Here is a 228,179-nt window from a genome sequence, read left to right as displayed (position 1 = left end):
TCAGCCGCTGGGGCCGCAACCTGCCGCCGGAGCGCGTCCACCTGGTCACCGTGCCGCACGACGGGGCGCCCAGCGAGGTGCTCTGGCGCCGGTTCTGCGAGGTCATCGGGATCGAGGAGTCCTGGACCCCGGTCGACAGCGACCGCCACAACCAGTCCCTCGGCCGCGCCGAGGCGACGCTGCTCCGCCGGCTCAACGCACGGCTCGAGTCGCAGGAGCTCCCGCGCGAGGACTACCGCCATCTGGTCACCGAGGTGATCGCCAAACGCACCCTCGCCCACCGCGACGGTCGCGAGCGGGTCACCCTGCCGCCGACCGCCTTCGACTGGGCCGACCAGGTCGCCGACTCCTGGATCGAGTGGGCCGAGCTGGCCAAGGTCGACATCGCCGGCGACCTCGACGACCTCCGCCCGCAGCGGCCCGAGGCCGACGTCGAGTGGGTCGACCCGGACGCGCCGCGCACGAAGGACGTCGCCGACGCGGCGATCGACGCGCTGGTCGCGGTCGTCGTCGAGGCCGCCCGCACCGATCCGCCCCAGCGCCCGGTCGCCTCCCGCGCGGCCCGGGCCATGCGCAGAGTCACGGGGCGACGCTCCTGATGCCCACCACGCCGACACCCACCAGAGGGTGGGGTTGGGCTGCGCACCTGCGCGAGGGCGGTACGACTCCGTGGGCCTCCTGGTCCGAGCCGGCCGCGCCGTTCACGACCGACCACCTCCCGGGTGCCGAGATGCTCGAGCTGCTGCGGCAGCTCAACACGCTCGGCCCGTCGGACCCGGACCGGGTCGATGCCCTGCTGCGTACGGCTCCACCCGGCCGTGGCCGCCGCGACCTCCCGCTGCTCGGGGACACCGAGACGAGGACGTACGGTCCGCCGGCCGTGGATCCGGCGACGCTGTCCCCGCGCGAGCTGCTGAGGGCGGCGAGCGTGCGGCTCGCCGAGGACCTGCTGGACACCGTGGAGACCGTGCCGGCGCCGCGCCCGCGACGGTGGTTCCGTCGACGCAAGGAAGCGGAGCCCGACCAGCAGAGGTTTCCCTATCGTCTGGTCGGATCGCCGTGGCTCACCCTGCCGATCCGCGAGGAGCTGGAGCGGCAGGGACGGTTGCCCGGCGGCGAGGGCTACACCGTCTACGTCCTCGGCGGCCCGCTGGACGAGGTCGCCGCCGCGGCGTGGAAGTTCCGCACCTTCACCAACCGGGTCAACCCCTGGGGTGTCTGGCTGCGCGACGCCGAGTGGCGCGGCTGGTTCGGTCCCCGTGCAGACCTGCCCCGGATCGCCCGCTGGTGGGCTCGCCGGGTCGGGAAGGACCGGGTCGAGATCGTCACCGACCCGGCCCTGCTGCCCGACCTGCTCGGCATCGACAGCGTCCCCGGCCCCTGGATGATCTCGGCCGAGGGCCACGAGGTCGCTCGCGTGATCGGGCAGGTGCTCAGCGTACGAACTGAACTGGACACCCAGCGCAAGCTGCTCGTCGACGGTCTGCGGCCGCGGTTGGAGAAGGTCGAACCGCTCGTTCCGGACCCCCGCGAGGTCGGTGTTCCCGCAGAAAGTTTGCCTTGGGTCGAAACACAGGCGCGGGCCCAACGTGATGCGCTGATCGAAGCCGGATACGCTCTCCACGGAGACCCTGACCGGCTGCTCCCATCTGGGGCGGCGACGCAGGGTCCCGACGAGCGCCGGGCGCTGGCGCTCGCGTTGTCATTGCTGGCGGGGCGTCCTTAGAGGAGTAGAACGTTGGAGACTGGGCGGCGCGTGCTGCTTCATGTCGGCACCCCGAAGACTGGCACGTCCTATCTTCAAGACGTCCTCTTCCACAATCGGGAATCCCTCGCCGAGCAGGGAGTCCACTACTTCGCCGACCGCTTCGACGCCCATTTCCTGGCGGCTCTCGACCTGATGGACCTGCCCTGGGGTGGCATCGAGGAGGAGGCGACCGGCGCCTGGGACGCCCTCGCGGAGAAGGTGCGCGGCGTCGAGAACGGCACCGTCATCATCTCCCACGAGATCCTGGCGAGCGCGTCCTGGCAGCAGGCCAAGCACGCGCTGGACTCGTTGGGTGACTCCGAGATCCACATCATGCTCTCCGCGCGCGACCTGGCTCGGCAGATCCCGGCCGAGTGGCAGGAGAACGTCAAGCACCGTTCGGTCGTCACCTACGCCGAGTTCCTCGACGAGATCCGCGACCCCGCCCGCGAGGGACGGATCGGGTCATGGTTCTGGGGCGTTCAGGAGCTCCCCGACATCCTCGACCGATGGACGCAGGGCATCGCGCCCGAGCGCGTCCACCTGATCACCGTCCCGCCGCCGGGCTCGCCGTCGACGCTCCTGTGGGAGCGGTTCTCGACCGCCTTCGGTCTCGACGACCTGACCATCGACTTCGAAGGGATCGACCGCGGCAACCCGTCGCTCGGGGTGCCCGAGGCGGCCCTGCTCCGTGAGATCAACCTGGCGGTCGTGCCCGTGCTCGAGCCGGCCGACTACCGACCGTTCGTACGTGAGTTCCTGGCTCACCGCACGCTGGCCAAGCGCCGCGACTCCGCGCGCCTGGCGCTCTCCCCCTCGATCCTCCCCTGGGTCGAGTCGCTCTCCGAGAGCTGGGTCGAGGCCCTGACGGGACGTGGCTATGACGTGGTCGGTGGGCTGGACGAGCTGCTCGTCCCGTCCGACCTCGCGGGCAAGCCGTTCGTCGACCCGGACACGATCTCCTCGCGCGAGGTGCTCGACGCCGGTGTCGCCACCATCGACGCGCTGCTCCAGGAGGCCATCCGGCTGCGCAAGTCGGAGGCCCGGCTGGAGGACGAGGTCGCCACGCTCCACGCGGAGCTCGAGCACACCCGGTCGCTGGTGCCGAAGCAGCGCGCCCGTGAGGGGCTCGAACGGCGCTGGTGGGGCCGGGCGGTGCTGAAGGTCTACCGGCTCGTCCGTCGCTAGCGACGCCTGACCGCCTCAGAGAATCGTCTCGACCCGCCCCGCCGCACGCGTACGGTCGACGACGTGGACCCGGTCCCACGAGCCGTCGCCCTCGCCGAAGGACGACGCGGCCCGGAGCCGCGGCTGGTGGTCGAGCCACCGGTGCCAGTGACGTTCGAAGGACTCGGACCGGACCAGGCGCCCGCGCTTGTGCTGACCGTCGATCGCCGCGCTGCGCGGCACGTCGATCATGACCAGCGACGTACGCCAGCCGCGCGCACGGGCGATCCGCCCGAGCAGCTCGCGGCGGCCGGGCCGGGTGGCCGGGTCGTGCACGAGGAGCGTCCGACGGCCGGATGACGGGCCGAATGACGGGCCGAGCAGGACGAGCGCCAGCGCCGCGACCGCGTGCCACAGGTGCACCAGCGGCCGGTAGACGCGATAGGGGACCTCGGGGAGCCGGGCAGCGAGCCAGCGCGCCGTGGTCTCCGGGTCGAGGGTGCGTACGCCGGGGTGCCGGTCGGCCAGCTGGCGGATGAGCGTGCTCTTGCCGGCACCGGGGACGCCGCCCAGGAGGAGCAGGTGGGGCCTGTCGTCGGACCGTGCAGCGGGGGTCGTTCTGAACGGGACGAGAGACGTGTCGACCGTCATCAGCTGCTCCTCCCAAGCGGACTCCATCAGTGTGAAGTCCTGTTGTGGGTGGAACGTATGACGGACCTGTGAGGTTCCTGTGAGAGCCTCAGTGGTCCTCAGGGCGACGCGGCAGCAGTTCACGCGAGGCGTAGCGACCGATCTGGTAGGTCATCCATCCGTCGGCCCCGCCGCCGACGACGCCGCCGAGGATCGGCACCCGCTTGGCGGCCATCGAGATCATGCCCCTGCCGGTCACCCGGCTGAGCAGCTCCTGGGCCACCTCGCCGGCGACCTTGTTGTCGATCGCGCGATCGTAGGTCGGTGCGGTCGCGATCGCCATCGGCGGAGCCGGGATCTTCTTGGCCTGGATCTGCTTGCCGACCTTCTCCTCGCTCAGGAGAGTGAGCAGGATGGCGTTGCGTACGCGGGGGTCGGTCAGGTCGTAGCCGCGAAGGTGTGCGATCACGGCCACCATGCGGCACTGGATGATCGCGATGCCGGTGATGTTGGCGGGAAGAGTAACGGCCTGGGTGACCAGACCACCGATGTTGGTCGCGAAACCGCCCACGCCGGCCATCCGTACGTGGTTGTCGATGGCCTGCTTCACGGCCGCCTCGACATCGTTGTCGTGCTTCTCCAGGTGCTTCTCGGCAGCTGCCGCCGCTCCCGGGAGCGGACCGATGCCCACGATCGCGTGGTGCAGCGCCTGCCGGACCACCGTGGTGGTCACCCCCGGCGCGGAGTCGATGACCTTGGGCGCGAGCCGGCCGGCCGCACCGGTGAGCACTGACTTGGGACCGATCATGAGGAAATCTTAAGCGTGTGGTGGTTGGGCTCGATCCGGGGCGATAACGTTTCGTCGTGGCGAATCATCGGGGTCCGATCGAACCGGAGCCGTCGCCGTGGGCCTTCGCGGACCTCAGGGATCCGGGTGGGGGCGCCGGTGGCGGGGCTGACCTGGACGATCTGGTGGGCATGGGGGCGGACGTCGCGCCCGGGACGCTCCTGGCCGCGTACCGTCACGGGATCTTCCCGATGCCCGGGGAGTCGCCGCGGGATCCGATGCTGTGGTTCTCCCCGGTCCGACGCGGCGTACTTCCGCTGGACGGGCTCGTGGTCTCCCGGTCGCTGCGCAGGTCGGTGCGCGACTTCGAGATCCGGGTCGACACCAGCTTCGACGAGGTGGTGGCCTCGTGCGCCGACCCACGCCGGCCGCACGGCTGGATCGACAAGCGGATCCGTAGGGCGTACGGCAACCTGCACCGGCTGGGCTGGGCCCACTCGGTCGAGGCCTGGCAGGACGATCGCCTGGTCGGCGGGCTCTACGGCGTCGCCATCGGCGGGCTCTTCGCCGGGGAGTCGATGTTCCACCGTGTCCGGGACGCGTCGAAGGTCGCCCTGGTCGGGCTGGTCTCCGCACTGCGCGAGGCGGGGTCGATCGACCAGCGGATCCTGGACGTGCAGTGGCGCACCGACCATCTCGCCTCGCTCGGCGTCGTCGAGATGGATCGCAACGACTACCTCGACCGCCTGGAGAAGGCGCTCAGGCTGCCGCTCCCGGAGGTGTTCGGCGGTCCGTCGGCGGACTCGTTCTAGAGGACGTACGCCTCGGAGCCGGTCTCGCTGACCATCGGCCGCCCGGCGGCGGCCCAGTCGAGCATCCCGCCGGCGAGGTTGACGACCTCGAAGCCCTGCTGGGCGAGATAGTTGACCGCCTGGGCGCTGCGGCCGCCGACCTTGCAGACCACCAGGGTCTGGCCTTCGGGCAGGTCGCCGAGGCGAGCCGGAAGCTCCTGGAGCGGGATGTGGGTCGCGCCCTCGATGTGTCCCGCGGCCCACTCGTCGTGCTCGCGGACATCGAGGACTGCCACGGGCAGCGGATCGGGCACGCCTGCGATCTCGACGGTGGGGATGGTCACGCCGCCACCTCCGTGACGCGAGCGCCAGAATACGGACGCGCCGGCGTGTTGTGCTCATGGTTTACTCGCTGACGCTCGTTCACCCGCCAAGCCTACTTGAGGAGCCTGGACATCCGGCGATCGGCGAGCGGCTTCCCGCCGGTCTGGCAGGTGGGGCAGTACTGCAGGCTCGAATCGGCGAAACTGACCTCGAGAACCGTGTCACCGCAGACCGGGCACTTCTTGCCCGCTTTGCCGTGCACGGCGAGGTTGGACTTCTTCTCGCCCTTGAGTTCGCTCATCGCCAGTCCGGAGTCGCGTGCGACGGCCTCCTGGAGGGTGGTGCGCAGGGCGTTGTAGAGGCTCTCCGACTCCTCATCGGTCATCTCGGCGGGCTTGAACGGCGACATCTTCGCGGCCCACAGGATCTCGTCGGAGTAGGCGTTACCGATGCCCGCGATGATCGACTGCATCCGCAGGACGCCCTTGATCTGCTTGCGCCCCTGGCCGGCGAGGATCTCGCGGAAGCGGTCCAGCGTGAAGTCGTCGGAGAGCGGGTCGGGCCCCAGCGAGGCGACCCCCGGGACGTCCTGCGGGTCGTGGACGACGTAGAGCGCCAGGCGCTTCTTGGTGCCGCCCTCGGTGATGTCGAGCCCGGTGTCGTCGTCGAGGACGACCCGGATCGCGAGGCCGCTCTTGGAGCCCGGGCGGGGTGGTGTCGCCGGGAGCTCGTCGCGCCACCGGATCCAGCCACCGCGGGCCAGGTGCAGCACGAGGTGGACCCCGCTGGCTTCGATGTCGATGAACTTTCCGTGGCGGGTCACGTTGTCGACGAGTGTGCCCTCGACCGCGGTCAGCGGCGGATCGTACGTCTTCAGGGCGCTGAACTGCGCGACGTGAACCTTCGTGATCGCGCGACCGTCGAGACGCCCGCGCAGATCCTCGGCGAGCGCTTCCACCTCGGGGAGTTCCGGCATGTTCGCGAGTCTAGGTGGTCGCGCTTGCGCAGGGGGAGAGATTCCCGCTATGCTCGAACACGTGTTCGACACTAGCGGTCGATCGCGGAGTCTGGGTCTTTCTAGGAAAGATCCTAGAAAGACGTATATCGACCTACGATTGCCAATGATGTGGCTCGCTAGCGAAATCTAAGACGCGCCCTAGATATGTGGATATCGTCTGATCATGGACCCCATCCGCAATCCGTACGCTCCCGGCGCCGGTCAGCGGCCGCCCGAGCTCGCTGGTCGTAACGAGCAGCTCGGGCAGTTCGACGTGGTCCTGGAGCGGGTGGCGAGGGGTCGTCCCGAGCGGTCGCTGGTGCTCACCGGGCTCCGAGGCGTCGGCAAGACGGTCCTGCTCAACACCTTGCGGTCCGCGGCGGTCCGGAAGGGCTGGGGCACCGGGAAGATGGAAGCGCGTCCCGACCAGTCGCTGCGCCGCCCGTTGTCGAGCGCGCTGCACCAGGCGGTGCGCGAGCTGGGGCATCCGAGCGCCGACGACGTCGATCACGTGCTGGGGGTGATCCGGAGCTTCGCCCAGCGGGAGGCGGGTCCCAACGCCAAGCTGCGCGAGCAGTGGTCCCCCGGCATCGAGGCCCCGGCGGTCCGGGGCCGTGCCGACTCCGGTGACATCGAGATCGACCTGGTCGAGCTGCTCACCGACGTCGGCGGCCTCGCTGCAGACGTCGGCAAGGGCGTCGGTGTCTTCATCGACGAGATGCAGGACCTCGGCCCCGACGACGTCTCGGCGATGTGCGCGGCATGCCACGAGATCAGCCAGTCCGGGCTCCCGGTGATCGTCGTAGGCGCCGGCCTGCCCCACCTTCCGGCCGTGCTCTCGGCAAGCAAGTCCTACTCCGAGCGGCTCTTCTCCTACCAGCGCATCGACCGGCTCGAGCGGGAGGCCGCCGACCGTGCCCTCGCCGCCCCTGCGGGCGAGGAGGAGGCCGAGTTCGAGCCCGCCGCTCTGGAGGAGATGTACGCCGCCACCGGCGGCTATCCCTACTTCATCCAGGCCTACGGCAAGACCGTGTGGGACCAGGCGCCCCGCTCCCCGATCACCGCCGAGGACGTGAAGGTCGCCGCCCCCGAGGCCGAGCGCGAGCTGGCGGTCGGGTTCTTCGGCTCCCGTTACGAGCGGGCGACACCGGCCGAGCGTGACTACCTGCGCGCCATGGCCGATGCCGCCGTCGAGCTCGGGGCCGACGACATCGGCACGGTCGCCACCGCCGACGTCGCCGCCTTCCTCAACAAGAAGCCCCAGTCGCTCTCGCCCGCGCGTGACGCGTTGATGAAGAAGGGGCTCATCTACTCCGGTGAGCGCGGCCGGATCGCGTTCACCGTGCCTCACTTCGGGCGCTACCTGCGCCAGCAGGGCTGACCGCCTCGCCGGGCTGACGCCTCTGTGGTGGCCCCTGCTCTACGGTGGAGGACGTACGCGCCGAGAAGGAGACCGCATGTCGACCATCGCCGAACAGATCGTGTCCACCTTGTCCGCCAGCGGCGTCCGCCGCGTCTACGGGATCCCGGGTGACTCCCTCAACGGGTTCACCGACGCGCTCCGCAAGAACGGGGACATCAGCTGGATCCACGTACGTCACGAGGAGGCGGCCGCGTTCGCGGCGGCCGCCGATGCGGCCACGACGGGTGAGCTCGCGGTGGTGGCGGGGAGCTGCGGGCCGGGCAACCTCCACCTGATCAACGGGCTCTTCGACGCCAACCGCTCACGGGTGCCGGTGCTCGCGATCGCCGCGCACATCCCGACCGCCGAGATCGGGACCGGCTACTTCCAGGAGACGCACCCGCAGGAGCTGTTCCGGGAGTGCTCGGTCTACACGGAGTACGTCGCCCAGCCGAGCCAGATGCCGCACGTGCTCGAGATCGCGATGCGCACGGCGGTCGAGAAGCAGGGCGTCGCGGTGCTGGTGATTCCCGGCGATGTCGCGCTGGCCGAGGCCGTGGTCGAACGGACCGTCGAGATCGGTCCGACGCGCTCCCGGGTCATCCCCGACGAGGACGCGCTCCGGAGGGCCGCCGACCTGCTGAACGCCGGTGAGCGGGTCACCATCCTCGCCGGTGCCGGCTGCGCCGGTGCTCACGACGAGGTGGTGGCGCTGGCCGAGACGCTCGGCGCACCGGTGGTGCACGCGCTGCGCGGGAAGGAGTTCCTGGAGTACGACAATCCGTACGACGTGGGGATGACCGGCCTCCTGGGCTTCGCTTCCGGCTACCGCGCGATGGAGCGGGCGGACACGCTGCTGATGCTCGGCACCGACTTCCCCTACCGGCAGTTCTTCCCGAAGCACGCCACGACCGTCCAGGTCGACGTACGCGGCGAGCAGCTCGGTCGTCGCCACCCGATCGAGGTCGGGTTGGTGGGGACGGTCAAGGACACGGCTGCGGCCCTGCTGCCGCTGCTCGAACGGAGTGGTGACCGGCGTCATCTGGACGACTCCCTGGACCACTACCGCCGCACCCGGACCAAGCTCGACGAGCTGGCCACCCCGTCCCGGTCGAAGGCACCGATCCACCCGCAGTATCTCGCCCGACTGGTGGACCAGGCCGCCTCCGACGACGCCGTGTTCATCCCCGACGTCGGCTCACCGGTCGTGTGGGCTGCGCGCTATCTGACCATGAACGGTCGCCGCCGGCTGATCGGCTCCTTCGCCCACGGCTCGATGGCCAACGCGCTCTCGCAGGCGGTCGGTGCCCAGGTCGCCCATCCCGGCCGGCAGGTCGTCGCGCTCGCCGGTGACGGCGGACTCACCATGCTGCTCGGCGAGCTGGTCACCCTCATCCAGAACCGGCTCCCGGTCAAGCTGGTCGTGTTCAACAACTCCTCGCTCAACTTCGTCGAGCTGGAGATGAAGGCGGCCGGCTTCGTCACCTACGGCACCGATCTGGTGAACCCGAACTTCGCCGAAGTCGCCACGGCGATGGGCATCTACGCACGTCGCGTGGAACGCTCCGAAGATCTCCCGGACGCGGTGGCCGACGTCCTCGGCCACGACGGCCCCGCGCTCCTCGATGTCGTCACCGAGCGCCAGGAGCTCTCGATCCCACCCAACATCACCGCCGAGCAGCTCAAGGGCTTCACCCTCTACGCGCTGCGGTCCGTCATGTCGGGTCGAGGTGACGAGCTGATCGACCTCAGCCGGGCCAACCTCCGCCAGCTGTTCTGACCGCTAGCGATCGCGGCCTGCGGTCTCGAGCAGGCGCAGCCAGATCTCGCTGATGGTCGGGTAGGCGGGCACGGCGTGCCAGAGGCGGTCCAGCGGAACCTCGCCGACGATCGCGATCGTGGCGGCGTGCAGGAGCTCGGAGATGTCCGGGCCGACGGCGGTGAAGCCGACCAGGATCTTGCGCTGCTCGTCGATGACCATCCGCGCCTTGCCGTGGTAGCCGTCGGCGTGCAACGACGCGCCGGCGACCGAGCCGAGGTCGTAGTCGACGACGCCGACCTCGATCCCGGCTGCTTCGGCCGACTCGGCGGAGTGGCCGACGGCGACGACCTCGGGGTCGGTGAAGATCACCTGCGTGACCGCGCGCTCGTCGGCGGTGGCGGCGTGACGCCCCCACGGGCTCAGGTCGGGCTCCTCGCCGCGGGCTCGCGCCGCGATCAGGTCGCCCAGCGCTCGAGCCTGGTATTTGCCGTGGTGGGTCAGCAGGGCTCGGTGGTTGACGTCGCCGGCGGCGTAGAGCCAGCCGTCCTCGAGCTGTCCACTGTCATCGACGACGGCCAGGCTGTCGTCGACCTTCAGCCAGCTGCCGGGCTCGAGGCCGATGTGCTCCAGGCCGAGATCCTTGGTGTTCGGGGTGCGGCCGGTGGCGACGAGCACCTCGTCCGCGGTCACCTCGGTGCCGTCGGACAGCGTCAGGTGCACCTCGCCGGTGTCGTCGCGCCGGGCCTCGGTCGCATCGAGATCCAGATGGAGCGTGACCCCGTACGTCCGGAGCGCGTCGGCCACCTGCTCGCCCGCGAACTGCTCGACGCTCGGCAGGAGCCGGGTGCGTGAGATGAGGGTGACCTGCGACCCGAGGGCGCTGAAGGCGGTCGCCATCTCGGCGCCGACCACGCCGCCACCGATGATCGCCAGGCGACCGGGGACGGACGTGGCAGCGGCGGCCTCGCGGTTCGTCCACGGCGAGGTGTCGGCGAGCCCGGGGATCGGAGGCACGAGTGCGGAGCTGCCGGTGGCGACCACGACGGCGTGGCGCGCCAGCAGGTTCGTGGTCGTGCCGTCGGAAGCGGTGACCGTGACGGCGCGGGGTCCGGTGATCCGACCCTGCCCGCGGACGAGCTCGATCCCGGCACCGGTCAGCCACTCGACCTGGCCGGAGTCCTTCCAGCCGGACGTGAACTGGTCACGCCGGGCGAACACCGCAGCCGGGTCGAGGGTGCCTGTGACCGCTTGCCCGGCGGCCGGAAGGGCGCGGGCGGCACGCAGCGCGGAGGCATCCCGGAGCAGCGCCTTCGTCGGCATGCACGCCCAGTAGGAGCACTCGCCTCCGACGAGCTCGCGCTCCACGATGGCGGCGGTCAGACCGCCCTGAACCGCGCGGTCGGCGACGTTCTCGCCCGTCGGTCCGGCGCCGACGACGATGACGTCGACGGTGAGGTTGTGGCTCGTGCTCGTCATGTCAGTTGACCTTACCCGCGCGCTGGCGCAGACGGAGGGCAGAGACGAGGAAGAAGATGCCGCCCAGGGTGGCGTACCCGGCGAGGCCGGTCAGCGACGCGTTCGGCCCGGCGGACATCAGGATGAATCCCGTTCCGGCGAAGGTCGAGATGCCGCCGCTGAGGATCATCGCCCACTGGCCACCGAGTCGGTAGCGCCGCACCGCGACGAAGAGCTGGACCAGGCCGGCGGTGATCGCCCAGGCACCCCAGACCCGCAGCACATCCGGGATCCCGGACGTGGCGGCGACGGCGACGCCGACGGCGGTGAGCAGGCTGAGTGCCATGTTGACGTAGAGGAGGATCCGCGGCCCGTCGGTGCCCGAGGTGCGGAAGTCGACCACGGCTGCCACCACGTCGAACAGCGGGTAGATCACCAGGAGCGCGATGCTGACGGGGCCGAGCGTCGAGGCGGTGAGGGCGAGCGAGACAGCCCAGACGACTGCGAAGGCGAAGCGGACGAGATACAGCTTCGGTAGCCCGCTGGTGGGGGTGTTCAGTGCGCCGGAACGGCCGGCCTCTACGGAGGTGGACATCAGAGATCCCTTTCTCGGACCAAGGCAAGAGACAGAACGATCGTTCTATCTGATTCGAGAGTCTGCACGACCGAACACGGAAATGCAAGACCGATCGTTCTGTCTGCTACTGTCGACCGTAACGAGAACGAGAGGGAGAGCGGATGTCTGAGGCCCGGGACCGACTGCTCAGCACGGCGAGTCGACTCTTCTACACCGAAGGTCTCCACGCGGTCGGGGTCGATCGCGTCATCGCGGAGGCGCAGGTCACGCGGGCAACCCTCTATCGCCACTTCCGGAGCAAGGACGAGCTCGTGGTGGCTTACCTGACGCAGGCCGACGAGACGATCCGGGCGCGGCTGGAGGCTGCCCGCGCGGAGGTGGACGATCCCGACGAGCTCATCCGGACCGTCGGTCGGTCGATCGCCGACGACATCGGGAGCGACGGGTTCAGGGGGTGCGCGTTCCTCAACGCCGCGGCCGAATACCCGGACCCGGGACACATGGTCCATCAGGCGGTGCTCGAGCATCGGCAGTGGTTCCTGACTGCCGTCACCGAGCTCTTCTCCCGGACGGGTAAGCCCGACTCGGAGCTCGCCGGCCGCCACTTCGTCATGCTGCGCGACGGCGCCATGGCCGCCGGATGCCTGACCGATCCGGAGCCCGTGTGCGAGACGTTCCTACGCGGGCTCGAGGGGCTGCTCGCCTACCGCAGCGGACTGGGATAGGCGAGCAGCAGCGTCAGCTGATGCCGTTGTCGGCGAGGAACTCCTCGGCGACCGTGGCGGGGTCGGCCTTGTCGACCTGGACCTTGGCGAGCGCGTCGGTCAGGTTGTCGGTGGTGAGCGCCTCGGAGACCGCGTTGAGCGCGGCCTCGGCGTCGTCGGTGAGGGCCTCGGAGCGGATCAGCGGAACGATGTTCTGGGCGAGGAAGAGGTTCTCCGGGTCCTCCAGGACGACCCAGTCGTTGGTCGGGATCGCGGAGTCGGTGGTGAACACGTTGGCGACGTCGACGTCGCCCTTCTTCAGTGCCGCGATGGTCAGCGGGCCGCCGGGGTCGGTGGGCGTGAGCTCCTTGAAGGTGACGCCGTAGACCTTCTCGAGCCCGGGCACGCCCTGGGCCCGCTTCTTGAACTCCGGGCTGGCGCCGAGGGTGAGGTCGTTGGCGACCGGGGCGAGGTCCTCGATGGTGGTCAGCGAGTATTTCTCGGCCGTCTCCTTGGTGACCGTCAGGGAGTCCTTGTCCTCGGCGGCCGACTGCGGGAGCGTCTGGCTGCCCTCGGGGAGTACGTCCTGGAGCGCGTTGTAGACGTCGTCGGGCGCGGAGACGCCCTCCGGCAGATTGCCCTCGGTCAGGTAGGAGAGCAGACCACCGTTGTATTCGGGCAGCAGGTCGATGTCGCCGCTCTTGAAGGCCTCCATGTAGACCTCGCGGGAGCCGATGTTGGGCTTGGTCTGGACCTCGACGCCCTCGGCCTCGAGGGCCTGGGCGTACATCTGCATGAGCAGCTCGCTCTCGGGGAAGTTGGCCGACCCGACCACGATCGTGTCGCCGCCCCCTTCGGATCCCGAGCCGGAGTCGAGCGGGTCGCCACCACCGCAGGCGGTGAGGGTGCCGGCGACGGCGAACGCGGCCAGCAGGTGCGCAGTGAGGCGGGTACGGCGGGACATGGGATTCCTCTCGGTTGGGTGTCAGCCTGCGGGGGTGACCAGCAGACGTTGGGTGCCGGCGAGGGCCAGGTCGAGCACGACGGCGACCACGGCGATCACGATCGCGCCGGCCACCACCTGGTCGTACTCGAGCGTCGCCAGCCCGTCGAAGAGATAGCGGCCGAGACCGCCGAGACCGGCGTACGCCGCGATGGTCGCGGTCGAGACCACCTGGAGCGACGCGTTGCGCAGGCCGCCGACGATGATCGGCAGCGCGATCGGGACCTCCACGCGCCAGGCGATCTGGGACTCGGTCATGCCGACACCTCGCGCCGCGTCGACGGTCTCCGCGGCGACGGCCCGGATCCCGGCGTACGTGGTGGCGAGGATGGGCGGGATGGCGAGCACGACCAGAGCGATCGTCACCGGGACCAGGCCGATCCCGACCAGGGCGAGCGCGAGCATGAGCACGCCGAGGGTCGGCAGCGCGCGGCCGGCGTTGCCGAGGTTGATCGCGATCAGCGCACCCCGGCCGGTGTGGCCGATCAGCAGGCCGATCGGGAACGCGATCGCGGCCGCGATCAGCAGGGCCAAGGCGGTGTAGCCGAGGTGTTCGAGGATGCGTTGGGGGAAGCCGTCGGGGCTGGTCAAGGCCCAGTTCGCGGGGTCGACGAGGTAGTCGAGGCTCATCGGGCACCCGCTCTCGTCCAGGGGGTCAGACCGCGCTGGAGGGCGACGATGAGGACGTCCGCGACGACCGCGAGCGCGACCGAGAGAACGAGCCCGATGACGATCGGCGGCAGGTAGAAACCGAGCTGGAACCCTCGGGTGAAGAGCTGGCCGAGACCACCGATGCCGATCAGCGCGGCAACGCTGACCATGCTCACGTTGGCGACGGTCGCCACCCGGAGACCGGTCAGGATCACCGGCATCGCCAGCGGGAGCTGGACGGTGAACCAGCGGCGTACGGGCCGATAGCCCATCGCGGTGGCAGCCTGGAGGACCGTCGGGTCGACCGCATCGAGACCGTCTGCGGTCGTGCGGACGAGCAGCGCGAGGGAGTAGAGGGTGAGCGCGATGACGACGTTGATCGGGTCGAGGACGCTGGTGCCGAGGATGCCCGGGAGCAGCAGGAGCAGGGCCAGCGACGGCACGGTGTAGACCACGCTGCCGGTGGTGAGCGCGATGTGGCGCACCGGGCCGTAGCGGTGGACCAGGGCGCCCAGCGGCAGCGCGAGCACGAACGCGATCAACACCGGCAGCAGGGCGAGCCAGATGTGCTGGACGAGCGCGGTCAGGACGGCGTCGCCGTTGGTGTCGAGGTAGCGCCAGATGTCACCCACGTGCGCTCACCCGGCCCCCTCTGCCGTGGCCAGGGCCGTCAGCCGCTCCCGCTGCTGGGAACGTACGCTGCCGGCCAGGTCCTCGAGCAGGACCAGCCCGTCGGCACGCCCCTCCGCGTCGACCCGCACCGCGGCTCCGGCAGGCGAGAGGATGACCAGGTCCGTGACCGTACGCAGGTTGGCTCCGTCGCGGAAGGTGCCCTCGGTCGGGAGGAGCCCGTCGGTGCCGCGCCAGCCCAGCGGTCGGCCGTCGTGGTCGACCTCGAGACTGAGGCCGTCGACACGGTGGTCGATGGGCTTGAGCGTGACCTCGTTGCCGTCGGCGAACGAGAGACCGCGGAAACCGCGGTCGCGGCCCACGAGCGAGGCGACGAAGTCGTCGGCCGGGGTGGCCAGGAGGTCGGCCGGCGCAGCGTACTGAGCCAGCCGGGCTCCCTGGGCGAAGACGGCCACCTTGTCGCCGAGCCGGATCGCCTCGTCGATGTCATGGGTGACCAGGACGATCGTCTTGCCGAGCTCGCCCTGGAGTCGGAGCAGCTCCTGCTGGAGGTCGTCGCGTACGACCGGGTCGACCGCGGAGAACGGCTCGTCCATGAGCAGCACCGGCGGGTCGGCGGCGAGCGCCCGGGCGACGCCGACGCGCTGCTGCTGGCCACCCGAGAGCTGCGCCGGATAGCGCTTGCCGAGGTCAGCCGGGAGCCCGACGCGCTCGAGCAGGTCGAGGGCGCTCGTGCGTGCCTCCCGACGGGCGATGCCCTGCAGGAGGGGGACCGTGGCGACGTTGTCGAGGACCGTGCGGTGCGGGAAGAGCCCGGCGCCCTGGATCACGTAGCCGATCTCGCGCCGCAGCTCCGCCTCCGGGCGGGTGGTGACGTCGGCGCCGTCGATCAGGACCCGCCCGGAGGTCGGCTCGATCATCCGGTTGATCATCCGCAGCGCCGTCGTCTTGCCGCATCCTGAAGGCCCGACGAAGACGGTGATCTGCCCGGTCTCGACGGTCATGGAGAGGTCGTCCACCGCGACGGTGCCGTCCGGATAGCGTTTGGTCACGCCCTCGAACTCGATCACAGCCACCGCTCCTGTCTGTCGTTCCCCACCTGCGGATGCCGTTGCACAAGATCTTCAGCCTGCCAGATCCCCGGAGGGAACAGAAGGTATTAAAGGGATAGGCAAAGTGGTCTTTGCCGCTCCGTGTTCCTGTGCTCGATGCGTTGAAATCTGCCACATCTCGTCCGCTCAGCCGGGCAACCCGGTCCTGGGCGCCGAGATGTCGCGGCGCTTGTCTCGAGGTGGCAACCACATCGGCGCACGCCTCATTCCGCCGGCCCTTCAGTCGTCCAGCGGGCGCAGCTCGTCGGCGTAGGAGACCGAGACGCGGCGCAGCACGCCGTCCTCACTGATCGCGTACTGGCCCATCCGCCACAGCGGTGGTGAGTACGCGTGGAGCGACGCCGAGCCGTCGACCGCGCCGCTCATCCGGTGGATGTGGTCGGGGCCGAAACCGAAGCTGTGGCCCGCGCCGACCTCGCGCTGCACGGACTCCGCGCCGAATCTCGGCTGCTGCTCGGCGACCACCCCATGGGTCACCGCGACCGCGCCCGAGGAGATGTCGTGGTCGTGCCAGCCGGTGTCGTCGACCGTGTTCCAGCACAGCAGCCAGACGTCGATGTCCTTGTCGCGGTAGAGCGAGACGTAGTGGCGCCCGCCGGTGTCGTGGCGCACCAGGTGCTCCCACAGGTCGGGGCGGGCGGCGAGCTGGTCGACCCAGGCGCGGAGCTCGTCCGGGGTCAGAGCCCGGCCCGGAAGGGCGGGCAGGTCCGCGGGGTTCAGAACCCGGTCCGTGGCGGGCGCAGTGGCGGTCTGTTCGGTGGTCTGTTCGGCGATGGTCATCGGTCTCCTCCGGTGAGCAGGTGGTGCGGGTTGGTGACGAGGACGGCCCGGCTCAGGGCCTCGCCGAGGTCGAGGCCGGTCACGCTCGGCTCGGCGTACGGCCGGTCCGAGCCGTTCACCAGCGGGTCGACGCCGACCACGCGCGACATCGCGTCGATCGCCTGGGTGCCGTAGGAGGACGTCTCGTAGTAGACGTGCCGGTCGATCGCGCCGAGGATCCCGCCGCGCTGGGCGAGGCGCTCGTGGTGCAGCGGCGCGAGCCCGGCCAGCCCGACGAACGCGATCCGCAGCGTCGGCAGCAGCGACCTGCCCGCGACGTGCCAGGAGTGCCAGGCGGCGCTCTGCTGGGCGACGTACGAGGTCAGGGCCGGCCACCAGCCGGGCAGTCCGGCGGGGGTGGGGACGGGGGCGGCGGGTCCGGGGTGGACGAGGACGGGCAGGTCGGCCTGCTCGGCGGTGGCGAGCACCGGGGCGATGTCATCCAGTGCGGCCGGGGTCGCGAGCGCCGTCGCCGGCACCTGGAGGCCGTGGACCCGGTCGTGCTTCAGGGTCGCGGCGAGGTCGTCGAGGTCTGACTCGACGATCCCGGGCGCGGCCCACAGACCGTAGTCGGGCGGCAGGTCGTCGGCGAGGCCGTGCCAGGCGTCGAGCAGCCCGCGCGCCTCGTCCGGGTCGAGCGACTCGATGCCCAGCGGGCTGGAGAGGGACAGCAGTACGAGGTCGTTCTCACGTGCCGCGCGCCGGGCGAGGTCATGGTCGGCCGCGTCGACGGCGAAGGGCGGCTCGCCGTCGAGGTGGAGCACCCACCCGTCGAGGTACGGAGGCTGCCTGCGGCGGCGCAGCTCCTCGACCACTGCCGGCGGCCACAGGTGCTGATGGACGTCGACCGGGCGCTTCATGCCCTAAGTCAATAAGATTAATACTGTTTAAGCAAGTCTCTTCGCCGGTAGGGCACCATGGCGGGATGACCGACACGAACACCCAGATCCTGCTCCGCGCCCGCCCGGTCGGTGAACCGACCGCCGATGACTTCTCGATCGTCACGTCCGACGTGCCGATGCCCGGGGAGGGCGAGGTGCTGCTGCGTACGACGTTCCTCTCGCTCGACCCCTACATGCGCGGCCGGATGAGCGATGCACCGTCGTACGCCGAGCCGACCGCTCTGGGCGACGTGCTCCCCGGCGCCACCGTCGCCGAGGTGGTGGAGTCGCGCGACCCGTCGCGGCAGGTGGGCGACGTCGTGCTGGCGTACGGAGGCTGGCAGGCGTTCTCCGTCTCCCCGGCCGCGCACACCCGCCTCCTCGACCCGTCCGTCGCGCCGGTCTCGACGGCGCTGGGTGTGCTGGGGATGCCAGGCTTCACCGCGTACGCAGGGCTGACGCAGATCGGGCGGCCGCAGCCCGGCGAGACCGTCGTCGTGGCGGCGGCGACCGGGCCCGTGGGTGCCACCGTTGGGCAGATCGCGAAGATCCTCGGCTGCCGTGCGGTCGGGATCGCCGGCGGCCCCGAGAAGGTCGAGCACCTGAACGAGCTCGGCTTCGACGCCGCGCTCGACCACCGTGCGCCCGACTTCAAGGACCAGTTGAAGGCCGCAGTGCCCGACGGCATCGACGTCTACTTCGAGAACGTCGGTGGGCATGTCTGGAACGCGGTGCTGCCGCGGCTCAACAAGTTCGCCCGGGTGCCGGTCTGCGGGATCGTCGCGCACTACAACGACACCGCCGCGCCCGAGGGGCCCGACCGTGCGCCCGGGCTGATGCGGCACGTGCTCAACAAGTCCCTGTTGATCAGGGGTTTCATCCAGACCGAGTTCGTCCGCGACCACGAGCAGACCTTCCTCACCGAGGCCGCCGGCTGGATCGCCGACGGCAGGCTCCGCTATCGCGAGGACATCACCGAGGGTCTCGAGAACGCGCCTGCCGCGTTCAACCGGATGCTGCGCGGTCAGAACTTCGGCAAGACGGTGATCAAGGTCAGCTGATCACGGGGTCGGCGAGGCGGTTGCAGGATCCGTCTCGCCGGCACCATCGGTCGCGGTGTCCTCCGGCGGAGTGTCCTCCGGCGGAGTCTGCGCGCCCTCTTCCTTCGGCTGTGGGAGGTCGGCGAAGGCCGGGTCTTCCGAGTCGAAGAGGGTGCGCAGGTGTTCCCTGATCTTGGGGTCCGTGGGCATTGCCACCTCCGGCCCGAAGGTGGCAAGGCAGTTGTCGATGACGGCCTGGTAGGTCGTCGGGTAGGCGGTCTCGAGCTCCTCGCCGTAGACCTCGACCGTCGCCGTCTCGCACGGCTCCCTCAGGGTCGCGTCCGTCGTCACGTCCGTAGGGGTCGGAGTCGGGGTCGGAGTCGGGGTGGGCGTCGGAGTCGGGGTGGGGGTCGGCTTCGTCGTGCCGTCGCCCGACGAGCCGTCCGTGTTCTGGTCCTTGTCGCCGGTGTCCGCGGGCTTGGTCGGCGCAGGGGCGGGCGTCGGCGCAGGAGCAGGAGGCTTGGGTGCGCTCTTGGTCTCCGACTTCGGCGCCGGCGCGACGGTGTTCGAGGTGCGCGGGAGGGCAGACGCGTGCGGCCTCACGGTCGAGGGCGCCTCGCCGTCGACCGAGGGCGAACCCGGGAACTCCCCGGCGCGGTACTGGCCGGCGATCTTCAGGACCGCCTCGACGTACGTGTCGCTCTGGTTGTAGCGGTAGACCGCAGCCCGGGCGCCGGCGTCGGTGCTGACGTCCTCGGTGCCCGCGCACACGAACGCCGCCGTGGCGACGGCGGCGTCATCGATGTCCTGAGGGTCGCGGCGGTTGTCGCCGTCACCGTCGGCACCTGCGTAGGTCCAGGTCGAGGGGATGAACTGCATCGGGCCGACCGCGCGGTCGTAGACGGTGTCGTGGTCGTAGAGACCGTTGTCGGTGTCGCGGATCGCCGCGAAGTTGCCGGCGCCGTTGAGCTGCGGGCCGATGATCGCGGGGATGGCGAGGCCGTGGGAGTTGAGCTCGCTGTCGCCGAACTGACCGTGGTTGCTCTCGACCATGCCGATGGCGGCGACCAGCGTCCAGTCGAGGCGGCAGGTGCTGTCGGCGGCGTTGAGCACGGTGGCCGAACGCTGGTAGGCGGCGAGCGCGACCGGCGGGATCGACAGTCCTTCGGCGTTGGCGGCCAGCTTGACCGCGTCGGTCGGGGTCAGGTTCTTCACGCCGCCCAGGCCGCCGGAGATGCCCAGCGGGTCCTGCAGCGTGCCCGGGTCAGGCAGCTCGGGCTGCGGGTGTCCGGTGTCCAGGCTTCCCTCGCTCGGGGCCAGGAAGGCGAAGGCAGCCATCAGCGCGCCTGCGGCGACGGCCCGAGGGCCGATGCTGGTCAGCGCTGCGGTGCTGATGCTTCTGGCCGAGAGTTTTCGGGATGCTTTGGTCACGCCGATCTCACCTTCTACACGCGTGGGGTACGTGTCCGTCCACCTGAGCCTACCCAGGTATCCCAGTTCTTCACCCGGCAATCAGAAATCCGGCTGTCGCCGTCAAGAGACATCAATATTCGGGAAGTATGACGTTGGGCTGAAGTTCCTCTGTTGGTCACGTGGTCTCGTCGTGCGCCTGTCACCGTGGTGGACATGACTGAACGGACGCGTCTGTGGATGGTTCCGCTGGTCGCGGCCGCGGGTTGGTGCGTCGGTTTCCTGCCGCAGCTCGTCCAGCCGCAGCCGCTCCTGCTCGCCCCGATGGTCGCCGAGCTGGTCTCGTTCACCCTGCTCGCGGCCGCGCTCGGTGGACTCGCTGCCGGGCTTCGATCGGACCGACGGCTGCTCAGCGCCCTGCTCGCCTCGTCGGGGGTCGTGGGTGCAGCCGCCCTGGGCCTGGTGCTCGCGGCCGGCCCGGCGGCGGCCAGCTCGTCGAGGGCGACCCAGCTGACCGCGGTCGCGGCGATCACGACGGTCGCCGGTCTCGCCGCGGGACTCGCCGCGAGTCTCGGCCCGTGCGTGCTCCGGGCGCCGATGCTCGCGGCGCCGGCCGTCTGCGTACCACTCTGGCTCGACGGGATCCTTCCCGGCGAGCTGCCGTCGTCGGTCATCGACGCGCTGCTGGCGGCCGCGCTGGTGACAGTGCTCGTCACCTCGGTACGCCGCGCCGTCGACCTCGTCGCCTGGGTGCCCGCCTGGATCCTGGGCTGGGCGATGCAGACGCTGCTGACGGTGCTGGTGGCCATCGGCGTACTCGTCCAGGAGGGCCGCTCGATCGACCTCGGCCTGCTCTCCGCGCACCTGGTCTACTTCCACGAGCGCTGGAACGAGCCCGCGGTGCACTATCCCGCCGGCTGGGCACTGGCCGGTGTGCTGGCACTGGCGCTGGTGGCGTGGAGGCTGCGTGACACGCTTCGGGTGTGACTGACACATCCCTGCGCACCCTCATCACCGGCGGCACCCGCGGCATCGGTGCCGCCATCGCTCATCGTCTGGCCGCTGACGGCCACGACGTCGTGCTCGGATACCTGTCCGACGAGGCTGCGGCCGTGGCGACGCGCGACGAGGTCCGGGCGCTCGGGGTCTCCTGCGAGATCGTGGCCGCGGACATCACCACCGACGCCGGGATCGCCGCGCTCTTCGAGGCCGCCGGCCCGATCACCGGCGTGGTCAACAACGCCGGTGCGACCTACCGCTACGCACCGCTGGTCGAGACCCCGGCGGACGAGATCCGGAAGACGTACGACGTCAATCTGGTCGGCCCCACGCTGGTCGCCCGCGCGGCGGTGTCTGCGCTCACCGACAACGCGGACGGTGGCGTGATCGTCAACATCTCCTCCGGCGCCGCGACGCTGGGATCACCGGGAGAATACGTCCACTACGCCGCCGCCAAGGCCGGGATCGACGCGCTCACCAAGGGTCTCGGGCTGGAGGTCGCCCGGCTCGGCATCCGGGTCGTGGCCGTCGCTCCCGGACTCACCGAGACCGATCTGCACGCGGCGACCGGCGACCCGGGCCGGATCGCGCGGATGGCGCCGCAGATCCCGATCGGCCGCGCGTCCTCACCCGCCGAGGTCGCCGAGGCGGTCGCCTGGCTGATGAGCGACAAGGCTGCCTACGTCACCGCGACGACGCTGCGGGTGGCCGGCGGACGGTGATGTCACAGGACGGTGGCGTACCTCGTCCTGGTTGGCATGAACATCATCTTGTGGATTGTGACGATCTTTCTCGCTGCCGGTTTCCTGGCCGGTGGCCTGGCGATGCTGCTGCTGTCGAAGGAGCGGTTCCGCAATGCGTTCGACGGCTGGCGCTACGCCGACGACTTCCCGGACGGTTTCCTCAAGGTCATCGGGGTGATGAAGCTGCTGGCCGTCGCCGGGCTGATCCTGCCCGCCGTGACCGGGACGGCGACGTGGCTGGTGCCGCTCGCCGCGCTCGGGCTGGTGCTGCTGATGACCGGCGCGACGACCACCCGCATCATCCGCAAGGAGTGGGGTGCCGCCGTCGGCGACCTCGTCTTCTGGTCGCTGGCGGCCTTCGTGGCCTTCGGCCGGCTCGAGGTCGTGCCGTTCTAGGACCGTGGAATACGCGGCGGGGTAACGTTTTTCAGTGACGTGTCGTGCGCCCGCGAGGTTGTCCGATGGACCACAATCGCCTCATGAGGCCCCAGGTGGTCGCGCATCGCGGCGCCAGTCATGAGATCGCGGAGCACACCCTGGCTGCGTACGTCGCGGCTCTGGATGCGGGCGCGGACGCCTTGGAGTGCGACGTGCGCCTGACGATGGACGGACATCTCGTCTGTGTCCACGACCGGCACCTGCGTCGGATCGGTGCCCGCGGTCTGGTCTCGGAGATGACGCTCGCCGAGCTGCAGGCGATCGACTTCGCGGCGTGGAAGAACGGGTTCTGGGACGGCGAGGACGAGGCGCCCGATCGGGACAAGCGCGGCGTACTCACGCTCCACCGGCTCCTGCGAACCGTGCGGGACTACGACCGCCACGTCGAGATGGCGATCGAGACCAAGCATCCGACGCGCTACGGGGGGCTGACGGAGGGGCGGCTGGTCGACGTGCTGAACGACTTCGGCTGGGCGGGCCCGGGCAGTCCGGTGCGGGTGATGAGCTTCTCGTTCACGGCGCTGCAGCGGGTGGAGCGGCTGGCTCCCGGCGTACCTCTGGTCCAGCTCATCGACCGCGCTCCCAACTGGTCGCTCCTGCGCCATGCGATCGGCCCGGACTGGTGGCTCGGCGCCGGGATCGACATGCTCACCGCCCACCCCCGGCTCGCCCAGCGGCTGGCCTCGAAGGGCCGCAACCTCCACGTCTACACCGTCAACACCGAGGATCAGCTCAAGCTCTGTCTGGACCTCGGGGTCAACGCGGTGATCACCGACCGGCCGGGGTTCATGTTGGAGCTGCTCGGCCGCTGAGCCAGCTGTAACACGCTGTTACACCCACTATCCGGCCGTTCTCATAGGGCGAGTAGTAGCACGAACGACGTGTTACACGTCGCGGACGCCCGGCAGGTTAGGGTTTGGCCGTGGCCAAGAAGTCCCGAGTCAAGAACCGTCAGGCGGCTGCGGCCCCGGCGGACGGTCCCAACCCGCGCGCGGCGTGCCCGTGCGGGTCCGGCAAGCGTTACAAGGCGTGCCACGGTGCCGCCGGTGGTGCCTTCGTGGGGCGCCCGTTCGAGGGGCTGCCCGGCGAGTGCGACCTGGTCGCGCTCCGCGAGCTGGTGCCGTCGGCGACGGTGTCGCTGACGATCAAGGGCCACGAGTCGACCCCGGTCAGGCTGGGCACCCTGCTGCCCGGCGCCGCGCCGGCCATGTCGCGCGACTCCGGTGAGGTCTGGGCGGGGCTGCAGGTGCAGCACAACTACGGCGATGTCTCCCGTGACGTGGCTGCGGCGTTGCTCCAGGCGCTGGAGGCACGGGCTGCCGGTGAGTCCGGCATCTTCGGCCTCACCAGCGCGCCGGGCCCCGGCCCCCGGCTGCAGGACATCGTCACCGACGAGTCCCTGGACGTCACCGTCCACGAGGGCTTCGACTGGTGGCTCGGCGACGTCGAGGACAAGGGCGACTTCGAGCACGCGCTCGAGCACGCCAACGAGTCGGTGCTGCCGACCGAGCGGTTGACCTCGGTCGAGGCTGCTTACTGGACCTCGGTCGGCTCCAAGGAGCACCTGCGCTGGGTCATGCCCGAGCCCGAGGACGCGCTGCTCACCGCGCTCGCGCGTCTGCACGTGGCCGGCGACGACGTGATCGTCCCCGACGCCCGTTTCGTCGGCATGTTCCGCGCCCACGGCCTGCTCGCGCCTGTCTGGGACCTGCCGGTCGGCACCGGCGCCGAGGCGCTCGAGGAGCCGGCGGTGGCGTTCAAGAAGCTGCTCGACGAGGCCCTCGCCGACGACTCCGAGATCACCCCCGAGGTGCGCTCGGCTCGTGCGGGGCTCGCCAACCGGCAGGTCACCATTCGCTGAGGTGTGGATGCTGACCGAGGTAACTCGGTCAGCACTCACCTCCTTCGTGGAGTTCCGCGAGGGGAGTGACTGTTCACCGAGTTATCTCGGTGAGCATTCACCGCTCGACCGGCAACCAGAGCTCGCACGACGCGTACGTCTCGGTGAGCTCGAGATAGCGCAGCACCGACGGCCCGGGGCGGAGCCGCCAGGGGTTCGACGGGAACCAGTCGGTCGCGGTGGCGGCCCAGAGCTGCTGCAGCGCCTCCGGATGCGGGCCGCTGGACGAGAAGACCGCCCAGGAGCTGGCGGGCACGGTGATGACGTCCAGCCCGGCCGGCACCGAGACCGACGGCGTGACCGCGACCCCGTGCAGGTAGGTGATCATCGACCCCTCCGGCGCATCGGGCGAGGGGGAGTCGGTGACGGCGAGGATGCCCCGCGGGTCGGTGTCGTTGAGCTCCTTGAGCCGGACGTGATCCTCCGGCGCCAGCGAGCCGATGTGAGCCTGGATGTGCGGGTTCACGCCTTCGTAGATCAGCGGGACCTCGGCGGCGTGGCCGACGAGGCGCAGCTCGGGCATGTCGTTGATGGTGACGTCCATCGGGGTGCTCCCTTCGACGCTCAGGCGGAACCTGAGCGTGGGTTGTGTGCGTAGCGGACCACCCGATCGGCGTACGTCGGCGGGAGCCGTCCCGTGCACCGCCCGGAACGCGCGCCCGAACGCCTCGGTCGAGCCATAGCCGTAGCGCACCGCGACCTCCAGGAGGTCGGGGGCACCGGCCACCAGGTCGGCCGCGGCCAGGGTCATCCGCCGGCGGCGTACGTATTCCGACAGGGGCATCCCCGCCAGCGCCGAGAACATCCGGCGCAGGTGGTATTCGGTGGTGCCGTGGTCGCGGGCGACCCGAGCCACGTCGATCTCGCCGGCGACACCGTTGCCGAGCTCTGCCTCGACCAGGTCGACCAGGGTGTTGAGCGTGCCGATCATGTGGTCCTCCTTTCACCATCAAGCCTGGCTCGGGAGCACCTCTCCGAGCCCAACTTTCCTGGCCCGTTTCGGTCGGGTGGGTTCAGTCGGATCGCGAGCGCAGCCGGAACGCCTGCAGGCGGGAGTAGCCTTTCACGCTCGTACGCCGCATCTTCTCCACCTGGAAGCCGTCGACGTCCTCGAGCGCGGCGGCCGCGTTCTGGTCGACGACGACCGACGAGGGCCGGGCGACGGTCGTGAGCCGGGCGGCGATGTTGACCGTCGGACCGAACACGTCGCCGAGCCTGAGCACGACGTCGCCGTAGGAGATCCCGGCCCTGACGTGCGGAAACGCGCTCTCCTTGTCGTCCCCGAGAGCGGCCAGCTCCAGCGCCGTCCGGGCCGCGGCGGCGACGTCCTCGAAGGTGAAGAACACTCCGTCGCCGAGATACTTGATCACTCGTCCGCCGTGCTCGACGACGACGTCGGAGCAGGTGTCCTCGAACTCCTCGACCCAGTCGACGAGCTCCTTGTCGCTGAGCCGCTTCGAGCGGGAGGTGTAGCCGACGATGTCGACGAACCCGACCGCCAGCGGCACCGCGGAAGCGTCCGCGACCGTGAGCATCCGTCGCGCCGCGCTCACCAGGTGGCGGCGCCAGACGTAGTCCTGCAACGACTCGACCAGCGGCAGCACCTGTGCGCTCAGTGCGACCAGGTCCTCGACCTCGTCGCCGCCCCGCTCGCGGGCCACCTCCGCCAGCAGCGACGTCTGCCATTCGGCCAGGCGTGCGTAGGACCGTCCCCAGGTCCGCACGAGCGCGGCCTGCCGGTCCTCGCTGAGCACCCCGAGGCGTACGAGCTCCTGCGTCATCCGCAGCGCCTCGACATCGGCGTCGGTGAAGGCGACCTCGTCCTCGCCGGCGTGCGGGAAGCCGAGGTGGTGCCAGAGCTCCTCGGTGACGTCCATGGGTACGCCGGCCGCCTTCGCGACCTCGCCCCGCGTCAGCGTGGGCGACTGGCCGAGGACGAACGACTCGACCACGGCGAGCGCCTCGGTCAGCTCGATGTCCGCCTCGCGGCTGCGGCCGTCCTCGGCGTGCTCCTCGGGGTCCTCCGAGGCCTCGTTGTCGGTCAGGAGCCGAACCTCTCCTGGGCGACCTTCTCCAGTGCCTTGGCGAACGACGGCATCTCGACGGACAGCTGCTGCAGCTTGTCGGCGCTGAGGTGGATCAGGTCGAGCGGGGTGAGGGCGACGATGGAGGCCGTACGCAGCGACCCGCGCAGGATCGCCGCCTCGCCGATGATGTCACCGGGACCGCACTGGGCGATCTCCTCCTTGTCCCGGCGGACCGAGACGGTGCCGTCGAGGATGATGTAGGCCTTGTCCGGCGGGGTGTCCTCCCAGATCGGCGACCAGCCTTCCGGCAGATGTACGCGGGTGCCGGTGGCGCTGATGTGCGCGATCTCCTTGGGGGTGAACGTGGAGAAGAACGACTCGGTCACGAGGTTTCCTTCGGTCGGCTGTGGGGTGGCTGCCGCTAGGCGGCGGCAGTTATACAGATCAACGATGTTCGTCCACAGGGGTTACCCACCGGTGTGGTCGACTATGCGGGCAGCGGGTCGCGAGCGATCGGACAGCTCATGCAGCGCGGACCACCTCGGCCGGAGCCGAGCTCGGAGCCCGCGATGGCGATGACCTCGATCCCGGCGGCCTCCAGAGCCTCGTTGGTCTGAGTGTTGCGCTCGTAGCCGACGACCACGCCCGGCGACAGCGCCAGGGTGTTGTTGCCATCATCCCACTGCTCGCGCTCGGCGGCGACCGGGTCGAGGCCGGTGTCGACGTGGTGGAGCTTGTCGATGCCCATCGCCTCGGCGGCGACCTCGAGGAAGGGTCGAGGGGCGGCGATGTCCAGCCCGCCGGCGTCGTCGGAGGGGGTGACCGCGTAGGCCACCAGCGAGTCGACCGCGTTCGGGTAGATCACCATCTTGTCGGTGTTCACCAGCGTCGCGATCGTGTCCAGGTGCATCGTCGCGCGCTCCTGCGCGATCGGCACCGCGAGCACGGTGTGGGCAAGCCCCTCGGCGAAGACCTGGCGGGCCAGCCGCTCGGCGCCGGCCGGGGTCGTACGCTCGCCGACACCGACGGCGACGACACCGGGGGCGAGCAGGAGCACGTCACCGCCCTCGACGTGCTCGAGGTGGGACCCGTGCAGCCGCGGACTGGCGCGGAAGCGCGGGTGGAACTGGTAGATCAGCTCGGTGAGCGCGGTCTCGCGCTTGCGCGCCGGCATCGCCAGGCTCGTGACGGTCGCGCGGTCACGGATCCACACCGACGAGTCGCGGGTGAAGAGCAGGTTGGGAAGCGGGTCGATGAGGAAGTCGTCATGGGCGAGCAGGCTCGTGACCAGGCCGTGGCCGCCGCGTACCTCGTCGTTGCGGACGCCGGCGGTCAGGTGGTCGGTCAGCTCGGCCGGGCCGGCGTCGGCGAGCGCGCCGCTCAGGTAGTCGCGCAGGGTGTCGCCCAGCGTGAGCGAGCCCAGCACGTTGTCGAGCGCCCGCTTCCGTGCCTCCGGCACCTCGAGCGTCTCGGTGAGCAGGTCGGTCAGGTAGAGCACCTCGACGTCGCGCTCGCGCAGCGCGGCCGCGAAGGCGTCGTGCTCGTCCTGGGCCCGCTTCACCCACGGGATGCCGTCGAAGAGCAGCTTGTCGTTGTTGCGCGGGGTCAACCGGGTGAGCTCCCGGCCGGGTCGGTGGAGCATGACCGTACGCAGTCGACCGACCTCGCTGTCGGCACCAAGTTCAACCATGCCGGGCAGCCTAGATCAGCCCGGCTCAGGCAAACACCTCGACCAGGGTCACGATGCCCAGGACCAGGCAGACCGCGGCGCCGATGTAGTGCAGGACGTGCAGCTTGATGAACCGGAGCAGCGTACGTCCCAGCAGCACCGCGAGCCCGGACACGGTGAGCAGCGCCGCCCACGAGCCGAGGAAGACCGAGACCGGGTCGTGGTAGCGGGCCACCAGCGAGACGCTCAGCAGCTGGGAGAGGTCGCCCCACTCGGCGGCGAAGAGGACCATGAAGCTGGCCAGGACCTGGCGGAAGCCGCGTACGTCCTTCGCCTTCTCGACGAACTCGCTGCCGTCCTCCTCGGTCGCGGTGCCGTGGTGGCGGCGCCCCTCGATGAACAGGAGCACGGCTCCTGCCAGGAAGAGCAGGGCGGCGACGACCTGGATCACGGTGGTCGGCAGCAGCGTCGCCACCCCACCGATCGCCACCGCGATGAGCGTCTGGACCGCGAATGCCGCGCCGACGCCGAGCCACACGAAGAACGGCCGGTACTTCGTCGACAGCACCAGCGTCGCCAGGAACGTCTTGTCGGGGAGCTCGACGACGAAGATCGCGGCGAAGGCCAGCGCGATGACAGTGATGTCCACGGGGTCATGGTCGCATCCGAGGGGCGGGGATGTTCGTCTAGGTATGCAGGCGAACGGTCGCTCCCCTGGCGGAACTCCACGGGGGAAGTGGATGTTCGCCTACATACCTAGACGAACAGCCAGCGCCTTGGCCACCATCAGCACGTCGACCGCCGGACGATCGAGCGCGGTGGCGGCGCGGGCGACGTCGTCCCACTCGGGCTGCAGGTTGACGATCTCGCCGTCGAGACGGGCCGCCTTGACCGCGATCGGCTGCCCCTCGACGGTCACGGTCAGCATCTCGCGAGGCAGGGCGTGCTTGACGACCTCGTGCTCACGTACGCCGATCGTCGACGTCTCCCGGAAGAACACCCGGCGGACCGCGTCGGCGGCAGCGGGCGGGGCGAGGGCGTGGAGGGTGTAGGCCGGTCGGCCCTTCTTCATCAGGATCGGCGTGGCCCAGGCGTCGTGGGCGCCCGCAGCGAGGAGCGCGTCGATCGCCCACGGGATCAGCCGGCCCTCCAGATCGTCGATGTTGGCCTCGATGACGATCTCGCGCTCAGCGGCGCGGGTCTCGCCGACCACCAGGCGCAGCGTGTTGGACCAGCCTTCCGGGTCCCTCCCGCCGGCACCGACGCCGATGGCGCGGGTCGTCATCGGCGGCTGCTCGCCCCACGCGGTCGCCAGGGCAGCCAGCAGCGCCGCGCCGGTCGGGGTGCACATCTCCATCTGCGGGTGTCCGGGAGGCCCTGCGTAGGAAGGTACGCCGGTGAGCAGCCGCGCCACGGCGGGCGGCGGCACCGGCAGGGTGCCGTGAGCGGCCCGGACCGAGCCCGACCCGACGGCGACCGGGGAGACGACCACCTCGCCGGCACCCAGGTGCACGAACCCGGCACAGACCCCGACCACGTCCGCGATCGCGTCCAACGCCCCGACCTCGTGGAAGTGGACGTCGTCGGGCGCGATCCCGTGCACGGCTCCTTCGGCGACCGCCAGCCGCTCGAAGACCCTGAGCGCCAGGTCGCGCACCGGGTCGTCCAGGGCGGCGCCGGTGAGCAGCGCGCGGACGTCGGTCCAGGTGCGGTGGTGCACGGAGTCCGAGATCGAGACGTGGCACCGGGTCGCGTCGAGCGCTCCCCGGGTCACCTGCTCGGCAGCGAGGTCGATCGGCTCGGGGGCGACCGCGTCCACGGCCGTGGCGATCACCGCCATCGGCACGCCGGCACCCACGAGGGCGCCGAGCAGCATGTCTCCCGACGCCCCGGCGGAGGCGTCGACCCAGACGATCGTCGTGGTGTCGCTCACCGGGCCCGCCGGGCGATCCGTGCAGCAGCCACCCCGGCACCGTAGCCGTTGTCGATGTTGACCACCGTCACCCCGGGGGCGCACGAGTTGAGCATCGTCAACAAGGCAGCCAGCCCGCCGAAGGATGCCCCGTAGCCCACAGAGGTCGGCACCGCGATCATCGGCACCCCGACCAGTCCCCCCACGACCGACGGCAGCGCCCCCTCCATCCCGGCGACGACGATCAGGCAGTCGGCGGCATCGAGCCGGTCACGTACGGCCAGCAGGCGGTGGATCCCGGCCACCCCCACATCGGTGATGCGCTCCACCGAGGCACCGTGGACCCGGGCGGTCAGCGAAGCCTCGGCAGCCACCGGACCGTCGGTCGTCCCGGCGGCCACGACGCACACCCGGCCCTGCGGCGTCGGCAGCGGCCCGAAGGTGATGGCACCGGCTTCCGCGTCGTGGACCGCGGCGGGCAGCTCGGTCGCGACCAGGGCCGCGGCCTCGGCGGAGACCCGGGTCGCCAGGACCGCGCGCGTGGGGTGCGCCTCGTGCAGGCGGGCCAGGATCGCGACCACCTGCTCCGGGGTCTTGCCCGCGGCGTACACGACCTCCGGGTCACCGGTGCGCCGCTCACGGTCGAGGTCGACCCGGGCGAACCCGAGATCAGCGGTCTGCTCGTTGTCCGCCACCGCTCAGAACCGGGCCGGATCGGCGGGGTAGACGCCCAGCAGCTTCACGTCGGTGGTGAAGAACGCCAGCTCCTCCAGGGCCCGCTTCAGGCCCGGCTGGTCGGGGTGGCCGTCGACCTCGGCGAGGAACTGGGTCGCGGTGAACTTCCCGTCGACCATGTAGGACTCCAGCTTGGTCATGTTCACGCCGTTGGTCGCGAAACCGCCGAGCGCCTTGTAGAGGGCCGCCGGGAGGTTGCGTACGTTGAAGATGAACGAGGTCACCACCGGACCGTTGTCGGCGGGGGCCTGGATGAAGTCGGGCGAGAGCACCACGAAGCGGGTGGTGTTGTGGTCGGCGTCCTCGATGTCGGTCGCGAGCACGTCCAGCCCGTAGATCGAGGCGGCCAGCGGCGGGGAGATCGCGGCCATCGTCGGGTCGCCGGCCTCGACGACCTCGCGCGCGGCACCGGCGGTGTCACCGGAGACGACCGGGGTGAAGCCGTGCTCCCGGATGATGTTGCGGCACTGACCCAGCGCGTGGACGTGGGAGTGGACCGTACGGATGTCGTCGAGATGGGCGCCCGGAAGGCCGAGCAGGTGGAACCGGATCCGGAGATAGTGCTCGGCGATGATGTGCAGGTTGGACTCGGGGAGGAAGTGGTGGATGTCGGCCACCCGCCCGGCCAGCGAGTTGTCGATCGGGATCATCGCCAGCGAGGCCTCACCCGCCTCGACGGTCGCAAAGACGTCCTCGAACGAGGCGCACGGCACCGACTCCAGCTCGGGGTAGTGCCGCTGGCACACCATGTGTGAGTTGGACCCTGGTTCGCCCTGATAGGCGATGCGTTGTGGCTCGGACACATCGACAGTCTAGATTCGCCCGCTGTGCTTGCTCTTGCCATTCTCAGTCTGCTGACAGCAATCGTCTCCCTGGTGCTCGCCGGGGCGGCGTGGCAGAAGACGAAGAACGTACGCCGCCCCGACCCTGCCGCCGTCGAGTCGCTGCCGACCGACGTCGCCGGCTTGCGTGCCGAGGTCGCGGCGCTGCGTGCCGAGTCGGCGATGAACCTGCGCCATCTCGCGGTCGTCCGGTTCGACGCGTTCGGAGATGCCGGCGGCCACCTGAGCTGGTGCCTCGCCCTGCTGGACGACAACGGCGACGGGGTCGTGCTCACCTCGATCCACGGCCGCACCGAAGCACGGTCGTACGCGAAGAGCATCAGCGGCTGGGAGTCGTCCCAGCTGATGTCGCCCGAGGAGGCCGAGGCGGTCCAGCAGGCGAGGCCGCAAGGCTGATCCACCACGGAGCTGATCCCGAGCGTCGACCCGAGCGAAAACGACACCGGCACGCTCGGTCGTGGCGGGGGAACCGTTCCGAGCGTGCCGGTTTTCAAACCCGGGCTGCGGGTGGGACGGCCCGGGAGTCGACCACTGGTCGCGGGGGATTCCGACCAGTGTGTGGGTCATGCCACGTCGCCGGCCGGAGTCAGGCTTGAGCCCAGCCGAAGACGACGACTCTGCTCACGCCGAGTCGTGCCAGACACCTTATGAACATTTACTTATCAACAAGGCATCTGTCGCCGCGAGTCGCGTCGAAGCAGCATCAAAATTGATGCGGTCCACGCTCGAATTTCGCTTGATCCGGGACCTTGTGCCCGGATTGTCGGGACTTTGTCCTCTGCTGTGTGTCGCCCAGATTAGGGACCGAATCGGGACCGGTCCTCAGCGTGGCACGCGCACGAGCAGGCGTCCGGGCAGGCACTGCATCCGCAGCTCTCGTCCCTCGGAGATCGCGTCGCCGTCGAGCTGGCGCGGCTGGTCGTGATTGGTCCGGATCACGACGCTGGCGCCGGTCATCCGGTTGACCAGGTTGTCGGTGTGCGGCCGCTTGCTCAGCACCCGGAAAGCGAGCGGCAACCACGACCAGAACCGCTTCGGATAGAGCACCACCACGTCGACGAGCCCGTCGTCGAGCGCGGCCGCCGGCAGCAGCGGCATGTTCGCCTGGAGGTAGCCGACGTTGCCGACCACGACCGTGCGCGCCCGGTGCCGGGTGAACTCGCCCCCGTCCACGGAGATCTCCAGCCGCATCGTCGGGAACATCAGGCTCTTGAAGGCGGACAGGACGTACGCCATCCAGCCGATCCTCTTCTTGATGTCCTCGTTGACGCCGCTCATGATCGCGGCGTCGAAGCCCATCCCGGCCATCACCAGGAAGTTGGTGTCCTCGAGGTTGTCGCCGGAGACCTCGACCAGGTCGATGGCCTGGTCCTGTCCGGTGAGCGCGACGTCGATCGCGGCGCGGATGTAGAGCGGGATGGACAGGTTGCGGGCGAGCAGGTTGCCCGTGCCGCCGGGGACGATCCCGACCGCGATGCCTGTGCCGGCCAGGGCGGAGCAGACCTCACGTACGGTCCCGTCGCCGCCGCACACCAGCACCAGGTCGGCGCCCTCTTCCTGGGCTGCGCGGGCCATCCCCGTGCCGGGGTCGTCGACCGTGGTCAGGTGCCAGGTCGGGGTCTTCCAGCCGGACTCCTTGGCCATCGTCTCGACCATGGTCTTGAACTGCTCGACCGACTCGACCTTGATCGGGTTGAGGACGACGGCGACCTTCCGGTTGCCGCGCACCGAGTCCATCAACGGTCGTCGCCCCAGCGCGTGCGAGGCCGGCTGGGGGGAGTAGAGCGCCATGCCGAGGAAGACGGCTCCGGCCGCGAACGCGATCCCGCCGAGCACGTCGGAGGGGTAGTGGCGGCCGAGGAAGACCCGGTCGGCGGCGACGAGCACGACCAGCAGCGCGAGGCCGGTGTAGGCGAGCCGGCGGATGCCGCGGCGGCGTACGAACATCGTCACGACCACCGCGATCACGCCGGCCAGGACCGCGATCCCGGTCGCATGCCCGGACGGGTACGAGGGGGAGTCATGCAGCCACGACGTCAGCTGCCACGAGGGCCGGTCCCGGTCCACGAGGAGCACCACCCCGCGGCGTACGACCAGGGTGACCACCACGACGCCGAGCACGTAGATCGCGGCGCGCGGGTATTTGCGGAACAGGCCGGCAGCGACCAGCAGCGCGACCCCGACGATCACGTACCAGTCCGTGCCCACCTCGACGACGTGCCAGAACTTGAGCATCCACCCGTGCTCCGCCGTCACCGCCGCCGCGTCCTGGCCGAGCTCGTCGATCGCCGAGACCAACGGCCACGCGTTGATCGCCGCGATCCCGATCAGGGCGCACAGAGCGAACAGCGAAGCCGACCAGAGCAGCAGGGCACGGCGCGATAGGTCAAGCACGATCAGTCAGTATGCGCGATACGGCTTCCACACAGTGAATGAACGGGCTGGTCAAAAGCCGAGGCAACGGATGGTGAGGAACGCTATCGTTCGCTCCCCGCGCATGATTCGGGTCGGCGCCGGCATCCCTCGGTCCTTCTTCGCTGTGAGGTCTCTCCCATGCGCTCTCGCGTGTCCTCGTACGCCCTTCTCGGGCTCCTGACCCTCCCCGCCGCCGCCCTCGGCGTCGGTGGCCTCCTCGCCGGCTCCGCCGCCGCCGCGGACGGCGAGTGTGGCGGGAAGCCCGTCACCGTCGACCTCAGCGTCGAGAGCCAGGTCCCGACCGAGGGTGACGATGTCATCGCGGTCCCCGCCGGCGTCCCCGTCGACGCTCTCGGTGGCGACGACGTGATCTGCGTTGCCGGCCGCGGCAACGTCGAGATCTCTGGAGGCGCGGGCGACGATGTGATCGTGGCCGCCTACGGCAACACGGTCGATGGCGGTGACGGTAACGACACCTTCATGGGCGACAACCTCCAGGCCCTGGGTGGCCCGGGCAACGATGTCTTCCGGCTGTCGGGTCAGGGGACCTACGCCCTCGGCGGCGACGGCGACGACACCTACTACGGCGGGTCGCTCAACGACATGTTCAGGGGCGATCAAGGTGCCGACGTCTTCTACGGCGGCACGGGGATCGACTGGGCTTTCGGTGGCCCCGGCGACGACCAGCTCTACGGAGACGACGACGTCGACAGTCTCTACGGCGAGATCGGCAACGACCGCGTCTACGGGGGTGTCGGTGCCGACCATGTGAGCGGTGGCAACGACGACGACCACCTGGACGGAGGCGCCGGAGAGGACAACCTGCTCGGCGGGTACGGCAAGGACACCGTCGTCGGCGGCCCCGACGACGACGAGATCAGCGGAGAACAAGGCGATGACGTCGTCGACGGCGGAGACGGCAGCGACTACATCTACGAGGTCGACGGCAACGATGTCCTCCGCGGCGGAACCGGCATGGACCTGATCCTGGGTGGCTCCGGCGAGGACCGGGTCGAGGGCGGTTCCGGTGACGACTCCCTGGGTGGAGGTAGTGAGAACGACGACGTCCTGGGTGACGACGGCGCCGATGAGGTCCATGGCGGGACGGGTGACGACTCCATCGATGGCGGCGCAGGGATCGACCAGACGTCCTACGAAGCGTCGCCCAGCGCGATCGCGGTCACCGAGAAGACGGTGAACGGTGGGATGGGCACCGACACGCTCGTTCGCGTCGAACGACTGACGGGGACCGACTTCAACGACCGGTTCTCCGGCGGCAGCGGCAGCAGCTACTTCGACGGCGGTGCCGGGAACGACGTCTTCGCTCCGGGCGCTGGAGATGACGTGATCCACGGCGGACCGGGGACGGACACCGTCACCTACGCCAACATGACCAGCGGCGTACGCATCTTCCTCGGTCAGCCCGCCTACGACGGCGCCGCGGCCGGACGCGAGACGATCGAGCAGGTCGAGATCCTCACCGGCAGCCCGTACGCCGACCGGCTCAAGGGAGACATGGGGAGCGACGTGATCCTCGGGGGCGGCGGCAGCGACTACATCAACGGGCTCAACGGGAACGACCGGCTGGACGGCGGCAGCGGGAACGACACGTTCTGGCCGGGGTTGGGCAACGACGCCGTGATCGGTGGATCCGGCACGGACACGATCAGCTACCAGGGGTTCATGAGGCCCGTCCAGGTCAGCCTTGCCACGACCCGCGCACAGAACACGGGAGGCTCCGGTTACGAGACGGTCAGCCAGACCGAGAACATCATCGGCACGTCCGGCGCCGACCGTCTGACCGGCAGCTCGGGGCGCAACACGATCACGGCAGGGTCCGGGAACGACACCATTCTGCCTGGTCACGGCGACGACACCGTGAGCGGAGGCAGCGGAACGGACACGATCAGCTTCCGCAACATCGGCGCGGGCGTGCGGGTCTCGCTGGCGGCCACTGGTCGGCAGCGGACGGGTGCGGGCTACGACAAGTTCAGCTCGTTCGAGAACGTGATCGGCACCTCGCGTGCCGACGTGCTCAAGGGGAGCCGGGCGGCCAACAAGCTCTACGGGGACGCCGGCGGCGACAAGCTCTACGGCAGCGATGGTGCGGACAAGCTCTATGGCGGCAGCGGCCGTGACTACGGCGACGGCGGCACCGGACGGGACGGCTCGGTCTCGGTCGAGCGGCGGGTGCGGATCCCGTAGTCATCGCCCCAGCGCGCCCCTACGGCGAGCCGAAGCACCTGAAATCGATCCGGAGGAGATCCAAACAGTGAAGACATCGATCCGACTGCGCCTCGGTGGCCTGATCGCGGCAGCGGCGGTGGCGACGAGCGGGCTGGTGGGCCTGGACGCCGGCACGGCGCCCGCGGACGCGGCGGTGAGCTGCACGATCAGCAGCCCGAAGACCGTACGTCCCGGCAACACCGGCAGCTGCGTGACGCTGCTGCAGAAGGTGCTCGGCGGGCTCAAGCCGGACGGCTCGTTCGGGTCGGCGACGACCGCCCGGGTGAAGGACTACCAGAAGGCCAAGGGGCTGTCGGCCGACGGCGTCGTCGGGTCGCGTACGTGGGCCAAGATCAAGGCCGGGATGTCCGGCAGCGGGACGATCATCTCCTCGACCTCGACGGCGAACTGGTACGCCTGTGTCATCGTCCGCGGCGGCCAGTCGATCCGCTACACGGTCACCAACAAGACCAGCTCGATGTGGCAGCAGGCCACGATCACCACCAGCGGCTCGCTGGCCAACCCGCTGATCCGGGGTTCGATCTACAGCAAGGGGTCGCGGTCGACGGCGTCGAACCCGTCGGGCTTCCCGAAGACCTACGGGACCTCGGCCGCTTACGTCACCTACACCGACGGTTCCTACTACACCCGAGACTCCCACGGCTATGACATCGCCAACCGGACCGTCTACCGGTCGTGGCTGCGCCCGTGCGGGAAGACCAGCGCGATCTACTGGTGACGCATGCATTACTGAAGTGAGATCTGGTGGTCCGGTCGACTAGCCTTGCCGCATGATCGACCCGCGCATCCTCCGCGAAGACCCCGACCGCGTACGTGCCTCGCAGGAGCGCCGCGGCGCGTCCTCCGACGTGGTGGACCGGGCGCTGTCTGCGGACAGTGCACGCCGGGCGGCGATCGCGGACTTCGAGGCCAAGCGGGCCGAGCAGAAGCAGATGGGCAAGAAGGTCGCCCAGGCCAAGGGCGAGGAGAAGCAGCAGCTCCTGGCCGAGGTGAAGGACCTCGCGGCAGCGGTCAAGGCGGCCGACGCGGCGCAGGCGGAGGCCGAGGAGGAGTGGAAGAAGGCCCTCAAGGCCATCCCCAACCTCGCCGATGACGCTCCGGCCGGTGGGGAGGACGACTTCGTCCTGATCGAGAAGGTCGGCGAGCCGCGTGACTTCGCGGCCGAGGGCTTCGAGCCGCGCGACCACGTCGAGCTCGGCAAGATGCTCGGCGCGATCGACCTGGAGCGGGGCGCCAAGGTCTCGGGCAGCCGCTTCTACTTCCTGACCGGCGTCGGCGCCGAGCTGGAGTTCGCGCTGATCAACCTGGCGATGGAGCAGGCCCGCGAGGCCGGGTTCACCCAGGTCATCGCGCCCGCGCTGGTGCGCCCGGAGGCGATGGAGGGCACCGGCTTCCTCGACCAGGTCGACGACGGCGTCTACAAGATCGAGGACGACGACCTCTACCTCGTCGGCACCTCGGAGGTGCCGATGGCGGCCTACCACGCCGACGAGATCCTCGACCCCGACACGCTCCCGCGCCGCTACGCCGCCTTCTCGTCGTGCTTCCGCAAGGAGGCCGGCTCGGCGGGCAAGGACACCAAGGGCATCATCCGGGTCCACCAGTTCGAGAAGGTGGAGATGTTCGTCTACACCACCGTCGAGGAGTCGTACGCCGAGCACCAGCGTCTCCTCGAGTGGGAGAAGTCGTTCCTGGACAAGCTCGAGCTCGCCTACCAGGTCATCGACGTCGCCGCCGGCGACCTCGGTCCGAGCGCGCTGCGGAAGTTCGACTGCGAGGCGTGGATCCCCACCCAGGGCAAGTATCGCGAGCTTACCTCGGCCTCCAACTGCACCACCTTCCAGGCGCGCCGCCTCGACATCCGGGCGAGGACCGAGAATGGCACCACCCCGGTCGCCACGCTCAACGGCACCCTGACCGCGATCACCCGCGCCATCGTCGCCGTCCTGGAGACCCACCAGCAGGCCGACGGCTCGGTGCGGGTGCCGAAGGCCCTACAGAAGTGGCTCGGGCGCGAGGTCCTGGAGCCGATCCAGAAGTGAGCGCGACGGACAGCACCGCGACGCGCCCAGGAGACGCGACCTGGCAGCCGAAGCTGGTCGCGCTCGACATCGACGGCACCCTGCTGCGGTGGATGGACAGCCCGGCGACGGGCTCGGAAGGCGTCAGCGGCGTCCCCGGCGAGGAGCTCTCCGACAAGGTGCGCGACGCGGTCCGCCGTGCCTACGAGGCGGGCGCCCACGTGGTGCTCTCTTCCGGCCGCTCTGCCCACTCGATGACCGGGATCGCCGACCTGCTCGGTCTTCCGGCCGAGGACGCGGAGCGGTTGTGGATCGTCGCGTCCAACGGTGCGGTGGTGCTCCGCTACCCACCGCTCGACGTGGTGCACGAGGAGACCTTCGAGGCTCGGGCGGCTGTGGAGAAGATCCTGGAGCGGCGTCCGAACGTGCTGGTCGCGGTGGAGAACCGCGGCATCGGCTACCGGATGAACCGTCCCTTCCCCGCGGGTGAGCTCGGCGGCGGCGAGAACGTCATCGCGACGGTCGAGGAGATGGTCGCCGAGCCGGTCTCCCGCGTGATCATCCGCGACCCCGACGCGACCCCGGAAGACTTCCTCGAGCTCGGTCGCGAGCTCGGCCTGCACGGCATCGACTACGTTGTCGGCTACACCGCGTGGCTCGACCTCACCCCGGTCGGGGTGAGCAAGGCGTCCGGCCTCGCGTACGTCTGCGACGAGCTCGACCTCGAGCCCGCCGACGTGCTCGCCATCGGTGACGGCCGCAACGACATCGAGATGCTCGAGTGGGCCGGCCGTGGGGTCGCCATGGGCAACGCCCCCGACGAGGTCCAGGCGATCGCCGACGCCGTGACGGCCCACGTCGCCGACGACGGCGCGGCGCTGGAGCTCTCCCGCTGGTTCTGAGCCGCGGCCAGGGTCCCGCCAGGGCGGCCGGCTCGACGATTCTGGTTGGTCCGGACGTACGCAGATGGCAGAGTGCCTCCTCGTGACTCTTCCCGCCACCGTCACCACCGAGCGGCTCACGCTGCCCTTGTGGACCCGCACCGACGTCGATGCCATCCGCGACCTGAACGGAGGCGTCGGCCGCCCGCCGGGCTGGCACCCGCAGTTCCCGCGCGAGGACGACCGCGACGCGGCGACGATGTGGGTCGAGGGTGACCTGTGGAGCTCGCGCTACATCATGCGCAACGGCACCGTCCTCGGGTCGATCGGCTTCTTCGGGCCGCCCGAGGCCGCCCCCGACGGCACTCCGGAGACCGAGGTCGGCTACGGCCTGGTCGAAGAGGCGCGCGGCTGGGGATTCGCGACCGAGGCGCTCAAGGCCCTGCTCGCGTGCGCGGACGAGGACGGCGTACGCATCCGGGCCTCGGTCGAGCCCACCAACGCGGCCAGCCTCCGTGTGCTCGCCAAGTGCGGGTTCACCGACCTCCGCGGTGCCGACGAGGACGGGCATCTGGTGATGGCCCGCCCGGTGCCCGGTGGCAGAATGGCAGAATGAGTACGCCGAAGCTCGTCGCCACCGACCTCGACGGCACGCTGGTCAGAGCGGACGGCTCGGTCTCGGACTTCACCCGTGACGTGCTCGTGAAGCTCGAGGAGATCGGCGTGCCGGTCATCTTCGTGACAGGTCGGCCGCTGCGCTGGACCCGCGTGCTCTTCGAGCACATCGGCAGCGTCGGCCTGGCGATCGTGTCCAACGGAGCACTGGTCTGGGACGTCGCCGCCGACCAGCCGCGGCTCACCCGGCTGATCGAGCCGGCCCTGAGCGCCGAGGTGGCGTCCGCGCTGAAGGCGAGCATGCCCGGGCTCGTCTTCGCGACGGAGTCGCTCGAGGGATGGTCGGGCGAGCCCGCCTTCAGACCTCACGTCTCGGGCACGCTCGAGCCCCCTAGGCGCGTCGCGCCGATCGAGGAGCTCGTCGACGAGCCGCTGATCAAGCTGCTCGGCCGTCGCGATGGGGACGACGACGCCGACGAGCTGCTCGCGGCCGCGACGGCCGTCGTCGGTGACCGGGTCAACGTGACCCACTCCTCGTTCCCCCTGCTCGAGATCAGCGCCCCCGGGGTCACCAAGGCCTCCACGCTGGAGCTGGTCTGCACCGAGCTCGGCATCTCCGCCTCGGACGTGATCGCCTTCGGCGACATGCCCAACGACCTGCCGATGCTGACGTGGGCCGGGACGTCGTACGCCATGGCGGACGCCCACCCGAGCGTCGTCGCGTGTGCTTCGCATCTCGCTCCCGGGCACGAGGACGACGGTGTCGCGCGGGTCCTGGCTGGAGTCTTCGGCCTGTGACTGGTTTGATCTTCGCCATGCGCCGCGTCCCCCAGATCCTCGCTGCCGTCGCACTCGCCGTGACCGCGGCGGTCACGACGAGCCCCGCCACCGCTTCGGCGGCTCCGGCCACCGCCCCCGTGACGACCACCGCGAAGTGCCCCGCCTTCGTGCTCAGCGACGCCGTCAAGGAGCCGATGGTCTTCCACGCGCGGGTGACCGGCCCCGGGAAGGCCGCCAACAAGGGCGGCGCGGTGACCTACCCGGTGACCGTCGTCAAGGCGCTCAAGGGCGTCACCAGCGGCAGCAACCTCAAGGTCACGCTCAACCCCGGCGTGTGTCAGAAGAAGTCGCTGACCGCCAACGAGGACTACTACTTCTTCGTACAGCCGAAGGGTGACACCATCCTCGCCGCAGGCACCCTGCCGCGGGTCGAGGAATACACCGACAAGCTCCAGGCCGAGATCGCCAAGGAGTTCCCCGACGTGATCGCCCCCGAGCCCCAGCAGGTGAGCTTCAGCGAGCCGGCGTCCCCCGAGGGCGCGAAGCTCGTCGAGGTCGCCGCCCCGGGCGTCGCGCTCGTCGTCGTCGGGCTGCTCGGCCTGATCATCGTGATGATTCTGGGGCGACGACGCTCGGCGTGACGGCCTGGATGTTCGTCTAGGTATGCAGGCGAACCGTCACATCCCGCGCGGAGCTCCGCTAGGGATGTGACGACTGATCTGCATACCCTTCGACAGGCTCAGGACACCGCCTAGACGAACAGTCGCGCTCCGGTGCCCACCCCGGCGGCCGGAACACGTAGCTCAGCTTGAGCCGCCAGCCGTCGGCGCTGCGTACGTCGTTCCAGAGCTCGCGGAACGCGCCGTACTCCAGGCGGAGGAGGTTGTAGGTGTCGACCTTGTAGGTCAAGCCGTACGTCGGACGCTGGACCTCCGGCTGGAAGGTGCCGAAGAGGCGGTCCCAGACGATCAGGATGCCGGCGTAGTTCTTGTCGAGGTATTCCGGGTCGGAGCCGTGGTGGACGCGGTGGTGGCTCGGGGTGTTGAAGACGAGCTCGATCGGGCGCCACAGTCTGCCGATCGTCTCGGTGTGCACGAAGAACTGGTAGATCAGGTTGATCGAGAAGGCGAGATAGATCGCCGCCGGGGAGATGCCGAGGAAGGGCAGCGGCAGGAAGAAGAAGAACTCGAACCATGGGTTCCACTTCTGTCGTAGCGCCGTCGCGAAGGTCATGTACTCGCTCGAGTGGTGCGCCTGGTGGGCCGCCCAGCCGACGCGGGTCCGGTGCACGAAGCGGTGGTTCCAGTAGTAGGCGAGGTCGACGACCACGACCGAGATCGCCAGGCCCCACCAGGTGCTCGGGATCTGCCACAGCGAGGCGTAGGCGAAGATCGCGGCGTAGATCCCGAAGGTCAGCACCTTGAAGACGGTCATCGAGACGATCGACCCGGCGCCCATCAGGATCGAGGTGCGGGCGTCCTTGAAGACGTACCCGGCCAGGTTGTCGTCGTGGTCGAGCCACTTCAGCGCGGCCAGCTCGATGAGGATCGAGATCACGAAGAACGGGATGGCGTACGTCAACGGGTTCTTCAGCGGGTCGAGCATGTCGTTCATGGGGACCTCCAGTGATATGACCTTGGAGTAAGTTACCGCAAGGTCATATGCCGCCGCTAGACTCTTCGCCATGTCACGGGCCAACGCAGGAACGAAGGGCGTCCCGCGCGCCGACCGGGAGCTCCAGATCGTCCGAGCCGCCTGCGAGGTCTTCGGCACGGTGGGGTTCGCCCGGGCGTCCGTCGCCGGGATCGCGGCCGACGCCGGGATCTCGAAGCCGCTGGTCTATCAGTACTTCGGCTCCAAGGAGGGCCTCTTCCTGGCCAGCTTCAACTACGGCGCCGAGACGCTCGCCGCCGAGATGGAGCGGGTCGCCGCCGACGACTCGGTCGGCCTCGAGCGAGGCCTCCGCACGCTCGACGGGCTCTTCCGTACGCTCGAGCCGCAGCCATGGGTCTGGCGGCTCCTCTTCGACCCGACGGCGCCCGACGACGGCGAGGTCGCGGCCGCCCGCGCCGTCTACACCGACCGGATCACCCGCCTCGCCGTCGAAGGTGTCGGAGAGCTGATGAGGCTGGTGGGCGACGACGACCCCCTCGACGCCTCCGCGCTGACCGCGGTCTGGATGAGTGCGGTCGACGCGCTGATCACCTGGTGGCTCGACCACCCCGGGGTCACTCCGACCCAGATGACGGAGCGATGCCACCGGCTGATCACCGCCCTCTCCGGCGCCGCGCTGCCGCCGCACCTCGCAGCCGAGCTCAGCGCCGGCTGAGCCGGCGAGGTAACGACGGGCCGGTGACCGGCAGAACCCAGTAACCTACGCGGCGTGAGCATCGGCAGAGACCTCCAGTCCGCGATCTTCCGCAAGGGCCTGTTCGGCCACCGGCCGGTGGTGCCGACCGAGCCCGCGGCGCTCGCCGAGGCGGCCCACCGGGCGATGAGCAAGGAGGCCTGGGCGTACGTCGACGGCGGAGCGGGCCAGCAGCGCACCGTCGCCGCCAACACCTCCGCGTTCGACCACTTCCGGCTCGTCCCCCGCATGCTGGCCAATGTCGAGACCCGCGACCTGCGCACCACGCTGTTCGGGGTGGACATGCCGGCACCGCTGATGCTCGGCCCGGTCGGTGTGCTCGAGCTGGCCCACCCTCGCGCCGAGCACGAGGTCGCCGCCGCGGCCCGGGCGACCGGCATCCCGATGGTGATCTCCACACAGGCGTCCGTCCCGATGGAGGAGGTCGCCGAGGACCTCGGCGACACCCCGCGGCTCTACCAGCTCTACTGGTCCAAGGACGAGTCGATCGTCGAGTCCTTCGTACGCCGCGCCGAGGCCATCGGCTCCGACGCCCTGGTCGTCACGCTCGACACCCACATGCTCGGCTGGCGCACCAAGGACCTCGACCTGGGCTATCTGCCGTTCGCGAGGGGTCTGGGCATCGCCCAGTACACCTCGGACCCGGCCTTTCGGGCCCTCGTCGAGGAGCGGATCGCGGCAGGCTCCGGGATGAGCGTGCGCCCCGGGCTCCGGGAGATCCCCTCGGCGCTCACCGCGGTCGCCTCGATGGCGCAGCACCACCCCGGCAGGCTCGTCGACAACCTGCGCTCCGGCCACGCCCGGGCCGCCGTCGAGACCTTCCTCGACGTCTTCTCCCGATCCGACCTGATCTGGGACGACCTGGACCGGCTGCGCGAGATGACCGACCTGCCCATCGTGCTCAAGGGGCTCCAGGCGCCCGAGGATGCCCGGCGTGCGCTCGATCACGGCGTCGACGGCATCATCGTCTCCAACCACGGTGGCCGCCAGGTCGACGGCGCCATCGCCTCCATCGACGCACTGCCGAGCATCGTCGACGAGGTCGACGGCCGCATCCCGGTGCTCTTCGACTCCGGCATCCGCTCCGGCGCCGACATCCTCAAGGCGCTCGCCCTCGGTGCCGACGCGGTCCTCCTCGGCCGTCCCTATGTCTACGGCCTCGCCCTCGCAGGAGCTGCCGGCGTCCAGGCGGTCGTCGAGCACATGATCGCCGAGCTCGATCTCTCCCTCGGCCTCGTCGGCTGCCGCTCGGTCGACGAGATCGGCCGCGAGCTCCTGGGCTGAACACACCAAGTTCATACTTTATGAGGGGGCGCGATCCGAGCACCCCACTTACGATGCAGGTGATGAACCCGCACACCCCGCCAGACATCGTCGTGATCGGCGGCTCCAACATGGATCTCCACGCTCGGGCACACGAGCAGGTGGTGATGGGTTCGAGCATGTCCGGATCCGCCGGGCTCTCGCCGGGAGGCGTCGGCCGCAACGTCGCCGAGAACCTCGCCCGGCTGGGTGACTCGGTGGCACTGGTCTCGGTCGTCGGCGACGACCCGATCGGCGACGAGGTGATCAGCTACACCGAGGACGTCGGCGTCGACTGCACCTATGTCCGCCGGCGGGCAGACGTACGCACCGGCACCTACAACGCGGTGCTCGACTCCTCCGGCGAGCTGGTGGTCGCCGTGGCCGACATGGCTGCGACCGACGAGTTCTCCCCGCTGGTGGTCGAAGCGGCCCGCGACCTGATCAAGGGCGCTCGCGGTGTGCTCGTCGAGGGCAACATCCCGGTCCGCACGGCCGAGGTGGCGATCGACCTCGCCCACGAGTTCGACGTGCCGGTCGGGTTCGACCCGGTCTCGGTGCCGAAGGCGAAGCGGGCCCGTGACCTGATCCGTGCCGACCGCGAGCTCTACCTGGTCACGCCCAACCAGGCCGAGCTGGCCGCGCTGACCGACCTCCCCGCCGACACGGACGCGGAGATCGAGAAGGCGGTCCACTCGCTGCACGATCGCGGTGTCGGCGTCGTCTGGGTGCGTCTCGGTGCCCGTGGCTCGGTGATCAGCTACGACGATCTCTACCAAGAGCTCCCCGCGGTGCCGACCGATGTCATCGACGTGACCGGCGCGGGCGACGCGATGCTCGCCGCCTTCACCCACGAGATCCTCCGCGACACCGATCTGGTCGCGGCGGCGCGGTTCGGGCACGCTGCGGCAGCGCTGACCTGCGGCACCCATGACACCGTCCGGATGGATCTCAACGAGAGCCTCGTGCGGGAGCTGGCGTGAAGGTCCGGCTCACCGAGGAGGTCGGCGTCGCGCTCGCCGAGGGGCGTCCGGTGGTCGCGCTGGAGTCGACGATCATCAGCCACGGGATGCCCTACCCCGACAACGTCAAGATGGCCACCGAGGTCGAGCAGATCGTACGCGACCACGGCGCCGTGCCTGCCACGATCGCGCTGCTCGACGGTGTCCCTCGTGCCGGCCTGTCGCCCGACGACCTCGAGCTCCTCGCCTCCGATCCCGAGGTGACGAAGGTCAGCGTCCGCGACCTTCCGTACGTCGTCGCCCGGGGCCTCCACGGCGCGACCACGGTCGCGGCGACCATGCGCCTGGCGGCGATGGTCGGGATCAGGACGTTCGTGACCGGTGGGCTCGGCGGCGTACACCGGGGTGCGGCCACGTCCTTCGACATCTCCGCCGACCTGACCGAGCTCGCCCGCACCCAGGTCGCGGTGGTGAGCGCCGGGGTGAAGTCGATCCTCGACATCGGCCTGACGTTGGAGACCCTCGAGACCTACGGAGTGCCGGTCCTGGTCAACGGCAGCGACGAGTTCCCGGCCTTCTACTCCCGCAGCTCCGGGTTCGCGGCGCCGCTGCGGATCGACGGACCCGAGGAGGCCGCCGCGGTCATGCGGGCCACCTGGGACCTCGATCTCCCCAGCGGCCTGGTCGTCGCCAACCCGGTCCCGGTCGCCGACGAGATCCCCGCCGAGGTGATCGGCAGGCACATCGAGCAGGCTCTCGCCGACGCCGAGGCCCGCGGCATCCACGGCAAGGACATCACCCCGTTCCTGCTGGCCAGGATCGTCGAGCTCACCGGCGGCGACTCGCTGGCGACCAACATCGCGCTGGTGCGCGACAACGCGGCCTTCGGCGCCCGCATGGCCGTCTCCTACGCCGGACGGCAAGCCGAGTGATCAATGCTCACCGCGCGTTCACCCCAGGGTCACCGTAGGTGGTTTGACGCCTCGTCTGGCCGTGCGTTGATCGTTCTTGTGACCGTTAGCCCGGCCGTGTCGAGAGTCGACACGCTCACCATCGCGAGGTCGCGGTGATGCGCATCCCTTTAGAGTCTATGGGCGTGGGGGGAATCCGGAGGAGGAAGCCGAGGCTGCTCAGCGTCGTCGTCCCCGTCTACAACGTGGCCGACTATGTCGCCGACAGCCTCGACAGCATCCTGCACCAGCCGCTCCGTGAGGTCTGCGCCATCGAGGTCCTGGTCGTCGACGACGGATCGACCGACGGTTCGGCCGACATCGTCAAGGATGTCGCCGCGAAGGACCCTCGTGTCACCCTGATCACCCAGCCGAACTCCGGGGTCTCCCTCGCCCGTCATGCCGGGATCGAGGCCGCCACCGGGGACCTGCTCACCTTCGTCGACCCCGATGACATCCTGCCCCGCGATGCCTGGAGCACGATGGTGAAGTCGCTGCGACGGACGGGCTCCGACTTCGCGGTCGGCTCCGCCGAGCGGGTCACCGTCGTGAACGGTGTCGAGCGGAGATACATCACCCCGCTGATGCGCCGCAACCACGCCCGGACCCGGCTGAGGTGCCGGATCGAGGACGCGCCGCTGATGCTCGCGGACGTGTTCGTCTGGAACAAGGTCTTCCGGCGGTCCTTCTGGACCGACAACGACATCACCTTCCCCGAGCGCACCCGCTACCAGGACCAGGTGGCGCTGACTCAGGCGTTCCTGGCCGCCCGGTCCTTCGACGTCCTCACCGACGTCGTCTACGACTGGCGGGTCCGTTCCGACCTGTCCTCCGCGACCCAGAAGCGTGCCCAGATCGCCAACCTGATCGAGCGGATCACCACCAAGCGCCAGACCGTGGAGCTGGTCGCCGCCGCGGGCTCCGAGAAGCTGATGCGGACGCTGCGTACGGAGATCCTGCCGATCGACATGTGGGAGCACTTCCGTGCGGCGGTCGATCCCACCACCGAAGATCCTGACCGCTACTGGTCGCTGCTTCGCGAGGCCGTCCTCGAGTTCTGGTACGACGCCGGCGTCCCCTTCGAGGAGACCACCGTCCCGCGTGGCCAGCGGCTGATGGCCTGGCTGGTCTCGCACGACCGCCGCGACGATCTCGCCGCCCTCATCGAGATGATCGACGATCGCGGGCCGGCGCGGACGATCGAGGCCTTCGCCGCCGCCGAGGAACTGCCGGTCGGTCTCTGAACCACCGGTATCCCCACAGCTGGGCGTCAGTTCGGTATCGCCGCTCTCCAGCGAGCGTCGCACCCGCTAACGTCTACCCGCCGGGGTATCCGATCCGTCGTGACCCCCGGCGACTCCGTCTCGGGCCGTCTGCGGCCGCACGCCGCATCTCGTAGAAACTGGCTGCCTCCTTGCCTTCACCGCACCGCGCCCTCGCACTGATCGCCGGACTGACCGTCGGCGCCCTCGCGCTGAGCATCACCCCGGCGATCGCCGCCGAGGACCCGCCCACCGCCGACATCACCTGCAGCACGACCGCGCCGACCGCCGACCGAGCACAAGCGGTCGCGCGTGCCTGTGGCGACGAGGTCGAGGTGTCGGGTGAGGACCTCACTGCTCTCCCCGACGGTCGGATGCGTCTCGACCTCGCCCCTCGGCTCGCTTCCGACGAGCCGACGACGTTGCCGACCTACCCGCCGCGCGGGGTCGATGCGTCCGGTGCGGCCGCGGAGAGCTCGGTGGCGGGCACGTCCGCGTTCGACCCTCAGACGGAGAAGGAGTGGGTCGGCTACTGCAACCCGGCCGAGGTCGGCAGCGACGCCTACGCCGAGACGATTCTCGGTCACTGCGGGGAGGCCCCTTCGAGCCAGCGTCTCACCTGGGAGTTCGATGACCTGAGCGCTCTCGAGGGCGTACGTGCCGAGGACATCGACGCCGCCGAGTTCATCGTCGCGGCCGACCTGGCCTGGGTCGACCCCGACACTTGTCCGCCGAGCACGCTCGAGCTCTACGCCGACGGCGACTGGAGCGGGCAGCCGGCGTCGTCGATGACCTACTACGCCGGCGCGTGCGCGGAGAACCCCGCCTGGACCGGCTACTTCGACTTCACGGCCACGTCCCTCGCCAAGCAGGCCGTGACCGACGGTGCGCTCACCGTCGGGCTCAAGGCCGCCGACGAGTCCTGCATGGCCTGCGGCTGGAACCTCATCGAGGCCGCGGGGCTCTCCGTCTACTTCAACCGTGCGCCGGATGCTCCGACCGAGCTGACGGCGGGCGGAGACTGGTCGAGCAGGGACTGCACCGGTGAGCGGACCTGGCACAACGGCCGACTCCGCGCCAGCGCCTACCTCACCGATCCCGACACGAACGAGGACGGGCGGAGCGACACCCTCCAGGCCCACTTCAGGGTCTACCCGGCAGGCACCGCGGACGGCACCCCTCTCTTCGAGGCGACCACCACCGGAACCCAGGCAGGCTTCGAGCAGACGGTGGCCCTCCCGTCCGAGATCCTGGTCGACGGCCAGGCGTACGACATCTGGGTCTCGGCCATCGACGGCGAGAGTCGCGAGGGCGAGGCCGCGCTGTGCCGGGTGGGCTACGACATCACCCCGCCGGCAGTGCCCGAGATCATCCCGGTCGTCGGCGCGGACACCGTCTACCTCGCCGGTGGCGGGCCCCGCGGCGGGCCGCGCGTGCCCGGGACCTTCTGGGTGCGCAGCGCCGACGCGACCATGCTCAACTTCGCGAGCGGCGTCAACCCGATCTGTGTCGCGGGCGCCGAGGTGCCGGCTCGGCCCTACACGACCTTCGACTACGTGCCCGGGGACTACGACCCGATGCTCGGCGGCCGGGTGATGGCCTGCGTCTACGACCGCGCCGGCAACCGGAGCACATCGACCTACGAGTTCGACGTCGCCTCGAGCTCCGATGGCGACCTCACCCCGGCGGCGATCACCGTCAGCGGGAGCTCGTCCTACAACTACGGAAGCGCCTTCACCTCGAGCGTCACGGTGAGCTCTGACGCGGTGACGCCCTACGGCACGGTGACGCTCACCGCCGGCTCGACCGTCCTCGGGTCGGCGAGCTTCGACGCGCGTACGAAGTCCATCACCGTGCCCGCCAAGAAACTCGCGGTGGGCACGCACACCCTCACCTACACCTACCGGGCGTTCCCCGGGGCGCCGCAGTGGTCGACGACCCGGTCGGTCAAGGTCGTCGGCCTCTTCACGGCGCCGACGCCCACCGTCTCCGGAACGGCGCAGGTCGGCAAGAAGCTGACCGCCTCGCGCGGCACCTGGTCGCCGTCGCCGTCGACCGCGACGTACGTCTGGAAGGCCGGCTCCACCGTGCTGAAGTCCGGCACCGCGAACTGGCTGACCGTGCCGGCCGCGGCGAAGGGCAAGCAGATCACTGTGACGGTGACCGGATCCCGCACCGGCTACACCACGAAGTCGGTGACGAGCGCGCCGACGCGCACGGTCCTCGCCGGGGTCTTCGTCGCACCGCGCCCGAAGCTGACGGGTGTCTTCCGGGTCGGTCGCACCATCACCGCCAGCCGCGGCACCTGGACTCCTTCGCCGTCGGCGGTGAAGTACGTCTGGAAGCTCAACGGACGCACGTACAAGACGACGACGTCCTCCAGACTGAGGCTTCCGGCGTCGGCCAAGGGCAAGAAGGTGACGGTCACCGTCGTCGGGACGCGAACCGGCTACACGACCAAGTCGGTCACCTCCGCCGCGGTGCTGGTGCGCGGAGCCGCCTGACACCCGGCCTGGTATCACATGGCCCTAGGCCGCAGGGACTTTGGACCCGCGATATACCCGGATGCGTCGGGAAATGAGCGATTCCCGTTGCACGGGTGTTGCCTGACGGGCAAGGTGTGTGCACCCCACGTCATTGCTTCGAGGAGCCCACTGAATGCCCAGCGTCCAGCTGTCGGCCGGTCCGATCGACTTCGAGGATACCGGCGGTGACGGCCCTGTCCTCGTGCTCCTCCACGGAGTGCCGATGGACGGCCGTCTGTGGCGACGTGCGATGCCGCATCTGGATGGGTTCCGGGTGATCCGGCCGACGCTGCCGCTGGGTGGCCACCGGCAGCCGATGCGCCCCGACGCCGACCTCAGCCAGCAGGGTGTGGCGAGCATCCTCGGTGACTTCCTCGACGCGCTCGACCTCCACGAGGTCACCCTGGTCCTCAACGACTGGGGCGGCGGCCAGTTCCTCATCAACGCCGACCGCACCGACCGCATCGCCAGGTTGGCGCTGGTCGCCTGCGAGGCCTTCGACAACTACCCGCCGAAGGCGGCCAGGCCGCTGGCGCTGCTCTCGAAGGTGCCACCGCTGTTCACCGCGGCGCTGCAGCTGTTCCGCACGGAGGCGTTCCGGCAGGCGAGCTCGGGCTACGGCGGGATGTCGGTCGACAAGGACTACCACCTCTACGACGACCTCGTTCACGGCTGGTTCGCGCCGGCGCTGACCGACAAGGCGATCCGTCGCGACTTCATGAAGTTCGCCGGCGGCGCGCCGGGGCGCGACGAGCTGCTCGAGCTGGCCGAGGGACAGCGGAAGTTCACCAAGCCGGTGCTGGTGGTGTGGGCCGACCAGGACACGATGATGCCCGCCGAGCACGGTCCCCGGCTGGCCGAGCACTACCCCGACGCGCGGCTGGAGATCGTCAAGGACTCCTCGACGCTGGTGCCGATCGACCAGCCGGAGCTGCTCGCCGGCCTACTTCGCGCTTTCGTGGTCGAGCACAGCGCCGGTGCCGCGGTTGACCCGGTAGGCGAGGAAGCTCGGGACCAGTAGCGCACACAGCGCGATCCCGACGAGGTTGAGCAGGCCGCCTCCGGTGGTCGCGATCGCCGTGCCGACCACGGCTGCCGCGCCGCCGTGCAGGACGTCCGCCACCCGCGGGCCGCCTGCGACGACGACCGTGAAGACGCCCTGCAGCCGGCCGCGTACGTTGTCGTCGGCCGCACTCTGCAGCATCGACATCCGGATGGCGGCGGAGGCCACGTCGGCTGCGCCGGCCACCATCATGAACAGCACTCCGAGCGCGAGCATGACGACCAGCATCGTCCCGGTGAGGTGGTTCGCGAAGGCGACTGTGAGGCCGAAGAGCGTGATCCCGAGCGCCCAGACCGCGATGCACGCCATCACGACCTTGCCCTGGGCCTCGATCCGGGAGACCCAGCCGGAGAAGACCCCACCGATCACCGCACCGGCCGGGATGGCAGCGAAGAGCAGCGCGAAGGCGATCCCGCCCTCCGCGGGGCCGTTGAAGGACTCGTGAGCGATCTGCGGGAACAGCGCCCGTGGCATCGCGAAGACCATCGCGATCAGGTCGACCACGAAGCTCATCAGCAGAACCGGCTGGTAGCGCAGGTAGGCGAAGCCGTCCCACACCGAGCGCAGCCCAGGCACCTTGGAGCCGGCACCCTCGACGGGAATCCGGGGCAGCAGCACGACGGCGTAGAGGGTCGCGAAGAGGGTGACCGTGTCGATCGCGTACAGCCAGGTGAAGCCGGTGATCGGCAGCATCACTCCGGCGACCAGCGGCCCCGCGATCGCCCCGGCCTGGAAAACCGTCATGCTGAGCGAGTTGGCGGCCGGCAGCAGATGGGCGGGCAGGATCTTGGGCAGCAGCGCGGACCGGGTCGGCTGGTTGACCGCGAAGAATGCCTGCTGCACCGAGAACAGGCACAGCAGCAGCCAGACGTTGGTGTTGCCGAGCGCGGACTGGAGCCAGAAGAGCGCGCTGGTGACGATCAGCCCGGTGGTCGAGACCATCAGGATCGTACGCCGGTCGAAGTGGTCCGCGAGCGCGCCGCCGTAGAGGCCGAAGACGATCAGCGGGACCAGCCCGAAGACACCCGTCAGGCCGACGTACGCCGACGAGCCGGTGTCCGCATAGATCTGTGCCGGCACCGCGACCACCGTCAGCTGCGCGCCGATCATGGTGATGATCCCGGCGATCCACAGGCGCCGGAAGTGCGGCTCCTGCAGGGGGCGGGTGTCGGCGACGGCGCTGCGGAGCTTGTCGGTGATGCTCACCGCTGGGGGGCCTTCAACATGGTTACCCATGCTAAAGGCTGCGACACGCTCTCTGGAATTTACCTGGAGAATTTCGGCGGAGAGGTGTCGGATCGGGGTGTACACGTTCGTAGCAGGGGTGAGAGGCGGTCACCGAGGCCGTCCGACACGAAGGAGTGAACACCATGGCCAAGTACCTGATGTCCGTCTGGGGTCCCGACTCGGACTACGAGAAGGAGCACTACGGCTACGCCTCGGAAGAGGAGATGATGGCCTCGTTCGAGGCGACCGGGAAGTTCAACGACAAGCTCCAGCAGGAGGGCTACTTCGTCTTCGCCGACGGTCTCGATGCCGCCAAGACGGCGACCGTGGTCGACGGGATGGGCGACAAGCCGGTCATCACCGACGGCCCCTACGCCGAGGCCAAGGAATACATGGCCGGCTTCTGGATCATCGACGTCCCCGACCTCGACGTGGCGCTCAAGCTGGCCGCCGAGGCCTCGGCGGCGTGCCTCGGCAAGGTCGAGGTGCGGCCGATGCAGACCGGCCCCGAGGCGTGAGCCCCGGTTGAGCAACAGCATCGACGAGGCGATCACCCGGGCCCACCAGGAGGAGTGGGCGCGGGTGGTCGCCAGCCTCGCCAAGCGCTTCGGTGATCTCGACATCGCCGAGGACGCCGCGGCCGAGGCGTTCACCGTCGCGGTCGAGCGCTGGCCGCTCGACGGCGTACCACCCAACCCCGGCGCCTGGCTCACCACCACCGCCAACCGCCGCGCGATCGACCGGATCCGCCGCGAGTCCAAACGTGACGACAAGCAGAAGGAGGCCGTCGCGATGCACGATGACACCCCGCACGAGCCTCTCGGCGCCATCGAGGACGACCGGCTCCGGCTGCTGTTCACCTGCTGCCACCCCGCGCTCGCGCCCGAGGCGCGGATCGCGCTGACCCTGCGGATGGTCGGCGGCCTGACAGTGCCCGAGATCGCGAACGCCTTCCTGGTCCAGGAGACCACGATGGGGCAGCGGATCACCCGCGCGAAGAACAAGATCAAGGCCGCCCACATCCCCTATCGGGTGCCGGAGGACGCCGATCTCCCCGAGCGGGTCTCAGGCGTCCTGGCGGTCCTCTTCCTGGTCTTCAACGAGGGCTATCTCTCGTCCGGCGACCACGAGAACGCCGTACGCATCGACCTCACCGGCGAGGCGATCCGGCTGACCCGCCTGGTCCGTGCGCTCCTCCCCGAGGACGGCGAGGTCGCCGGCCTGTTGGCGCTGATGCTGCTGATCGAGGCGCGGCGTACGGCCCGGGTCTCGGCGACCGGCGAGCTGGTCCGGCTCGACGAGCAGGACCGCGGTTCCTGGGACCTTCCGCTGATCGCGGAGGGCCACGCTCTGGTGCGCGAACGCCTCGCGGTCGTCGCGCAGGGCGGTCCGCGGCCCGGGCGCTACCAGATCCTGGCCGCGATCAACGCCGTCCACACCTCGGTGCGCGACGCCCGGGACACCGACTGGTCCCAGATCGTCGCGCTCTACGACCAGATGGTGCGCATCGACTCCTCGCCCATCGTCCGGCTCAACCGCGCGATCGCCGTCGCCGAGCTCGACGGCCCCGAGGTCGCGCTCGCCGAGATCGACCGGCTCGATCTGGGCGACTACCACGCCTTCCACGCCACTCGGGCTGACCTGCTGCGCCGGCTCGGTCGCAGCGGTGAGTCGCGAGCGGCGTACGACCGGGCCATCGAGCTCGCCGAGAACGCCGCCGAGGTCGCGCTGCTGACCAGGAGGCGGGACCAGCTCGGGGCAGGGTGATCCGGCGACGAGAAACTTCGACCCGAGCTGTCGGATTCACGCAGGGTCGTTCGTAGAGGGAGTGAGAGGGGCGGTCACCGGACTGCTGCCGACGACAGAGGAGAGAAGAGCGACATGCCGGAGTACATCATCGCGTTCAACGACGAGTGGGTCGCCGAGCACACCATGGAGCAGCTGATCCACAAGCGAGACACCTCGATGGCCGTGACCAAGGAGATGAAGGACGCAGGGGTCTTCGTCTACGGCAACGGCGGGATCGACGCCTCGACCGCGATCTGCAGCGTCGAGCTCGGCGACGACGGCGAGCCCGTGTTCACCGACGGTCCGTACGTGGAGACCAAGGAGCACCTCGGGGGCTTCTTCGTCATCGACGTGCCCGACGACGAGACCGCGCGCTACTGGGCTGGCAAGATGGCGGTCGCGCTCGACTGGCCGCAGGAGATCCACCGCTTCCCGGGGCCGCCGCGCATCGAGGAGTGAGTCGCTAGCCTGGTCCGACGCTTCGCCGCATCTCGGCGGCGAAGCGTTTCAGGTCGTGGCAGGCTTGCCGCATGACGCCAGTGCCGCTTGCCCTGCCCGAGACCGAAGCCGCGGAGACCTGGGTCAAGGAGCGTACGTCGCAGACGCTGACCCACGTGCGCGAGCTGGCCCAGCAGCTGCGGACCAGACCGCCGAGCGAGGCGCTGGACGTCCTGAAGGCCTGGGACGAGCTCACCCTGGAGCTCGGCTCGCTGGGCGGTCTGGCGGGTCTGCTCGCCAACGTGCATCCCGTCGAGGCGGTCCGCACCGCGTGCGAGGACACCGAGGTCGAGGTCGATCGGCTGCGCACCGAGCTCACCCAGGACCGGACGCTCTACCAGGTCTTCGCGGGCCTGCCGGCAGCGCAGACCGAGGCGCTCGACCCGCTCGCCGCGCGGCTGCTGGAGAAGACCCTGCAGGACTTCACCCGCGCCGGCGTCGACCGTGACGACGCGACCCGGGCCCGGCTGACCGAGATCAACGAGCGGCTCACCGAGCTCAATCTCGAGTTCTCCCGTGTGACCAGGGACGACGTACGCATCACCACGGCCACGCCCGAGCAGCTCGACGGGATGCCGGCTGACTGGCTGGAGGCCCACCCGGTCAACGAGAACGGCCTGGTGGAGATCTCGACCGACTACCCCGACGCCCTCCCGGCGCGGATGTTCGTGAAGGACCCCGCGGTCCGTCGAGCCGTGACCGTGGCCGGGCTCGAGCGTGGCTGGCCGCACAACGAGCAGGTCCTGAAGGAGATGTTCGCGCTCCGCCAGGAGCTGGCCCACCTGGTCGGCTACGACGACTGGCCCGCCTACGACGCCGCCGTGAAGATGATCGGCGACGGGCCGGCGATCCCGGAGTTCATCGACAAGATCGCCGGTGCCGCCGAGGGGCGGATGAAGCGCGACCTCGACGTGCTGCTCGACCGCTACGAACGCGACACCGGACCCGTCTCCGGGGGCAGCGCCGGTGCGGTCTCCGCGGCCGACGCGCTCTACTACGAGGAGCTGGTGCGGCAGGAGAAGTACGACGTCGACAGCCAGGTGGTGCGTACGTTCTTCGACTTCGCCAAGGTCCACCAGGGGCTGCTCGACGTCACCGGCCGGCTGTTCGGTCTGCGTTACGAGCCCGTCTCCGACGCCGTCACCTGGCACGAGGACGTGAGCGTCTTCGACGTCTACCCGCAGGACGGTGTCGAGCGTCTCGGGCGCATCCATCTCGATCTCCACTCTCGTGAGGGCAAGTACAAGCACGCCGCGCAGTTCGATCTCGCCACCGGGGTGAAGGGACGGCAGCTGCCTGAGGGCGTGCTGGTCTGCAACTTCTCCCGCGGCCTGATGGAGCACGACCACGTGGTGACCCTGTTCCATGAGTTCGGCCATCTGATCCACCACGTCCTCGGCGGGCAGGGCGAGTGGGCGCGGTTCTCCGGGGTCGCGACGGAGTGGGACTTCGTCGAGGCGCCCAGCCAGATGCTGGAGGAGTGGGCCTGGGACGCCGATGTGCTGCAGACCTTCGCGACCAACGGGGCCGGCGAGCCGATCCCGGCCGACCTGGTCGCGCGGATGCGGGCCGCGGACGACTTCGGCAAGGGCTACCACGCGCGGCAGCAGATGTTCTACGCCGCGATCTCCTACTGGTTCCACAAGGAACAGCCCGAGGATCTGACCAAGCGGCTCCAGGAGCTGCAGGCGGCGTACTCTCCCTACCCCTACATCGAAGGGACCCACTTCTACGCCAACTTCGGTCACCTCGGCGGCTACTCCTCGGCCTACTACACCTACATGTGGTCGCTGGTGATCGCGAAGGACCTGTTCAGCGCCTTCGACCGCGACAACCTGTTCGACCCCGAGGTGGCCGGTCGTTATCGCGATCAGGTGCTGGCGCGCGGCGGCGAGAAGGACGCCGCTGAACTGGTCGCGGACTTCCTCGGTCGACCCTACTCGTTCGATGCGTATGCGGCCTGGCTGGTCTCTTAGCGGCAGTTTCGATGTCTTCGAGATACGGGGCGAGGCATTGTAAATGATTTGCTGATTTGCGTCTGCTGGAGCGCCAAACTTGCGTCCTGGCTTCAACTGGACGAACGTCTCTAGAAGCAGAGGTGCCTGTTGCGTGCATCACTCGGGCTGCTCGTCGATCTCAGGCACCTTCTCCGAAACCCTATTGAGGGGAGAGACACATGGATGCCGTGAAGGACATCGACTGGGTGAATCTCGGTGGCAAAGTGCTCGCCGCGATCGTCATCCTCGTCGTCACCTGGATCATCGCGAAGATCGTCTCCTGGGCGTTCGCGAAGATGACCTCGAAGATCCCGCTGCTCCAGAAGGCTGGGAGCGACGGGGACACGATCGGTAAGAGCCTCGGCTCGGTGGCTGCACTTCTGGTGTGGCTTTTCGGTCTGATCGCCCTGCTCGACCTGTTCGGGCTCAGCGCTGTGCTGGACCCGATCAAGAGCCTGCTCGACGGCGTGCTGGGCTTCCTGCCCAACGTCATCGGCGCGGTCTTCGTCTTCATCATCGGTGCGCTCGTCGCCAAGGTCGTCCGCCAGCTCGTCGAGACCGCGCTCGGTGCGGTCCCGTTCGACAAGTGGCTCGGCAGCGGCAGCAAGCTCTCGGACCGCGTCGACTCGACGGTCGGGGTGGGCGAGACCGCCACCACCGAGCCGCACGCCGCTGGGGCACCGCAGTCGGGCATGGCGACACAGATCGTCAAGGTCATCGGCCTCGTGCTCTACGCGATCATCATGATCGTGGTGGCCATCGCCGCCCTGCAGATCCTCGGGATCGAATCGATCTCGCGGCCTGCTGAGCTCATGCTCGCCATGATCCTGGCCGCTATCCCGAAGATCATCGCTGCCGCCATCCTGCTCGGCATCGGTGTGGTCATCGCCCGCTTCGCCGCCGACGTCCTCGGCCAGATCATCGACGGGCTCGGCTTCGACCGGGCGCTGCACTCCATGGACGTGCTGCCGCAGAACCAGAGCGCGACCCCGATCGTCACCAAGGTGATCCAGATCGGCATCGTGCTCTTCTTCGCCGTGATGGCGGCCCAGATGCTGGAGTTCCCGCAGATCACCGCGTTCATCGCCGAGGTGCTCGAGCTCGGTGGCCGGGTCGTCTTCGGTGGTGCGATCATCGCCGCTGGTGTCCTGATCGCCTCGGTGCTGGCGAAGATCGTGCCGGGATCGGTGTCGCAGATCCTGAAGTACGCCACGATCGTGCTCTTCGTCGCGATCGGCCTGAGCTTCATGGGTCTGGCCGACTCCATCATCAACCTCGGCTTCGGTGCCGTGGTCGTCGGTGGCGCCGCTGCTGCTGCGCTCGCCTTCGGCCTCGGCGGTCGCGACGCTGCTGCCCGGCAGCTGGAGCGGCTCCAGTCCGGCGGTGGTGGTGCACGTGCGGCGACCACCGCGACGCCGCCCCAGACCCCGCCGACGGCTCCGCCGCCGCCTCAGACGCCTGGCGTCTGATCGCACGCACGACTCAGGGTCTGAGTCAGGGAGCCCCCGGATCTTCGGGGGCTCCCTCGCTTTTCCCTTGAATCGCTCCTGGGAGCAGCGTACGATCACGATATATCGCGAAGGAACGCGATGATGACGTCGAAAGTGAGACAGCTGATGAGTTACAGCAACAACCCTTGGGGAGAGTGGATCGACCAGATGGGTCGGGAGTTCGGCAAGGGCGGCCCGCGCCGCTCCCACGGCTGGCAGGGCGGCCCTGGTTGGGGCGGACCCGGCTGGAACGGACCCGGCTGGCAGGGCGGGCACCAGGGCCGCGGTCGCGGCCCGGCCGGTCCGCCGCCGTGGATCGCGGCCCTGCTCGGCTTCGACAACCAGCCCCCGCAGCGGCCCGGTCCCCGGGTCCGTCGTGGCGACGTACGCTCCGCGATCATCTACGTGATGGCCGAGGCGGCCGAGCAGGGCCAGGTCATCAACGGCTACCAGGTGATCCAGCAGATCTCCGAGCGTAGCTCGGGTGAGTGGCGGCCGAGCCCCGGCTCGGTCTACCCGACCATCCAGCAGCTCGAGGACGAGGGTCTGGTGGAGTCCGACGACGAGCACGGCCGCCGCGCGATCCGGCTGACCGAGGCCGGCAAGACCTACGCCGCCGAGCACAGCGACGAGCTGGCAGCCGTGTGGAAGCCGTTCGACAAGGCCGTCGACAACGCCCGTGCGGGTTCCCGCGGTGGTCGCGGAGGCCAGGGCGTCGGCGACCTCGCCGGCTTCGGGATCCTCGGCGGCGAGCTGGCCCAGGTGCTCCCCGCCGTGTGGCAGCTCGCCACCTCCGGCACCGACCCCCAGCGCCAGGCTGCTGCCGACATCCTCGCGGACACCCGGCGCAAGCTCTACGGCCTCCTCGCGGCCGGCGACGACGAGACCGTTCCGGGCTCGAGCAGAGTCACCGCCGAGCAGATCGACGAGCACGACGACGAGCCCGGGTCCGGGCCGAAGGCCTGATGCCTTCGGCGCGACCGGGGTCGGGAGGAGCTACGAAGTCGGCCGCGAATGCCGGCTCCGGAGCGTACTGTCCCTGAGGTGAGCGAGATCCTGATCAAGGTGCGCGGGTCGCACAGCGTCGAGGTGCCGCCGGAGATCGGGGTGGTGCACGCGGAGGTCGCGACCGCCGGCGCCACCCCAGAGGCGGCGATGGAGCGTCTCCAGCAGGACGTCCGGCGACTGCGCGCGGACCTGGAGCGCCTGAGCCGTGACGATGTCGTCGATCGGTTCGTCCTCCAGCGAGCCCGGACCTGGGTGACCGAGCATCCGGCTCCGCCGGAACACACGGCCGACGAGTGGCTGTCCGTGGTGCAGCGCGCGAGCATCGGGCTGAGGGTCGAGTTCACCGACTTCGAGGGGATGGCCGCCTGGGTCGGCCACAGTCCGGTGGCCTACGGAGTCGGTGTGAACGGCACGTCCTGGCGGCTGACGAAGGAGACTCGGCTGAGCACCGAGCGTGCGGTCCGCCGGGAGGCGGTCCGTCAGGCCAAGGTGCGCGCGCAGGACTATGCGGATGCCCTCGACCTCGGCCCGGTCTCCGTCCGCAGCATCAACGACGTCGGCGTCAGCCGGGATGTCGCGTACGCCTCGATGCCCGTCGGTGCCGACATGGAGATGGCGCCCGACCTGGCCTTCTCCCCCGACGACATCACGGTGTACGCCGAGGTCGAGGCGGAGTTCGCGGTCGGTCCCTCGGTGTAGCTCCCGGGCTCAGAGAGTGTCGAGGTGGTCGGCCACGTGGCGGTGGCCGACGGTCTCGAAGCCCACGATGGTGACGACCGGCGCGAGGGCGACGACCACGAGGCACCAGGCCACCGGTATGCCGAAGGCCGCCATCACGACGCTCGCGATCAGCACCGCGGCGGTGAGTCCGACCAGGAGCAGGTGGAACGGGTCGACGACCCGCATGAACAGGTTGTAGAGGAGATAGAGGACCAGGGCATACACGCCGACCGGCACGGCGACGGCCAGGACGGTGCCGACCTCGCTGAGCTTGGAGTGGTCCTCGATGAGGTAGACGGCGACGTGCAGGCCGGCGCCGGTGGCTGCGATCGAGGCGAAGAGCAGGATGTGGCCGTAGCCCCACAGGAACGAGCGATCGCGGCGCCGCTCGAGCATGGCGGCCCAGGGGATGGTGAAGTAGGTCCACCACTGTCCGAAGGTCAGGCCGATCCCGGCGGCCAGCAGGAGCACGGCGCCGAGGCTCCATCCGAGATCCGGGTCCTGGATGATCGCCGACAAGATCGTGACCGTGCCGATCACGCCTTCACCGAGGGTGATGATCGTCAGCAGGCCGTAGCGCTCCGCGATGTGATCGGCGTGCCAGGGCGTGCCGCCGAAGCGGCGCTCCGCCACGAACGGTCCGGCGAGCTCGATCACGAGCGGCAGCATCATCGCGGCGAACGCCACCGTCACGTGCAACGGCAGGATGGCGATGATGCACCAGAGCACCTGCGCGGTGAGGAGCGAGGTGAGGTAGACCTGGTGCGCGCCGCGCCGGCCGGGGTCCTGGCGCCAGGCGCGCAACCACTGCCCGCAGAGCGCGACCCGCATGACGACGTAGCCGGCGATCATCACCTCGTTGTGGAGCCGCTCGCCGTCGTGGACGCTCTCGAACATCGCCGGCAGGCCGAGAGCCATGATGATCACCCCGACCATCTGCACCATCGTGAGCAGCCGGAACGCCCAGTCGTCGGTGTCGTAGGCCGAGGCCATCCAGGAGTAGTTGATCCACGCCCAGCAGATCGCGAAGGACGCGAAGCAGAACGCCACGATCCCGGCCGCGATGTGTCCTTCGGCGAGCTGGTGGGCCAGCTCGTTGCCGCTCACTCCGAAGGCGACCACGAAGGTGAGGTCGAAGAGCAGCTCCAAGGGCGTCGCGGCCCGGTGGACCTCGTGCGGGTCGCGGCCGTTCATCTGTCGCAGGCGGCTGGGTGCGTTCACCCTGGTGAGGATAGATCCTGCGGCGTGGATATCCGGGGAGGATCCATCCTCCGCGACCACGGCGGTGCTACTTGGCGGCCCCCAGGTGAGCATCGAGGCTCTCGGCCGAGAGCAGATGGTTGATGACCACGGCGGCACAGCCGACCATGCCGGTGGAGTCGGCGTGGGTCGAAGGGACGAAGGTCAGGTCCCGGGTGGCCAGCGCGGTGGAGCGGGAGTAGACGGTCTCGCGTACGCCGGCGGTGAACAGGTCGAAGGCGGCGGCCATGTCGCCACCGATCACGACGACCTCCGGGTTGAGCAGGTTGATCGCGATCGCGAGCACCTCGCCCAGCTGGCGTCCGGCCTCGCGCAGCAGACCACGGGCGATCGCGTCGCCGGCGAGAGCGGCGGCCACCAGGTCGCGGATGTGGCCGGCCGAGACGCCGGAGTCGACCAGTCCCTGGGTCAGCGCCCACCCCGCGGCGACCGTCTCCAGGCAGCCGGTCGCCCCGCACCGGCAGGGGCGCTCGCCGGCGGACTCGACCCGGGTGTGGCCGATCTCGCCGACGGCCCCGGCATGGCCGCGCAGGACCTTGCCGTCGGCGATGACCGCCAGGCCGAGGCCGGTCGATGCCTTCACGACGAGCGCATCGCGCGGGTGCAGCCCGCTCCCGAAGAGCTCGGCGGTGGCCAGGGCATCGGTGTCGTTGACGAGCACGAGGGGGCCGTCGGTGAGCCGCTCGAAGTAGGGGGCGAGCGCGATGCCGTCCCAGCCGCGCATCACCGGCGAGTCGACCGAGACCAGGCGGACGGGGTCGACGACGCCCGGAAGGCTCATCCCGACACCGAGCACCGGCGGTTCGATCCCCTCCAGGAGTCGCTCGAGCCGGTCGGTGACCTCGGGCATGAGGTCGTCGGCGGCGATGCCGACCTCGTGGTCGCGGGTGTCGCCGGCGAGCTCGCGGCCGTCGAGGTCGAAGACGGCGAGCTGGCTGCGGGAGCGTCCGATCGCGGCCGCCAGGACGACGCCGGCGTCGGCGTTGAAGCTCAGCGAGCCCGGGGGCCGCCCGCCGGTCGAGGCGAGCTCCTCCCCGGTGAGGAGCAGGCCGGCCTCGACGAGGGCGGAGACCCGAGAGACCACGGCCGTACGTGACAGGCCGGTCGTCTTCTGCAGGTCGCTGCGCGTCAGGGCGCGTCCTGAGCGCACCAGATCGAGGACGTCGGCGGTGGTTGTGGTGTCGGGCATGGGTGCAGCGTACGCCACTTATGTCTTTGAGAGACCAAAGAACCACTTGTATCGATCCAAAGATCGTGCAATCGTGTGCCAAAGCACACAGCCTTGGAGGTCCCGTGACTGCCGTTTCGCCCACCGTCGCCGACGTCACCGCTCGTCTCGTCGAGCGTTCCGCCGCCACCCGGGCGGACTACCTGGCCCGCATCGCGGCTGCCCGGGCGACGGGCCCGGCCCGTGGCCGGCTCGCCTGCAGCAACCTGGCCCACGGCTTCGCGGCCTCGACCTCGGCGACGAAGGCCGAGCTCAAGGTGATCAGCCCCGCGGCGAAGCCCAACGTCGCGATCGTGACGTCCTACAACGACATGCTCTCCGCGCACGCGCCCTACGAGACCTACCCACCGCTCCTCAAGGCCGCCGTCATGCGGGCCGGTGGTCTGGCGCAGGTCGCCGGTGGCGTGCCGGCGATGTGCGACGGCATCACCCAGGGCCGTGACGGGATGCAGGTCTCCCTCTTCTCCCGCGACGTGATCGCGATGTCGGCCGGGATCGCCCTGTCCCACGACATGTTCGACGCCGCGCTCATGCTCGGCGTGTGCGACAAGATCGTGCCGGGCCTGCTGATCGGGGCGCTCTCCTTCGGTCACCTGCCGACCGTCTTCGTGCCGGCCGGCCCGATGTCCTCCGGCCTCCCCAACAAGGAGAAGGCCCGCGTCCGACAGCGGTACGCAGCGGGCGAGGCCACCCGCGAGGAGCTGCTCGAGGCCGAGGCCGCCAGCTACCACTCCCGCGGCACCTGCACCTTCTACGGCACCGCCAACTCCAACCAGCTGCTGATGGAGGTGCTCGGGCTGCACCTGCCGGGCTCCTCGTTCGCGTCCCCGGACACGCTGCTGCGGGCTGCTCTCAACCGCGCGGCGGCGGCCCGTGCCACGGAGCTCGCCCTCGAAGGCGGCCCGGGCATCGGAGAGATGATCGACGAGAAGTCGATCATCAACGCTTGCGTCGCGCTGCTCGCCTCCGGTGGTTCGACCAACCACACCATGCATCTGGTCGCCATCGCGCGCGCCGCCGGGATCCAGCTGACCTGGGAGGACATCTCCGACCTGTCGCCGGTCGTGCCGCTGCTGTCCCGGATGTACCCCAACGGATCCGCCGACGTGAACCACTTCCACGCGGCCGGCGGGGTGAGCTTCCTGGTCCGCACCCTGCTCGAGGCGGGGCTGCTCCACGAGGACGTCACCACGATCCTGGGCCCGGGCCTCTCGGCCTACACCCAGGAGTCGCGGCTCGACCGCGACGGCGAGATCGAGCTGGTCGAGGGTGCCCCGGTCTCCGGCGATCTCGACGTGCTGCGCCCGGCCGACGACCCGTTCTCACCCGACGGTGGCCTGCGGGTGCTGACCGGCGAGCTCGGCACCGCCGTCATCAAGACCTCGGCGGTCGCCCCGGAGCACCAGGTGGTCTCCGCCCCGGCGCTGGTCTTCGACGACCAGGCTGACTTCCTCACCGCCTTCGCCGAGGGGCGCCTCGACGGTCGCGACCTCGTCGCGGTGGTGCGCTACCAGGGCCCGGCGGCCAACGGGATGCCCGAGCTGCACAAGCTCACGCCGGCCCTCGGGGTGATGCAGGACCGCGGCCAGCGCGTCGCGATCGTCACCGACGGCCGGATGTCCGGTGCGTCGGGGAAGGTGCCTGCCGCCATCCACCTCACCCCCGAGGCCGCGCTCGGCGGACCGCTCGCCCGTGTCCAGGACGGCGACGTGATCACGGTCGACGCCGTCGCGGGCACGCTCTCGATCGAGGTCGATGCCGACGAGTTCGCGCACCGGCCGGCCACCGGCCGGGCGCCGCTCGACGCCGAGTGGCGCGGCACCGGCCGCGAGCTCTTCAGCGCCTTCCGCGCTACCGTCGGGTCCGCCGACACCGGCGCCTCCGTCTTCTCCTTCGCCCCCAGCCCGCAGAGCGCCGCCGCTCAGGAAAGCCCAGTCCAGGAGACCCCTGTCCATGTCTGACCTCACCTCCACCGACCTGCTCGACCTCTCCCCGGTCGTCCCGGTCGTCGTCGTCGAGACCCTCGACCAGGCGGTGCCCGTGGCCCGCGCGCTCGCCGACGGCGGTGTGCCCGTGGTCGAGCTGACCCTGCGTACGCCGGTAGCGCTCGACGCCATCCGCGCCATCGCCGCCGAGGTGCCGGAGGTCGTGATCGGCGCCGGCACCGTGACCACTCCCGAGCTCGCCAAGGAGGCTGCGGCCGCCGGAGCCCGGTTCCTGGTCTCCCCGGGCGCCACGCCGTCGCTGCTCGCCGCGATGCGTGACACCGGTCTGCCGTTCCTCCCCGGCACGGCCACCGTCTCCGAGGCCCTGGCGGTGCTCGAGACCGGCCACACCGCGATGAAGTTCTTCCCGGCCGAGGCCTCGGGCGGCGCGAAATACCTGGGTTCGCTCCCGACGGTGCTTCCCGACGCACGCTTCTGCCCGACCGGCGGCATCTCGCTCGCCACCGCCCCGAGCTACCTCAGCCTCGCCAACGTCGGCTGCGTCGGCGGCTCGTGGCTCACTCCTGCCGACGCGCTGGCCACCGGCGACTGGGACCGCGTCACCGCGCTCGCCGCTGCCACGGCCGCGCTGCGCTGAGCTCGCCGGCTCGGCGCATCCGCACCTGGGTGGGGCAGATGCGCCGAGCCGTGGCGTCCGTGCTCGATGCCTCGGGTCAGCGGTAGAGCAGGTACTGACGGCGGGTCGCGTCGAACGCAGCCAGCTCGTCCTGCCAGGCCGCCTCGACCTCGTCACCGGAGGCACCCGCGTCGATCTGCGTACGCAGCCTGGTCGAACCGGTCAGCTTGTCGATCCAGAACGGACGGACCGTGTCCCACGAGTCCTGGCGCCAGGCGAACTCGGGATAGAGCGCCTTCGCGGTGACCAGCATCTCGACACCGGTGCGGACCGGGTCGAAACGGTCGTGGTCCTGGATCGTGACCTGCACCCCGCCGCAGACCTTGCCGGCGTGCTTGTTGACCGACGGGTTGAAGTAGGCCTCGCGGAAGGTGACGCCCGGAAGGCCTGCCTCCTCCAGCGCCGCGGCCCAGCGGTGGTCGACGTAGGGCGCCCCGATCAGCTCGAACGGCTTGGTCGTTCCGCGCCCCTCGGAGAGGTTGGTGCCCTCGAACATGCAGGTTCCGGGGTAGGCCAAGGCAGTGTCCGAGGTGGGCATGTTGGGGCTCGGCAGGATGAAGTCGAGCCCGGTGTCGGCGAACAACGTCCGCCGCTTCCAGCCGGAGACCTGCACGATGTCGAGCTGGGTGAGGCGTCCGCCGGCGTGCTCCTCGAGGAACTCGCCGTCGAAGAACCGGGCGAGCTCACCGACCGACATCCCGTGCTGCTGGACGATCTCGCGCGCCCCGACCCCCGAGGTGTACGCCGAGGTCATCATCGGTCCGCGAGCGGTCCCGCCCACCGGGTTGGGCCGGTCGAGGACCACGAAGCGCTTGTCGGTCGCGACCGCGGCCTGCATCGCCGTCCACATCGTCCAGATGTAGGTGTAGAACCGGGAGCCGACGTCCTGGATGTCGAACACGACCGTCTCCACGTCGGCGGCGGTGAACAGCTCCTTCATCTTGGTGACGTTGGCGCCGTACGCGTCGTAGACGGTCAGCCCGGTGCGCTCGTCGACGAAGGTGCCCTCCGACCCTCCCGCCTGCGCCGTGCCGCGGAATCCGTGCTCCGGACCGAAGACTCCGGCGATCTGGACCGCGCCGGACTCGTGCATCTCGTCCACGATGTTGCGCAGGTTGCGGAGCACGCCGGTCGGGTTGGTGATGATGCCCACCCGCTGGCCCGACAACGTCGACCAGCCGTCGGCGGCCGCACGGTCGGCGCCCGTGGTGACCACCCGGCCGGGGCCGACCGGCGAGGCGGGTTCGACGGTTGCGCCCGCCGATCCGGAGAGGAAGGGAGTTGCGGCCGCGCCGACCGCGGCGGCACCGAGCAGGCGGCGTCGGTCGATCCGGGGAACTTCATTGTTCATGGGGGCTCCTGTACCAAGTGTGAGGATCACCTCGCAGGCTAGCCCTGGCGGAGCGGGCCGGCAGGCGATTTGGCGGGGCCGGCCGACCGTTCGTCGTGGCAGATCGACCGCTCGTCGTCGGACGGGGTGAATAGGGCTGGACAGGCGAATGTGAGCCACGTCACAGTTCGTCCACCCCACTTCGACAGATCTCGGAGGTCACTCATGCCGTCCTCGTCCAAGGGATCGTGGATCCTGGTCGGGGTCCTCCTCGTCGCGGCAGCTGTCCCGTGTCTCGCGGTGCCGCTGTATGCGAAGGAGGATCCGACGCTCGCCGGATTCCCGTTCTACTTCTGGTTCCAGCTCGCTCTCATCCCCTGCTCGGTCCTGTTCACGACCATCGCCTACTTCGTCGCCAAGGCCGCGTTCCGGCGTGACCGTGCCGCCGCCGGGCGCCCGTGGAAGGAGGGTGGCCAGTGAGCGCGGTAGCAGTCTCCGTCTTCGCCTTCCTCTTCCTGCTGGTCACGATCCTCGGCTTCTCCGCGGCGCGCTGGCGCCGGGCGAAGTCGATGGACAACCTCGACGAGTGGGGGCTGGGCGGCCGCGGCTTCGGTACGTTCGTGGCCTGGTTCCTCATCGGAGGCGACCTCTACACGGCCTACACGTTCATCGCGGTCCCCGCGACGCTGTTCGCCGGCTCGGCGGTCGGCTTCTTCGCGGTGCCCTACACGATCCTCGTCTACCCGATCATCTTCGCGTTCCTGCCGAAGCTGTGGTCGGTCTCGCACAAGCACGGCTACGTCACCCCGGCCGACTTCGTCGTCGGACGCTACGGGTCCAGGTCCCTCGGTCTGGCCGTCGCGATCACCGGCCTGCTCGCGACCATGCCCTACATCGCGCTGCAGCTGGTCGGCATGGAGGTCGTGCTCGAGGTGATGGGCCTGCAGAGCGACTCCTCGAACTGGTTCATCCGGGACCTGCCGCTCTTCATCGCGTTCGCGGTGCTGGCCGCCTACACGTACTCCTCCGGGCTGCGGGCACCGGCGCTGATCGCGTTCGTGAAGGACTCGCTGATCTACATCGTGATCATCGTGGCGATCATCTACATCCCGTCCCAGCTCGGCGGCTGGGGCAACATCTTCGACACCGTCCAGAACAGCTTCGACACCTTCAACACGGAGAACGCCGACGCGATCGCCGCCGGCGACGCCGCACCGAAGGCGCTGTTCCCGTCGCAGGCGGCCGGCCAGTGGGCCTACGCGTCCCTCGCCCTCGGCTCGGCGCTGGCGCTGTTCATGTATCCGCACTCCATCACGGGAGTCCTCTCCACGCGCAGCCGCAACGTGATCCGTCGCAACGCGTCGCTGCTGCCGGCGTACTCCTTCCTCCTCGGTCTGCTCGCTCTCCTCGGGTTCGTCGCGCTGGCCGCCGGGGTGATGGTCGGCGACCCGCCGAACCCGCAGCTGGCGATCCCGCAGCTCTTCGAGGACCAGTTCCCGGCATGGTTCGCCGGGGTGGCGTACGCGGCTGTCGTCATCGGTGCGCTCGTGCCCGCGGCGATCATGTCGATCGCGGCGGCGAACCTGTGGACGCGCAACATCTACAAGGCCTACCTGAAGCCCGACGCGACCCCGCAGGACGAGGCCAAGCAGGCCAAGATCGTGTCCCTGATCGTGAAGTTCGGGGCGCTGATCTTCGTGCTCGCACTGTCGAAGTCGTACGCCATCAACCTGCAGCTCCTCGGTGGCGTGTGGATCCTGCAGACGCTGCCGGCGATCGTCGTCGGGCTCTACACCCGGTGGTTCCACCGGTGGGCGGTCCTGGCCGGCTGGGCGGTCGGGATGGCGTACGGGACGTACGTCGCCTATGGCGTCTCCTCGCCCACGCAGGAGCACTTCGGTGGACCGCTGGCGCCGTTCCCGGGCACGGAGACCCCGATCTACATCGCGCTCACCGCGTTCCTGCTGAACATCGTCGTGGTCGTCGTGCTGACCCCGATCCTGAGGGCGCTCAAGGTGCCGGACGGTGAGGACGCCACCGTCGCGGCGGACTACACGGTCGATGCCGGTGACGAGGGCATCGTGGAAGAGCTGAGCTCGACCACGGAGGTGCGCTGAAGTCTGCTGATGCAAAGTCCCGCAAACACGCCTCGTCGGCGTGTTTGCGGGAGTTCTCCATTATTTGTCGGATAACTGCAACGCGGGTGCGTCGACGTACGTAACAAGTACTGAAGAGCCTGATCCGGACCGAACTCGGGAGCGTCCATGGTGGGCAAAGAGGCTGTGACGGCCTCGGCGAGCAGTCGAGGCCACGGTGTACGCCGGACCGCGACGGCCCGCGCCGCCGGATGCGCGGTGGTGACCGAGCGTGATGGTGATGAGCAACGGATCCGTGCGGGCGGCAGGACGCCGGGGGGCGTCGTCGGCACGGGTCAACCACCGGGCGTGAGGCCGGCGCGTCGACTGCGACCGCTGATCCGCCCGGTCCGATGGGTGAGGCTATGAGCGTGCCCAGGAACGCGCTCGCCTCGCTCGGCGGGACCCCGTCCGCGTCAGCCGCGATCCCCGTGCGCTCGGGCGCCGGGTGCGGACGCTGACGGGGTCCCGCATTCCCTGGAATCCTCACTGCAGACAGGAGAAACGACATGAGCTCGAAGATCCTCGGGGGCCTTCGGCGAACCATGGGGGTGACTCTCGCGGCAGGCGGCTTCGTCGTCGCCGGCGCCGGGGTCGCCTGTGCGGACTCGGAGCCGATCAAGGCGCCGGATCGTGGACCGGCGGGTCCGGTGACGATCTCGGGGGAGATGGCCGGGAGCGACGCCGCGGTGACGGTCACGACAGACGGGACGACGGTCGTGGTCAGCGGCCGTGCGCACGTCGAGTCTCCGGCCGACCGTGCTGCCGGTGGCGTGGTCCACCATGACGACGACTCCGGCTCGGCCCTGGGGCGCGGTGTCGATCTCGGCACGGATCAGGTCGGCTTCGCCGGAGGAGCGACGGGGGACGCGTCGTCCGTGGACGTCGTCGGCGTCGGCCGGATCGGCGCGGAGAAGCACTACAACATCCCCGGCGCGCCCTAGGTCATGTCTGAGATGCGTCGGGGCCACCGGGGAGATCCCCGGTGGCCCCGACGCAGCGTGGGTCAGATCGCTCAGGCCGCGTCTTCGGTGTTCTTGATCGCGGAGATGTCGAACTCGAGCTTGATCTTCTCGGAGACGAGCACGCCGCCGGTCTCGAGGGCGGCGTTGAAGGAGAGGCCCCAGTCGGTGCGGTTGATCGCGACGGCACCCTCGAAGCCGACGCGGGTGTTGCCGAACGGGTCCTTGGCGGAGCCGGTCTGCTCGAACGGGACGGTGACCGACTTGGTGGTGCCCTTGATGGTCAGGTCGCCGGTGATGTTCCAGGTCTCGCCGTCGAACTCGACCGCGGTCGACTCGAAGGTGATGTTGGGGTGGGCCTCGTTCTCGAAGAAGTCCCCCGAGAGCAGGTGGCCGTCACGGTCGGCGTTGCCGGTGTCGACGGAGGCAGCCTTGATCGTGAGGGAGACCTTCGACTTGGACGGCTCCGCGGTGTCGATCGTCGCGGTGCCCTCGAACTCCTTGAAGGAGCCGCGGACGGTGGTCACCATCGCGTGGCGGGCCGAGAAGCCCAGACGGGTGTGGGCGACGTCGAGGGTGTAGTCACCCGAGATGTCCTCGATGGCGGCGGTCGGGGTGTCGAACTCGGTCTCGGCGGCCGCGTCCTTCTTGCTGAAAATGCCCATGATGGGTGTGCTCCTGGAAGAATTGGTTGAAACTGCAAGCATCATAACGGGGGACTATCTCCCAATGTTCCCGCTCGCGTGGGCTTCTTCGACGCTGGCGGAAGATTGGTTGCAGTGGCAACGCTATCCCCAAACGCACAAGGCCCGCCTCCCCCTGTGGGGAAGCGGGCCTTGGAAGCGTTGGGTGTTGGTCAGGCAGCGTGACGAGTGGTCGCGGGCGCACTGACTTCGACCCAGCGGGCCTCCATGTGCTTACGGCCGCGGCGGTCGACGACAGGGAGCCAGCGAAGCTCGAGCTTGCCAGTCACTTTATTTCCGTTCATCAGACACCTCCTGTTCACCTTGTGTTCACCTAAGGTACCGCACCCCCACCCGTATGTCCAAGTACTGCGCCGAAGGGCGTGGGGCGCTCCACCTGGAGGGCCTGAATGGGGCCGTGGGGGCGTCCGGTGCCCCACTTCGCGATGAAGTGGATGTTTCTGCCCGAAATCGGGCAGAAATTTGAATGTCGTGCCTGACCTGCTTCACAGTGGGTCGTGTGAATGCCGAGCAAGCGCTGATCGACCACCTGGTCGCGACCACCGGGCTTCCGCCCACGGAGGCGGCGCGGGTGATCGAGGACGTGGTGGCGTACTTCGACGAACCGGTCGAGGCCTACGTACGCCGTCGGCATGCACAGCTGAAGACCTACGGCGCGAAGAACGACGCGATCTTCGCGCAGCTGGCCGACGAGCTCCGGGCTCGGGTCGTTGCCGCACCGCAGCTGACCGAACGGCAGCTGCGTCGGCTCATCTACGGATAGGACGGACAGGACACATGTGCGGAATCGTCGGCTACATCGGGCCCCAGCAGGCTGCGAGCCTGCTCACCGAGGGGCTGGCCCGGCTGGAGCACCGTGGCTACGACTCGGCGGGCGTCGCGGTGCTGGGCAGCAGGCTGCAGGTGGTGAAGAAGGCCGGCCGCGTACGCGATCTGGTCGATGCCCTGCCGAAGCGGTTCGCCGGCAAGGTCGGCATCGGGCACACCCGGTGGGCGACCCACGGCCCGGCCAACGACACCAACGCGCACCCGCACGTGTCGGCCGACGGTCGCGTGGCGGTCGTCCACAACGGGATCGTCGACAACGCCGCCTCGCTGCGTGAGCGGCTCACCGAGGCCGGCGTCGAGCTGGCCAGCGACACCGACACCGAGGTCTTCGCCCACCTGATCGGACTGTCGACTGCTGACAGTCTGGAGGGCAAGGTCGTCGACGCTCTCTCCCAGGTCGAGGGCACCTGGGGACTCGCCGTCGTCCACGCCGACTTCCCCGACCGCCTGGTCGTCGCCCGGAACGGGTCCCCGCTGATCGTCGGCGTCGGCGACGGGGAGATGTACGTCGCCTCCGACCTCGCGGCCGTCGTACGCCACACCACGACCGTCGCCCACCTCGACGACGGCGAGCTGGCGACCGTCACCGCGACCGGCTTCACCACGTTCCGCCAGGACCTGACGACGACCACCACCACGGCTCGCGAGGTCGACGTGGACCCGTCGGCGTACGAGTTCGGTGAGCTCGCCGACGAGCCGCGGATGTTCACCGAGATCCTGGAGCAGCCGTCCTCGGTCGAGCGGGCGTTGCGCGGCCGGCTCGACGAGCGGTTCGGCACGGCCCACCTCGGTGGGCTCAACCTCGACCCGCGCGAGCTGCGTGCGATCCGCCGGGTGAAGATCCTGGGCTGCGGCTCGGCCTACTACGTCGGTCAGATGGGCGCCGGGCTGATCGAGGAGCTCGCCCGGGTCCCCGCGGACGCCGAGGCGGCCTCGGAGTTCCGCTACCGCAACCCGATCATCGAGCCCGACACGCTCTACGTCGCCGTCTCCCAGTCGGGCGAGACCATCGACACCCTGCTTGCCGTCCAGGAGATCCGCCGCAAGGGCGGACGGGTGCTCGGCGTCGTCAACGTGGTCGGCTCGGCGATCGCCCGTGCCGTCGACGGCGGCATCTACCTGCACGCCGGTCCCGAGATCGCGGTCGCCTCGACCAAGGCGCTGACCAACATGTACGTCGCGTTCTCGCTGCTCGCGCTCCAGCTCGGCCGGGTCCGTGACCTCTCGATCGCCGACGGGAAGCGGCTCATCGCCGGCCTGCAGGCGCTGCCGACGCAGATCGAGGAGATCCTGAAGAGCGAGTCGCACCTCGAGGAGATCGCGGCGCGCCTGGCCGAGGCCGAGTCGATGTTCTTCGTCGGACGCGTGCGCGGCTACCCGGTCGCGCGCGAAGGTGCCCAGAAGCTGAAGGAGATCTCCTACCGGCACGCGGAGGCCTACCAGACCTCCGAGCTCAAGCACGGCCCGCTCGCGCTGATCTCCGAGACCGTGCCGACCGTCGCGATCGTGCCCCAGGACGAGCTGACCGACCGCAACGTCGCAGCCCTCCACGAGATCAGCGCCCGCCGCGGCCCCCTCGTCGTCGTCACCCACCCCGACGTCGACCTCGGCGAGCTCGACGCCTTGCGTGTCGACGTACCGAAGAACGAGGTGGAGCTCGACCCGATCCTGCTCACCATCCCGCTTCAGCTGATCGCCTTCCACGCCGCGAAGGCCCTCGGCCACGACGTCGACAAGCCCCGCAACCTGGCAAAGTCGGTGACGGTCGAGTGATGCGCCCCTAGGGTTCAGCCATGCGTCTGGCGGGCATCAACATCCATCCGGTGAAGTCGACGGCGATCAGGCCGGTGGAGGAGGCGTACGTCGGGAGGGCCGGGATCGTCGGGGACCGAGAGTGGATGGTCGTCGACGGTGACGGAGAGCTCGTCTCGGCCCGGGAGGCCCGCGAGCTCTTCAGCATCGTTGCCGACACCCCGGCGACGGGCGGCCGTGCTGACCTGCGACTGAGCGCGCCGGGGCACGAGGCGGTCGAGGTGGCGCTGCCGACCGAGGGCGTCCGTGACATCACGATGTTCAAGCAGGTGAAGATGCGCGCGCGGCCGATGGGCCCGGAGGTCGATGCGTGGCTGCGCCGCGTGCTCGACCGCGAGGACGTATCGCTGGTGTGGTGTCACGACCCGTTCCAGAGGGTGCTCAAGGCCAAGGACGGCTTCGGCGTCTCGGACCACGCCGCCTTCCAGGACGATTCGCCCGTCTCGCTGATCACCGAGGCCTCGGTCGCGGCGATCGACGACTGGAGCCCGGAGCCGATCACCGTCGCGCGGTTCCGGCCGAGCCTGGTCGTCGAGGGAGCGGAAAAGGCCTTTGCCGAGGATGGCTGGAGCGAGGTCGCCATCGGACCGGTCCGCCTCCGGATGGTCACGCCGGTCTCGCGCTGCGTCATGACCACGATCGATCCGGAGACCCTGGAGAAGGGGAAGGACCCGCTGCGTACGCTCGCGGCCCACCGCAAGTGGGACGGGAAGGTCTGGGCGGCGGTGCACCTCGGCGTCGTCCACCCCGGGGAGATCGCCGTCGGCGACGAGGTCATCGTCTCCTGACCGAGCGGATCCGGCGAGTGACGGGGGCCACCGCGCCGAGGAATGCCGAGATCGTGCTATATGGGCCTACCGTTGGAGGGTGAGCACCGACGCTGATTCTGCCGTATCCACCACTCCCACGCCCGAAGAGACGAGCGTGGAGGTAGAGCAGGGTCCGACGTTCGACTCGCTCGGTCTGTCCGCCGGTGTCCTCGAGGCCGTGAAGGCGCTCGGCTACGAGACGCCCTCCGCCATCCAGGCCGCGACCATCCCCTCGCTGCTCGAGGGTCGCGACGTCGTCGGCCTCGCGCAGACCGGCACCGGAAAGACCGCCGCGTTCGCGCTGCCGGTGCTCTCCAACCTCGACGTCTACCAGAACGCACCGCAGGCGCTGGTGCTCGCGCCGACGCGCGAGCTGGCCCTGCAGGTGTGCGAGGCGTTCGAGCGCTACGCATCCAACCTCGACGGCGTACGCATCCTGCCGGTCTACGGCGGCCAGGGCTACGGCCCGCAGCTGACCGCCCTGCGTCGCGGCGTCCACGTGGTCGTCGGCACCCCGGGCCGGATCATGGATCACCTCGAGAAGGGCACGCTCGACCTCTCCCAGCTGCGCTTCCTGGTGCTCGACGAGGCCGACGAGATGCTCAACATGGGCTTCGCGGAGGACGTCGAGACCATCCTCGCCGACACCCCCGAGGACAAGCAGGTCGCGCTCTTCTCGGCGACCATGCCGGCGCAGATCCGCCGGCTGTCCAAGAAATACCTTCGCGACGCGAAGGAGATCTCGGTCAAGGCGAAGACCCAGACCGCCACCAACATCACCCAGCGCTACCTGATGGTGTCCTACCCCCAGAAGGTCGACGCGCTCACCCGCATCCTCGAGGTCGAGAACTTCGAGGGCATGATCGTCTTCACGCGCACCAAGTCCGAGACCGAGTCGCTGGCCGAGAAGCTGCGTGCGCGTGGCTTCGCCGCGACCGCCATCAACGGCGACATCGCCCAGGCCCAGCGCGAGAAGACCGTCAACCAGCTCAAGGACGGCTCGCTCGACATCCTGGTCGCGACCGACGTCGCGGCTCGTGGTCTCGACGTCGAGCGGATCTCGCACGTCGTCAACTACGACCTGCCGACGGACGTCGAGGCCTACGTCCACCGCATCGGCCGCACCGGCCGCGCCGGTCGCACCGGCGACGCGATCTCGTTCGTCACCCCGCGTGAGCGGTGGCTGCTCCGCGCGATCGAGAAGCACACCAAGGCATCGCCGCAGCAGATGCAGCTGCCCTCGGTCGACGAGGTCAACGCGACCCGTCTCTCCCGCTTCGACGACGGCATCACCGCCGCCCTCCAGGAGGGCGAGAAGATCGAGTTCTTCCGCGACGTGGTGCGCCACTACGTCGAGGAGCACGACGTGCCCGAGGTCGACGTGGCTGCCGCGCTCGCCGCCGTGCTCCACGGCGAGGAGCCGCTGCTGCTCGAGCCGGAGCCCGAGAAGCCTGCGTACGAGGACCGCCGGGGCCGTCGCGACCGCGACGACCGGGGCGAGCGTGGGTCCGGTGAGCGTCGCGAGTCGTCGCGCTCGCGCGGCAACGGGCAGCCGCTGGCGACCTACAAGATCCAGGTGGGCAAGCGTCACCGGGTCGAGCCGCGCCAGATCGTCGGTGCCATCGCCAACGAGGGTGGCCTGCGCCGCGCCGACTTCGGCAACATCTCGATCCGCAACGACTTCTCCCTGGTCGAGCTCCCCGCGGACCTGGCTCCCGAGACCTGGAAGGCGCTCGAGTCGACGCGCATCTCCGGCAAGCTCATCGAGCTCTCCGAGGACTCCGGCGGCGCCCCCGTGCGGCGCTCGGGCGGTCGGTTCGACAAGGGCCCGTCCCGCTACGGCAAGTCCGACTCCGGCTCCGGCGAGCGGCCCCGCAAGCCGCGGCAGAAGCGCAAGTTCGACTGATCCGAGAAGTCACCTACGTCGGCCGAAGCGTCACGCGCGTCGGCCGACGTGGCATGTGGTGACGTCTCGGCCGACCTGAGTGACGCTTCGGTCGGCGGGGGCGACGTCTCGGCCGGCGGGGCTGACGTCTCGGTCAGCAGGCGGCGAGGGTGCGCTGGGCGGAGAGGGCGACCGCGGCGAACGGCGCCGCCATGAAGGCGAGCGCGCTGAGGGCCAGGAACACGGTGAGCCCGCCGGTCAGCGCCAGCATGGTGAAGCCGATGACGGGTACGAGGACGGCGATGGCCAGCGACCAGAACGCGGTCAGGCGAGCCGTACGCCGCCCGATCCGCAACCAGCGCTGGCCGGTCGCGGTCGCCGCGAGGGCGATGACGGCGCCGAGGGCGCCCGCGGTGCCGACGTAGCCGATCACGAGGTCGAGGGCGTGGAAGAGGCCGGTGTTCGGGGCGACGGAGTGGGCGCTCGCGCCGAGGTCGATCCCGCCGTCCCACAGGAACGCCTGCGGGATCATGACGAGGACGAGCAGGAGCGCCGTACGTCGGGCCGCGCCGATCGCGACGGTGTCGCGGAAGCCGGGAGCGACGTCGTCGACGTCGCCGAAGTCGCGCAGCGCGAGGGCCTCCGCCTCGGCGGTCGTGTAGCCGGCCGCGGTGTAGGCCTCGGTCGCGTCCTCGAGGTGATCGCCTGCCTCGCGCAGCAGGTCGCGCCGGGTCAAGCTCGGACCGGGGATCGCAGCGCGCAGATCCGCAAGGTAGACGTCGACGGCGCTCATGGAGCCATCCTCTCCGCGCCGGCGTGCCGACCACATCAGGGAATCCCCTGAAACGCTTGTGGTCCGTTGCGATCTCGGTCACGCTTGCTGACGTCTCGGTCGACGGGGCTGACGTCTCGGTCGACGGGGGCGACGTCTCGGCTGGGGTCAGGCTTCGCCGAGCACGCCGGAGACGACCTGGGAGAAGGTGCGCCACTCCTGGCGGTGGGCGGCGAGGGCGCTGCGGCCGGCGGAGGAGAGCTCGTAGGTGCGGCGTTTCCGGCCGCCGACCTCGGACCAGGAGCTGTCGAGGTAGCCGGCTTTCTCCAGGCGGCGCAGTGCCGGGTAGATCGTGCCGGTGGGGAGGTCGAGCTCGCCACCGCTGCGGGCGCTCAGCGCCTCGATGATCGCGTAGCCGTGAAGGGGCTGCTTCTCGACGACGGCCAGGATCAGCGAGTCGAGGTGGCCACGGAGGGCGTCGGCTTTCATGTAGACAGCCTACACAGCCCGGCGTACATTGTCTTCATACATGTTGTCTGTCTACAGGTAGACAGGCGAGATCGAGAAGGAGACATGATGACGACACAGACCACCACGAGACCCAGTCCGCTGCGGCGGCTGGCGTCCTTCTCCCAACGCCATCACTGGACGGCGCTGCTGCTGTGGGTGGTGGTGCTCGTGGGCGTGACGGCGGCGGCGCAGGGCATCGGCGAGGACTACCGCAACTCCTTCGACATCCCCGGCACCCAGTCGCAGGAGATGGCCGACCTCCAGGCGAAGCACGGCGGCTCGACCGGCGACGAGGTGCGCGCGGTCATCCACGACGAGCGCGGCTGGGACACCGACGAGCAGGCGGTCGACGAGCTGCTCGCGGACCTCGCCGCGGTGCCTCACGTCGAGTCGGTGACGGCACCTGATCCGCAGCGCGGCTCGGTGAGCGAGGACGGCACCACCGCACTCGCCACCGTCGTGATGGACGCCGAGCCCGGCGAGCTCCCGATCAGCGCCTACGAGCCCTTCCTCGAGATCGCCGACGAGACCACGACCGACGACCTCCAGATCGAGATGGCCGGCGACTCGATGCGTGAGGTGAACGAGGGCGAGGGCGGCAGCTCGGAAGGCATCGGGATGCTCGCCGCGCTGGTGATCATGCTGTTCATGTTCGGCTCGTTCCTGGCGGCGAGCCTGCCGCTGATCACCGCGATCCTCGCGGTCGGCACGACCTTCGGTGTGGTCACCCTGCTCTCCCACGTGACCACGATCCCGGACTACACCGCACCGATGCTGATGATCGTCGGGCTCGGCGTGGGCATCGACTACGCCCTGCTGGTCTTCTCCCGCTACCGCAGCGAGCTGCTCGGCGGCGCCACCCGCGAGGACGCCACCGCGACCGCGATCGACACCGCCGGGCGCTCGGTCCTCTTCGCCGGGGTCAGCGTGATCCTGGCGCTCTGCGGCCTCTACGTGCTCCAGCTGACCTCGATCCAGGGCGTCGTGCTCGGCGTCGCGCTCACCGTCCTGATGACCATGATCGCCGCGGTCACCCTGCTCCCGTCGCTGCTGACCCTGTTCGGCAAGCGCCTGGAGAAGTCCGTACGCCGCCATGCCGCCCGGTCCCGCCGCGAGCCCGGACAGCGCTGGCGCGCCTGGGCCGGCGGCGTCCAGCGGCACCCGTGGGCCGCCCTGGTCGTCTCTCTGGTCGCCCTCGGCGCCCTCGCGACCCCGGTCCTCGGTCTCCAGCTCGGCTTCGCCGACGCGGGCAACGACGATGCCTCCTCGACCACCCGGAAGGCGTACGACCTGGTCAGCGACAAGTTCGGGCCCGGCGCCAATGGTCCGCTGATCATCATGACGGAGGGCTCGCAGGACGAGGCGGCAGCGGCGTACGAGAAGCTTCAGACCTACCCCGGGGTGGCTGCCGTGACGCCACCGCAGCCGTCCGAGGACGGGGCCGTGTTCACGTCGATCGCCTTCCCGGAGACGGGTCCGCAGGACGCCGCGACCACCGAGCTGGTCAAGGACCTGCGCGAGGACCTCGGTGACGATGTCCTCGTCGGAGGCTCGACCGCGGCGCTGATCGACTACTCCGACGCCGTCAGCGAGAAGCTGCCGCTCTTCATCGGGCTCGTGGTCGGGCTCTCCGCGCTGCTGCTGATGTGCGTCTTCCGTTCGGTCGCGGTGGCGATCAAGGCGGCCGTCCTCAACCTCATCTCGATCGGCGCCTCGATGGGGGCGATGACGTACGTCTTCCAGGAGGGGCTGCTCGGGGTCGAGCCGGGGCCGATCGAGGCGTTCCTGCCGGTGATGACCTTCGCGATCGTCTTCGGGCTCTCGATGGACTACGAGGTGTTCCTGATCTCGCGGATGCGCGAGGAGTGGCTGCGCAGCGGCGATGCCCAGGAGGCGGTACGCGAGGGGCTGGCCCACACCGGCGGCGTCATCACCGCAGCCGGGGCGATCATGGTCGTGGTCTTCGGCGCCTTCTGGTTCAGCCCGGACCGGATGCTGCAGGAGATGGGCTTCGTGATGGCGGTGGCGGTGCTGCTCGACGCGGTCGTGGTGCGGTGTCTCGTCGTGCCCGCGGTGATGCGGCTGCTCGGCGCGCGGGCCTGGTGGCTGCCGCGGTGGCTCGACCGTATCCTGCCGCGGCTGCAGAACGTCGGCTGAGCTCAGCCGAGCGCGGGTGAGCGGATTCCGGACAGTTACTTGGACGTGAAACAAATTTCCTGCGGGCGGGCGTCAGGACGCGTACAACCGAAAGGGAAGGGTCGCCCCCAGCGGCCCCTGGCTTTCGGGAGTTGCCATGAACGTGATCTTCCGCCTGTCCAAAGTCCGCCTCGCGGTCTCCCTCACCTCCATCGCCCTTCTCGGGGCCGGCCTCGCCGTCACCCCAGGCTCCCCAGCCGCCGCGGCTGGGGAGCCTTACGTCGCTCTGGGCGACTCCTACTCGTCAGGAGTCGGCACCCGCACCTACATCAACGACGGCTCCAACTGCATGCGGTCGACCCAGGCGTACCCGAGCCTGGTCGCCGCGGCGAAGAGGTACAGCCTCAACTTCCGCGCCTGCTCCGGCGCGGTCGTCGCGGATGTCACCAACAGCCAGCTGAGCGCGCTGTCCAGCTCGACCCGGTACGTCACGATCTCGGTCGGCGGCAACGACGCCGGGTTCGCCGACGTGATCACCGAGTGCGCCCTCCCCGCCTGGGCGAGCGACTGCGCGGGAGCGGTCGCGGGGGCGCAGAACTACATCCGTAACACCCTCCCGAGCAGCCTCGGGACGCTCTACTCCCGGATCCGGTCCGCGGCGCCGAACGCAAAGGTGGTGGTCGTCGGCTATCCGAAGCTGTTCATGGGCGAGGACTGCAACGCCCTCACCTGGTTCAGCCCGCAGGACGAGACGATCCTCAACGACACCGCGGTGCTCCTCAACAACACCACGGCGTCACGGGCGAGTGCCGCCGGCTTCACCTTCGTCAACCCGATCAGCAGGTTCACCGGGCACGCGGTCTGCGACGACGTCGAGTGGGTCAACGGGTTGTCCAACCCGATCGCCGAGTCCTACCACGCCAACGTGGCCGGCCACCGCGACGGCTACACGCCCCTGGTGGGCTCCCCGCTCACCGGTGCCGCCGTCACCGCGACCGCGGCTGTGGTCTCGGACGCCGAGAAGGCCGGCCCGGCACAGGCCGCCAAGCAGAGGAGGTACGCCGCCCTCGACCGTCACATCGAGCCGAAGGTGTTCCAGCCGCCGACCCGTGAGCGTCTGCAGAAGCTCGCGGACCAGCGCGGTGTGGACCTGGACGCCTGGCTGGCGACGCACTGATCGAGCGGATCGGACGCGTTCGAACAGGTTGTGAAGCTGAGCGTGGCCCAGGGGTCACTCTCGGCTTCACAACCTCCGCGTTGGGGTCGTGTAACCCAATCTTGGGGCCATGGCTGATAGAACCGTTCCATGCGAGTATCCCGGGGCATCGCGGCCCTTGCTGTTGCCCTACCGCTGCTTGCTGCCTGCGGTGGGGCCGAGGACCCGGGTCCGAGCATGTCCACGCTGACCGAGGCGTTGGAGACCGGCACCTTCACGAAGGTCGACTTCGTGGCGAAGACCGACCCTGCTGCCGTCGCCGCCGACTACGACGATCTGACCGGCAACCTGTTCGGGAAGCTCGGTGCGCCGGACGTGTCCGCGACCAAGCCCGTCTTCTCCGGCCACGGCACCGACAGCGCGAAGTCCACGCTCACCTGGGCCTGGGGGCTGCCGGGTGGCCGGTGGACCTACGAGTCCGAGGTCGAGCTCCGCAAGTCCGGTGACGAATGGCGCTTCGTCTGGGAGCCGACGGTCGTCGCCCCCGCCCTCGCCGAGGGACGCAGCCTGCACGTCGAGACCGTCCCGCAGCAACGTGGCGAGATCCTGAGCACCTCGGGAGCGACCCTGGTCGCGGACCGTCCGGTCGTCACGGTGGGCATCGACAAGACCCTCATCGATCCGGTCGCGGCACCTGCGGCCGCCCGTGACGTCGCCGCGATCGTCGGGATCAACCCGAGGCGCTACGCCAAGCGCGTCAGGGCGGCCGGCGACAAGGCGTTCGTCGAGGCGATCTCGATCCGCAAGCAGATGATGACGAAGGCCAAGGCTGCGAAGATCGCCAAGATCAAGGGTGCGGCGCTGCTCGACCGGACCCTTCCGCTCGGTCCGACCAAGGAGTTCGCCTCGCCGGTCGTCGGCATCGTCGGCGAGGTGACGGCCGAGATGATGAAGAAGAACCCCGGGACCTACCTCCCGGGCGACCTTGCCGGTCTCTCCGGGTTGCAGGCGCGCTACGACGATCAGCTGCGGGGGAAGCCCGGGCTGCAGGTCGCGGTCCTCGGTGACGAGGGCGAGGTGCTCAAGCGCCTCTACAGCACCGACCCGGTCGACGGGAAGTCGCTGACGGTCACGCTCGACGCACGGCTGCAGAAGAACGCCGAGAAGATCCTGAAACGGGTCGAGCCGGAGAGCGCCCTGGTCGCGATCCGCCCCAGCGACGGCGCTGTGCTCGTGGCCGCCAACGGTCCCGACAACAAGATGAACCTGGCCACCTTCGGTCAGGCCGCACCGGGATCGACCTTCAAAGCCGCCACCACGCTGGCCCTGCTGCGCAAGGGCCTCAACGCCACGAGCAGCGTGAAGTGTCCTGCCAAGGCCACCGTCGACGGCAAGACGTTCACGAACGACTCGTGGTACCCGAAGTCGGCCCTGGGCGAGATCACGCTCGCCCACGCCGTCGCCGAGTCCTGCAACACCGCCATGGTCGGTGCGGCCGACGAGGTGGGCCACGCCGAGATCGCTTCGGCCGCTGCCTCGCTGGGCTTCGGGATCGACCGCGACGCCGGATTCACCTCCTACTTCGGGCAGATCCCCGAGCCCGCGGGCAAGACCGAGCACGCCGCCGACCTGATCGGGCAGGGCAAGGTGCTCGCCTCGCCGCTCGTGATGGCGACCGTCATCGGATCCATCCAGGCCGGTCACACCGTCGTCCCGACCCTCGTCCAGGGGCAGGCCGCCAAACCGTCGGGCGTGGAGCCGCTCACGGCGGCCGAGGCCGACCAGCTGCGTACGATCTTCCGCGGTGTGGTCACCGACGGCACCGGCCGCGGCCTCGCCGACGTGCCGGGCAAGCCGGTGATCGCCAAGACCGGCACCGCCGAGTTCGACCGCAACGGCAAGCGGCTGACCCACACCTGGATGATCGCCGCGCAGGGCGACCTGGCAGTCGCCGTCTACGTCGACGAGGGCGAGAACGGTGCGGCCACCTCGGGGCCTCTCGTCGAGGCGTTCCTGCGGATGGTCAACGAGCGGTAGTCACCGCTGGCAGGGATCGAACCCCGATCTCGGTGGTGTGCGTGAGCGGTGACGCGACCGGGTGATGGTCGTCGGCCGACGCCGCTCGCACGAACCATCGACGCCCGTGACGTCCGACCTGGATGGGGTAGGCGAAGGCACGTGAGACGTGCTCGGTGGTGAGGACATCTGTCGCCGGACCGGATCTGACGATGCGGCCGTCGTCGAGGAGGACCGCGTGCGAAGTGCTCGGCGGAAGCTCCTCGAGGTGATGGGTGACCAGGATCGAGGCGAGGTCGGGATGCGTGTGCTCGAGTGCTGCGATGGTCACCAACAGCTGCTCGCGTGCAGCCACGTCGAGACCTGTGGTCGGCTCGTCGAGGAGGAGCAGATCGGGCTCGCAGGCCAGTGCGCGGGCGATCAGTGCGCGGCCGCGTTCGCCCTGCGAGAGCGTCGGCCACGTCGATTCATGTTTCTCGGCCAGGCCGATCTGTTCGATGAGGGCATCGGCGACATCGAGCTGAGCGGGCGTGGGCTGCCACCGCAGCGGTAGCTCGATCGAGCCTGTGAGACCGGTCAGGACGACCTCACGAAGCGTGAGCGGCGAGGTCAGGGGTGCCGCGGATCGACGTGACCGATCGAACGGCGCAGAGCTTGCAGCTCTACGCGTCCGACCCGGTGGCCGAGGACGTCGATCGTCCCCGCTGTGGGATGTGTCAGCGCGCCGCAGAACCTCAGGATGGTGCTCTTGCCGGCGCCGTTGGGGCCGATCAGGGCCCAGTGCTCACCTGCGTGCACGGTGAAGCTGATGGAGTCGAGGATGGACCGCCCGCCACGTCGGAACGTGACCTCGGTGAGCTCGATGACGGGCCGCGCTCGGGTGATGCTGCCATCGGTCATGCCAGAGCCGCCTTCAGGGACGTGAGGTGGGCGCGGCTGAGCTGGGCGGCCACGACCGGCTCGCGGTCTGTGATCGCCCGCACCAGCTCGGCATGTGCTTCCTGGTCGTCCCCCGACGCGTCGGAGTCGCACGAGGTGCTGACCGGCTGCAGATCGAGCATGTCGATCATCGCCTGGCGGACCCGAGGGACGAACCCGTCGAAGAGCTCCAGCAGCACGTCGTTGTGAGCTGCCGCCACGACGGCGCGGTGAAGCACCATGTCGGCATCGACGTACTCCTCGGTGCTCTGGCCTTCCGCGACCCGTTGGGTGAGGGCGCGACGCATCGCGCGCAGGTCGGTTGCGGTACGCCGCTGCGCAGCCAGTGCCGCAGCCTCGGTCTCGATGGCGATGCGGCCCTCGATGACCGCGGCGATGTCTGCCTGTCGCAGGACGACATCCCAATCGTCACCGACGTCGAGGGCGGTAACGAACACGCCGGCACCCTGCCGGGTCTGGAGTACGCCACGCCCGGCGAGCTGCCGAATCGCTTCGCGTACCGTCGAGCGGCCGACACCGAGCTGCGGACCCAGCGTCGTCTCGCCGGGGAGCTTCGCTCCGATCTGCCATTCGCCGGCGCGGATCCGCTCGAGAAGAAGTCGCGCGGCCTGGTCGGCCAACGAGACTCGTTGTACCTGCTCCATCAGTCGGTCCTCTCAGTCCGAGACGGCGGTGTCGTCGGTGATCGTCAGGATCCCGCCGCGTCGGTCCAGCGCGGCGACCGTCCGTTCCGCGGCAGCGTCGACATGGATGCGGGGGCCGACGGGTAGGGCATCCGGGTAGAACGTCCCCGGTCCGTAGAACTGTCCGTAGCGCAGCACCGTGCCGCCGTAGCCGAGAACGGCAGTCTCGAGCGACCGGACCGCGTCAGCGCCGCTGCCGGGTGGAAGATCCCAGGCCACGCTCTGGGCGAGGAACCGTGGGCGGCCCGCGGACGTCGCGGCAGCGACGAGGTTGCGGGTTCCTTCGACCCGGATGTGCGCGTTGTGCTCTCGCCGCTCAGGCAGGTCCTCGGCGGTGTCGGGCAGGTCGGTGAGCTGGTGGAGGACCAAGTCGGGCCTGAAGCCCGCCACTGCAGTCGTGAGCGAGTCGACGTCGTAGACGTCGCACAGCACGGGCTCGGCGCCGAGCTCCCGGACCAGGTTCATCTTCGAGGTGGTGCGCGTCATCCCGGCCACCGTGTGGCCGGCACCGGTGAGCAGAGACAGCAGGCGCGAACCGATCACGCCGGTCGCTCCGGCGACGAAGACTCGCAGGGGAGCGACCTCGGAGGGCACTGCGCTTGGTCGAACGTTCATGCCTGCACTCTACCTGTCTACTTGTCTGAGGAGTTGTGCTAGCGTGATCGCGTGCTGATCCAGCAGGAGCTTCTTCTTCGCTGCCGTGGTGGGGCCTAGCCGAACCGGCTCCCCGCCACGGAGTCGAGACGTGCGCCGGTTCACCTCCCGGATTCGCAGAGAAGGAACCGCCAGCATGTCCAGCTTTCCGACGATCGCCACCCCTTCAGGTCCCGTCGCCGATGACGCACCCGCTTGGAACCGCCAGCGCAGATCACACATGCCGTCTGACCGCTACCGCGACGTCAACGCGCGCGTCGAGGTCCCCGTCATCGAGCGCGACTGGCCCGCTCGCCGCCTGACTCAGGCGCCGCTGTGGGTGCCGGTCGACCTGCGTGATGGCAACCAGGCCCTACCCGAGCCGATGGATCCCGCGCGAAAGCGCCGGTTCTTCGAGCTGATGGTGGCGATGGGCTACAAGGAGATCGAGGTCGGCTACCCGTCCGCCTCCCAGACCGACTTCGACTTCGTACGCCTCATCGCACAGTCCGACATCGCGCCTGACGACGTCACGATCGTGGTCTTCACCCCTGCCCGCCGCGATCTGATCGCACGCACCGTGGACTCGATCCGCGGCATCGCGAACCAGGTCGTGATCCACATGTACACCGCGACCGCTCCGACCTGGCGCGACGTCGTGCTGGGTCACCCGGCCGACGCACTGAAGGAGCTCATCCTCCGGGGAGGCAGAGACGTCCTGGAGCTCACCGATGGCATGCCGAACGTGAGATTCGAGTTCTCACCGGAGGTCTTCAACCTCACCGAACCCGACTACGCGCTCGAGGTCTGCGACGCGATGACGACACTGTGGGACGCGACGCCAGAGCGACCGGTGATCCTCAACCTGCCGGCGACCGTCGAAGTCGCCACCCCGAACGTCTACGCCGATCAGATCGAGCACATGCACAAGAACCTCGCCCGCCGCGACAGCGTGATCCTCTCGGTGCACCCGCACAACGACCGCGGCACCGGCATCGCATGTGCGGAGCTCGCGGTGCTCGCCGGCGCGCAACGCGTCGAGGGCTGCATCTTCGGCAACGGAGAACGCACCGGCAACGTCGACATCGCGACGTTGGCGCTGAACCTGCATGCACAGGGCATCGACCCGATGATCGACTTCTCCGACATCGACGAGATCCGACGTACCGTCGAACACTGCAACCGGCTGGAAGTACACCCGCGTCATCCCTACGTAGGCGACCTCGTGCACACAGCATTCAGCGGCACCCACCAAGATGCCATCAAGAAGGGTTTCACCGAGCACCGGGCCCGGGCCGCTACCGAGAACCGTCGAGAGCAGGACATCGAATGGCGAGTGCCCTACCTGCCGATCGACCCCGCTGACATCGGGCGCGACTACGACGCCGTCGTCCGCGTCAACTCGCAGTCCGGCAAGGGCGGCATCGCCTACCTTCTCGCGTCGGAATACGGCATCGAGCTGCCTCGCCGGCTCCAGATCGACTTCGCGCGCCGGGTGCAGGAGCACGCGGATGCGACCGGACTCGAGATCGAGCCGCCACAACTGCTCCAGCTCTTCGAGTCCGCCTACCTGACTCACGACACCAGCGGCCTGGAGCTGATCGACCTCGAATCCGGGACCCGCGACGGAACGAGCCGGACGGACCTTCGGCTGCGCATCGGCGGACGGGAACACAGTGGCTCCTACGATGTCGGCCCGGTCGAGGCTGCCGCCCGGTTGCTGGCGGAGCAGCGGATCGTCGTCGAGATCCTCTCGCTTCACCAGGGTTCCGTCGCGTCGGGGAACGACAGCGAAGCTCTGACGGTCATCGAGTTCCGCAACGGCACCGGTGTGCACTGGGCCGCGGGACGAGATCGATCGGTGCTGACCGCCAGTGTGAGGGCGGTGCTCCAGGCTGCGCGTGCCACCGCGGCCAGCCTCGGCCCGGTCACCGAGAGCCGCTCGCCGTCGTGATGGCGCCGTCGAAATAAGATGTGGCCCGGCCGTGAGGCCGGGCCACATTCAATTTCCCTCGGTGTCTCTCTACCGACGGGGGGAACAGTAGAGGGACTCGAGGGGCGAGCCTGGCGGCCTTCGGCCGCGAGGCCCGGTCGAGGCTTGGAGTGCTCCCTCCCTACGTCGACGTGGATACATAACCAGACTTGTTCCTGACTGTCACGTCTATGCCGGTTTTCAACAGGATTGGTGACCGGGTGTAGGCAACGTGTGGATCGTCACTCGGGAAGCTGGCCGGCGGGGGCTGGCGCAGAGCCGTTCTCGCTGGTCGCGGCGCCGGCCTTGTGGAGCATCGACCCGAGATCGATGCCGGTGGTGGTCTTGAGCATGGCGAGGGTCTGGACGACGTTGTCGTTGACCTGCTTCGGGATGGCGCCGGCACCGTCCGTGGAGAGCACGGTGAGGTTGTCGATGGCGCTGATCGGCGCAGCGACCTCCTTGGCGACCCGGGGCAGGACCTCGATCAGCATCTGCAGCACGGCGGCGTCGTTGTAGGACGCGAACGCTGCGGCGCGCTTGTCCATCGCCTCCGCCTCGGCGTGGCCGATGGCCAGCGTGGCGGCGGCGCTCGCCTCACCCTCGGCCCTGGTCGCCTCGGCGCCCGCCAGACGCAGGGCCTTCTGCGCGTCACCGCGCTTGGCGCCCTCGATGGCTTCTGCCTCGGCCAGGGCGGCACGGCGGGCCTTCTCCGCCTCACCGGAGAGCCGCGCCTGCTCGGCGTCGGCCTCGGCCGCGGCGATGGTGGCCGCCTTACGGGCCTCCGCGGCGGCGATCTCGGAGCTGCGGCGGGCCTCCGCCTCCTGCTCGACGCGGTAGCGCTCGGCGTCGGCGGGCTTGCGCACCTGCGTCTCGAGCTGTCGCTCGGTCAGCGCCGCCTGACGTACGGCGACCTTCTCCTGCTCGGTGAGGATGGCCTGGTCGCGGTCGGCCTGGGCCAGCGGGCCGGCGGCGGCCGCAGTGGCGGAGGCGGCGTCGGTCTCGGCTTTGATCTCGGCCTGCTTGAGCGCGAGGGCGCGCTGGGCGACCGCGATCTCCTCCTCGGCCTTGATCCGGGCCTGCTCAGCGGCACGGCGGGCCTCTGCCTCGGCGATCGAAGCGGCCTGGGTGATGCGGGCGGCCTCGGGGCGGCCGAGGTTGGTCAGGTAGGAGCCGTCGTCGGTGACGTCCTGGATCTGGAAGGTGTCCAGGATCAGGCCCTGACCCGTGAGCGACGACTCGGACTCGTCGGCGACGCGCTGGGCGAACGCGGCCCGGTCACGGATGATCTGCTCGACGGTCAGACCGCCGACGATCGAGCGCAGCGCGCCGGCGAGCACCTCCTGCGTGAACGGCTCGATCTCCTCCTGCTGGGAGAGGAACCGCTGCGCGGCCAGCCGGATCTGGTCGGCGTTGCCGCCGACCTTCACGATCGCGACGCCCTCGAGGTTGAGCTTGATGCCCTGGCCGGAGACCGCGCCGCGGATCTGGACCGAGATCCGGCGCGAGGAGAGGTCCATGACGGCCAGCTTCTGGACGAACGGGACCACGAAGACGCCGCCACCGAGCACGACCTTCTGACCCGACAGGTCGGTGGTGAGCTGGCCGGTCTCCGGGTTGAGGACCGCCTTGCCCTTGCGGCCGGTGACGATGAACGCCTGGTTGGGCCCCGCGACCTTGTAGCGGCTGGTGACCAGCAGAAGAAGCAGGATGAGCAGTACGACGAGGCCGGCGATCGGCACCAGCAGTTCCATGGGGACCCCTTCAGGTCAGGAGGTGATCTCGCGCCAGGTCGGCGCGACGGTGACTGCCGTCGGTGAGAGGACGCCGGTCACGTGCACGGCGGTGCCGGGCGTGATCGCCTCGTCGATGTCGGGGGCTTTGGCGTTGTAGGTCACCGTGTGGCCTCCGAGGGCGACCCGCACCACGCCGAACCCGTCGGTCGGGATCGTGGTGATCACGGCGGCGTCCAGACCGACAGCCGCGTCCCCCGAGGGTGCCGCGTCGGTGTGCTCCTCCTTCAGCAGGCGAGTCAGCCACAGCGCGAACCAGGCGAAGAGGGCGCCGCCCAGGGCTCCGATACCGATGGCCGGGACCATGCCGAGCGGGCCGACGGCGAGCGCGCCTCCGAACCCGAAGGCGGAAACGAACCCGCCGATCGCGGCGGTCGAGAACCAATCGGCATCGAGCGCACCGCCGAGGAAGCCGTCGAGCAGGTCACCGATCACCAGCGACACCAGCAGGAGGCCCAGCCCGACGGCTCCGATGATCAGGAACGTCGTCACGCACAAACCTTTCGGCAGGGTCTCCACACGGAGCAGCAGTCTGATGCGGACCCTATCCGTCGGACCGGGGACCTGTCCGCGCTTTTACGTCGCTGTGGACGAGCGTCGGCCCGGCCACGCTCAACGAGCGGGCCGGGCCGACGGGGATGGGTCAGATCACTGGACCGGGATCGCCGTCACGAACGACGTGGCGTCCACCCGTCCGCTGTCGGCGCTGCCCTGGTCGTCGGCGTAGCCGAAGGCGTACACCTCGACCACGTCGTCCGCGGAGACCGTCACGACGCGGGTGGACGAGCAGTGCGACTCGCGGTTCGCCAGCGTGCTGATCGCGCCGGTGAAGCAGGTGCCGAGGTCCTGGCCCCAGTCGGAGCCGTCGTTCACCCGTACCGCAAGCTGCATCCGGGTCTTGCCGGAGGTCGCCTGGTTGTTGATGAAGAAGCCTTCCGCGGTGAGCACGTACTTTCCGGCGGGGAGGTCCACGGTGTCGAGCTTGGTGGCACGGACGGATCCGGTGAACTTGCCGAAAGAGCCACCGACGTTGGTCACGGTCGCGAAAGTGGTGGTCGAGTAGACCGGCGACACGACGCCGTCCTTGCCGTTCGTGCCGGCGGCACCGGTGTCGCCCTTGTCCCCCTGAGGACCCTGGGGTCCGGCAGGACCCGCCGGACCTGCCGGGCCGGCTGCTCCGGTGTCGCCCTTGGCCCCCTTGAGGGCCTTCTCGGTGGCGTCGCTGATGTCGGCGCCGGTGACGGATCCGTTGCGGATCTCCGAGGTGCCAACGCCGCTCTCGGCGATGTCGCCGGACACGATGGACTGGTCGCGGACCTCCGAGGTGCCGACCCCCGCTGCGGCGATGTCGCGGGACTGGATGGTCTGGTCGGCGATCTGGGCCGAGGTGATCTTCGCAGCGGCGTACGCACCGCCGCCGCCGAAGATCGCCGCCGTGGTCGCTGCGATGACGATGGTGGGGACCTGTCCCATGAGCTTCTTGAGCATGACTCTCCTTTGAGCCCGGATGGATGTCGAAGGGCCAGGTATCCCGAGCATCCGGCCTGCCGCTCAACCTCTGGGTAAAGCCGAGAAGCGCACCCCGCAACCTCGTCCGGATCCCACAAATTGGGGAGGAGCCTCAAACACGCGCAACCGTGCGTCAGTCGAAGGTCCAGAGCAGAAGCTCGGTCGGTACGCCCGCACTGACCGTGAACCCTTCGACAGGCTCAGGACGACGCTCCGGCGGCAGGTCGTCTCCCGCCGTCACCTCGAAGGCGTCGCCGGCGGTGAGCGGCTCGGCCATGCCGCTGCGCAGGAGGGCGCCGGAGGCGATGTGGAGGTGACGGAGCCGGGCCTCGGGAAGCGTGATCTCGGACGTGCCCGCGGTGCCGATGCGGGCGACGTACAGCGTTCCTTCGGGCAGGGACACGGCCTCGGTCCACTCGCCCTCGCGTACGTCGACGTCCTGGACCGCGTAGGCCGGCGCGCCGGTGCTGCCAGCGAGCCAGACCTGGAGGAACCGGGTGCCGGGGGCCGAGGCGAGCTCGGAGTGGTCGACACCGTCGCCGGTGGTGAAGACACCGACCTGGCCGGGGGCGACGGTCCCGGTGGCGCCGGTCGAGTCGGTGTGGGTCACCTCGCCGGCCAGTGGCCAGGTGACGATCGTGACCCCGGCATGGTGGTGGGTCTCGAACCCCTCACCGTTGCGCAGCAGGTGCTCGTCGTAGGTCACGATCGGTCCGAAACCGATGCGTTCGGGGTCGTAGTGCGGGCCGAAGGAGTAGGTGTGCCAGGTGATTTTTCCTGGTCGGAGGCCGGGGGGCCGTTCTGTGAATCGGGCGGTTCCTCGGCGGATCTGGGCAGTCACAGTCATGATTGTGCCGTGGCGTTTCCCAAGTTCCCGACTGGCTTCCTGTTCGGCACTGCAGACGCCACCCGGCCGGGGGGCGAGCAGGATGTTGCGCTGCTTCAACGACTCGGTGCGCCGGGATACCGATTCGCGGTCTCCTGGCGTGAGCTTCAGCCGGGTGGGCGCGGTGTCTTCGAACCGGACGCCCGCGCGCGTTACGACCGGTTGGTCGATGAGCTGCTCGAGGCCGGCCTGCGCCCGTCGGCCACGCTCTACGCCGGTGAGCTCCCCGAGCCGTTGACCGCCGACGGTGGCTGGCTCAACCGAGCCACGGTCGACGCGTTCGGTGAATACGCCCAGTCGGTCGTGGACCTGATCGGTGACCGGGTCCCGGAGTGGGTGCCCGTCCAGGACCCCAACGTCGCCGGTTATCTCGGCTACGGGCTCGGCACGATCGCGCCCGGGCGACGCGCGGGCTGGGGCGTCGTCGCCGCGATGCACCATCTGCTCCTCGCCCACGGCCGTGGCGTCCAGGTGCTGCGTGCCGCCGGGGTCGAGTCGGTCGGGTGCGCCAACCACCACGAGCCGATCTGGCCGCTCTCGGAGGACCCGGCCGACGTCGGCGCGGCCAAGCTCATCGACCTCGCCTGGAACGCGGTTCCGCTCGAGGCGATGCTGATGGGCCGCTATCCCCGGGACCTCGCCGGACTCGCCGACGAGGTCGTGATGCCGGGAGACATGGCCGTGATCCGCTCGCCGTTGGACTTCTACGGCGTCAACTTCTTCGCCCCGCAGCGCATCGGCGCCTCAGCCGAGGGCGACGAGATCCCATTCCGGATGGTGCCGCTCGTCGGCTACCCCGCCACCGACACCGGCTGGGGCGTGGTGCCGACCGCGCTGCGGGAGTGGCTGATCATCACCCGATCCCGTTATCGGGCCGCGATGCCGCCGATCGTGGTGACCGAGTGCGGTGCTGCGTACGACGCTCCTCTGGTCGACGGCGAGGTCGACGACCAGGCGCGCATCGACTACCTCGAGGCACACCTGGAGGCGGTCTCGGCCGCGATCGAGCGTGGCGTCGACGTACGCGGGTTCTACGCCTACACCCTGCTCGACCGTGACGGCTGGGAAGCGCCGTTCACCGGCAAGGACTGGGAGGACGGCGTGGGCGGCAAGTACGGCTTGGTGCACGTCGACGCCGCCGGGGTGCGGACGCCGAAGCGGTCCTTCGGCTGGTACGCCGAGATGGTCGCCGCCCATGCCGAGGGCGCGCCGACCGGCTAGAAGGCGAGCTTCTCGCCGATGGCCTTGATCGCGTCCATGTCGCCCGGGTGCGGCACCCACGGGAGCGTCAGCGAGTCCTTGGACTTGTCCGTGTAGCGCGGGATCACGTGGAAGTGCAGGTGGAAGACGGTCTGCCACGCCGCCGGCCCACAGTTGTTGAGGACGTTGACGCCGTCCGCCTGCAGCACGTCGACCGCCCGCCTGGCGACCGCCTGGGCGGCCTTCGCGGTTGCGGCGTACACCGCCGGGTCGGCCTCCAGGACGTCCTTGGTGTGCGTCTTCGGGACCACCACGGTGTGGCCCTCGGCGGCCGGCGCGATGTCCATGAAGGCGTACGTCTCGTCGTCCTCGTAGACCTTCGTCGACGGGATGTTGCCCGCGACGATGTTGCAGAACAGGCAGTCGGGATCGCTCATGCGACGAAGGCTACAGTCCGGCGGCGACCTCGGTGCCCTGCTTGATCGCGCGCTTCGCGTCGAGCTCGGCCGCTACGTCGGCGCCACCGATCAGGTGCCAGTTCTCTCGCTCGGTCCACAGGTCGCGCACCGACTCCTGGCCCGCGCAGAGGATGATGTGGTCGACCTCGAGGGTGTGCGGCTCGCCGTCGACGGCGTAGTGGAGCGTGACCGCGTCGTCGCCCGCCTCGATCTTGTCGTACGTCGCACCCCGGACCTGCGTGACGCCGTCCTGCTTCAGGTGGGCGCGGTGGGCCCAGCCGGAGGTCTTGCCGAGGCCGATCCCGATCGGGGTGGCCTTGCGCTGCAGCAGCGTGACCTGGCGTTCGGGTGCCTCCACGACCGGCCTGGTCAGTCCGCCGCGGAAGGTCGCCGGGTCGCCCACACCCCACCGGGCCTTCCACTCGTCGAGGGTCTCGGGTCGGTGGGTCAGCCAGGCGGACACGTCGACGCCGATGCCGCCGGCGCCGATCACCGCGACCCGGCGGCCCGGGGCGACCCGGCCGGCGAGCACGTCCGCGTACGTCACGACGCGCTCGTCCTCGGAGCCGGCGATCTGGGGCACCCGCGGCGTGACGCCGGTGGAGACGATGACGTGGTCGAAGGGCTCCAGGTCGACGGTGGTGGCCTCGGTGTCGAGACGTACCTCGACCCCCAGCACCTCCAGCCGGCGCCCGAAGTAGCGCAGCGTGTCCTTGAAGTCCTCCTTGCCCGGCACCGCCATGGCGAGGCGGAACTGCCCTCCGATCTGCGAGGACTTCTCGAACAGGGTGACCTCGAAGCCACGCTCGGCCGCCGAGGTGGCGGCGGCGAGACCGGCCGGTCCGGCGCCGACCACGGCCACCTTCTGCTTCAGCTTGGTCGGGGAGAGCACCAGCGTCGTCTCGCGAGCGGCGCGCGGGTTGACCAGGCAGGAGGCCGCCTTGTTGGCGAAGGCGTGGTCCAGGCAGGCCTGGTTGCAGGCGATGCAGGTGTTGATCTCGTCGGTGCGGCCCTCGGCGGTCTTCTTGGCGAACTCCGGGTCGGCCAGCAGCGGCCGGGCCATCGAGACCAGGTCGGCCTTCCCGGTCGCGATCGCGGAGTCGGCGAGCTCGGGGGTGTTGATCCGGTTGGAGGCACAGACCGGGATCGAGACCTCGGCCTTGAGGCGCGCGGTCATGTCGAGCCAGGCGCCACGCGGGACCTGGGTGATGATCGTCGGCACCCGCGCCTCGTGCCAGCCGATGCCGGTGTTGAACACCGAGACCCCGGCGTCCTGGAGCGCGTAGGCGAGCTCGATCGTCTCCTCCCAGGTCTGGCCGTCCTCGACCAGGTCGAGGATCGAGAGCCGGAAGATGATCGGGAAGTCGTCACCGACCAGCTCGCGCGAGCGCCGCACGATCTCGACCGGGAACCGCATCCGGTTGGTCGCGGTGCCACCCCAGCGGTCCTCGCGCTGGTTGGTCCGCTCGGCGAGGAACTGGTTGATCAGGTAGCCCTCGGACCCCATGATCTCGACCGCGTCGTAGCCCGCCTTCTTCGCCAGCGAGACGCTCTTGGCGAAGTCGCTCACGGTCGCGTCGACACCCTTGTCGGAGAGCGCCGCGGGCTTGAACGGGTTGATCGGGGCCTGGACGGCGGAGGCGCTGACCGAGAACGGTGTGTAGGCGTAGCGGCCCGCGTGCAGCACCTGCATCGCGATCGCGCCGCCCTCCTCGTGCACCGCGGCGGTGACCCGCCGATGCTGGGCGGCGTGCAGCCGGGAGCTCATCTCGCTCGCGAAGGGCTTGAGCCAGCCTCGCTTGTTGGGGGCGTAGCCACCGGTGATGATCAGCCCGGTGCCGCCGCGGGCGCGCTCGGCGAAATAGGCCGCCAGCTTGGGGATGTCCCACGCGTGGTCCTCGAGGCCGGTGTGCATCGATCCCATCACCACCCGGTTGCGCAGGGTGAGCGACCCGATCGTGAGCGGAGAGAGCAGGGAGTCGTACGCCATGCGCACATGCTACTCACGAGTAATAAAGTCGGCCACTACGCGTCCCACGGATTACTATCCGCTCATGCGAACTCGCCTCACCGCCCTTCTCGTCGCTCCGCTCGCTCTCGCTGCCGCGTTGACCGCGTGCGGTGGCGAGAGCGATACCAGCGCCGAGGGTGGCGCTCCGGCCTCCTGCGAGGCCGCTGACCTGCCGCTGAAGCAGGACGGCAAGCTGACCGTCGGCACCGACTCCCCGGCGTACGAGCCGTGGTTCTCCGACAACGACCCCAGCAACGGCAAGGGCTTCGAGTCGGCGGTCGCCTACGCCGTCGCCGAGCAGCTCGGGTTCGCGAAGGACGACGTCGTCTGGGTCAAGCAGGCCTTCAACACGTCCTACACGCCGGGCGAGAAGAAGTTCGACTTCGACATCAACCAGATCTCGGTCACGCCCGAGCGGGCAGGGGTCGTCGACTTCTCGCAGGGCTATTACACGGCCTCGCAGGCGGTCGTGACGATGGAGGACGACGCCGCCAAGGCTGCCTCGCTCGATGATCTGAAGGGCCTCAAGCTCGGTGCGCAGACGGCGACCACGTCGCTCACCGCCATCCGCGAGGACGTGAAGCCGACCACCGACCCGCTGGTCTTCGACACCAGCGACCAGGCCAAGCAGGCGCTGCTCAACGGTCAGGTCGACGCGCTCGTCTTCGACCTGCCCACGGCGTTCTACATCACCGCCGCCGAGATCGAGGGCAGCACGATCACCGGGCAGTTCGAGAGCAGCGAGAAGCCGGAGGAGTTCGGCCTGCTGACCGAGAAGGACAGCGGCCTGGCGCCGTGCCTCGACGAGGCGCTGACCGCGCTCGAGGAAGACGGCACCCTCGCCGCCCTCGAGAAGGAATGGCTCTCCGACGTCGTCGCTGTGCCGGTCTTGAAGTGACGGTCTGGACGCCCAGCGAGCGTGAGCTCGAGAGACAGGCCGTACGCCGCCGCCTGAAGCTGCAGCAGACCGCCATCGCCACGGTGGTGACGGTCGCGGTCACCGTCGGCCTGGTGCTGCTGGTTCTCGCCTCGCCCGGGTGGGACCGGGTCCGGGACTACTTCCTGAGCTGGTCGCACGCGCGTGACTCGTTCGCGGCGATCGCCGAGGGGTTCTGGATCAACATCCGGATCTTCCTGGTCGCCGAGCCGTGCGTACTCATCCTCGGAGCCCTCGTCGCCATCGCCCGCCAGACGACGTCTCCGTGGTTGGCGCCGTTGCGGCTGCTGGCGACCGGCTACACCGACCTGTTCCGTGGGGTGCCGTCGATCCTGGTCGTGGTCATCTGTGGCGTCGGCATCCCGGCGCTGGGTCTGTCCGGGGTGACCAGCTCGCTGTTCTGGCTGACCACGTTCGCCCTGGTGCTCTGTTACGGCGCCTACGTCGCCGAGGTCTTCCGGGCCGGCATCCTGGCGATCCATCCCACCCAGGTCGCCTCGGCCGAGGCGCTGGCGCTGACCCGCACGCAGACCATGCGTTTCGTGATCCTCCCGCAGGCCGTACGTCGCGTCGTACCGCCGCTCATGAACGACCTCGTCTCGCTGCAGAAGGACACCGCGCTGATCTCGGCGGTAGGTGTCTTCGAGGCGCTCCGGGCCGCCCAGGACTACCAGGGCTACAACTTCAACGGCACGCCGCTGCTGGTCGCGGCGGCGTACTTCCTCGTCGTCGCGGTGCCGCTGACCCGGCTCACGGACTGGCTGATGCGGCGACAGATCGAGAAGGAGCAAGGCCGATGACGGCGCTGCTGGAGGCCAAGGCCCTGCGGAAGGCCTACCGAGGAAGGGCCGGTATCGAGAGGGTCGTGCTCGACGGCTTGGACCTGACGGTCGCCGAGCACGATGTGGTCTGCCTGATCGGGGCGTCCGGGTCCGGGAAGTCGACACTGCTGCGCTGCCTGAACCTGCTGGAGACGATCGACGACGGGGTCATCGTCTTCGACGGCCGGGAGATCTCCGACCCGCTGGTCGACCCGCGCTCGGTTCGTCGCGAGATCGGGATGGTCTTCCAGGCGTACAACCTCTTCCCGCATCTCTCCGTGCTCGACAACTGCACGTTGGCGCAGGTGCGCGTCCACGGCGTTCCTGCGGTGGAGGCGGCCGACCGGGCGCGCACGCTGCTGGCCCGGTTCGGTCTCGCCGACAAGGCCGACGCCCACCCCGACGCGCTCTCCGGTGGTCAGCAGCAGCGGGTCGCGCTCGTGCGGGCGATGTGCACGCGCCCGCGTCTGCTGCTGCTGGACGAGATCACCGCTGCACTCGACCCCGAGCTCGTCGGCGAGGTCCTGGAGATCGTCCGGGCCGAGGCGGAGGCGGGCACTACCCTTGTCCTCGCCACCCACGAGATGTCCTTCGCCCGCGAGGTCGCCACCAAGGTCTGCTTCCTCGACGGTGGCCGGGTGCTCGAGCAGGGGCCGCCGGAACAGTTCTTCGGTGACCCGGTCGAGGGGCGCACCCGCGCCTTCCTCGCCCGCGTTCGCTCGTGAGCGACGGCGTCGATCGATTTCCTCCCTTTTACTAGCCGATGACACTTTGTGAATCCCTTCACGAAGTGTCATCGGCTAGTAAAAGGGAGCGATCGGCACCACCCTGCTGCCGAAGTTCCTCGGCGGTTTCCACAGGGTTATCCACAGGATCTTGATCTCGGTCGCCCGGGGCGAGAGCCGCTCATAGCGTCCCTGGCATGGGCATCACCACGCGCGAGGCGATACGTCGGATCTGCGAACTGCACATGATCGGGAAGGTCGAGGCGAACCGGGTGCTGACCGCCGGCCTCGCTGGTCCTGGGCAGAAGGTCGGCCGGGCGATCGTCTACGACGAACGCCGACTCGCCGAGCTGCTGGCCCGGCCGCGCTGCTCGGATCAGACGCTTTACTCGGTACGGCCGGTCATCGTCCGGCTCGGACGCGGGCGCAGACTGAGCCTCGCGCAGACCTGGGAGAAGCAGGCCGACGCCGTCCGGCGCAACTGGTACGTGCCGCCGCTCCTGGCTTCGATGCTCGATCTGTGGGGCTGCCTCGACGGACGCCGGTTCCCGCTGGTCGCGACACTCGCCAGCTGGGTGGTCTTCGGCGCGGAGGTGACCGGCCACACCTACGACAAGAGCGCGCCGCCGGTGGCGAATCGCAGCACCCCGCCGCGTACCTTCCGGGTCGAGCCGCCGGGCGAGTGGTTCGAGCCGCTGAAGGAGACCTGGCTACCGCTCGAGCACGGACCGACGGTGACGGTGTGGGGTGCGCCGACGACGAACGGTCCGCTCCATGCGGTCGACTCGCTCCGGGTCGATGTCGAGAAGCAGAAGAAGCGGATCGAGTACGAGATGTGGCTCCGCTCCGCACCTGCCCTCCGCGACGTGGCGCAGGTCGGCCTGACCGATGCCGAGGCGATCCTGCGGGCCTGGGACCGAACTGCCCCGCCTCGCCCGAAGACCGGACGAGACGGGGCAGGAACGGGGTCTGAACGAAGTGGCCCCGAGCCTGTCGAGACCACCTGAGAGGAATCAGACAGCCGGGGCCGGGAAGGTCGGGTACTCGACACCCGAGATCGACTGCACGGTGCGGACGACCTGGCAGGAGTAGCCGAACTCGTTGTCGTACCAGACGTAGAGGATCGCGGAGTCGCCGTCGACGATGGTCGCGTTGCCGTCGATGATCGAGGCGGCACGAGAGCCGATGAAGTCGGAGGAGACCGCGTCGCGGGCGGTGGTGAAGTCCACCTGGCGACGGAGCTCGCCGGTGAGCGACGCCTCACGGAGGTAGTCGACGACCTCGTCCTTCGACGTCTCGCCCTTGAGCGAGAGCGACAGGATCGCGATCGAGACGTCCGGGGTGGGGATGCGGATCGAGTTGCCGGTGATCTTCGCCTTCAGGTCCGGGAGCGCCTTGGCGACGGCCGAGGCCGCGCCCGTCTCGGTGAGCACCAGGTTGAGCGGTGCGGAACGACCACGGCGGTCGGCCTTGTGGTAGTTGTCCAGCAGGTTCTGGTCGTTGGTGAACGAGTGCACCGTCTCGACGTGACCGCGCACGATCCCGAAGCGGTCCTCCATCAGCTTCAGCGGCGGCACGATCGCGTTGGTCGTGCAGGACGCGCAGGAGATGACCTTCTCGTCGCCGCTGAGGGTCTGGTGGTTGACGCCGTGGACGATGTTGGGGACGTCGCCCTTGCCCGGCGCGGTCAGCAGGACCTTCTTGATGCCCGGGCGAAGGTGCTGCGAGAGGCCCTCGCGGTCGCGCCACTTGCCGGTGTTGTCGATGAGGATGGCGTCCTTGATGCCGTACGCCGTGTAGTCGACCGTCGTCGGGTCGTTGGAGTAGATGAACTGGATCGGGTTGCCGTTGGCGATGATCACGCCGTTCTTCTCGTCCACCGTGATGGTGCCGGCGAACTGGCCGTGGATCGAGTCGCGGCGCAGCAGCGAGGCGCGCTTGATGAGGTCGTCCTCGCCGCCCTTGCGGACCACGACGGCCTTCAGGCGCAGGCCGTGGCGCGAGCCCGCCTTCTCGACGAGGAGCCGGGCGACGAGCCGGCCGATCCGGCCGAAGCCGTAGAGCACGACGTCCTGGCCGCCGTTGCGCTCGAGCTTGTTCTCACCCGTGGCGCCGGCCAGCTTCTCGGCGACGAAGTCGTCGGGGGAGAGACCGCGGTCGTCCTCGGCGTACTGGACGGCCAGCAGGCCCAGGTCGATCTTCGACGGGCCCAGGTCGAGCTTGGCGACGGCCTGGAGCAGCGGGAAGGTCTCGGTGACCGAGAGCTCCTCGCCCTCGATCTGGCGCGCGAACCGGTGCGCCTTCAGGATCGAGATGTCGGACTTGCTCACCAACGACCGGCTGTGGACCAGGATGGTGACATCCTTCTCGCGGTAGAGCTTGCCGATGATCGGGATCATCGTCTCCGCGAGCTCCTCGCGGTGCTGCCAGTCGTTGAAGGTCTCGTCGGTGATGCTCACAGCTCAACTTTCGGTTGCTCGGGAAGGCTCTGCCTGTTCGGGCGGCACACTCAGCCAGGCTCGATTATGAGCATCCCCAGAGCCCCGGCCACCTTGATCGATCCAACCTGAGGAACGGTGTGACCGGGGTCTCTCCGGCCCCGCCGAGAGCCGCTCAGGGCGGCCGGGTGAGCCGTCAGGGCGACGTGGTCGCCGTCGGCTCCGCAGTAGGCGTCTCGGTCGGCTCCGGCGCCGTCGTCTCGGTCGGTTCGGGCGTCGGCGTCGGACTGGTCGGCTCGCTGATCGGCTCGTCGACGGCCGGAGCGCTCGCGTCCGGCGCCTCGGAAGGCGCGGTGTCGTCACTGGGCACGCTGTCGCTGGGCACGATCTCGCCGTCGCCCTCGGCACCCTCGTCCGCAGGCTGCTCGTCGGTCTCGGGGTCCGTCCCGGTGTCGACGGACCCGCCTACCGGCGATGTCGGCGCGGTGTTGCTCTGCTCGGCGGTGGGGTCGGCCGAAGGGGTCACCTCACCGACCTCGGGCGCATCCTCACGGCCCGGCAGGAGGTCGGTGCTCGCGGCGACGGCCACGCCTGCCGAGACCAGGACCACTGCCGCAGCGGTCAGGACGGCGATCTTCCAGCGTCGTGCGGGTGGCTGGAGAGGCGCGGCGTACGGGGGAGCCTGGGTGGGCAGGTCGGCCGTGTCGGTCGGTCCCGGTGGCCGGGGTGCGCGAGCGACCCCGCCGACCGCGGGAAGGCCCGCGGACGGCGTACCGACGAAGGTCTCCGCCGTCGAGCCGACCGGTGCGGGCAGCAGGGTCCAGTCGCCGTTGGTGGCGAGGATGTCGGCCGCGGAGGGCCGAGCCGTCGGCGTCTCGGCCAGGCACGCGGCGACCAGCGGGCGCAAGTAGTCCGGGCAGAGACTCAGGTTGGGGGACTCCCCCGTGAGCAGGTGTCCCATCGAGCCGATCTCACCGTTGAACGGCCAGCGCCCGGTGGCGGCGACGTAGGCGACCAGGCCCAGCGCCCAGATGTCGACCGCGCTGGAGAAGGTGCCCGTCTGGACCTGCTCGGGCGCCTGGTAGCCGTAGGTCCCGACCGCCTTCCCGGTCTGCGTCAGCGCGGTCCCGTCGACGGAGCGGGCGATGCCCATGTCGATCACGCACGGGTCGCCCGAGCCGTGACCGGGGCCGAAGAGGATGTTGCCCGGCTTGATGTCGCGGTGGACGATCCCGGCAGCGTGCACCGCGGCGAGGGCCTCGGCGACCCCGGCGACCAGTTGACGTACGTCGATCTCGGACAGGCGCTGGCCGGAGTTGACCAACTTGTTGAGCGGCGGTTCGGCAACGTACTCGCTCGCCATCCAGGGCTGCTCGGCACCGGGGTCCGCATCGAGGACCCGGGCGGTGAACCGGCTCTCCACCTTCTTGGCGGCCGCGATCTCCCGCTCGAACCGAGCCCGGAACCCCGGGTCGGAGGTGAGCTCGGGAAGGATCGCCTTCACCGCTGCCTTCGTGCCCTCCGCGTCCTCACCCAGGTAGACGACGCCCATGCCGCCGTGCCCGATGCGGCCGGTGAGGACGTAGGGACCCATCTCCCGGGGATCGTTCGCGGTCAGCGGGCTGACAGGGCTGGACGAGAGGGACTGGGGGGATGGGGGGATTTCCCGAGACAACTTCTCTGCTCCTGTGCACCGGCGAGTGTGTGTCGGAGCGTATCGGACTTCGCGCGGTGATCAGGTCAGGCCGGGCGGAGGATTCGCCACTTCGGAAGGCTGTCTCTGAGAGCATGGCCGCCATGACTGAGTCGACGGAGACATCCACAGTGACATCGACAGCGACATCGGCGGTGACATCGGCGGTGAACTTGGGGCAGGGCACCGGTCCCCTCCGCGGGGTCAAGGTCGTCGAGCTGGCGGGGATCGGGCCCGGGCCGCACGCCTGCACGCTCCTCGCAGACATGGGCGCGGACGTGATCCGGGTCGACCGGCCGGGCGGCAACGTGCTCGGTGGCGGCGCCGGTGACCTGCTCACCCGTGGTCGTCCCAGCGTCGCGCTGGACCTCAAGAACCCCGACGCCGTCGAGACCGTGCTGCAGCTGGTCGAGACCGCGGACGTGCTCATCGAGGGGCTCCGTCCCGGCGTCACCGACCGCCTGGGGCTCGGCCCCGACGTCTGTCTGGAGCGCAATCCGCGCCTCGTCTACGGCCGGATGACCGGCTGGGGCCAGGAGGGGCCGCTGGCCCAGTCCGCCGGACACGACCTCACCTACATCGCCACCACCGGTGTGCTCAACGGCCTCGGCCAGGACCCCGCCCGGCCGCACTTCCCGCTCAACCTGCTCGGCGACTTCGGTGGCGGATCGACGTACCTCGTCATGGGCATCCTGGCCGCGCTCGTCGAGGCCAAGACGACGGGCGAGGGCCAGGTCGTCGACGCCGCGATCGTCGACGGCACCGCCCACCTCGCGACGATGATCTCCGGCATGCTCGCGTCGGGCGCCTGGCACGAGCAGCGGCAGAGCAATCTGCTCGACGGCGCGATGCCGTTCTACGCCCTCTACGACACCGCCGACGGCCGCCAGGTCGCGGTCGGCGCGCTCGAGGGCAAGTTCTTCGCCGAGATGGTGACCCGGCTCGGACTCGACGGGGTCTGCCCGGGGCAGTACGAGATGGAGCGCTACGACGAGATGCGTTCGTTGTTCGCGAAGACCTTCGCGACCAAGACGATGGCGGAGTGGGCGGAGATCTTCGAGGGCACGGACGCCTGCGTCGCTCCCGTCCTCACTCCCTCCGAGGCTGCTGAGCATCCGCACCTGCAGGCCCGGCAGACGTACGTCACCCACCACGGTGTCACGCAGCCGGCTCCCGCGCCGCGGTTCAGCCGCACCACGTCCACCTTGGGTGCGGGACCGGCCGCGAGCGCTGGTCAGCACACCCGCGAGGCCCTCGCCGCGTGGGGCGTCGCCGATGTCGACGCGCTGATCGAGAAGGGTGCCGCGTTCCAGGACTGAGACGCAGAAACGGCGCGGCGTACGGAATCCGTACGCCGCGCCGTTCCAGGTGACGCGGGGTCGCTCAGTCCTTGCGGACCAGAGCGGTGGCACGGCGTCGCAGGACCACGACGAGCGCGGTGCCGGCGGCAGCAGCACCGGCGAGCATGGCCAGCAGCGGCCACATCGCGGGCACGGCGGAGTCGCTCTCGCCGGCGAGGCCGGCGTCGATGTTGGTCGGGACCTCGGAGTCCTCGTCACCGGCGACCGGGGCGGCCGACGACTCGTCGTCAGCGGGCTCCGACTCATCGGCGACCGGGGTGGCCTCGGAGGGCTCCTCGCTCGGCTCATCCGACGGCTGCTCCGACGGGTTCTCGCTCGGCTCCTCGGACGGCTCCTCGCCGACCGGGGCCGAGGGAGACGGGGTCGGCGAAGGCTCCTCGGTGTCGCAGTTCTGGAACCAGAACACCTTGGTCTTGGTGTCGTTGCCCTTGCTGTGCGGGGTCTCGACAGTGACCTTCACGTGGTAACCCTGGTTGGCGTTCGGCTCGCCGGTCGAGTGCAGGGTGTAGGTCTTGCTGCCGTCCTTGTCGTTGCCGGCACCGGACGCCGCGTCGTTCTCGAGCTTGACTTCGTCCTTGCCGACCACGGGGGTCATGTCCCCGTCGAAGACGGAGAGGACGTGGCTCTCCGTGTTGGTGGGGGCGTGCAGCTCGAAGGTGACCTTCGAGATGATGTCGTCACCCGCGTCGTAGCCGAACCACTCGACGTTGAACGTGCAGTCCTGGTGAGGGTTGTTCTCCGGGGTGCCGTCGTCGTCGAGCTCGATGTTCTCGATCTTGACGGTGCCGTTGTTGCCGTTCGGGCTGCCGTGGTTGCCGGTGGCGAACGCGGGCGTTGCAGCGAGACCGGCGAGGGCGACACCGGCGACAACCGCGCCGGTGCGTACGAAACTCAACACTCGTAAACCTTTCGAAGACCGTGCGACCGCGCCTTGCGGTCCGGATGCAGCCTCAGCCATCGAAGGCGACGGGTTCATGACCGCAAGACGCCGTGGACGCGTGCCGCCCCCACGGCTGCGGACCGCAGCCTAGTGACCCCGTGAGCACGCAGGGAAGAGGGGGTGGCAGGTGTTACCGAGACGTGCATGTCACGCAATCCGGACGCTTGCTAGCAAAAGTTTGCGAGACAGGGTGTCGCAAACACGTACTCCCGGGTAACCTGAACCACATGCATGTCGACGTACTGATCATCGGTGCCGGCGTCTCCGGCATCGGAGCCGCTGCGCAGCTCCGGGAGCGCCTTCCCGGCAGGACGCTCGCCATCCTCGAGCAGCGTGAGGCCAGCGGTGGCACCTGGGACCTGTTCCGCTACCCGGGCATCCGGTCCGACTCCGACATGTTCACCTTCGCCTTCAAGTGGCGGCCGTGGGAGAGCGCACAGGCGCTCGCCGACGGCCACCAGATCCGTGACTACCTGCGCCAGACGGCGAAGGACTACGGCGTCGACAAGATGATCCGCTACGGCCACAAGGTCACCGGCGCCGCCTGGAGCAGCGCGGACAAGCAGTGGACGGTCTCGGTCGAGACCTCGGACGGCCCGAGCGAGATCACTGCCGGCTTCCTGTGGAACTGCTCGGGCTACTACGACTACGCCAACGGCTACCAGCCGGAGTTTCCCGGTCTCGACGACTACGAGGGCACCTTCGTTCACCCGCAGCACTGGCCCGAGGACCTCGACTATGCGGGCAAGAAGGTCGTCATCATCGGCTCCGGCGCGACCGCCGTCACCCTCCTGCCCAACCTGGCGGGCGAGGGCAGCGACCGGGCCGAGAAGGTGACGATGCTGCAGCGCACGCCGACCTACATCCTCTCCCGCCCGGGGCAGGACGCGATCGCCTCGCTGCTGAAGACGGCTCCGTTCAAGCTGCTCGGCAGGCTCCCCTTCAAGCGCGTGCGCGAGAAGCTCGGCCACGAGGCGGTCCGCTGGGAGAACATCGCCCTCACCGTCGGCACCTACCAGCTCGCCCGTCGCGCCCCCGGGCTCGTCAAGAAGGTGATCCGCGACCAGTGGATCAACGGGCTCACCGCCCGCGGCGGCCGTCCCGGCATGACCAAGGACGAGGCGGTCGCGTACGTCGACAAGCACTTCAACCCGCCCTACAACCCGTGGGACCAGCGGATCTGCTTCGTCCCCGACGGCGACATGATGAAGTCGATCCGGGAAGGGTACGCCGCGGTGGTGACCGACCGGATCAAGACGTTCGTGCCGAAGGGCATCGAGCTCGAGTCCGGCGAGACGCTCGAGGCCGACATCGTCATCTCCGCCACCGGGCTCAACCTGAGGCTCTTCGGCGGGCTCGACTACACCGTGGACGGCGAGCCGGTCAGCCTGCCCGAGCAGATGGCCTACAAGGGCCTGATGATCACCGGGATGCCCAACTTCGCCTACACGATCGGCTACACCAACGCCTCCTGGACGCTCAAGGCCGACCTGGTCACCGACTACGTGATCCGGCTGCTCGACTTCATGGGGCAGAACGGCTACGACGTGGCCTCCGTCTCCCGGGACCCGAACGTCGAGGAGCGGCCGTTCATGGACCTCGCCTCCGGCTACATCCAGCGCTCGCTGGACCTCATGCCGAAGGCGGGCGACCGGGCGCCATGGGCGGCGAAGCAGAACTACCTCGTCGACATGAAGGCGCTCGGAGCGCCGGTCGCCGACGGAGTGATCAGGTTCGGGTGAACCGGTTCGCCTGAGGCGCCTACGGCGTGGGGACTACGATGGCCCCACCATGGATGGCCGGGCAGTTCGCTGGAAGCGTCACAACGATGACCGACGCAAGCGCATCGTCGATGCCGCCATCGGTCTGATCGAGACCGAGGGCGTCAACGTCAGCCTGCAGGCGATCGGCCAGGCCGCCGGCCTGTCCCGTTCCGTGGTCTACCGTCACTTCGCCGATCGGCGCGAGCTCGACCTCGCCATCCAGGCAGACATCCTCGACGGGCTGTGGGCCAAGCTCTTCCCGGCGATGGAGCTGACCGGCTCGATCCGCGAGATCATCTCCCGCACCGTCGGGGCGTACGTCACCTGGGCGCTCGAGCACCCGCTCCTGCACCAGGTGGCCGACGTCGACACCGCGCCCAACGGCACCGGTCCGCTGCAGCAGGGCCTCGACCGGATCGCAGAGCGGATCAAGGAGCTGATCCTGGCGGCTTTCGAGCTGGCCGGCGTCGAGGTGTCCGAGGTCGACAAGCGAGCCGTCGACCCGCTGATCTACGGCCTCATCGGGATGGTCTTCGGTGCTGTGCGCCGCTGGGTCCACCTCGGCGAGGGCATCCCCGACGCCGAGCATCTGACCTCGGTCGTCACCGAGGCCATCCTGGCCATGATCGACACCCGCACGGTGGCGTACGGGCTCTCGATCGACCACGACCAGCCACTCGAGGAGATCTTCGGCTGAGGATTCCTCAGTCGGGCAGGGTCAGGTCCGGTGGCACCACGCGTGCCAGCGCGCCGCGGCACGCGATGATCCCCGGGGAGTCGGCGATGGCGGAGCGGGTGGCGGTGAAGACCGTACGCCGCGGCGAACCCGGCAGATCGATGAGCCGCACCGCGGTCCGGTGGCGCACGCGCATGAGGTCGGAGAGGAGGGCGACGGCGTTGCCGGTCTCCACCAGCGCGACATGGGCCTCGACGTCGTCGGTCTCGTAGCGGACCTCCGGCTCGAAGCCGGCTCGGCGGCACTGCTCCTCGATCCAGTGCCGCGAGGCGGTGCCCGGCGGCTCCATCGCCCACGGGACGCACCCGGCGTCGGCGAGGGAGGTGATGTTGTCCCAGATCGCGCCGGACCCGCGGGGCGGGAGGGCGAGCCGGAGCCGGTCGGTGGTGAGCGGCCGCCGGTCGAGACCGTCGAAGTGCGGCGCGCCGTGGTCGGGGTAGTGCTCGGCGACGACCAGGTCGAGCTCGCGCAGGGCGAGGTCGTGGAGCGCCTGCTCGGGCGCGCGCTGGGACAGCATGACCCGGAGACGGGGATGGCGCCGGGTCAGGTCGGCGAGCGCCTGCGGCATGTAGGCGAGGGCCACGGACTGGAAGACGGCGACCCGCACGGTGCCGGCGGTCTCGTCGCCGAGCGCGGTGACAGCGGCCTCGGCCGCCTCGAGCCGGGCCAGGATCTCGATGGTGTGCTCGACCAGGACCTCGGCGGCGGCGGTGAGCTGGACCCGCCTTCCCGCCTTAGTGAGAAGGGGTACGCCGACTTCTCGCTCGAGCTGCCCGAGCTGCTGGGAGACCGAGGAGGGACTCTGATGGAGGGCCTCGGCGACCTCCGCAAGGGTCCCGCGCGCGGAGAGCTCGGCGAGGAGGCGGAGGCGGCGGACGTCGAGCACGGCACTTCCCTTCAGGTTTTCTTACGAATAACCTCCAAGAAACATCGCTTTATCTTACGGGAGTTCGGCCGCATACTCGGCACTATGACCACCAATGACGCGCTCATCGCCGAGGTCGACAACCTCGTCCGCGGCTGGCTGGCGGAGGCTTCGACCAAGCCGACCGCCGCTGCCGCGCAGCGCCTCGCCGACGTACTCAAGGACCCGTCCGGACTCGACTTCACCGTCGGCTTCGTCGACCGGGTGATCCGGCCCGAGGACGTACGCGTGGCGGCGGCCAGCCTGCGTGAGCTGGCCGGCAACGTACCTTCGTTCCTGCCGTGGCACCTGAAGCTGGGTGTGAAGCTCGGCGCGCTGCTGTCCGTGGTGGCGCCGTGGTTCGTCATCCCGGTGGCGCGCCGCGCGCTGCGTCAGATGGTCGGCCACCTGCTGATCGACGCCTCCGACGCGCGGCTCGGGAAGCAGATCGAGCGGATCCGCGAACGCGGCGTCGACCTCAACATCAACCTTCTCGGTGAGGCCGTCCTGGGGCAGAAGGAGGCCGACCGTCGTCTGGCAGGCATCCGCAAGCTGCTCGCGCGCGATGACGTCGACTACGTCTCGGTGAAGGTCTCCTCGCCGGTCGCGCCGCACGCTGTCTGGGCCTACGACGAGGCCGTCGAGCACGTGGTCGAGCGGCTCCTCCCGCTCTACACCTACGCGGCGAAGTCCTCGGCCGCCGGGACGAAGAAGTTCATCAACCTGGACATGGAGGAATACCGCGACCTCGACATGACCATCGACGTCTTCACGCGGCTCCTCGACCGTCCCGAGCTGGCCGACCTGGAGGCGGGCATCGTCCTGCAGGCCTACCTGCCCGACGCGATGTCGGCGATGATGCGGCTCCAGGAGTGGTCGGCTGCTCGGCGTGCGCGTGGGGGCGCGTCGATCAAGGTGCGTCTGGTCAAGGGCGCCAACCTGCCGATGGAGCACGTCGAGGCCTCGCTGCACGGCTGGCCGGTCGCGACCTGGTCGACCAAGCAGGACTCCGACACCAACTACAAGCGGGTGCTGTCCTGGGCGCTGACGCCCGAGCGGATGGCCAACGTGCGCCTCGGCGTCGCCGGTCACAACCTGTTCGACGTGGCGTACGCCTGGATCCTGGCTGGTCAGCGTGGGGTTCGTGACTCGGTCGAGTTCGAGATGCTGCTCGGCATGGCCGAGGGCCAGGCCGAGGCGGTCCAGGAGACCGTGGGTGGCCTGCTGCTCTACGTGCCGGTCGTGCACCCGAAGGACTTCGACGTCGCGATCGCCTACCTCGTGCGCCGTCTCGAAGAGGGCGCGAGCACCGAGAACTTCATGTCGGCCGTCTTCGACCTCAACTCCTCCGAGGCGCTCTACAAGCGTGAGAAGGAGCGGTTCGTGCGCTCCTTGGAGGCCGTCGACGAGTCCGTGCCGGCGCCGAACCGGACCCAGGACCGGCGCCAGCCGGTCGCCGATGCGCCGCTGACCGGGGTCTTCGAGAACACCCCCGACACCGACCCGCACCTCCCGGGCAACCGCGAGTGGGGCAAGGCGATCATCGCCCGGGTGGGCACCTCGACGCTGGGTGAGCAGCTCGTCGCCGACCACACCGTGACCTCGGTCGAGGCCGTCGAGTCGGTGCTCGAGGGCGCCGTCGGCGCCCAGGCCGACTGGGCCCGCAAGACCGGTGCCGAGCGGGCCGCCGTGCTGCGTGCCGCTGCTGTCGAGGTCGAGCGCCGCCGCGCCGAGTGGCTCGAGGTCGGTGCCTCCGAGTGTGGCAAGACGCTCGACCAGGGCGACCCCGAGGTCTCCGAGGCGATCGACTTCCTCAACTACTACGCCAGCCTGGCCGAGGAGCTCGACACGGTCGACGGTGCCCGTCAGGTGCCCGTCCGCCTCACCCTGGTCACCCCGCCGTGGAACTTCCCGCTGGCCATCCCGACCGGCGGTGTCGCGGCAGCGCTCGCGGCCGGCTCGGCCGTGGTGATCAAGCCGGCTCCGCAGGCGCAGCGCTGCGGCTCGGTGCTCGTGGAGACCCTCTGGGCCGCCGGGGTGCCGAAGGAGGTCCTGCGTCTGGTGCACGTGCCGGAGAACGAGGTCGGTCGTGCGCTGATCTCCTCGCCGCTGGTCGACCGGTTGATCCTCACCGGTGCCTTCGACACCGCCGAGCTGTTCCGCTCGTTCCGCTCGGACCTGCCGATGCTGGCCGAGACCTCCGGCAAGAACTCGCTGGTGGTCACCCCCGACGCCGACCTCGACCTGGCGGTCAAGGATCTCGTCTACTCCGCCTTCGGCCACGCCGGGCAGAAGTGCTCGGCGGCGTCGCTGGGCATCCTGGTCGGCTCGGTCGCGACCTCGCGCCGCTTCCGTGACCAGCTCATCGACGCGGTCACCTCGCTTCGCGTCGGCTACCCGACCGACCCGACGGTGCAGGTGGGCCCGGTCATCGAGCCGGCCTCCGGCAAGCTGCTCAAGGCGCTGACCACGCTCGCTCCTGGTGAGTCGTGGCTGGTGCGGCCGCGCCAGCTCGACGACACCGGCCGGCTCTGGTCCCCGGGTGTGAAGACCGGCGTGAAGCGCGGCTCCGAGTTCCACCTGACCGAATACTTCGGTCCGGTCCTCGGCCTGATCTCGGCCGACTCGCTCGACGAGGCGCTCGAGATCCAGAACGAGGTCGACTACGGCCTCACCGCGGGCATCCACAGCCTCGACCGTGCCGAGATCTCGCACTGGCTCGAGTCGGTGGAGGCGGGCAACGTCTACGTCAACCGTGGCATCACCGGCGCGATCGTGCGTCGCCAGCCGTTCGGCGGCTGGAAGAAGTCGGCGGTGGGCGCCGGGACCAAGGCCGGTGGCCCCAACTACCTGGTCGGTCTCAGCGACTGGGTCCCGGCTCCGGCCACCGAGCTCGCGACGCCGTCGGCCGCTGTCCGGTCGCTCGTCGACTGGGCCGGCCGGCTCGGGATCGACGACCTCGAGATGCTCAAGCGGGGCGCCGGTTCGGACGCGGTCGCCTGGGAGCGCGAGTTCGGCGCTGCTCGAGACGTCTCACGCCTGACCGCCGAGGTCAACGTGCTGCGCTACTCGCCGGTGCCGGTCACCATCCGCTACGAAGGTGGTCCGATCGCCCACCTGCTTCGCGTCCTCGCCGCCGGTGTCGCTGCCGGCGCGCCGGTGACGGTGTCCGTCGCCGAGGCGCTCGACGACGAGACCGCCTCGCTGGTGAAGGCGACCGGTGCGACCTACCTCGTCGAGGACATGGCCGCGTGGGCATCGATCCTCTCCGGGCCGCACGCGCCCGGCCGCGTACGCCTCCTGGGTGGCTCGCGCGAAGCCTTCGCGGCCGCGAGCCAGGGCCGCGTCGACATCGCCCTCTACGCCCAGCCCGTCGTCGAGGCCGGCCGGATCGAGCTGCTCACCTTCCTGCACGAGCAGGCCGTCTCGATCACCGCCCACCGCTTCGGCTCGCCGACGCCGCTGGTCGACAACCTCTTCTGAGGAAACGCCCGACGAGGTCGACCAGCGGTGGTCGACCCCGTCGGGCTCTCGCGTCCTCCTACAGTGGTGCGATGATCTCGATCGCGCGAACCGTCGCGCGCCTCCTGCTGGGTGTCGTGATGATGGCCGTCGGCGTAGCGCACCTGACGGCCCTGCGCCAGGAGTTCCGGGCGCAAGTGCCCGACTGGTTCCCGATCGACGAGGACCTGACCGTCCTCGGCTCGGGCGTCGTCGAGGTCGGGCTCGGGCTGGCCTTCGTCGCTCTGCCGGGGCGGCGACGACTCGTCGGAGCGCTCCTCGCCGCGTTCTTCGTGGCGATCTTCCCCGGCAACATCGCGCAATACGTGGAAGGCGTCGACGCGTTCGGTCTCGACACGGACACCAAGCGGTTGGTCCGGCTGTTCTTCCAGCCCCTGCTCGTCGTCTGGGCGCTGTTCGGTGGCGGCTGGCTGAGGCGTCCTCGAGACGACTGACCGGCTTCTTCTGACTCGAGAGGCGAGTCAGGCCCGCGCGTCATTGCGCTGCTGAGCGTGCCCCCGCCCACGTACGCAGGTAGGACTCCGAACCACGGACGATGTCGTCGATGACGTCCTGGCCGCCGGTGAGGCGGAGGTCCTCGAGGTAATCGGGGATCATCCCGTAGTGGGCGACGCCGTCGGTGTTGTAGTCCCAGATCCGTTGGCCGGTGACCTGGCGCTCGACGACGGAGTCGCCGAGGATGCCCTCGAAGGGGTAGCCGACCCGCGTCTTCGCCGGGCCGGGGGTGCCGCCGAAGCCGTTCATGTCGAACCCGAACCCGATGCCCGCGCCGTAGCGGTCACGGACGGGCGCGGTGCGGACGTACTCCGCCAGGAACTGGTCGGTGCTGTGGCCGTAGATGGTCGAGAAACCACCGAGGGCGTAGAGCCGGTCGAGATATCGCTCGTCCATCCAGGAGTGGCTGGCGAGCACGCCGGGATAGTCCGTCTCCTCGAGGATGTCGAGGGCGCGGTCGGCGGCCTTGGCGCTCATGTGGTCGACCTCGACCATCATGCCCCGCTTGATCAGGCCCCGCAGGGCATACTCGCCCAGCGCCGAGAGGCCATAGGGGTTGCAGACGGTGCCGGACGGATAGATCGGCGGCTGCGGCAGCCAGTCGAGCTCGGCCGGCCGCTCGACCAGGCGCGGGTTGTTGTCGTGCGGCTGGTCGGGGTCGCAGGCCTTCGGGGTCCAGAACGTGCCCGTGGTGAGGAACTGACCGGCGTTGATCAGCAGCCCGGTGGTGCCCTTGTCGTAGCGGACCCCGCACAGCGCGTTGTCGAACTTGTGGCACAGGAACATCGACGAGACGCCCAGCGACTTCAGCTCGTCGAGCCCCTTGTCGATGTTGGCGCGGGTGCACGAGGGCAGCCGCAGCTTCTGAGAGCAGCCGAACGGCTCGGAGGTCTCCACGCCGAGCACGACGGCGAGCTTGCCGTCCTCGATCACCTCGCGCGCCTGGTCGGCGTCGGTGACGATCCGGTACCAGCCGCGCCCCTCGCCACCGTATTGCGCGTCGATGAACGCCTGGGTGTCGTAGGCGTCCTTCGCCTGCCTCCGCACCGCGGTCATCTCGTCGCAGGACTGGTGGGTGCCGGGGTTGATCGCGCACAGCGCTTTGTTGCTGGTCAGCTGCACGACCAGGATCCGCTGACCGGCGCGCCAGGCCCGCTCGACCCAGCGGTAGTACATCTGCTGGTGGGTCAGCGAGTCGTAGGCCGGCCAGTCCTTGAACGAGGGCCATCCGGTGGTGTCGTGGAACCCGAGCGGGCTCCCCGAGCGGGTCAGGTTCTCCAGCAGCGCGGTCTCGCCGGCGATGCCATGGGAGGGACAGTCCTTCAGCGCGTCTGCGACCCCGGCCTCGGAGAAGGCCTTCCCGCAGACCGCCGCGCCACCGATCCCGTCCTGCATGAACATGTGGCTGTGGGCATCGATGAGCCCTTGCACGGAGCCGTCCGGAGCGGTGCCGGTGAGCGGCTCACCGGTCACGTTGATCTCCGACTCCGGCGACGGAAGCGTTCGCTTCGTGTCCTGACCCGAGGCGGCGCTGATCGCATCCGGCTCCGCTCCAGCAGGCGGCCCGACCATCATGACCGTCACCGCGAGGGCGATCACAGCGAGCAGAGACGTACGGCGGATGCGCATGTGGCCTCCCGGTGACCAGCGGCGTCTGACGGGCCTGGGAACGAAACCTAGCAGTTGCTTGGGTCGCCTGGGGCCGGAATCATGCAGGTCACCTGCTCTGGGAGACTGACGAGCATGACGATCGCGATCATCGGTGCAGGAAACATGGGCGGGGCCGTGCTGGCCGGGCTGCTCGAGGCGGGACACTCCCCGCAGAGCGTCATCGTGGTCGAGGCGCGCGAGGAGCAGGCCGCCGCCCTCCGGGAGAAGCACGGCATCCGTACGCTGTCGGCCTCTGAGGCTGCTGCCGAGGCCGATGTCGTGGTGCTCGGCGTGAAGCCCTACGGCGTCGTACCTGTCCTGGAGTCGATCGCGTCCGCGCTTCGCGAAGGCACCACCGTGGTCTCTCTCGCCGCCGGCGTCCCGACCTCCGCGATGGAGCCGGCGGTGCCGGAGGGGGTCTCGGTCGTCCGGGTCATGCCCAACACCCCCGCCCTGGTCGGCGAGGGAATGTCAGCGGTCGCCGGTGGCGCCAAAGCCACCCCGGAAGCAGTCGAGACCGCGGCCGACCTGATGCGCGCCGTCGGCAAGGTCGTCACCGTCCCCGAGTCGCAGATCGACGCCGTCACCGCAGTCAGCGGATCCGGCCCGGCGTACGTCTTCCTGGTCGCCGAGGCCTGGATCGAGGCCGGTGTCCACCTCGGCCTGACCCGGGACGACGCCACGACCCTCGTCATCCAGACGCTGACCGGTTCCGCCAAGCTGCTCGAGAGCGGCACCCACCCCGCCGTCCTCCGTGAGCAGGTCACCTCCCCTGGCGGCACCACCGCTGCAGCCCTCGGCGCGCTGGAGCAGAACGGCCTGCGGGCGGCCTTCCTCGAGGCCACCCGCGCCGCCTACGTACGCAGCCAAGAGCTCTCCTGAACTGCGCGCCCGGCCACGCGTCGGTAACGATCGAGATACCCCCTACCCCTTGGGGGTGAGGTGGGAAGTAGCGTCTGCTCGCCCACTACCTCGAGCGCGAGAGCAGCACCATGACCGAACGTCCCCCCACACCCCACGACCCTTGGCTGAGCTTGCACGACCCCGGGCTGAAAGATGCCGTCGACGCAGGTGACTGGCCGCGAGTCCGAGCCTCGCTGGAAACCTTCGATGAGGCCCGTCTCGACACCGCCATCGGGTGCATCCAGGACGTCGAATGCGAGGAGTGGTTGGAGAAGGTTCTTGCCGACGACCCCACTGATCATGTCGCCAAGACACTGCTGGGCGCGCGCTACGTGACCATCGGGTGGACCGTCCGCACCGGTCATCGCGCCGCGGACGTCTCGGCCGAGCAGTTCCGGCAGTTCCACGAGTGGCTGACCCGGGCCGAGGAGTTGCTGACCGAGGTATGCGCCCAACGGCCCGACTACGTGCAGGCCTGGACGATGCGGCAGCCGGTCGCCATGGGTCTCTCCCTCGGCCTGGAGGAGGCGCGTCGACGCTACGACAAGGTGGCGGCGCTCAGCCCGCATCACGCATCCGCCCAGTCGAATTATCTCCAGCAGATCGTGCCGAAGTGGGGCGGATCCTGGGAGTCGGCCGAGGCCTTTGCCACCGAGTGCCGCGACGCCGCGCCCATGGGCTCGCCGAGCCGGGCGCTCGAGCTCGACGTCATGATCGAGCGATGGTTGGACGACTCGTCCTACAAGGCGAAGATCGACCTGGATCGGCTCCGGCAGATCGCCGAGGAGACCGTGGACCACCCCGACCACAGGCCGGGCATCTGGGGAGCCGCCGTACACAGTCAGCTCGCGCTCCTCTACTGCCTTGCCGGGAAGGCTCCCCTGGCCAAGCCGCATTTCCTGGCGCTCGACGGGTTCCCGTCCCGGACGGGTTGGCGCTATCTCGCCGACGACTCGTACGCGTCGTTCTACCGGTTCGCGATGGGCGGAGACAGTCCCGAGCGGGTTCTGGCGATCGGCCGACTTGTCTTCCTGATCCCGGGGCTCCTCCTGCTGGCGGTTCTCGGCCTCGGGGCGGTTGCCATGGCCATCCTGTACGGCGCGGACGGCACGCTCGCGGAGGTCGGTGGCGCCCTCGTCGTAGCGCTGGTGTGTGGCCTGCTCGGCTGGCGCACGGGTCGGAGTGTCCGGAACGCATGGCGGGAACTGTGAGGTCTGACCTCTCCGGCGTGAAAGAGAAGATCGCACCGCTGGACGGTCTGGTCACGCCAACGGTGGTCGACGGCGTGCCCCTGCTACTGGCCTCGAAGACCGGGCCAGTGACGGGAGGAATCTGCTTCCGGGTCGGGTACGCCGACGAGGCCCTTCCTGTCGCCGGGATCACTCACCTCGTCGAGCATCTCGCGCTGCACGGCAGCGACCTCGCCGACCAGCACTCGAACGGACACACGACCGAGCAGTGGACCTACTTCCACGCCACCGGTACCAGCGAAGAGGTCGTCACCTTCCTGAACGACGTCTGTGCCGGACTGCGCAATCTCCCGACCGGTCGCATCGACACCGAGAAGAGCATCCTCCGAACGGAGGCATCCCGGGGTGGTCGAGGCGGGATCCATTCAGCGATGAGGACGTGGCGCTACGGAGCACGCGGCCCCGGCCTGATCGGGCAGGACGAGGAAGGTCTCTTCCGAATCGGCGCAGCCGAGGTCGAAGAGTGGGCGAGGACCTGGTTCACCAGCGGAAACGCGGTCGCCTTCCTCACGCTCGACGAGGTGCCCGAAACGCTGTCGTTGGAGCTTCCGCCGGGTGGGCGGCGTCCGGTGGCTCTCCCACCCGAGACACTCCCGAGCAAACCAGCATGGTTCTGCGGCGGCTTCGACGGCATCGTCCTCGATGCCATGGTGCGGCGCAGCATGGCCGCCCACGTCTTCAGTGGAGTGGCGACCCGGGTGCTGATGCGTGAGCTGCGCCGAGACCAGGGACTCTCCTACGACGCCGGCTGCAGCTATGACAGGATCGACGCCGCCCACGCCAGGTTGACCATCTACGCGGATGCGCTCGAGGAGAAGAGCGGTGTCGTCGTCAGTGTCGTCGCCGAGATCCTGGCCGGCATGCGTGCCGGCCAGATCGACCAGGCCGACGTCGATGCCATACGCAAGCAACTTCGTGCCGAGACCGACATCCCCGACCTGGGAGCAGCGATGCTCGCATCCACGGCCATCGGTCTACTCCTGGACGCGGACGTCTTCGACCCGCGTGACAGCTCCGAGCTGGAGAGGGTGACAGTCGAGGACGTTGCCGCAGTCGCGAGGGAGCTCTGGTCCGATGCGCTGATCTCGATCCCGGGTGGTCACGGATTCGGCGGGGCGAGCCGGGCCCCACACCTCTCGGAGAGCGCAGTCGAGGGCACGGTGTTCGCCTCCCTCGTCCGCGACGGTCACGAGCTGATCATCGGAGCGGATGGAGTCAGTCGGAGCATGCCCGGTTCCGTCGTCACGGTGCGGTTCGATGCGCTGGCGGCGATGGTTGCCGTGCCTGACGGTGCCCGTCGGCTGATCGCCGAGGATGCGCTGGCGGTTGTCGTGGAGCCGACCTTGTGGAAGGGGCTCAGCACGGAGATCGTCAAGCGTGACATCGACTCCCGCGTCCCCGCCGGCCTCGTGCTTCCCTACCCGGCCCGTGCCGCTGAGGTAGTCCCGGAACCGCCGAAGAGACCGGCGCGACAGGATGCCGATCCTTCGCGAGCGGCGTCGGGTTGGACCGGCTTCGGTCCATGGGCAGCGTGGACCGCACTCATCGTGTTCATCGCAGCTTTCATCGGCACGCTGCCAGCCCTCATCGGCGCATACGAGCTGATGGTCGGTGACCCAGCCGGTGAAGACTTGGCCATCACCGTGGTGTGGATCGGGATCACGATCCTGCTCTGGATCCTCGGAGCAGGACTGGGCGCAGGCGTACGCCGCCGGATCAAGCTGGGAGAGTGAGCCATGACCGCTGCTATCGGAGTGACCAACCGTGCCACCGAGACCTACAACCCCTGGTTGGCGTTGGAGACGCCGGCTCTTCGTCCGGCCGTGGAAGCCGGTGACTGGGGTCTGACTGCCAGGATCCTTGGCGGGCTCGACGTGGAGAGATGTTCCAAAGCGGTCGGGCTGATTGCGGAGACCGATGGCGTCGAGGCCTGGCTCATTCCAGCGGCGAACGGTGGAGATCTGATGGCGCGAACCGTGCTGGGCGCCCGGTTCGTGCGTATCGCATGGCTGCGCCGTTCCGGCTACAGGGCCCCGTATGTTTCCGCGGCACAGTTCGCCGGGTTCTTCGAGGCGCTCTCCGCGGCGGAGGAACTGCTCACCTCTGTGACCGCGGTCGCGCCGACGTACGTCCATGCCTGGGAGTGGCGGATCCTCACCGCCCTGGGCCTGGAACTCGGTATCGTCGAGGCTCGTCGCAGGTATGACCACATAGCAGCCCTGGTGCCCCACCACTTTGCTGCGCAGCAGACCTTCCTGCAGCATCTGCTACCCAAATGGTTCGGGTCGTGGGAGCTGGCAGAGGCGTTCGCGGACGAGTGCCGCGGTGTGGCCCCTCTCGGTTCGCCGAGTCGAGCGCTCTGGGCAACCGTGGAGGTCGAGCGGTGGCTGGACATTCCCTCCCACCGGCCGCAGACGCATCCACTCGGCCATATCGCTGCCGAGACGGTGTCTCACCCTGCCCATCGGCCTGGTCCTTGGGGTGCTGCAGTGCATGCGGAACTGGCATTCCTGTACTCCCGTGCAGGACAACCCAGAAGCGCGGCCGTGCACTTCGCCGCTCTGGACGTGCGGCCCTCCCGGAACGGTTGGGCCTACCACGATCGGACCGAGGCGATCTATCGCAAGGGGCGGCGACGTGCGCTAGGGCGCGGATTCGTGGGACGGTTCGGCTCCTCCTAGGAAGGCTTGTGCTGCCCGGAGTGCGGCAGCGCACTCCGGGCAGCACACCGCGGAGGTCTAGAGCCCGAGGTGGCGGCTGATGATCAGCTTCTGCACCTCGGTGGTGCCGCCGTAGATGGTCTGGATGCGGCTGTCGATGAACGCCTTGGCGATCGGGTATTCCATCATGTAGCCGTAGCCGCCGTGGATCTGGACGCCCTGGTCGACGAACTTCTTCTGCAGCTCGGTGGTCCACCACTTGGCCATCGAGGCCAGGACGGTGTCGGCGGTGCCGGCGTTCAGCTGGGTGATGGCGTCGTTGAGGAACAGCCGGGCGAGGTAGGCCTCGGTGGCCATCTCGGCCAGCGTGAACGCGGTGTTCTGGAAACGGCCGATCGGGCGGCCGAAGGCCTCGCGGGTGCGCGCGTAGTCCAACGAGAGCTCGAGGACCTGCTCGACCGCGGCGACCGCGATCGAGGCGACCGAGATGCGCTCCTGCGGCAGCAGGGTCATCAGCGAGATGAAGCCGGAGCCCTCCTCGCCGAGGAGGTTCTCCTTCGGTACGACCACGTCGGTGAAGGAGAGCTCGGCGGTGTCCTGAGCCTTCATGCCGACCTTGTCGAGGTTGCGGCCGCGCTCGAAGCCCTCCATGCCGCGCTCGACGACGAGCAGCGAGATGCCGTGGGCACCGGCCTCGGGGTTGGTCTTGGCGACCACGATGACCAGGTCGGCGTTGATGCCGTTGGAGATGAACGTCTTCGAGCCGTTGAGGAGGTAGTGGTCGCCCTTGTCGACAGCGGTGGTGCGTACGCCCTGGAGGTCCGAGCCCGCGCCCGGCTCCGTCATCGCGACAGCGGTGATGATGTCGCCCGAGACGCAGCCCGGCAGCCAGCGCTGCTTCTGCTCCGGGGTGCCGAGGTGGGAGATGTAGGGGACGATGATGTCGGTGTGGACGAAGAAGCCCGGCCCGCTGGCGCCGATCTTCGCCATCTCCTCGTGGAGGACAGCATTGAACCGGAAGTCCTTGATGCCGGGGCCGCCGTACTCCTCGTCGACGTCGAAGCAGAGCAGCCCGGTGTCGCCGGCCTTCTTCCACAGCTCGCGCGGGACGATGCCGTCCTTCTCCCACTGGTCGTGGAACGGAGCGACCTCCTTCTCGAAGAACGCCTTCGCGGTGGCGCGGAAGTCCTCGTGCTCCGCCTCGTAGATGGTGGGCTTCTCGGGCATGACACTCCTTGGTCGACGGTCGATCGCATCGGGCTCGCGACTGTGACGCAAGCCACCGACGGAGCAACTGTGACAGTAACACTGGCGAAGTAGCAACACTTTGGTCTACGGTCCCTGGCTATGACCGAGACGACCGATGAGCTGATGACGATCGACGAGCTGTCGACCGTCACCGGGGTGTCGGTGCGCACCACGCGCTACTACGCGAGCCTCGGGCTGATCCCGCCGGCGATCAGGCGCGGCCGGGTCGCCTACTACGGGCCCGAGCACCGCGCTCGCCTGGACATGGTCACCGCGCTCCAGGAGCACGGGTTCACCCTGCAGGCGATCGAGCGCTATCTCGCCCGGCTCCCGGCCGAGACCACCCGGGAGGATCTTGCGATGCAGCGCGCCATGATCACGTCCTGGGCCACCGAGCCGACCGATGACATCCAGGCCCGCATCGGCCGTGAGCTGATCGCGCTGGGGCTTCCCCGGGACGCGCTCGCGGCCGCGTACGCAGCGACGTCACGCCTCATGGCGGATCTCGCCGACGAGCTCAACACCATCCTGCGCGACCAGGTCGTGGACCCGTTCAAGCGGACCCATCACACGCCGGAGGAGGCGGCACGCCTCGAGGAGGTGCTCCCGCGGCTGCGGCAGCTGACCACCGAGGCGATCGTGGTGAGCTTCCAGGACGCCGTGAATCGGACGATCTCGCGCAACCTATCGTGAATCATTCGGACCAACCCTGTTGACTGTGACAGTTTTAGTGTCACAATCGGCGCATGGCTGAAGCATTCATCTATGACCACCTGCGCACGCCGCGCGGGAAGGGTAAGAAGACCGGAGCGCTCCACGAGGTCAAGCCGATCGACCTGGTGGTCGGCCTGATCGACGAGACGCGCAAGCGCAACCCCAACCTCGACCCCGAGCTGATCGACGACGTCGTCCTCGGTGTCGTCACCCCTGTCGGCGAGCAGGGCGGTGACATCGCCAAGACCGCCGCCATCAAGGCCGGACTCCCCGAGACGACCGCCGGTGTGCAGCTCAACCGCTTCTGCGCATCCGGCCTGGAGGCCGTCAACCAGGCCGCCTCCCGCGTACGCGGCGGGTTCGAGGACCTCATCCTCGCCGGTGGCGTCGAGTCGATGAGCAAGGCGCCGATGGGCAGCGACGGCGGCGCCTGGGCGCAGGACCCCGACACCGCGCTCAAGACCGGCTTCGTCCCGCAGGGCATCGGCGCCGACCTGATCGCGACGCTGGAGGGCTTCAGCCGCGCCGACGTCGACCGTTACGCCGCGCAGTCGCACGCCCGGGCGGCCGCCGCCTGGGAGAACGGCTACTTCAAGGACGCCGTGATCCCGGTCGTCGACCAGACCGGCCTGACCGTGCTCGACCACGACGAGCTGATCCGCCCCGGCACCACCGCCGAGACGCTGGCCGGCCTCAAGCCGTCCTTCCTCCAGCAGGGCCAGGAGGCCGGCTTCGACGACGTCGCGCTGGCGAAGTACCACTGGGTCGAGAAGATCGACCACGTCCACCACGCCGGCAACTCCTCCGGCATCGTCGACGGCTCCGCGCTGATGCTGATCGGCTCCGAGGAGGCGGGGAAGGCCAACGGTCTCACCCCGCGTGCCCGGATCGTCTCGGCCGCCGTCTCCGGGGCCGACCCGACGATCATGCTCACCGGCCCGGCCCCGGCCTCGCGCAAGGCGCTGGCCAAGGCCGGCCTCACCGTCGACGACATCGACCTCTTCGAGATCAACGAGGCGTTCGCCGCGGTCGCGATGCGGTTCATGAAGGACATGGGCATCGACGAGTCGATCACCAACGTCAACGGCGGCGCGATCGCCATGGGTCACCCGCTGGGCGCGACCGGTGCCATCATCCTCGGCACCCTGGTCGACGAGCTCGAGCGTCAGGGCAAGCAGCGCGGCCTCGCCACGCTGTGCGTCGGTGGCGGCATGGGTATCGCGACGATCGTCGAGCTGGTCTGACGCGTCCGCGAATGCTCACCGAGGTAACTCGGTGAGCGCCCACCTCCCTCGTGGAACTCCGCGAAGGAAGCGACAGCTGACCGAGGTACCTCGGTGAACATCCCGGGCCGTGCCCGACACAGACTTGAAGGAAGACAGATGAGCGAGACCGCAGTCCGCTATGACCGCGATGCCGACGGCATCGTCACGCTGACCCTGGACGACCCGAACCAGTCGGCCAACACCATGAACGAGCTGTACAAGACCTCGATGGCGGACGCTGTCGAGAGGCTGTACGCCGAAGCAGACGACGTCACCGGCGTCGTCATCGCCTCCGCGAAGAAGACCTTCTTCGCGGGCGGCGACCTCAAGAACATGATCCAGGTACGCCCCGAGAACGGCGCCCAGGTCTTCGAGGAGGTGGAGGCGATCAAGGCGACCCTCCGCAAGCTCGAGACCTTCCCGAAGCCGGTCGTCGCCGCGATCAACGGTGCCGCCCTCGGCGGTGGCCTGGAGATCGCGCTGGCCGCGCAGCACCGCATCGCGCTGGACGCCCGCTACGACATCGGCCTGCCCGAGGTCTCCCTCGGACTGCTGCCCGGCGGTGGCGGCGTCACCCGCGTCGTACGTCTCCTGGGGATCATGACCGGGCTGATGGACGTCCTCGGCCAGGGCACCAAGTTCAAGCCCGCCGCGGCCCTCGAGAAGGGTCTGATCCACGAGCTCGTCTCCTCCCCCGACGAGCTCGTGCCCGCCGCGAAGGCGTGGATCAAGGCCAACCCCGACGAGATCGCGCAGCCGTGGGACAAGCCCGGCTACAAGATGCCCGGCGGCAAGCCGACCTCGCCGGCGCTCGCGGGCTTCCTGCCGGCGTTCCCGCCGATCCTGCGCAAGCAGCTCAAGCAGTCCGACATGCGTGCGCCGAAGGCGATCCTGTCGGCCGCGGTCGAGGGTGCGATGGTCGACTTCGACACGGCCACCCGGATCGAGTCGCGCTACTTCGTCTCGCTGGTCACCGGCCAGCAGTCGAAGAACATGATCCAGGCGTTCTTCTTCGACCTCGGCGCCATCGGCGCCGGCACGCTGCGTCCTGACGGCGTGGAGAAGTTCACCGCGAAGAAGGTCGGCGTTCTGGGCGCCGGGATGATGGGTGCGGGCATCGCGTACTCCTTCGCCCGGGCCGGTGCCGAGGTCGTCCTCAAGGACGTCGCGATCGAGGCGGCCGAGAAGGGCAAGGCCTACACCGCCAAGCTCAACGAGAAGGCGGTCTCGCGCGGCAAGCTGACCCAGGAGAAGGCCGACGAGATCCTCAACCGGATCACCCCGACGGTCGCCCCGGAGGACTTCGCCGGTGTCGACGTGGTCGTCGAGGCGGTCTTCGAGGACGTCGCGCTGAAGCAGAAGGTCTTCAGCGAGATCGCCCCGTTCGTCAACGACGACGCGGTGCTCTGCTCCAACACCTCGACCCTGCCGATCACCGAGCTCGCCAAGGGCATCGACCGCCCGGCCGACTTCATCGGCCTGCACTTCTTCTCCCCCGTGGACAAGATGCCGCTGGTCGAGATCATCCGTGGCGCCGAGACGAGCGATGTCGCGCTGGCCAAGGCCTACGACATCGTCCAGCAGATCAAGAAGACCCCGATCGTCGTCAACGACAGCCGCGGCTTCTACACCTCGCGCGTCATCGGCACCCAGATCCAGGAGGGTCTGGAGCTGCTCGCCGAGGGCTTCGCGCCCTACTCGCTCGAGCGTGCCGCGACCCAGGCCGGCTTCCCGGTCGGTCCGCTGCAGATCGCCGACGAGCTCAACCACGAGCTCATGGTCAAGATCGCTCGTACGACCCGCGAGGCCGCCGGCATCGAGGAGCTCACCACCACCGAGAAGGTGCTCAACCCCCTCATCGAGGCGGGTCGCTCCGGCAAGCTCAAGGGTGCCGGGTTCTACGACTACACCGACGGCAAGCGCGGCTCGATCTGGGCCGACCTCGGCAGCGTGTTCCCGGTCGCCGAGAAGCAGATCCCGATCAAGGACGCCGAGGAGCGGATGCTCTTCATCGAGGCGCTCGAGACGGCGAAGTGCTTCGAGGAGGGCGTCATCACCTCCGCCGCCCACGCCAACATCGGCTCCATCTTCGGCATCGGCTTCCCGCCGCAGACCGGTGGTGCGGCCCAGTTCATCACCGGCTACGAGGCCGCTGACGGCTCGATCGGCATCGAGGCCTTCCTGGCTCGTGCCGACGAGCTGGCCGAGACGTACGGCGAGAGGTTCCGTCCGACGCAGTACCTCCGCGACCTCGCGGCCAAGGGCGAGGGGTTCCCGGCTTGATCAGCCCGGCCTGACCCCGCTCCCCGTGATGTGGTGAACCGGCACGGATCCTGTGAAGGAATCGTGCCGGTTCCGCATTTGCCGGGCTGATGAGGCTCGTCCTGTGCGACTCTTTGCCTTCCGCAGAGGTCGAGGAGGACGTACGTGACGATGCCGGGCAGCACCCGAAGGCGCGAGCTCCGGGTGAGGGCCGTGGCCGTCGGCCTGGTTCTGCTGGCCGTGGCAGGGGCTGCGGTCGCGATGCTCTGGGGCCGACCCGGTGCGTCGGTGGCCGGGACGAGAGCGCTGGACACGGTGTCGAAGATCCTTGATCTCTCCGACGCGTGGCAGTCCGTCCCCGGCGTACGCGACGTGCTGGCCGTCGACGAGTCCCGGCGCATCCCGGGCGAGGACTTCGGGGAGGCCGATCGCACGGAGCACTCGGTGACCGTCGAGGTGACCCTCGAGGACGATCTGTCCGGACCCGAGGCGGCCGACGCCGGCTCCGAGGTGCTGCGGTTGCTGCGGCCCGAGGTCGCCCGGCTCGCACCGGACGCCCCGGCCGACCGGACCAGCGTGTCGTTCGAGATGGGCGGGACCGACGTCCGGGTGGCCGCGAGCGGCCTGGACCCGGTCGATGCCGTCGGCGACGCGCTCGCCGATGCCGTCGCTCTGCACGAGGCCGGTGCGACATCGGTGTCCTCGAGCGTCTCCGAGCCGCAGACGGGCAGCCCAGCGGCTGCCGACGTCGAGGCGCCGCAGCATGCGCTGGCGGCGGTCGCCGCGGCCGCACGCAACCAGCAGCGCCCCGTCGATCTTCGCGGTGGCAAGGCCTGGTACCGGTCGAACGAGCTCCCCGATCCGGTCGCGGTCGGTCTGGTGGCAGCCGCCTCCGAGCGCCCGTCGGTGACCTCCGCACAGCTCTCCGCTCCTTTCGAGCCACTGATCGTCCTGGTCGAGGCGGCCGAGGGCGACCGTGCGATCACCGATGTCAGCCGGTGGCTCACTGCGTACGACGGCTATCCCGGAGGCTCGGCACAGCCGCTCGCGTACTCGGTCCAAGGGACGCGTGGCGGCACGGCGGAGGGCTGGGTCGGCGGCAGGACCCCGGCGCCGACGACGATGCCGCCGTTCGGCGATGCCGCGCCCTGGCCCGCCGACCCGGCCGCGCCGTCCTGCCGGCCAGCGGATCTCGAGGTCACCTTCGGCGGGCAGGACGCGGCTCTCGGATCGCGGCAGGCGTGGCTCCTGGCCCGCAACCTCGGCCGTCGAGCCTGTGCGATCGAGGGCGTACCCGACGTCGTGTTCTTGAACGCCGCCGGCGCTCGGCAGTCGGAGGTGACGGTCAAGCCCTACGCACCGGGCATGGTGCCCGAGCGCGTCGTCGTCCCTCCGGTGCAGTCGGTGATGGCGGTGATCGACTGGCAGGCGATGTCGACCGCGAACGACCCTGACATCACGACGGAGCTGCTCGTGACCGCGATGCCCGGCAGTACGCCGACCACGCTCGGTGTCGCGGTGATCGACGGGCCGAGCGGTCTCGACATCCTCGACGGGGCCGAGGTGCGGATCAGTCCCTGGGCGCAGAGCGCAACGGGCTGACGTACGGAGACGAATGGGTGGCAGAGCCCATTCGGCATCGGCAGCGGGTCGAGAAGACTCGTGCCATGGGGGAGATGCTGACGGTCCTGACGATCGCGGGGATCGCGATTGTCCTGGTGGTGGCGTCGCTGCTGCGGCGAGCGCGCCGTGGCGAGTGTCTGGTGGTGACCAGGCACCGCCGGATCGTCCGGATCGCGTCGGGGTCGACGACGTTCGCGGTTCCGGGCTTTCACGAGGTGCTCGCATGGCCGATCGAGCCGATCGAGATCGCGATCGTGGTCCGGGCCCGGACCAGCGACGACCAGGACGTACGTGTCCTCGCGACCTTCTCCGTCGACGTCGACCCGCCTCGGATCGGCGCGGCGTACATCGACCCGCGTGCCGTCCTGCACACCGCGCTGGAGCGGCGGCTCGCTGCCGCGGTCCGTGCGCTGCCCGCCGCGCGGCTGGCCGGTCGCGACGGGCTCGAGAACGCTGTCGACGGCATACGGATCGATGGTCTCGCTGCGGGTGTCGTGACCGATTCGGTCATCGACGAGATCGAGCTGCTGCTCCATCCGGACCGGCCCGGCGACGGCGGCTGAGAGGCCGCCGGGCCGGGCCGGGTTGGGTTGGGTCAGCGGATGATGCCGGTGGCCGCCGAGGTCGCCGACTTCGTGTAGTAGCCGGTCTTGCGGCCGGTCACCCGGACGCGGATGCGGTCACCGCGGTCGATCGACCTCAGTCGGTAGGTCCTCCCGGTGGCTCCGGAGATGACCTTGCCGTTGCGCAGCCACTGGTAGGAGTACGAGATCGTTCCGGGCTTCCAGGTGCCGCGGACGGCGGTGAGCGTGTAGCCCACCCGGCGAGTGCCGCTGATCGTGGGGGTGACCGACGTCAGGTAGCCGGCCAGGATCTTGCCCGTGCCCGAGCTCGTCCGGACCCCGGGGTTGGCCGCCGGCCACGCCGAGGAGTAGGCGGTGACCCGGACCTGGATCGTCCGGGCGTGGTCGTAGCCGGTCAGCTTGTACGTCGACCCGGTGGCCCCGCTGATCGCGGCGCCGTTGCGCAGCCACTGGTAGCGCACCGACGACGCGGCCGGGCTCCACGAGCCCTTCGATGCGGTCAGGGTGTAGCCCACCCGCTGGGTGCCGGTGATCCTCGGCGCCGCCGTGTTTGCGATGGTCTGCGGGTTGCAGGTGTAGAGCTCCACGCCGTCGATGAACCAGCCGATGAACGAGCCCTCCTGGTCTCCGCGGACGAGCCACTGGAGCTGGACCGTCTTGCCGGCGAAGGCGGACAGATCGATGCGGGAGCTGATCCAGCCGTTGGAGTCGCCGCCGAAGCCGGTCAGCGGCTTGGACGGGTTGTTGAGCAGCAGCTTCTGCTTCGGCCCGTTCACCCAGGCCGTGGACGGGATGGCCGTGGCGACCCCGTTGACCAGCAGTCGCGCCTCGCCGCCGTCGTAGTACTCCGGCGTCGGGTAGCGGGGGTCGCTGCCGGTGTACCACTCGAACAGATACCAGTGGCTGAACCGCAGATAGGCCCGCTTGCCCGCCGGCACCTTGAAGCCGGACGTCGTGAGCCCGCTGACGGTCGGGTCGCCATAGGCGTCGGGGTCGGGGTTCATGCCGAACTCCGAACCGTTGCCGTCGCGGTCGTTGGCGGGGATGCCCAGAGCCGCGTTCGGCGCGGCGGTCCAGAGCCCGCCGCGACTGGTGGACGGGGTGGCCATGGCGGTCTTGCCGGTGCTGCCGGCGGGACAGGTGCTGGGCGCCTCCGCGGGGCGGGTGGCGCCGGCCTTCGTGGGGGACTTCGCGAGCTCGGTCGCCTCGGTGGCCAGGCGCACCTGCGCGCAGTCGGCCGCGGTGAAGCCGGCGGTGCCGGCAGCAGCCAGGGCGTCACAGCCGGTGACCAGCGTGCGGCCGAGGTCGGCGTACTGGCTGCCGGAGACGAGGTGCTGGATGGTGTAGAGGTAGAGCGTGGCGGTCTTCTGGAGGCTCGCGTCGTCGCCGTCGATCCCCGACATCGTGCGCCCGTTGAACGAGCCACCCTGGGAGATGAGGTAGGCCGTCTTGTTGCCGACCCCGCTGTTGGTGTGCACGCCGCCACCGTCGGCGTAGTAGGTCTTGTCGTCGGCGTCCCACAGGGAGCTGGTCATCCTGTCGGGCTGGCCGTGGACCGTGGGGTTGGCGAGATCCCGGATCGCGCCGAACGAGGAGTCCTCGCCGAGGCGCCAGTCGGTCGGGGAGTCGCCGGCGGTCGCGTAGCGGTGGTCGACGATCTCGCCCATGATGTCGGCCAGCGACTCGTTGATCGCGCCCGACTCATACCAGTAGAAGAGGTTCGAGCTGCGCTCGATCACGCCGTGGGTGAGCTCGTGGGCGACGATGTCGTCGACCACGAGACCTTGGCCGAGGTAGATCTGCTGGCCGTTCCAGAAGGCGTTGTCCATCGGGCACGGCGGGTTGTAGTCCGGGAACGCCTGCTCGCAGTAGCGGGTGGTCGCGGTGATCGCCGGGGTCGTGGCATCGTCGGACCAGCCGATCTCGGCGGTCAGGTCCAGGTCGAGCGACGCGTACAGGTCGGCGGTCGCTCCGAGCAGGTCGTAGGCGCCGTCGACGTCGTCGATCCCGGAGGCCGGGTCACCTTCGCGGCGCTTCACCGTGGTGCTGGTGTCCGCACAGCCGATCTCGGCGCGTCGTACGTTCGCGTTGTCGCAGATCCGGCGGTTGGCGTGGGCGATCTCGTCGACGTGCATGAGCACGCGGCCGGTGCCGGCGTGGACCAGGACCGTCTCGCGGATCGTGGAGCCGTTGGACACCGAGAGCCGGCGGACGCTGGTCGTGCCGATCTGCGGGCCACGGACGAGCTCGTCGTCGTAGAGCCAGACGCCCTGGTCCTCGACGGTGAGGTCGCCGGTGGCGTTCTGGTGGGCCTTGGCGACGACAGCCTTGGCTGCCGCTGCGGCCTTCGTGCGGCTGACGCTGGTCGCCTGGGCCGAGGTGGCGTCGGAGAGGTTGGTGGCCGCGGACGTCAGGCCGCGCTCCTCGTCGAGGCCGACGACGACCTCGCCGCCGAGGACCGGCACACCGTCGACGTACTGGTCGAACCGGGTGACCGACCCGCCGCCGACGGCCGCGGTCGTGTCCTTCTCGCGAAGGTCGAGGTCGTCGGTGCCGAGGGCCTTGCCGGCCTGGGCGAGGTGGGTCCGCGCGGCCTTGCCGGGGGCGACCGAGCCACCCAGCGGCTCCGCGGCGTCGCCCTTCGCGCCGATGAAGTCGGCCTCGCCGCCGGCGGTCCGGTGGATGGTGAGAGGTACGCCGGCGCGGTCCCTGTAGGTCGCGATCGGATCGGGTTCGGCGGCGTGGGAGGTCATCGGGATGATGCTCACCCCGCCGAGAGCGAGTGACGCCGCAGCGAGCGCGACGACACGTCCATGACGTGACACTTCTTGTCCCCTGTTCAGGTGGTGTGGTGGCTGCCGACCCGAACCGGCGGAGGAAGTCTTCCATGTCGCGCGGGGATCGGCGGCGGAAATATCCGAGGTCAGGCCGTCGGTCCTGCTGTCGGCCTCAGGGCGATGTCGGCTTGCGAGGGGGTGCATACTCGGTATATACATACTGAGTAAGTAACCAGAGGGGGTGATCGAGTGTCCGTGAAACACGCACTGCTGGCGCTGCTGGAGAAGCCGCGCTACGGCTACGAGCTGCGCGCCGAGTTCGAGCAGCGCACCGGGGCGAGCTGGCCGCTGAACGTCGGGCAGGTCTATACGACCCTGTCGCGACTCGAGCGGGACGGCCTCGTCGAGGCCGGAGGGACCGACGCGGAGGGACGGTCCCTCTATCAGCTCACCGAGGCCGGCAAGGTCGAGGTGAAGGGGTGGTTCGACACCCCGGTGGAGCGTACGCAGCCACAGCGCGACGAGCTCGCGATCAAGCTCGCGGTCGCCGTCGCGGTGCCGAGCGTGGACGTCGGCAAGGTCGTCCAGCAGCAGCGCAACGCGACGATGCAGGCGCTCCAGGGATACCGCCGCCAGGCGCGCTCCGGCGCCGGCGACGACCTCGCCGGAGGGCTCGTCCTCGACCGGCTCGTCTTCGCCGCCGAGGCCGAGATCCGCTGGCTCGACCACTGCGAGGCCCGGCTGCGCCGGGCGGCTGCGACGAGCACCGCGCCGGAGCCCGCCGACGGAGGGGACCGATGAACGCCACCCTCGCCCACGACCTGCGCCGCCTCAGCCACGACAGCGACCGCTGGCTCGCCGATGCTCGCGAGCGGCTGAGCCGCCACATCCATGCAACACCCGTCAAAGCGGGTCCCACTACCGAGGAGTCCACCGATGAGTGAACCCGTCCTCCGGCTCACCGACGTGAGCCGTGTCCACGGCACCGGCGCCGCCGAGGTCCACGCCCTGCGTGGGGTCAGCCTCGCAGCGTACGCCGGTGAGCTGGTCGCCATCATGGGGCCGAGCGGCTCCGGGAAGTCGTCGCTGCTGACGATCGCAGGCGGCCTCGACTCGCCGACCTCCGGGTCGGTGACCGTCGACGGCCAGGACCTCGGCGAGGCCGGGATCAGCGGACGCGCGAAGCTGCGGCGTACCTCGATCGGCTACGTCTTCCAGGACTTCAACCTGATCCCGGCCCTCACGGCGGCCGAGAACGTCGCGCTGCCGTTGGAGCTCGACGGCGCCGGCCGGCGCTCGGCACAGGCGGCGGCGAGGGTCGCCCTCGAGGAGGTCGGGCTCGACGGTTTCGACGACCGGTTCCCCGACGAGATGTCGGGCGGTCAGCGGCAGCGGATCGCGATCGCCCGGGCGATCGTCGGCGAGCGCCGCCTGATCCTCGCCGACGAGCCGACCGGCGCGCTCGACACCGAGACCGGTGAGGACATCCTCAAGCTGATCCGTGCGCGGTGCGACGCGGGTGCGGCCGGGGTGCTCGTCACCCACGAGCCGCGCTACGCGAGCTGGGCCGACCGGGTGATCTACGTGCGCGACGGCGTCGTCGTCGACGAGGCCGGCGAGACGCCGGGCACGGTCTTCGCGGCCGAGGTGGACGGATGAGCGGGCGCCTCGCCGGGTGGCGGCTCGCGCTGCGGATCGGACAGCGGGAGGCCAGGCGCGCCAGGTGGCGCAGCCTGCTGGTCGTCCTCATGATCGCGCTGCCGGTCGCGGGGGTCACCGCGGTCGCGGTGACGTACCAGACCTATGACGTCGACACGATCGAGGGCCTCGACCGTCGGCTCGGCACCGAGGCTGCCGCGCGGGTGGAGGCGCAGAGTCCGGGACAGGTCCGGCAGGGCATCGACCCCGACAACGCGGCCGAGTGGGTCGAGGAGACCGGGGACGGGCCGCTGGACGAGGCCGGTCTGCGCGCGGCGGTCGGAGACCGGCCGGTGCTCGCGATGAACGACTACGGCCTGGACGTACGCACCGACAGAGGTGTCACCTGGGCGAGCGGACTCCGGATCGATCTGAACGACCCGCTCGCGGCCGGGCTGACCGAGCTGACCGAAGGTCGTCTCCCGCAGGGGACCGGCGAGGTCGTGGTCAACGCGGCCCTCGCCGAGCGCGGGCCGGGGATCGGCGAGGAGCTTCGGATCCCCGGCGCCGGCACCGAGGAGGTCCGCGAGATCGTGGGGATCGTCGAGTCGGCGTCCGTGCGCAACGAGCCTTTCGTCGCCGGGCTGGACCTGCCGATGGCGTCATCGTTCGACGTCCCGACCTGGCTCGTCGGAGGCGAGCCGATCACCTGGGGCGATGTCGAGGAGTTGAACGCGGAGGGTGCCTTCGTGCTCTCGCGCTCGGTCGCCGAGAACCCGTCGGAGGCCGCCCTGGCCGCCGATCGGGAGCTCCGTCCGCCGATGGAGGCGCCGGATCCGGCCGAGGCCGTGATCGTGGTCCTCATCGTGGTCATGGTGCTGCTCGAGGTGGTGCTGCTCGCCGGACCGGCATTCGCGGTGGCGGCGAGGCGGCAGGCCCGTGACCTCGCCCTGATCGCGGCGTCCGGTGGCACGGCCCGTCAGTCCCGGCGCGTGCTGCTCGGGATGGCGATCGTCCTCGGTGCGGTGGCGGCTGTCGTGGGTGCGGTCCTCGGGATCGGGCTCGGCCGGCTGCTGCAACCGCTCGCCCAGGCGCAGGTGTCCGACTGGTTCGGGCCGTTCGAGGTGCCGTGGTTGCGGATCCTGGCTGTTGCCGCGATCGGGTTCGCGGCCGCGATCTGCGCAGCCGTCGTACCGGCCTGGATCGCGTCGCGCCAGAACGTCGTCGGCGTGCTGTCCGGGCGCCGCTCGGAGAGCCGGCCGTCGCGGCGGTCGCCGGTCATCGGGATCGTGCTGGTCGTCGCCGGGTGCGCCTCGGCTGCCTTCGGCACCCAGAACGCGCTCAGCGGAGTCCCGATCGCGCTCGGTGTCCTGCTCTGTGTCACCGGGCTGCTCTTCATCCTCCCGGTGCTGGTGTCCTGGGCCGCCCGGTTCAGCGCCGGGATGCCGCTGGCGATCCGCTTCGCGACCCGAGACGCCGACCGGCACCGCACCCGGACCGTTCCGGCGGCCGGCGCCATCGCGGTGACCGTGGTCGGGGTGGTCACCCTCGGGATCGCGTTCGGCAGCGACCAGGAGCAGAACCAGGCGACCTATCTCCCGACCTTCGCCATCGGCGATGCCGTGGTGCAGCCTCGGCACGCCATCACCGACGACGGTCAGGTCGCCGCCGAGGCGCAGTGGCAGGACGTCGCCACGAAGATCGAGAAGGCGAGCCCGGGTTCGACGGTCACGCCGACGACCGGCGTGGGTCTCGCTGACGGCTATGTGGCCGTGCAGACGGGGGATGGGGGTGAGGTCGCCCTGGACACGATCGGCGGTGGATTCGGTGAGCTCGTCGTCGCCGGGGACGACGGCACCGTGCCCGAGTTCGTGACCCGATCGCTGCCGGAGCTCGATGTCGCCGCCGCGGAGAAGACGCTGGGCTCGTCCGGGATCGTGGTCTTCACCACCGACGACGCGCTGGAGTCCTCCCGGACCGCACGCCTGGTCGTCACGGAGTACTCCGAGGACGCCGGCACGGAGCGTGAGGTCGCCGCGGTCAGCGTGCCGGCGACGTTCGTCGACGTCGGCGACCGGGCCGCACCTGCGTACGCGATCGCGACACCGGAGACGGTGAAGCGGATCGGCGCCGTCCCGCAGGTCAACGGGCTCTACGTCGAGGACGCCAGGATCAGCGCCGCCGCCGAGACCGACCTGAACGAGGCGCTCGCCGCCGGCGAGCTCTCGACCTCCATCCAGGTCGAGCGGGGCTTCCAGCAGGAGGACTCCACCGTGATCGTGTGGCTGCTGCTGGTCACCCTGGGCGCGGTGCTGATGATCGGCGGCGCGCTGACCGCGACGCACCTGGCGCTCAACGACGCCCGTCCCGACCTGGCGACCCTGTCGGCGGTCGGAGCCAGGACGCGTACGCGGCGAGGGGTCGCTGCTGCGTACGCGATCGTCGTCGCGCTCCTCGGTGCGGTCCCCGGCGCGATCATCGGGTTCGTCCCCGGCATCGCGGTCAGCTATCCGCTCACCGCCGAGTCGTGGCCGATGCGTGATGACGTGGCCGCGCACTACCTGGAGATCCCGTGGACGCTGATCGGCGTCGTCATGATCGGCCTTCCGCTGCTGATCGCGCTGATCGTCGCGGTCACCACCCGCAGCCGGCTCCCGATGGTCGCTCGCGTCGAGTAACTGCCGAGGCGTCAGCTACGTCGGCCGAGACGTCGCTCCCGCGAATCGAGTTGGCACGCTGGTGCCAACTCGATTCGCGCACGTGACGCCTCGGCCGACGGGGCGACGGCTCGGCAGGGGATCAGGCCTGGCAGAGGCAGAAGGTGTGGCCGACCGGGTCGAGGAAGACGCGGAAGGTCGTGCCGGGCTGGACCTCGTGCTTGGTGGCACCGAGGGCGAGGGTGGCCTCTTCCGCCGAGTCGAGGTCGTCGACCGTGACGTCGAGGTGGGTCTGCTGAGGTACGTCCTGGCCGGGCCACTGCGGAGCGCGGAAGTTCTCGACGCGCTGGAAGTCGAGGGACCCACCGTCGCCCCAGGCGCTGGCCCAGCCGCCGTCGTCGTCGACCTTGGTCTCCCAGCCGAGGAGCTGGGCGTAGAAGGTGGCCAGGGCTGCCGGGTCGGGGCAGTCGATGACCCATTGCGGGTTGCGTGCGATAGCCATGTGACCGACGTTAGAACCGGTTCCGGACGTTCCGCTTCCGCCTGCGGGATCGACGTCTCAGAAATATACAGTCAGGGTTGACTGTTTGTTTCTGGCCCGGCAGAGTGCCTGCCTGTGAGCCAGGCCACCCGCGTACCCCAGGAGCAGCGCACCCGCGCGATGCGGGCGCGGCTCCTCGACGCCACCGTCGAGCTGCTGGTCGAGCGCGGCTTCGCGGGCACGTCGACGACTCTCGTCTCCCAGCGGGCCGGGGTCTCCCGCGGTGCCCAGCTGCACCACTTCCCTGCGAAGAACGACCTCGTCGTCGCGGCGGTCGAGCACATCACCGAGGCTCGCGGACAGGCCCTCAAGGAAGCGGCTCGTACGCTTCCCGAGGGCGGGCGGCGTACGCGGCAGGTGCTCGCCATGCTCGCCGACCACGTCACCTCGCCGGTCTTCACCGCCGCCCTGGAGCTGTGGGTCGCTGCGCGCACCGACGAGCAGCTCGCCGCCGCTGTGGGGCCTCTCGAACAGCACATCGGCCGCGAGCTCCATCGGCTCACGGTCGAGCTGCTCGATGTGGACGAGGCACGACCCGGCGTACGCGAGCTCGTGCAGGCCACGCTCGACATGGTGCGCGGCCTGGGTCTGGCCGACACGATCTCCGACGATGCCGCTCGCCGTGAGCGGATTCTCGATCGATGGGCCGAGGTCCTGGAAAGAGAGCTTTCATGAGTCTGTTGGATCAACTTCTCGAGGACCTCTCCCTGGAAGGGTTCGAGCTGCGCCAGGTGGTGGCGGGGATGAGCGAGGCCGGGTGGCGCGAGCCGACGCCGGCCGAGGGCTGGGACGTCGCCGCCCAGATCGCCCACCTGGCCTGGACGGACGAGGCCGCGCTCGCCGCGACCGAGTGGGTGGCGGGTGACGCCACCGCCTGGGACGAGCTGGTCACCGAGGCCCTGGGTGATCCGGAGGGATTTGTCGACAAATCCGCACTGGCGCTGGCCACGATGCCGGCGACCGAGCTGTTGGAGCACTGGGACGGCGTACGCGGTGAGCTCGCCGGGGCGCTCGCGAACGTGCCGGACGGAAAGAAGCTGCCCTGGTTCGGTCCGCCGATGTCGCCGGCCTCGATGGCGACCGCGCGCTTCATGGAGACCTGGGCCCACGGGCTGGACGTACGTGAGGCACTCGGCCTCACCTACGAGCCCACCGACCGCATCAAGCACGTCTGCCATCTCGGCACCCGCACCCGGGACTTCGCCTATGGCGTGCACGGCCTGACGCCGCCCGGATCGCCGTTCCGGGTGTCGCTCACTGCGCCTTCCGGTGAACAGTGGGAGTGGGGGCCCGAGGATGCGGCGGAGAGCGTCCGCGGCCCGGCGTACGACTTCGCGCGACTCGTCACCCAGCGCATCCACCGCGACGACACCGCGCTGGAGGCCACCGGGGACGAGGCCGAGCGGTGGCTGACGATCGCCCAGGCGTTCGCCGGTCCGGCCGGGGGCGGGAGGCCCAAGAAGTGATCACCATCGGCAACTGCTCCGGCTTCTACGGGGACCGGTTCTCGGCGATGCGGGAGATGCTCGAGGGCGGCCGGCTCGACGTGCTGACCGGCGACTATCTCGCCGAGCTCACCATGCTCATCCTCGGCAAGGACGCCCTCAAGGACCCGTCGACCGGCTACGCCAAGACCTTCCTGCGCCAGGTCGCGGACTGCGTCGACCTCGCCCTGCAGCGCGACGTCAAGATCGTCTCCAACGCCGGTGGCCTCAACCCCGCCGGTCTCGCTGCCGCCATCGAGGCGCTCGGGACCTCCGCGAAGGTCGCGTACGTCGACGGCGACGACCTCCGGGGTCGTCTCGACTCTCACCCCGACGCGCTGACCGCCAACGCCTATCTCGGTGCCTTCGGGATCGCGCACGCTCTCGACGCCGGGGCCGACATCGTCGTCACCGGCCGGGTGACCGACGCGTCGGTGGTCGTCGGGCCGGCGATCGCGCACCACGGCTGGAAGCGCGACTCCTACGACGAGCTCGCCGGCGCCGTTGTCGCCGGGCACGTGATCGAGTGCGGAACCCAGGCCACCGGTGGCAACTTCTCCGGGTTCCTGACCATGTCGCCGCAGGCCCGGGCGCGTCCGCTGGGCTTCCCGGTCGCCGAGATCGCCGTCGACGGCTCCTCGATCATCACCAAGCAGGACGAGACCGGCGGGACGGTCACCGTCGACACGGTCACCGCGCAGCTGCTCTACGAGATCCAGGGCCCGCTCTACCTCGGCCCCGACGTCACCACCGACCTGACCTCGATCCGGCTGGAGGAGGTCGGGATCGACCGGGTCGCGATCACCGGAGTGACCGGCACCCCGCCACCTGCCACGCTCAAGGTCGCGGTCAACTCTCTCGGCGGCTACCGCAACTCCACCGAGTTCGTGCTCACCGGACCCGACATCGATGCCAAGGCCGCCTGGCTGCGTGACCAGCTCGACGCCGAGCTCCCGATCGGGCCGGACTACACCTGGTCGACCTACCGCATCCCCGCGCCCGACTCCCCGACCGAGGAGGGGGCTGCCTGCATCCTGCGGCTCTCCGCGCGCGCCGCCGACGCCGACGCCGTCGGCCGCGCCCTGACGGCCCCGGCCATCGAGCTGGCCCTCGCCTCCTACCCGGGCTTCCACGTCACCGCGCCTCCGGGACGGCCGTCTCCGTTCGGGATCTACAAGGCCGCGTACGTCCGGCGCGACCGCGCCCCGGAGACCGTCCACCTCCCTGACGGCTCGACCTACGAGGTTCCCGCCCCCCTCGCCTATGCCGAAGCGTCGGCTACGTCGCGCGAAGCGTCACGCACGTCGGCCGAAGCGTCAGGTACGTCGGCCGAAGCGTCACGCGCGTCGACCGGGGTGACCTCTCGGCCGACCGGAGCGACGTCTCGGCCGACGGGGGCGACGTCTCGGCGAGAGCTGGGGGAGCTGGTCTACGCGCGGTCCGGGGACAAGGGTGGGGATGCCAATCTTGGGCTCTGGGTGCCGCAGGGGCGGCCGGAGGCGGCTGTGGAGTGGCTCCTCGGCACGGTGACCCCGGAGTGGGTGCGGGAGCTGCTGCCCGAGGCCAAGGATCTCGCCATCGACATCACGCCGCTGCCGCACCTCCGTGGCGTCAACATCGTCATCCACGACCTGCTCGGTGAGGGTGTGGCGGCCTCGACGCGGTTCGACCCGCAGGCCAAGGGGCTGGGCGAATGGGCTCGGAGCCGATTTGTCGACATGCCTGTTGAGCTCAGCCCGACCGACATCGTCCCGGAAGGACATCAGTGAGCAACGACCTTTTCCAGCTGGGCGCCGAGTTCGCCCGCCGCGAAGTCTTCCCCGGCCTCCAGGCGTGGGAGGACGACCAGGAGATCCCGCGGGAGGTCCACCGGGCCGCCGCCAAGCAGGGGCTGCTGGGGATCGGGTTTCCCGAGGGGGCCGGCGGTGAGGGTGGCGGGCTCGCCGACACCGTCGCGGTCACCGAAGGGATGATGTCGGAGGGTGCCACCTCGGGCCTGCTCGCTGGCCTGTTCACCCACGGGATCGCGCTGCCGCACATCGCCCGTCATGGCTCGCCCCACCTCGTCGACACCTATGTGCGGCCCACGCTCGCCGGCGAGAAGATCGGCAGCCTCGCCATCACCGAACCCGACGGCGGCTCTGATGTCTCTCACCTGCGCACCACCGCGGTCCGCGACGGCGACGAGTTCGTCGTCAACGGCGCCAAGACGTTCATCACCTCGGGCTGCCGCGCAGACTTCGTCACCACCGCGGTACGCACCGGCGGCCCGGGCGCCGGCGGCATCAGCCTGCTGGTGATCGACAAGGACACGCCTGGCTTCACGGTCACGCGCAAGCTCGAGAAGATGGGCTGGAAGTGCTCCGACACCGCGGAGCTCGCCTTCGAGGACGTACGTGTCCCGGCCGCCAACCTCGTCGGCGAGGAGAACGCCGGCTTCGTCTACATCGCCGAGGCGTTCGTGACCGAGCGGATCGCGCTGGCTGTGCAGGGCTACGGCACCGCCGCCCGCTGCCTCGCGCTGACCGCCGACTACGCGCGCCAGCGTGAGACCTTCGGGGAGCCGCTGATCAAGCGCCAGGTCGTACGCCACAAGCTGGTCGAGATGCACCGCCAAGTCGAGGTGGCCAAGGCCTACACCCACGCGGTCGTCGCCCGCTATGACCGCGAAGGGTCGACCCAGACGACCATCGCCGAGGCGGCGCTGGCCAAGCAGACAGCGGTCGAGGCCTGCACCTGGGTCGTCGACCAGGCCGTCCAGCTCCACGGCGGGACGGGATACATGCACGGGACCGAGGTCGAGCGGCACTACCGCGACGCCCGGATCCTGCCGATCGGAGGAGGAGCGACCGAAGTGATGACGGACCTGGCCGCCAAGCTGTTGGGACTGGATCGATGAGCAACAGAGAAGCCCTCCTCGAGAAGATCGAGGCGCTCGACGCCGAGCACGCCAAGGCGGCGGCCGGAGGCGGCGAGAAGTACGTCGCCCGCCACAAGGCCCGCGGCAAGCTCCTCGCCCGGGAGCGGATCGAGCTGCTGCTGGACGAGGGCAGCCCGTTCCTGGAGACCCAGCCGCTGATCGGCTGGGGCAGCGACTTCCCGGTCGGCGGCTCGATCATCACCGGCATCGGCGTGGTCGAGGGCGTCGAGTGCATGATCGTCGCCAACGATCCGACGGTGAAGGGCGGGGCACTCAACCCGTACTCCCTCAAGCGCTCCTTCCGGGCCGCCGAGATCGCGGAGAAGAACGGTCTCCCGACGATCAACCTGACCGAGTCCGGCGGCGCCGACCTGCCCACCCAGAAGGACATCTTCATCCCGGGCGGCAAGGGCTTCCGCGACCTGACCAGGGCCTCCGCCCGCAAGCAGCCGACCATCTCGGTGGTCTTCGGCAACTCCACGGCCGGTGGTGCGTACGTCCCGGGCATGAGCGACTACGTGATCATGGTCAAGGAGGGCGCGAAGGTCTTCCTGGCCGGCCCGCCGCTGGTGAAGATGGCCACCGGTGAGGACACCGACGACGAGTCGCTGGGCGGCGCCGAGATGCACTCGCGCATCTCCGGCTCCTCCGACTTCCTCGCCGTCGACGAGCACGACGCGATCCGGCAGGCACGACGGGTCGTCGCCCGGCTCAACTGGCGCAAGCGTGGCCCGCTCCCCCAGGCGAGCTACGAGCCCGACCTCGATCCCGACGGCCTGCTTGACCTCATCCCGACCGATCTCAAGGAGCCCTTTGACCCGCGCGAAGCGATCCTGCGGATCGTCGACGGGACCGGCCCGGACAACGAAGTGCCCTTCGACGAGTTCAAGCCCCTCTACGGAACGAGCCTCTGCGTCGGCTGGGCCCGGCTGCACGGCTACGAGATCGGCATCCTGGCGAACGCGCGCGGCGTCCTCATGAGCGAGGAGGCCCAGAAGGCGGCGCAGTTCATCCAGCTCGCCAACCAGAAGGACACCCCGCTGCTGTTCCTGCACAACACCACCGGCTACATGGTCGGCACGGAGTACGAGCAGGGCGGCATCATCAAGCACGGCGCGCTGATGATCAACGCGGTCTCCAACTCCACCGTCCCGCACCTGACCGTGATCATGGGCGCTTCCTACGGCGCGGGGAACTACGGCATGAACGGCCGAGCCTATGACCCGAGATTCCTCTTCACCTGGCCCTCGGCCAAGTCCGCGGTGATGGGGCCGCAGCAGCTCGCCGGGGTGATGGAGATCGTCGCCCGCGAGTCCGCCGAGAAGAAGGGCGAGATCTTCGACGCCGACGGCTTCAAGGGCGTCAAGGACATGGTCGAGGCGATGGTGGAGGAGCAGTCGCTGCCGATGTTCCTCTCCGGCCTCGGCTACGACGACGGAGTGATCGACCCCCGCGACACCCGCACCGTCCTCGGCCTCTGCCTCTCCGCCATCGCCACCCGACCGATCGAAGGCGCCATGAACTTCGGCGTCTTCAGGATGTGAGCGCCATGATCACCCGAATCCTTGTCGCCAACCGTGCCGAGATCGCCTCGCGCGTCTTCCGCACCGCCTCGAAGCTCGGCATTGAGACGGTCGCGGTCCACTCCGACGCCGACGCGTCCCTGCCGTTCGTGGCCGAGGCGGACCATGCCGTACGCCTCCCCGGAAACACGCCTGCCGAGACCTACCTCCGCGCCGACCTGGTGATCGAGGCGGCCAAGGTGGCCGGCGCCGACGCGATCCACCCCGGCTACGGGTTCCTGTCGGAGAACGCCGACTTCGCCCGCTCCGTCGAGGCGGCCGGCCTGGTCTGGGTCGGCCCGGCGCCCGAGTCGATCGAGCAGATGGGCTCGAAGATCGAGGCCAAGAAGATCATGGCCTCGGCTGGAGTCCCGGTCCTGGAGGCTCCGGCCTCCCCGGCCGAGTCCGACCTGCCGCTGCTGGTCAAGGCCTCCGCCGGTGGTGGCGGCCGCGGGATGCGGATCGTCCGGACGCTCGACGCGCTGTCCGCCGAGATCGCCGCCGCCGAGGCCGAGGCCGCGTCGGCGTTCGGGGACGGGACCGTCTTCGTCGAGCCGTACGTCGAGGCCGGCCGCCACGTCGAGGTCCAGGTCGTCGGTGACGGTGCCGGCAACGTCGCCGTCTTCGGCGAGCGCGACTGCTCGGTGCAGCGCCGCCACCAGAAGGTCGTCGAGGAGTCTCCGGCGCCGCTGCTGCCCGATGCGGTCCGGTCGGCGCTCCACGAGGCGGCCCGCAACGCGGCTGCGGCGATCGACTACCGCGGGGCGGGGACGGTCGAGTTCCTCTACGACCCGGCCTCGGAGCGGTTCTGGTTCCTGGAGATGAACACCCGGCTCCAGGTCGAGCACCCGGTGACCGAGCTGGTCCACGGGGTCGATCTGGTGGAGCTGCAGATCGCCGTTGCCGAGGGTGTCTCGGGTGCGGTGGTCTCGACAAGCTCGACCACCGGTGGGCGCTCGACCACCGACGTGAACGGGCATGCGATCGAGGTGCGGCTCTACGCCGAGGACCCGTCGGCGGACTATCAGCCGCAGTCGGGGATCTTGACCCGCCTCGAGTTTCCCGGCGACGCCCGGATCGACGCGGGTTACACCTCGGGCTCGGAAGTCAGCACCTTCTACGACGCGATGCTGGCGAAGGTGATCGTGCACGCGCCGACGCGCGAGGCCGCGATCAGGCGGCTCGTGTCGGTGCTGCGTACCGCGAAGATCCACGGCCTGGTGACCAACCGCGAGCAGCTGATCGGGATCCTCGGCTCGGACGCGTTCCGCAGCGGCGAGGTCACCACGTCCCTGCTCGCGGACGAAGCGTTCCTCTCGTCCGTCGACGACCCGGGCGCCGCCGTGGCCGCCGCGGTCGCCCTGGCCGAGCGGACCCGCCGTCCCGGGATCCCGGTCGCCTGGCGCAACGTCACCAACCAGCCCCAGCGGACGGTCTTCACTCTGCCGAATTCCGGGGCGGGGTCCGAGGACGGTCTGACCGTCGAGTGGTACGGCACCCGCGACGGCTATCGCATCGACGGCTTCGAGGTCATCGAGGCAGGTCAGAGCCGGGTTGTCCTCGAGAAGGACGGCCTGCGCACGACGTACGAGGTCTCGGTCGACGGTGACCGTGTCGACGTCGACGCGCCGTTCGGGCACACCGCGCTGCGGAAGCGGCCGCGGTTCACCGACCCGGCCAGCCAGACCCAGCCCGGCAGCCTGCTGGCGCCGATGCCGGGATCGGTCGTCAGCGTCCTGGCCGAGGCGGGCAGCAGCGTCACCGAGGGCCAGCCGCTGCTGGTGCTCGAGGCGATGAAGATGCAGCACACGGTGACCGCGCCGTCCGACGGCGTACTCATCCAGATCCACGTGAAACCAGGAACCCAGGTCGCCGCCGGCGAGGTGCTGGCCGTCGTAGAGGAGGCAGAATGACCACCGCAACTGTGCCCAACCCATTTGGCGAGCCCGAGGAGCGGACCGCGCTGCGCGAGGCGGTGGCGAAGCTGGCCGGAAAGTACGGTCACGACTTCGTCGCCAAGCAGGCCCGTGAGGGCGGCAAGATGACCGAGATGTGGCTCGAGATGGGCCGCAACGGGTTCCTCGGCGTCAACATCGCCGAGGAGTACGGCGGCGGTGGCGGGGGCATGAGCGACCTGGCAGCGGTGCTCGAGGAGGCCGCGACCGCCGGCGCCCCGCTGCTGATGATGGTCGTCAGCCCGGCGATCTGCGGCTCGATCATCGGCCGCTGCGGCACCGAGGAGCAGAAGAAGCGCTGGCTGCCGGCGATCGCCGACGGGTCCCACCTGATGGCCTTCGGCATCACCGAGGCCGATGCCGGCTCCAACTCCCACAAGATCACCACCACCGCAAAGCGCGACGGCGACGAGTGGGTCCTGAACGGCCAGAAGACCTTCATCTCCGGTGTCGACGAGGCCGACTCGGTCCTCATCGTCTCCCGCACCGAGGACGCCAAGACGGGCAAGCTCAAGCCGGCGCTCTTCGTGGTCCCGACCGACTCGGAGGGCTTCACCAAGCAGGTCATCCCGATGGCCTGGGAGGCGCCGGAGAAGCAGTTCACCCTCTTCATCGACGACGTACGGCTCCCCGCCGACGCCCTCGTCGGCGACGAGGACGGCGGCATCTGGCAGCTCTTCGCCGGCCTCAACCCCGAGCGGATCATGGGCGCTGCGCTCTCCTGCGGGATGGCCCGCTACGCGCTCGCCAAGGCCGTGGCGTACGCCTCCGAGCGCTCGGTCTGGAAGGACGCCCCGATCGGGTCCCACCAGGGCATCGCGCACCCGCTCGCCAAGGTCAAGATCGAGCTGGAGCAGGCCCGCCTGCTGTGGCAGAAGGCCGCCGCGCTCTACGACGCCGGCGACGACGCGGGTGCCGGGGAGTACGCCAACATGGCCAAGTACGCCGCCGGCGAGGTCGCCTGCAACGCCACCGACGCCGCGGTCCACACCCACGGCGGCAACGGTCTGACGGTGGAGTACGGGCTGGCCAACCAGCTCGTCGCCGCGCGCCTGGGGCGGATCGCCCCGGTCAGCCGGGAGATGATCCTCAACTACATCGCGATGCACACGCTGGGGCTCCCGAAGTCCTACTGATCCCGCACCAGAACAGGAACAGGGCCGGTCGCGAGAGCGACCGGCCCTGATGCGTACGTCTGAATCTACTTCTGCTTCGGCTCGACGATCACGATGGTGCTGACGATCTTGTCGGCGAAGGTCTGCCGCTTGTCGTCCCACAGCGGCCACAGGTAGCCGAGGTAGCACGCCATGCCGTCGAGGATGTGCACGAACTGACGGCCGATCGAGAACCAGGTGCCGAGGACCTGGCCGTCGGCCTCCTTGATGACCTTGATGCCGACGACACCCTTGCCGATGGTGTAGCCGGTCTTGCCCTGCTTCAGGCCGTAGTTCCAGAACATGAAGGCGAGGCCGAGGAGGAACCCGAGGAACATCAGGATCCCGCCCACCGCCATCAGGGCGCCGTTGGGCTCACCGGAGGTGTACATCCCGGTGCTCGGGTCGTACTCCGAGGCGCCTGCGGCCGCGCCACCGATGAGCATGCCGTAGCCGATGTAGAAGGGGATCGCCACAGCGATGCCGATCAGCCCGTCGATCAGGTAGGCACCGACCCGCGCTCCCCAGGATGCGTACGGCGGGGTCGCAGCGGCATAGCCGTAACCGACCGGCGCGGCACCGTAACCGGTCGGAGCCCCAGGTGCGGCGCCGTAGCCCGGTGCGGGAGGCGGCGGCGGAGCGCTGGGCTGACCGTACGGCGGAGCGGGAGGCTGGTTCGGCGGCGTGGGCGCCCCGGAGGGGTCCTGCGGGGCGCCAGGAGGCGGGCCGTAGTTAGACATGGGCCGAGTATGGCGACAACGCGGCGCAAATGTCAGCGCACACGCCTGAACCGGATCACGTCTGCATCACGTCACACCTGAGGCGGCCGCGCCTCCACGATGACGACTGTCCCGACGATCTTGTCGGCGAAGGTCTGCCGCTTGTTGTCCCACAGAGGCCACAGGTAGCCGATCATGCAGAACGCGTCCAGGACGTGGAGCACCTGCCGGACCGCTGCGATCGGCACGCCGATCGTGGCCTCCTCGCCCGCAGCGGGAGGAGTCTTGCGGACCAGCTTGATCCCGATGACCCCCTTGCCGATGGTGTAGCCGGTGCGGCCCTGCTTGAGGACGTGGTTCCAGACCGCGAAGCCGATGAACCCGAGCCAGCCGGCCGCGGTGACCAGGAGGCCGAGGGCCGTGACGAAGATGCCGGACTCCTGCGAGAGCCCGCCGCCCACCCCGGCGACCAGGTAGAACGGCAGCAACAGTGCCGCGTCGATCAGTGCCCCGCCCACCCGGCGACCCCAGGTCGCGAGCGGCGGGCCGGTGGGGACGTACGTCTGCTGGGCCCACGGCGGGGCCGGCGGGGCCTGGGGCTGCTCGCCCGGACCATGGGCAGGGCCCTGCGGTGCGCCTGGCGGCGGCCCGGGCGGCGGGCCGAAGTTGGACATCTGGTGGGTCATCTCCTCGAGTCTGCGGACCTGCTGGCCGGACCGAAGTTCAATCTATCGGGTCATGCAGGGGTTAGCCTGACCTTGTGGCTGGAGCGGCGGCGGCAATGGATCGGGCTCAGCGCCGGTTTCCGCCGGTCGCGTTCCCGCTGGCTGTCCTCTACAAGTTCTGGGACGACCAGGGCAACAACCTCGCCGCGATCATCACCTACTACGCCTTCGTCTCGGTCTTCCCGATCCTGCTGCTCGCCTCCTCGATCCTCGGTTTCGTGCTGGAGGGCAACCCGGACCTGCAGGAGGCGGTCCTCGACACGGCGCTGGCGCAGTTCCCGATCATCGGCGACCAGCTCGGACGCAAGGAGCTCACCGGGTCGACCAGCGCGATCATCATCGGTGGCATCACCGCCCTCTACGGTGCGCTCGGCCTGGGTCTCTCGTTGCAGAACGCCGTCAACACCGCCTGGTCGGTGCCGCGCAACAGCCGCCCCAATCCGCTCTTCCTGCGGGTGCGGTCGCTGCTCATGCTCGCCGCGGGCGGTCTGGCCATCCTCTCGGTCACCACGCTGTCGTTGGTGCTGAGCCGCACCGACTTCCTCGGATTCAAGGCGGTCGACGTCGGCTACTGGCTGGTGATCCTCGGCACCGTCCTGATCGTCACCGGCATGCTGTGCGTCGTCTTCCGGATGGCCACCACCCGCGATCACTCGCTCAGCCACGCGCTGCCGGGAGCGTTCACCTTCGCACTGCTGTGGCAGGTGCTGCAGTACTTCGGTGCCGAGTTCGTCCAGCACGTGCTCGCCGCCACCCGTGGCATGAACCAGACCTTCGCGCTGGTCCTCGGGCTGGTCGCGTTCCTCTACATCGCGGCGATGATGGTGGTGATCTCGATCGAGGTCAACGTCGTCTACGCCCGTCACCTGTGGCCGCGGGCCCTGCTCACCATCTTCACCGACGACGTCGAGCTCACCGAGGCCGACCGTCGCGCCTACGCGAGCTATGCCCTCATGCAGCGCCACAAGGGGTTCGAGACGGTCGCGGTGACGTTCGACGGGCCGGACGGCGACTCCCACGAGATCGTCATGGACCCGTCCTGGCTCCGCAAGAGCGCTCGGCAGATCCGGCGCCGTGACGAGTTCAGCCGACCGCTGCCCCCGACCAAACCGCCACCCGAGACGCCACCCACGGTGCCGCCGGGCAAGCTGCAGGCGGTGCCGCCTCCCGACGAGGACGATCAGGACGGGATCTCAGGCGCCTAGCAGGCTCCCCACCTGCTCGCGTCTCAGCGCAGCGGCACGAAGCGGTACCAGCCATGGGTGCTGAGCCGCGTCTCGCCCGTCGCGGACCGCTCCGCCAGCGTCATCCGTCCGGCGACCGGGATCACCATCCGGCCGGGAGCAGCGAGCTGGTCCATCAGCTCGCTCGGCAGGGCCTCGGCCTCTGCGGATACCAGGATCCGGTCGTACGCAGCCTGCCGAGGCCACCCGAGCACGCCCGGCTTCGCCTTCTCGATGCGGGCCCACGGCTGGTCGGTCGCGGCCAGGTTCCGACGACCGAACCGGACCAGGGACGGCTCCAGCTCCACCCCGACCACGCTGCCCTCGGGCCCGGTCAGATGGGCGAGCAGCGCGGTGGTCCAGCCCGAACCGGAGCCGACGTCGAGCACCTTGTGACCAGGCGCGACCTGGAGGAGATGGAGCATGTCGGCCACTGTCCGCGGCTGTGAGTTGGTCTGCCCGTGGCCGATGGGGAGCGGCTCGTCGAAGCCCGCGTAGCCACGCTCCACGGGAGGGAGGAAGCCTTCCCGGGGAATGGCGGCGAACGCGTCGAGGACCGGGTCCACACGTCCAGTCAAGCACCCGGCCAAGCACGTAGTCTCTGCCGCATGACTGAGTCGCCCGAAACCACCGCTGAGCTCGTCCACCTCGACGTCGCCGATGGAGTCGCCACCATCACCCTCGACTCGCCGGCCAACCGGAACGCGCTCTCCCGCCAGCTGGTCACCGAGCTCTTCGAAGCCCTGCACGCGGCCGACAAGGACGCCGCGGTCAAGGCGGTCGTGCTCCAGGCGACGGGCACCGTCTTCTGCTCCGGTGCCGACCTCTCCGAGGCCGCGACCGTGCCCATGGAGGAGGGCACCCGCGGGATCGTACGTCTCCAGCGCACCATCGTCGCCCTGACCAAGCCGGTCGTGGCGAAGGTCCAGGGACCCGTGCGAGCCGGTGGCCTCGGGCTCGTGGCTGCCGCCGACATCGCGATCGCCGCCGACACCGTCTCGTTCGCGCTCACCGAGGTCCGCCTGGGCCTGGCCCCCGCCGCGATCTCCCTCTCGATCCTGCCCCGGATCGACTCCCGCGCCGCCTCGCGCTACTTCCTCACCGGCGACAAGTTCGACGCCGCCGAGGCCGCCCGCATCGGCATCCTGACCGTCGCCGTGCCCGCCGACTCCCTCGACGACGAGGTCGCCGCCATCACCTCGTCCCTCCTCCAGGGTTCCCCTCAGGGCCTGCGCGAGACCAAGCGCCTCATGGTCCGCGGCCTGGTCGAGCACATCGATGCCGGCGGCGAGGAGATGGCAGCCCTCTCCGCCCGCCTCTTCGGCTCCGACGAGGCCCGCGAGGCCATGACCGCTTTCCTGAGCCGCAAGAAATAGTCTCGACAAACACCGACGGCGTGAGGCAACCATCCTGGCCACTCACACGGTCAGGATGGACATGACGACGGATGCCATCGCGCCGACCGGGCGCAGGCGTGAGGTGAGCGTCGCGACGGTCGACTTCGACGACTTCGTGGCGACGCGATCGGGTGCGCTGCTGCGTACCGCCTATCTCCTCACGCGTGACCACGCGCTCGCCGAGGACCTGCTGCAGACGGCGCTGACCAAGGCGTGGTTCGCCTGGACGAAGATCGAGAACCACGAGGCGTACGTCCGCAGGATCCTCGTCAACACCTACACCTCGTGGTGGCGGCGGAAGTGGAACGGCGAGCAGCCCGTCCTGGAGCTCGTCGAAGGAACGGTCGACCACCCCGAGGAGGGTGCCCACGATCTGTGGACCGCCCTCGGCCGGCTGCCGCGGCGGCAGCGCGCGGTCGTCGTCCTCCGCTACTTCGAGGACCTCACCGAGGCGCAGACCGCCGACCTGCTCGGCTGCTCGGTCGGGACCGTGAAGTCCCAGACCTCCAAGGCCTTCGCGAAGCTCCGCATCGACCCCGCCCTCGCTCCGGCTCAGGAGGAGAACTGATGAACACCATCGACGACCTCCGTACGACGCTGGCCGCGCACGCGGACCAGGCCGACGATCCGGTAGCCGTTCGCAGCGGTTCGGTTCACCAGCGGATCCGTCAGGTCCGTACGCGGCGCCGCGGCTCCATGGCCGCCCTCGCCGCCGTCGTGGCAGCCGTGGTCGGTGCCGCCGTGCTCGTGCTGCCGGGAGCCGATCTCGTTGCGCCTGCCGCGCTGCCGAGGCAGGTCAGCGTGCACGGGTTCGAGTATCGGCTCGTCGCCGATGTGGCTACCAACGGAGACGGTGCGGGAGGAGGTGAGACCGACTTCCCGGCGGGACCGCATGCCGTGGTCGTGACAGGTGAGGGTCTGGGCGACGGCATCGTCACCGTCGCCGTCGACGGTGTCCCGCTGGTGCGGATTCAGGGCGACGGAACCAGCCGGGCGGTCCCTGTCGAGGGAAGCTCGAACAGCATGGTGTCGACTTGGGTCTCAGGAACTCCGGCAGGCCAGGAGCACCACGTGACCGTGGGGATCTACGACCGGACCGGAGCCGAGCCAGAGGGGATCTCCGATCGTGGCGTGATCTTCCGCGAGCACATCGGCGAACGGACCATGCTCGCCGGCGTGATCGCGGAGGAGGGGAGGCCCGAAGCGACGTTCGAGTTCGAGGGCGACATGGACGGCATCGTGATTCCGATGGTCTGTTACGCCGACACCGGAGGTTGGCTTCATCTCGAGATCGACGGCAGGTTCGTCGCCGGGGCCGACTGCCTGGGCGAGGACGACTACGAGCACATCAGTGAGGATGCCGGCGCCGGAGGTCTGTCGTTCCCCGACGGCGTCGACGGGGTCGGGCCAGGTCGCCATGAGGTCCGCGTCTTCACCAGCCGCGACAGCAAGACCCGCGAACCGGAGAACCTGTCGGGCGCGCTCTTCGGGGCGGCCGCCTACCGACAGGGATCGACCAGTGAGCCGCTCCCAGGTCTCGAGGAGGAGAACGTCTTCGAGGGGTACGGGATCGTCTGGCAGAACGACGTGTCCGACCCGATTCCCGCCGGCACCCGCACCTTCACCAAAGAGATCGTGGTCGGCTCGGAGCCGATGGTGGCCTCGATCCTGCTGGGGCCAGGACCGACCACGCCGGTGAACATGCAGGTCGAAGCGGTCCACACGGACTGGGAGGACCAGTCCAGCTACCGGAGCAACGATCCCCAGTCGTTCGGCGGTGGACTGTCCTGGCTGCTCCTCCCCGGCGACACGTACAAGGTGACGGTGAGCACCGCCGATGGGACCTTCAGCGGTGCGCTGGTGACCTACCGCCCGATCGACTGATCCAACTGGGATGTCCCGCGACGGCGGGGCCGGCGGACAGCCGATTCGCCACGGTGATCGATTGCCGGCCTCCGTGTCCGCATAACCCCATGTCGGGGGTAGAGTTGTCTCCTTGCCGTGCGCCATGGGGGGCGCACGGCGGGTGTGGATCTTTGTGACGGGGGAACATCCAGTTGAACGACAAGCTGGCTGAGCGCGAGATCGCTCAGGAGCAGGATTTCGTAGATCGCGTCTACCTCCAGCTGGGGGAGTCGGCGCGCGCTGCGCAGGAGCTGGCCAACGAGGGCCGCGACCGCGGACGCCTGGGGCACGAGGGCGGGCTGGTCGAGCGCGACGCGTTCGCCTACCAGGCGGCGCGACGGATCGCGCAGCTCGATGCTGCTCACGAGGGCCTGGTCTTCGGCCGGCTCGACCTCGACCCGGAGCTCGACCCGGAGCCGCGGTACGTCGGCCGCATCGGCTTGCGTGACGCCGACCGTGACTCGCTGCTGATCGACTGGCGGGCGCCCGCCGCTGCGGTGTTCTACCAGGCCACGGCGGTCGAGCCGCGGTCGGTGATCCGGCGGCGCGTGCTCCGTTCCGAGGGCCAGAACGTGGTCGGCGTCGAGGACGAGCTGCTCGACGCGGAGGCGCTGGAGCGCTCCGGTGCCGACCTGCCGATCGTCGGCGAGGGCGCCCTCATCGCCCAGCTCAGCCGCGCCCGCGACCGCACGATGCACTCGATCGTCGCAACCATCCAGGCCGAGCAGGACAAGGCCATCCGGGCGCCGGGCAAGGGCGTCACGACCATCTCCGGCGGTCCCGGCGTGGGCAAGACCGTCGTGGCACTTCATCGCGCTGCTTACCTGCTCTACACCGAGCGCCGCCGCTACGAGACCGGTGGTGTGCTCATCGTGGGCCCGTCCGGCGTCTTCATGCGTTACATCGAGCGCGTCCTGCCGAGCCTCGGCGAGACCGCGGTGGCGCTGCGGTCGCTGGGTGAGGTCGTCGACGGCGTACGCGCGACCTGGCACAACGACCCTGCCGTCGCCGACGTCAAGGGTTCGGCGCGGATGGCCGAGGTGCTGCGGCGCGCGGCGCGCCAGCAGGCGCCGGGGTCGCCGCGCGAGTTCAAGGTCTTCTACCGCGACGACTCGCTGCGTCTGGACGCGAAGCGGCTCGGCGACCTGCGCCGTCAGCTGATGAACCAGGGACGGCGCAACCAGCAGCTGCGCCGCGTACCTCAACTGCTTCTCGACCTCCTCTGGCGTCAGGTACGCGGCGACCGCGGTCGCGAGCGCGGTCGCGAGCCCTTCAACGACGAGATGCTCGACAACCCGGCCTTCCTCGAGTTCGCCGCTGCCTGGTGGCCGGCGCTCGAGGCACGCGAGGTGCTCGGCTGGCTGCGTGAGCCCGAGTTCCTGGCCCGGGTCGCCGAGGGGATCCTGTCGCACGACGAGCAGCAGCTGCTCCTCAAGTCGTGGGCCGGCCGGGGGCTGACCGATGCGGACCTGGCCATCGAGGACATCCCGCTGCTCGACGAGCTCCGCTACGCGATCGGCGACATCCCTGAGCAGGCCGCCGACGAGCGCGACCAGGACCAGAGCGGCATCGACATCGCCGAGCTGATGACCGCCTCCGACCGCGAGTTCGCCTCGCGCCGGGGCTGGCGCCCGCCGACCTACCGCATCGACGACGACCCGTTCGCCCACATTCTCATCGACGAGGCCCAGGACCTCACCCCGATGCAGTGGCGGATGGTCGGTCGCCGGGGACGTACGGCCTCCTGGACCATCGTCGGCGACCCCGCGCAGTCCTCGTGGCCGGTGCGTGCCGAGGCCGAAGCGGCGCGGGCCAAGGCGCTCGAGGGCAAGCCCGTCCACGCATTCCACCTGTCCACGAACTACCGCAACTCGGCCGAGATCTACGCCTTCGCCGCCGCGTACGCCGAGCGGGTCGGGCTCGACGCCGACCTGCCCACCGCGGTCCGGTCGACCGGGGTCGAGCCGCAGGTCATCGAGCACGCGGTCGACCTGGAGAAGGCCACCCGGGAGGCGGTCGGCGAGATCGCGGGGCAGGTCGGTGGCACCGTCGGCATCGTGGTCCCGGTCGCTCGCCGCTCCGAGGTCAACGCGTGGCTGGCGTCGTGGTCGGAGTTCGCGGCCGACGCGCCGTCGGCTGCTGCCTCTGCCGCCGACCCCACCTCGGTGCCCTCCGGTGAGGACCGCATCGTCGTCCTCACCGGCCTGGACACCAAGGGCCTCGAGTTCGACGGCATCGTCGTCGTGAGCCCCGACGAGATCGAGCGCGAGTCGGCCACCGGCCGCGCCACGCTCTACGTCGTCCTCACCCGTGCCACCCAGCTCCTGACGACTGTCTCCTGACTAGAGCGTCGCGATCCAGGGGTGGTCGGGCACGGTCTGCTCGAGCGCGCGCCGCAGCCAGTGGCGCCGTCGGTCGTCGAGCAGTGGCAGGGTGCTGTCGAAGTCGAGCTGATCCTTGGCTCGTAGCCCTGGAGCCTTGTAGAGGAGCTGGATCTCGGGCTGCAGGTAACGGATCCCGTCGCGCTCCCAGACCGCCTCGGACATCGGCATCCGGATCGACTCCTCACGCCGGTAGACCCACTCATCGGTGGTGCCCGGGTTGAGCAGCAGGTCGTACTCCCACGGTTCTCGAGCGCTCCGGCGCAGCCAGATCTGGCCCTCGGTCTCCCAGAGGACATCGTCCGCGGCGCCGTCGGGATCATCGTCGGGGAGCAGTGGCCGCAGTGCCGTCGTGCCGGCTGCCCATACGTCGAAGCGTCCCGCCAGGTGCTTCCTCAGGCTGGGCAGCTCCTCGCGGAGCACGCTGACGTCGATGTCCTCGTGCTCGCGACGTACGCCGGTGAAGGCTTCGACCGCCCAGCCGCCGGCGATCCACCAGACGCCGGGATAACCGGCGAACAGTGCGGCCACGTCGGCCGGCGTGTGCGAGGCCCAGCGCCCATAGAGCCGCTCGAAGTCCTCATTGCTCAAGTCGTTGACTCCCACCGGCGGAGCCTAGCCGTCATCGCCGACTCGGCGCGTCTGTCCCGTCGAATTGCGCCGAGTCGGCGCGACTGTCCCACCCAGAGCGCCCGAGTCGGCGCGACTGTCCCACGTTGTTGGGGCAATCGCGCCGACTCGGCGATCAGATCTGGGACAGTTGCGCCGACTCGGGTCAGCCGTGGGAGGGCTTGGCGTCGGCGGTGACCTCGATGCCCTCGGCGAACTCGACGAGCTGTTCGTCGGTGAGGTGGATGCTCTCCCACACCTGGATGACGACGGTGAGGTCGCGGTAGGCGTACTTGAGCGTCGTCGTGCCTTCGGAGTTGGTGACGATGGTGGCCGGCTGGCCGTTGACGGTGGTGTCGGTGGCGCCCTCGGCCGGCGACGAGGGTGACTCGAGCGTCACCACGATCTTGTCCTGGAAGTCGCTGATCGAGGACGTGTCGTCGGGGCGGGCGACGGCGAGGACGTACTGGTCGGAGCCCTGCAGCACGAACCCCTCGGGCACCTTCGCCACGGTGTAGCCCGGCATCTGGGCGCCGTCGTAGTCGACCAGGCGTACGTTGTCGGCGGCCTGGACCGTCGGCGCTCCCTCGTTGCCCGAGGTCAGCGCGATCCCGCCGAAGGCGCCCCCGACCGCGAGGGTCAGAGCGGCGCCGCCGAGGGCGGCGCGCTTGATCCGGCGACGGGAGAGGGCGCGATGGCCGCGGCGGAGGTCGGCGGTGGTGTCGTCCGTCGGTGAGGCGGCGGGGGTCAGACGGGCGAGGCGGTCGATCACGTCGTTCATCGGGAGTCTCCTGTCAGTTGGGTGGGGGTGAGCAGCGTGCGGAGCTTGTCGAGGCCGCGTGCCGTCTGGGACTTCACCGTTCCGGTCGAGCAGCTCAGCGCATCGGCGACGTCGTCGACCGAGAGGTCGTGGACGTGGCGGAGCACGACGGCCGCGCGCTGCCGGGGTGGCAGCTCGGCCAGCGCCGCGACCAGCTCCGGATCGACCATCGCCGGATCCTCGACGGGAGCCTCGGGCAGCGAGACCGCGCCGTGCTCCCGTCGGAAGAAGGGGCGCCGGCGGTGGTCGGTCAGGCAGTTGACCAGGGTGCGGCGGGCGTACGCAGCGGGCTGCTGGGAGGCTCGCCCCCAGGCCAGGTAGACCTTGACCAGGGTCGTCTGGACCAGGTCCTCGGCCAGGTGGGCGTCGCCGGCGGTCAGCAGCCGGGCGGTGCCGACGAGCTGCGCTCGGTGGCGGCGTACGAAGGCCTCGAATTCGGCGTCGTGGGAACGTCTCACGCACTGACAACGGATCGGGGACGCTGCGGGGTTGCACGCGGCCCACCATCCGAATCGAATCGGTCACGCGCGAGCGTGCGGATTAGGCTCATCCCATGACGACGAACACGCCTGCCCGAACCGCGATCGAGGAGATCACGGGGCACGAGGCGTGGGCGATCATCCGGCGCTCCTCGCGGGCAGGAGACCGGGACACGGTCGGGATGCTGGCGGGCACGCGGTCGGTGGTGGAGTCGCTGCTCGACGTACCTCTCGAGGAGGGCATCCCGGAGCCCGGGAAGGTCGCCGACCGGCTGCTCGCGGTGCCGTTCCGGCAGGTCAGCGAGCGAGGCTTCGAGGCCCACGACGACGGCACCCCGCTGGTGGTCGTCGACGTCGAGCGCGAGTGGGAGTTCTCGGTCGCGGAGGTGATCGAGGCGCTGCCCGACGTACCGGTGGAGTTCGAAGACCGTGGTGGCTTCGACGTGGACGACGACACCTACGCCGACCTGGTCAAGACGGTCATCGAGGACGAGATCGGCCAGGGCGAGGGCGCCAACTTCGTGATCGGCCGCCACTACCGCGCACAGCTCGCCGACTGGAACCACGACCGCGCGCTCACCGTGCTGCGTCGTCTGCTGGAGCGCGAGCGCGGGGCGTACTGGACCTACTGCTTCTTCACCGGCGACCGCTACCTGATCGGGGCGAGCCCGGAGCGTCACGTGAGCGTCCACGGCGGCGACGTCCGGATGAACCCTATCTCCGGCACCTTCCGGCTGCCGCGCGACCTCGAGGGAACGCCGGAGAAGATCGCCCACGACCTCAAGGGGCAGCTGACCGACTTCCTGACGGATCAGAAGGAGGTCTACGAGCTCTTCATGGTGGTCGACGAGGAGCTCAAGATGATGTGCGACATCTGCGACCAGGGTGGCCAGGTCCTCGGCCCGTTCCTGAAGCCGATGTCGCGGCTGATCCACACCGAATACCTGCTCGCCGGCCGCTCCGGTCGCGACCCGCGCGAGATCCTGCGCGACACGATGTACGCCGCGACCGTGACCGGCTCGCCGGTGGAGAACGCGTGCCGGATGATCAAGAAGTACGAGCCGGAGGGCCGCGGCTACTACGCCGCTGCGCTCGCGCTGCTCGGCCGTGACGAGTCCGGCGCGCCGACCGTCGACTCGCCGATCGTGATCCGCACCGCGGACGTGTCGGTCGACGGCCGGCTGAAGGTGAGCGCGGGAGCGACACTGGTACGCGACTCCGACCCCGACTACGAGGTCGCCGAGACGCACGCCAAGGCCGGCGGGATCCTGTCGGCCTTCGGGCTGGTGCCGGCCGCGCCGGCGCTCGCTCAGGACGTCTCGGAGCTGGTCAACGACGAGGACCTGCTGCTGACCCTGGCCGCGCGCAACCGACGGCTCTCCTCCTTCTGGCTCACCGACCAGGCCGACGAGGAGCCGTCGGCCCATCTCGCCGGCAAGCACGCGGTGATCCTCGACGGCGAGGACGACTTCGTCCGCATGCTGCGCCACGTCCTGCGGGTGCTCGGCATGAGCTCGTCCGTCGTGCGTCACGAGGACTACGCCGACGGTGCCTTCGACGGCGCTGATCTGGTGATCGTCGGCCCCGGTCCGGGTGACCCGCGCGACGATGCCGATCCGAAGATGGCCAAGCTGCGTGCCGCCGTGGCGTCGCTGCTCGAGACCGAGCAGCCGTTCCTGGCGGTCTGCCTCGGGCACCAGGCGCTGTGCCATCAGCTCGGGATCGGGCTGCACTACAAGGACATCGTCTTCCAGGGCACCCAGACCCGGGTCGGCCTCGGGTTCGGCGGGCGGCCCCGGCGCGAGCGGGTCGGCTTCTACAACACCTTCGTCGGGCGCGTCGGCTCCGCCGAGCTGCCCGCAGGGGTGTCGGTCGACGCCGACCCCGAGACCGGTGACATCCACGCGATCTCGGGACCCCACTACGCCGGCATCCAGTTCCATGCGGAGTCGGTCCTCACCGAGCGTGGGTACGACCTCATCCACGACGTCGTCAGCGACCTCCTACCGCAATGAGCGACATCGTCGTGGTCGACCACCACGACTCCTACGTGTGGAGTCTCGTCCACATGATCGCCCAGGTCAGCGGGGCACTTCCGGACGTCGTGGAGCACGACGAGGTGAAGCTGGGCGACCTCGCCGGCTACACCCATGTGGTGCTCTCGCCCGGCCCCGGCCACCCGGCCGACCCGGCGGACTTCGCGGTCGGGCGTGACGTACTCCTGGACGCGGGGCGGCCGGTCCTCGGGGTGTGCCTGGGGATGCAGGGCCTGGTGACCGCCTACGGCGGCGTCGTTGACCGGATCGAGCCTGCTCATGGTGAGGTCGCGCAGGTGACCCATGACGGTCGCGGCGTCTTCGCGGGCCTTCCCTCGCCGCTCGAGGCGGTCCGCTACCACTCGCTCGCCGCCGTCTCGGTGCCCGACGTCCTGGAGGTGACGGCCCGTTCCGAGGACGGGGTCGTGATGGGCGTACGTCACCGGTCGCTGCCGCTCGAGGGCGTCCAGTTCCATCCCGAGTCGGTGCTCTCCCAGCACGGCGCGGCGATGGTCGCGAACTTCTTGGGCCGACATGCCTGAGGCCACGGTCGAAGACCTCTTCGCCGAGGTGGCCGCCGCTCATCCTCGTTGCGTGTGGCTCGACGGCGGCGGCGCGCGCGAGTGGTCGGGCCGCCGCTCCCTGATCGGCTGGCTGGAGGACGACGACGTCTCGTTGACCTACTCGGCCTCGCGCCGCGAGGTGCTCCGCCATGCCGGAGGCCGGTCCGAGGTCGTCGGCGACGACATCTGGGAGGTCCTCGAACGCGAGGTCGGCCCGGGGGAGCAGTGGTTCGGCTACTTCGGCTACGCCTGCCGCCCCGATCTCCCCGCGACACCGTCGCAAGACGTACCGGATGCCGTCTGGATGCGGCCGTCGCATGTGCGGATGTTCGACCATCTCGGGGTAGTCCGGGAGCGAGCTGCCCATATACCGGCCAGTAATAGGCAGTTCGCTCCCGGACTACCCCGAGATGCCGCCTACGCCGACGCCTTCCACCAGGTTCAGGAAGCTCTGCGGGCGGGTGACACGTACGAGGCGAACCTGACCTATCGCGTCACCGTCCACGGTCCCGCCGACCCGGTGGCGACCTACCTGCGGCTCCGGAGCATCAACCCGGCGCCGTACGCCGGGTTCCTCCAGCACGACGTCGCCGGTCATGCGGCGTGGTTGCTGAGCTCGAGCCCCGAGCGGTATGCGCTCGTCGCGGCGGACCGCACGATCGAGACCAGACCGATCAAGGGAACGACCCCGCGCGGCGCCACGGCAGAGGAGGATGCTGCAAACGCCGAGCACCTACGGACCGATCCCAAGCTCCGCAGCGAGAACCTGATGATCACCGACCTGCTCCGCAACGACCTGGCGATGGTCTGCGAGCCGGGGACGGTCGAGGTGCCCGGGCTGATGCAGGTGGAGTCCTACGAGACCGTCCACCAGCTCGTCACCACGGTCACGGGCCGTCTCCGTGACGAGATCAGCACGATCGAGGCGTTGCGCAGGCTCTTTCCTGCCGGATCGATGACCGGCGCGCCGAAGCTGCGCACGATGGAGGTCATCGAGCGGGCAGAGCGTGAGCTGGGCGGGCCGAGAGCCGCGTACGCCGGTGCTTTCGGCTGGATCTCCGGCGACGGCCCGGCCGACCTGGGCGTCATCATCCGCACCTTGACGACCCACGACACCCACACCTGGCGGATCGGCACCGGAGGCGGGATCACGGTCAGATCCGAGGTCGCCGACGAGGCTGCCGAGGCACGGTTGAAGGCCGACCGAGTGCGTGCTGCACTCGGCAGATGACCAAACAGGTGAAAAGACGGCGACACGTTGAGACGGCGGCCGCTGTCTATTGGAACGTTCATAAAACGAGGACTACCGTGGACTCATCATGGCCACCATCGATGACAACGCCCTGCCACATGTGATCGTGCTCTTCGGTGCGACAGGTGATCTGGCGCGCCGCAAGCTCCTTCCTGGCCTCCTCAGACTGAACGAGGCCGGGCTGATGACCGACGCCCAGATCGTCGGCACCTCCTTGGAGGAGATGTCCGACGAGGACTTCGTCGCGTTCGCACGCGAGGCCTGCGAGGAGTTCGGCAAGGGCGACATCACCGACGAGCGGTGGAAGGCCTTCGGCGGGATGCTCTCCTACGTCTCGACCAAGGAAGGCCCGCACGCGCTCGCCGACGCGGTGAAGCTCGCCGAGAAGAAGCTCCAGGGAGCCGGCAACGACGTACGCCGCCTCCACTACCTCAGTGTCCCGCCCAAGGCCGCGCAGGACGTGATCCGTCAGCTCGAGGAGGCCGACCTCGTCGAGCGCGCCCGGATCATCATGGAGAAGCCCTTCGGCACCGACCTGGCGTCGGCCAAGGAGCTCAACGCGAAGATCCACGAGGTCTTCTCCGAGGAGCAGATCTTCCGGATCGACCACTTCCTCGGCAAGGAGGCCGCCCAGAACATCCTGGCCTTCCGCTTCGCCAACGGACTCTTCGAGCCGATCTGGAACCGCAACTTCATCGACCACGTCCAGATCGACATCCCCGAGACGCTCGGGCTGGAGGGACGCACCGCGTTCTACGAGAGCACCGGCGCCTACCGCGACATGGTCGTGACCCACCTGATGCAGGTGCTCGCCTTCATGGCGATGGAGCCCCCGACCTCGCTGGCTCCCGACCCGATCGGCGAGGAGAAGAACAAGGTCTTCCGCTCGATCCAGCCGCTGAAGCCGAAGAACGTCGTCCGCGGACAATACTCCGGCTACCGCGGCAAGAACGAGGTCGCCGACGACTCCGACACCGAGACCTTCATCGCGATGAAGGTGATCATCGACAACTGGCGCTGGGCCGGTGTGCCGTTCTTCCTGCGCACCGGCAAGAAGCTGGCCGAGGGCGCGCGGATCATCTCGATCGCGTTCAAGGAGCCGCCGCTGACGATGTTCCCGTCCAACTCCGGCGCCGGCACCCAGGGCCCCGACCACCTGACTTTCGACCTGGCCGACCAGTCGAAGATGTCGCTGTCGTTCTACGGCAAGCGCCCCGGGCCGGGGATGAAGCTGGAGAAGCTGTCCATGCAGTTCTCCACCCAGGACACGACCTCGTCGACCGGCGTCCTCGAGGCCTACGAACGTCTCATCCACGACGCCATGCGCGGCGACCACACGCTCTTCACCACCGCCGAGGGCATCGAGACGCTCTGGGAGATCTCCCAGCCACTCCTCGACAACCCGCCGCCGGTGCGCCTCTACGCTCCCGGCTCCTGGGGCCCCAACTCGATCCACCAGCTGATCGCCCCGCACGCCTGGCGCCTCCCCTTCGAGCGCTCCTGGCGCGAGACGAAGAAGCCCTAGCCGAGGCGTCACGTACGTCGGCCGAAAGGTCAGCCAGGTCGCCCGAGGCGTCACTCCGGCCGGCCGATACGTCGCTTGCGTCGGTCGAGCTGGCAATGCGTGACGTCTCGGTCGACGCGCCTGACGCTTCGGCCGACGGGGCTGACGCTTCGGCTAGGGGGCGTTGGCGCTGAGCTGCTCGAGGAGAGCCTGGGCGGCGCGGTCGATGGCGTCGCCGTCGTAGGGCTCCAGGTCGACGGAGTTGAAGCTCTGGATGAGGTTGCCGTTCTGGACGAAGCCGGTGACGGCGTACGAGCTGACGCCCTGCTGCTTGACCAGCCGGGCGTCATCGGCACCCTCGACCTCGGGCTCGCTGACTTTGCCGGACTGCACGTCCATGCTCTTCCAGGCCTCCGCGAGAGTGCCGTTGAAGGGCAGATAGTTCAGCTCGTAGGCAGTCCCGCCCGACTTCTCGGGAAGGAGGGCGCAGCGGGGTGCCGCCGAGGTGCCCTTCTCGACGCGGAGCTGGGCGCCGAGCGCCTTCTCGACCGGCGCGATGTCGAGCCCGTCGCACGGGTTGAACGTCTCCTTCGCGGAGTGGTCCGAACCCGAAGCCGATGCCGACGCGGACGCCGACGGGGCGGTGGGCTCCTCGGCCCCACAGGCAGCGAGCGAGAGCAGCGCCAGCATGACTGGCGCCAGGGTGGCGTACTTCATCGAGTGATCCTCAATTGTTCAGCACCGCCGTGGGCGGTTCGGTCGGCCGGGGTGTGGTCGAGCCGGGCAGGCGCAGGATCATTCGTGCGCCGCCGTGCGGGGAGCGGGCGGCCGAGACCGACCCGCCGGTGCGCTCGGCGACCTGCCGGACGATAGCGAGCCCGAGTCCGGACCCGGGCATCGAGCGAGCCTCGGTCGAGCGGTAGAAGCGGTCGAAGATGTGGGGGAGGTCGTCCTCGGCGATGCCCGGTCCCTCGTCGTCGACGGTGAGCTCACCGTCGCTCAGGGCGACGTGCACGGTCCCCGACTCGGGTGACCACTTGGCAGCGTTGTCCAGCAGGTTGGTGACCGCACGCTCCAACGAGCTGGAATCGCCCATGACCCACCACGGCGTCATCGTGTCGGAGAAGGTCACCGACGGCGCCCGCAGCCGTACGCGGGACAGCGCGCGCTCCACCACCTCGGAGAGATCGATCGTCTCCAGTGTCGGCTCGGCGGGTTCGTCGCGAGCGAGCTCGACGAGGTCGCCGATCAGGTTGGTGAGCTCCTCGATCTGGGCACGGATGTCGCCGAGCAGCTCGGACCGCTGCTCGCCGGAGATGGAGGCATCGGCCTGGGTGAGCAGCTCGACGTTGGTGCGGAGCGAGGTCAGCGGCGTACGCAGCTCGTGGGAGGCGTCCGCCACCAGCTGTCGCTGCCGGTCCCGGGACGCGGTGACCGCCGCGAGCAGCCGGTTGAACGAGGTGGCCAGCCGGGCGATCTCGTCGTCGCCCTCGACCGGGAGCGGGGTGAGGTCCTCGGTGGTCGCGATCCGGTCGACCGATGCGGTCAGCCGCCTCACCGGACGCAGACCACCCACGGCGACCACCCATCCGGCGAGCGCCGAGGCGATGACCCCGGCAGCGCCGAAGAAGAGCACGACGAGCCCGAGTCGTTTGTACATCGCGTGCTGTGGCTCCAGCGACTGGGCCAGCATCAGCGCCGTATCGCTGCCGGAGATCGGCACCGTCACAACTCGGAAGGCGCCGTCCCCGGTGGTGATGGTGCGCACCATCATCGGCTCTTCCCGCGTGGCGACCTTCACCTCGGGCGGGCCCGGTCGGGGAAAGCTCTTCTGCGTCGGCGACCAGGAGTCGTGGTCGCTCACCTCCGCGACCTGGATGTCACTGGCATTGAGGACCCAGGTCGGGACGGTCTCCCCGGTGCGGGTGTTGCGGATCAGCAACGGGTTCTCCGCAGCTGCCGTGGCTCGCTTCAGCAGCGACTCGTCCATGTTGGCCTGGAGCTGGATGCGGACAGCGAAGTAGAGACCCGTCGCGATCAGCGCGATCGAGCCGGCGACGGCGAGAGTGGTCAGCAAGGTGACCCGGCCGGCCAGGGAGCCGCGGTAGCGCGAGCCGGTGGCCGACGTGGTCACGGAGCTGCTCACGGCTCCTTCAGCACGTAGCCGATGCCGCGCACGGTGTGGATCAGCCGAGCCTCGCCCTCGGCCTCGGTCTTGCGCCGCAGGTAGCCGACGTAGACCTCCAGCGAGTTGGCCGTCGTCGGGAAGTCGTAGCCCCACACCTCTTCGAGGATGAAGGACCGATCGAGTACGCGGCGGGGCCGGCGCAGGAACATCTCCAGGAGCGTGAACTCGGTGCGGGTGAGCTCGATCGACCGCTCGCCCCGGGTCACCTCGCGGGTGGTGGTGTTCATGGTGAGGTCGGCGAAGGACAGGGTCTCCTCGTCCTCCTCGCCGATCGGCGCGGCCCGGCGCAGCAGCGCGCGCAACCGGGCCAGCAGCTCCTCGAGCGCGAACGGCTTGGTGAGGTAGTCGTCGGCCCCGGCGTCCAGGCCGTCGACGCGGTCGCCGATGGCGTCGCGGGCGGTGAGCACCAGGATGGGTACGTCGTTGCCGGCGGCACGCAGCGCCTTGGTGGCCTCGATGCCGTCGAGACGGGGCATCATCACGTCCATCACGACCACGTCGGGTCCGTGGTTGGCGATGCCGGCGAGCGCCTCGGCGCCGTCGCCGGCCAGGGCGACCACGTAGCCGTTGAACTCCAGCGACCGGCGCAGCGACTCGCGCACGGCCTTGTCGTCATCGACGACGAGCACGTGCGGCTTGTCGTCGAGGCTCTCGCTGGACCCCTCACGGGGGGTGGCAGGGCTGTTCACACTCCTACCTTGCCACCCCTCGCTGAGTCACCGCTGAGAGGACGCCGGTGTTTCCGCTGAGATCAGGCGTTCTCCTTGCGGAAGGTGGAGATGCCCCACCAGACCGCCAGCGCGAACAGGACGACGGTCCAGCCGAGACCCCAACCGATGTCGGCCATGCCGAGGTCGCCGAAGAACGAGGCGCGCACCGCGTCGACGATGTGCTTGGTCGGGATGACGTCGGCCAGCGCCTCGAGCCACCCGGCGCCGAAGCTCATCGGCAGGAAGATGCCCGACAGCAGCAGGATCGGCATCAGCAGCATGTTGGTCACCGGCGCCATCACGTCCTCGCTCTTCACGAGCAGCGCGAACGCGTTGGAGGCGGCCGCTCCCGCGCCACCGATGAACACGGTGATCGCGATCCCGACGAGGATCCCGACCGGCTTGAAGTCCATCCCCATCACCAGGCCGAGAGCAACCAGGATGATCGCCTGCACCAGGATCTGCAGCAGGTCGCGGTAGAGGCGCCCGAACAGCAGCGCTCCACGCGATGCCGGGGTGACCCGCTCCGCCTCGATGACGCCCTCACGCCACTCGCCGATGAGCGAGAAGCCGGCGAACATCGCCCCGAAGATGCCGAGCTGGACGAGCATGCCGGGGACGAACCAGTTGTAGGCGTTGCCGCCGAGCTCGTCGATCAGCGGCTCGAGCAGCGGACCGAAGAGCAGCAGGTAGAGGATCGGCTGCATCACGCCGATGAGCACCCATGCCGGGTTGCGGAGGTTCATCCGCAGCTGGCGGTTGAAGACGACCATCGACTCCCGGAAGAAACCGGACTTGAGGACAGGCTGCTGGAACTCGGTCATCACTTCACCTCCTGGCTCTGCGTGGTGGACCCGGTGGCCACGGTGGCCTCATCGGGCTCGGGTGAGCCTGCCTCGGCGTCGCGCAGGGTGCGTCCGGTCAGCGTCAGGAAGACGTCGTCCAGGGTGGGGCGGGCGATCTCGATCGACTCCAGCGAGACGCCGCTGGACTCCAGGTCGCGCAGCAGTCCGGGGACTGCCTTGCCGGCACGCGGCACCCGGCCGCTGACCAGCCGCTCGTCGATCTCGACGCTCTCCGAGATCGAGCCGAGCTTGTCGCGCGCGATCGCGACCTGCTCGTCGGTGGCGACCTCCAGGGAGACCAGGTCGCCGGAGACGGCTGCCTTGAGGTTCTCGGGGGTGTCGTTGGCGACGATGCGGCCCTTGTCGATGACCACCAGCCGGTCGGCGAGCGCGTCGGCCTCGTCGAGGTAGTGGGTGGTCAGGAAGACCGTCGCCCCGTGATCCGTACGCAGCGAGGCGATGTGGTCCCACAGGTTGGCCCGCGCCTGCGGGTCGAGCCCGGTGGTCGGCTCGTCGAGGAAGACCAGCTTCGGCGCATGGATCAGCGCCATCGCGATGTCGAGGCGGCGCTTCTGGCCACCGGACATGTTGCGTGGCTTGCGCCGCCACAGACCGTCGAGCTGGAGCCGCTCGAACAGCGCCTGACCGTGGGCGGTGGCGTCCTTCTTGGACATCCCGTAGAGCATGCCGTGGTCGACGACCTCGTCACCGGCGTAGGCCCCGGAGAACGTCGATCCGACCTGGGAGCAGTAGCCGATGCTCCGACGCACCTCCACGGATTGCCTGGCCACGTCGAAGCCGGCCACGGTGGCGGTGCCGGCCGTGGGCTTGAGGAGGGTGGTGAGGATGCGCAGGGTGGTGGTCTTTCCGGCGCCGTTCGGGCCCAGGAAGCCGACCACCTCGCCCTCTTCGACGTCGAGGTCGACCCCGTCGACCGCGACGACTTCTCTCTTCTGCTTGCCATGGCCGGAGGCGAAGGTGTGCCTCAGGCCGCGTGCGTGAATCATGTGTCACTCCCTTGTGCGTGCGAGTCCAGACAAGCACGGACCACGGACAACAATCACCCGATTTACCGGGCTGTTCAAAGTTGAATACCCGGAGTGTTCAATTTTGACCACACGATGTCAAACCAGTTCCGCGCGACCGCCCCGGCTCAGCGGCGCAGCATCTCCCGGTAGCGCTTCCGGTCGGCGTCCATCTGCCACCCGGGGTCGTCATCGGCGGGCACCCAACCGGGGGCGTCGCCGGCGAAGAAGTGCTTGCCGCTGCGTACGTCGTCCAGCACCTCCACCAGCCACGACCGCTCGGCGCGGAGCTTGTCGATCTGGAGGTGCAGGCCGGCGACGGTGTGGGGCGGCGCCATCCGGGCGTTCACCCGGGCGGCGGCGTCGAGCTCCTTGATCGTGCGCTCGAGGTTCTTCAGGCGGACGCTCAGGTGCCGGACCGCGGCCGGCCGCTCCAGCAGTGGCATCAGCGAGAACCCCGCGTAGAAGGAGACGCCGTGGTAGGCGTCGACCGCCTCCAACGAACGGGTGACCAGGCGCTCCAGCTCCGCGCGGCCGCTGTCGCTGATCTCGTAGACCGCGACCGTACGCCCGTTGTCGACCAGATCGTGCCTGGTCAGATGGCTCTTCTCGGAGAGTGAGGTCAGCGCGTGGTAGATCGAGCCCGGGTTGATGTTGGCCCACTGGTCGACCTGCCACGACATCAGCTCGCGCCGGATCTGGTAGCCGTTGACGGGCTCGAACAGCGCCACCGCCCCCAGCAGCAGCATCCGCGTGTCGTCTCCGGCCATAGGGAGATTCTAGGGGCGGCACGACCGGGCCTCAGTGGGACGTCAGCTGCCAGAGATGGCCGTCGGGGTCCGCGACGACCGCTCGATACTCGCCCCAGGGTGCGGCCTCCGGCCCGAGCACGCCGCGGCCGAGAGCTGTCGCGGCCGCATAGCGATCCTCGACCTCCTCGCGCGAGCCGAGCTGGATGGTGACCAGGCACTGCTTCAGATCCTCGGGAGCGGGCAGGGTTGCTGCGTCCATCGGCTCGTCCCCGAGCTGGCCGGTGACCCACTTGAACCCGCCGGTCGGGATCATCATCACCTCGCACGTCTCCGACAGCGTCGCGCGGAGCGGTTCGGGCACCCCGTCCTCGGCGGGGTCGCCGGGAGTCTCGAGGCCGAGGCCGTCCCGGAGGAAGACGTGCGACCGGGTTCGGTCGCGGGTGGGCAGGGCGATCGTCGTACGCATCGGGGTCTCCTCAGTGGCAGCAGTCGTTGGTGGTCGGGAGTGAGGTGGTGGTCACTGACTACGTTAAACATAGTTGATACTCTTGTGAAGAGAGTTTGGAGGATCGATGCCGAAGAAGCAGACGTACGCCGACCTGGGCGATGCCTGCGCGACCGCGCACGCCATGGACGTCATCGGGGACCGGTGGAGCATGGTGATCGCGCGTGAGCTGATGCTCGGCCCGCGCCGGTTCGCGGACCTGGCCTCGGCCGTCGTCGGGATCACGCCCGCCGTGCTCACCTCCAGGTTGAAGGCGCTGCGCGACAGCGGCGTCGTCGAGCAGGCGCAGCTCGACGACCTCGGAAAGACCCGCGTCTACCGGCTCACCGAGTGGGGGCAGGGGCTGGAGGACGTGATGCGTTCGCTCGGCCGCTGGGCGCAGCGCTCGCCCGGTTTCCCGGTGGAGGACGGGAGCATGACTCCCGACGGGGTGATCGTCGCGATGCGCACGATGGCGCCCTACGCCACGATGGCCGACTGGCGCGACGGGCCGGTCCGGATCGCGATCGAGCTGCACGACGAGCGGCGCCCCGCCGCAGGCGTACGCCGTTACCGGCTGCACTGGGACGCGGACCGTTTCGAGCTGACCGAGGGTGCGGACGATGCGCCCACGACCACCGTCATCGGCGACTCGTCGGCGTGGGCCGGCGTGGTCTTCGCCGGGGTTCCCGCTGGCGCGATCGACATCGAGGGCGACAGGCGGGCTGTGGAGAGGGTGGCTGCTGCGTACGCGACCGTCGCCTAGGCCCGGGACCTCTGGCACTGATGACGCGTAGTTCAGGCTCACTACCCTTGATGGGTTCGAATTGACTCGGAGAGGATCGACGTGACCCTGAACCTGACCTACGGGGACCTGGGAGATGCGTGCGCCGCCGCGCACGCACTGGACCTGATCGGTGACCGGTGGAGCCTGATCGTGGTGCGTGAGCTGATGTTCGGGCCGCGCACCGCACGTGACCTGGAGTCCTCCGTGATCGGGGTCCGCACCGACGAGCTCAAGGACCGGCTGCAGTTCCTGGAGCACGCCGGAGTCGTGGTCGAGACCGAGCTCGGCTACATCACCAAGACGACGGCCTACGCCCTCACGCCGTGGGGCCGCGAGCTCGAGTCGATCCTCGGGGCGCTCGGACGTTGGGCGCACGGCTCCACCCGCTTCCCGGTGATGTCCGCCGGGATGACGCCCAGCGGCGTGATGGTGGCGATGCGCACGATGGTGCCTCCCGGCACCGCGACCACGCCGGAGCCGATCAGCGTCACCTGGGAGCTGACCGACGTACGCCGCCCCGACGCCGACCCCCAGCAGTTCCGGCTGATCTGGAAGGACAACCAGTTCGACCTCGCCGAGGGCACGCTCGAGGACGCCGACGTCACCATCGCGGGCGACTCGACCGCGTGGACCGGGGTGGTCTTCATGGGCTTCCCCGTGGATGCGGCGATCGCCGAGGCCGGGCTCAAGGTCGACGGCGACCGTGAGGCGCTGGATCGCGTGCTCGGGCTGTTCGCGAACACCCTCGCCGAGGCGAGCTGACCCGTCGACGCTCAGGGGGCAGGGTCGGCACAGAAGGCGATCAGCTCGCCGCGGGCCTTGCCCTCCTCGATCAGCTGACCGACGTCGAGGGTGACGTGCTTCAGCTCGCCGAGCGGGGAGCGGATGATGGCGCTCTCCCGGCGCCACGGCGCGATCGTGGGAGGGGCGACGCAGTGGTGCTGCTCGAGCATCGCGGCGAGCTCGGGCTGCTCCTTCTTCGCCAGTGACTGAGGCTCGGACGGCCGGGTGACGGCGACCACGCAGAAGGCCGCCAGCGCTGTCAGCGCGCAGACCTTCATGGCGATGACGACAAGCGTCAGCGGTCGCGGTGTGTCCGAGTGCACGCTGTATCTAACGAGCGACAGGTCCGACGGTGACGGGCACTATGACGAAGGTCCCATCCGGACATCTGGAGCGGACCGGGGGCAGAGTCGCTAGTGTCGCGTCATGCCTTCGCGTACGTCGTCCTGGTTCTCCTCGCCCACCGAGGCCGTCACCCGGCTGGGAGACGTCGGCTACCTCGCGGACGACTCGACCGCGCTGACGACCTTCCTCGCGGGGGCGCTGGAGAAGCCGGTGCTCGTCGAGGGGCCGGCCGGCGTCGGCAAGACCGAGCTGGCCAAGGCGATCACCCGCGCGACCGGGGCGGAGCTGGTCAGGTTGCAGTGCTACGAGGGTCTCGACGAGGCCCGGGCGCTGTACGAGTGGAACTACAAGAAGCAGCTCCTCCGCATCCAGGCGGCCAACGACGGGCAGGCCTGGGAGGAGACCCACGACGACATCTTCTCCGAGGAGTTCCTCCTCACCCGCCCGTTGCTGACGGCCATCCGCCGCGAAGAGCCGACCGTCCTGCTCATCGACGAGGTCGACAAGACCGACGTCGAGGTCGAGGGGCTGCTGCTCGAGGTGCTCTCCGACTTCCAGGTGACCATCCCCGAGCTCGGCACGATGGCGTCGACCCGTCGGCCGCTCGTCGTGCTCACCTCCAACGCCACCCGTGAGCTCTCCGAGGCGCTCAAGCGACGCTGTCTCTACCTCCACCTCGACTACCCCGACGCCGACCGAGAACGCGACATCGTGCTCTCCCAGGTGCCCGGCCTCGACGACAAGGTCGCCCGCCAGCTGGTCGCGGTCGTCGGGCGGCTGCGCGAGCTCGAGCTCAAGAAGTCCCCGAGCATCGCCGAGTCGGTCGACTGGGCGCGCACCCTGATCGCGCTGGAGATCATCGACCTCTCCGACAAGGCCGTCGCCGACACGCTCGGCGTCGTCCTCAAGCACTCCTCCGACGTCGACCGGGCCGTCCGAGAGCTGCGGTTGAAGAGGTGACCCTCCTCGACCGGCACATCGAGTTCCTCGAAGCCCTTCGGGGAGCGGGGCTGCCGGTGTCGCTCTCCGAGGGCCTCGATGCGGTCACGGCCATGGGCCTGATCGGCTGGAACGACCGGACCCAGGTCAGAGAGGCGTACGCCGCGACCCTGGTCAAGCGCGCCAACCAGCGGGCCACCTTCGACGGCCTCTTCGAGCTCTACTTCCCCCGGATGATCGGTTCCGGGATGGATGCTGATGCGGAGGCCGCCGGGGTGGCGAAGGACGGCCCGGAGGCCCTGTCCGAGTTCACCGAGCGGCTGGCGGAGGCGCTGGCGGCCGACGATGCCGAGATGCTCCGTCAGCTGGCCGCCGAGGCGGTGGCACGCTTCGGCGCGATGCCCGGCCGCGGCCCTGGCCTGAGCTCGTGGTCGTCCTACACCGCGCTGCGCCGGCTCTCCACCGACGAGCTGACGGCACGCCTCATCGAGGGCCTCCAGCAGGGTGGCTGGACCGAGGAGGAGGCTGCGCGCGTCGGCACCCGGCGGGTGAACCGCTTCGAGGGTCTCGTCGAAGCCGACGCGCGACGGAGGATCGCGGAGGAGAAGGGCCCCGAGCAGATCGCCAAGATCGCGGTCCGCCCCACCATCGAGAAGCTCGACTTCCTGCACGCCCGCCGCGCCGACCTGGAGGCGCTCCGGCGCGAGATCTACCCGCTGGCCCGTCGGCTGGCGACGCGCCTCACCCAGGAGCATCACGCTCGCCGGCGCGGAGCGGTCGACCTGCGGCGTACGCTCCGGTCCTCGATGTCCACCGGCGGCGTCCCCGTCGACCTGCGCTTCCGGCCCAAGCGTCCGCACCGCACCGAGCTGGTGATCCTGTGCGACGTGTCGGGGTCGGTCTCCAACTTCGCGACCTTCACACTGATGCTGGTCTTCGCGCTGCGGGAGCAGTTCGGCAAGGTGCGCGCGTTCACCTTCGTCGACGAGATCCACGAGGTCACGCCCTATTTCAAGGCCGGCGCCGACCTGGTCGACACGATGACCGAGCTGACCAAGGCGACCGAGCACGCGGCCCGGATGGGGCGCACCAACTACGGTCGGGCCTTCTCCCTCTTCCAGGAGCGCCACGCCGACGCCCTCGGCCCCAAGTCGTCCCTGCTGATCCTCGGCGACGCCCGCTCCAACTACTCCGACCTCGCCGTCGACTCGCTGCGCGCGATGGCCGAGTCGGCGCGGCACTCCTACTGGCTCAACCCCGAGGTTCGTACGCAGTGGGACACCGGCGACTCCGAGGCGACCCGCTACGGATCGATCATCGAGATGCGGGAGTGCCGCAATCTCACCCAGCTCAGCGAGTTCGTCCACGACCTCGCGTGACGCTGGATCACTGCAGCTTGAGGTCCAGCCCGTAGACGATCCGGTCGGCGACGCCGACGGAGTCGGTGATGCAGACGACCCGGTCGTCGGCGAGGAAGCGACGCCGGTCGGACAGCACGGGGGTGCCGTCGGGGATCTGCAGGTCGTAGGTCTCCTGCGGGGTCGGCATCCGTGACTCGATGTCCATCGCGACGGTGGTGACCGTGACGCCGACGGTGGCCAGCAGGTCCTTGATCGGCGGCTGCGGCCAGTCGTCGGACGGGGTGGCGAGCGGGGTGTCGATGACCAGCGGGTAGGGGATGTAGGCCGTGGTGCGGTATTCGGCGGTGTCGTCACCGCTGATGTAGAAGGTGAAGGTGGTGCTGAGCAGCTCGCTGCGCGGGTCGAGCTCGAAGGCCGCCCCCAGCTTCTCGCCGGCGGCGATCACCTCGTAGGTGTGCTCGACCGAGAGGCCGTCGTCGGGACCGCGCGGCGGCTGGTTGTAGGCCGCGTCCGGCTTCGCCGGGTGGCTGCGGTCGGTGATCAGCATGCTCATCAGGTCGTAGCGGGTCTTGGTGGCGTCGCGTACAAAGACGCCGCGACCCTGCTCGCTGGTGATCAGGCCCTCGTTGCGGAGCACCGCCAGGCCTCGCCGGATCGTGGCGCGGTCGTAGGGGAAGGTGTCCATCAGCTCGGGTTCGGTCGGTAGACGCTCGCCCGGCTGGTAGGTGCCGTCGTCGATCAGGGCCCGCAGGTAGTCGGCCACGTGGAGGTATTTCGGCAGGCCGCGCGGACGAGGGTTGCTCATGGGAGAACACGTTACTGAGCCGTACAGATCCCGAATAGCGGCATAGCCCCACCTTTTAAGCCTTGACCCATTGCAATGAGTGGACTTAGGGTCGAAGAAGCCTCGGGGCGTTGGGCAACCTGGCCCCCGCTGGAGACCGGCGTCTCGAGGCACTCAACGACGAGAGCCATCGACATTCCTTGGGGGGAATTCGTGTTCGTAGACGCAAGACTCAGCATGGGGTCCAGCGAGAGGCCGCCGGTCCTGTCCAAGGATCCGCTGGTCTACCGGACCGACCGGGGCAGCTTCTGGCACCTTCGCTCGGGTAAGAAGACCAACGGCTACGTGTCGACCATGTGCGGCCGTCGCCTCGGTACGTGGCACGTGCTGCCGCCGCGGCGGCTCAGCCGGGTCGCCCCCGACCAGGTCTGCGTCGGGTGCCTGCGCAAGACCCCGATCGGGGAGGTGAAGCGACCGAGCGGGTCAGGCAACCTCGAGCAGGCTCAGGTCGGTGAGCCACTCGACCGGCGCGACGTCATCGGTATAGACCGTCCCGCCTCGGACCGCAGGCTCGAGCCGGGCGGCGGAGTCGGTGAGGGCGCCGGCGAGGTCGGCGGGCTGCGACGCAGCGGTCGCGGTGAGGCTGGTGACGGGGTCGGCCTCCGGGTCGACGGTCGCGATCAGGTGGGTGTTGGTGGGGCCGGAGTCCGACCGCCACACCGCCTCACCGAACGAGGTACGCAGGGTTGCCGTGAGGACCTTCTCCAGCGCTGTCGAGCCCTCCGGGTGGGCTGAGTTCACGACGAGCACCCCGCCCGGGTTCAGGTGGTCCTTCGCCAGCGCGAAGAACTCCTTCGTGGTCAGGTAGAACGGGATGTAGGGCTGGTGGTAGGCGTCGACCATGATCGCGTCGTACTTCCGGGTCTGCTTCTGCAGCCACGGGCGGGCGTCGGCGGTGTGGAGGTGGAGGTTCGGCTGGTCCTTCAGGTCGAAGAGCTCCTGGCCGACCTTGGTGACGTCCTCGTCGATCTCGACGGCGTCCACCCGGGTCTCCGGGGCGAAGTGGCCGAACTGGCGCGCGGTCGTCCCGGCGGCCGACCCCAGGATCGCCACCGACTTCGGGGCCTTCGCACCGGCGTACGACAGCGAGAGCATCTCGTCCCAGTAGGCACCGGTGAGCCACTCGTCCTCGGTGTAGACCGAGTGCACGGCGTGACCCTCGTTGAGCTCGAGGTAGCGGGTGCCGTCGTCGTACTCCACCACGCGGGCGTACTGGTATTCCGTCTCCTTCTCCCAGATCACCTCGCCGCCGTTGCTGGTCACGGTCTTGACCGACCCGGTCGGCAGCGCGGTGAGGCCGAGGATCACGATCGGGACGAGCACTGCGGGCAGCGCGGACTTGGCCGAGTCCCTGCGGACCAGGTGCGGGATCGTGGCGAGCGCGATCAGGAAGGCGAAGATCAAGAACGTACGCTGCGTCCCGACCACGGGAATGAGGAACAGCGAGGCGGCGAAGGTGCCGACCAGCGAGCCGATCGTCGAGATCGCGTAGAGCCGCCCGGCTGCGTGGCCGGAGTCCTCGACGGACTCGACGCTCAGTCGGACGGCGTACGGGCTGACCATGCCGAGCAGGAACAGTGGGAAAGCGAGCAGGACTCCCACCCCGACCAGCGAGCCGGCGAACGTGGCGATGCTGAGCTGCTCGACCGCCCTGACCGCCAACGGAAGGAACGGCTTGGCGACGAACGGCACGGCAGCCAGCAGCAGAGCGGCGAACAGCACGATCTTGGCCAGGCCGGCAGAGTTCGGGTTCCGGTCGGCGAGCCGGCCGCCGACGGAGTAGCCGATCGCGAGCGCGACCAGCACCGTCGCGATCGTGTTGGCCCACACGATCGTCGAGTCGCCGAACCAAGGAGCGAGGAGGCGAGCCGCTGCCATCTCGGATCCCAGAGTGCCGGCACCGACGGTGAAGACGAGCAGCTCGAGCGCCCGCGCACGCAGTTTCATGGAGGTGAACCTATCCGTGAGCGCAAGCGGGCCTTGAGCTTGACCCAAGGGGAAGCGCCAATCTGCTTCCACCGGTGACCTTCACCGGGGAGGATGGTGACCATGAGCGAGCGCCCGGAGGGGCTTGTGAACATCGGCGACTTCGCCCGGGCGACCGGGCTGACGCCGAAGGCACTGAGGTTGTACGACGACCTCGGTCTGCTGCTTCCTGCCGAGGTGGACGCGGTCTCGGGCTATCGCCGGTATGCACCGGACCAGGTGGAACGAGCCCGTCTGGTGGCGTCGTTGCGGCTGGTCGGGATGCCGCTGGCCCGGATCCGCGAGGTCGTCGACATGCCTGCTGCTCGTGCGGCGGCCGAGGTCGAGACCTACTGGCGTCAGGTCGAGGCCGACACCGCCACGCGTCGCTCCATGGTCTCCGTCCTCGTCCACTCGATGAGGAACGAGGCACGACCGATGACCACCACCACCGACAGACTGCACGCGGAGTTCGGCGTCAGCCACGAACAGGGTGGCCGGGCCACCCAGCAGGACGCCGTCCTGGTCACCCCCGAGCTGATCGCCGTAGCCGACGGTTTCGGCGGGCGTGACGATCTCGCCGGCGCGGCTCTGACCGCGTACGCCGCCGGGGGCCTGGCCAACGCGATCACCGAGGTCGCCCGTGACGTGACCAAGGCCGGCACCACCCTCACTGCGGTCGACCTGCACGGCTCGACGGCACGGATCACCCACATCGGCGACGGCCGTGTCGTCCTGGTGCGCGACGGTGACGTACGACAGATCACCCACGACCACACGGTGGTCGCGGCCATGGTCGAGGCCGGTCAGCTCACCGCCGACGAGGCCCGATCCCACGAGCACCGGGCGGTGCTCAACCGGGCTCTCGTGCCCGGGGTCGTCGCCGATGAGATCACCCTCGACCTGCTGCCCGGCGACCGACTGGTGCTGACGACCGACGGCGTCCACTCCTACGTCGACGACCTGGACGCTCTGATCACGGCGGAGGCAGGTCCTCAGGAGGTCGCGGAGGCGGTCGCTGCCGCCGTGGTCGCCGCCGGGGAGCCGGACAACCACACCATCGTCGTCGCTGATCTGGCCTGACGCCTCTGGCGATCCCGGCTCAACGCCGCCGCCACCACCGACGCCGCCCCACGGCCCCGGGCTCCTCACCGAGCTCCGCAGCAACGGCGGCGAACGAATCGCGCAGCGAGGGATAGGCCAGCTCGATCTCCGGGTGCTCGACGATGACCTGGGCGATCCGGCGGGTGAGGCGTTTGCCGACGCTGGCGATGTGCCGGACGACGGCGTCGACCTCGTCGTCGGTGAGCTGCTGCGGGTAGAAGGGCTTCGGCTCCTTGTCCCGCAGCAGCTCACGCATGGGCTCGAGGGCGTCGATGCCGTAGCGCAAGGCCAGCGTTCGCAGCTCGTCGTCGGCGATCTTCCGGAGCCGCTCGTGGTCGGCGGGCGGCATCAGGGTGTAGGCGGTCGGCCCGAGCGGGCAGGACTGGAGGTGTACGTCGAGCCGCTCCTGCAGATGCTGCCCGAGCGGGAGCACGTTGAGGGCACGCTTGATCTCGAGCGCGTGCAGCGAGTAGGAGAGGTTGACCCGCTGCAACGCCAGGTCGCCGAGCCCGGCGGTCTCGATACCGGCCGTGTCGAGCAGGTCGGTGAGCAGGTTGTCGCCGACGAAGAGCTCGGGGAGGTAGGGCCGGAGGACCAGCCGGGACCGCACCGCCTCGGAGTCGAGGGCGTTGTAGAGGTGCTGATGGCCCAGCCACCCGCCGTAGGCGGCGGGCTCCGCCACGAACGGCTCGACGTGCCCGAGCCGCTTGACCCGCTGGTTGTAGTCGGACTCGAGGAAGGCGAGCGGGTCGCGGACGTACAGCACGAACCGGGCCTGAGGCGGCAGGAGGTCGGCGATCCCGGGAAGCTCGGGGAGGAAGGCCTCCGAGGAGAGCAGGAGGGTGTGGCAGCCACTGGCCTCGAACTCTGCGAGCGTCGTGGCGACCTCCCGCGGCGAGGCCACGAAGAGATGGCCGGAGCGTTCCATGAGCGCCCCTGCGTTGCCGGCACTGATGCCGTTCGTGTCGACACTGTGACGCGGGTAGTGGATGCCGGTCCGCGCGAGCTCCTCGATGTGGGTGTTGAGGAAGGCCTGGACCGCCGAGGTGCCCGTCTTGGGGAGGCCGGCGTGGATGACGATGGACTTCACGAGGACCGATCGGTAGGCGTCAGAGCGCCCGCCGCAGGTCAGCCATGCACGGTGCGGAGGGCGACTACACGGTATCGACTCACCTCACCGAGGCAAGCCCCCTCCGGTGTCGCCCACCGCCCGCCGCCGTCAGCCGAGGTAGCCCAGGGTCCGGATCCGGCTGATCTCGTCGCGCAGCTCGTCGTGGCTGGCGTTGTCCGCCGCCCGTCCACCCATGACGTAGTGACTCTCCAGTTCCGAGGTGCCGTCATAGACGACGGTGAACCGGTGTCCCACACCCGCGTTGATGAGCCCGCCGAGGAGCGCGACCGGGTCGGAACGGTCCTCCAGCGACAGCACCCGGGTGGTCTCCGGGACCCGCGGCGCTGCCGCGCCGGGAGCACCCACGGTCACCACCTGGTCCACGACGTACGCAGCCCCGGCCGCCGCCGCGATGGCAGCCGCCGCTGTTCCTCCCGCCGCGGCGCCCACGAGCATCACGTGCGAGCCGGTCTCGACCGCCTCCTCGATGGCCCGGGACGCGGTGGCGATGTAGTCGGAGAGGTCACCGGAGACGAGCCGCAGCCGCCGGCTGCCGGTGTAGGGGCCGGGCAGATAGGCGATGTAGCGACCGGGCGCCGTCTGCTGAACCGCGACGCCGGCCGCGGTGGCCTCCAGGGTGCGGATCAGCTCCTCGATGGTGGTCGGGGTGTCCGCGGTGACAGCACCGCTCGCGGTGTCCTCGTCGGCGGAGACCAGCGCCCCGCCGACGTCACGGAGCGCATGCCCGGCGTCGGTCGTGAACGCGTCGATACCGGCAGCGCGCAGCGCCCCCGCCGTGGCCGGGGCGGCGTCGTCGCCGCGCGGGAAGTCGGCGGTGAGCAGCGAACGCAGCTCGAGCGACTCGAGCAGGCCACCGCCGGTGGCGATGTGGTCCATCAGCTCGGGATGACCCTGGGCCAGCTCGCCGAGGTAGGCGGTGACGCCCTCGCGGTCGAGGGCGTCGGTCTCGATCAGGCCGGCGGACAGCAGCGATCCGCCGAGCTCCACCTCGGGTGCGAGATAGTCGAGCGCGTTGGCCGCGATGGCGCCGAGCGATCTGCGGGCCGCGGCCTGGAGCTCGTCGATCCAGCGGTAGGTCTCCACGGTCGCGCGCACCGAGAGCGCGTCGGCCTCGAGCGCCTGACCGAGCCCGAGGACACCGCTCTTCTCGGAGGTTGCCGCCCGGATCTCGTCCTCAGCCGGCTCCCAGGTCTTCGGGGAGAGCCCGGCGGAGTCGGTGACGTCGTCGTCGGTCAGGATCTCCGCGCCGAGCTCGGCCCACTCGTGCAGCTGCGCGCCGGCGTCGCCGATGGACCCGGCCAGACCCAGGATCTGCGCGTACTTGTCCTCCGGCCCCGCCGGCGGCGGCACCGCGTCAGGGGCACCCCCGGGAAGCGGACCCAGACGGTCGATCGGATGATTGGCCGGCTGGTTGTCCGGCTGGTTGTCCGGGGCGTTCATCGAGCCACCTCCGCTAGAACAGGGGCAAGGTCAGCGGCGAGCTCGGAAGGCTCCACGCTGGTGATCAGCAGGGTCAGGTCGCCGTCGAGCGAGACCGTACGCATCGAACGCCAGCCGTCGTTGACCAGCGTCCAGGACACGGTGCCGATCAGCGGGTTCTCCGGGTCGGCGGTCGTCGCGACGACGGCGCGGAGGCGGCCGTGGGTCTCGGTGGACAGTGCCTCGAGGGCGCTCGCGACGACGACGTCGCCGGCAGTCAGCACGGGCACCAGATCGGCGCGTCCCGTGCGCAGCGCCTCGAACACTGCGTCGGCGGTGGCGAACGGGACCTCCAGCTGCTCGGGCACCGCCGAGGTCATCCGGGCGGTGTCGCCCGGCAGCGTCGCGGTGCGGCCGAGCTCGGCGGCCCAGGCGGCCGAGGGATACCAGGAGAGCTCGAAGACGAGCCCGTCGACGGTGGCGAGCGAGGCGGCCGCCTCGCCCTTCTGCCGATGCCAGGCGCGGCCGCGCAGGCCGTCGACGACGACATCGAGGTCGATGACCACCTCCGGGGTCGCCAGGAGCCCGAGGGCGCCGGCGATGCCGGTGTCGAGCGTGCCGTCGTCGTCGAGCAGGTCACGACGCAGCAGCGAGGTGCTGCCCTCGCCGAAGCCGGCGACCGCGCGGGCCAGGGCTTCGGCCTCGGCTGCCGAGCGGGTCCGTCCGAGCCGGGCGTCGAGCCCCTCGTCGCGGTGCGTCGCGACCTCGAACGGAAGCGGTGCGCCGATGCTCTCGCACGCGTGGGTGAGCTCGGGAAGGGTCAGTCCGACCCGGCGAGGCACCCCTGCCCAGGGTTCGGTCGGCGCGCTCGGCGCGGGACCCAGGTCGATCGTGGTCATCGAAGAGTGACCTCCAGCCAGTCCTTGTGGCCCGGCTCCGGGGCCTCGAATCCGTCGAGCTTGTTCTCGGCGATCAGCGCTTCGGCGCGCGCCTCGGTCTCGGCGATCTGCTCCTTGAACAGATCGACCTGCTTGAGGTGCTTGGCCAACGTGTCGGCCGCGCGATCGTGCTGCTCGGCCACGATGCGCAGAGCCGTGGCACGCTCCTTCATCCGCACCCGGAGGGAGTCGGCCGCCCGGCCGTGCCACGGCACGGACTCGGCCTGCGCCACCAGCTTGTCGGCACTCGCACGGATGTCGTCCGCCTGCTCGCGCAGACGGTTCACCCGACGACGGATCACATCGCTGTCGCCGTACATATCCCTCCTTGGGCAGGTCTCTGAGATGTTCCTACCCCGCTGGAGCGGTTCTAAACGTAAAATCGTGAACTTTCTCAAAAACGCCCGCGGAGCCCTACCGCAGCACGGTGGAGAGGCGGTCGAGACCCTGCTCGATCTCGGTTGCGGAGCCGGCGAAGGAGAGGCGTACGAAGCGGTGCCCGTCGACCGGGTCGAAGTCGACGCCCGGAGCCATCGCGACGCCCGTACGGTCGAGGACCTCGTGGCACCAGGCCATGGTGTCGTCGGTCCAGCGGCTGACGTCGGCGTAGACGTAGAACGCGCCGTCGGCCGGGGCCATCTCGGTGACGCCGAGCGAGCGCAGGCCGTCGAGGAGCACCTCGCGGTTGGTCGCGTAGCGGGTCACATGGCTGTCGAGCTCGGCGTACGCGTCCGGGGTGAACGACGCGATCGCGGCATGCTGGGCGAGCGCCGGCGGGCAGATGGTGAAGTTGCCGACCAGCACGTCGATCGCGCGGCGCAGATGGGCAGGGGCGAGCAGCCAGCCGATGCGCCACCCGGTCATCGAGAAGTATTTGGAGAACGAGCCGAACACGACGGCGTCGCGCGAGGTCTCCCAGGCGCTGCGGCCGCGGCTCCCGTCCCCGCCGTAGGTCAGCCCGTGGTAGATCTCGTCGGAGATCAGCTGGATCCCGGCCTCCTCGCAGTAGCGCGCCAGCCCGGCCAGCTCCTCAGGGCGTAGCATCGTGCCGGTGGGGTTGGCCGGGCTGGCCACGACCAGGCCCTTGAGCCCGACGCGCTCGTGCAGCTCCTGGACCTGCTCGACGGTCGGCTGAAAGCGCTCGGCGGCACCGGTCGGGATCTCCACGACCTCGCACCCGAGGGCGGCGAGCACGTTGCGGTAGCAGGGGTAGGACGGCCGGGCCATCGCCACCTTGTCCCCGACGTCGAAGGCCGCCAGGAAGCTGGCCAGGAACCCGCCGCTCGCGCCGGTCGTGACGATCACGTCTTCGGGCGAGACCTCGATCCCGTGCCAGGACCGATGATGCCCGGCGATCGCCTGCCGCAGCTCCAGGATCCCGGTCGCCGGCGTGTAGCCCAGCGGGTCGCCGCTCTGCAGCAGCCGCACCGCCTCGGCGCTGACCGCCTGGGGAGCACCCGTGGAGGGTTGGCCCGAGGTGAGCGAGATGAGATCGGCGTGTGTCCGCTGCCGCTGGGCCGCCCGCTCGAGCATGTCCATCACGTGAAAAGGGGGCACGTTCGCGCGTCGGGCAACAGTCAGGCGGTCCATGGGAGCAAACACTAGGGCGTGGCCGAGAATGGCCTGGATGGCATGCGTCGTCAGGGTGCGTGCTGGCCAAAGGCCACTTCGTTCAGACCTCGCCCCGAAGGCATACCGGGGTATTTCGAGGGGCGGCAACGCCGGCCAGCGCGTGCCATGGCGGCGCAGGTCGCCAGGCAATTCTCGGGCACGCCCTAGGATGCAGTTCCAGCGGTCAAAGGGGGACCCGTGAGCTTCGACGTCCATCAGCTCGACATGTTCGTGCTGATCGGCTCGCTGGTCACGCTGCTGGCGATCCTCGCGGTGCGGGTGTCCACGAGAGCCGGCCTGCCGTCGCTGCTGATCTACCTGCTGATGGGCGTCCTCCTCGGTGAGTCGGTGCTCGGGATCCGGTTCGACGACGCCGCGCTGGCCCACGCGATCGGCTTCGGGGCGCTGGCGCTGATCCTGGCCGAAGGTGGTCTGACGACCACGTGGAAGGACGTACGTCCCGTCTTCGGTCTCGGTTTGATGCTGGCCACCGTCGGGGTGGTGGTCTCGATCGGGATCGTCGCCGTGGGGGCGCACTATCTGCTCGGGCTGCCGTGGCAGCTGGCGTTCCTGCTGGGCGCGGTGACCTCACCGACCGACGCAGCCGCGGTGTTCTCCGTGCTGCGGGTGGTTCCGCTGCCCAAGCGGCTGACCGGTGTCCTCGAGGCGGAGTCGGGGCTCAACGACGCCCCCACTGTGGTGATCGTGACGCTCATCGCCAGTGGTGCGATCGGCGAGAACCCTCCGGTCGTCGTGGCCGGGATCGTGGTCGGTGAGCTCCTGCTGGGCCTCGTGGTCGGCCTGCTGGTCGGTTTCGGAGGTGCCTGGCTGATGCGAAGGGCCGCGCTGCCCTCCGCCGGCCTCTACCCGCTGGCCGTGATGACGCTGGCGTTCCTCGCGTACGGCGGATCGGCGTGGCTGCACGGCTCCGGGTTCGCGGCGATCTACGTGGCTGCGTTGGTGCTCGGCAACACCGACCTGCCCCACCGGGGTGCCACCAGATCCTTCGCCGAAGGAGTCGCCTGGCTTGCTCAGATCGGGCTCTTCGTGATGCTCGGTCTGCTGCTCTCCCCAGGACGTATCGACCTGGAGACGATCGGCCTCGCGCTGGCCGCCGGACTGATCCTGACGCTCCTCGCCCGGCCCGCATCCGTGCTGGTCAGCACGGTGGTCTCCCGGATGTCATGGCGCGAGACGGTGTTCGTCTCCTGGGCAGGGCTCCGTGGTGCCGTGCCGGTCGTGCTCACCACCATCCCGCTGGCCGCAGGCGTCGAGGGCGCCGAGGAGCTCTTCGACCTGGTCTTCGTGATGGTCGTCGTCTACACGCTGCTGACCGGACCGACGCTGCCCTGGGTCGCCCGGGTGCTCGGGGTCGCCCGGCCGAACGACCCGCGCTCCCTCGATCTCGACGTCGCGCCGCTGGAGCAGATCGCGGCCGACCTCATCCAGCTCCGGATCCCGCGCGAGTCGCGGCTCCACGGCGTGGAGGTCGGCGAGCTGCGGCTGCCCACGGGGTCGTCGGTGTCGCTGCTGATCCGCGACGGACGAACTCTCGTCCCGGAGGACACCACGGTCCTCCGCGCCCGCGACGTCGTCCTGGTCGTCGTACCCCGGGACCTGCGCGAGCAGGTCGAGCGTCGGCTCGAGGTGGTCAGCCGGAAGGGACGACTCGCGGGATGGCTCCGATGAGGGCTACTCCACCGGAGGGCTGCAGATCGTGCCGTCGGCCTTGGCGGTGACGGTCTTGTCGCCGCCGGTCACCTTGGGGAAGTCCTCGCCGGTGATCACCACGATGCCGGGGATGTCGGACTTGGTCTCGACGATCTTCGCGTCGCCGAGCCAGCTCGCCACGAGCGCGGCGGAGGGTGCGTCCTTGTCGGGCGCCCACACCTCGACGGTCTTCAGCTTGGTGCCGCGGGGTGCGTTGCCGGTGTTGCCCTTGACGAAGCCGGCATCGACGAGATCGGTCATCGCTCGCGTGGCGAGTCCTGCCCGGGTGCTCGCGTTGAGCACGGTCACGACCACCTGCGAGGGGTAGACCTCGGCGCCCTTCTTCACCGGGGCGTCCACGCACGGCCCGACATCGACCTTCTGCGGGAACGGCGCGGTCATCGCCTTCCATCCCCAGGCGCCGGCCAGAGCGACCGCGGCCGCGAGGACGGCGAGGATGATGAACGTACGAGCTCCCGTGAGGGCCGAATCGAGCATGGTGCCGAGCCTAACTGCTCGTCAGTGGCTAGGGCACGTCTGGCAAATCCACGCCCGCTACGCGGCGTTTCGCATCCGATCTGGCTGCGTTGCCGCCACTCGAAAGCCGTCAGGATGTCTTCGCGGCGGGCGCCTTGCCAGATCGGCCCGAAACGCCGCTCGCGGCCGCCGTGTCTTTACCAGACATGCCCTAGCCGAGGCTGTGCACGCGGGCATGCAGTACGTTGCGCTGCTGGAGCGCCGCGCGGAGCGCGCGGTGGAGGCCGTCCTCGAGGTAGAGCTCGCCGTTCCACTCCACGACGTGGGCGAAGAGGTCGCCGAAGAACGTCGAGTCCTCGTTGAGCAGGGCCACCAGCTGGAGGGTGTCCTTCGTGGTCACCAGCTCGTCGAGACGAACAGTCCGAGGAGGCAGCGCGGCCCACCCCTTGGTCGTCAGACCATGGTCGGGGTAGGGGCGAGAGTCGCCGACACGCTTGAAGATCACCCTCGTGACTGTATCGCCCCGCAACCAAATCCCAACATAGAGTCAGCCCATGACGGATGCTGCTGCTCTCTCAGAAGCGGTCGGACCCGGCTACCAATTCGAGGGCGCTGCCCTCGAGCTCGGGGGCCTCATGGCGGACGCTGAGACGTTGACGGAGACGCCGATTCGCATTCCCTTGGGGATGCTGAACCGGCATGGGCTGGTCGCCGGCGCGACCGGCACGGGCAAGACGAAGACGCTGCAGCTGCTCGCCGAGCAGCTCTCGGCAGCCGGGGTGCCGGTGTTCGCCGCCGACATCAAGGGCGACCTCTCCGGTCTCTCCGCGCCGGGGGCGGAGAGCGAGAAGCTGACCGCACGGGCGGCATCGGTCGGGCAGACCTGGCAGGCGCGCGGGTTCCCCGTCGAATACTTCGCCCTCGGCGGCGAGGGCACCGGCATCCCGGTCCGGGTCACCGTCGACGCCTTCGGCCCGACGCTCCTCTCCAAGGTCCTGGGGCTCAACGAGACCCAGGAGTCGTCGCTCGGCCTCGTCTTCCACTACGCCGAGAAGGCCGGCCTGAAGCTGGTCGGGCTCGATGATCTACGTGCGGTGCTGCAGTGGCTGGTCTCCGACGAGGGCAAGGCCGATCTCAAGGGCCTGGGCGGCCTCTCGTCCGCGACGACAGGGGTGATCCTGCGTACGCTCATCGGCTTCTCCGACCAGGGCGCGGACGAGTTCTTCGGTGAGCCGGCGTTCGCCGTCACGGACTTCATCCGCAACGACGGCGACGCCGGGGTCATCTCGCTGCTCGAGCTGCCCAACCTGCAGGACCGGCCGGCGATCTTCTCGACCTTCCTGATGTGGCTGCTCGCCGAGCTCTTCCGGGCGCTGCCCGAGGTCGGTGACGTCGACAAGCCCAAGCTGGTCTTCTTCTTCGACGAGGCGCACCTGCTCTTCAACGACGCCTCCGACGCGTTCCTCGACCAGATCACGAACACGGTCCGGCTGATCCGCTCCAAGGGTGTCGGCGTCTTCTTCGTCACCCAGAAGCCGACCGACGTCCCCGACGACGTGCTCGGCCAGCTCGGCTCGCGCATCCAGCACCAGCTGCGGGTCGCGACGCCCAACGACGCCAAGGCCCTCAAGGCGAGCGTCAACACCTACCCGACCTCCTCCTACGACGACCTCGGTGCGGTCATCCAGACGCTCGGGATCGGCGAGGCGATCGTGACCGTCATGAACGAGCGCGGTGCGCCGACGCCGGTCGCCTGGACGCGGCTGCGTGCGCCCGAGTCGCTGATGGGGCCTGCGGAGGCCGCCGCCATGACGGCAGCGGTGGCGGCCTCGCCGCTGGCGGCCAAGTACTCCACCGCCGTCGAGGTCGAGTCCGCCGCCGACCAGCTCGCGGCGAAGACGGAGGCAGCGGCGGCCGAGGAGAAGGCGGCGGCCGCGGAGAAGGAGGCCGAGAAGGCAGCCAAGAAGTCGGCCCCGAAGAAGTCCTCGGGATCACGCTCCCGGTCGGGCGACGATGACGACTCGATGATCGAGACGGTGGTCAAGTCGACCGCGTTCAAGCAGGCAGCCCGCACCGCCGCCAGGGAGCTCGTCAGGGGAATCTTCAAGCGCCGCTGATCCCCGGCGATTTCGATTGGCTCGGGCATGGGCAGTGTCTTTATCGTCTGCTCATGCCCGACCTGCTCCTCCGGAACGTACGCATCGTTCCGCTCTCACCCCGGGCGGACGTGCCCGCCGGGGTGGTCGACGTTCTCGTTGCCGACGGTCTCGTGTCGGCGGTCGGGGAAGGCCTGTCCCGACCGGACGGCGTCGAGGAGCACGACGCCGGTGGCCGCTGGCTCGTGCCGGGGCTGTGGGACGCCCACACCCACCTCGGTCAGTGGACGCTGAAGGCCAGCAGGCTGGATCTCCACGGCACCCGTTCGCCCGCCGAGGCGCTGGCGCTGGTCGCCGCGGCCGCGCGGGCCCTCGATCGGCAGAGTCAGCCGGGTGAGGCGATCGTCGGGATGGGGCACTCGGCCGGCACCTGGGATCGCTGGGGCACCGTCTCCGAGCTGGACTCGGTCACCGGCGACACGCCCGCGATCCTGGTCAACCACGACTTCCACCATGCCTGGCTGAACACGGCGGCGCTCGACGCCGTGGACCTGCCGCGTCGTGAGGACATGGTGCAGGAGACGGAGTGGTACCAGGTCTACCCGCGGGTCGCGGAGCTCTTCGAGGCGAGCGGGAGCACGCCGGCGGCCTACCGGCGGATGCTGACCCGGACCGCCGCGCTCGGTGTGGTCGGGATGACCGACTTCGAGGTCGGGCTGCGGCTCGACGACTGGCGCTCGCGGTGGGCGGCCGACTGCGATCTGCTCCGGATCCGCGTCGCGACGTACGCCGACCGGCTCGACGACGCGATCGCCTCGGGTCTTCGCACCGGCGACCCGCTGATCCCCGGTGACGACCGGCTGACGATGGGGCCGCTGAAGATCATCAGCGACGGGTCTCTCGGCACCCGCACCGCATGGTGCTGCGACCCGTACGCCGACGACCCGGACAGCTGCGGAGCGCCGAACCAGTCACCGGACGAGCTGCGCGGGCTCCTGGAGAAGGCGCATGCGGCCGGTCTCGAGGTGGCCACGCACGCGATCGGTGACCGGGCGGTGTCGGAGGCACTGGCAGCGTACGAGGCGACGGGTGCGCGTGGGAGCATCGAGCACGCGCAGCTCGTACGTCGCGAGGATCTGCCGCTGATGGCCCGGCTCGGGATCACCGCCTCCGTGCAGCCGGCACACATCCTCGACGACCGCGAGATGACCGAGGACGTCTGGCCGGGGCGGGAGGAGCGGTGCTTCGCGACCCGTTGGATGCGCGACGAAGGCGTGCGCGTGACGCTCGGGTCGGATGCTCCGGTCGCCCCGCTCGACCCGTGGCTGGCCATCGCCGCCGCCGTCGGCCGCTCGCGTGACGGCAAGGAGCCGTGGCACCCGGAGCAGGCACTCACCGTGCAGGAGGCGTTGGCGGCCTCGGTCGACGGCCAGCCCACCGTCGCGCCCGGATCTCGCGGGGACCTCGTCGTGCTCGACATCGACCCGTTGGGTGCCTCGGTCGAGGACCTCGCCGCCATCGCGCACGGGGGAGTCGCGCTGACCGTCGTCGGCGGGCGGATCGTCCACCAGGCATAGCGAAGGCCCGGCCGCTGTCGGCCGGGCCTTACGCGATCGGGATCGTGGATCCCCCCAATTCAGCTGGTCACGCGGACCAGCGCACCGAGTCGTCGACGAAGTCGGCGAACACGTGAACACCGCGCAGGTCCTGACGCTCCTCCATGAGCTTGGTCAGGGCGCTGGCGTGCCGGAACTTGAGGCTGCGCTGCTTCGCGGCGCTGGCCGCCTCAGGCTCGGTCGCGGTGAGTGTTTCCATCGAGGCCCCCCTCCAACGGATAGATGGTCTACATCGTGGTTTGTCGTGCGCGTCAAGCATCCCGCCCATACGTCGCGAGCAGGTTGTTTGAACGTTACAAGCCGGTTTCGGTAAAAGAAATGGCTGACGATGCCTGTCCTGGTATCTGCCGAGCGATAGGGCCGAATCTCGCTAGACAAAGGCGACGGCGGGTCAGTCTGCGGTCGATCTGAGCGTGCCGACGGCGTGGCGAGCCTGCTCGAGGAGCCGTAGCGCGGCGCTCACGTCGGGCAGGTTCGGCTTCGGCGACCAGAGCTGATCGGCGTCGCTGATCGGCTCGGCCCCGTCGATGATCGGGTCGAGGTCGGTCACCAGCGCGCCCTTCGACGGGTCACCGGCGAGCGCGGAGCGGATCGCAGCGCCGTCGATCGGGGAGTCCGACGCGATCAGCGTGGCGTTGCCGAACCGCGCGCCCGCGAGCGCGGACCCCTGCACGATCATCGCGACATGCCCGAAGACCGTACGCAGCGTCGCGAGCTCACGACGGGTGAAGAGCAGCTCGGGGCCGGCGACGGAGTTCAGCACCAGCCTGCCCTCCGCGCGCAGCGCGCTCCGCGCCGCCGACATGCACTCCAGCGAGGTGAAGGCCGGCGGGATCCGGTTGCCGACGAAGACGTCGATGACGATGGCATCGTGGTCCGACCCCGAGTGCGCGTCGAGCCACGAGCGTGCCTCGCCGGTCACCATGGTGATCCCGGTGGGAAGCGGGAACCGTGACCGGGTGAGCTCGACCAGGGCGGGCTCGAGCTCGACGACCGTCTGCGTGGTCGACGGCCACCGGTGCGCGACGGCGCGGGGGAGCGCCAGCAGGGCTCCGCCCAGGTGTGCGGCCGTGCGCGGTGCCTGATCTCCGAGAGCCGCCAGCATCCACCGGATCGAGGCGAGCTTCGGCGGTTGTGCGGGATCTCCGAGATGGGACTGCGCGACCCCGTCGATCTCGATCGCCCAGCCGTCGGGCTTGCGTACGAGATCGGCAGAGCTGCCGTCCGAGAAATCGATTCGCTCGGTCCCGGATGACCCGGCGGGTGTTGACATGCGTCGATCCTGCCAGACACCATCGCGCCCGGCCCCGGACGTTCCGGTAACCTGCTGGCGTCGTTGCTCAGCGCGGCAGTTACTCGGACATCGGCACCCGGACATCGGGACTCGGACATCGGGCGTGAGGAGCTTGTGCGGTGGAGATATGGGAGGTCGCCGAGGACGACGACCGGATCGAGGGTCTCACCGCTGACGGCAAGCCGGACCCGGCGTACGCGGCCTCGCTCGGCCTGAAGGACGCCCCGCTCGGCCGACGCGCCGTGGCGGCCGGCGTCGACATCGTCTGCTACGTCATCCTGCAGGTGCCCTATCTCGTCTTCACGCTGCCGCTGCTGCTGAAGCTGGCCCAGGGCAAGTTCGGTTTCGCCCGGTTCCTGAGCCACCCCGACTTCATGCTGGCGGCGATCGCCGGCGGCGCGACCGTCCTGCTCAGCCTGGTCTTCGTCATCGTCCAGATCGTCTTCCACGGACGGCGCGGGGTCACGCTGGGCAAGTCCCTCGTCGGGATCCGCTCGATCAACGTCAAGACGCTCGAACGTCCTGGTGTCGGCCGCGCCTTCCTCCGTGCTCTGGTGCTCTGGGGTTCCGGGATCATCCCGCTCGCTCCGATCGCCTTCCTGGCCTCGCCGCTGTTCGACAAGGAGAACCGGAGCCGCGGCTGGCACGACAAGGTCGCCGAGACCTGGATGGTCGACGTACGCGACGGGCTCGACCCCTATGACGAGAAGCGGATGCGGATCGCACGGAAGACGGTCGCGGCGGCGCCCGTCGCGGAACGGAAGTCGCTGCCCTCGCTGAGCACCCCTCACGCCCAGGACGCCGGAAGCTACCGTCCCGCGGGCCGGGTCAGCGCCGGTGTGCTCGGTGTCTCGCGTCCGAAGCCGAAGCGCGACGAACCCGGCGCCTCTCCTGGCGGTGCGCTCGCGACTCCGCCGTCCGGGCCGGTGGCACCGAAGCCGGTGACCCCGTCGATCCCGCCGTCGCGCGCGGTTCCGAACCATGGCCAGGCGGTCCCGCCGCCCCCGACCCCTACGCCTACGCCGTCCCCGACCCCGTCCCCGACCCCGGTCCCGACCCCGGTCCCGACGCCGATCCCCACGCCCAACCCCACCCCGACGCCTACCCCAGCCCCGCCGGCGACCGGCCACCAGACCCCGGCGCAGCCGCAGGCCCGCGGGATCATGCTCAAGGTCGACTCCGGTGAGCGCATCCCGGTGGCCGGCCTGGTGCTGGTCGGCCGGGACCCGGCTCTGACGGAGAACACGCTCGGGGCGCGTACGGTCTCGATCATCGATGTGTCGGTCTCGAAGACCCACCTGTCCCTGCGCCCCAGCGGCGATGGTGTCGAGGTCACCGACCGAGGCTCGACCAACGGCACCGTGGTGATCCACGAGGGTGCCACCCGGCGGCTGAACGCGTGGGAGCCGGTGCACGCCCCGGTCGGCGCGATGATCCGGTTCGGCGACCGGTCGGCCCTGGTACGGCGCGCGTGATCGCGACTCCGCCGGCACCATCTCGCCGCATGGTTCTGAGGCACGTTGACGAGGGGAACGAAGCATGAAGGTCAAGCTCACTCTGCACCGGCCAGGTGTCCCGCCTGCAGATGTGATCGTCACCGCCGACTCCACGGCCACCGCCGGTGACGTCGCCCGGCACATCGCCGATGCGGACCCGGCGCGTTCGGTGATCGCGGGCGAGCACGACATCTTGACCCTTGCCGTAGCCCCGCCGACCGCCGACCGGATGGAACCGCTCGAACCCGACGTCCCCATCGGCGATGCGCCGATCGGGTCCGGGTTCGCGGCTGCGGTCGTCAACATGGGACCCGACAACGAGACGACCGGGTCGCGCCGCAAGAGCGTCGGTGTGCTCCGGGCGATCGACGGTCCGGTGCGGGGTCAGGCCTTCCCGCTGACCACCGGGCACGCCTCGATCGGCCGCGGTCCCGAGAACGAGATCGTGCTCGCCGACCCGATGGTCTCCAAGCGTCACGCCCGCATCGAGGTGGACCGCTCGGTCGAGCTGGTCGACCTCAACTCCGCCAACGGCGTCGTCGTCGACGGCACCCAGGTCTCCCGCGTACGTCTGGCGCCGGACACCCCCGTCGTCATCGGGGGCACCACCCTGGTCATGCAGCTCTCCCAGGACTTCCTCGACACCGTCGAGGACCCGGTCCTCGAGCGTGGCGGTGGCCTCCTCTTCAACCGCAGCCCGCGGGTCGACGTCCGCTATCCCGGCACCGAGCACCCGCCGCCGTGGATGCCGACCGAGATGCAGAAGAAGCTGTTCCCGTGGTTCGTGCTGATCGCGCCGGTCATCATGGCGCTCTCGATCTACGCGATGACCGGCCGCGCCCGTGCGCTGCTGCTGGTCGTGATGACCCCGATGATGGCGGTCGGCAACTACATCAACCAGCACCGCCAGGCCGGCGCGAAGCAGGACCACGAGATCGAGCTCTTCGAGCGGCAGTTCGAGAAGCTGGAAGAGGTCTTCTACCGCAGCAAGCCCGAGGAGGAGCTCGCTCGCAACGAGGAGGTCCCGGCGGTCGCCGAGGTATTCGAGCAGGCGATGCAGCTCGGCCCGCGGTTGTGGACCCGCCGTCCTGAGCACTGGAACTTCCTGGCCGTACGCCTCGGCACCACCCGTGCCCTGTCGCGCAACTCGATCGCCGAGCGTGACACCCAGAACGGCCTGCCCCAATACATCGAGCGCGTCGAACGTCTCAAGGAGCGCTACAAGTACGTCGACGACGTACCCCTCCTGGAGTCGCTCCCCGCGGTGGGTTCCGTGGGTGTGGCCGGTCCGGCCGGACCGGCGGCGGACGCGATGCGCGGGATCGCGGTGCAGCTCTTCGGTCTGCACGCTCCCAACGAGGTCGTCACCGTCGCCTTCGCCGATCCCGACTGGGTCGAGGAGTTCGAGTGGCTCAAGTGGCTGCCGCACACCACCTCGGAGACCAACCGCTTCAAGGACATGCCGCTGGCCGACTCCGCGCCGACGGCCAACGCCCTGCTCAGCGCGCTGGAGGAATACATCATGCGCGCCGGGCGGACCGCGGAGCACCGCGGCCCGTTCCCCGAGCGGTGGAACCCGATGCAGTACGGCACCGACGTCGCCCGGGCCGGCGAGGAGACCAACGCACGGGTCCAGGTCTCGATCATCGTCTTCGTCACCAACGACGCGCCCGTGGACCGCGCCCGCCTGGTCCAGGTCCTCGAGCGCGGGGCCGATGTCGGCGTACATGCCGTCTTCCTCTCCTCGACCGTCGAGGCGCTGCCGGCGGTGTGCCGCAGCTTCCTCGACGTCAGCGACGGGCTGGAGCGCGCCACCGTCGGCCTCGTCCGCAACGGCGACCTCTACGAGGGTGTCAACGTCGAGGGTGTGTCCAACGCCTACATGGACATGTTCGCCAAGCGGCTCGCGCCGGTGGTGGACGCCAGCACTGTCGTCCACGACTCCTCCGACCTGCCGAACTCGGTCGGCTTCCTGTCCCTGGTGGGCAACGAGGTCGCCGAGGACCCGCACTCGGTCATCGAGCGCTGGCGGCAGAACAACTCGATCATCGACCGCTCCGACCGGCCGCGGCCACGGCTGAAGAAGGCGGGGAACCTGCGCGCCATCATCGGCCAGGGTGCTTCGGACGCGATGACGCTCGACCTGCGTACGCAGGGCCCGCACGCCCTCGTCGGCGGCACCACCGGTGCCGGTAAGTCCGAGTTCCTGCAGGCGTGGGTGCTCGGCATCGCCTCGGCGCACTCGCCCGACCGGGTGACCTTCCTCTTCGTCGACTACAAGGGCGGCTCGGCCTTCGCTGACTGTGTCGACCTGCCGCACTGCGTGGGCCTGGTGACCGACCTGTCGCCTCACCTGGTGCGACGTGCACTGACCTCGCTCCGAGCCGAGCTGCACTACCGCGAGCACCTGTTCAACCGGAAGAAGGCCAAGGACCTCCTCGAGCTGGAGAAGCGCCAGGACCCCGAGTGCCCGCCCGCGCTGGTGCTGGTGATCGACGAGTTCGCGGCGCTGGCCGGCGAGGTCCCGGAGTTCGTCGACGGTGTCGTCGACATCGCCCAGCGAGGCCGTTCGCTCGGCATCCACCTGATCATGGCGACGCAGCGGCCGGCCGGTGTCATCAAGGACAACCTGCGCGCCAACACCAACCTCCGCGTCGCCCTGCGGATGGCCGACGAGAGCGACTCCAAGGACGTCGTCGACGATCCGGTGGCCGCGTCCTTCCCGCCGTCCCTGCCCGGCCGCGGCATCGCGAAGACCGGTCCGGGTCGCCTGACACCGTTCCAGTCCGCGTACGCCGGTGGCTGGACCCGCACCGACGAGGTCGTCACCGCGGACGTGCGGGTCGCCGAGCTCAAGTTCGGTTCGATCACCGAGTGGGAGCCCGAGCGTCCACCGGAGAGCGACTCGCACGACGAGGACCTCGGTCCCAACGACCAGAAACGGGTCGTGACCACGCTGATCCGTGCCTCCGAAGCTGCCGGGCTCCCGGCTCCGCGGCGTCCGTGGCTCGACGACCTGGCGACTGTCGTCGACATGCGCGACCTCCCGCTGGAGGGCGACGGCCAGATCCTGCTGGGCCTCGCCGACCTTCCGGAGAGGCAGCAGCAGAACGCGATCTACTTCTCGCCTGACCGCGACGGCTCCCTGCTCATCTTCGGCTCCTCGGGGTCCGGTAAGTCGACGCTGCTCAAGACGATCGCGACCGCGGCCGGTGCCCGACCGGAGCTCGGCACGGTCCAGGTCTTCGGTCTCGACTTCGCCTCCGGTGCGCTCGGCGCGATCGAGCGCCTCCCGCACGTCGGCTCGATCATCGACGGTGACGACGCCGAGCGTCTGCAGCGACTGATGCGCACCCTCGAGCGGGAGATGGACCGCCGCTCGGAGCTGTTCTCCAAGGCCGCGGCGGCGAACCTGACCGAATACCGCGAGATCGCCGACCGGTCGATGCCCCGCATCCTGCTCCTGATCGACAACTACCCGGAGTTCAAGAAGGAGTGGGAGATCGCGGCGGGACGCGCGCCGTTCTACCAGTCCTTCATGCGGGTCCTCGGTGAGGGCCGCCCGCTCGGCGTCCACGCGGTGATCACCGCCGACCGCTCCGGCTCCGTCCCGACCGCCGTCTTCGCGAACATCCCGCGCCGCGTCGTCATGCGGCTCTCCGACCCGAGCCAGTACGTCCTGGTCGGAGCCCCCAAGGACGTGCTCAACGAGCAGTCGGCGCCCGGCCGAGCCGTCGTCGACAAGGCCGAGGTCCAGCTCGCCGTGCTGGGCGGCACGACCAACGTCGCCGAGCAGACCAAGGCCCTCGACGAGCTGGTCGCCCAGCTGCGCGCCCAGGGCGCTCCCGAGGTCGGCGAGATCGGTGCGCTGCCGACGAAGGTGTCCAGCCGGACTCTGCCCGCACAGGCCAACGGCCAGCCCGTCTTCGGCATCGCCGACGACACGTTGGCGCCTCGTGGCTTCGACCCGATCGGCTCGTTCATCATCACCGGCCCGCCGCAGTCGGGCAAGACGAACGCCCTCAAGGCGCTCGTCGAGTCCGTCGAGCGCTTCGACCCCGAGGTGAAGCTGTTCCACCTCGGCAGCCGTCGCGCCCTGCTCGGCGACTTCCGGCCCTGGGTACGCAGCGCCACCCGTCCCGACGACGAGAAGGCGCTCGTCACCGAGCTCGCCGAGATCGTCGCCGACGAGTCCTTCCCCGGCCGCATCATGATCGTCGCCGAGGACATGACCCATCTGGCCGACGGTCCCGCCGATCGCCCGATGCGCGCACTGTTGCAGGCCATCAACAACTCCGACCACCTCTTCGTCGGTGACGCCGACGTCACCCGTGCCGGCGGCGGCTCGGGCGTGATGGGTGAGTGGAAGGCCGCCCGCCAGGGAATCGTGCTCAAGCCGGACACCTACGACGGCGACACGCTGTTCAAGGTTCCCTTCGGAAAGCTCAAGCGCACCGACTTCCCCGCGGGCCGCGGAATCTTCGTCCAGGCCGGCCGCATGGTGACCATGCAGATGCCTCTGGCGAGCGACTCCGAGGGTTCTGCATGAACCTCTGCATAATTCCGACAACGAAACGGTTTTTACCCTTCACAGGGGAGAAGAGCGTGGCCTACGGTGGCCACCGGCGTCCGCTGGTTGGGGCGTCTGACATGAAAATCGCGGGAAAGGCAATGATCGATGAGTGACTTCGGGGCAACATACGACGAGATGACCGGCACCGCCGACAAGCTCGACCAGGGCAAGGACACGATCGAGTCCGCGCTGGACGAGTGCCAGGGCTACGTCGACGAGCTCGTCCAGGACGGCTTCAAGACCGAGAAGGCGTCGGGCAAGTTCCAGGACGGCTACCAGGAGATGACCAGCGGCCTCAAGGAGGCCATCGCTGGTGTCGAGGACATGGCGCAGGCTCTGCGCGACATGGCCACGGCCATCCAGGACCTCGACTCGCAGCTCGCCGGCGGCTGATTCGCCGAGTTTCTATGGTGGGGCGCAGGCAATCGCGTCTGCGTCCTGCCATAGAAGCGCACATCGCACCTGCCAACTGTTTCGTCTAGGGAGAAGCAGAACTCCGCATGGACTTTTATATTGACCTCGGTCAGCTCAACACTGTCAAGGACGAGCTCGGCAAGATAACCAAAGAGTTCGAGGACGCAGAGGACCGAGCGGACGACCTCGAAGATGCGATCGGCGACCCTTATGGGCGCAACGAGCTGCGTGAGGCCGCGGAAGACTTCGAAGACCGGTGGAACCACAAGCGCGACGAGCTCAAGGACAGCCTCAATGACGTTCTCGAGCACGTCAAGGGCGTGATCGAGAACGTCGAGAAATGGGATGCCGACACCGCGATCCAGCTGTCCGCCCCCGAGGTCAAGGCCGAGAAGGCCGGGGCCTAGGCCGGTATTGGCGGGTAGGAGACTTCAGTGACATTTATGGAACAGTCCCCCAAGGGACGCACGATCAGGCCGGTCGACGGAGAGCCTGGAGCGATCAGCAAGCGCGGTCAGCAGATCGAAACGCTCGGCGAGATGATGCTCAACAGCGCGCTCGTCCTGCAGAACATCGCCGACAACGCGCTGGGCGGTGAGTCCATGAAGGGCAAGGCCATCAATGCCCTTCGTGACTCCATCGGCGACTCGCACGAGACGCTCAAGCAAGCCGGCGAGCTCTACAAGCCGGTCGGGCCGGTGATCAAGGCCTACGGGGATGCCCTCGAGGAGATCCAGCCCAAGATCGAGACAGCGGTGAACGAGGCGCAGGACCGCTACAGCAAATACATCATGCTGCCGGGCGACAAGGACGACAGCCAGACCGAGGAAGAGGGCGGCCTTCTCGGGATCGGTGGAACCGACAAGGAAGAGGCAGCCGAGAACCAGGCGAAGGCCCAGGCCTACCAGGACTTCGTCGAGAAGGCGACCGAGTTCGACGCGCACTACGACACCTGGGAAGAGGCCTTCGAGACGGCCGCAAACGGCATCGAGGACAGAACCGCCGGGAGCATCGAGGACAGCGCCTGGTCGGACTGGGCCGACGTTCTCAAAGTCGTTGGCACCATCGTTGCTATCGCAGCACTGTGCACCGGAATCGGCGCGCTTGTCTGGCTAGGCGTCGGAATCGGCCTTCTGGCCACAGCGGCGACGGTCGGGCAGGTTATGAATGGCGAGGCCGGCTGGCTAGACGTCGGAATCGCGGCCTTGAGCATCATCCCAGTGACCAAAGCGGGTAACGTCGCCGGGTCGCTGGGACGAATGTCCTTGACCGGCGAGAAGTTGGGGGTCGCGATGCTGAAGAACTCGATGCCCTCGATGACCGGTTTGCTGAAGATGACTGACGACAGTCTCATCGGCGCTTGGAAGGCCGGTGGACTGAGCACGGTAGGGAAGTTCCTCGCCACTGGCTCGACCGGGGGCAGGGCTGGCGTCGCAGATGGTCTGCTGGCCAAGTCGATCGGCATGGGCCCGATGACCCTCCAGCAAACCTTGCAGGTCAGCTCGATGAGTAAGTACGTCGCGGGTGGAAATGGCATCGGGAACGTGCTCAGCCTGAACAGCTGGGCTGGAAACCTCGGGTTCCCGAGTGTCGACGTCCCTGATGAGGTCGGACTGGTGTTCTAGATGATCGAACGCACGAGTGACCTGGGCGACTGGAGTGTCCAGGCAATCAGGGACTTCGATGAGCCTGGATGGTTTCACATCCCGAGCCAGATGACCGGTGTGGAAAGAGAAGCCTGGGTCGAGATGGCCATGGCGCAGGTCAAACGCTACGTTGGCGTTCCACGGTGGGATGGCTCGCCTACAACGGAAGCGATGCTGCGTGAGATCTTGGAATACGGCGTAGAGGACGAGCCTGCACTTCCATCGATCGCAACCTTCCAGGTCTGGCCGTTGCCAGGTCCAGCGGTGTTGACCTGCCGGGTCTGCTTGATGGATAGCAGCTCGGTGCCGGACTTCACTTCTGTCGAGGGTGCGGTTGTTCATCCTGTCGAGTCGCCGGAACTCGGGGCTGGGGTCCAGGTCACTATCAAGCGTACGGTCGAGGAATCTGCAGGTTGGACGAGTCTTTTTGGCGTGGATCTCATCTTCATGGATGGTGATGCCGCCTTGGTGCTCAGCCTCGAGCAGAGTCTGCCCGCGCTGATATCGGGAGCTCTTCCTGGACTGGGGGTTCTCAAAGATTCCTTTAGAATCATCAGGCCAGACGGTCAGAAGTTCGGTGGAATCACGCCCGAGAATGTTCTCAACGAGAAACCATGGGAGTTGGCGAACGATGGCCGATAAACTCGACTTGCGCTCTATTCTCAACATGGGTCCTCAGCCGGAGTTCATGATGGAACTTCCCGCCGGCTGGTCAAGGCGCGAAGTCACGGACGAGACCTACCGCGACTTCGAGGCTTCGTTGAAGCGAAATCTCATGCAGGCGCACCAGCCTCAGACCTACTCGGTCCTGGGTCCCGGCCTACGGGACTCGTTCGACAAGATGCGCAATGCTGGGGCCGTCGCCTTCTTCGCCCCGATCGACGCACCTGCAGATGCGCCGCGAATGGCGGCATCGATCATCGCCAGGTATCGCCGATCAGAGGATGGTCAACCCCTCGATGACCATGTCCGCAAGCTGATCCGTGATCGCGGTGCGCAGTCGCTCCTCGGTGACCGGCGCACTGTGCGCTACGAGGAGGAAGTTGACGTCCGACTGGGCGAAGGCCGGTTCGTGAATCACTCGATCACCTACCTGACCCCGGTGCCGGAGTCACGCCGTCTCAAGGCGCTCGAACTGGTCGCTTCTCTGGTTCGCCCGGCAGGTATCTCTCGCGAATCGGAGCGATTGGTTGCTCAGAAGGACCTCATGGATCTAATGGTCGCTAGTCTCAGATGGGTGAAGCAAAACTGATGGACGATTCTGTTCTTGATCAGCTTGGAGTTGATAGGACGACCTATCGACTAGGGCGTTTCTTTTTCCATTGGTGTCTTCTTTTCGGCTTTGTGATCCTCTTGTCCTTTCAGTCGCTGACGGCACTGATTGTGCCATCGGCGTCTGAATACGAGGTGTCCGGGCCAGTATCGCTATTGGCGACAGTGGCCTTCGGTATTCTTACCATCTATCTCGGGGCTACCACGCATCGTATGGTTATCCGAGATGCGGCGGTCATCGAGGGGCGGCAAGGAGGAGTGCGAATCGCGGTCCTGCTGGTGTTCTCGGTTGTGGTTCTGATCCGGGGGATCTGGTGGATCGTTGACGTCCTTGGCGGAAACGCGGCAACTTTCGGAAACTATGTTGGGATGGCGTGGTTCACGATCGCTGGACTGATAGGCATCCCGTTGGCCATCAGGCTCGCTTCGCTGCGCAATCAATAGCCAGATCGTCTGATGGGATGGTTGGTGGCACGGTCCGTCTAGTTGGACCGTGCCACCTCTTTCCGTTCAGTTGGACATCGTGCTCCAGAACGCATCGCTCACGCAAACGCCGGCGAAGGCAACGAAGACAATCGTCCACGGTATGCCAAGCACGAGCCATGTCGTTCTTGGGGTGACGTAGATGCTGTTCTTCTCCGGATTGTCCAGGCGATATCGGACCTCGACTTCGCTGCCGACGTCCGGACGGCCATTGACTCGGCCTATGCCTTCGATCAGATCGCCATGAGACGTGCGGAAGATGTATCGCGCCTTGGCGGACTCAGTACTGGCGCCGCTTGTCGTCTGGCTCTTCTCGACAAAGGTGACTTGGATCCTCGCTTTGCCTCGCGTCCATGTCCTCAAGGTGTACTTCTCGCGGAGATATAGGACGGCGGGCACGCACGCGACGAGGAAAGATGCAGTTGCCATCGCCAGCATCACGAGTTGTCGTTCACTTCCGTCCATGGTGTCCTTCCCGTGGTGGGGTCAACTGTGTTGCGTTCCTGCCTCGCGGCGAGAGTACGAGGTGGCTGGTGCGGAGCGGCCGCACGGTCGCGGGTTCCTGATGCGGCTATCCGATCAGTTCGACCGAGATCACGACCGTGCCGATGAGACCGGCGAGAGCCAGGGCAGCGCCGACGATGATGAGGACGCCGAAGGCGGTCGGCAGAAACGATCGCGCGAAGCGAGGCATGGGGAGTTCGTTGTTGTAAGGACCACTCGGGTCGTACACCACTTCGATATCGTCACCGGCCTTGGCATCCTGGGGACCACGCTCGCTGTGGCCGTAGTAGCTGCCGCCGGTCTCGGGAGCGGTGAAGGTGTAGTTGACGTGGTAGAGCGCGTCGCCCGAGGCGCCGCTGACATCCTGCTTCCATGCCTTGGTGATCTGCGCGTGTGCCCGTGACCAGCGGCCACTGCCGCGCGCACGCTTCCTGGCGTCTCTGAAGTTGAGGTAGCCCGAGACGCAGATCAGGGTGCCGATGAGGGTGATCGCGAGTGCTCCGAGAAGGTCGTTCACGCGCGAGATGGTACGGGTTCCTCGTCCTCTCCGGCACGGGGACGAGGTGACCACCGACATCTCATTGCCAAGACTGTCCGTCCTCGGCGTACTTCAGTTCGACATCGACGGAGTGGAGAGCGTTGCCGGCTTCGTCGGTGACTCCTCGTGCCTCGTGCCAACTGATGGTCAGGCTGTACTCCCGCGGCTCACCCGGCTCCGGAACACGCTCGGCGTCACACCATTCGAGCGAAGCGTCGCAGTCGATCTGGTCGATGGCGCCGAACCCGCTGTTCTCCCATGCTGAGGTGTTCTTCACCCAGTCCGTCATCTCGTCATAGGTGACAGGGGTGTAGAAGGACGCACGAAACTGCGCGTGCGGTTTCGTGTAGGCCATGTGGTCCTTCTTCCAGTCGGCGGACGGTTCTCCGATTCCTTCCCAGTCGTCTGGGATCGGCATGGTGGCGATGTCGTCGGGCAGGGCGTCGATCTCCGGGCTGCTCGAGATGTACCACGGGCGGAAGTCCATCCAGATCAGGATCGTGCCCATCATCACGCCGCCGATGAGGATGATCTGGAGCAACCAGCGCAGCCACCCCAAACCGAAGGCGACGAGTGGGGTGAAGTCCTCGTCGAACTGGTCGCCACCGTCCTGACCGCTGGCCGCGCCCCAGAAGCCGAAGGCGTACATCATGGGGATCGGCACGGCGATCGCGACGATGGTGGCGGCGATCGCCGGAACCCAATGGATGCCGTCGAAGACCGGCGACAAGCCGATCCACCAGATGAGAGCCACGATCGCCACCGGTATCAAGTGGACGCCGATGAGAACCCAGGGCGCCAGCTTGGGGTTGCCTCGGCTGAGTCGCCCGAGAAGTCCGGGCTGCGTCAGATGGCGCAAGATTCCGGCACGGTCGTTCGTCGTCGATGTCCTCAAGGGTGGTTCCGCTCCGAGTCGCGATGGGGTCGATCGTGTCAGGGCGGACTGTTCCACGCCCCGATCGGTGGCACCCCACTTTAATCTCCGGCCTCGGGCGACCAACGAGGCAGGGAAGTCCGGCGGTGGGCCCCTCCGTGAGCATCTTTGACAACAGGGCGGCATTGAACCCAGGGACTCGTCGGATAGGGAGAGATCACCGATCGGCTCCGGTCAATCATGACCCTGCTCGTTCTGTCGCTTGGCGCTCTGGTGGAGTCGCGCTCGGTCTACCGAGCGTCGGCGAGCGCTCGTTCGTGAAGATCGTGGCGGAGATCTGGTTCTTGGTCGCCCGTGTAGCCGGCGTCGCGGGAATGGTCCTATGGTTCGCCTTGCTCGGTCGTACAACGCGAGTTGCGCCGTTGAACCGACCGTCTCGGGAGAAGGGCCGCCGTTCGCGACGGCGTGAAGTTTTGATGCATCCGACCATCTACGAGACAGAGGATCAACGTGGGATCTGAACGCGCCCGAAGCGCCGACTTGGACGTTCTTCCGGGGGTCGCCTTCCAGGCAGCACTCGGAGTCGCGCAGCAGGAGAAGAAGTTCGAGATCAGAGCTGTGCACACCGAGGGTCACGCCCTCATCATCCGGCAGAAGACCAAGGCCCTCTCGTGGCCGAAGGTGATCATGCTCCGCGCCCACCAGAACGGTCAGGGATCAGCGGTCAACGTGCTCGTCCAGAACATCCCCGGGTCGCCGTCTGCCCTGCTCGACGGCGTCGCGAACGGGAAGATCGCGGAGAAGTACCTCACGGCGATCAAGGGTGTGCTTGCCGGGACGATCACCGCGCCGGCAACGCCCGTGTCGTCCCACTTCATCCGGGACGACGGTTCTGAGCACCCGTGGACCGACCCGGAGGAAGTGCCGGAGTTCTGAGGCTGCATCGTGGCGAGGTCGGCGCTGCATCGCTGATGGGGATCGATACCCTGAGCCTCCCTTGACTCAGACAGATGGCGGGATGTGAGCGGTGGCTCGGCGAATCGCAGCGACGGCGGTGGCGACGGCGGCGTTGATCTCGGGGTGCGCCGTCGGGCCACCGCCGGCGGACTTCACGACCGAGGACGCGGTCATGGCGTTGCGGCTGAAGGAGGGCGGCGAGGACTCGGGCTACCTGGTCCTGGTCTCGCCGACGGGCAAGACCCGTGCGATCGAGCTCGAGGACGTCGAAGGTGCCGCGATCTCCTGGACGGAGCACGGGATCACCACGTCCGACCGCGGGCACGACTACGTGATCACCGAGGACGGCCTGACCACCAACGAACGTACGGGCGGTGGCACCGCGGTCGAGACGCAGCACGAGTGGTACCGGGTGCCGGTCGGCGACGGGACGTTGGTCGGGTTCAGCCCTGAGAACGGGGCCAAGGACCCGTTCGTGACCTACATCGACGGTGAGACCGGGAAGGCGACGACGCGGATGTCGGCCTACGGCGGGACGTCGACCGCTGCCGTCTGTGGTGACCGTGTCTTCGCCTCCGGACGAGGCACCGAGACCAAGGCTTTCGAGGAGGACAGCGCGACGATCCCGGAGGACCAGTGGAGCCGCGCCGCGCTGACGTCGGTCTATCCGCACGACGGCACCGACATCCTGAGCACCCTGGAGCCGTCGAGCTTCCCGGGCACCACCTCACCGTGCGTCGACGGCATGATCTACGAAGGCTGGGAGAACGACGACGGCCAGCACGTCCTGCGGGTCTGGAACACCGCGAAGGACACACCCGCCGACCAGGTCGCCGTCGACCATGAGATCGTCTACCCGGCCGACGACTCATCGCTCATCGGCGGGCCCGCACGGGTGACCGTCGCGGACGGTCAGCTCTACTGGGTCGTCGACAACCGGATGTGGACCGCACCGTTGCCGACGACCGCGTCGGCGCCGATCCAGGCTCGCAAGATCACCTTCCTCGAGGGATACACCGGGCTGGACGCCGAGGTCCTGGCCTACGGGCCGGGCGCGGTCTACACGGTCGCCGACGACAGCGAGTTCCACGAGCGCAAGTGGACCAGGTCGAGGCACCGCGACCGGGTCTGGACCGAGCTGACGGAGCTGAGCCTGCTCCGGACGGATCTGGCGACCGGCGACGTGTCCGTCGCCCTCGAGGTGAAGGTGGACGACGGGGACTTCGCGACCAAGGATGTCCACCTGACGGCCCTGGCGATCAACCCGGAGTGGCTGGCCGACGTCGAGGAGTAGCCGACGTGGGCGAAGTCACCGAGACCACGGCGCGACACGCCGGAGTAAAGAACGGGCGCCGGCGAGCCCAGTTGCCAGGGTGAGGCGTACCTCTCGATCTCGGGAACATTCACTGTTGAAGGGACTCTTCATGCGCACTCGCACCACCGTCCGCACCGCTCGCCTGGCCGCCGTCGGCCTCAGCCTCGGCCTCGCGCTCACGATGACCGCGTGCGGTTCCGAGGACACCAAGGCCGATGCCGACTCCGCGGTCGAGACCGAGTCGAGCGCGCCGGCCTCCGAGTCGGCGTCGGCGGCGCCGGCCGGCAAGGAGGTGGAGGTGAAGATCGGGAAGACGTTCAAGGACCCCGACATGGGGGACTCGATCGAGGTCATCTCCGCTGTCCGCGACTTCCCGTCGGAGGAGGGTGCGGAAACGGTCGCCGAGGGCGGTGAGATCGTGCTGCTCCAGGTCAAGGTCAAGCCCGGCACGGAGTACGGCGGCCTCATCCAGGACGGGAACTTCCAGATCTCGTGGGACAAGGGTGCAGACTTCTGGTCGCCCGACACGGACGACGTGGCCACGGAGCTGACCGCGGCGAAGCGTACGCCGTTCGAGGACGTGTCGCGGCGCGACGGCGGTGAGCACACCGGCTGGATCGCGTTCGAGGTGGACGAGAAGGATGACACGTACGTCGTCGAGTACGCGCGCTCGGGCGCGAAGGTGATCGGCTCGGACAAGACCATCGCCGAGTTCAAGGAGCAGGTGGAGATCCCCGCCGGGTGACCGCACGACCCTCGGCCCGCGGAGACCTGCCACGTCGGTGGCAGGTCTCCGCGAGGGCTCGTTAGGATCTGGGCGTCCGTTGTCTCGGAGAGGGGACTAGAAGGTGCATCCTGGCGCACGTCGTCGGGCGGGGCTCGTCTCCGTCGCCAGTCTGGCGCTCATGGCCACCGCCTGCTCGGGTGACCTGCCCGCCTCGGTCGAAGAGGGCACCGAGGTCGCCGTCGCGTGGACCGGGTCCCTGACGAGCACCAACCCCGCGAGCGCGGCGAGCGTGACCGATGGCAACCTCGACATCGCCTCCCTGACCCGTGGGGCGTTCGGAACCGTGGTCGACGACGCCGTCGAGATGGACGAGACCTTCGGCAAGGTCACGATGGAGGGCGACAAGCAGGCCCGGGTGCGCTATGACCTGGCCGAGCCCACCTGGTCCGACGGCGTACCGATCGACACGGCCGACCTCATGCTCGCCTGGGCGGCGACCTCGGGCTACTTCAGCACGCCGAAGGAAGGGAGCCCGGACGGCGGTGTCGACTTCGGTGCGGTGCCGACCGGCCTGACCAAGAGCGCCTACATCCCCGAGGTCGACGAGGGCGCTCGTGCCATCGAGGTTCCGCTCGTGGTGCCGGTGGTCGACTGGCGTACGGCCCTGGACGTCGCCGTCCCGGCACACGTCGTGGGGCAGAAGGCGTTGAAGATCGAGGACCCGATCGAGGCCAAAGAGGTCGTCGAGACCGCGATCGAGGAGTCCGACACGGCGAAGCTGACCAAGATCGCGGAGGCCTGGACCAGCGCGTTCGCGGTCGCCGAGAACGGCAAGGTCTCCGAGGAGGCACTGCTGTCCAGCGGCCCCTACCGGGTCGCGAAGATCGCGGCCGGCGAAGGCGGTCAGGAGGTCGACCTGGAGGCCAACCCGGAGTACGCGGGCGAGGCCAGGCCGACCTACGAGCAGGTACGCCTCACCCCGGCCGGTGCCGATGCCCTGGACAGCCTCGGGGAGAAGGTCGACGTCGTCCAGGTCGTTCCGACCAAGGCCAACCGCAAGCAGGTGCGTGACCTCGAGCGCCGCGACTACGGCGTCGCCAATGCCCACGACGGCACCATGTGGGCACTGGTCCTCCGCACCGACCGTGGTCTGTTCCAGCGCAAGAACACCCGCACGGCCTACCTGCGCGCCGTGCCCCGCGGCGACATCGCCGAGGGCGGCGCGGGCGAGTGGGCCGAGGCGTACGAAGCCACCGACGTCGTGCTCTTCCCGCCGGGCGGGGAGGGCTATCAGATCGCCACCGAGGACGCCGGGTTCTCCACGAAGTTCGGGGCCTCCCAGGACGCGAAGGCGCCCCGCGGCGCCAGGGTCTGCCTCGCCTACGACAAGTCCAGCGCATTCGCCGCTGGTGCCTACGACACCATCGCGAACGTCGTCGACGACGAGGGCTGGACCACCACCGACTGCGGCGTGCCCTCGGCGGACAAGGTGGGTTCCGGCAACAAGTGGGACGCGGCCCTGGTCCGGATCCCGATCCCGCAGACGCCCGAGGAGATCTCGGCCCAGTGGGGGACCAAGGGCAGCCAGAACCTGACCGGTGGCGGCGACCACGAGCGGGACCGGCTGACCGGCGAGCTGGCCCGCACCGCCGATCCCTACGAGGCCCGCGACGTACGCGTCCAGATCGAGAAGACGCTGGTCAGGGACTCGATCGTGGTGCCGATCGTGATGAATCCGACGGTGACGGTGAGCGACAAGAAGGTCGACAGCGTACGTCCTCGGTCGGGTCAGGTCGCGCCGCTCGTCTCGACCGTCGTCGAGTGGTCACCGACCAAGAAGTGACCTGACATAGAGCCGGGGGGCCATGACTGATCTGGTGGTGAAGGCGCAGGGACGGGAGTGGCGCCTCGAGCCCGGGCGCACCTACACGCTCGGGCGCAAGCAGGGCGCCGACCTGGTGATCGCCGGCGATCTCGTCTCCTCGGCGCACGCCTCCGTCGCCGTCGTCGACGGCGCCTGGGTGCTCACCGATCTGAACAGCACCAACGGCACGTACGTGGCTGGGCACCGGGTCCCGTCGGTCACCCTCGCGCCAGGGGTGTCGGTGATGGTCGGCGGCGCCGACGACGGTGTCAGGATCGACGTGGCCGAGGCCGCGGCGCCGGAGTGGGCACCGCCTCCGCCGATGGCAGAGGCGATGCCCCCAGCCGGGCAAGGACCGGCGTCGCCGACGCAACCGGTGGCGTCGTGGCGCCAGATCCGGGCCACGAGGCGAAGCCTCGGCGCCGGGCAGGTCCTCGGCATCCTGGGCGCTGCTGTGGTGGTCGTGGTGGCGATGGGCCTCGTGCTGACCATGGTCGTCTTCGACGACGGGCCGCCGAAGGCCGAGACGGTGACCGTGACAGCGCCCAAGAAGATCCCCGTCGAAGGTCCGATCCTGGGTGATGTCAACGGTGACGAGAAGGGTGACCTCGTCGTCGCCATGAACGAGAAGGACCGGCGCTTCTACCTCTCCGACGGTGGCGAGAAGTTCACGCAGCAGCGTCCCGGTGCGTGGGCGGCGTGGGGCTACGAGTTCGCGACCAGCGGTCGGATCATGTGCGACTTCGACGGCGACGGGAAGGCGGACATCGGGGCGCCGAACGAGTACTCCTATGACGGGCCGCAGACCTACGGCCTTCACCTTCAGACCGGCGAGTCCCAGCAGATCCAGGTCGATGCGGAGCGCGTCGACGGCGCCTACTGCGGTGACTTCGACGGCGACGGCCACAACGACGTCGCCTTCGCGGTGCTGTCGGAGGACAAGAGGACGGTCCAGGTCAGCATCGCCCGTCAGGGAGACGGTGGTCGCTGGGAGAGGCCAGCGAGCGCCTACGAGACCGACGTGCCCCCGGACGTGTCGGCGATCCCGCAATGGGCCTTCCACGTCGGCGACTTCGACGGCGACGGCAAGACCGACCTGCTCTACGGTCTGAGCACGCCGTCGAAGGTCGGGAACTACTCGGGCACGGCCCTGCTGTCCGATGGCCGCAGCTTCGAGGAGGGACCGGCCTTCGGAGTTCTCGACAAGGACATCCACTACCAGGACCGATCGACCGCGAACGGTGATCTCGACGCGTTGCGCGGGACCGCCGCCGACGTGAACGGCGACGGGGTCGACGAGTGGGTCCACCTCGGCATCTACGGGTGGTTCGACGTCTACAGCCTCACCGGCGAGAGGTGGAAGACCGTGCAACGGAACTCGGCCGCGATCAACTCGTACGCGTGGAGCTCGGTGGTCACCTCCGACGTCAACGGCGACCACTTCGCGGACGTCGTGGCGGTGTCCTTCAACGGCTACCCCGCCGTCTTCGCCGGAAGCCCGAAGGGCCTTCAGCCCGGCTCGATCGTCACGCCGCTGTTCACGGACGACACGACCAGCTTCTCGTGTCTGATCGGCATCGAGCCGAGCGGCCTTTACTGTTGAGTCCCATCTCGGAAGGCAGAGCCACGATGACCATGTCCGTCTTGAACTCGACGCGGGCGCGCGGGCCGGTCGCGCTCGCCATCGCTGCGGTCGCTGCGTACGCGCTGACCGCGTGCGGCGGCCCGAGCGTCCCGGAGAAGACCGTCGAGAAGGCCGTCTCCGACGGCATCGCCGACAAGGTCGGCCTGCGTCCGAAGGAGGTCGACTGCCCGGGTGGGATGCCGCTCGAGGTGGGCGGCGAAGCCACCTGCACCCTCACCGTCATCGACGACCGTGAGATCGGCCTGACGGTCAGGATCGCGTCGATCGACGGGGCGAAGCCCGAGTTCGAATACGACGTCGATCTGGCGAAGCTGCTGGAGAAGTAGGGCCGATGACCACGGAACTCGTGGTGAAGGTGCGCGGCCAGGAGCGGCACCTCACCAACGGAACCAGCTATACGGTCGGGCGCGACCCGGACGCCGGCCTGACGTTGCCGGACGGCCTGGTGTCGTGGCGGCACGGGGAGGTCGCGTACGCCTCGGGCGGGTGGATGCTGACCGATGTCGGCAGCACCAACGGCACCTATGTCGACGGCCGTCGGATCCCGGCAGGGGAAGCGGTCGCCCTCGTCCCCGGGACCGTCGTCTGGTTCGGTGGCGCGGAGGACGCGGTCGAGCCGGGGGTCCGCGTGGATGTGGTCGCCGCTCCGGTCCCCGCACCAGTGCCCGCGCCGCCACCACCTCCGCAACCTCCGCCGCCTCCGCCGCCGGTAGGTGACGACGGGGCCACCGTGATGGCAGGGGACGGGGACGTCGCGGCCCTCGAGGCAGCCGAAGCCGCTCGCCGTGCCCACCAGGGGAACGGTCCGATCGCGCCCCGCCCGCTGGTCCCGGGACAGACGATCCGGGTCGGTCGCGCGGCCGACAACGACCTGGTGATCGCCGGAGACCTCCTGGTCTCTCGTCATCACGTCGAGATCATCACCAACCCCGACAGCACCGTGATGGCTCGCGACCTGGGCGCCGGGAACGGCACCTTCATCAACGGCGCCAGGATGCCGAAGGGCTACACCGCGCCGTTGCAGCCGGGCTCGATCCTCGGGGTGGGCCACACGACGCTTCGCCTCCAGCAGGGTCTGCTCGTCGCCCACCAGGACACGGGCGAGGTCGACTTCCTGGCCCGCCACCTCTCGGTGGTCGTCGGCAAGGGTGACAAGCGCAAGCAGATCCTGCGCGACGTCTCCTTCCGGGCACCCCAGAAGTCGCTGGTCGGCGTCATCGGGCCGTCGGGCTCCGGAAAGTCAACCCTGCTCAAGGCCCTCACCGGTTATCAGCCGGCGACGGAGGGCGTCGTGGAGTACGACGCCCGCAACCTCTACGCCGAGTTCGACGAGCTTCGTCAACGGATCGGCCTGGTCCCGCAGGACGACATCCTCCACCGGGACCTCACCATCAACGAAGGGCTCCACTACGCCGCCAAGCTGCGGTTCCCTGCGGAGGTGTCCGCCGAGGAGCAGCAGCAGCGGATCAGCGAGGTCCTGCGCGAGCTCAAGCTCGACGTCCATGCCGACAAGAAGATCTCCTCGCTCTCGGGTGGTCAGCGGAAGCGGGTCTCGGTCGCCGTCGAGCTCCTCACGAAGCCGTCCCTGATCCTCCTCGACGAGCCCACGTCAGGTCTCGACCCGGGCATGGACCGCGACGTGATGCGCCTCCTCCGCGGACTTGCCGACGACGGACGTACGGTCCTGGTGGTCACGCACTCCGTCGCCCAGCTGCACCTGTGCGACCGGGTGCTCGTGATGGCTCCTGGCGGGGCGATGGGCTACTACGGTCCGCCTGAGGGAGCGCTGCCGTTCTTCGGTCGCGGCGAATGGGCCGACGTCTTCGCCGACTTCGAGAACCATCGTGACGCCGACTGGGGCGGCAAGTGGCACGGGTCCACCGAGTATCAGCGGTACGTCGCCGACGTCGATGCGGTTCCGCCGGCCCATGCCGCGGTGGCCACGGCGGCCAAACGCCAGAAGCGTCAGTCCTGGCTGCAGCAGGTCACCACGCTCGTACGTCGCTACCTCTCGGTGATCACCGCCGACCGTGGCCTGGTCCTCCAGATGGTCGCGCTCCCGGTCGTGCTCGGTCTGGTGTCGCTCATCATCAAGCCGGAAGAGGACCTGCTCCCGCTGAAGCCGGACGAGCTCGGCAACATCATCCCCAACTCGACCGCGACGGTGGTCGCGATGATCCTTGCCATCGGCGCGTGCCTGACCGGTTGCGCCAACTCGATGCGCGAGCTCATCAAGGAACGCTCCATCTACGAGCGAGAGCGCGCGGTCGGGCTGTCCCGGTCTGCCTACATCGCCTCCAAGGTCCTCGTCCTGGGTGCCATCACGGCCGTCCAGTGCCTGGTGATGACCCTCATCGCGTGCTCGATCCGAGGTCTGCCGGACAAGGGTCTCGTGCTCGGTCCCCTGACCATCCTCGAGCTGGCGATTCCGGTGATCTTCCTCGGTGTCACCTCGATGATCGTGGGCCTTCTGATCTCCGCCGCGGTCAAAACGTCGGAGCAGACGATGTCGTTGCTGGTCGTGTACGCGATCTTCCAGATCGTGTTCGGCGGCACCCTCTTCTCCCTGCTCGGGTCGCCCGCCAACTGGTTCTCGTGGTTCATGCCGGCGCGTTGGGGGCTCGGCGGGATCGGCACCACGCTCACCATGAACATGCTGGTCCGGGACCGAAATGACCCTGACCGCGTCGACCCGATCTGGTATCACATGACGAGCCACTGGTTCCTTGCGCTCGGCATCATGGCAGCCATGTCCATCGTGATTCTCGTTGCCGTCTCGCTCTCGCTACGCAGGCATGAGCCAGAGGTAATGCGGTAGCGACCATCGAAAAGGATTCTCTGTATGACGACGCTTCATCCCGGGGCTGTGTTCGGACACTATCGACTGGATCGCATCCTCGGTGAAGGTGGGATGGGCGTGGTCTACGACGCGTTCGACACCAAGCTCGAGCGGCAGGTCGCTCTGAAGATGGTGCACGCCCACCTCGCCGACCGACAGTTCATCGACATGTTCATCCGCGAGGGGCAGACCCTCGCGCAGATCCGGTCGCCCCACATCATCGCGATCTACGACATCGGCGAGCAGCAGGGCAGCCCGTTCATCGTCACCCAGTTCATCAAGGGCGGCGACGTATCCGACCTCGTACGCTCCAAGGGGCCGTTGGCGCCCCACCTGGCGTGCCTGGTCAACGCGCAGGTGGCGGAGGCGCTTCACGACGCCCACCAGGCCGGGATCATCCATCAGGACGTCAAGCCGTCGAACGTGCTCGTGCGCAATCCGGGGAGCCCGCTCGACCCCTTCGCCTTCCTGTGCGACTTCGGGATCGCGACCTCGTCCTCCGACTCGCCTGCCGGCGGGATCACCGGCACGTGGAACTACCTGGCGCCCGAATACATCCGCGACGAGCGTGACGCCCAGGGCCGGCCGATCCAGCCGGCACCCTCGCGTGACATCTACGCCGCCGGCTGCATGCTCTGGTTCACGCTGACCGGCAAGATCCCATACTCGGGCGAGGCGGTGCAGGTCGCGATGGCCCACCAGAGCGCGCCGATCCCGCAGTTCGTCGGCTCTGACGCGTGGACCAAGGAGGCCAACCGGATCCTCCAGCTCTCGCTGGCGAAGGACCCGAAGAGTCGCTATCAGAGCGCGGCGGTCTTCAAGGACGACCTGCTGAAGCTCCGCGAGATCACCTCCCCGCCACAGCTCCAGCCGGCGCCGTCGATGACCGACCCGAACCCCCTGCCGATCCTCGTCGCCGCCATCCGGCCACCCACCGAGGCCGAAGCCATCCTGATCGAGGAGCAGGCCCGTCCCTCCAAGATCACTCCGCTCCGGGTCACGGCGGCCATGCTCGGTGTGGCCGCCCTCGGGGTCGGTGGGGCCTTGGCCATCACCCAACCCTGGGTCGAGGACGGCCCGGAGCCGATCGTGCCGACCGTCAAGGGTGCTGCGTACGCAGATGTGAACGGAGACAAGTTCGGGGACGTCGTCACTGATATCCCCAACAAGGATGGCAACGGCGTCGATGTCATCACCTGGACGTCGGACGGCAGAGGCCTGACTCCGTCAAAGCCGGTGAACGTGGACAGTCCGCAGCTGACTCCAGAAGCGCCGGCCCTGGATGTCTTCCCGCTCGTCGGCGACTTCCAAGGGAATGACAAGAACTCGATGTTGACCCTTGCCCGGGACGCCGATGGCATGAAGCTCAGCGGCACGTTCGAGGGGCACGTGGACGCCCCGTCCTTGAAGGATCTGAACGCCAAGATGAAGGGGTCGGACTTCTATTACGACATGGGCGTCGAAGACTTCGATGGCGATGGATCCGACGACTTGTACATGTCGGTCGACTACGGCGATCCGGATCCGGAGCGCAGTGATCTGGGGTTCCTGGCGGGGGAAGGCCGAATCTACTTCTACCGAAACAACGGCTCGGGGTTCGAGGCGCCCGAACTGTTTGTGAAGTACTCGAACAAGGACCGTCAGCGAGCCGTCATCGGGGACTTCAACGGCGACCACAAGGCAGACATGGTCCTGATGAACAGGAACGGGCTGCGGCCCGCGACGTCGAGGAAGCAGGAGATCACCTCGACCCTGAGGATCTACGTCGGCAACGGGACGAGCGGTGACCTGATGGCGAAGGAGTTCCCGTTCACCAGGGGGTTCAACCAGTTCCTCGTGGAGAACGGTTCCGGTCAGGCCAATGCGTTCCTGGCGGGCGATGTCAACGGTGACGGAAGGGACGAACTGGTGCTGCAAGGAATCGGCGGCACCGCTGGCACCGATATCGTGATCGTCACCTGGACTGAAGACCTGTCGTCGTTCAAACAGGCCCTACGTGGTCACCTGCCTTCGCCCAGCGATCTGTTCGACCATCCGACGTCATTCGACGCCACCTTGGCCGATCTGAATGGCGACGGCCTGACCGACGTGGTCGGAGTCACTCGCGACAAGTCGACCGAACCGTACAAGTTCTACGGTGCCTTTGCGGGTAAGGACGGCAACTTCACCGTGCGCACCCTCGCGACCTGGAAGCAGTCGCCGGACGACGTCGATCGGCACAACCTCATGGGAGGAACTATCGGATGACCGATCCCACCGGAACCCCTGACAACATGCCCGCCGGGGGCGACTCGTTCGACCCCGACAAGACCACGGTGCGGCCGCGGGCCGTCCGCCCGTCCCCACCGAGCGATGCGCCGACCCAGTTGCCGCCGCGACCGCCCACCCATGCCGCGCCGCCTCCTCCGCCTCCGCCCCCTCCGCCCCCGCCGGCTGGGACGGGGGCCACCGCCCCACAGCAGGACACCCCCGGAATGATCGGGCCCTACCGACTCGAGCGGCAGGTGGCGTCCAACGACAGTGCGGTCGTCTACCGGGCCACCGACACCCGACTCAATCGGGCAGTGGCGATCAAGGTGCTTCTCGGGCAGAGCGCACGTGACCCCGAGTTCGTGTCGCGGTTCGACAAACAGGCCACGCTGATGGCCAAGCTCGACTCGCCCCACATCATGGGTGTCTACACCAACGGTCGAACCAGCGACGGTGCCCCCTATCTGGTCTCTCAGTTCGCCGATGGCGGCGACCTCGGCTCGCTGCTGAAGGCCCGCGGACGCCTCCCCGGGCCGATGGCCGCGGACATCTGTGCACAGATCGCCGATGGTCTGGCCGCGATCCATTCGCCGGAGGTCGGCGTCGTGCACGGTGATGTGCGACCGTCGAACGTCCTCTTGCGTGACGGCAACGATCCGCCGTACGCCTACCTGTCTGATTTCGCGGCTGCGCGTGCTGACGACGCCGCGACGGCCAGGCCCGGGATCCACTCGGGTGCCTGGGACTACCTGGCTCCTGAGCGCACGATGGGTGCGCCGGCCACCCCGGCGAGCGATCTCTACTCCCTGGGCTGCCTGTTCTACGAGCTGGTGACCGGGGCCGTGCCCTTCACCGGGGCGAACGACGTCGAGACCGCGATGGCTCACGGCTCCCAACCGATCCCGACCTTGCCTGGTCGTGACGACTTCACGCTGCAGGCGAACGACCTGCTCTCCGGCGCGGGCGGTCTGCTCACCAAGGACCCTGCTCAGCGGACCAGCGACGCCATCCGAGTCCGAGACCGCTTCGCGGCCATGACGGGGCGGCAGATGGGGTTCTCCTCGGGGGCGACCGTGACCCTCAAGCGGGCCCGCAATCGGTGGTGGATCGCGGCGGCCGCAGCGTTGGTGGTGGTTGTCGCCGGCGGCGCGGCCACCGGCATCACGCTGAGGGTCACCGAGGACAAGCCCGCTGAGCCGAGGGCTCTGGTCACCGGCGACTTCGACGGCGACGGCAAGGGCGACCTTGTCTTCGGAACAGGTTTCGAAGCGCTCAACGGAAGTAGGTCGTTCGAACCCCTTCTTCGATTCTCGTCTTCGGGCAAGACGTTTCGCTCGGCCAAGGAGCTGAAGGGTCAGTACGGCAAGTTGATGGGGGATATCGACGGGGATGGGATCGAGGATGCAGTCACGGTTTCCGGCCGTGGTTCGAACATCGCCATCGACTCGAACAACAAGGAGCACAAGAACGGATCGGTTCAGGTCCCCGTCTCAGGGAGGCGGTTCGCGATCCTGTGCGATGACTTCAATGGCGACAAGCGCGCCGATATCGCCGTGGTCTCGGTTGGAAACGGAAAGAAGCTTCCTGCCGACGACAGCGAGGTCGCCAAGCTCAAGGACCTGAAGTACCACTTCACTGTCTCGCTCAGCCAGAAGGACGGAACCTGGTCCAAGGGGAAGGACTGGCTGACCGGGGACTGGACTGGGCCTTTCGGTGGAGTTTACTTCGCTGCCGGTGATGTCAACGGAGATGGCCGGGCTGACATCTCCTTCGGCAGTGGTCCCAATGAACCGGGAATCATCGTCGGTCAGATGCTGCTCTCCAACGGGAAGTCATTCGACAAGGTCAAGATTCCCGATGAGACGGTGAAGACGTTTGCAGCGCACACGCGGGCCCATTCGGCCATCTTTGCCGACGTGGACGGCGATGGCCGCGATGAGCTGATCGAATATCAGGGTGAGAACGAGGGCGACGACATCGCGGTGTACGACTACGAGCCGTCGTCGAAGACTTTCGTCCAGGCAACCTCGTGGACGCTGGCAGATCCAGTCGCTCACAGCTCGTATGACAGTGACACCTGGGCGGGCACCCGCCCGATGGTCTCCGATGTCAACGGTGACGGCAAGGACGACCTTGTCTGGGGTCTGCTGCATGAGGGACCCGACCCCAACGGTTTCCTGGATTCGATCATCACCCATCAGGGAACCGCGTTGGTCCTGATGGGCGGCAAGGGTGAGTTCTCTGTTCAGAAGTGGAAGATGCCTGGGGTTTCGGATGTCAAGACCACCGCGCTGAAGCCGCTGCGGAACGGCATCAACAGCCAGGCCACCTCGGGGGCGTACGAGTGACGGGTCCACTCACTGGCGGCCGAACACAGGTGTAAGGCAGCGAAGAACGGCCCGCGACCCGGTGAGGGTCGCGGGCCGTTCGTCTCGACAAGACGTTCGCGCCGGCCTGAAGGTCAGACCGAGGACTCGCTCCAGGCCAGCTGGATGACCTCGATGCCGCGGTCGCGGGTGACCAGGCGCCCGCGGCCCGGGAGGGTCGGGACCGGCTTCAGGTTGCCGATGAGCGGACCCTCGTCCGGGTTGCCGGAGAGCAGCAGACCAGGCATCGCCAGATCCCGCATCGACTGGATGACGGACTCGTAGAGGGAGCGCGACGCACCACCCGAGCGGCGGGCGATGATGACGTGCAGGCCGACGTCGCCGGCCTGAGCCATCAGCGGCTGCAACGGTGCCAGAGGTGAGCCCTGCTGCGTCGAGACCAGGTCGTAGTCGTCGACGAGCACGAACAGCTCGGCACCGGACCACCACGACCGGTTGCGCAGCTCCTCGGGGGTGACGTCGGGGCCGGGGATGCGCTTGGTCAGGTAGGCGGCGAGGTCGTTCAGCGTCGGGTTGGCCTGTGTCGCGGAGGTGAGGTAGCCGACCAGATAGTCCTCGGGGACCTCGCCGAGCAGCGAGCGCCGGTAGTCGACCAGCGCGATCTGCGCCTCCTTGGGCGTGTAGGTGCGCATGATCTCGCGGGCGATGCTGCGCAGCATCGAGGACTTGCCGGACTGGCCGTCGCCGAAGACGAGCAGGTGCGGCTCGGTGTCGGGGTTGAGCCCGACCGGAGCGAGCTCCTTCTCGTTGATGCCCAGGAGCAGCCGCTTGCCGGGCTTCTCCTCGGTGACGCCGGCCAGTTCGCGGATCCGCTCGATGGTGATCTTCTCCGGCAGCAGCCGCAGCTTCGGTCCGGCGGGGCCCTGCCAGGCGGCCGAGACCCGGGAGATCAGGTCGTCGACGCCGTCGCCCAGCGTCGCGGCGGAGCCGTCGCCGTCCATCCGGGGCAGGGCGCTGAGGAAGTGGAGCTTCTCCTTCACGATGCCTCGACCCGGACGCCCGGTCGGCACCAGCGCGGCCAGCTTGCGGTCGAGCTCGGAGTCCATCGGGTCACCGAGGCGCAGCTCGAGCTTGGTGCCGAAGACGTCGCGCATCGAGGAGCGGAACTCGGCCCAGCGGCCGGCCGCCGCGACGATGTGGACACCGAAGGTCAGCCCACGCGGCGCGATCTCCTGGATGGCGTACTCGAGGTCGTCGAAGTCGGCACGCAGCGTGCCCCAGCCGTCGATGACGAGGAAGACGTCACCCCAGCCGTCGTCGGCCTGGCCGCGGGCGCGACGGGTGCGATAGGTCTCGATCGAGTCGATACCCTGCGCCCGGAAGTAGGCCTCGCGGCGGTCGATGATGCCGGAGACCTCGGCCAGGACACGGCGTACGACGTCCGGTTCGGAACGCGTGCCGACACCGGAGACGTGGGGGAGCTTGGCCAGCGGCGCGAACGTGCCGCCACCGAAGTCGAGCACGAAGAACTGCACTTCCTGCGGTGTCATCGTCAGCGACATCGAGGTGACGATGGTGCGCAGCGTGGTCGACTTACCGGTGCGGGGCGCACCGATGACCGCGACGTGGCCGGCGGCCCCGCGCAGGTCGACGGTGAGCGTGTCACGCAGCTGCTCGCGGGGCTTGTCGACGATGCCGAGCGGCACGACCAGACCGCCGAGCCGCTTCCAGGCCGGCGAGTGCAGGCCGAGCTCGGGCGAGGTGGTCAGGTCCGGCATCAGCGTGTCGAGCGTGTCGGGGATGTCGAGCGGCGGCAGCCAGACCTGGTGGGCCGGGGTGCCGTGGCCGGTCATCCGGTCGACGGCGATGTCCAGCATCGACTTCTCGACGCCGTCCGCTCCCACGACCGGGGTCGCTGGACGCTCCTCCTCTTCGACCGGCATCGCCAGCTGCTTCACCTCGGCGATCGAGAACGGGAAGATCCCCTGCAGCTTGCCGCCTTCGTCACGGCGGATCCGTGACCCCGCGGCCGGTGGCCCGGAGACGTACGCAGCTCGGAACCGCTGCATGTTGGTCGGGTCGGGCTTCAGGTAACCGAGGCCGGGAACCGCCGGGAGCTCGTAGGCGTCCGGCACGCCGAGCACGGTGCGCGACTCCTGCGCGGAGAACGTGCGCAGACCGACGCGGTAGGAGAGGTGCGAGTCGAGCCCGCGCAGGCGGCCCTCCTCGAGGCGCTGCGAGGCGAGCAGCAGGTGGATGCCGAGGGATCGACCCAGACGACCGATCGCGACGAAGAGGTCGATGAACTCGGGCTTGGCCGAGAGCATCTCGGAGAACTCGTCGACCACGATGAACAGCGACGGCAGCGGATCCATCGAGGGGTCCTGCGTACGCGCCTTCTCGTAGTCCTTCAGGGAGGAGAAGTTGCCGGCCTCGCGCAGGAGCTCCTGGCGGCGGGTCATCTCACCGGAGAGTGCGTCCTGCATACGGTCGACGAGGGTGAGCTCGCCCTCGAGGTTGGTGATCACCGCGGAGACGTGCGGCATGCCCGCCATCCCGGCGAACGTGGCACCACCCTTGAAGTCGACCAGCACCAGGTTGAGGACCTCCGGCGGGTGGGTGAGCACCAGACCGAGGACGAGGGTGCGGAGGAACTCGGACTTACCGGAACCGGTCGCACCGATGACGAGGCCGTGCGGACCCATACCCTGCTGGGCCGACTCCTTGATGTCCATGTAGATCTGCTGGCCGGCCTCGCCGACACCGACGGGCACCCGCAGGCGGTCGCGATTGGCGCGGGGGCGCCAGGCGACCTCCGGGTCGAAGGAGCGTACGTCGCCCAGACCGAGCAGTGCCATGTAGTCCTTCGGCGCTGCGATCTCGGTGTCCTGCGGGGTCTCGGCGGCAGCGTCGGAGCCCTCCGGGGACACCGTGTAGAGGGCAGTCAGACGACGGGCGTAGGCCTCGGCGTCGGCCATGCTCATCTGGTCCACGCGCAGCCGGACCGGGTCCATGCGTACGCGCACCTGGAAACCGGGAACGGTGTTGTTCTCGTCGGGCTCCTCGTCGTCGATCAGGAACCGCACCCGGCTGGAGTCGTAGAGCTCGTCCCAGTGGGTCGGCAGGTCGATGACGGTGACGCCCTGGATGCCGTCGTCCGGGAGCACGTGGTTGCCCGGCGGGACGGACCCGCCGTCGACGATGACCACGACCTGGGGGACCGGGATCCGGTCGTCGGTGCCCCAGCGGGCACGCTCGCCGACCTCGGTCGGCAGCAGGGCGCCGAGGTCGTTGATGTTGGTGACCACCATGCGGCGCGGGCCGACAGCGTCGACCTCACGCCCGCTCTGCGCGTGCGGGAGCCACTTGACCCAGTCCCACTCGGCCAGGTTGCGCTCGGAGGTGAGCACGGCGACGACCAGCTGCTCCGGGGAGTGGAAGGCCGTCATCCCGCAGATCAGGGCGCGGGCGAGCGCCCGGGCCTGGTCCTCGTTGCCGCAGATCTCCATCTTGTCGAAGCCGCGGAGGTTGGTCGCCGCGGGCAGGTCGGGCTGGACCCGGTGGACTGTCAGCAACCGGTGCAGCGCACTCGCCGAAGCCGGGTCGACCTGGTCGATCGGTGTCTGCTGAGGCGGCACCAGGGTCAGGGCCAGCGGCTGGTGGGCGACGCCGTAGCGGACGTCGAGATAGCGCTTGTGGGTGTTCGACCGCTCCCACAGCCGGCTGCGCTCCTCCGCGATCGCCGGCAACGACGAGGGCGCCGGATAGTGCCAGGTCAGCGCCTTGCGCTGCTGCTCGCCGGCCTTCCGTGCCGACTGCCGGACCCCGGCCAGGTAGCGCAGATAGTCCGTACGCTGCCCGCCGACCTGCTTCTGCTTCTGCTTCCGCTGGCGGTCGATCTGCACGAAGATGAAGCCGAGCGTTGCGAAGAGGAACATGCCGGCTGCGATGTAGCGCTGGATCGGCGGGGAACCGCCGGCGCCGGACTGCATCGTCGCGATGAGCACGATCGACCCGAGGCCACCCAGCATCGGGATGGCGTTCATGAGGATGCCGCCGACGCCCTCGCCCTCTTCGATAGCCGGCGGAGCATTCAGAGCGAGCTCCCCCTCGGGGACCTCCGGCTCCTCGGTGCGGGTACCGCCGGCTGTCGCAGCGATGGTCACGTGTCCCCCTGGGAGTGGTTCAGCGCCCTGCGGGCCCGGATGCCGCAGGTGGTCTGGATCTTAGAGTGCCCGCACCCCAGCTACTACCCTTTACCGTGCCGGTCGGGTAAAACGAGCGGTGGGAGCTTCCGATGTGGAACTCTGTCACAGGGTCATCACGCATCCGGGAGGTGTCATGCCCACTCAGACGGCCGATGCCGTTGAGCCGGCGCTCGCAGCAGGCGGCCTGGCGATCACGGTCCACGGCACCGCCGGAGTGGTCGACATCGTCGTTCCCTCCGACGCGCACGCCTCGGACCTCGCGCGGGAGTACGCCACCGCGGTCGGTCTGCCTGCGGCGCCGGTGCTCCGGGACCGGCGCGGGGACGTGCTCGCCCCGGACGCCTCGCTCGCCTCGCGCGGCGTCACCTCGGGCGCTCTGCTGGCGGCCGACTCGCCGCCCACGCAGGCCTACGCGCGTCGTGAGGTCGTGGAGACGGTCGCCCCGCGACCCGCGGGCAGCTTCTCCTTCTACTGGGTCGGGCTCGCGGCCCTCCTGGCCGTTGCCGCCGCCGGCTTCGGTGCGCAGGCGGACGGCTGGCAGCAGCCGGCCATCGCCGCTCTGCTCGCGCTCGGCGCGCTGATCGGCATCGTTCCCGCAGGGGCGTATGCAGCGCGCCGGGCGATCGTCGCGCCGGCCTTCGCCGCCGGTGCCGCCTTCGTCCTCACCGTCGACCCGGTGCCCGAGACGCTGCCGATCGCGGTCGGCGTCGCCGGGCTGAGCGCTGCTGTCGTCGCAACCGTCTCGCGATCGCTCGTCGACGACGTCGATGCCGCCCTCAAGGTCTGGACCCTGACCGGCGCGGCGGTCTTCGTGGTGACCGCGTTGTGCGCCCTGATCGGCACCGCCCCGCAGGTGCCGTGGTCGATCCTGTTCGCCGCCGCCGCGCTGGCGGCGCGAATCGTGCCGTCGTACGCCGTCGACGTCCCCGACTCCTATCTTCTCGACGTCTCCAAGCTGTCGGTGACGGCCTGGTCGGCGCGTGCCAAGACCACCTCGAGCACGCCGACCGTCCCGTTCGGCGAGGTCACCCAGGTGGCCGACCGCGGCGCTCGCACGTTGGCCGCGGCCTCATGGGCAGTCCTCGGCGTCGTGGCGGTGAGCGCGCCGGGCGTGGTCGCCACTGCTACCGCTCCGGTGGACCGGATCGGTGCCTGGCTGATCCTGCTGGCGGGCGCTTTCGTGATCCTGCTCTCGGCGCGCAGCTATCGCTACTGGCTGCCGCGTGGCGTACTGCGGGTCGCCGGGGTTATTGCGCTGGCGGTCGGGGTCCGTGCGTTCGTAGGCTGGGCCGACCCGGAGCTGGTCTCCTGGTTGGGACTGGGAGTCGTGGTGATCGGTTGTGCGGTGATCGTCGCGGCGATCGCGACCGGCCGGGGCTGGCGCTCGGCGAAGTGGGCGGCTCGGGCCGACTGGTCGGAGTCGCTGTGCGGTGCCGCCGTCATCGCTTCGTTCGTGGTTTCCTCAGGCTTCTTCCGACACCTGTGGGAGTCGGGTTTCAGCGGCTAGGCAGCACGGCTGAAAAAAGTTCAGAGTTTTGTGTTTAGAACTCCGGAGACGGGGTAAGAACACAGTGTCCGGACCTCGGGGGAGCCCATCGGGAGCCGGGCTCCAACAGGTATCAAACCTAGGAAAGCCGGTTCCGCCGGTGGAAGGACAGCACCATGAGCAGTGAGATGAAGCAAGGCCAGGCGATCAACACCGCCGTCAACGACATCACCGAGACCAAGGGCAAGCTGCAGAGCATCAGCTCGTCGGTTGCGACCGAGGCCAAGGCGGGCAAGGACAAGGGCTGGCACGGTGCGGGCGGTAACGCGTTCGGCAACCTCATCCAGACCTGGGAGCAGAAGTCGCGCGAGATCACCAACGCGCTCGACGAGCTCACGAACGGTCTCACCGAGGCCCGCAAGGCCGGTACGCGGGCCGACGAGGACGTTGCTGCGGCGACGCAGTCGGTCAGCTCCAACATGGATGGCATCGCCTTCAAGATGGGTGGCTGACCACCCGGTCAGATTCCGTCCCCAACACAAGACTTCGAAAGGAACTGACATGGGTGAAGAGATCAAGGTCAATCACGGAGACATGGCCAACATCATCGACACGCTCAGCAACGGCGTGAAGAGGATGGACGCAGAGCTCTCCGGGCTCGAGAACCGCATCAACAAGCTCAAGGCCGAGTTCACCGGTGAGGCGGCCAACGCCTACGCCGAGGCTCAGGCCAAGTGGGACCGTGCGGTTGCCGAGATCCAGCAGTCGCTCGCGCAGAGCGCGGCCTTCGTGGGCCAGTCGCAGCAGGACATGCACGACGCTGACCGCCGTGGCGCGGCCGGCTTCGGCGGCTGACTTCTTCGGCACAGACGCAACACGAGGGGATCGGTGCAGGGCACCGGTCCCCTCGTCGCTGGTTTTATGGCAAAGTCAGCGCTTGATGCTCGTTGTCTGACTCAGCGGGCGAAGCAGGGCTAACTCTCGGGACATTCGGTCGGTTCGTCTCGGGTACAGGCACGACGCGAGGAGTTCGTGAAATGACGCAGGCGCAGGTGGCGCCCACGGGGTTGGTCCGGGTCACGGTCGCTTCCGGCACCCGTCGGATGGATCTGGTGCTGCCGGGCTCGGTGCCGGTGGCGGAGCTCGTCCCCGAGCTCGCGCGAAGCGTCGGGTTGCTCGACCCGCAGACGGCGTACGCCGGCTATCGCGTCGTGCTCGCAGACGGGCGCAAGCTCACCGGTGATCTCGGCCTGATCCCTCAGGGTGTCGAGGACGGCGGCGTGCTCACCGTGAGCGCCGGGATCGACGACAAGCCGCCGCGGGTCTACGACGACGTGGTCGAGGCGATGACCGACGTCGTCGAGAGCGAGATGGCCCCGTGGAAGCCGGAAGCGGGACGACGTACGTCGCTGCTGGCCGCCGCGCTGCTGCTCCTCCTCGGCGCCGGTGCGCTGTGGACGCAGGCACCCTCGATGCTCGCCGGCGTCGCCGCCGCGGTGATCGGCATCGTCCTCGCCGGCGGCGCGATCGTGCTCTCCCGCCTGGAGGCCGAGAACGACGCCGCGATCGCCGCGGTCTGGATCGGGGAGGTCTACGGCGCGGTCGCCGGCTTCCTGATCGGGTCGGCCGTCTTCGGGTCCAGCGACGGTGTCGGGTTGCCGCTGGCGCTTGCCGGCGCGGGCGCGATGCTCGCCGCTGCGATCGGCTTCCTCGGCCTGGGTGAGGCCCGCATCCTGGCGATGCCGGGCGCGCTCGTCGGCGGCGTCTTCCTGATCGCCGGCCTGGTGCTGAGCGCGACCGGTTGGACGGCCGGGGTGGTGCTCGGGATCGTGCTGGTCGTCGTGGTGCTGGCCGGCAGCTTCTTCCCGTGGCTCGCGCTGAGCACGACCAAGACCGACGTCCCGCAGCTCTACTCCGACGAGGACATCAACCTCGACCCCGACGAGATCCGGGCGGATCAGGTCCGCGTCGATGCCAAGGTCGCCCACCAGATCCTGGTGGCGATCTCTCTCTCCGTCGGCGTCCTGGTCGTGCTGACCTCGCCGTTCGTGGTGAAGCTCGGGCTCTCCGGCACGCTGGTGGCGCTGGCCGCGTGTGTGGTGCTGATGCTGCGTACGCGGCAATACCGGACAGGCTCCGAGGTGCTCGTCGGCCTTGCCTCCGGGGTCGCCGGCCTGCTCGCGATCGGTGCGGCGCTGCTGATCTTCCACGAGTCGTGGCGGCCGACGACCGCCGTCGTGCTCGCCGCGGCCGGCGGTGTCCTCCTGGTGCTGACGCTGGTCCCCGACGTCGGATCGATCCGGCGTGGCCGGCTCGCTGACGTCGCCGAGACGACCTGCCTGCTCGCGATGCTCCCGCTGATGGTGCTCGCCTCGGGCCTGTTCGGCGCCGCGGTGGCTGGTTTCTGATGGCCAGCAAGAAGGACCTCGTAGAGGCGCACGCCTTCAGCCGCCGCCGACTGGTCTCAGCCTTCCTCTCCGGCGCCCCGGGTGGGCGCGAGGTCGAGCCGGCCCGGCCGGGCCGCTCGGTCTTCGGCGGCGTCGTGCTGGCCGTGCTGCTCATCGCAGGCGGCGCTGTCGCCCACTTCCTCTCACCCCGACCTGCCACCGGTTGGGCCGACACGGACGGGCTGATCGTCACCAAGGGCGGCGCGCGCTACGTCGTCACCGGCCCTGATGGGAACAAGGAGCTGCACCCGGTCGTCAACCTGGCCAGCGCGCAGCTCATCCTGGGGCTCGACCTGGAGAAGAACTCCAAGGTCATCGACCAGGAAGAGATCGACAAGGAGTTTCCCAAGGGGACGATCGGCCTCGGCGGGCCAGACGTTCCTGAGGAGCTGCCGCTGACGTCCGACTTCATCAACACCGGCTGGACCGCGTGCACCGCCAACGGCGCCGGCACGCACCTGAACATCTCCGCCGACCCCGACGTGGAGCCGGCCGCGGACACCGGCTTCATGGTGCAGACCGAGGACGGCACCTTCCTCATCGCGGAGTACGTGACGCCGGAAGGTTTCGCCCAGGCGTACAGCTACAAGATCGAGGGAGACCGAGAGACCTACGCGGATCGCATCTTCAACGCCACCCCGCCGACGCTCGAGGTACCACAGGCGTGGGTCAACCTTTTCCCCACTGGCGCGCCGTTGGAGGCGGAGGCGTTCGGGAGTGCATACTCCAAGTTCGGCCAAGCCGTCCAGGGAGAAGACCACCCGATCGGCACCAAAGGAATCTTCGACACCCGGAGCTATCTCTTGACGGAGAGCGGCTGGACTCCCATCTCCGAGTTCGCAGCCGATGTTTACGACACGGCACTTCAGGCTGCTGGCAAGTCGGTCAATACGGTGTCACTGACCAGTGGGCCGCAGATCGACGGCGAGAAGTTGGAGACCTTCTGGCCCAACAAGACACTGGCGCCGGGAGTAACGAGTGCCTGCGCGAAGCTCGAAACCGGTGACGGTACGACGGTCCGGCTTGGCATCGAGCCTGGTGAGAACGCGTGGCCCTCGTCGGAGCCCCCTGCGGCCGGCGACATCACCTCGGTCCGGGTCGACCCAGGTAAGGGCGCATTCGTCTACGCCGCCAACGACGAGAATCTCGACAAGAAGAGTGGGACGCCATATCTAGTCGATGCGCGCGGCACCGCCAACACGCTGGATGGTCCGCTGACTGTCCAACGGCTCGGTCTGAACTTCGACTCCGGTCCGATCGTCCCCGGCACGTGGCTGCGGTTGCTCCCTGGCGGTGCGGCGCTCTCCACCGAACTTGCACTGTGCCCACCCAACAGCGATGACGTCAAGGCAGACCAGTGCGTCGAGCAGTGACACACGTACGTCGAGGCGTCGCACTCGCCGTGATCGCAGGTGGTCTGACTCTGCTTGGCGGTCCGACGCCAGCGCACGCAGCGGAGGAACGCGCAGACTGCTCGGCCTTGGCCCGTAACACCGGTGGTGGCGCGCCACCGAAGACCGAGACCGGAGCGGCGCCGGTGCCGGAGCAGGTCGCCCCGTTCGCGATCATGCGGATCGACGAGGCGCGGCAGGTGAGCAAGGAGGGCCAGGGGATCCGCGTCGCGGTGGTCGACTCCGGCTTCGGCAGGGGTGCGCAGGACTACCACGGAACCGTGGCGGCCGGCCTGATCTCCCAGATTGCGCCCAAGGCGAGGCTCAGTGACCACCCGGTCCTCAAGGTCGGCCAGGAGAAGTCGACTATCGAGGCCAAGAAGATGGTGGCCGAGCTCAGCTCACTGGCCAAGGGCAACGTCAAGGGGATGATCGTCGACATCGGTCTTCCCGCGACGCAGCAGGCGCCCGGCCTTGATGCCGCCGTCGACACGCTCATCAAGAGGGGGGCCATCGTGGTGATGGCCTCGGACTGGTCCGAGGTCGTCACCGACTCGGACCCTCTGGACATCGCGTCCAAGGCGTTCCCCCATGCCAACGACTCGATCGTGACGGTAAGCGCCTCCGGCACCTGGCAGTCCGACCCGGACTTCAAGGTGCTGCCGAACTCCAAGACGGATGTCACCGCGCCGACGTACGGCGCCCCGTCGATGACGCTCTTCGGGAAACCGTGCTGGGTCGACTCGATCACGACGTCCTTTGCAGCCGCCGAGGTCGCGGGAGTGCTCGCACTGATCTGGTCGACGAACCCGGGCTGGAGCGCCGAGCAGGTCATCGACCGTCTCTACAACACCACGTCGGGCCGGGAGGGCCAAGGCGGCCGCTACTGGGGTGCCGGCGTGGTGAACGCCTACGCCGCGCTCACCCGCCCGCCCGTCGAGGAGGCCGCCGCGGCGCCGGAGGTCGAGCAGGCCCCGATGGCTCGCGAGAAGGTCGACCCACTCGCCTCCGTCCGGGAGAACGCGATCTGGTGGGGCATCGTCGGTGGGGGCGCGCTCGGTCTCGGGCTGGTTCTGCGACCGATGTTCTCGCGGCGCAAAGGCTCGATGTAGCCCCGTCACGACTCGCTGTCGAAGGCCTCGCGCGCTGCTTCGACCGCCGGGAGCGTCGTGGTCGACCAGTGGTAGAGCCGGTCGATGAGATCCTGCAACGTGCTGCCCAGCGGGCTGATGCGGTATTCCACCGCGATCGGGCGCGTGCTCAGCACCACGCGCTCCACCATGCCGTTGCGCTCCAGACGCCGCAACGCCGTGGTGAGTGACTTCTGGGTCACCGCGGGGATCGCCTGGCGCAGCTCGTTGAAGCGGCGTGGCCGCTCGCACAAGGTGTCGAGCACCTGGAGCGACCACTTGTCGAGGAGCTGGTCGAGGAGCTCGCGATGGTCCGGGGTGAGGCGCAGGGGGCCTGAGGTGGTATCCGGCATGACACCTAGTCTCGTTGAAGTTTCCTCTGGATACCAAGTACACATGAGAAACCAGTTTGCTTCGAAAGGAATCTCATCGTGCCCGTTGAACTGCTCACCCCTGACGGCATGTTCCAGCCCGTGCCCTATCACCACGTCTCCGTGGCGACCGGCTCCCGCCACATCCATGTCGCCGGCCAGATCGCCCGGGACGAGCTCGGGCGTGGTGTGGCCCCGGGCGACCTCGCCGGTCAGCTCGCTCACGCCCTCCGAAACACCGCCCGCGGTCTGGCCGGCGCCGGAGCGACCTTCGCCGACGTCGTACGCCTGCGGTTCTTCGTCACCGGTTGGACTCCGGACAAGTACGACGCCTTCGTCGCGGGGCTGGAGAGCGTCGTCGACGAGCTCGGTATCCCGCAGCCTCTGCCGCCGCTCTCGGCCATCGGCGTGGACTATCTGTTCGAGCCGGACGTCCTCGTCGAGGTCGAGGCGTACGCCATCGTGGACTGACCCGTCCCGCAATGCAGAACGCCGATCCGGAGCTGCGCTCTGGATCGGCGTTCTTGCAGGTCAACCTAGGTTTCCTGCTGGCGGATCTGGGGGGATTCGAACCCCCGAGGGCGTTAACCCAACACGGATTCCAGCCGTGCGCCATAGGCCACTAGGCGACAGATCCGTGACGGATCCTACGCGGCTGCGTACGTTCGGGGGAAATCGGCGGAGGGCCGCCGGGCGTGCATTGGGATCGGCGAGGGGACTCGTCTAGACTCTCCGGCAACCCCCCATGTGGCGGCATCTTGTCGAACCTCCCCAGGGCCGGAAGGCAGCAAGGATAAGCGAGCTCTGTCGGGTACGTGGGGGGCCTTTTCTATTTCCTCACAGCTCGCCCCGCGCGGTCGCAAAGTGTCGGTGCTGGCGGATAGGGTCTACCGAGTGGACGCACCGCTAGCTCTCTACCGCCGCTACCGGCCGGAGACGTTTGCCGAGGTCATCGGCCAAGATCACGTCACCGGCCCGCTGCGCAATGCGCTGGCGGGCAACCGGGTCAACCATGCGTACCTCTTCTCCGGGCCTCGCGGCTGCGGCAAGACGACGTCGGCACGGATCCTGGCCCGTGCGCTGAACTGCGAGCGGGCACCGATCGCGGACCCCTGCGGGGAGTGCGAGTCGTGCCGGGACCTGGCTCGCGGCGGGCCGGGCAGCATCGACGTGATCGAGATCGACGCGGCCTCCCACGGTGGTGTCGACGACGCCCGAGACCTGCGGGAGAAGGCGTTCTTCGCGCCGGTGAAGAGCCGCTACAAGGTCTACATCATCGACGAGGCCCACATGGTCTCGACGCAGGGCTTCAACGCGCTGCTCAAGCTCGTCGAGGAGCCGCCCGAGCACCTGCGCTTCATCTTCGCGACGACAGAGCCGGAGAAGGTCATCCCGACGATCCGGTCGCGCACCCACCACTATCCGTTCCGGCTCTTCCCGCCCAAGCTGGTCTCCGACTACATCGCGACGCTGTGCGAGAAGGAGGGGATCAACGTCGAGCCGGCCGCGCTGCCGCTGGTCGCGCGCGCGGGCGCCGGGTCGATGCGCGACAGCCTGTCGGTCATGGACCAGCTGCTCGGTGGCGCCGGGCCTGAGGGCGTGACCTACGAGTTGGCCGCCGGACTGCTCGGCTACACCCCCGACGCGCTGCTCGACGAGGTCGTCGACGCCTTTGCGGCCCATGACGGCGCCGCGGTGTTCGGGGTGATCGACAAGATCATCGAGACCGGCCAGGACCCGCGGCGGTTCACGGAAGACCTGTTGCGCAGGCTGCGTGACCTGGTCATCGTCAAGGCGGTCCCGGACGCGCCCGCGACGGGCCTCATCGACGTCTCCGAGGACGGCGGCGAACGCCTGGTCGCCCAGGCCGGACGATTCGGTCCCCACGACCTCTCCCGGGCCGCGGACGCGGTCGCAACCGGCTTGACCGAGATGCGCGGCGCCACCGCGCCCCGACTCCTGCTCGAGCTGATCTGTGCCCGCGTGCTGCTGCCTGCGGCCGACGGTGCCGAGGGTCTCGCGGCCCGCTTGGACCGGTTGGAGAGGCGGATCGAGATCAGCGGTACGCCGACGGTCGCCGCTGCTCCGGCGCCGGCCGCCCCCGCCCAGGATCGCCCGGTGCTCAAACCGTCGGTCGGCTCGCCCGGCCACGAGACCGTCGCCCCGGCGCCGTCGGAGCCCGAGCCCGCCCCGACGTACGCCCCGGCGCCCGAGCCCGAGCCTCAGCCCCTCCGCGAGTCCGCTCCGGCCGCGGAGACGTCGCCGCAGCAGGCGCCGCCCGCTCCGGAGCCGAGCCAGCCTCAGCCACCGGCCCAGCCTCAGCCGGCCCAGCCCCAGCCGCAGCAGCCCGGCGGGATGGGCAATGTGGACATCCGCCGCCTGTGGGACGACGTGATCGCCCAGACCAAGGGCCTGCGTCGGGCGACCTGGTCGCTGGTGGGTCAGAACGCCCAGGTGGTCGACTTCCGCGACGGCGTGCTCACCCTCGGCTTCGCCTCGCCGGGGCTCCGCGACCGGTTCGCGACCGGTGGGCACGAACCGATCCTCGGGCAAGCCCTGGTCAACGTGGTCGGCATCCAGCCGAAGATCGAGGCGATCGTCGCCGGTGGCGGCCACGGCTCTCCGCAGCGGCAGGCGCCACCGCAGCCGCAGCCGAGCCAGCCCCGGGAACCCGCGCAGCCGCAGCAGTCGCCGGAGGCCTCCTGGAACGAGCAGGCGCCGCCTCCCGACTGGGCCGCCGAGCCGCCGGCCCCGGACCAGCCGCCCGCTCCGCCGGAGTCATCCGCGGCGCAACCGGCCGACCCGGGCGCGATCGCGCTGGCGCGCGAGGCGATCCGGCCCACGCGTGCGGCCGACTACGAGCCCCCGGTCGACGACACCGCAGCCCGGCTGGCGGAGGCCGACGCCGCGGTGAACCCCGACGACCAGGCCTACGACGGACCGGCCGCCATGGGTGCTGAGGCGCTGCTCGCTCAGGAACTGGGTGCAACGATGATCGAAGAGATTCCTCACAACTAGGACGGCACAGATGACGAACCCACTCGAAGGCCTCGGCGGTGGCGAAGGCGGCTTCGACCTCAACGCGATCATGCAGCAGGCCCAGGCCCTGCAGAGCCAGATCGTCGACGCCCAGGAGAAGCTCGCCGAGACGATCGTCGACGGCACCGTCGCCGGCGGTGCGGTGACCGTCAAGCTCACCGGCACCGGCGAGCTGGTCGGCGTGGAGATCAAGCAGGGCGAGTTCGACGGCAGCAGCCCCGACGACCTCGAGGACCTCGGCGCCGTGATCGTCGCCGCCTACCGCGACGCGAAGGGCAAGGCCGACGCTCTCGCCGGCGAGGCGATGGGTCCGCTCGCGGGCGGCCTCGGTGGCGCCCCCGGCGGTGGCGAGCCGCCGTTCAAGCTCGGCTTCTGAGACCGACACAGCGAGAAGACAGGCACAGAGTTGTACGAGGGTGTGGTCCAAGACCTCATCGACGAGCTGGGAAGGCTGCCGGGCGTAGGCCCGAAGAGTGCCCAGCGGATCGCGTTCCATCTGCTGCAGGCGGATCCTGCCGACGTACATCGGCTCGCCTCGATCCTCAACGAGGTCAAGGCGAAGGTGAAGTTCTGCTCGGTCTGCTTCAACGTCTCCGAGGAGGAGACCTGCCGGATCTGTCGCGACCCGCGTCGCGAGCAGTCGGTGCTGTGCGTGGTCGAGGAATACAAGGACGTCGTCGCCATCGAACGCACCCGTGAGTTCCGCGGGCGCTACCACGTGCTCGGCGGCGCGATCAGCCCGATCGACGGGATCGGCCCCGACCAGCTCCGCATCCGCGAGCTCGTCCAGCGGCTCAACGACCCCGGGATCACCGAGGTGATCCTCGCCACGGACCCCAACCTCGAAGGCGAGGCGACGGCGACCTACCTGACCCGTCAGCTGAGTCCGCTCGGCCTGAAGGTCACCCGCCTGGCCAGCGGTCTTCCGGTTGGTGGCGACCTGGAGTACGCCGACGAGGTCACTCTCGGCCGCGCGTTCGCCGGTCGCCGAGCAGCCGAGTAGACCCTGAAGCGCTGATAAGAGCCGACTCTTTACCCTCGTCAGGCCGCGAGTTCGGCGGTAGCCTGACGATTCAAGGGACCTCGGGAAGGGGGCGTCATGACCAACGACTTGACCGGCAAGGATTTCGCCACCAGCATCGCTGACTCGGTGGAGAGCTTCCTGCTCTCGGTGCGTGCGATCGCTGCCGACGGCGACGGTGGTAGCGCCGTCCCGATGCTGCTGCTGGAAGTGAGCCAGATCCTGCTGGCGGGTGCGCGGATGGGCGCCCAGCAGGACTTCGAACCCCGCGAGGAGTTCCAGCCCGACGTGGGCATGGAAGCCGACGTCGACGAGCTCCGGATGGGGCTGGCCCAGATCTTCGGCGACATCGACACCTACAGCTTCGTCTTCGACCCTTACAGCCCCGACGTGGTCGACAGCCAGATCTCCGACGACATCGCCAGCCTGGTGACCGATCTGGAGTATGGCCTTCGCCACTACCGTCTCGGCGACGTCGACGAGGCGCTGTGGTGGTGGCAGTTCAGCTACGTCAACAACTGGGGGAACCTGGCCGGTGCGGTGCTCAACGCGCTGCTCACGGTGGTCGCCCACGACCGCCTCGACTCCGAGCCGTTCACCGGCGAGGACGAGGACCTGGCTGCCGCTGATGAGATGCTGGAGAAGACGGCCGCGACCGCCACGTAGACTTCTGCGACGTGGGTATCGTCGTTCAGAAGTACGGTGGCAGCTCGGTCGCGGACGCTGCAGGCATCAAGCGTGTGGCTCAGCGAGTGGTCGCGACCAAAGAGCAGGGCCACGACGTCGTCGTGGCCGTGTCTGCCATGGGCGACACCACCGATGAGCTGATCGACCTGGCCAACAAGGTCTCGCCCGACGCCACCGCGCACGCGCGTGAGTTCGACATGCTGCTCACCTCCGGTGAGCGGCAGTCGATGGCGCTGCTCGCGATGGCGATCAACGACGTCGCGAACGAGCGCGGCCTGGCCTACGAGGCCCGGTCGTTCACCGGCTCGCAGGCCGGTCTGATCACCGATGCGCAGCACGGCCGGGCCAAGATCCTCAGCATCATGCCGGAGCGGATCCAGGCAGCGATCGGCGACGGCGCGATCGCGATCGTGGCCGGTTTCCAGGGCGTCTCCAAGGACACCAAGGACATCACCACGCTCGGCCGTGGCGGCACCGACACCACCGCCGTCGCGCTGGCGGTGGCGCTGAACGCCGACGTCTGCGAGATCTACACCGACGTCGACGGCGTCTTCACCGCCGACCCGCGGATCGTCCCGACCGCCCGCAAGCTCGGCGTGGTCGCCTTCGAGGAGATGCTCGAGCTGGCTGCGTCCGGTGCCAAGGTGCTGCACCTGCGGTCGGTGGAGTTCGCCCGCCGTCACAGCCTCCCGATCCACGTACGCTCCTCCTTCTCCACCCTCAACGGCACCGTGGTCAAGGGCAGCATCGACGCGGTCTCGCCGCACGCCGACCACCAGCCCGCCGGGGACGCCGGCATGGAGGCGCCGATCGTCGCCGCCATCGCCTACGACCGCAGCCAGGCGAAGATCACCGTCGTCAACGCCCCCGACCAGGTGGGCGCCGCCGCGAAGGTCTTCGAGATCATCGCCGGGGTCGGCATCAATGTCGACATGGTGGTCCAGGACTCGTCATCGGCGGCCGCCGAGCGCACCGACATCACGTTCACGCTGCCCCGTGACGACGCCGAGCGGGCCGGGAAGGCCCTGAAGCTGGCGCGTGACGAGCTCGGCTTCGAGCGGGTGAGCACCGAGCCGCGGATGGGCAAGGTCTCGCTGATCGGCGCCGGGCTGCGTACGCAGCCGAAGAAGATCGCCGACTTCTTCTCCGCCATCGCGCAGGCCGGGGTCAACATCCAGATGATCTCCACCTCGGAGGTCCGGGTCTCGGTCGTCGTCGGCGACGACGAGGTCGACCGGGCGGTGCAGGCAGCCGCCGAGCGGTTCAGCGACGTGGAGATCGAGAAGGTCTCCTACGGCGCCGACGCCGATGGCGACACCCCCGAGATCGTCGGCGTGGCCCACGACCGCGGTGAAGCCAAGATCACCGTCGCGGGCGTCACCGACGAGCCCGGCGAGGCGGCCCGGATCTTCGACACCCTCGCCGACAACGGCATCCACATCGACATGATCGTGCAGAACGTGTCGGCCGAGGAGACGCGACGTACGGACATCTCGTTCACGCTGCCCCGCGCGGACGTCAAGCAGGCGCGTGCCGCGCTCGGCGAGATCCAGGCCGAGGTCGGCTTCGCCGACCCGGTCACCGACGAGCAGATCGGCAAGCTCTCGATCGTGGGTGCCGGGATGCGTACGCATCCGGGGATCACCGCGAAGTTCTTCGCCGCGCTCGCCGCCGAGGGAGTCTTGATCCGGATGGTCTCGACCTCGGAGATCCGCGTCTCGGTGCTCGTCAGCGCCGACGACCTCGACCGCGCAGTGCGCGCCACACACAGAGCATTCGGCCTCGACAGCGACGGAGAGGCCATCGTCTATGGAGGGACCGGCCGATGAGCGTCAATCTGGGAATCGTGGGAGCCACCGGGCAGGTGGGCGTCGCCGTACGCCAGATCCTGCTCGAGCGGAACTTCCCGCTCGGCGAGGTCCGTTTCTTCGCCTCGGCCCGTTCGGCGGGCAAGGCCATCGAGTTCGGTGACCGTTCGGTCGTCGTCGAGGACGCCGCGACCGCCGACCCGTCGGGCCTGGACATCGCGATCTTCTCGGCCGGTGGGGCCACCTCGAAGGCGCTGGCGCCGAAGTTCGCCGACGCCGGCGTGATCGTCATCGACAACTCCTCGGCCTGGCGCAAGGACCCGGCGATCCCGCTGGTCGTCTCCGAGGTCAACCCGTCGGCGATGGCCGGGGTCATCGAGGCCCGCCAGGGCATCATCGCCAACCCCAACTGCACCACGATGGCCGCGATGCCGGTCCTCAAGGCGCTCCACGACGAGGCCGGCCTCGAGCGCCTCGTCGTCTCGACCTACCAGGCGGTCTCGGGCTCCGGCGTCGCCGGCGTCGAGGAACTCGTCACCGAGATCGCAGCTGCGGGCGACAAGGCCCGCGAGCTCGCCTACGACGGGTCCGCCATCGCGTTCCCGGAGCCGGACAAGTACGTCGAGACCATCGCCTACAACGTCCTGCCCTACGCCGGCTCGCTGGTCGACGACGGTCTCAACGAGACCGACGAGGAGCAGAAGCTCCGCAACGAGTCCCGCAAGATCCTCTCGCTGCCCGACCTGCGGGTCTCCGGGATCTGTGTCCGCGTCCCGGTCGTCACCGGTCACTCGCTCGCGATCAATGCCGAGTTCTCCTCGCCGCTGACCCCCGAGCGCGCCACCGAGATCCTGTCGACCGCCCCCGGTGTCGAGCTCCGCGACGTACCCACGCCTCTGCACGCCGCAGGCAAGGACCCGTCCTACGTCGGTCGCATCCGCCAGGACGAGGGCGTACCCGACCACCGCGGCCTGGCCCTGTTCGTCTCCAACGACAACCTCCGCAAGGGCGCCGCGCTCAACACGGTCCAGCTGGCCGAGCTGGTCGCCGCCGCCCTCTGACGAGCCGTCACGTACGTCGGCCGAGATGGCATCCCGATGCCCGCTCGGCCGACGGCGGTGACGCCTCGGCCGACGCGGGTGACGCCTCGGCTTGCGGGGGTTGTCAGTCGATGTAGGTGGTCGTGACCCAGTAGGCGAGGGCGTACGCGGCGGCGGTGAGGATCACGGCGATGATCACGCCCCAGACGTTGGTGAAGAGCTCGGTGAGGAAGAGCATCGAGAGTACGGCGACGAGCGCTGAGCCGAGGAAGCTGATCGTGAACGGGGAGCGGGCGCCGGCGAGGCGGAGGAGATAGCCGCCGACGACGACGGCGAGCACGAACACGGCGATCAGGATGATCGCGCCCTTGTCGCCGAGGGACGAGGTGCCGCGCGTCCATTGGCTGACGGTGCCGCTGAACCAGATCGCCAAGGCCATGAACGCGCCGACGATGGCACCGATCATGACCGCCGCCGACAGGCCCGTCGGGGTGCCGATGTTCAGGCGCCGCCGGTTCGGGTCCTTGGGCGGCTTGGGGGCCTTGGGCTCTCGTGGGGCCTTGGCCGCCTTGGGCTCCTTCACGGGCTTGGCCGGCTTCGGGGCCTTCTGCTTCGGCGCAGGCTTCTTCGCGGTCTTCGCAGCCGGCTCGGGGGCGATGACGGGCGGAGCCGCCTTCTCCAGCACCTGGGTCTTCTCTGCGGAAACCTTCTGAGCAGGAGCCTTCTCGGGCTTGGCGGTCGTCGGCTTCGCGCCCCCACGCTTCTTCTTGAAACCGAACGACGGCGCGGCGAGCTTGTCGGCGGGGTCGTTGCTCATGAGGGGCAGTTTCGCATGTGGTGGGGCCCACCATGAACTCAGGCTCGGAGATCTTTGCGATCTCCGAGCCTGAACTCGATGTCGGGTTGACAGGATTTGAACCTGCGGCCCCCTCGTCCCGAACGAGGTGCGCTACCAAGCTGCGCTACAACCCGAATGCTGCACCGATCAACGGTCCAACGAGGATTGAGCATAGCCCAGACAGCCGCTCCATCCGTAATCGGGCCCTATCCCCGGGACGCCCCGCGCGGAGTGAGCGTCAGGAGCG

The 228,179-nt window shown here is 69.1% G+C and carries 205 protein-coding genes, 2 tRNA genes, 1 other RNA gene and 2 pseudogenes (2 of these 210 only partly in view); 127 read left to right on the top strand and 83 right to left on the bottom strand.

Annotated elements, in window-relative coordinates; translation table 11 throughout:
- The 3 genes in view from WBG06_RS10500 to WBG06_RS10490 are tightly spaced (at most 12 nt apart) and all read left to right on the top strand, a layout consistent with a single transcriptional unit that may run on beyond the window.
- Positions 1 to 599, top strand: partial view of a hypothetical protein gene (locus tag WBG06_RS10500; RefSeq protein ID WP_336736530.1) — the 3' portion only. 511 nt of this gene lie to the left of the window's left edge; the window shows 599 of its 1,110 coding nt (coding positions 512-1,110); the start codon falls outside the window, past its left edge; the stop codon is at positions 597 to 599.
- Positions 599 to 1,726, top strand: a complete 1,128-nt coding sequence (locus tag WBG06_RS10495; RefSeq protein ID WP_336736529.1) for a hypothetical protein — start codon at positions 599 to 601, stop codon at positions 1,724 to 1,726. The genes WBG06_RS10500 and WBG06_RS10495 overlap by 1 nt, the downstream gene beginning before the upstream one ends.
- Positions 1,727 to 1,738: 12 nt before the next feature.
- Positions 1,739 to 2,935 (top strand): hypothetical protein, encoded by a 1,197-nt coding sequence (locus tag WBG06_RS10490; protein ID WP_336736528.1) that lies wholly within the window; start codon positions 1,739 to 1,741, stop codon positions 2,933 to 2,935.
- A gap of 15 nt (positions 2,936 to 2,950) precedes the next feature.
- Here WBG06_RS10490 and WBG06_RS10485 read toward each other — a convergent pair whose 3' ends face one another.
- Both WBG06_RS10485 and WBG06_RS10480 read right to left on the bottom strand, forming a co-directional pair.
- Entirely contained in the window at positions 2,951 to 3,565 is a 615-nt protein-coding gene (locus WBG06_RS10485; protein WP_336736527.1) for an AAA family ATPase, read from the bottom strand.
- 88 nt (positions 3,566 to 3,653) lie between these two features.
- On the bottom strand, positions 3,654 to 4,352 hold the full coding sequence (locus tag WBG06_RS10480; protein ID WP_336736526.1) for an EcsC family protein: 699 nt from the start codon (positions 4,350 to 4,352) through the stop codon (positions 3,654 to 3,656).
- A 56-nt stretch (positions 4,353 to 4,408) separates the two neighbouring features.
- Between WBG06_RS10480 and aat the strand changes: the two genes are divergently transcribed.
- Positions 4,409 to 5,143, top strand: a complete 735-nt coding sequence (aat, locus tag WBG06_RS10475; protein WP_336736525.1) for a leucyl/phenylalanyl-tRNA--protein transferase — start codon at positions 4,409 to 4,411, stop codon at positions 5,141 to 5,143.
- On the opposite strand, the gene WBG06_RS10470 is transcribed toward aat, so the two are convergent.
- Together WBG06_RS10470 and WBG06_RS10465 are read right to left on the bottom strand one after the other, a co-directional pair.
- Complete coding sequence (locus WBG06_RS10470; RefSeq protein ID WP_336736524.1) at positions 5,140 to 5,466, bottom strand: rhodanese-like domain-containing protein; 327 nt, start codon at positions 5,464 to 5,466, stop codon at positions 5,140 to 5,142. The two genes, aat and WBG06_RS10470, sit on opposite strands and share 4 nt — an antisense overlap.
- A 92-nt stretch (positions 5,467 to 5,558) precedes the next feature.
- Positions 5,559 to 6,422: an Fpg/Nei family DNA glycosylase gene (locus WBG06_RS10465; protein ID WP_336736523.1), complete on the bottom strand. Its 864-nt coding sequence runs from the start codon at positions 6,420 to 6,422 to the stop codon at positions 5,559 to 5,561.
- Between the two features lie 205 nt (positions 6,423 to 6,627).
- Here WBG06_RS10465 and WBG06_RS10460 point away from each other — a divergent pair, with 205 nt between their 5' ends.
- Together WBG06_RS10460 and poxB are read left to right on the top strand one after the other, a co-directional pair.
- Positions 6,628 to 7,824: an ATP-binding protein gene (locus WBG06_RS10460; RefSeq protein ID WP_336736522.1), complete on the top strand. Its 1,197-nt coding sequence runs from the start codon at positions 6,628 to 6,630 to the stop codon at positions 7,822 to 7,824.
- 76 nt (positions 7,825 to 7,900) lie between these two features.
- The gene (gene poxB / locus WBG06_RS10455) at positions 7,901 to 9,625 is read left to right on the top strand and encodes a ubiquinone-dependent pyruvate dehydrogenase (protein WP_336736521.1); all 1,725 of its coding nucleotides are present in this window, start codon (positions 7,901 to 7,903) and stop codon (positions 9,623 to 9,625) included.
- 3 nt (positions 9,626 to 9,628) lie between these two features.
- Here the strand turns inward: poxB and WBG06_RS10450 are convergent, their stop codons facing one another.
- Both WBG06_RS10450 and WBG06_RS10445 read right to left on the bottom strand, forming a co-directional pair.
- Positions 9,629 to 11,083, bottom strand: a complete 1,455-nt coding sequence (locus tag WBG06_RS10450; RefSeq protein ID WP_336736520.1) for a dihydrolipoyl dehydrogenase family protein — start codon at positions 11,081 to 11,083, stop codon at positions 9,629 to 9,631.
- A 1-nt stretch (position 11,084) separates the two neighbouring features.
- Positions 11,085 to 11,657: a hypothetical protein gene (locus WBG06_RS10445; RefSeq protein ID WP_336736519.1), complete on the bottom strand. Its 573-nt coding sequence runs from the start codon at positions 11,655 to 11,657 to the stop codon at positions 11,085 to 11,087.
- 143 nt (positions 11,658 to 11,800) lie between these two features.
- On the opposite strand from WBG06_RS10445, the gene WBG06_RS10440 reads away from it, so the two are divergent.
- Positions 11,801 to 12,364: a TetR/AcrR family transcriptional regulator gene (locus WBG06_RS10440; protein WP_336736518.1), complete on the top strand. Its 564-nt coding sequence runs from the start codon at positions 11,801 to 11,803 to the stop codon at positions 12,362 to 12,364.
- A 13-nt stretch (positions 12,365 to 12,377) separates the two neighbouring features.
- Here the strand turns inward: WBG06_RS10440 and WBG06_RS10435 are convergent, their stop codons facing one another.
- From WBG06_RS10435 to WBG06_RS10410, 6 genes and pseudogenes are all read right to left on the bottom strand, one after another.
- Entirely contained in the window at positions 12,378 to 13,307 is a 930-nt protein-coding gene (locus WBG06_RS10435; protein WP_336736517.1) for an ABC transporter substrate-binding protein, read from the bottom strand.
- 21 nt (positions 13,308 to 13,328) lie between these two features.
- Positions 13,329 to 13,976, bottom strand: coding sequence for an ABC transporter permease (locus WBG06_RS10430; protein WP_336736516.1), 648 nt, complete (start codon positions 13,974 to 13,976; stop codon positions 13,329 to 13,331).
- Complete coding sequence (locus WBG06_RS10425) at positions 13,973 to 14,629, bottom strand: ABC transporter permease (RefSeq protein WP_336736515.1); 657 nt, start codon at positions 14,627 to 14,629, stop codon at positions 13,973 to 13,975. Before WBG06_RS10425 ends, WBG06_RS10430 begins: the two co-directional genes overlap by 4 nt.
- 345 nt (positions 14,630 to 14,974) lie before the next feature.
- Positions 14,975 to 15,697, bottom strand: a pseudogene (locus WBG06_RS10420) (ABC transporter ATP-binding protein); the annotation flags it as partial.
- 261 nt (positions 15,698 to 15,958) lie between these two features.
- Positions 15,959 to 16,519 (bottom strand): cysteine dioxygenase, encoded by a 561-nt coding sequence (locus tag WBG06_RS10415; RefSeq protein WP_336736513.1) that lies wholly within the window; start codon positions 16,517 to 16,519, stop codon positions 15,959 to 15,961.
- Positions 16,516 to 17,418: an amidohydrolase gene (locus WBG06_RS10410; protein ID WP_336736512.1), complete on the bottom strand. Its 903-nt coding sequence runs from the start codon at positions 17,416 to 17,418 to the stop codon at positions 16,516 to 16,518. The genes WBG06_RS10415 and WBG06_RS10410 overlap by 4 nt, the downstream gene beginning before the upstream one ends.
- Positions 17,419 to 17,483: 65 nt before the next feature.
- On the opposite strand from WBG06_RS10410, the gene WBG06_RS10405 reads away from it, so the two are divergent.
- Positions 17,484 to 18,500 (top strand): NADP-dependent oxidoreductase, encoded by a 1,017-nt coding sequence (locus WBG06_RS10405; RefSeq protein WP_336736511.1) that lies wholly within the window; start codon positions 17,484 to 17,486, stop codon positions 18,498 to 18,500.
- On the opposite strand, the gene WBG06_RS10400 is transcribed toward WBG06_RS10405, so the two are convergent.
- Positions 18,501 to 19,910 carry a lytic transglycosylase domain-containing protein gene (locus tag WBG06_RS10400; protein WP_336736510.1) on the bottom strand — a complete coding sequence of 470 codons (1,410 nt, stop codon included), beginning with the start codon at positions 19,908 to 19,910 and terminating at the stop codon, positions 18,501 to 18,503.
- A 195-nt stretch (positions 19,911 to 20,105) separates the two neighbouring features.
- Here WBG06_RS10400 and WBG06_RS10395 point away from each other — a divergent pair, with 195 nt between their 5' ends.
- The 5 genes from WBG06_RS10395 (at position 20,106) to WBG06_RS10375 (ending at position 23,930) form a co-directional block, all read left to right on the top strand.
- Positions 20,106 to 20,876, top strand: coding sequence for a hypothetical protein (locus tag WBG06_RS10395; RefSeq protein ID WP_336736509.1), 771 nt, complete (start codon positions 20,106 to 20,108; stop codon positions 20,874 to 20,876).
- A complete protein-coding gene (locus WBG06_RS10390; RefSeq protein ID WP_336736508.1) occupies positions 20,873 to 21,610 on the top strand; it encodes an SDR family NAD(P)-dependent oxidoreductase in 738 nt (245 codons plus the stop codon). The genes WBG06_RS10395 and WBG06_RS10390 overlap by 4 nt, the downstream gene beginning before the upstream one ends.
- Positions 21,611 to 21,667: 57 nt before the next feature.
- The gene (locus WBG06_RS10385) at positions 21,668 to 22,027 is read left to right on the top strand and encodes a DoxX family protein (protein WP_336736507.1); all 360 of its coding nucleotides are present in this window, start codon (positions 21,668 to 21,670) and stop codon (positions 22,025 to 22,027) included.
- Positions 22,028 to 22,110: 83 nt separating this feature from the next.
- Positions 22,111 to 22,881, top strand: a complete 771-nt coding sequence (locus tag WBG06_RS10380; RefSeq protein ID WP_336736506.1) for a glycerophosphodiester phosphodiesterase family protein — start codon at positions 22,111 to 22,113, stop codon at positions 22,879 to 22,881.
- A gap of 110 nt (positions 22,882 to 22,991) precedes the next feature.
- On the top strand, positions 22,992 to 23,930 hold the full coding sequence (locus WBG06_RS10375) for a DUF5926 family protein (protein ID WP_336736505.1): 939 nt from the start codon (positions 22,992 to 22,994) through the stop codon (positions 23,928 to 23,930).
- 97 nt (positions 23,931 to 24,027) lie between these two features.
- Here the strand turns inward: WBG06_RS10375 and WBG06_RS10370 are convergent, their stop codons facing one another.
- The 8 genes from WBG06_RS10370 to WBG06_RS10335 form a co-directional block, all read right to left on the bottom strand.
- Positions 24,028 to 24,900, bottom strand: a complete 873-nt coding sequence (locus WBG06_RS10370; RefSeq protein WP_336736504.1) for an AraC family transcriptional regulator — start codon at positions 24,898 to 24,900, stop codon at positions 24,028 to 24,030.
- A gap of 82 nt (positions 24,901 to 24,982) precedes the next feature.
- Positions 24,983 to 25,921: an adenylate/guanylate cyclase domain-containing protein gene (locus WBG06_RS10365; protein ID WP_336736503.1), complete on the bottom strand. Its 939-nt coding sequence runs from the start codon at positions 25,919 to 25,921 to the stop codon at positions 24,983 to 24,985.
- 89 nt (positions 25,922 to 26,010) lie between these two features.
- Positions 26,011 to 26,382 carry a Crp/Fnr family transcriptional regulator gene (locus WBG06_RS10360; protein WP_336736502.1) on the bottom strand — a complete coding sequence of 124 codons (372 nt, stop codon included), beginning with the start codon at positions 26,380 to 26,382 and terminating at the stop codon, positions 26,011 to 26,013.
- Between the two features lie 101 nt (positions 26,383 to 26,483).
- Positions 26,484 to 27,686 carry an arginine deiminase gene (locus tag WBG06_RS10355; protein WP_336736501.1) on the bottom strand — a complete coding sequence of 401 codons (1,203 nt, stop codon included), beginning with the start codon at positions 27,684 to 27,686 and terminating at the stop codon, positions 26,484 to 26,486.
- A gap of 25 nt (positions 27,687 to 27,711) precedes the next feature.
- Positions 27,712 to 28,314, bottom strand: a complete 603-nt coding sequence (locus tag WBG06_RS10350; protein ID WP_336736500.1) for a TMEM165/GDT1 family protein — start codon at positions 28,312 to 28,314, stop codon at positions 27,712 to 27,714.
- A 99-nt stretch (positions 28,315 to 28,413) separates the two neighbouring features.
- Positions 28,414 to 29,598 (bottom strand): nickel pincer cofactor biosynthesis protein LarC, encoded by a 1,185-nt coding sequence (gene larC / locus WBG06_RS10345; protein ID WP_336736499.1) that lies wholly within the window; start codon positions 29,596 to 29,598, stop codon positions 28,414 to 28,416.
- The gene (gene larB / locus WBG06_RS10340; RefSeq protein WP_336736498.1) at positions 29,595 to 30,272 is read right to left on the bottom strand and encodes a nickel pincer cofactor biosynthesis protein LarB; all 678 of its coding nucleotides are present in this window, start codon (positions 30,270 to 30,272) and stop codon (positions 29,595 to 29,597) included. Before larB ends, larC begins: the two co-directional genes overlap by 4 nt.
- Positions 30,273 to 30,275: 3 nt before the next feature.
- Entirely contained in the window at positions 30,276 to 31,115 is an 840-nt protein-coding gene (locus tag WBG06_RS10335) for a prephenate dehydratase (protein ID WP_336736497.1), read from the bottom strand.
- Between the two features lie 24 nt (positions 31,116 to 31,139).
- Between WBG06_RS10335 and WBG06_RS10330 the strand changes: the two genes are divergently transcribed.
- Positions 31,140 to 31,550, top strand: coding sequence for a DUF4446 family protein (locus tag WBG06_RS10330; RefSeq protein WP_336736496.1), 411 nt, complete (start codon positions 31,140 to 31,142; stop codon positions 31,548 to 31,550).
- Positions 31,551 to 31,976: 426 nt separating this feature from the next.
- On the opposite strand, the gene WBG06_RS10325 is transcribed toward WBG06_RS10330, so the two are convergent.
- The gene (locus tag WBG06_RS10325; protein ID WP_336736495.1) at positions 31,977 to 33,548 is read right to left on the bottom strand and encodes a YegS/Rv2252/BmrU family lipid kinase; all 1,572 of its coding nucleotides are present in this window, start codon (positions 33,546 to 33,548) and stop codon (positions 31,977 to 31,979) included.
- Between the two features lie 159 nt (positions 33,549 to 33,707).
- Between WBG06_RS10325 and WBG06_RS10320 the strand changes: the two genes are divergently transcribed.
- The 7 genes from WBG06_RS10320 (at position 33,708) to WBG06_RS10290 (ending at position 40,754) form a co-directional block, all read left to right on the top strand.
- Positions 33,708 to 35,774 (top strand): calcium-binding protein, encoded by a 2,067-nt coding sequence (locus WBG06_RS10320; protein ID WP_336736494.1) that lies wholly within the window; start codon positions 33,708 to 33,710, stop codon positions 35,772 to 35,774.
- 67 nt (positions 35,775 to 35,841) lie between these two features.
- On the top strand, positions 35,842 to 36,534 hold the full coding sequence (locus tag WBG06_RS10315) for a peptidoglycan-binding domain-containing protein (RefSeq protein ID WP_336736493.1): 693 nt from the start codon (positions 35,842 to 35,844) through the stop codon (positions 36,532 to 36,534).
- Between the two features lie 52 nt (positions 36,535 to 36,586).
- Positions 36,587 to 37,858, top strand: coding sequence for a serine--tRNA ligase (gene serS / locus WBG06_RS10310; protein WP_336736492.1), 1,272 nt, complete (start codon positions 36,587 to 36,589; stop codon positions 37,856 to 37,858).
- Positions 37,855 to 38,739 carry an HAD family hydrolase gene (locus WBG06_RS10305; RefSeq protein WP_336736491.1) on the top strand — a complete coding sequence of 295 codons (885 nt, stop codon included), beginning with the start codon at positions 37,855 to 37,857 and terminating at the stop codon, positions 38,737 to 38,739. Before serS ends, WBG06_RS10305 begins: the two co-directional genes overlap by 4 nt.
- 82 nt (positions 38,740 to 38,821) lie before the next feature.
- Positions 38,822 to 39,334 (top strand): GNAT family N-acetyltransferase, encoded by a 513-nt coding sequence (locus tag WBG06_RS10300; RefSeq protein WP_336736490.1) that lies wholly within the window; start codon positions 38,822 to 38,824, stop codon positions 39,332 to 39,334.
- The gene (locus WBG06_RS10295; protein WP_336736489.1) at positions 39,331 to 40,131 is read left to right on the top strand and encodes an HAD family hydrolase; all 801 of its coding nucleotides are present in this window, start codon (positions 39,331 to 39,333) and stop codon (positions 40,129 to 40,131) included. Before WBG06_RS10300 ends, WBG06_RS10295 begins: the two co-directional genes overlap by 4 nt.
- The gene (locus WBG06_RS10290; protein ID WP_336736488.1) at positions 40,128 to 40,754 is read left to right on the top strand and encodes a hypothetical protein; all 627 of its coding nucleotides are present in this window, start codon (positions 40,128 to 40,130) and stop codon (positions 40,752 to 40,754) included. Before WBG06_RS10295 ends, WBG06_RS10290 begins: the two co-directional genes overlap by 4 nt.
- A gap of 58 nt (positions 40,755 to 40,812) precedes the next feature.
- Here the strand turns inward: WBG06_RS10290 and WBG06_RS10285 are convergent, their stop codons facing one another.
- Positions 40,813 to 41,727: a sterol desaturase family protein gene (locus tag WBG06_RS10285; protein ID WP_336736487.1), complete on the bottom strand. Its 915-nt coding sequence runs from the start codon at positions 41,725 to 41,727 to the stop codon at positions 40,813 to 40,815.
- Between the two features lie 70 nt (positions 41,728 to 41,797).
- On the opposite strand from WBG06_RS10285, the gene WBG06_RS10280 reads away from it, so the two are divergent.
- From WBG06_RS10280 to WBG06_RS10250, 7 genes are all read left to right on the top strand, one after another.
- A complete protein-coding gene (locus WBG06_RS10280; protein WP_336736486.1) occupies positions 41,798 to 42,442 on the top strand; it encodes a TetR/AcrR family transcriptional regulator in 645 nt (214 codons plus the stop codon).
- A gap of 54 nt (positions 42,443 to 42,496) precedes the next feature.
- Complete coding sequence (locus WBG06_RS10275) at positions 42,497 to 43,765, top strand: alpha-hydroxy-acid oxidizing protein (RefSeq protein WP_336736485.1); 1,269 nt, start codon at positions 42,497 to 42,499, stop codon at positions 43,763 to 43,765.
- Between the two features lie 62 nt (positions 43,766 to 43,827).
- Positions 43,828 to 44,766 (top strand): carbohydrate kinase family protein, encoded by a 939-nt coding sequence (locus WBG06_RS10270; protein WP_336736484.1) that lies wholly within the window; start codon positions 43,828 to 43,830, stop codon positions 44,764 to 44,766.
- A complete protein-coding gene (locus WBG06_RS10265; protein ID WP_336736483.1) occupies positions 44,763 to 45,677 on the top strand; it encodes a pseudouridine-5'-phosphate glycosidase in 915 nt (304 codons plus the stop codon). Before WBG06_RS10270 ends, WBG06_RS10265 begins: the two co-directional genes overlap by 4 nt.
- A gap of 158 nt (positions 45,678 to 45,835) precedes the next feature.
- Positions 45,836 to 46,939: a glycosyltransferase family 2 protein gene (locus tag WBG06_RS10260; protein ID WP_336736482.1), complete on the top strand. Its 1,104-nt coding sequence runs from the start codon at positions 45,836 to 45,838 to the stop codon at positions 46,937 to 46,939.
- A 170-nt stretch (positions 46,940 to 47,109) separates the two neighbouring features.
- Entirely contained in the window at positions 47,110 to 49,461 is a 2,352-nt protein-coding gene (locus WBG06_RS10255) for an Ig-like domain-containing protein (RefSeq protein ID WP_336736481.1), read from the top strand.
- 154 nt (positions 49,462 to 49,615) lie between these two features.
- A complete protein-coding gene (locus tag WBG06_RS10250; protein ID WP_336736480.1) occupies positions 49,616 to 50,503 on the top strand; it encodes an alpha/beta fold hydrolase in 888 nt (295 codons plus the stop codon).
- On the opposite strand, the gene WBG06_RS10245 is transcribed toward WBG06_RS10250, so the two are convergent.
- Positions 50,426 to 51,751, bottom strand: coding sequence for an MFS transporter (locus WBG06_RS10245; protein ID WP_336736479.1), 1,326 nt, complete (start codon positions 51,749 to 51,751; stop codon positions 50,426 to 50,428). The two genes, WBG06_RS10250 and WBG06_RS10245, sit on opposite strands and share 78 nt — an antisense overlap.
- A gap of 164 nt (positions 51,752 to 51,915) precedes the next feature.
- Here WBG06_RS10245 and WBG06_RS10240 point away from each other — a divergent pair, with 164 nt between their 5' ends.
- The 7 genes from WBG06_RS10240 to WBG06_RS10210 all read left to right on the top strand — a co-directional run bounded on the left by WBG06_RS10240 (position 51,916) and on the right by WBG06_RS10210 (position 59,252).
- Entirely contained in the window at positions 51,916 to 52,290 is a 375-nt protein-coding gene (locus WBG06_RS10240) for a YciI family protein (RefSeq protein WP_336736478.1), read from the top strand.
- A gap of 7 nt (positions 52,291 to 52,297) precedes the next feature.
- Positions 52,298 to 53,539 (top strand): RNA polymerase sigma factor, encoded by a 1,242-nt coding sequence (locus WBG06_RS10235; protein ID WP_336736477.1) that lies wholly within the window; start codon positions 52,298 to 52,300, stop codon positions 53,537 to 53,539.
- 114 nt (positions 53,540 to 53,653) lie between these two features.
- Positions 53,654 to 54,019 carry a YciI family protein gene (locus WBG06_RS10230; protein ID WP_165110058.1) on the top strand — a complete coding sequence of 122 codons (366 nt, stop codon included), beginning with the start codon at positions 53,654 to 53,656 and terminating at the stop codon, positions 54,017 to 54,019.
- A 71-nt stretch (positions 54,020 to 54,090) separates the two neighbouring features.
- A complete protein-coding gene (locus tag WBG06_RS10225; protein ID WP_336736476.1) occupies positions 54,091 to 56,034 on the top strand; it encodes a M3 family metallopeptidase in 1,944 nt (647 codons plus the stop codon).
- A gap of 200 nt (positions 56,035 to 56,234) precedes the next feature.
- Positions 56,235 to 57,524, top strand: coding sequence for a mechanosensitive ion channel (locus WBG06_RS10220; protein WP_336736475.1), 1,290 nt, complete (start codon positions 56,235 to 56,237; stop codon positions 57,522 to 57,524).
- Between the two features lie 147 nt (positions 57,525 to 57,671).
- Positions 57,672 to 58,511, top strand: coding sequence for a PadR family transcriptional regulator (locus tag WBG06_RS10215; protein ID WP_336736474.1), 840 nt, complete (start codon positions 57,672 to 57,674; stop codon positions 58,509 to 58,511).
- Between the two features lie 78 nt (positions 58,512 to 58,589).
- On the top strand, positions 58,590 to 59,252 hold the full coding sequence (locus tag WBG06_RS10210; RefSeq protein WP_336736473.1) for an SIMPL domain-containing protein: 663 nt from the start codon (positions 58,590 to 58,592) through the stop codon (positions 59,250 to 59,252).
- A 9-nt stretch (positions 59,253 to 59,261) separates the two neighbouring features.
- Here WBG06_RS10210 and WBG06_RS10205 read toward each other — a convergent pair whose 3' ends face one another.
- The gene (locus tag WBG06_RS10205) at positions 59,262 to 60,494 is read right to left on the bottom strand and encodes a low temperature requirement protein A (RefSeq protein ID WP_336736472.1); all 1,233 of its coding nucleotides are present in this window, start codon (positions 60,492 to 60,494) and stop codon (positions 59,262 to 59,264) included.
- Between the two features lie 67 nt (positions 60,495 to 60,561).
- Positions 60,562 to 61,722, bottom strand: coding sequence for an ROK family transcriptional regulator (locus WBG06_RS10200; RefSeq protein ID WP_336736471.1), 1,161 nt, complete (start codon positions 61,720 to 61,722; stop codon positions 60,562 to 60,564).
- A 104-nt stretch (positions 61,723 to 61,826) separates the two neighbouring features.
- On the opposite strand from WBG06_RS10200, the gene edd reads away from it, so the two are divergent.
- Together edd and eda are read left to right on the top strand one after the other, a co-directional pair.
- On the top strand, positions 61,827 to 63,722 hold the full coding sequence (gene edd / locus WBG06_RS10195) for a phosphogluconate dehydratase (protein ID WP_336736470.1): 1,896 nt from the start codon (positions 61,827 to 61,829) through the stop codon (positions 63,720 to 63,722).
- Positions 63,715 to 64,344 carry a bifunctional 4-hydroxy-2-oxoglutarate aldolase/2-dehydro-3-deoxy-phosphogluconate aldolase gene (eda, locus tag WBG06_RS10190; protein WP_336736469.1) on the top strand — a complete coding sequence of 210 codons (630 nt, stop codon included), beginning with the start codon at positions 63,715 to 63,717 and terminating at the stop codon, positions 64,342 to 64,344. Before edd ends, eda begins: the two co-directional genes overlap by 8 nt.
- A 76-nt stretch (positions 64,345 to 64,420) precedes the next feature.
- Here eda and WBG06_RS10185 read toward each other — a convergent pair whose 3' ends face one another.
- Positions 64,421 to 65,734 carry an exo-beta-N-acetylmuramidase NamZ family protein gene (locus WBG06_RS10185; RefSeq protein ID WP_336736468.1) on the bottom strand — a complete coding sequence of 438 codons (1,314 nt, stop codon included), beginning with the start codon at positions 65,732 to 65,734 and terminating at the stop codon, positions 64,421 to 64,423.
- Between the two features lie 204 nt (positions 65,735 to 65,938).
- Here WBG06_RS10185 and WBG06_RS10180 point away from each other — a divergent pair, with 204 nt between their 5' ends.
- From WBG06_RS10180 to WBG06_RS10170, 3 genes are all read left to right on the top strand, one after another.
- Entirely contained in the window at positions 65,939 to 66,193 is a 255-nt protein-coding gene (locus WBG06_RS10180) for a DUF3311 domain-containing protein (protein ID WP_336736467.1), read from the top strand.
- Positions 66,190 to 67,830: a monocarboxylate uptake permease MctP gene (mctP, locus tag WBG06_RS10175; protein ID WP_336736466.1), complete on the top strand. Its 1,641-nt coding sequence runs from the start codon at positions 66,190 to 66,192 to the stop codon at positions 67,828 to 67,830. The genes WBG06_RS10180 and mctP overlap by 4 nt, the downstream gene beginning before the upstream one ends.
- Before the next feature lie 527 nt (positions 67,831 to 68,357).
- Complete coding sequence (locus WBG06_RS10170) at positions 68,358 to 68,792, top strand: hypothetical protein (protein WP_336736465.1); 435 nt, start codon at positions 68,358 to 68,360, stop codon at positions 68,790 to 68,792.
- Between the two features lie 71 nt (positions 68,793 to 68,863).
- Here the strand turns inward: WBG06_RS10170 and WBG06_RS10165 are convergent, their stop codons facing one another.
- Positions 68,864 to 69,475 carry a YceI family protein gene (locus WBG06_RS10165; RefSeq protein WP_336736464.1) on the bottom strand — a complete coding sequence of 204 codons (612 nt, stop codon included), beginning with the start codon at positions 69,473 to 69,475 and terminating at the stop codon, positions 68,864 to 68,866.
- Positions 69,476 to 70,013: 538 nt separating this feature from the next.
- Between WBG06_RS10165 and WBG06_RS10160 the strand changes: the two genes are divergently transcribed.
- From WBG06_RS10160 to WBG06_RS10145, 4 genes are all read left to right on the top strand, one after another.
- Entirely contained in the window at positions 70,014 to 70,277 is a 264-nt protein-coding gene (locus WBG06_RS10160) for a hypothetical protein (RefSeq protein ID WP_336736463.1), read from the top strand.
- A 14-nt stretch (positions 70,278 to 70,291) separates the two neighbouring features.
- The gene (gene glmS, locus WBG06_RS10155) at positions 70,292 to 72,115 is read left to right on the top strand and encodes a glutamine--fructose-6-phosphate transaminase (isomerizing) (protein WP_336736462.1); all 1,824 of its coding nucleotides are present in this window, start codon (positions 70,292 to 70,294) and stop codon (positions 72,113 to 72,115) included.
- A 20-nt stretch (positions 72,116 to 72,135) separates the two neighbouring features.
- A complete protein-coding gene (locus WBG06_RS10150) occupies positions 72,136 to 72,942 on the top strand; it encodes an MOSC domain-containing protein (RefSeq protein ID WP_336736461.1) in 807 nt (268 codons plus the stop codon).
- Positions 72,943 to 73,021: 79 nt separating this feature from the next.
- Positions 73,022 to 74,869, top strand: a complete 1,848-nt coding sequence (locus tag WBG06_RS10145; protein ID WP_336736460.1) for a DEAD/DEAH box helicase — start codon at positions 73,022 to 73,024, stop codon at positions 74,867 to 74,869.
- 133 nt (positions 74,870 to 75,002) lie between these two features.
- Here WBG06_RS10145 and WBG06_RS10140 read toward each other — a convergent pair whose 3' ends face one another.
- Complete coding sequence (locus WBG06_RS10140; protein WP_336736459.1) at positions 75,003 to 75,641, bottom strand: permease prefix domain 1-containing protein; 639 nt, start codon at positions 75,639 to 75,641, stop codon at positions 75,003 to 75,005.
- Between the two features lie 147 nt (positions 75,642 to 75,788).
- Entirely contained in the window at positions 75,789 to 76,109 is a 321-nt protein-coding gene (locus WBG06_RS10135; RefSeq protein WP_183542863.1) for a PadR family transcriptional regulator, read from the bottom strand.
- An 87-nt stretch (positions 76,110 to 76,196) separates the two neighbouring features.
- Here WBG06_RS10135 and WBG06_RS10130 point away from each other — a divergent pair, with 87 nt between their 5' ends.
- The 3 genes from WBG06_RS10130 (at position 76,197) to WBG06_RS10120 (ending at position 81,459) form a co-directional block, all read left to right on the top strand.
- Complete coding sequence (locus WBG06_RS10130) at positions 76,197 to 78,287, top strand: MMPL family transporter (protein WP_336736458.1); 2,091 nt, start codon at positions 76,197 to 76,199, stop codon at positions 78,285 to 78,287.
- A 136-nt stretch (positions 78,288 to 78,423) separates the two neighbouring features.
- Complete coding sequence (locus WBG06_RS10125; RefSeq protein ID WP_336736457.1) at positions 78,424 to 79,443, top strand: SGNH/GDSL hydrolase family protein; 1,020 nt, start codon at positions 78,424 to 78,426, stop codon at positions 79,441 to 79,443.
- 129 nt (positions 79,444 to 79,572) lie between these two features.
- Positions 79,573 to 81,459 (top strand): penicillin-binding transpeptidase domain-containing protein, encoded by a 1,887-nt coding sequence (locus WBG06_RS10120; RefSeq protein ID WP_336736456.1) that lies wholly within the window; start codon positions 79,573 to 79,575, stop codon positions 81,457 to 81,459.
- On the opposite strand, the gene WBG06_RS10115 is transcribed toward WBG06_RS10120, so the two are convergent.
- From WBG06_RS10115 to WBG06_RS10100, 4 genes are all read right to left on the bottom strand, one after another.
- Entirely contained in the window at positions 81,446 to 81,922 is a 477-nt protein-coding gene (locus tag WBG06_RS10115; RefSeq protein ID WP_336736939.1) for an ATP-binding cassette domain-containing protein, read from the bottom strand. The two genes, WBG06_RS10120 and WBG06_RS10115, sit on opposite strands and share 14 nt — an antisense overlap.
- Positions 81,923 to 82,047: 125 nt before the next feature.
- Positions 82,048 to 82,338 (bottom strand): ATP-binding cassette domain-containing protein, encoded by a 291-nt coding sequence (locus WBG06_RS10110; protein ID WP_336736455.1) that lies wholly within the window; start codon positions 82,336 to 82,338, stop codon positions 82,048 to 82,050.
- Positions 82,335 to 83,021 carry a FadR/GntR family transcriptional regulator gene (locus WBG06_RS10105; RefSeq protein ID WP_336736454.1) on the bottom strand — a complete coding sequence of 229 codons (687 nt, stop codon included), beginning with the start codon at positions 83,019 to 83,021 and terminating at the stop codon, positions 82,335 to 82,337. The genes WBG06_RS10110 and WBG06_RS10105 overlap by 4 nt, the downstream gene beginning before the upstream one ends.
- A gap of 12 nt (positions 83,022 to 83,033) precedes the next feature.
- Positions 83,034 to 83,675, bottom strand: a complete 642-nt coding sequence (locus WBG06_RS10100; protein ID WP_336736453.1) for an NAD-dependent epimerase/dehydratase family protein — start codon at positions 83,673 to 83,675, stop codon at positions 83,034 to 83,036.
- A gap of 259 nt (positions 83,676 to 83,934) precedes the next feature.
- Here WBG06_RS10100 and WBG06_RS10095 point away from each other — a divergent pair, with 259 nt between their 5' ends.
- Positions 83,935 to 85,647, top strand: a complete 1,713-nt coding sequence (locus WBG06_RS10095) for a 2-isopropylmalate synthase (RefSeq protein ID WP_336736452.1) — start codon at positions 83,935 to 83,937, stop codon at positions 85,645 to 85,647.
- A 260-nt stretch (positions 85,648 to 85,907) separates the two neighbouring features.
- Here the strand turns inward: WBG06_RS10095 and WBG06_RS10090 are convergent, their stop codons facing one another.
- The 4 genes from WBG06_RS10090 to WBG06_RS10075 all read right to left on the bottom strand — a co-directional run bounded on the left by WBG06_RS10090 (position 85,908) and on the right by WBG06_RS10075 (position 89,808).
- Entirely contained in the window at positions 85,908 to 87,419 is a 1,512-nt protein-coding gene (locus WBG06_RS10090) for a flotillin family protein (RefSeq protein WP_336736451.1), read from the bottom strand.
- Between the two features lie 15 nt (positions 87,420 to 87,434).
- Entirely contained in the window at positions 87,435 to 87,950 is a 516-nt protein-coding gene (locus tag WBG06_RS10085; RefSeq protein ID WP_336736450.1) for a hypothetical protein, read from the bottom strand.
- A gap of 156 nt (positions 87,951 to 88,106) precedes the next feature.
- Positions 88,107 to 88,946: a hypothetical protein gene (locus tag WBG06_RS10080; protein WP_336736449.1), complete on the bottom strand. Its 840-nt coding sequence runs from the start codon at positions 88,944 to 88,946 to the stop codon at positions 88,107 to 88,109.
- 154 nt (positions 88,947 to 89,100) lie between these two features.
- Positions 89,101 to 89,808, bottom strand: a complete 708-nt coding sequence (locus tag WBG06_RS10075) for a pirin family protein (RefSeq protein WP_336736448.1) — start codon at positions 89,806 to 89,808, stop codon at positions 89,101 to 89,103.
- Between the two features lie 15 nt (positions 89,809 to 89,823).
- Between WBG06_RS10075 and WBG06_RS10070 the strand changes: the two genes are divergently transcribed.
- Positions 89,824 to 91,074, top strand: coding sequence for a glycoside hydrolase family 1 protein (locus WBG06_RS10070; RefSeq protein ID WP_336736447.1), 1,251 nt, complete (start codon positions 89,824 to 89,826; stop codon positions 91,072 to 91,074).
- Here the strand turns inward: WBG06_RS10070 and WBG06_RS10065 are convergent.
- Positions 91,071 to 91,490: an HIT family protein gene (locus tag WBG06_RS10065; RefSeq protein ID WP_165110032.1), complete on the bottom strand. Its 420-nt coding sequence runs from the start codon at positions 91,488 to 91,490 to the stop codon at positions 91,071 to 91,073. The genes WBG06_RS10070 and WBG06_RS10065 overlap by 4 nt on opposite strands.
- A gap of 10 nt (positions 91,491 to 91,500) precedes the next feature.
- Positions 91,501 to 93,501 (bottom strand): NADPH-dependent 2,4-dienoyl-CoA reductase, encoded by a 2,001-nt coding sequence (locus tag WBG06_RS10060; protein WP_336736446.1) that lies wholly within the window; start codon positions 93,499 to 93,501, stop codon positions 91,501 to 91,503.
- Positions 93,502 to 93,565: 64 nt separating this feature from the next.
- Between WBG06_RS10060 and WBG06_RS10055 the strand changes: the two genes are divergently transcribed.
- The 4 genes from WBG06_RS10055 to WBG06_RS10040 all read left to right on the top strand — a co-directional run bounded on the left by WBG06_RS10055 (position 93,566) and on the right by WBG06_RS10040 (position 97,012).
- The gene (locus tag WBG06_RS10055) at positions 93,566 to 94,420 is read left to right on the top strand and encodes an ABC transporter substrate-binding protein (protein ID WP_336736445.1); all 855 of its coding nucleotides are present in this window, start codon (positions 93,566 to 93,568) and stop codon (positions 94,418 to 94,420) included.
- Complete coding sequence (locus WBG06_RS10050; RefSeq protein WP_336736444.1) at positions 94,417 to 95,259, top strand: amino acid ABC transporter permease; 843 nt, start codon at positions 94,417 to 94,419, stop codon at positions 95,257 to 95,259. Before WBG06_RS10055 ends, WBG06_RS10050 begins: the two co-directional genes overlap by 4 nt.
- Positions 95,256 to 96,005: an amino acid ABC transporter ATP-binding protein gene (locus WBG06_RS10045; protein WP_336736443.1), complete on the top strand. Its 750-nt coding sequence runs from the start codon at positions 95,256 to 95,258 to the stop codon at positions 96,003 to 96,005. The genes WBG06_RS10050 and WBG06_RS10045 overlap by 4 nt, the downstream gene beginning before the upstream one ends.
- A gap of 197 nt (positions 96,006 to 96,202) precedes the next feature.
- Complete coding sequence (locus tag WBG06_RS10040; RefSeq protein ID WP_336736442.1) at positions 96,203 to 97,012, top strand: hypothetical protein; 810 nt, start codon at positions 96,203 to 96,205, stop codon at positions 97,010 to 97,012.
- A gap of 6 nt (positions 97,013 to 97,018) precedes the next feature.
- Here WBG06_RS10040 and WBG06_RS10035 read toward each other — a convergent pair whose 3' ends face one another.
- Positions 97,019 to 98,464, bottom strand: a complete 1,446-nt coding sequence (locus WBG06_RS10035; RefSeq protein ID WP_336736441.1) for a glyceraldehyde-3-phosphate dehydrogenase — start codon at positions 98,462 to 98,464, stop codon at positions 97,019 to 97,021.
- Between the two features lie 175 nt (positions 98,465 to 98,639).
- Positions 98,640 to 100,037 carry a serine/threonine protein kinase gene (locus tag WBG06_RS10030; RefSeq protein WP_336736440.1) on the bottom strand — a complete coding sequence of 466 codons (1,398 nt, stop codon included), beginning with the start codon at positions 100,035 to 100,037 and terminating at the stop codon, positions 98,640 to 98,642.
- 266 nt (positions 100,038 to 100,303) lie between these two features.
- On the opposite strand from WBG06_RS10030, the gene WBG06_RS10025 reads away from it, so the two are divergent.
- The gene (locus WBG06_RS10025; RefSeq protein WP_336736439.1) at positions 100,304 to 101,455 is read left to right on the top strand and encodes a CaiB/BaiF CoA transferase family protein; all 1,152 of its coding nucleotides are present in this window, start codon (positions 100,304 to 100,306) and stop codon (positions 101,453 to 101,455) included.
- Between the two features lie 64 nt (positions 101,456 to 101,519).
- Here WBG06_RS10025 and WBG06_RS10020 read toward each other — a convergent pair whose 3' ends face one another.
- Positions 101,520 to 102,392 carry a hypothetical protein gene (locus WBG06_RS10020; protein WP_336736438.1) on the bottom strand — a complete coding sequence of 291 codons (873 nt, stop codon included), beginning with the start codon at positions 102,390 to 102,392 and terminating at the stop codon, positions 101,520 to 101,522.
- Between the two features lie 272 nt (positions 102,393 to 102,664).
- On the opposite strand from WBG06_RS10020, the gene WBG06_RS10015 reads away from it, so the two are divergent.
- Positions 102,665 to 104,179 (top strand): flavin-containing monooxygenase, encoded by a 1,515-nt coding sequence (locus WBG06_RS10015; RefSeq protein WP_336736437.1) that lies wholly within the window; start codon positions 102,665 to 102,667, stop codon positions 104,177 to 104,179.
- 49 nt (positions 104,180 to 104,228) lie between these two features.
- Entirely contained in the window at positions 104,229 to 104,897 is a 669-nt protein-coding gene (locus WBG06_RS10010; protein ID WP_336736436.1) for a TetR/AcrR family transcriptional regulator, read from the top strand.
- Positions 104,898 to 104,904: 7 nt separating this feature from the next.
- Here WBG06_RS10010 and WBG06_RS10005 read toward each other — a convergent pair whose 3' ends face one another.
- Positions 104,905 to 105,822, bottom strand: coding sequence for a LysR family transcriptional regulator (locus WBG06_RS10005; protein ID WP_336736435.1), 918 nt, complete (start codon positions 105,820 to 105,822; stop codon positions 104,905 to 104,907).
- A gap of 84 nt (positions 105,823 to 105,906) precedes the next feature.
- Here WBG06_RS10005 and WBG06_RS10000 point away from each other — a divergent pair, with 84 nt between their 5' ends.
- Both WBG06_RS10000 and WBG06_RS09995 read left to right on the top strand, forming a co-directional pair.
- The gene (locus WBG06_RS10000) at positions 105,907 to 109,323 is read left to right on the top strand and encodes a bifunctional proline dehydrogenase/L-glutamate gamma-semialdehyde dehydrogenase (RefSeq protein WP_336736434.1); all 3,417 of its coding nucleotides are present in this window, start codon (positions 105,907 to 105,909) and stop codon (positions 109,321 to 109,323) included.
- 71 nt (positions 109,324 to 109,394) lie between these two features.
- Complete coding sequence (locus WBG06_RS09995) at positions 109,395 to 109,796, top strand: DoxX family protein (protein WP_336736433.1); 402 nt, start codon at positions 109,395 to 109,397, stop codon at positions 109,794 to 109,796.
- A 40-nt stretch (positions 109,797 to 109,836) separates the two neighbouring features.
- Here the strand turns inward: WBG06_RS09995 and WBG06_RS09990 are convergent, their stop codons facing one another.
- Positions 109,837 to 111,486 carry a Coagulation factor 5/8 type domain-containing protein gene (locus tag WBG06_RS09990; protein WP_336736432.1) on the bottom strand — a complete coding sequence of 550 codons (1,650 nt, stop codon included), beginning with the start codon at positions 111,484 to 111,486 and terminating at the stop codon, positions 109,837 to 109,839.
- Positions 111,487 to 111,600: 114 nt separating this feature from the next.
- Between WBG06_RS09990 and proC the strand changes: the two genes are divergently transcribed.
- The 4 genes from proC to WBG06_RS09970 all read left to right on the top strand — a co-directional run bounded on the left by proC (position 111,601) and on the right by WBG06_RS09970 (position 116,341).
- Entirely contained in the window at positions 111,601 to 112,389 is a 789-nt protein-coding gene (proC, locus tag WBG06_RS09985) for a pyrroline-5-carboxylate reductase (RefSeq protein WP_336736431.1), read from the top strand.
- A 110-nt stretch (positions 112,390 to 112,499) separates the two neighbouring features.
- The gene (locus WBG06_RS09980; protein WP_336736430.1) at positions 112,500 to 113,621 is read left to right on the top strand and encodes a hypothetical protein; all 1,122 of its coding nucleotides are present in this window, start codon (positions 112,500 to 112,502) and stop codon (positions 113,619 to 113,621) included.
- Positions 113,622 to 113,638: 17 nt separating this feature from the next.
- The gene (locus WBG06_RS09975; protein WP_336736429.1) at positions 113,639 to 115,393 is read left to right on the top strand and encodes an insulinase family protein; all 1,755 of its coding nucleotides are present in this window, start codon (positions 113,639 to 113,641) and stop codon (positions 115,391 to 115,393) included.
- Between the two features lie 3 nt (positions 115,394 to 115,396).
- A complete protein-coding gene (locus WBG06_RS09970) occupies positions 115,397 to 116,341 on the top strand; it encodes a hypothetical protein (protein ID WP_336736428.1) in 945 nt (314 codons plus the stop codon).
- Between the two features lie 57 nt (positions 116,342 to 116,398).
- Here WBG06_RS09970 and WBG06_RS09965 read toward each other — a convergent pair whose 3' ends face one another.
- Positions 116,399 to 117,547: an acyl-CoA dehydrogenase family protein gene (locus tag WBG06_RS09965; protein WP_336736427.1), complete on the bottom strand. Its 1,149-nt coding sequence runs from the start codon at positions 117,545 to 117,547 to the stop codon at positions 116,399 to 116,401.
- Between the two features lie 120 nt (positions 117,548 to 117,667).
- Between WBG06_RS09965 and WBG06_RS09960 the strand changes: the two genes are divergently transcribed.
- From WBG06_RS09960 to WBG06_RS09940, 5 genes are all read left to right on the top strand, one after another.
- Positions 117,668 to 118,261, top strand: coding sequence for a helix-turn-helix domain-containing protein (locus WBG06_RS09960; RefSeq protein ID WP_336736426.1), 594 nt, complete (start codon positions 117,668 to 117,670; stop codon positions 118,259 to 118,261).
- A 53-nt stretch (positions 118,262 to 118,314) separates the two neighbouring features.
- Positions 118,315 to 119,526 carry an acetyl-CoA C-acetyltransferase gene (locus tag WBG06_RS09955; protein ID WP_336736425.1) on the top strand — a complete coding sequence of 404 codons (1,212 nt, stop codon included), beginning with the start codon at positions 118,315 to 118,317 and terminating at the stop codon, positions 119,524 to 119,526.
- Positions 119,527 to 119,664: 138 nt separating this feature from the next.
- Positions 119,665 to 121,830 (top strand): 3-hydroxyacyl-CoA dehydrogenase NAD-binding domain-containing protein, encoded by a 2,166-nt coding sequence (locus WBG06_RS09950; RefSeq protein ID WP_336736424.1) that lies wholly within the window; start codon positions 119,665 to 119,667, stop codon positions 121,828 to 121,830.
- 150 nt (positions 121,831 to 121,980) lie between these two features.
- Positions 121,981 to 123,411: a DUF4232 domain-containing protein gene (locus WBG06_RS09945; RefSeq protein WP_336736938.1), complete on the top strand. Its 1,431-nt coding sequence runs from the start codon at positions 121,981 to 121,983 to the stop codon at positions 123,409 to 123,411.
- A 65-nt stretch (positions 123,412 to 123,476) separates the two neighbouring features.
- Positions 123,477 to 123,995 carry an SPFH domain-containing protein gene (locus tag WBG06_RS09940; RefSeq protein WP_336736423.1) on the top strand — a complete coding sequence of 173 codons (519 nt, stop codon included), beginning with the start codon at positions 123,477 to 123,479 and terminating at the stop codon, positions 123,993 to 123,995.
- Positions 123,996 to 124,027: 32 nt separating this feature from the next.
- Here WBG06_RS09940 and WBG06_RS09935 read toward each other — a convergent pair whose 3' ends face one another.
- Positions 124,028 to 126,841: a M4 family metallopeptidase gene (locus WBG06_RS09935; RefSeq protein WP_336736422.1), complete on the bottom strand. Its 2,814-nt coding sequence runs from the start codon at positions 126,839 to 126,841 to the stop codon at positions 124,028 to 124,030.
- A gap of 201 nt (positions 126,842 to 127,042) precedes the next feature.
- Here WBG06_RS09935 and WBG06_RS09930 point away from each other — a divergent pair, with 201 nt between their 5' ends.
- From WBG06_RS09930 to WBG06_RS09915, 4 genes are read left to right on the top strand one after another with little or no spacing between them, the layout of a single operon-like run.
- Positions 127,043 to 127,594 carry a PadR family transcriptional regulator gene (locus WBG06_RS09930; protein ID WP_336736421.1) on the top strand — a complete coding sequence of 184 codons (552 nt, stop codon included), beginning with the start codon at positions 127,043 to 127,045 and terminating at the stop codon, positions 127,592 to 127,594.
- Complete coding sequence (locus tag WBG06_RS09925; protein WP_336736420.1) at positions 127,591 to 127,737, top strand: hypothetical protein; 147 nt, start codon at positions 127,591 to 127,593, stop codon at positions 127,735 to 127,737. Before WBG06_RS09930 ends, WBG06_RS09925 begins: the two co-directional genes overlap by 4 nt.
- Positions 127,685 to 128,452: an ABC transporter ATP-binding protein gene (locus WBG06_RS09920; protein ID WP_442945425.1), complete on the top strand. Its 768-nt coding sequence runs from the start codon at positions 127,685 to 127,687 to the stop codon at positions 128,450 to 128,452. The genes WBG06_RS09925 and WBG06_RS09920 overlap by 53 nt, the downstream gene beginning before the upstream one ends.
- A complete protein-coding gene (locus WBG06_RS09915) occupies positions 128,449 to 131,109 on the top strand; it encodes an FtsX-like permease family protein (RefSeq protein WP_336736418.1) in 2,661 nt (886 codons plus the stop codon). The genes WBG06_RS09920 and WBG06_RS09915 overlap by 4 nt, the downstream gene beginning before the upstream one ends.
- 121 nt (positions 131,110 to 131,230) lie before the next feature.
- On the opposite strand, the gene WBG06_RS09910 is transcribed toward WBG06_RS09915, so the two are convergent.
- Positions 131,231 to 131,590, bottom strand: a complete 360-nt coding sequence (locus WBG06_RS09910) for a VOC family protein (protein ID WP_336736417.1) — start codon at positions 131,588 to 131,590, stop codon at positions 131,231 to 131,233.
- Positions 131,591 to 131,704: 114 nt separating this feature from the next.
- On the opposite strand from WBG06_RS09910, the gene WBG06_RS09905 reads away from it, so the two are divergent.
- From WBG06_RS09905 to WBG06_RS09875, 7 genes are read left to right on the top strand one after another with little or no spacing between them, the layout of a single operon-like run.
- Entirely contained in the window at positions 131,705 to 132,304 is a 600-nt protein-coding gene (locus WBG06_RS09905; RefSeq protein WP_336736416.1) for a TetR/AcrR family transcriptional regulator, read from the top strand.
- Positions 132,301 to 133,095 carry a TIGR03084 family metal-binding protein gene (locus tag WBG06_RS09900; RefSeq protein ID WP_336736415.1) on the top strand — a complete coding sequence of 265 codons (795 nt, stop codon included), beginning with the start codon at positions 132,301 to 132,303 and terminating at the stop codon, positions 133,093 to 133,095. The genes WBG06_RS09905 and WBG06_RS09900 overlap by 4 nt, the downstream gene beginning before the upstream one ends.
- Positions 133,092 to 134,882 carry an acyclic terpene utilization AtuA family protein gene (locus tag WBG06_RS09895; protein ID WP_336736414.1) on the top strand — a complete coding sequence of 597 codons (1,791 nt, stop codon included), beginning with the start codon at positions 133,092 to 133,094 and terminating at the stop codon, positions 134,880 to 134,882. Before WBG06_RS09900 ends, WBG06_RS09895 begins: the two co-directional genes overlap by 4 nt.
- On the top strand, positions 134,879 to 136,012 hold the full coding sequence (locus tag WBG06_RS09890; RefSeq protein WP_336736413.1) for an acyl-CoA dehydrogenase family protein: 1,134 nt from the start codon (positions 134,879 to 134,881) through the stop codon (positions 136,010 to 136,012). Before WBG06_RS09895 ends, WBG06_RS09890 begins: the two co-directional genes overlap by 4 nt.
- Complete coding sequence (locus WBG06_RS09885; protein ID WP_336736412.1) at positions 136,009 to 137,577, top strand: acyl-CoA carboxylase subunit beta; 1,569 nt, start codon at positions 136,009 to 136,011, stop codon at positions 137,575 to 137,577. Before WBG06_RS09890 ends, WBG06_RS09885 begins: the two co-directional genes overlap by 4 nt.
- 5 nt (positions 137,578 to 137,582) lie before the next feature.
- Positions 137,583 to 139,508, top strand: coding sequence for an acetyl/propionyl/methylcrotonyl-CoA carboxylase subunit alpha (locus WBG06_RS09880; protein ID WP_336736411.1), 1,926 nt, complete (start codon positions 137,583 to 137,585; stop codon positions 139,506 to 139,508).
- Positions 139,505 to 140,686, top strand: coding sequence for an acyl-CoA dehydrogenase family protein (locus WBG06_RS09875; RefSeq protein WP_336736410.1), 1,182 nt, complete (start codon positions 139,505 to 139,507; stop codon positions 140,684 to 140,686). Before WBG06_RS09880 ends, WBG06_RS09875 begins: the two co-directional genes overlap by 4 nt.
- Positions 140,687 to 140,751: 65 nt before the next feature.
- Here WBG06_RS09875 and WBG06_RS09870 read toward each other — a convergent pair whose 3' ends face one another.
- Positions 140,752 to 141,444 (bottom strand): RDD family protein, encoded by a 693-nt coding sequence (locus WBG06_RS09870; protein WP_336736409.1) that lies wholly within the window; start codon positions 141,442 to 141,444, stop codon positions 140,752 to 140,754.
- Between the two features lie 71 nt (positions 141,445 to 141,515).
- Positions 141,516 to 142,109, bottom strand: coding sequence for an RDD family protein (locus tag WBG06_RS09865; RefSeq protein WP_336736408.1), 594 nt, complete (start codon positions 142,107 to 142,109; stop codon positions 141,516 to 141,518).
- 95 nt (positions 142,110 to 142,204) lie between these two features.
- On the opposite strand from WBG06_RS09865, the gene WBG06_RS09860 reads away from it, so the two are divergent.
- Complete coding sequence (locus WBG06_RS09860; RefSeq protein WP_336736407.1) at positions 142,205 to 143,353, top strand: YihY/virulence factor BrkB family protein; 1,149 nt, start codon at positions 142,205 to 142,207, stop codon at positions 143,351 to 143,353.
- A gap of 23 nt (positions 143,354 to 143,376) precedes the next feature.
- Here the strand turns inward: WBG06_RS09860 and WBG06_RS09855 are convergent, their stop codons facing one another.
- The gene (locus WBG06_RS09855) at positions 143,377 to 143,937 is read right to left on the bottom strand and encodes a protein-L-isoaspartate O-methyltransferase family protein (RefSeq protein WP_336736406.1); all 561 of its coding nucleotides are present in this window, start codon (positions 143,935 to 143,937) and stop codon (positions 143,377 to 143,379) included.
- Between the two features lie 42 nt (positions 143,938 to 143,979).
- Here WBG06_RS09855 and WBG06_RS09850 point away from each other — a divergent pair, with 42 nt between their 5' ends.
- The 4 genes from WBG06_RS09850 (at position 143,980) to WBG06_RS09835 (ending at position 149,015) form a co-directional block, all read left to right on the top strand.
- Positions 143,980 to 144,747 (top strand): enoyl-CoA hydratase family protein, encoded by a 768-nt coding sequence (locus WBG06_RS09850; protein WP_336736405.1) that lies wholly within the window; start codon positions 143,980 to 143,982, stop codon positions 144,745 to 144,747.
- Positions 144,748 to 144,808: 61 nt separating this feature from the next.
- Entirely contained in the window at positions 144,809 to 145,336 is a 528-nt protein-coding gene (locus tag WBG06_RS09845) for a SigE family RNA polymerase sigma factor (RefSeq protein WP_336736404.1), read from the top strand.
- Positions 145,336 to 146,652 (top strand): hypothetical protein, encoded by a 1,317-nt coding sequence (locus WBG06_RS09840; RefSeq protein WP_336736403.1) that lies wholly within the window; start codon positions 145,336 to 145,338, stop codon positions 146,650 to 146,652. The genes WBG06_RS09845 and WBG06_RS09840 overlap by 1 nt, the downstream gene beginning before the upstream one ends.
- A 173-nt stretch (positions 146,653 to 146,825) precedes the next feature.
- Positions 146,826 to 149,015 (top strand): HelD family protein, encoded by a 2,190-nt coding sequence (locus tag WBG06_RS09835; protein WP_336736402.1) that lies wholly within the window; start codon positions 146,826 to 146,828, stop codon positions 149,013 to 149,015.
- Here the strand turns inward: WBG06_RS09835 and WBG06_RS09830 are convergent, their stop codons facing one another.
- The 3 genes from WBG06_RS09830 to WBG06_RS09820 form a co-directional block, all read right to left on the bottom strand.
- Positions 149,016 to 149,660, bottom strand: a complete 645-nt coding sequence (locus tag WBG06_RS09830; RefSeq protein ID WP_336736401.1) for a nucleotidyltransferase domain-containing protein — start codon at positions 149,658 to 149,660, stop codon at positions 149,016 to 149,018.
- Positions 149,661 to 149,829: 169 nt separating this feature from the next.
- A complete protein-coding gene (locus WBG06_RS09825; protein WP_336736400.1) occupies positions 149,830 to 150,444 on the bottom strand; it encodes a hypothetical protein in 615 nt (204 codons plus the stop codon).
- Positions 150,441 to 150,941 (bottom strand): SigE family RNA polymerase sigma factor, encoded by a 501-nt coding sequence (locus WBG06_RS09820; protein ID WP_336736399.1) that lies wholly within the window; start codon positions 150,939 to 150,941, stop codon positions 150,441 to 150,443. Before WBG06_RS09820 ends, WBG06_RS09825 begins: the two co-directional genes overlap by 4 nt.
- 95 nt (positions 150,942 to 151,036) lie before the next feature.
- On the opposite strand from WBG06_RS09820, the gene WBG06_RS09815 reads away from it, so the two are divergent.
- The 4 genes from WBG06_RS09815 to zwf all read left to right on the top strand — a co-directional run bounded on the left by WBG06_RS09815 (position 151,037) and on the right by zwf (position 156,338).
- A complete protein-coding gene (locus WBG06_RS09815) occupies positions 151,037 to 152,977 on the top strand; it encodes an anthranilate synthase family protein (protein ID WP_336736398.1) in 1,941 nt (646 codons plus the stop codon).
- The gene (locus WBG06_RS09810; RefSeq protein ID WP_336736397.1) at positions 152,974 to 153,540 is read left to right on the top strand and encodes an anthranilate synthase component II; all 567 of its coding nucleotides are present in this window, start codon (positions 152,974 to 152,976) and stop codon (positions 153,538 to 153,540) included. Before WBG06_RS09815 ends, WBG06_RS09810 begins: the two co-directional genes overlap by 4 nt.
- Positions 153,533 to 154,792: an anthranilate synthase component I family protein gene (locus tag WBG06_RS09805; protein ID WP_336736396.1), complete on the top strand. Its 1,260-nt coding sequence runs from the start codon at positions 153,533 to 153,535 to the stop codon at positions 154,790 to 154,792. Before WBG06_RS09810 ends, WBG06_RS09805 begins: the two co-directional genes overlap by 8 nt.
- Before the next feature lie 88 nt (positions 154,793 to 154,880).
- Entirely contained in the window at positions 154,881 to 156,338 is a 1,458-nt protein-coding gene (gene zwf, locus WBG06_RS09800) for a glucose-6-phosphate dehydrogenase (RefSeq protein ID WP_336736395.1), read from the top strand.
- A 153-nt stretch (positions 156,339 to 156,491) separates the two neighbouring features.
- On the opposite strand, the gene WBG06_RS09795 is transcribed toward zwf, so the two are convergent.
- The 7 genes from WBG06_RS09795 to WBG06_RS09765 form a co-directional block, all read right to left on the bottom strand.
- Positions 156,492 to 157,034, bottom strand: coding sequence for a hypothetical protein (locus WBG06_RS09795; RefSeq protein ID WP_336736394.1), 543 nt, complete (start codon positions 157,032 to 157,034; stop codon positions 156,492 to 156,494).
- Between the two features lie 10 nt (positions 157,035 to 157,044).
- On the bottom strand, positions 157,045 to 158,463 hold the full coding sequence (locus WBG06_RS09790) for a sensor histidine kinase (protein WP_336736393.1): 1,419 nt from the start codon (positions 158,461 to 158,463) through the stop codon (positions 157,045 to 157,047).
- On the bottom strand, positions 158,460 to 159,194 hold the full coding sequence (locus tag WBG06_RS09785) for a response regulator transcription factor (protein ID WP_442945424.1): 735 nt from the start codon (positions 159,192 to 159,194) through the stop codon (positions 158,460 to 158,462). The genes WBG06_RS09790 and WBG06_RS09785 overlap by 4 nt, the downstream gene beginning before the upstream one ends.
- A 62-nt stretch (positions 159,195 to 159,256) precedes the next feature.
- Entirely contained in the window at positions 159,257 to 160,039 is a 783-nt protein-coding gene (locus WBG06_RS09780; RefSeq protein ID WP_336736392.1) for an ABC transporter permease, read from the bottom strand.
- Positions 160,039 to 161,067: an ATP-binding cassette domain-containing protein gene (locus WBG06_RS09775; protein WP_336736391.1), complete on the bottom strand. Its 1,029-nt coding sequence runs from the start codon at positions 161,065 to 161,067 to the stop codon at positions 160,039 to 160,041. The genes WBG06_RS09780 and WBG06_RS09775 overlap by 1 nt, the downstream gene beginning before the upstream one ends.
- A 146-nt stretch (positions 161,068 to 161,213) precedes the next feature.
- A complete protein-coding gene (locus WBG06_RS09770; RefSeq protein ID WP_336736390.1) occupies positions 161,214 to 161,855 on the bottom strand; it encodes a PadR family transcriptional regulator in 642 nt (213 codons plus the stop codon).
- A 31-nt stretch (positions 161,856 to 161,886) separates the two neighbouring features.
- Positions 161,887 to 162,303 (bottom strand): VOC family protein, encoded by a 417-nt coding sequence (locus WBG06_RS09765; RefSeq protein WP_165109983.1) that lies wholly within the window; start codon positions 162,301 to 162,303, stop codon positions 161,887 to 161,889.
- 106 nt (positions 162,304 to 162,409) lie between these two features.
- Here WBG06_RS09765 and WBG06_RS09760 point away from each other — a divergent pair, with 106 nt between their 5' ends.
- A complete protein-coding gene (locus WBG06_RS09760) occupies positions 162,410 to 163,087 on the top strand; it encodes a winged helix-turn-helix transcriptional regulator (protein ID WP_336736389.1) in 678 nt (225 codons plus the stop codon).
- 81 nt (positions 163,088 to 163,168) lie between these two features.
- On the top strand, positions 163,169 to 163,870 hold the full coding sequence (locus WBG06_RS09755; RefSeq protein ID WP_336736388.1) for a winged helix-turn-helix transcriptional regulator: 702 nt from the start codon (positions 163,169 to 163,171) through the stop codon (positions 163,868 to 163,870).
- 11 nt (positions 163,871 to 163,881) lie between these two features.
- On the opposite strand, the gene WBG06_RS09750 is transcribed toward WBG06_RS09755, so the two are convergent.
- The gene (locus WBG06_RS09750; protein WP_336736387.1) at positions 163,882 to 164,214 is read right to left on the bottom strand and encodes a hypothetical protein; all 333 of its coding nucleotides are present in this window, start codon (positions 164,212 to 164,214) and stop codon (positions 163,882 to 163,884) included.
- 103 nt (positions 164,215 to 164,317) lie between these two features.
- On the opposite strand from WBG06_RS09750, the gene WBG06_RS09745 reads away from it, so the two are divergent.
- On the top strand, positions 164,318 to 165,196 hold the full coding sequence (locus tag WBG06_RS09745; RefSeq protein ID WP_336736386.1) for an AAA family ATPase: 879 nt from the start codon (positions 164,318 to 164,320) through the stop codon (positions 165,194 to 165,196).
- Positions 165,193 to 166,554: a vWA domain-containing protein gene (locus WBG06_RS09740; protein WP_336736385.1), complete on the top strand. Its 1,362-nt coding sequence runs from the start codon at positions 165,193 to 165,195 to the stop codon at positions 166,552 to 166,554. The genes WBG06_RS09745 and WBG06_RS09740 overlap by 4 nt, the downstream gene beginning before the upstream one ends.
- 7 nt (positions 166,555 to 166,561) lie before the next feature.
- On the opposite strand, the gene WBG06_RS09735 is transcribed toward WBG06_RS09740, so the two are convergent.
- Together WBG06_RS09735 and WBG06_RS09730 are read right to left on the bottom strand one after the other, a co-directional pair.
- Positions 166,562 to 167,341, bottom strand: coding sequence for a GntR family transcriptional regulator (locus WBG06_RS09735; protein WP_336736384.1), 780 nt, complete (start codon positions 167,339 to 167,341; stop codon positions 166,562 to 166,564).
- 462 nt (positions 167,342 to 167,803) lie between these two features.
- Complete coding sequence (locus WBG06_RS09730) at positions 167,804 to 169,327, bottom strand: spermidine synthase (RefSeq protein ID WP_336736383.1); 1,524 nt, start codon at positions 169,325 to 169,327, stop codon at positions 167,804 to 167,806.
- A 102-nt stretch (positions 169,328 to 169,429) separates the two neighbouring features.
- Here WBG06_RS09730 and WBG06_RS09725 point away from each other — a divergent pair, with 102 nt between their 5' ends.
- A complete protein-coding gene (locus tag WBG06_RS09725; RefSeq protein ID WP_336736382.1) occupies positions 169,430 to 170,428 on the top strand; it encodes a MerR family transcriptional regulator in 999 nt (332 codons plus the stop codon).
- 19 nt (positions 170,429 to 170,447) lie between these two features.
- Here WBG06_RS09725 and WBG06_RS09720 read toward each other — a convergent pair whose 3' ends face one another.
- The 5 genes from WBG06_RS09720 to WBG06_RS09700 form a co-directional block, all read right to left on the bottom strand.
- Positions 170,448 to 171,539, bottom strand: a complete 1,092-nt coding sequence (locus tag WBG06_RS09720) for a hypothetical protein (protein ID WP_336736381.1) — start codon at positions 171,537 to 171,539, stop codon at positions 170,448 to 170,450.
- Between the two features lie 129 nt (positions 171,540 to 171,668).
- A complete protein-coding gene (locus WBG06_RS09715) occupies positions 171,669 to 173,021 on the bottom strand; it encodes a hypothetical protein (RefSeq protein ID WP_336736380.1) in 1,353 nt (450 codons plus the stop codon).
- On the bottom strand, positions 173,018 to 173,899 hold the full coding sequence (locus WBG06_RS09710; protein ID WP_336736379.1) for a hypothetical protein: 882 nt from the start codon (positions 173,897 to 173,899) through the stop codon (positions 173,018 to 173,020). Before WBG06_RS09710 ends, WBG06_RS09715 begins: the two co-directional genes overlap by 4 nt.
- Complete coding sequence (locus WBG06_RS09705) at positions 173,896 to 174,258, bottom strand: hypothetical protein (protein ID WP_336736378.1); 363 nt, start codon at positions 174,256 to 174,258, stop codon at positions 173,896 to 173,898. The genes WBG06_RS09710 and WBG06_RS09705 overlap by 4 nt, the downstream gene beginning before the upstream one ends.
- Positions 174,259 to 174,352: 94 nt before the next feature.
- Positions 174,353 to 175,495: a pyridoxal phosphate-dependent aminotransferase gene (locus tag WBG06_RS09700; RefSeq protein WP_336736377.1), complete on the bottom strand. Its 1,143-nt coding sequence runs from the start codon at positions 175,493 to 175,495 to the stop codon at positions 174,353 to 174,355.
- A 279-nt stretch (positions 175,496 to 175,774) separates the two neighbouring features.
- Here WBG06_RS09700 and WBG06_RS09695 point away from each other — a divergent pair, with 279 nt between their 5' ends.
- A complete protein-coding gene (locus tag WBG06_RS09695) occupies positions 175,775 to 177,238 on the top strand; it encodes a potassium/proton antiporter (protein WP_336736936.1) in 1,464 nt (487 codons plus the stop codon).
- A 3-nt stretch (positions 177,239 to 177,241) separates the two neighbouring features.
- Here WBG06_RS09695 and WBG06_RS09690 read toward each other — a convergent pair whose 3' ends face one another.
- Positions 177,242 to 177,757, bottom strand: coding sequence for a LytR C-terminal domain-containing protein (locus tag WBG06_RS09690; RefSeq protein WP_336736376.1), 516 nt, complete (start codon positions 177,755 to 177,757; stop codon positions 177,242 to 177,244).
- Positions 177,758 to 177,947: 190 nt separating this feature from the next.
- Positions 177,948 to 178,241, bottom strand: a complete 294-nt coding sequence (locus WBG06_RS09685) for a type II toxin-antitoxin system VapB family antitoxin (RefSeq protein ID WP_045551249.1) — start codon at positions 178,239 to 178,241, stop codon at positions 177,948 to 177,950.
- A gap of 49 nt (positions 178,242 to 178,290) precedes the next feature.
- Between WBG06_RS09685 and WBG06_RS09680 the strand changes: the two genes are divergently transcribed.
- Together WBG06_RS09680 and WBG06_RS09675 are read left to right on the top strand one after the other, a co-directional pair.
- Entirely contained in the window at positions 178,291 to 179,853 is a 1,563-nt protein-coding gene (locus WBG06_RS09680; protein ID WP_336736375.1) for a helicase HerA-like domain-containing protein, read from the top strand.
- A 53-nt stretch (positions 179,854 to 179,906) separates the two neighbouring features.
- Positions 179,907 to 181,409: an amidohydrolase gene (locus WBG06_RS09675; protein WP_336736374.1), complete on the top strand. Its 1,503-nt coding sequence runs from the start codon at positions 179,907 to 179,909 to the stop codon at positions 181,407 to 181,409.
- A gap of 67 nt (positions 181,410 to 181,476) precedes the next feature.
- On the opposite strand, the gene WBG06_RS09670 is transcribed toward WBG06_RS09675, so the two are convergent.
- Positions 181,477 to 181,647, bottom strand: a complete 171-nt coding sequence (locus tag WBG06_RS09670) for a hypothetical protein (RefSeq protein ID WP_336736373.1) — start codon at positions 181,645 to 181,647, stop codon at positions 181,477 to 181,479.
- Positions 181,648 to 181,839: 192 nt separating this feature from the next.
- The gene (locus WBG06_RS09665) at positions 181,840 to 182,721 is read right to left on the bottom strand and encodes a spermidine synthase (protein ID WP_336736372.1); all 882 of its coding nucleotides are present in this window, start codon (positions 182,719 to 182,721) and stop codon (positions 181,840 to 181,842) included.
- 140 nt (positions 182,722 to 182,861) lie between these two features.
- Between WBG06_RS09665 and WBG06_RS09660 the strand changes: the two genes are divergently transcribed.
- From WBG06_RS09660 to WBG06_RS09625, 8 genes are all read left to right on the top strand, one after another.
- Positions 182,862 to 184,217, top strand: coding sequence for an RDD family protein (locus WBG06_RS09660; RefSeq protein ID WP_336736371.1), 1,356 nt, complete (start codon positions 182,862 to 182,864; stop codon positions 184,215 to 184,217).
- A gap of 64 nt (positions 184,218 to 184,281) precedes the next feature.
- On the top strand, positions 184,282 to 188,787 hold the full coding sequence (locus tag WBG06_RS09655; RefSeq protein WP_336736370.1) for an FtsK/SpoIIIE domain-containing protein: 4,506 nt from the start codon (positions 184,282 to 184,284) through the stop codon (positions 188,785 to 188,787).
- A gap of 129 nt (positions 188,788 to 188,916) precedes the next feature.
- The gene (locus tag WBG06_RS09650) at positions 188,917 to 189,204 is read left to right on the top strand and encodes a WXG100 family type VII secretion target (RefSeq protein ID WP_336736369.1); all 288 of its coding nucleotides are present in this window, start codon (positions 188,917 to 188,919) and stop codon (positions 189,202 to 189,204) included.
- 107 nt (positions 189,205 to 189,311) lie between these two features.
- Positions 189,312 to 189,632, top strand: a complete 321-nt coding sequence (locus tag WBG06_RS09645) for a flagellar protein FlgN (RefSeq protein WP_336736368.1) — start codon at positions 189,312 to 189,314, stop codon at positions 189,630 to 189,632.
- A gap of 36 nt (positions 189,633 to 189,668) precedes the next feature.
- Positions 189,669 to 190,850, top strand: coding sequence for a hypothetical protein (locus WBG06_RS09640; protein ID WP_336736367.1), 1,182 nt, complete (start codon positions 189,669 to 189,671; stop codon positions 190,848 to 190,850).
- Positions 190,851 to 191,513, top strand: coding sequence for a hypothetical protein (locus tag WBG06_RS09635; RefSeq protein WP_336736366.1), 663 nt, complete (start codon positions 190,851 to 190,853; stop codon positions 191,511 to 191,513).
- Complete coding sequence (locus tag WBG06_RS09630; RefSeq protein WP_336736365.1) at positions 191,503 to 192,123, top strand: hypothetical protein; 621 nt, start codon at positions 191,503 to 191,505, stop codon at positions 192,121 to 192,123. The genes WBG06_RS09635 and WBG06_RS09630 overlap by 11 nt, the downstream gene beginning before the upstream one ends.
- Positions 192,105 to 192,587: a hypothetical protein gene (locus WBG06_RS09625; protein ID WP_336736364.1), complete on the top strand. Its 483-nt coding sequence runs from the start codon at positions 192,105 to 192,107 to the stop codon at positions 192,585 to 192,587. Before WBG06_RS09630 ends, WBG06_RS09625 begins: the two co-directional genes overlap by 19 nt.
- A gap of 66 nt (positions 192,588 to 192,653) precedes the next feature.
- On the opposite strand, the gene WBG06_RS09620 is transcribed toward WBG06_RS09625, so the two are convergent.
- The 3 genes from WBG06_RS09620 to WBG06_RS09610 all read right to left on the bottom strand — a co-directional run bounded on the left by WBG06_RS09620 (position 192,654) and on the right by WBG06_RS09610 (position 194,620).
- Complete coding sequence (locus WBG06_RS09620) at positions 192,654 to 193,091, bottom strand: DUF3592 domain-containing protein (RefSeq protein ID WP_336736363.1); 438 nt, start codon at positions 193,089 to 193,091, stop codon at positions 192,654 to 192,656.
- 106 nt (positions 193,092 to 193,197) lie between these two features.
- Complete coding sequence (locus tag WBG06_RS09615; protein ID WP_336736362.1) at positions 193,198 to 193,647, bottom strand: DUF3592 domain-containing protein; 450 nt, start codon at positions 193,645 to 193,647, stop codon at positions 193,198 to 193,200.
- Positions 193,648 to 193,708: 61 nt separating this feature from the next.
- Positions 193,709 to 194,620, bottom strand: coding sequence for a hypothetical protein (locus WBG06_RS09610; protein ID WP_336736361.1), 912 nt, complete (start codon positions 194,618 to 194,620; stop codon positions 193,709 to 193,711).
- Positions 194,621 to 195,082: 462 nt separating this feature from the next.
- Here WBG06_RS09610 and WBG06_RS09605 point away from each other — a divergent pair, with 462 nt between their 5' ends.
- Positions 195,083 to 195,478 carry a hypothetical protein gene (locus WBG06_RS09605; RefSeq protein WP_336736360.1) on the top strand — a complete coding sequence of 132 codons (396 nt, stop codon included), beginning with the start codon at positions 195,083 to 195,085 and terminating at the stop codon, positions 195,476 to 195,478.
- Positions 195,479 to 195,544: 66 nt separating this feature from the next.
- Here the strand turns inward: WBG06_RS09605 and WBG06_RS09600 are convergent, their stop codons facing one another.
- Complete coding sequence (locus WBG06_RS09600) at positions 195,545 to 195,673, bottom strand: hypothetical protein (RefSeq protein WP_336736359.1); 129 nt, start codon at positions 195,671 to 195,673, stop codon at positions 195,545 to 195,547.
- On the opposite strand from WBG06_RS09600, the gene WBG06_RS09595 reads away from it, so the two are divergent.
- From WBG06_RS09595 to WBG06_RS09560, 8 genes are all read left to right on the top strand, one after another.
- Positions 195,672 to 196,793 carry a hypothetical protein gene (locus WBG06_RS09595; protein WP_336736358.1) on the top strand — a complete coding sequence of 374 codons (1,122 nt, stop codon included), beginning with the start codon at positions 195,672 to 195,674 and terminating at the stop codon, positions 196,791 to 196,793. The two genes, WBG06_RS09600 and WBG06_RS09595, sit on opposite strands and share 2 nt — an antisense overlap.
- 130 nt (positions 196,794 to 196,923) lie before the next feature.
- Positions 196,924 to 197,559 (top strand): transcriptional regulator, encoded by a 636-nt coding sequence (locus WBG06_RS09590; protein ID WP_336736357.1) that lies wholly within the window; start codon positions 196,924 to 196,926, stop codon positions 197,557 to 197,559.
- A gap of 160 nt (positions 197,560 to 197,719) precedes the next feature.
- On the top strand, positions 197,720 to 199,384 hold the full coding sequence (locus WBG06_RS09585; protein ID WP_336736356.1) for an ABC transporter substrate-binding protein: 1,665 nt from the start codon (positions 197,720 to 197,722) through the stop codon (positions 199,382 to 199,384).
- Between the two features lie 22 nt (positions 199,385 to 199,406).
- Entirely contained in the window at positions 199,407 to 201,008 is a 1,602-nt protein-coding gene (locus WBG06_RS09580; RefSeq protein WP_336736355.1) for an FG-GAP-like repeat-containing protein, read from the top strand.
- Between the two features lie 32 nt (positions 201,009 to 201,040).
- Positions 201,041 to 201,376 carry a DUF4333 domain-containing protein gene (locus WBG06_RS09575; RefSeq protein ID WP_336736354.1) on the top strand — a complete coding sequence of 112 codons (336 nt, stop codon included), beginning with the start codon at positions 201,041 to 201,043 and terminating at the stop codon, positions 201,374 to 201,376.
- Positions 201,377 to 201,381: 5 nt separating this feature from the next.
- Complete coding sequence (locus WBG06_RS09570; RefSeq protein WP_336736353.1) at positions 201,382 to 203,868, top strand: ATP-binding cassette domain-containing protein; 2,487 nt, start codon at positions 201,382 to 201,384, stop codon at positions 203,866 to 203,868.
- 24 nt (positions 203,869 to 203,892) lie between these two features.
- Positions 203,893 to 206,136 carry a protein kinase domain-containing protein gene (locus tag WBG06_RS09565; RefSeq protein ID WP_336736352.1) on the top strand — a complete coding sequence of 748 codons (2,244 nt, stop codon included), beginning with the start codon at positions 203,893 to 203,895 and terminating at the stop codon, positions 206,134 to 206,136.
- A complete protein-coding gene (locus WBG06_RS09560; RefSeq protein ID WP_336736351.1) occupies positions 206,133 to 208,487 on the top strand; it encodes a protein kinase domain-containing protein in 2,355 nt (784 codons plus the stop codon). Before WBG06_RS09565 ends, WBG06_RS09560 begins: the two co-directional genes overlap by 4 nt.
- 113 nt (positions 208,488 to 208,600) lie before the next feature.
- Here the strand turns inward: WBG06_RS09560 and eccCa are convergent, their stop codons facing one another.
- Positions 208,601 to 212,632: a type VII secretion protein EccCa gene (gene eccCa / locus WBG06_RS09555; RefSeq protein ID WP_336736350.1), complete on the bottom strand. Its 4,032-nt coding sequence runs from the start codon at positions 212,630 to 212,632 to the stop codon at positions 208,601 to 208,603.
- 175 nt (positions 212,633 to 212,807) lie between these two features.
- Between eccCa and WBG06_RS09550 the strand changes: the two genes are divergently transcribed.
- The 6 genes from WBG06_RS09550 to WBG06_RS09525 all read left to right on the top strand — a co-directional run bounded on the left by WBG06_RS09550 (position 212,808) and on the right by WBG06_RS09525 (position 219,110).
- A complete protein-coding gene (locus WBG06_RS09550; RefSeq protein WP_336736349.1) occupies positions 212,808 to 214,181 on the top strand; it encodes an EsaB/YukD family protein in 1,374 nt (457 codons plus the stop codon).
- A gap of 155 nt (positions 214,182 to 214,336) precedes the next feature.
- Positions 214,337 to 214,672: a WXG100 family type VII secretion target gene (locus WBG06_RS09545; RefSeq protein ID WP_336736348.1), complete on the top strand. Its 336-nt coding sequence runs from the start codon at positions 214,337 to 214,339 to the stop codon at positions 214,670 to 214,672.
- Positions 214,673 to 214,721: 49 nt separating this feature from the next.
- On the top strand, positions 214,722 to 215,015 hold the full coding sequence (locus WBG06_RS09540; protein WP_336736347.1) for a WXG100 family type VII secretion target: 294 nt from the start codon (positions 214,722 to 214,724) through the stop codon (positions 215,013 to 215,015).
- Positions 215,016 to 215,197: 182 nt separating this feature from the next.
- Positions 215,198 to 216,568: a type VII secretion integral membrane protein EccD gene (eccD, locus tag WBG06_RS09535; protein ID WP_336736346.1), complete on the top strand. Its 1,371-nt coding sequence runs from the start codon at positions 215,198 to 215,200 to the stop codon at positions 216,566 to 216,568.
- Positions 216,568 to 217,980 (top strand): type VII secretion protein EccB, encoded by a 1,413-nt coding sequence (locus WBG06_RS09530; protein ID WP_336736345.1) that lies wholly within the window; start codon positions 216,568 to 216,570, stop codon positions 217,978 to 217,980. The genes eccD and WBG06_RS09530 overlap by 1 nt, the downstream gene beginning before the upstream one ends.
- A gap of 107 nt (positions 217,981 to 218,087) precedes the next feature.
- Positions 218,088 to 219,110: a S8/S53 family peptidase gene (locus WBG06_RS09525; protein ID WP_336736344.1), complete on the top strand. Its 1,023-nt coding sequence runs from the start codon at positions 218,088 to 218,090 to the stop codon at positions 219,108 to 219,110.
- Positions 219,111 to 219,115: 5 nt separating this feature from the next.
- Here the strand turns inward: WBG06_RS09525 and WBG06_RS09520 are convergent, their stop codons facing one another.
- On the bottom strand, positions 219,116 to 219,481 hold the full coding sequence (locus WBG06_RS09520; RefSeq protein ID WP_336736343.1) for a winged helix-turn-helix transcriptional regulator: 366 nt from the start codon (positions 219,479 to 219,481) through the stop codon (positions 219,116 to 219,118).
- Between the two features lie 78 nt (positions 219,482 to 219,559).
- Between WBG06_RS09520 and WBG06_RS09515 the strand changes: the two genes are divergently transcribed.
- The gene (locus tag WBG06_RS09515) at positions 219,560 to 219,970 is read left to right on the top strand and encodes a RidA family protein (RefSeq protein ID WP_336736342.1); all 411 of its coding nucleotides are present in this window, start codon (positions 219,560 to 219,562) and stop codon (positions 219,968 to 219,970) included.
- A 78-nt stretch (positions 219,971 to 220,048) separates the two neighbouring features.
- Here the strand turns inward: WBG06_RS09515 and WBG06_RS09510 are convergent.
- Positions 220,049 to 220,136: transfer RNA gene (locus WBG06_RS09510), tRNA-Ser, on the bottom strand.
- 100 nt (positions 220,137 to 220,236) lie between these two features.
- On the opposite strand from WBG06_RS09510, the gene ffs reads away from it, so the two are divergent.
- The 8 genes and pseudogenes from ffs (at position 220,237) to WBG06_RS09475 (ending at position 227,115) form a co-directional block, all read left to right on the top strand.
- Positions 220,237 to 220,327, top strand: an RNA gene (ffs, locus tag WBG06_RS09505) — signal recognition particle sRNA small type.
- 36 nt (positions 220,328 to 220,363) lie between these two features.
- Complete coding sequence (locus WBG06_RS09500) at positions 220,364 to 222,517, top strand: DNA polymerase III subunit gamma and tau (RefSeq protein WP_442945423.1); 2,154 nt, start codon at positions 220,364 to 220,366, stop codon at positions 222,515 to 222,517.
- Between the two features lie 10 nt (positions 222,518 to 222,527).
- Positions 222,528 to 222,914, top strand: coding sequence for a YbaB/EbfC family nucleoid-associated protein (locus WBG06_RS09495; RefSeq protein ID WP_336736340.1), 387 nt, complete (start codon positions 222,528 to 222,530; stop codon positions 222,912 to 222,914).
- Positions 222,915 to 222,944: 30 nt separating this feature from the next.
- The gene (recR, locus tag WBG06_RS09490; protein WP_008356228.1) at positions 222,945 to 223,541 is read left to right on the top strand and encodes a recombination mediator RecR; all 597 of its coding nucleotides are present in this window, start codon (positions 222,945 to 222,947) and stop codon (positions 223,539 to 223,541) included.
- A gap of 96 nt (positions 223,542 to 223,637) precedes the next feature.
- Positions 223,638 to 224,225, top strand: coding sequence for a DUF5063 domain-containing protein (locus WBG06_RS09485; RefSeq protein WP_336736339.1), 588 nt, complete (start codon positions 223,638 to 223,640; stop codon positions 224,223 to 224,225).
- Between the two features lie 11 nt (positions 224,226 to 224,236).
- Positions 224,237 to 225,541 (top strand): annotated as a pseudogene (locus tag WBG06_RS09480) (aspartate kinase); the annotation flags it as partial.
- Entirely contained in the window at positions 225,518 to 226,075 is a 558-nt protein-coding gene (locus WBG06_RS26520; protein ID WP_442945455.1) for an ACT domain-containing protein, read from the top strand. The pseudogene WBG06_RS09480 and the gene WBG06_RS26520, both read left to right, overlap by 24 nt.
- A complete protein-coding gene (locus tag WBG06_RS09475; protein ID WP_336736337.1) occupies positions 226,072 to 227,115 on the top strand; it encodes an aspartate-semialdehyde dehydrogenase in 1,044 nt (347 codons plus the stop codon). The genes WBG06_RS26520 and WBG06_RS09475 overlap by 4 nt, the downstream gene beginning before the upstream one ends.
- A gap of 103 nt (positions 227,116 to 227,218) precedes the next feature.
- Here the strand turns inward: WBG06_RS09475 and WBG06_RS09470 are convergent, their stop codons facing one another.
- The 3 genes from WBG06_RS09470 to WBG06_RS09460 form a co-directional block, all read right to left on the bottom strand.
- Complete coding sequence (locus tag WBG06_RS09470; RefSeq protein ID WP_336736336.1) at positions 227,219 to 227,911, bottom strand: hypothetical protein; 693 nt, start codon at positions 227,909 to 227,911, stop codon at positions 227,219 to 227,221.
- Between the two features lie 81 nt (positions 227,912 to 227,992).
- Positions 227,993 to 228,066, bottom strand: a tRNA-Pro gene (locus tag WBG06_RS09465).
- A 72-nt stretch (positions 228,067 to 228,138) separates the two neighbouring features.
- Positions 228,139 to 228,179, bottom strand: the end of a protein-coding gene (locus WBG06_RS09460) for a metallophosphoesterase (RefSeq protein ID WP_336736335.1). Its footprint extends 880 nt past the window's final position; only the last 41 of its 921 coding nucleotides appear in the window; its start codon lies off the right edge, out of view; it ends in the stop codon at positions 228,139 to 228,141.

The organism is Nocardioides sp. CCNWLW239 (assembly GCF_037137035.1).
GTDB lineage: Bacteria > Actinomycetota > Actinomycetes > Propionibacteriales > Nocardioidaceae > Nocardioides.
The sequence above is the reverse complement of the archived record's forward strand: the minus strand, read 5'-3'. Positions and strand labels throughout refer to the sequence as shown.

Bases quoted from the DNA above. Each gene is read 5' to 3' on its own strand.
- WBG06_RS10495 (WP_336736529.1), top strand. From the start codon at position 599: ATGCCCACCACGCCGACACCCACCAGAGGGTGGGGTTGGGCTGCGCAC.
- WBG06_RS10485 (WP_336736527.1), bottom strand. From the start codon at position 3,565: ATGACGGTCGACACGTCTCTCGTCCCGTTCAGAACGACCCCCGCTGCA.
- WBG06_RS10480 (WP_336736526.1), bottom strand. From the start codon at position 4,352: ATGATCGGTCCCAAGTCAGTGCTCACCGGTGCGGCCGGCCGGCTCGCG.
- WBG06_RS10465 (WP_336736523.1), bottom strand. From the start codon at position 6,422: ATGCCGGAACTCCCCGAGGTGGAAGCGCTCGCCGAGGATCTGCGCGGG.
- WBG06_RS10460 (WP_336736522.1), top strand. From the start codon at position 6,628: ATGGACCCCATCCGCAATCCGTACGCTCCCGGCGCCGGTCAGCGGCCG.
- poxB (WP_336736521.1), top strand. From the start codon at position 7,901: ATGTCGACCATCGCCGAACAGATCGTGTCCACCTTGTCCGCCAGCGGC.
- WBG06_RS10450 (WP_336736520.1), bottom strand. From the start codon at position 11,083: ATGACGAGCACGAGCCACAACCTCACCGTCGACGTCATCGTCGTCGGC.
- WBG06_RS10445 (WP_336736519.1), bottom strand. From the start codon at position 11,657: ATGTCCACCTCCGTAGAGGCCGGCCGTTCCGGCGCACTGAACACCCCC.
- WBG06_RS10440 (WP_336736518.1), top strand. From the start codon at position 11,801: ATGTCTGAGGCCCGGGACCGACTGCTCAGCACGGCGAGTCGACTCTTC.
- WBG06_RS10435 (WP_336736517.1), bottom strand. From the start codon at position 13,307: ATGTCCCGCCGTACCCGCCTCACTGCGCACCTGCTGGCCGCGTTCGCC.
- WBG06_RS10430 (WP_336736516.1), bottom strand. From the start codon at position 13,976: ATGAGCCTCGACTACCTCGTCGACCCCGCGAACTGGGCCTTGACCAGC.
- WBG06_RS10415 (WP_336736513.1), bottom strand. From the start codon at position 16,519: ATGACCATCGCCGAACAGACCACCGAACAGACCGCCACTGCGCCCGCC.
- WBG06_RS10410 (WP_336736512.1), bottom strand. From the start codon at position 17,418: ATGAAGCGCCCGGTCGACGTCCATCAGCACCTGTGGCCGCCGGCAGTG.
- WBG06_RS10405 (WP_336736511.1), top strand. From the start codon at position 17,484: ATGACCGACACGAACACCCAGATCCTGCTCCGCGCCCGCCCGGTCGGT.
- WBG06_RS10395 (WP_336736509.1), top strand. From the start codon at position 20,106: ATGACTGAACGGACGCGTCTGTGGATGGTTCCGCTGGTCGCGGCCGCG.
- WBG06_RS10380 (WP_336736506.1), top strand. From the start codon at position 22,111: ATGAGGCCCCAGGTGGTCGCGCATCGCGGCGCCAGTCATGAGATCGCG.
- WBG06_RS10370 (WP_336736504.1), bottom strand. From the start codon at position 24,900: ATGATCGGCACGCTCAACACCCTGGTCGACCTGGTCGAGGCAGAGCTC.
- WBG06_RS10355 (WP_336736501.1), bottom strand. From the start codon at position 27,686: ATGGTTGAACTTGGTGCCGACAGCGAGGTCGGTCGACTGCGTACGGTC.
- WBG06_RS10320 (WP_336736494.1), top strand. From the start codon at position 33,708: ATGCGCTCTCGCGTGTCCTCGTACGCCCTTCTCGGGCTCCTGACCCTC.
- serS (WP_336736492.1), top strand. From the start codon at position 36,587: ATGATCGACCCGCGCATCCTCCGCGAAGACCCCGACCGCGTACGTGCC.
- WBG06_RS10295 (WP_336736489.1), top strand. From the start codon at position 39,331: ATGAGTACGCCGAAGCTCGTCGCCACCGACCTCGACGGCACGCTGGTC.
- WBG06_RS10285 (WP_336736487.1), bottom strand. From the start codon at position 41,727: ATGAACGACATGCTCGACCCGCTGAAGAACCCGTTGACGTACGCCATC.
- WBG06_RS10280 (WP_336736486.1), top strand. From the start codon at position 41,798: ATGTCACGGGCCAACGCAGGAACGAAGGGCGTCCCGCGCGCCGACCGG.
- WBG06_RS10270 (WP_336736484.1), top strand. From the start codon at position 43,828: ATGAACCCGCACACCCCGCCAGACATCGTCGTGATCGGCGGCTCCAAC.
- WBG06_RS10260 (WP_336736482.1), top strand. From the start codon at position 45,836: ATGGGCGTGGGGGGAATCCGGAGGAGGAAGCCGAGGCTGCTCAGCGTC.
- WBG06_RS10250 (WP_336736480.1), top strand. From the start codon at position 49,616: ATGCCCAGCGTCCAGCTGTCGGCCGGTCCGATCGACTTCGAGGATACC.
- WBG06_RS10240 (WP_336736478.1), top strand. From the start codon at position 51,916: ATGGCCAAGTACCTGATGTCCGTCTGGGGTCCCGACTCGGACTACGAG.
- WBG06_RS10230 (WP_165110058.1), top strand. From the start codon at position 53,654: ATGCCGGAGTACATCATCGCGTTCAACGACGAGTGGGTCGCCGAGCAC.
- WBG06_RS10225 (WP_336736476.1), top strand. From the start codon at position 54,091: ATGACGCCAGTGCCGCTTGCCCTGCCCGAGACCGAAGCCGCGGAGACC.
- WBG06_RS10220 (WP_336736475.1), top strand. From the start codon at position 56,235: ATGGATGCCGTGAAGGACATCGACTGGGTGAATCTCGGTGGCAAAGTG.
- WBG06_RS10215 (WP_336736474.1), top strand. From the start codon at position 57,672: ATGAGTTACAGCAACAACCCTTGGGGAGAGTGGATCGACCAGATGGGT.
- WBG06_RS10200 (WP_336736471.1), bottom strand. From the start codon at position 61,722: ATGCCCGACACCACAACCACCGCCGACGTCCTCGATCTGGTGCGCTCA.
- eda (WP_336736469.1), top strand. From the start codon at position 63,715: ATGTCTGACCTCACCTCCACCGACCTGCTCGACCTCTCCCCGGTCGTC.
- WBG06_RS10185 (WP_336736468.1), bottom strand. From the start codon at position 65,734: ATGAACAATGAAGTTCCCCGGATCGACCGACGCCGCCTGCTCGGTGCC.
- WBG06_RS10180 (WP_336736467.1), top strand. From the start codon at position 65,939: ATGCCGTCCTCGTCCAAGGGATCGTGGATCCTGGTCGGGGTCCTCCTC.
- WBG06_RS10170 (WP_336736465.1), top strand. From the start codon at position 68,358: ATGAGCTCGAAGATCCTCGGGGGCCTTCGGCGAACCATGGGGGTGACT.
- WBG06_RS10165 (WP_336736464.1), bottom strand. From the start codon at position 69,475: ATGGGCATTTTCAGCAAGAAGGACGCGGCCGCCGAGACCGAGTTCGAC.
- glmS (WP_336736462.1), top strand. From the start codon at position 70,292: ATGTGCGGAATCGTCGGCTACATCGGGCCCCAGCAGGCTGCGAGCCTG.
- WBG06_RS10150 (WP_336736461.1), top strand. From the start codon at position 72,136: ATGCGTCTGGCGGGCATCAACATCCATCCGGTGAAGTCGACGGCGATC.
- WBG06_RS10140 (WP_336736459.1), bottom strand. From the start codon at position 75,641: ATGAGCGCCGTCGACGTCTACCTTGCGGATCTGCGCGCTGCGATCCCC.
- WBG06_RS10135 (WP_183542863.1), bottom strand. From the start codon at position 76,109: ATGAAAGCCGACGCCCTCCGTGGCCACCTCGACTCGCTGATCCTGGCC.
- WBG06_RS10130 (WP_336736458.1), top strand. From the start codon at position 76,197: ATGACGACACAGACCACCACGAGACCCAGTCCGCTGCGGCGGCTGGCG.
- WBG06_RS10125 (WP_336736457.1), top strand. From the start codon at position 78,424: ATGAACGTGATCTTCCGCCTGTCCAAAGTCCGCCTCGCGGTCTCCCTC.
- WBG06_RS10120 (WP_336736456.1), top strand. From the start codon at position 79,573: ATGCGAGTATCCCGGGGCATCGCGGCCCTTGCTGTTGCCCTACCGCTG.
- WBG06_RS10110 (WP_336736455.1), bottom strand. From the start codon at position 82,338: ATGACCGATGGCAGCATCACCCGAGCGCGGCCCGTCATCGAGCTCACC.
- WBG06_RS10105 (WP_336736454.1), bottom strand. From the start codon at position 83,021: ATGGAGCAGGTACAACGAGTCTCGTTGGCCGACCAGGCCGCGCGACTT.
- WBG06_RS10100 (WP_336736453.1), bottom strand. From the start codon at position 83,675: ATGAACGTTCGACCAAGCGCAGTGCCCTCCGAGGTCGCTCCCCTGCGA.
- WBG06_RS10095 (WP_336736452.1), top strand. From the start codon at position 83,935: ATGCCGTCTGACCGCTACCGCGACGTCAACGCGCGCGTCGAGGTCCCC.
- WBG06_RS10090 (WP_336736451.1), bottom strand. From the start codon at position 87,419: ATGGAACTGCTGGTGCCGATCGCCGGCCTCGTCGTACTGCTCATCCTG.
- WBG06_RS10080 (WP_336736449.1), bottom strand. From the start codon at position 88,946: ATGCTCAAGAAGCTCATGGGACAGGTCCCCACCATCGTCATCGCAGCG.
- WBG06_RS10065 (WP_165110032.1), bottom strand. From the start codon at position 91,490: ATGAGCGATCCCGACTGCCTGTTCTGCAACATCGTCGCGGGCAACATC.
- WBG06_RS10060 (WP_336736446.1), bottom strand. From the start codon at position 93,501: ATGGCGTACGACTCCCTGCTCTCTCCGCTCACGATCGGGTCGCTCACC.
- WBG06_RS10055 (WP_336736445.1), top strand. From the start codon at position 93,566: ATGCGAACTCGCCTCACCGCCCTTCTCGTCGCTCCGCTCGCTCTCGCT.
- WBG06_RS10045 (WP_336736443.1), top strand. From the start codon at position 95,256: ATGACGGCGCTGCTGGAGGCCAAGGCCCTGCGGAAGGCCTACCGAGGA.
- WBG06_RS10040 (WP_336736442.1), top strand. From the start codon at position 96,203: ATGGGCATCACCACGCGCGAGGCGATACGTCGGATCTGCGAACTGCAC.
- WBG06_RS10030 (WP_336736440.1), bottom strand. From the start codon at position 100,037: ATGGGTCCCTACGTCCTCACCGGCCGCATCGGGCACGGCGGCATGGGC.
- WBG06_RS10015 (WP_336736437.1), top strand. From the start codon at position 102,665: ATGCATGTCGACGTACTGATCATCGGTGCCGGCGTCTCCGGCATCGGA.
- WBG06_RS10010 (WP_336736436.1), top strand. From the start codon at position 104,229: ATGGATGGCCGGGCAGTTCGCTGGAAGCGTCACAACGATGACCGACGC.
- WBG06_RS10000 (WP_336736434.1), top strand. From the start codon at position 105,907: ATGACCACCAATGACGCGCTCATCGCCGAGGTCGACAACCTCGTCCGC.
- WBG06_RS09995 (WP_336736433.1), top strand. From the start codon at position 109,395: ATGATCTCGATCGCGCGAACCGTCGCGCGCCTCCTGCTGGGTGTCGTG.
- WBG06_RS09990 (WP_336736432.1), bottom strand. From the start codon at position 111,486: ATGCGCATCCGCCGTACGTCTCTGCTCGCTGTGATCGCCCTCGCGGTG.
- proC (WP_336736431.1), top strand. From the start codon at position 111,601: ATGACGATCGCGATCATCGGTGCAGGAAACATGGGCGGGGCCGTGCTG.
- WBG06_RS09980 (WP_336736430.1), top strand. From the start codon at position 112,500: ATGACCGAACGTCCCCCCACACCCCACGACCCTTGGCTGAGCTTGCAC.
- WBG06_RS09970 (WP_336736428.1), top strand. From the start codon at position 115,397: ATGACCGCTGCTATCGGAGTGACCAACCGTGCCACCGAGACCTACAAC.
- WBG06_RS09965 (WP_336736427.1), bottom strand. From the start codon at position 117,547: ATGCCCGAGAAGCCCACCATCTACGAGGCGGAGCACGAGGACTTCCGC.
- WBG06_RS09960 (WP_336736426.1), top strand. From the start codon at position 117,668: ATGACCGAGACGACCGATGAGCTGATGACGATCGACGAGCTGTCGACC.
- WBG06_RS09955 (WP_336736425.1), top strand. From the start codon at position 118,315: ATGGCTGAAGCATTCATCTATGACCACCTGCGCACGCCGCGCGGGAAG.
- WBG06_RS09950 (WP_336736424.1), top strand. From the start codon at position 119,665: ATGAGCGAGACCGCAGTCCGCTATGACCGCGATGCCGACGGCATCGTC.
- WBG06_RS09945 (WP_336736938.1), top strand. From the start codon at position 121,981: ATGCCGGGCAGCACCCGAAGGCGCGAGCTCCGGGTGAGGGCCGTGGCC.
- WBG06_RS09940 (WP_336736423.1), top strand. From the start codon at position 123,477: ATGGGGGAGATGCTGACGGTCCTGACGATCGCGGGGATCGCGATTGTC.
- WBG06_RS09925 (WP_336736420.1), top strand. From the start codon at position 127,591: ATGAACGCCACCCTCGCCCACGACCTGCGCCGCCTCAGCCACGACAGC.
- WBG06_RS09920 (WP_442945425.1), top strand. From the start codon at position 127,685: ATGCAACACCCGTCAAAGCGGGTCCCACTACCGAGGAGTCCACCGATG.
- WBG06_RS09915 (WP_336736418.1), top strand. From the start codon at position 128,449: ATGAGCGGGCGCCTCGCCGGGTGGCGGCTCGCGCTGCGGATCGGACAG.
- WBG06_RS09910 (WP_336736417.1), bottom strand. From the start codon at position 131,590: ATGGCTATCGCACGCAACCCGCAATGGGTCATCGACTGCCCCGACCCG.
- WBG06_RS09900 (WP_336736415.1), top strand. From the start codon at position 132,301: ATGAGTCTGTTGGATCAACTTCTCGAGGACCTCTCCCTGGAAGGGTTC.
- WBG06_RS09885 (WP_336736412.1), top strand. From the start codon at position 136,009: ATGAGCAACAGAGAAGCCCTCCTCGAGAAGATCGAGGCGCTCGACGCC.
- WBG06_RS09880 (WP_336736411.1), top strand. From the start codon at position 137,583: ATGATCACCCGAATCCTTGTCGCCAACCGTGCCGAGATCGCCTCGCGC.
- WBG06_RS09875 (WP_336736410.1), top strand. From the start codon at position 139,505: ATGACCACCGCAACTGTGCCCAACCCATTTGGCGAGCCCGAGGAGCGG.
- WBG06_RS09870 (WP_336736409.1), bottom strand. From the start codon at position 141,444: ATGTCTAACTACGGCCCGCCTCCTGGCGCCCCGCAGGACCCCTCCGGG.
- WBG06_RS09865 (WP_336736408.1), bottom strand. From the start codon at position 142,109: ATGACCCACCAGATGTCCAACTTCGGCCCGCCGCCCGGGCCGCCGCCA.
- WBG06_RS09860 (WP_336736407.1), top strand. From the start codon at position 142,205: ATGGATCGGGCTCAGCGCCGGTTTCCGCCGGTCGCGTTCCCGCTGGCT.
- WBG06_RS09850 (WP_336736405.1), top strand. From the start codon at position 143,980: ATGACTGAGTCGCCCGAAACCACCGCTGAGCTCGTCCACCTCGACGTC.
- WBG06_RS09845 (WP_336736404.1), top strand. From the start codon at position 144,809: ATGACGACGGATGCCATCGCGCCGACCGGGCGCAGGCGTGAGGTGAGC.
- WBG06_RS09840 (WP_336736403.1), top strand. From the start codon at position 145,336: ATGAACACCATCGACGACCTCCGTACGACGCTGGCCGCGCACGCGGAC.
- WBG06_RS09825 (WP_336736400.1), bottom strand. From the start codon at position 150,444: ATGAACGACGTGATCGACCGCCTCGCCCGTCTGACCCCCGCCGCCTCA.
- WBG06_RS09815 (WP_336736398.1), top strand. From the start codon at position 151,037: ATGACGACGAACACGCCTGCCCGAACCGCGATCGAGGAGATCACGGGG.
- WBG06_RS09810 (WP_336736397.1), top strand. From the start codon at position 152,974: ATGAGCGACATCGTCGTGGTCGACCACCACGACTCCTACGTGTGGAGT.
- WBG06_RS09805 (WP_336736396.1), top strand. From the start codon at position 153,533: ATGCCTGAGGCCACGGTCGAAGACCTCTTCGCCGAGGTGGCCGCCGCT.
- zwf (WP_336736395.1), top strand. From the start codon at position 154,881: ATGGCCACCATCGATGACAACGCCCTGCCACATGTGATCGTGCTCTTC.
- WBG06_RS09795 (WP_336736394.1), bottom strand. From the start codon at position 157,034: ATGAAGTACGCCACCCTGGCGCCAGTCATGCTGGCGCTGCTCTCGCTC.
- WBG06_RS09780 (WP_336736392.1), bottom strand. From the start codon at position 160,039: ATGACCGAGTTCCAGCAGCCTGTCCTCAAGTCCGGTTTCTTCCGGGAG.
- WBG06_RS09775 (WP_336736391.1), bottom strand. From the start codon at position 161,067: ATGATTCACGCACGCGGCCTGAGGCACACCTTCGCCTCCGGCCATGGC.
- WBG06_RS09770 (WP_336736390.1), bottom strand. From the start codon at position 161,855: ATGGCCGGAGACGACACGCGGATGCTGCTGCTGGGGGCGGTGGCGCTG.
- WBG06_RS09765 (WP_165109983.1), bottom strand. From the start codon at position 162,303: ATGCGTACGACGATCGCCCTGCCCACCCGCGACCGAACCCGGTCGCAC.
- WBG06_RS09760 (WP_336736389.1), top strand. From the start codon at position 162,410: ATGCCGAAGAAGCAGACGTACGCCGACCTGGGCGATGCCTGCGCGACC.
- WBG06_RS09745 (WP_336736386.1), top strand. From the start codon at position 164,318: ATGCCTTCGCGTACGTCGTCCTGGTTCTCCTCGCCCACCGAGGCCGTC.
- WBG06_RS09735 (WP_336736384.1), bottom strand. From the start codon at position 167,341: ATGAGCAACCCTCGTCCGCGCGGCCTGCCGAAATACCTCCACGTGGCC.
- WBG06_RS09730 (WP_336736383.1), bottom strand. From the start codon at position 169,327: ATGAAACTGCGTGCGCGGGCGCTCGAGCTGCTCGTCTTCACCGTCGGT.
- WBG06_RS09725 (WP_336736382.1), top strand. From the start codon at position 169,430: ATGAGCGAGCGCCCGGAGGGGCTTGTGAACATCGGCGACTTCGCCCGG.
- WBG06_RS09715 (WP_336736380.1), bottom strand. From the start codon at position 173,021: ATGAACGCCCCGGACAACCAGCCGGACAACCAGCCGGCCAATCATCCG.
- WBG06_RS09710 (WP_336736379.1), bottom strand. From the start codon at position 173,899: ATGACCACGATCGACCTGGGTCCCGCGCCGAGCGCGCCGACCGAACCC.
- WBG06_RS09705 (WP_336736378.1), bottom strand. From the start codon at position 174,258: ATGTACGGCGACAGCGATGTGATCCGTCGTCGGGTGAACCGTCTGCGC.
- WBG06_RS09695 (WP_336736936.1), top strand. From the start codon at position 175,775: ATGTTCGTGCTGATCGGCTCGCTGGTCACGCTGCTGGCGATCCTCGCG.
- WBG06_RS09690 (WP_336736376.1), bottom strand. From the start codon at position 177,757: ATGCTCGATTCGGCCCTCACGGGAGCTCGTACGTTCATCATCCTCGCC.
- WBG06_RS09680 (WP_336736375.1), top strand. From the start codon at position 178,291: ATGACGGATGCTGCTGCTCTCTCAGAAGCGGTCGGACCCGGCTACCAA.
- WBG06_RS09675 (WP_336736374.1), top strand. From the start codon at position 179,907: ATGCCCGACCTGCTCCTCCGGAACGTACGCATCGTTCCGCTCTCACCC.
- WBG06_RS09670 (WP_336736373.1), bottom strand. From the start codon at position 181,647: ATGGAAACACTCACCGCGACCGAGCCTGAGGCGGCCAGCGCCGCGAAG.
- WBG06_RS09665 (WP_336736372.1), bottom strand. From the start codon at position 182,721: ATGTCAACACCCGCCGGGTCATCCGGGACCGAGCGAATCGATTTCTCG.
- WBG06_RS09655 (WP_336736370.1), top strand. From the start codon at position 184,282: ATGAAGGTCAAGCTCACTCTGCACCGGCCAGGTGTCCCGCCTGCAGAT.
- WBG06_RS09650 (WP_336736369.1), top strand. From the start codon at position 188,917: ATGAGTGACTTCGGGGCAACATACGACGAGATGACCGGCACCGCCGAC.
- WBG06_RS09645 (WP_336736368.1), top strand. From the start codon at position 189,312: ATGGACTTTTATATTGACCTCGGTCAGCTCAACACTGTCAAGGACGAG.
- WBG06_RS09640 (WP_336736367.1), top strand. From the start codon at position 189,669: ATGGAACAGTCCCCCAAGGGACGCACGATCAGGCCGGTCGACGGAGAG.
- WBG06_RS09635 (WP_336736366.1), top strand. From the start codon at position 190,851: ATGATCGAACGCACGAGTGACCTGGGCGACTGGAGTGTCCAGGCAATC.
- WBG06_RS09630 (WP_336736365.1), top strand. From the start codon at position 191,503: ATGGCCGATAAACTCGACTTGCGCTCTATTCTCAACATGGGTCCTCAG.
- WBG06_RS09625 (WP_336736364.1), top strand. From the start codon at position 192,105: ATGGGTGAAGCAAAACTGATGGACGATTCTGTTCTTGATCAGCTTGGA.
- WBG06_RS09620 (WP_336736363.1), bottom strand. From the start codon at position 193,091: ATGGACGGAAGTGAACGACAACTCGTGATGCTGGCGATGGCAACTGCA.
- WBG06_RS09595 (WP_336736358.1), top strand. From the start codon at position 195,672: ATGGCGTTGCGGCTGAAGGAGGGCGGCGAGGACTCGGGCTACCTGGTC.
- WBG06_RS09600 (WP_336736359.1), bottom strand. From the start codon at position 195,673: ATGACCGCGTCCTCGGTCGTGAAGTCCGCCGGCGGTGGCCCGACGGCG.
- WBG06_RS09590 (WP_336736357.1), top strand. From the start codon at position 196,924: ATGCGCACTCGCACCACCGTCCGCACCGCTCGCCTGGCCGCCGTCGGC.
- WBG06_RS09585 (WP_336736356.1), top strand. From the start codon at position 197,720: ATGGCCACCGCCTGCTCGGGTGACCTGCCCGCCTCGGTCGAAGAGGGC.
- WBG06_RS09580 (WP_336736355.1), top strand. From the start codon at position 199,407: ATGACTGATCTGGTGGTGAAGGCGCAGGGACGGGAGTGGCGCCTCGAG.
- WBG06_RS09575 (WP_336736354.1), top strand. From the start codon at position 201,041: ATGTCCGTCTTGAACTCGACGCGGGCGCGCGGGCCGGTCGCGCTCGCC.
- WBG06_RS09570 (WP_336736353.1), top strand. From the start codon at position 201,382: ATGACCACGGAACTCGTGGTGAAGGTGCGCGGCCAGGAGCGGCACCTC.
- WBG06_RS09565 (WP_336736352.1), top strand. From the start codon at position 203,893: ATGACGACGCTTCATCCCGGGGCTGTGTTCGGACACTATCGACTGGAT.
- WBG06_RS09560 (WP_336736351.1), top strand. From the start codon at position 206,133: ATGACCGATCCCACCGGAACCCCTGACAACATGCCCGCCGGGGGCGAC.
- WBG06_RS09550 (WP_336736349.1), top strand. From the start codon at position 212,808: ATGCCCACTCAGACGGCCGATGCCGTTGAGCCGGCGCTCGCAGCAGGC.
- WBG06_RS09545 (WP_336736348.1), top strand. From the start codon at position 214,337: ATGAGCAGTGAGATGAAGCAAGGCCAGGCGATCAACACCGCCGTCAAC.
- WBG06_RS09540 (WP_336736347.1), top strand. From the start codon at position 214,722: ATGGGTGAAGAGATCAAGGTCAATCACGGAGACATGGCCAACATCATC.
- eccD (WP_336736346.1), top strand. From the start codon at position 215,198: ATGACGCAGGCGCAGGTGGCGCCCACGGGGTTGGTCCGGGTCACGGTC.
- WBG06_RS09530 (WP_336736345.1), top strand. From the start codon at position 216,568: ATGGCCAGCAAGAAGGACCTCGTAGAGGCGCACGCCTTCAGCCGCCGC.
- WBG06_RS09520 (WP_336736343.1), bottom strand. From the start codon at position 219,481: ATGCCGGATACCACCTCAGGCCCCCTGCGCCTCACCCCGGACCATCGC.
- WBG06_RS09495 (WP_336736340.1), top strand. From the start codon at position 222,528: ATGACGAACCCACTCGAAGGCCTCGGCGGTGGCGAAGGCGGCTTCGAC.
- WBG06_RS09485 (WP_336736339.1), top strand. From the start codon at position 223,638: ATGACCAACGACTTGACCGGCAAGGATTTCGCCACCAGCATCGCTGAC.
- WBG06_RS09475 (WP_336736337.1), top strand. From the start codon at position 226,072: ATGAGCGTCAATCTGGGAATCGTGGGAGCCACCGGGCAGGTGGGCGTC.
- WBG06_RS09470 (WP_336736336.1), bottom strand. From the start codon at position 227,911: ATGAGCAACGACCCCGCCGACAAGCTCGCCGCGCCGTCGTTCGGTTTC.